207 protein-coding genes, 2 tRNA genes, 5 pseudogenes and 1 riboswitch (2 of these 215 running past the window's edge) are annotated in these 226,900 nt (G+C 72.2%); of the genes and pseudogenes, 90 read left to right on the forward strand and 124 right to left on the reverse strand.

Going from position 1 to position 226,900, the window contains the following annotated elements; all coding sequences use genetic code 11:
- Positions 1-292, forward strand: partial view of a DEAD/DEAH box helicase gene (gene sftH, locus LG395_RS04355; RefSeq protein WP_225808509.1) — the 3' portion only. Its footprint begins 2,195 nt before the window's first position; 292 of the gene's 2,487 nt are visible here — the last part of the coding sequence; its start codon lies beyond the left edge, outside the window; the stop codon is at positions 290-292.
- Here sftH and LG395_RS04360 read toward each other — a convergent pair.
- From LG395_RS04360 to ssd, 7 genes are all read right to left on the reverse strand, one after another.
- Entirely contained in the window at positions 225-782 is a 558-nt protein-coding gene (locus tag LG395_RS04360) for an Rv3654c family TadE-like protein (protein ID WP_372463205.1), read from the reverse strand. The genes sftH and LG395_RS04360 overlap by 68 nt on opposite strands.
- On the reverse strand, positions 779-1,117 hold the full coding sequence (locus tag LG395_RS04365; protein WP_225808510.1) for a TadE family type IV pilus minor pilin: 339 nt from the start codon (positions 1,115-1,117) through the stop codon (positions 779-781). Before LG395_RS04365 ends, LG395_RS04360 begins: the two co-directional genes overlap by 4 nt.
- Before the next feature lie 22 nt (positions 1,118-1,139).
- On the reverse strand, positions 1,140-1,340 hold the full coding sequence (locus LG395_RS04370; RefSeq protein WP_078611786.1) for a DUF4244 domain-containing protein: 201 nt from the start codon (positions 1,338-1,340) through the stop codon (positions 1,140-1,142).
- Positions 1,341-1,570: 230 nt separating this feature from the next.
- Positions 1,571-2,353 (reverse strand): type II secretion system F family protein, encoded by a 783-nt coding sequence (locus LG395_RS04375; protein ID WP_225808511.1) that lies wholly within the window; start codon positions 2,351-2,353, stop codon positions 1,571-1,573.
- Positions 2,354-2,455: 102 nt separating this feature from the next.
- Positions 2,456-3,316, reverse strand: coding sequence for a type II secretion system F family protein (locus LG395_RS04380; RefSeq protein WP_225808512.1), 861 nt, complete (start codon positions 3,314-3,316; stop codon positions 2,456-2,458).
- 134 nt (positions 3,317-3,450) lie between these two features.
- Complete coding sequence (locus tag LG395_RS04385; protein WP_171154144.1) at positions 3,451-4,641, reverse strand: TadA family conjugal transfer-associated ATPase; 1,191 nt, start codon at positions 4,639-4,641, stop codon at positions 3,451-3,453.
- The gene (gene ssd, locus LG395_RS04390; RefSeq protein ID WP_225808513.1) at positions 4,638-5,744 is read right to left on the reverse strand and encodes a septum site-determining protein Ssd; all 1,107 of its coding nucleotides are present in this window, start codon (positions 5,742-5,744) and stop codon (positions 4,638-4,640) included. The genes LG395_RS04385 and ssd overlap by 4 nt, the downstream gene beginning before the upstream one ends.
- A 592-nt stretch (positions 5,745-6,336) precedes the next feature.
- Here ssd and LG395_RS04395 point away from each other — a divergent pair.
- A complete protein-coding gene (locus LG395_RS04395; RefSeq protein WP_225808514.1) occupies positions 6,337-7,167 on the forward strand; it encodes an HAD family hydrolase in 831 nt (276 codons plus the stop codon).
- Positions 7,168-7,587: 420 nt separating this feature from the next.
- Here the strand turns inward: LG395_RS04395 and LG395_RS04400 are convergent, their stop codons facing one another.
- Complete coding sequence (locus tag LG395_RS04400; RefSeq protein ID WP_171154149.1) at positions 7,588-8,412, reverse strand: Fic family protein; 825 nt, start codon at positions 8,410-8,412, stop codon at positions 7,588-7,590.
- 100 nt (positions 8,413-8,512) lie between these two features.
- Here LG395_RS04400 and LG395_RS04405 point away from each other — a divergent pair, with 100 nt between their 5' ends.
- Positions 8,513-9,493, forward strand: coding sequence for an ATP-binding protein (locus LG395_RS04405; RefSeq protein WP_225808515.1), 981 nt, complete (start codon positions 8,513-8,515; stop codon positions 9,491-9,493).
- Between the two features lie 3 nt (positions 9,494-9,496).
- On the opposite strand, the gene LG395_RS04410 is transcribed toward LG395_RS04405, so the two are convergent.
- The gene (locus LG395_RS04410) at positions 9,497-10,762 is read right to left on the reverse strand and encodes a polysaccharide deacetylase family protein (protein WP_171154153.1); all 1,266 of its coding nucleotides are present in this window, start codon (positions 10,760-10,762) and stop codon (positions 9,497-9,499) included.
- A 335-nt stretch (positions 10,763-11,097) separates the two neighbouring features.
- Between LG395_RS04410 and LG395_RS04415 the strand changes: the two genes are divergently transcribed.
- From LG395_RS04415 to LG395_RS04440, 6 genes are all read left to right on the forward strand, one after another.
- Positions 11,098-13,443, forward strand: coding sequence for a SulP family inorganic anion transporter (locus LG395_RS04415; protein WP_225808516.1), 2,346 nt, complete (start codon positions 11,098-11,100; stop codon positions 13,441-13,443).
- 91 nt (positions 13,444-13,534) lie between these two features.
- Complete coding sequence (gene acs / locus LG395_RS04420) at positions 13,535-15,490, forward strand: acetate--CoA ligase (RefSeq protein WP_171154157.1); 1,956 nt, start codon at positions 13,535-13,537, stop codon at positions 15,488-15,490.
- A 231-nt stretch (positions 15,491-15,721) separates the two neighbouring features.
- Positions 15,722-17,158, forward strand: coding sequence for a Na+/H+ antiporter NhaA (nhaA, locus tag LG395_RS04425; RefSeq protein ID WP_225808517.1), 1,437 nt, complete (start codon positions 15,722-15,724; stop codon positions 17,156-17,158).
- 66 nt (positions 17,159-17,224) lie between these two features.
- Positions 17,225-17,713, forward strand: a complete 489-nt coding sequence (locus LG395_RS04430; RefSeq protein ID WP_171154160.1) for a phage holin family protein — start codon at positions 17,225-17,227, stop codon at positions 17,711-17,713.
- A complete protein-coding gene (locus LG395_RS04435; RefSeq protein ID WP_225808518.1) occupies positions 17,710-18,633 on the forward strand; it encodes an alpha/beta fold hydrolase in 924 nt (307 codons plus the stop codon). The genes LG395_RS04430 and LG395_RS04435 overlap by 4 nt, the downstream gene beginning before the upstream one ends.
- A gap of 163 nt (positions 18,634-18,796) precedes the next feature.
- Positions 18,797-18,976 carry a hypothetical protein gene (locus LG395_RS04440; RefSeq protein ID WP_078629584.1) on the forward strand — a complete coding sequence of 60 codons (180 nt, stop codon included), beginning with the start codon at positions 18,797-18,799 and terminating at the stop codon, positions 18,974-18,976.
- A gap of 15 nt (positions 18,977-18,991) precedes the next feature.
- On the opposite strand, the gene LG395_RS04445 is transcribed toward LG395_RS04440, so the two are convergent.
- The 3 genes from LG395_RS04445 to nth are packed head-to-tail and all read right to left on the reverse strand — an operon-like array spanning position 18,992 to position 21,983.
- Positions 18,992-20,191 carry a MarP family serine protease gene (locus LG395_RS04445; protein ID WP_225808519.1) on the reverse strand — a complete coding sequence of 400 codons (1,200 nt, stop codon included), beginning with the start codon at positions 20,189-20,191 and terminating at the stop codon, positions 18,992-18,994.
- Between the two features lie 13 nt (positions 20,192-20,204).
- A complete protein-coding gene (locus tag LG395_RS04450; RefSeq protein ID WP_225808520.1) occupies positions 20,205-20,900 on the reverse strand; it encodes an NUDIX hydrolase in 696 nt (231 codons plus the stop codon).
- A 54-nt stretch (positions 20,901-20,954) separates the two neighbouring features.
- Entirely contained in the window at positions 20,955-21,983 is a 1,029-nt protein-coding gene (gene nth, locus LG395_RS04455) for an endonuclease III (RefSeq protein WP_225808521.1), read from the reverse strand.
- Positions 21,984-22,324: 341 nt separating this feature from the next.
- Here nth and LG395_RS04460 point away from each other — a divergent pair, with 341 nt between their 5' ends.
- Both LG395_RS04460 and LG395_RS04465 read left to right on the forward strand, forming a co-directional pair.
- Positions 22,325-22,999 (forward strand): Crp/Fnr family transcriptional regulator, encoded by a 675-nt coding sequence (locus LG395_RS04460; protein WP_014674022.1) that lies wholly within the window; start codon positions 22,325-22,327, stop codon positions 22,997-22,999.
- 63 nt (positions 23,000-23,062) lie between these two features.
- Positions 23,063-23,884, forward strand: a complete 822-nt coding sequence (locus LG395_RS04465; RefSeq protein ID WP_225808522.1) for a nucleotidyltransferase domain-containing protein — start codon at positions 23,063-23,065, stop codon at positions 23,882-23,884.
- Between the two features lie 44 nt (positions 23,885-23,928).
- Here LG395_RS04465 and LG395_RS04470 read toward each other — a convergent pair whose 3' ends face one another.
- From LG395_RS04470 to sp36, 4 genes are all read right to left on the reverse strand, one after another.
- Entirely contained in the window at positions 23,929-24,783 is an 855-nt protein-coding gene (locus LG395_RS04470) for an MBL fold metallo-hydrolase (RefSeq protein ID WP_171154171.1), read from the reverse strand.
- Entirely contained in the window at positions 24,780-25,721 is a 942-nt protein-coding gene (locus LG395_RS04475; protein ID WP_225808523.1) for an NUDIX hydrolase, read from the reverse strand. The genes LG395_RS04470 and LG395_RS04475 overlap by 4 nt, the downstream gene beginning before the upstream one ends.
- A 68-nt stretch (positions 25,722-25,789) precedes the next feature.
- Positions 25,790-26,254 carry a RidA family protein gene (locus LG395_RS04480; RefSeq protein WP_014674018.1) on the reverse strand — a complete coding sequence of 155 codons (465 nt, stop codon included), beginning with the start codon at positions 26,252-26,254 and terminating at the stop codon, positions 25,790-25,792.
- On the reverse strand, positions 26,251-26,421 hold the full coding sequence (sp36, locus tag LG395_RS04485; protein WP_014674017.1) for a Sp36 family protein: 171 nt from the start codon (positions 26,419-26,421) through the stop codon (positions 26,251-26,253). The genes LG395_RS04480 and sp36 overlap by 4 nt, the downstream gene beginning before the upstream one ends.
- 107 nt (positions 26,422-26,528) lie before the next feature.
- Here sp36 and bagA point away from each other — a divergent pair, with 107 nt between their 5' ends.
- Together bagA and bagB are read left to right on the forward strand one after the other, a co-directional pair.
- Positions 26,529-27,506: an ATPase BagA gene (gene bagA / locus LG395_RS04490; protein ID WP_171154175.1), complete on the forward strand. Its 978-nt coding sequence runs from the start codon at positions 26,529-26,531 to the stop codon at positions 27,504-27,506.
- Entirely contained in the window at positions 27,503-28,825 is a 1,323-nt protein-coding gene (gene bagB, locus LG395_RS04495; protein WP_225808524.1) for an ATPase BagB, read from the forward strand. The genes bagA and bagB overlap by 4 nt, the downstream gene beginning before the upstream one ends.
- A gap of 247 nt (positions 28,826-29,072) precedes the next feature.
- Here bagB and wblA read toward each other — a convergent pair whose 3' ends face one another.
- Positions 29,073-29,411 (reverse strand): transcriptional regulator WblA, encoded by a 339-nt coding sequence (gene wblA / locus LG395_RS04500; protein WP_018547931.1) that lies wholly within the window; start codon positions 29,409-29,411, stop codon positions 29,073-29,075.
- A 491-nt stretch (positions 29,412-29,902) separates the two neighbouring features.
- Here wblA and LG395_RS04505 point away from each other — a divergent pair, with 491 nt between their 5' ends.
- The gene (locus LG395_RS04505; RefSeq protein ID WP_171154179.1) at positions 29,903-32,248 is read left to right on the forward strand and encodes a transglycosylase domain-containing protein; all 2,346 of its coding nucleotides are present in this window, start codon (positions 29,903-29,905) and stop codon (positions 32,246-32,248) included.
- Between the two features lie 202 nt (positions 32,249-32,450).
- Here the strand turns inward: LG395_RS04505 and LG395_RS04510 are convergent, their stop codons facing one another.
- The gene (locus LG395_RS04510; RefSeq protein ID WP_171154181.1) at positions 32,451-32,918 is read right to left on the reverse strand and encodes a GatB/YqeY domain-containing protein; all 468 of its coding nucleotides are present in this window, start codon (positions 32,916-32,918) and stop codon (positions 32,451-32,453) included.
- Between the two features lie 93 nt (positions 32,919-33,011).
- Between LG395_RS04510 and LG395_RS04515 the strand changes: the two genes are divergently transcribed.
- The 3 genes from LG395_RS04515 to LG395_RS04525 all read left to right on the forward strand — a co-directional run bounded on the left by LG395_RS04515 (position 33,012) and on the right by LG395_RS04525 (position 35,066).
- Positions 33,012-33,938, forward strand: a complete 927-nt coding sequence (locus LG395_RS04515; RefSeq protein ID WP_225808525.1) for a metallophosphoesterase — start codon at positions 33,012-33,014, stop codon at positions 33,936-33,938.
- Between the two features lie 228 nt (positions 33,939-34,166).
- Positions 34,167-34,925: a Pr6Pr family membrane protein gene (locus LG395_RS04520; protein WP_308071207.1), complete on the forward strand. Its 759-nt coding sequence runs from the start codon at positions 34,167-34,169 to the stop codon at positions 34,923-34,925.
- 67 nt (positions 34,926-34,992) lie between these two features.
- Positions 34,993-35,066, forward strand: a tRNA-Pro gene (locus LG395_RS04525).
- 95 nt (positions 35,067-35,161) lie between these two features.
- Here the strand turns inward: LG395_RS04525 and LG395_RS04530 are convergent.
- Positions 35,162-36,196, reverse strand: coding sequence for a site-specific integrase (locus LG395_RS04530; protein ID WP_225808526.1), 1,035 nt, complete (start codon positions 36,194-36,196; stop codon positions 35,162-35,164).
- 136 nt (positions 36,197-36,332) lie between these two features.
- Between LG395_RS04530 and kilB the strand changes: the two genes are divergently transcribed.
- Complete coding sequence (kilB, locus tag LG395_RS04535) at positions 36,333-36,797, forward strand: plasmid transfer protein KilB (protein ID WP_225808527.1); 465 nt, start codon at positions 36,333-36,335, stop codon at positions 36,795-36,797.
- A 328-nt stretch (positions 36,798-37,125) separates the two neighbouring features.
- On the opposite strand, the gene LG395_RS04540 is transcribed toward kilB, so the two are convergent.
- Positions 37,126-37,467 (reverse strand): hypothetical protein, encoded by a 342-nt coding sequence (locus tag LG395_RS04540; RefSeq protein ID WP_225808528.1) that lies wholly within the window; start codon positions 37,465-37,467, stop codon positions 37,126-37,128.
- Between the two features lie 698 nt (positions 37,468-38,165).
- Here LG395_RS04540 and LG395_RS04545 point away from each other — a divergent pair.
- Positions 38,166-38,588, forward strand: a complete 423-nt coding sequence (locus tag LG395_RS04545; RefSeq protein WP_225808529.1) for a hypothetical protein — start codon at positions 38,166-38,168, stop codon at positions 38,586-38,588.
- Between the two features lie 147 nt (positions 38,589-38,735).
- Here the strand turns inward: LG395_RS04545 and LG395_RS04550 are convergent, their stop codons facing one another.
- Together LG395_RS04550 and LG395_RS04555 are read right to left on the reverse strand one after the other, a co-directional pair.
- Positions 38,736-39,254, reverse strand: a complete 519-nt coding sequence (locus tag LG395_RS04550; protein ID WP_225808530.1) for a YfbM family protein — start codon at positions 39,252-39,254, stop codon at positions 38,736-38,738.
- A gap of 374 nt (positions 39,255-39,628) precedes the next feature.
- Positions 39,629-40,630 carry a DUF6236 family protein gene (locus LG395_RS04555; RefSeq protein ID WP_225808531.1) on the reverse strand — a complete coding sequence of 334 codons (1,002 nt, stop codon included), beginning with the start codon at positions 40,628-40,630 and terminating at the stop codon, positions 39,629-39,631.
- 483 nt (positions 40,631-41,113) lie between these two features.
- On the opposite strand from LG395_RS04555, the gene LG395_RS04560 reads away from it, so the two are divergent.
- Positions 41,114-41,500 (forward strand): hypothetical protein, encoded by a 387-nt coding sequence (locus LG395_RS04560; protein WP_225808532.1) that lies wholly within the window; start codon positions 41,114-41,116, stop codon positions 41,498-41,500.
- Between the two features lie 589 nt (positions 41,501-42,089).
- Here LG395_RS04560 and LG395_RS04565 read toward each other — a convergent pair.
- The 10 genes and pseudogenes from LG395_RS04565 to LG395_RS04610 all read right to left on the reverse strand — a co-directional run bounded on the left by LG395_RS04565 (position 42,090) and on the right by LG395_RS04610 (position 46,952).
- Positions 42,090-42,530, reverse strand: a complete 441-nt coding sequence (locus tag LG395_RS04565; protein WP_225808533.1) for a hypothetical protein — start codon at positions 42,528-42,530, stop codon at positions 42,090-42,092.
- Positions 42,531-42,546: 16 nt separating this feature from the next.
- A complete protein-coding gene (locus LG395_RS41890; RefSeq protein ID WP_443743007.1) occupies positions 42,547-42,858 on the reverse strand; it encodes a polymorphic toxin type 24 domain-containing protein in 312 nt (103 codons plus the stop codon).
- Positions 42,850-43,611 (reverse strand): annotated as a pseudogene (locus LG395_RS04575) (RHS repeat-associated core domain-containing protein); the annotation flags it as partial. The pseudogene LG395_RS04575 and the gene LG395_RS41890, both read right to left, overlap by 9 nt.
- Positions 43,605-43,874: pseudogene (locus LG395_RS04580) on the reverse strand (transposase); the annotation flags it as partial. The pseudogenes LG395_RS04580 and LG395_RS04575, both read right to left, overlap by 7 nt.
- A gap of 12 nt (positions 43,875-43,886) precedes the next feature.
- Positions 43,887-44,246, reverse strand: coding sequence for a hypothetical protein (locus LG395_RS04585; RefSeq protein ID WP_225808534.1), 360 nt, complete (start codon positions 44,244-44,246; stop codon positions 43,887-43,889).
- Between the two features lie 54 nt (positions 44,247-44,300).
- Positions 44,301-44,765 (reverse strand): hypothetical protein, encoded by a 465-nt coding sequence (locus LG395_RS04590; protein ID WP_225808535.1) that lies wholly within the window; start codon positions 44,763-44,765, stop codon positions 44,301-44,303.
- 253 nt (positions 44,766-45,018) lie between these two features.
- Positions 45,019-45,353 (reverse strand): annotated as a pseudogene (locus LG395_RS04595) (GNAT family N-acetyltransferase); the annotation flags it as partial.
- Positions 45,354-45,386: 33 nt separating this feature from the next.
- The gene (locus LG395_RS04600) at positions 45,387-45,803 is read right to left on the reverse strand and encodes an arsenate reductase ArsC (protein WP_171154258.1); all 417 of its coding nucleotides are present in this window, start codon (positions 45,801-45,803) and stop codon (positions 45,387-45,389) included.
- Positions 45,804-45,828: 25 nt separating this feature from the next.
- Positions 45,829-46,575 (reverse strand): aquaporin, encoded by a 747-nt coding sequence (locus tag LG395_RS04605; protein WP_225808536.1) that lies wholly within the window; start codon positions 46,573-46,575, stop codon positions 45,829-45,831.
- Positions 46,572-46,952, reverse strand: coding sequence for an ArsR/SmtB family transcription factor (locus LG395_RS04610; protein WP_225808537.1), 381 nt, complete (start codon positions 46,950-46,952; stop codon positions 46,572-46,574). The genes LG395_RS04605 and LG395_RS04610 overlap by 4 nt, the downstream gene beginning before the upstream one ends.
- Positions 46,953-47,032: 80 nt before the next feature.
- On the opposite strand from LG395_RS04610, the gene LG395_RS04615 reads away from it, so the two are divergent.
- Both LG395_RS04615 and LG395_RS04620 read left to right on the forward strand, forming a co-directional pair.
- A complete protein-coding gene (locus LG395_RS04615) occupies positions 47,033-47,506 on the forward strand; it encodes an ArsI/CadI family heavy metal resistance metalloenzyme (protein ID WP_225808538.1) in 474 nt (157 codons plus the stop codon).
- 234 nt (positions 47,507-47,740) lie between these two features.
- Entirely contained in the window at positions 47,741-50,893 is a 3,153-nt protein-coding gene (locus tag LG395_RS04620) for an ATP-binding protein (protein ID WP_225808539.1), read from the forward strand.
- Positions 50,894-50,957: 64 nt separating this feature from the next.
- Here the strand turns inward: LG395_RS04620 and LG395_RS04625 are convergent, their stop codons facing one another.
- The 3 genes from LG395_RS04625 to LG395_RS04635 all read right to left on the reverse strand — a co-directional run bounded on the left by LG395_RS04625 (position 50,958) and on the right by LG395_RS04635 (position 53,444).
- Positions 50,958-51,752 carry an ABC transporter permease gene (locus LG395_RS04625; protein ID WP_225808540.1) on the reverse strand — a complete coding sequence of 265 codons (795 nt, stop codon included), beginning with the start codon at positions 51,750-51,752 and terminating at the stop codon, positions 50,958-50,960.
- A complete protein-coding gene (locus LG395_RS04630) occupies positions 51,749-52,723 on the reverse strand; it encodes an ATP-binding cassette domain-containing protein (protein WP_225808541.1) in 975 nt (324 codons plus the stop codon). The genes LG395_RS04625 and LG395_RS04630 overlap by 4 nt, the downstream gene beginning before the upstream one ends.
- Before the next feature lie 316 nt (positions 52,724-53,039).
- On the reverse strand, positions 53,040-53,444 hold the full coding sequence (locus LG395_RS04635; RefSeq protein WP_171154271.1) for a hypothetical protein: 405 nt from the start codon (positions 53,442-53,444) through the stop codon (positions 53,040-53,042).
- Between the two features lie 146 nt (positions 53,445-53,590).
- On the opposite strand from LG395_RS04635, the gene LG395_RS04640 reads away from it, so the two are divergent.
- Positions 53,591-55,657 carry an NAD(+) synthase gene (locus LG395_RS04640; RefSeq protein WP_225808542.1) on the forward strand — a complete coding sequence of 689 codons (2,067 nt, stop codon included), beginning with the start codon at positions 53,591-53,593 and terminating at the stop codon, positions 55,655-55,657.
- Between the two features lie 38 nt (positions 55,658-55,695).
- Here LG395_RS04640 and LG395_RS04645 read toward each other — a convergent pair whose 3' ends face one another.
- Together LG395_RS04645 and LG395_RS04650 are read right to left on the reverse strand one after the other, a co-directional pair.
- The gene (locus LG395_RS04645; RefSeq protein ID WP_171154275.1) at positions 55,696-56,400 is read right to left on the reverse strand and encodes a TIGR03943 family putative permease subunit; all 705 of its coding nucleotides are present in this window, start codon (positions 56,398-56,400) and stop codon (positions 55,696-55,698) included.
- The gene (locus LG395_RS04650; RefSeq protein ID WP_225808543.1) at positions 56,397-57,407 is read right to left on the reverse strand and encodes a permease; all 1,011 of its coding nucleotides are present in this window, start codon (positions 57,405-57,407) and stop codon (positions 56,397-56,399) included. Before LG395_RS04650 ends, LG395_RS04645 begins: the two co-directional genes overlap by 4 nt.
- Before the next feature lie 159 nt (positions 57,408-57,566).
- Here LG395_RS04650 and LG395_RS04655 point away from each other — a divergent pair, with 159 nt between their 5' ends.
- Positions 57,567-59,402, forward strand: a complete 1,836-nt coding sequence (locus LG395_RS04655; RefSeq protein WP_225808787.1) for an NAD(P)-binding protein — start codon at positions 57,567-57,569, stop codon at positions 59,400-59,402.
- Positions 59,403-59,418: 16 nt separating this feature from the next.
- Here the strand turns inward: LG395_RS04655 and LG395_RS04660 are convergent, their stop codons facing one another.
- On the reverse strand, positions 59,419-61,233 hold the full coding sequence (locus LG395_RS04660; protein WP_225808788.1) for a S9 family peptidase: 1,815 nt from the start codon (positions 61,231-61,233) through the stop codon (positions 59,419-59,421).
- Positions 61,234-61,427: 194 nt separating this feature from the next.
- On the opposite strand from LG395_RS04660, the gene LG395_RS04665 reads away from it, so the two are divergent.
- Together LG395_RS04665 and LG395_RS04670 are read left to right on the forward strand one after the other, a co-directional pair.
- The gene (locus LG395_RS04665) at positions 61,428-62,207 is read left to right on the forward strand and encodes a class I SAM-dependent methyltransferase (protein WP_225808789.1); all 780 of its coding nucleotides are present in this window, start codon (positions 61,428-61,430) and stop codon (positions 62,205-62,207) included.
- A gap of 43 nt (positions 62,208-62,250) precedes the next feature.
- A complete protein-coding gene (locus LG395_RS04670; RefSeq protein ID WP_225808544.1) occupies positions 62,251-63,042 on the forward strand; it encodes an SURF1 family protein in 792 nt (263 codons plus the stop codon).
- A gap of 95 nt (positions 63,043-63,137) precedes the next feature.
- Here LG395_RS04670 and LG395_RS04675 read toward each other — a convergent pair whose 3' ends face one another.
- The 7 genes from LG395_RS04675 to LG395_RS04705 all read right to left on the reverse strand — a co-directional run bounded on the left by LG395_RS04675 (position 63,138) and on the right by LG395_RS04705 (position 69,575).
- Entirely contained in the window at positions 63,138-64,217 is a 1,080-nt protein-coding gene (locus LG395_RS04675; RefSeq protein ID WP_225808545.1) for a hypothetical protein, read from the reverse strand.
- A 143-nt stretch (positions 64,218-64,360) separates the two neighbouring features.
- A complete protein-coding gene (locus LG395_RS04680; protein ID WP_171154283.1) occupies positions 64,361-65,041 on the reverse strand; it encodes a SigE family RNA polymerase sigma factor in 681 nt (226 codons plus the stop codon).
- Positions 65,042-65,369: 328 nt separating this feature from the next.
- On the reverse strand, positions 65,370-66,431 hold the full coding sequence (locus LG395_RS04685; protein WP_171154284.1) for an aspartate-semialdehyde dehydrogenase: 1,062 nt from the start codon (positions 66,429-66,431) through the stop codon (positions 65,370-65,372).
- Positions 66,432-66,447: 16 nt separating this feature from the next.
- Positions 66,448-67,719 (reverse strand): aspartate kinase, encoded by a 1,272-nt coding sequence (locus tag LG395_RS04690; protein WP_014673991.1) that lies wholly within the window; start codon positions 67,717-67,719, stop codon positions 66,448-66,450.
- Between the two features lie 183 nt (positions 67,720-67,902).
- Complete coding sequence (locus LG395_RS04695; RefSeq protein ID WP_225808546.1) at positions 67,903-68,565, reverse strand: DUF5063 domain-containing protein; 663 nt, start codon at positions 68,563-68,565, stop codon at positions 67,903-67,905.
- Complete coding sequence (gene recR, locus LG395_RS04700; RefSeq protein WP_103814721.1) at positions 68,558-69,157, reverse strand: recombination mediator RecR; 600 nt, start codon at positions 69,155-69,157, stop codon at positions 68,558-68,560. The genes LG395_RS04695 and recR overlap by 8 nt, the downstream gene beginning before the upstream one ends.
- A 73-nt stretch (positions 69,158-69,230) precedes the next feature.
- A complete protein-coding gene (locus LG395_RS04705) occupies positions 69,231-69,575 on the reverse strand; it encodes a YbaB/EbfC family nucleoid-associated protein (RefSeq protein WP_171154288.1) in 345 nt (114 codons plus the stop codon).
- A gap of 287 nt (positions 69,576-69,862) precedes the next feature.
- Here LG395_RS04705 and LG395_RS04710 point away from each other — a divergent pair, with 287 nt between their 5' ends.
- A complete protein-coding gene (locus LG395_RS04710) occupies positions 69,863-70,612 on the forward strand; it encodes an SLATT domain-containing protein (RefSeq protein ID WP_225808547.1) in 750 nt (249 codons plus the stop codon).
- Between the two features lie 174 nt (positions 70,613-70,786).
- Here the strand turns inward: LG395_RS04710 and LG395_RS04715 are convergent, their stop codons facing one another.
- Complete coding sequence (locus tag LG395_RS04715) at positions 70,787-72,640, reverse strand: protein kinase domain-containing protein (protein ID WP_225808548.1); 1,854 nt, start codon at positions 72,638-72,640, stop codon at positions 70,787-70,789.
- A gap of 191 nt (positions 72,641-72,831) precedes the next feature.
- On the opposite strand from LG395_RS04715, the gene LG395_RS04720 reads away from it, so the two are divergent.
- From LG395_RS04720 to LG395_RS04745, 6 genes are all read left to right on the forward strand, one after another.
- Positions 72,832-74,187 (forward strand): aspartate aminotransferase family protein, encoded by a 1,356-nt coding sequence (locus LG395_RS04720; protein WP_225808549.1) that lies wholly within the window; start codon positions 72,832-72,834, stop codon positions 74,185-74,187.
- Between the two features lie 126 nt (positions 74,188-74,313).
- A complete protein-coding gene (locus LG395_RS04725) occupies positions 74,314-75,009 on the forward strand; it encodes a GntR family transcriptional regulator (RefSeq protein WP_225808550.1) in 696 nt (231 codons plus the stop codon).
- Between the two features lie 121 nt (positions 75,010-75,130).
- Positions 75,131-75,781: a putative DNA-mimic protein gene (locus tag LG395_RS04730; protein ID WP_171154297.1), complete on the forward strand. Its 651-nt coding sequence runs from the start codon at positions 75,131-75,133 to the stop codon at positions 75,779-75,781.
- Between the two features lie 120 nt (positions 75,782-75,901).
- Positions 75,902-76,243 (forward strand): WXG100 family type VII secretion target, encoded by a 342-nt coding sequence (locus LG395_RS04735; protein WP_225808551.1) that lies wholly within the window; start codon positions 75,902-75,904, stop codon positions 76,241-76,243.
- Positions 76,240-77,505, forward strand: a complete 1,266-nt coding sequence (locus LG395_RS04740) for a WXG100-like domain-containing protein (protein WP_225808552.1) — start codon at positions 76,240-76,242, stop codon at positions 77,503-77,505. The genes LG395_RS04735 and LG395_RS04740 overlap by 4 nt, the downstream gene beginning before the upstream one ends.
- On the forward strand, positions 77,505-77,738 hold the full coding sequence (locus tag LG395_RS04745; protein WP_171154301.1) for a hypothetical protein: 234 nt from the start codon (positions 77,505-77,507) through the stop codon (positions 77,736-77,738). Before LG395_RS04740 ends, LG395_RS04745 begins: the two co-directional genes overlap by 1 nt.
- Positions 77,739-77,935: 197 nt before the next feature.
- On the opposite strand, the gene LG395_RS04750 is transcribed toward LG395_RS04745, so the two are convergent.
- Together LG395_RS04750 and LG395_RS04755 are read right to left on the reverse strand one after the other, a co-directional pair.
- Positions 77,936-78,223, reverse strand: a complete 288-nt coding sequence (locus tag LG395_RS04750) for an AAA family ATPase (protein ID WP_225808553.1) — start codon at positions 78,221-78,223, stop codon at positions 77,936-77,938.
- Positions 78,224-78,351: 128 nt separating this feature from the next.
- Positions 78,352-79,635, reverse strand: a complete 1,284-nt coding sequence (locus tag LG395_RS04755) for an adenylosuccinate synthase (RefSeq protein ID WP_171154303.1) — start codon at positions 79,633-79,635, stop codon at positions 78,352-78,354.
- Between the two features lie 197 nt (positions 79,636-79,832).
- Between LG395_RS04755 and LG395_RS04760 the strand changes: the two genes are divergently transcribed.
- Complete coding sequence (locus LG395_RS04760) at positions 79,833-80,681, forward strand: diacylglycerol kinase family protein (RefSeq protein WP_225808554.1); 849 nt, start codon at positions 79,833-79,835, stop codon at positions 80,679-80,681.
- 54 nt (positions 80,682-80,735) lie between these two features.
- On the opposite strand, the gene LG395_RS04765 is transcribed toward LG395_RS04760, so the two are convergent.
- The 16 genes from LG395_RS04765 to LG395_RS04845 form a co-directional block, all read right to left on the reverse strand.
- The gene (locus LG395_RS04765) at positions 80,736-81,956 is read right to left on the reverse strand and encodes a cytochrome P450 (RefSeq protein WP_225808555.1); all 1,221 of its coding nucleotides are present in this window, start codon (positions 81,954-81,956) and stop codon (positions 80,736-80,738) included.
- A 94-nt stretch (positions 81,957-82,050) separates the two neighbouring features.
- Positions 82,051-82,716 carry a response regulator gene (locus tag LG395_RS04770; protein ID WP_225808556.1) on the reverse strand — a complete coding sequence of 222 codons (666 nt, stop codon included), beginning with the start codon at positions 82,714-82,716 and terminating at the stop codon, positions 82,051-82,053.
- Complete coding sequence (locus LG395_RS04775) at positions 82,713-84,065, reverse strand: sensor histidine kinase (RefSeq protein ID WP_225808557.1); 1,353 nt, start codon at positions 84,063-84,065, stop codon at positions 82,713-82,715. Before LG395_RS04775 ends, LG395_RS04770 begins: the two co-directional genes overlap by 4 nt.
- 124 nt (positions 84,066-84,189) lie before the next feature.
- Positions 84,190-85,071, reverse strand: coding sequence for an alpha/beta hydrolase family protein (locus LG395_RS04780; RefSeq protein WP_171154311.1), 882 nt, complete (start codon positions 85,069-85,071; stop codon positions 84,190-84,192).
- Between the two features lie 529 nt (positions 85,072-85,600).
- A complete protein-coding gene (kynU, locus tag LG395_RS04790; protein WP_171154313.1) occupies positions 85,601-86,812 on the reverse strand; it encodes a kynureninase in 1,212 nt (403 codons plus the stop codon).
- On the reverse strand, positions 86,805-87,653 hold the full coding sequence (locus LG395_RS04795) for a tryptophan 2,3-dioxygenase family protein (protein WP_171154315.1): 849 nt from the start codon (positions 87,651-87,653) through the stop codon (positions 86,805-86,807). Before LG395_RS04795 ends, kynU begins: the two co-directional genes overlap by 8 nt.
- Positions 87,654-87,768: 115 nt before the next feature.
- Positions 87,769-89,049 carry an MFS transporter gene (locus tag LG395_RS04800; RefSeq protein WP_225808558.1) on the reverse strand — a complete coding sequence of 427 codons (1,281 nt, stop codon included), beginning with the start codon at positions 89,047-89,049 and terminating at the stop codon, positions 87,769-87,771.
- Between the two features lie 7 nt (positions 89,050-89,056).
- A complete protein-coding gene (locus LG395_RS04805; protein WP_171154317.1) occupies positions 89,057-89,470 on the reverse strand; it encodes a DUF3151 domain-containing protein in 414 nt (137 codons plus the stop codon).
- 221 nt (positions 89,471-89,691) lie between these two features.
- Positions 89,692-91,146, reverse strand: coding sequence for an MFS transporter (locus LG395_RS04810; RefSeq protein WP_225808559.1), 1,455 nt, complete (start codon positions 91,144-91,146; stop codon positions 89,692-89,694).
- Between the two features lie 66 nt (positions 91,147-91,212).
- A complete protein-coding gene (gene fbaA, locus LG395_RS04815) occupies positions 91,213-92,235 on the reverse strand; it encodes a class II fructose-bisphosphate aldolase (RefSeq protein ID WP_225808560.1) in 1,023 nt (340 codons plus the stop codon).
- A gap of 144 nt (positions 92,236-92,379) precedes the next feature.
- A complete protein-coding gene (gene pyrE / locus LG395_RS04820; RefSeq protein ID WP_225808561.1) occupies positions 92,380-92,928 on the reverse strand; it encodes an orotate phosphoribosyltransferase in 549 nt (182 codons plus the stop codon).
- Positions 92,929-92,938: 10 nt separating this feature from the next.
- Positions 92,939-93,727 (reverse strand): aldose epimerase family protein, encoded by a 789-nt coding sequence (locus tag LG395_RS04825; RefSeq protein ID WP_171154325.1) that lies wholly within the window; start codon positions 93,725-93,727, stop codon positions 92,939-92,941.
- A gap of 59 nt (positions 93,728-93,786) precedes the next feature.
- Positions 93,787-94,638, reverse strand: a complete 852-nt coding sequence (locus tag LG395_RS04830) for an SRPBCC family protein (protein WP_225808562.1) — start codon at positions 94,636-94,638, stop codon at positions 93,787-93,789.
- Positions 94,639-94,690: 52 nt separating this feature from the next.
- Positions 94,691-96,325 (reverse strand): polyamine aminopropyltransferase, encoded by a 1,635-nt coding sequence (locus LG395_RS04835; RefSeq protein ID WP_225808563.1) that lies wholly within the window; start codon positions 96,323-96,325, stop codon positions 94,691-94,693.
- 79 nt (positions 96,326-96,404) lie between these two features.
- Entirely contained in the window at positions 96,405-96,941 is a 537-nt protein-coding gene (locus LG395_RS04840) for a DUF2617 family protein (RefSeq protein WP_225808564.1), read from the reverse strand.
- Positions 96,942-97,274: 333 nt separating this feature from the next.
- On the reverse strand, positions 97,275-97,649 hold the full coding sequence (locus LG395_RS04845) for a hypothetical protein (RefSeq protein ID WP_171154332.1): 375 nt from the start codon (positions 97,647-97,649) through the stop codon (positions 97,275-97,277).
- Between the two features lie 141 nt (positions 97,650-97,790).
- Between LG395_RS04845 and LG395_RS04850 the strand changes: the two genes are divergently transcribed.
- Positions 97,791-98,981 (forward strand): pyridoxal phosphate-dependent aminotransferase, encoded by a 1,191-nt coding sequence (locus LG395_RS04850; RefSeq protein WP_225808565.1) that lies wholly within the window; start codon positions 97,791-97,793, stop codon positions 98,979-98,981.
- A gap of 164 nt (positions 98,982-99,145) precedes the next feature.
- On the opposite strand, the gene LG395_RS04855 is transcribed toward LG395_RS04850, so the two are convergent.
- A complete protein-coding gene (locus LG395_RS04855) occupies positions 99,146-99,676 on the reverse strand; it encodes a type III secretion system chaperone family protein (protein ID WP_171154338.1) in 531 nt (176 codons plus the stop codon).
- A gap of 227 nt (positions 99,677-99,903) precedes the next feature.
- Positions 99,904-102,501: an ATP-dependent chaperone ClpB gene (gene clpB, locus LG395_RS04860; RefSeq protein WP_225808566.1), complete on the reverse strand. Its 2,598-nt coding sequence runs from the start codon at positions 102,499-102,501 to the stop codon at positions 99,904-99,906.
- A 117-nt stretch (positions 102,502-102,618) separates the two neighbouring features.
- Here clpB and LG395_RS04865 point away from each other — a divergent pair, with 117 nt between their 5' ends.
- Positions 102,619-103,032 (forward strand): TIGR03618 family F420-dependent PPOX class oxidoreductase, encoded by a 414-nt coding sequence (locus LG395_RS04865; RefSeq protein WP_171154341.1) that lies wholly within the window; start codon positions 102,619-102,621, stop codon positions 103,030-103,032.
- 154 nt (positions 103,033-103,186) lie between these two features.
- On the opposite strand, the gene LG395_RS04870 is transcribed toward LG395_RS04865, so the two are convergent.
- Positions 103,187-103,522, reverse strand: coding sequence for a Rieske (2Fe-2S) protein (locus tag LG395_RS04870; protein ID WP_030648261.1), 336 nt, complete (start codon positions 103,520-103,522; stop codon positions 103,187-103,189).
- 3 nt (positions 103,523-103,525) lie between these two features.
- Positions 103,526-103,729, reverse strand: coding sequence for a hypothetical protein (locus LG395_RS04875; RefSeq protein ID WP_171150008.1), 204 nt, complete (start codon positions 103,727-103,729; stop codon positions 103,526-103,528).
- A gap of 170 nt (positions 103,730-103,899) precedes the next feature.
- On the opposite strand from LG395_RS04875, the gene LG395_RS04880 reads away from it, so the two are divergent.
- Positions 103,900-104,844, forward strand: a complete 945-nt coding sequence (locus LG395_RS04880; RefSeq protein WP_225808567.1) for a helix-turn-helix domain-containing protein — start codon at positions 103,900-103,902, stop codon at positions 104,842-104,844.
- An 18-nt stretch (positions 104,845-104,862) separates the two neighbouring features.
- Here LG395_RS04880 and LG395_RS04885 read toward each other — a convergent pair whose 3' ends face one another.
- The 7 genes from LG395_RS04885 to LG395_RS04915 form a co-directional block, all read right to left on the reverse strand.
- Positions 104,863-105,906 carry a helix-turn-helix transcriptional regulator gene (locus LG395_RS04885; RefSeq protein WP_171154345.1) on the reverse strand — a complete coding sequence of 348 codons (1,044 nt, stop codon included), beginning with the start codon at positions 105,904-105,906 and terminating at the stop codon, positions 104,863-104,865.
- Positions 105,907-106,082: 176 nt separating this feature from the next.
- Positions 106,083-107,189 carry a sugar ABC transporter substrate-binding protein gene (locus tag LG395_RS04890; RefSeq protein WP_225808568.1) on the reverse strand — a complete coding sequence of 369 codons (1,107 nt, stop codon included), beginning with the start codon at positions 107,187-107,189 and terminating at the stop codon, positions 106,083-106,085.
- 307 nt (positions 107,190-107,496) lie between these two features.
- Entirely contained in the window at positions 107,497-107,961 is a 465-nt protein-coding gene (locus tag LG395_RS04895; RefSeq protein ID WP_103814833.1) for a heat shock protein transcriptional repressor HspR, read from the reverse strand.
- 5 nt (positions 107,962-107,966) lie between these two features.
- The gene (dnaJ, locus tag LG395_RS04900; RefSeq protein WP_225808569.1) at positions 107,967-109,136 is read right to left on the reverse strand and encodes a molecular chaperone DnaJ; all 1,170 of its coding nucleotides are present in this window, start codon (positions 109,134-109,136) and stop codon (positions 107,967-107,969) included.
- Positions 109,137-109,169: 33 nt separating this feature from the next.
- Entirely contained in the window at positions 109,170-109,829 is a 660-nt protein-coding gene (gene grpE / locus LG395_RS04905) for a nucleotide exchange factor GrpE (protein ID WP_171154351.1), read from the reverse strand.
- Entirely contained in the window at positions 109,829-111,673 is a 1,845-nt protein-coding gene (gene dnaK / locus LG395_RS04910; RefSeq protein ID WP_171154353.1) for a molecular chaperone DnaK, read from the reverse strand. The genes grpE and dnaK overlap by 1 nt, the downstream gene beginning before the upstream one ends.
- A 94-nt stretch (positions 111,674-111,767) precedes the next feature.
- Positions 111,768-112,787, reverse strand: coding sequence for an MraY family glycosyltransferase (locus tag LG395_RS04915; protein WP_225808570.1), 1,020 nt, complete (start codon positions 112,785-112,787; stop codon positions 111,768-111,770).
- Positions 112,788-112,987: 200 nt separating this feature from the next.
- Here LG395_RS04915 and LG395_RS04920 point away from each other — a divergent pair, with 200 nt between their 5' ends.
- Entirely contained in the window at positions 112,988-115,270 is a 2,283-nt protein-coding gene (locus LG395_RS04920; RefSeq protein ID WP_225808571.1) for a (Fe-S)-binding protein, read from the forward strand.
- 61 nt (positions 115,271-115,331) lie between these two features.
- Here the strand turns inward: LG395_RS04920 and LG395_RS04925 are convergent, their stop codons facing one another.
- Positions 115,332-115,658, reverse strand: coding sequence for an antibiotic biosynthesis monooxygenase family protein (locus tag LG395_RS04925; protein WP_171154358.1), 327 nt, complete (start codon positions 115,656-115,658; stop codon positions 115,332-115,334).
- 426 nt (positions 115,659-116,084) lie between these two features.
- On the opposite strand from LG395_RS04925, the gene LG395_RS04930 reads away from it, so the two are divergent.
- The 4 genes from LG395_RS04930 to LG395_RS04945 all read left to right on the forward strand — a co-directional run bounded on the left by LG395_RS04930 (position 116,085) and on the right by LG395_RS04945 (position 121,638).
- Entirely contained in the window at positions 116,085-117,566 is a 1,482-nt protein-coding gene (locus LG395_RS04930) for an FG-GAP and VCBS repeat-containing protein (protein ID WP_225808572.1), read from the forward strand.
- Between the two features lie 74 nt (positions 117,567-117,640).
- Complete coding sequence (locus LG395_RS04935) at positions 117,641-119,053, forward strand: FG-GAP-like repeat-containing protein (protein ID WP_225808573.1); 1,413 nt, start codon at positions 117,641-117,643, stop codon at positions 119,051-119,053.
- Positions 119,050-120,516, forward strand: coding sequence for an FG-GAP-like repeat-containing protein (locus tag LG395_RS04940; protein ID WP_225808574.1), 1,467 nt, complete (start codon positions 119,050-119,052; stop codon positions 120,514-120,516). The genes LG395_RS04935 and LG395_RS04940 overlap by 4 nt, the downstream gene beginning before the upstream one ends.
- Before the next feature lie 78 nt (positions 120,517-120,594).
- The gene (locus LG395_RS04945) at positions 120,595-121,638 is read left to right on the forward strand and encodes a YIP1 family protein (protein ID WP_171154367.1); all 1,044 of its coding nucleotides are present in this window, start codon (positions 120,595-120,597) and stop codon (positions 121,636-121,638) included.
- Between the two features lie 65 nt (positions 121,639-121,703).
- Here LG395_RS04945 and LG395_RS04950 read toward each other — a convergent pair whose 3' ends face one another.
- Both LG395_RS04950 and dcd read right to left on the reverse strand, forming a co-directional pair.
- Complete coding sequence (locus LG395_RS04950) at positions 121,704-122,207, reverse strand: phosphoribosyltransferase (RefSeq protein WP_171154369.1); 504 nt, start codon at positions 122,205-122,207, stop codon at positions 121,704-121,706.
- A 13-nt stretch (positions 122,208-122,220) separates the two neighbouring features.
- Positions 122,221-122,796, reverse strand: a complete 576-nt coding sequence (gene dcd, locus LG395_RS04955; protein WP_014673940.1) for a dCTP deaminase — start codon at positions 122,794-122,796, stop codon at positions 122,221-122,223.
- Between the two features lie 532 nt (positions 122,797-123,328).
- On the opposite strand from dcd, the gene LG395_RS04960 reads away from it, so the two are divergent.
- Positions 123,329-123,399: transfer RNA gene (locus LG395_RS04960), tRNA-Gly, on the forward strand.
- Between the two features lie 777 nt (positions 123,400-124,176).
- Here LG395_RS04960 and LG395_RS04965 read toward each other — a convergent pair.
- Together LG395_RS04965 and LG395_RS04970 are read right to left on the reverse strand one after the other, a co-directional pair.
- On the reverse strand, positions 124,177-124,587 hold the full coding sequence (locus tag LG395_RS04965; protein ID WP_225808575.1) for a PIN domain-containing protein: 411 nt from the start codon (positions 124,585-124,587) through the stop codon (positions 124,177-124,179).
- Positions 124,584-124,805 (reverse strand): type II toxin-antitoxin system VapB family antitoxin, encoded by a 222-nt coding sequence (locus tag LG395_RS04970; protein ID WP_225808576.1) that lies wholly within the window; start codon positions 124,803-124,805, stop codon positions 124,584-124,586. The genes LG395_RS04965 and LG395_RS04970 overlap by 4 nt, the downstream gene beginning before the upstream one ends.
- 1,270 nt (positions 124,806-126,075) lie before the next feature.
- Here LG395_RS04970 and LG395_RS04975 point away from each other — a divergent pair.
- A complete protein-coding gene (locus LG395_RS04975; RefSeq protein WP_028799214.1) occupies positions 126,076-126,279 on the forward strand; it encodes a cold-shock protein in 204 nt (67 codons plus the stop codon).
- Positions 126,280-126,447: 168 nt separating this feature from the next.
- Here LG395_RS04975 and LG395_RS04980 read toward each other — a convergent pair whose 3' ends face one another.
- Entirely contained in the window at positions 126,448-126,819 is a 372-nt protein-coding gene (locus LG395_RS04980) for a GvpU-like protein (protein WP_225808577.1), read from the reverse strand.
- Positions 126,820-127,306: 487 nt separating this feature from the next.
- Between LG395_RS04980 and LG395_RS04985 the strand changes: the two genes are divergently transcribed.
- The 3 genes from LG395_RS04985 to LG395_RS04995 all read left to right on the forward strand — a co-directional run bounded on the left by LG395_RS04985 (position 127,307) and on the right by LG395_RS04995 (position 129,088).
- Entirely contained in the window at positions 127,307-127,651 is a 345-nt protein-coding gene (locus tag LG395_RS04985; RefSeq protein ID WP_171154418.1) for a MerR family transcriptional regulator, read from the forward strand.
- Between the two features lie 246 nt (positions 127,652-127,897).
- On the forward strand, positions 127,898-128,296 hold the full coding sequence (locus tag LG395_RS04990) for a gas vesicle structural protein GvpA (RefSeq protein ID WP_171154420.1): 399 nt from the start codon (positions 127,898-127,900) through the stop codon (positions 128,294-128,296).
- 3 nt (positions 128,297-128,299) lie between these two features.
- A complete protein-coding gene (locus LG395_RS04995) occupies positions 128,300-129,088 on the forward strand; it encodes a GvpL/GvpF family gas vesicle protein (RefSeq protein ID WP_171154422.1) in 789 nt (262 codons plus the stop codon).
- Between the two features lie 54 nt (positions 129,089-129,142).
- Here LG395_RS04995 and LG395_RS05000 read toward each other — a convergent pair whose 3' ends face one another.
- On the reverse strand, positions 129,143-129,304 hold the full coding sequence (locus tag LG395_RS05000) for a hypothetical protein (protein ID WP_225808578.1): 162 nt from the start codon (positions 129,302-129,304) through the stop codon (positions 129,143-129,145).
- Between the two features lie 454 nt (positions 129,305-129,758).
- Here LG395_RS05000 and LG395_RS05005 point away from each other — a divergent pair, with 454 nt between their 5' ends.
- The 3 genes from LG395_RS05005 (at position 129,759) to LG395_RS05015 (ending at position 133,489) form a co-directional block, all read left to right on the forward strand.
- Positions 129,759-130,622: an SCO2400 family protein gene (locus tag LG395_RS05005; RefSeq protein ID WP_225808579.1), complete on the forward strand. Its 864-nt coding sequence runs from the start codon at positions 129,759-129,761 to the stop codon at positions 130,620-130,622.
- Positions 130,623-130,814: 192 nt separating this feature from the next.
- Positions 130,815-132,473, forward strand: coding sequence for a metallophosphoesterase family protein (locus LG395_RS05010; protein ID WP_225808580.1), 1,659 nt, complete (start codon positions 130,815-130,817; stop codon positions 132,471-132,473).
- Positions 132,470-133,489: a hypothetical protein gene (locus LG395_RS05015; protein ID WP_225808581.1), complete on the forward strand. Its 1,020-nt coding sequence runs from the start codon at positions 132,470-132,472 to the stop codon at positions 133,487-133,489. The genes LG395_RS05010 and LG395_RS05015 overlap by 4 nt, the downstream gene beginning before the upstream one ends.
- Before the next feature lie 55 nt (positions 133,490-133,544).
- On the opposite strand, the gene LG395_RS05020 is transcribed toward LG395_RS05015, so the two are convergent.
- Entirely contained in the window at positions 133,545-136,616 is a 3,072-nt protein-coding gene (locus LG395_RS05020) for an FG-GAP-like repeat-containing protein (RefSeq protein ID WP_225808582.1), read from the reverse strand.
- A gap of 443 nt (positions 136,617-137,059) precedes the next feature.
- Between LG395_RS05020 and LG395_RS05025 the strand changes: the two genes are divergently transcribed.
- Both LG395_RS05025 and LG395_RS05030 read left to right on the forward strand, forming a co-directional pair.
- Positions 137,060-137,671: an SUKH-4 family immunity protein gene (locus LG395_RS05025; protein WP_171154432.1), complete on the forward strand. Its 612-nt coding sequence runs from the start codon at positions 137,060-137,062 to the stop codon at positions 137,669-137,671.
- A gap of 116 nt (positions 137,672-137,787) precedes the next feature.
- The gene (locus LG395_RS05030) at positions 137,788-139,182 is read left to right on the forward strand and encodes a hypothetical protein (protein WP_225808583.1); all 1,395 of its coding nucleotides are present in this window, start codon (positions 137,788-137,790) and stop codon (positions 139,180-139,182) included.
- 100 nt (positions 139,183-139,282) lie between these two features.
- Here LG395_RS05030 and LG395_RS05035 read toward each other — a convergent pair whose 3' ends face one another.
- From LG395_RS05035 to LG395_RS05050, 4 genes are all read right to left on the reverse strand, one after another.
- Positions 139,283-140,518 carry a hypothetical protein gene (locus tag LG395_RS05035; RefSeq protein WP_225808584.1) on the reverse strand — a complete coding sequence of 412 codons (1,236 nt, stop codon included), beginning with the start codon at positions 140,516-140,518 and terminating at the stop codon, positions 139,283-139,285.
- A gap of 245 nt (positions 140,519-140,763) precedes the next feature.
- The gene (locus tag LG395_RS05040; RefSeq protein WP_225808585.1) at positions 140,764-142,050 is read right to left on the reverse strand and encodes a hypothetical protein; all 1,287 of its coding nucleotides are present in this window, start codon (positions 142,048-142,050) and stop codon (positions 140,764-140,766) included.
- A 65-nt stretch (positions 142,051-142,115) separates the two neighbouring features.
- Positions 142,116-142,613 (reverse strand): SigE family RNA polymerase sigma factor, encoded by a 498-nt coding sequence (locus tag LG395_RS05045; protein WP_171154440.1) that lies wholly within the window; start codon positions 142,611-142,613, stop codon positions 142,116-142,118.
- Positions 142,614-143,140: 527 nt separating this feature from the next.
- Positions 143,141-143,701: an HdeD family acid-resistance protein gene (locus LG395_RS05050; RefSeq protein ID WP_225808586.1), complete on the reverse strand. Its 561-nt coding sequence runs from the start codon at positions 143,699-143,701 to the stop codon at positions 143,141-143,143.
- A gap of 199 nt (positions 143,702-143,900) precedes the next feature.
- Here LG395_RS05050 and LG395_RS05055 point away from each other — a divergent pair.
- Both LG395_RS05055 and LG395_RS05060 read left to right on the forward strand, forming a co-directional pair.
- Positions 143,901-144,144, forward strand: a pseudogene (locus tag LG395_RS05055) (CBS domain-containing protein).
- 185 nt (positions 144,145-144,329) lie between these two features.
- On the forward strand, positions 144,330-144,500 hold the full coding sequence (locus LG395_RS05060; RefSeq protein WP_171154443.1) for a hydrophobic protein: 171 nt from the start codon (positions 144,330-144,332) through the stop codon (positions 144,498-144,500).
- A gap of 65 nt (positions 144,501-144,565) precedes the next feature.
- On the opposite strand, the gene LG395_RS05065 is transcribed toward LG395_RS05060, so the two are convergent.
- Positions 144,566-144,988, reverse strand: coding sequence for an ATP-binding protein (locus tag LG395_RS05065; protein ID WP_171154445.1), 423 nt, complete (start codon positions 144,986-144,988; stop codon positions 144,566-144,568).
- Between the two features lie 246 nt (positions 144,989-145,234).
- Here LG395_RS05065 and LG395_RS05070 point away from each other — a divergent pair, with 246 nt between their 5' ends.
- Positions 145,235-146,080, forward strand: coding sequence for an RNA polymerase sigma factor SigF (locus LG395_RS05070; RefSeq protein WP_171154447.1), 846 nt, complete (start codon positions 145,235-145,237; stop codon positions 146,078-146,080).
- A 90-nt stretch (positions 146,081-146,170) separates the two neighbouring features.
- Complete coding sequence (locus LG395_RS05075; protein WP_225808587.1) at positions 146,171-146,479, forward strand: hypothetical protein; 309 nt, start codon at positions 146,171-146,173, stop codon at positions 146,477-146,479.
- Positions 146,480-146,616: 137 nt separating this feature from the next.
- Here the strand turns inward: LG395_RS05075 and LG395_RS05080 are convergent, their stop codons facing one another.
- Positions 146,617-147,981 carry an APC family permease gene (locus LG395_RS05080; protein ID WP_225808588.1) on the reverse strand — a complete coding sequence of 455 codons (1,365 nt, stop codon included), beginning with the start codon at positions 147,979-147,981 and terminating at the stop codon, positions 146,617-146,619.
- A gap of 71 nt (positions 147,982-148,052) precedes the next feature.
- Positions 148,053-148,922, reverse strand: coding sequence for a carbon-nitrogen hydrolase family protein (locus LG395_RS05085; RefSeq protein ID WP_225808589.1), 870 nt, complete (start codon positions 148,920-148,922; stop codon positions 148,053-148,055).
- A gap of 80 nt (positions 148,923-149,002) precedes the next feature.
- Here LG395_RS05085 and LG395_RS05090 point away from each other — a divergent pair, with 80 nt between their 5' ends.
- Positions 149,003-149,830 carry a FadR/GntR family transcriptional regulator gene (locus LG395_RS05090; protein WP_225808590.1) on the forward strand — a complete coding sequence of 276 codons (828 nt, stop codon included), beginning with the start codon at positions 149,003-149,005 and terminating at the stop codon, positions 149,828-149,830.
- Position 149,831: 1 nt separating this feature from the next.
- On the opposite strand, the gene LG395_RS05095 is transcribed toward LG395_RS05090, so the two are convergent.
- The 3 genes from LG395_RS05095 to LG395_RS05105 all read right to left on the reverse strand — a co-directional run bounded on the left by LG395_RS05095 (position 149,832) and on the right by LG395_RS05105 (position 153,256).
- Positions 149,832-151,595 carry a SpoIIE family protein phosphatase gene (locus LG395_RS05095; RefSeq protein WP_225808591.1) on the reverse strand — a complete coding sequence of 588 codons (1,764 nt, stop codon included), beginning with the start codon at positions 151,593-151,595 and terminating at the stop codon, positions 149,832-149,834.
- A gap of 302 nt (positions 151,596-151,897) precedes the next feature.
- Entirely contained in the window at positions 151,898-152,668 is a 771-nt protein-coding gene (locus LG395_RS05100; RefSeq protein ID WP_225808592.1) for an SDR family NAD(P)-dependent oxidoreductase, read from the reverse strand.
- A 162-nt stretch (positions 152,669-152,830) separates the two neighbouring features.
- Complete coding sequence (locus LG395_RS05105) at positions 152,831-153,256, reverse strand: DUF2267 domain-containing protein (protein WP_225808593.1); 426 nt, start codon at positions 153,254-153,256, stop codon at positions 152,831-152,833.
- A 250-nt stretch (positions 153,257-153,506) separates the two neighbouring features.
- Between LG395_RS05105 and LG395_RS05110 the strand changes: the two genes are divergently transcribed.
- From LG395_RS05110 to LG395_RS05130, 5 genes are all read left to right on the forward strand, one after another.
- Positions 153,507-153,938 carry a CBS domain-containing protein gene (locus LG395_RS05110; protein WP_171154459.1) on the forward strand — a complete coding sequence of 144 codons (432 nt, stop codon included), beginning with the start codon at positions 153,507-153,509 and terminating at the stop codon, positions 153,936-153,938.
- 288 nt (positions 153,939-154,226) lie between these two features.
- Positions 154,227-154,565, forward strand: a complete 339-nt coding sequence (locus tag LG395_RS05115) for a helix-turn-helix domain-containing protein (RefSeq protein ID WP_225808594.1) — start codon at positions 154,227-154,229, stop codon at positions 154,563-154,565.
- Between the two features lie 227 nt (positions 154,566-154,792).
- Entirely contained in the window at positions 154,793-154,996 is a 204-nt protein-coding gene (locus tag LG395_RS05120; RefSeq protein WP_007383480.1) for a cold-shock protein, read from the forward strand.
- Positions 154,997-155,174: 178 nt separating this feature from the next.
- Positions 155,175-156,698 carry a DEAD/DEAH box helicase gene (locus LG395_RS05125; protein ID WP_225808595.1) on the forward strand — a complete coding sequence of 508 codons (1,524 nt, stop codon included), beginning with the start codon at positions 155,175-155,177 and terminating at the stop codon, positions 156,696-156,698.
- A gap of 88 nt (positions 156,699-156,786) precedes the next feature.
- Positions 156,787-157,083, forward strand: a complete 297-nt coding sequence (locus tag LG395_RS05130) for an SCO5918 family protein (RefSeq protein ID WP_225808596.1) — start codon at positions 156,787-156,789, stop codon at positions 157,081-157,083.
- Positions 157,084-157,340: 257 nt separating this feature from the next.
- On the opposite strand, the gene LG395_RS05135 is transcribed toward LG395_RS05130, so the two are convergent.
- Positions 157,341-158,534, reverse strand: coding sequence for an NAD(P)/FAD-dependent oxidoreductase (locus tag LG395_RS05135; RefSeq protein ID WP_225808597.1), 1,194 nt, complete (start codon positions 158,532-158,534; stop codon positions 157,341-157,343).
- Between the two features lie 116 nt (positions 158,535-158,650).
- The gene (gene sigJ, locus LG395_RS05140) at positions 158,651-159,595 is read right to left on the reverse strand and encodes an RNA polymerase sigma factor SigJ (RefSeq protein ID WP_225808598.1); all 945 of its coding nucleotides are present in this window, start codon (positions 159,593-159,595) and stop codon (positions 158,651-158,653) included.
- A gap of 99 nt (positions 159,596-159,694) precedes the next feature.
- Here sigJ and LG395_RS05145 point away from each other — a divergent pair, with 99 nt between their 5' ends.
- From LG395_RS05145 to LG395_RS05160, 4 genes are all read left to right on the forward strand, one after another.
- Positions 159,695-160,075, forward strand: a complete 381-nt coding sequence (locus LG395_RS05145) for a nuclear transport factor 2 family protein (RefSeq protein WP_171154470.1) — start codon at positions 159,695-159,697, stop codon at positions 160,073-160,075.
- 198 nt (positions 160,076-160,273) lie between these two features.
- Complete coding sequence (ctaD, locus tag LG395_RS05150) at positions 160,274-161,998, forward strand: aa3-type cytochrome oxidase subunit I (protein WP_225808599.1); 1,725 nt, start codon at positions 160,274-160,276, stop codon at positions 161,996-161,998.
- Positions 161,995-162,345 carry a cytochrome C oxidase subunit I gene (locus LG395_RS05155; protein WP_225808600.1) on the forward strand — a complete coding sequence of 117 codons (351 nt, stop codon included), beginning with the start codon at positions 161,995-161,997 and terminating at the stop codon, positions 162,343-162,345. The genes ctaD and LG395_RS05155 overlap by 4 nt, the downstream gene beginning before the upstream one ends.
- 198 nt (positions 162,346-162,543) lie before the next feature.
- Entirely contained in the window at positions 162,544-163,212 is a 669-nt protein-coding gene (locus tag LG395_RS05160) for a hypothetical protein (RefSeq protein WP_225808601.1), read from the forward strand.
- Between the two features lie 272 nt (positions 163,213-163,484).
- Here the strand turns inward: LG395_RS05160 and LG395_RS05165 are convergent, their stop codons facing one another.
- The 3 genes from LG395_RS05165 to LG395_RS05175 all read right to left on the reverse strand — a co-directional run bounded on the left by LG395_RS05165 (position 163,485) and on the right by LG395_RS05175 (position 165,963).
- Positions 163,485-164,432: an MIP/aquaporin family protein gene (locus LG395_RS05165; RefSeq protein WP_225808602.1), complete on the reverse strand. Its 948-nt coding sequence runs from the start codon at positions 164,430-164,432 to the stop codon at positions 163,485-163,487.
- 98 nt (positions 164,433-164,530) lie between these two features.
- Positions 164,531-165,196 (reverse strand): SDR family NAD(P)-dependent oxidoreductase, encoded by a 666-nt coding sequence (locus LG395_RS05170; RefSeq protein WP_171154481.1) that lies wholly within the window; start codon positions 165,194-165,196, stop codon positions 164,531-164,533.
- Between the two features lie 80 nt (positions 165,197-165,276).
- Positions 165,277-165,963: a DUF6445 family protein gene (locus tag LG395_RS05175; protein WP_171154483.1), complete on the reverse strand. Its 687-nt coding sequence runs from the start codon at positions 165,961-165,963 to the stop codon at positions 165,277-165,279.
- Between the two features lie 224 nt (positions 165,964-166,187).
- Between LG395_RS05175 and LG395_RS05180 the strand changes: the two genes are divergently transcribed.
- The gene (locus LG395_RS05180; RefSeq protein ID WP_225808790.1) at positions 166,188-166,955 is read left to right on the forward strand and encodes a DUF4142 domain-containing protein; all 768 of its coding nucleotides are present in this window, start codon (positions 166,188-166,190) and stop codon (positions 166,953-166,955) included.
- Here LG395_RS05180 and LG395_RS05185 read toward each other — a convergent pair.
- Together LG395_RS05185 and LG395_RS05190 are read right to left on the reverse strand one after the other, a co-directional pair.
- Positions 166,952-168,610: a glycoside hydrolase family 13 protein gene (locus tag LG395_RS05185; protein WP_225808603.1), complete on the reverse strand. Its 1,659-nt coding sequence runs from the start codon at positions 168,608-168,610 to the stop codon at positions 166,952-166,954. The two genes, LG395_RS05180 and LG395_RS05185, sit on opposite strands and share 4 nt — an antisense overlap.
- An 80-nt stretch (positions 168,611-168,690) precedes the next feature.
- Positions 168,691-169,041, reverse strand: coding sequence for an ArsR/SmtB family transcription factor (locus LG395_RS05190; protein WP_171154486.1), 351 nt, complete (start codon positions 169,039-169,041; stop codon positions 168,691-168,693).
- Between the two features lie 81 nt (positions 169,042-169,122).
- Positions 169,123-169,304, forward strand: a riboswitch (cobalamin riboswitch).
- 28 nt (positions 169,305-169,332) lie between these two features.
- On the opposite strand from LG395_RS05190, the gene nicT reads away from it, so the two are divergent.
- The gene (nicT, locus tag LG395_RS05195) at positions 169,333-170,415 is read left to right on the forward strand and encodes a Nickel transporter NicT (protein WP_225808604.1); all 1,083 of its coding nucleotides are present in this window, start codon (positions 169,333-169,335) and stop codon (positions 170,413-170,415) included.
- Between the two features lie 3 nt (positions 170,416-170,418).
- Here nicT and LG395_RS05200 read toward each other — a convergent pair whose 3' ends face one another.
- Positions 170,419-171,381 (reverse strand): nucleoside hydrolase, encoded by a 963-nt coding sequence (locus LG395_RS05200; RefSeq protein ID WP_171154491.1) that lies wholly within the window; start codon positions 171,379-171,381, stop codon positions 170,419-170,421.
- A gap of 324 nt (positions 171,382-171,705) precedes the next feature.
- Here LG395_RS05200 and LG395_RS05205 point away from each other — a divergent pair, with 324 nt between their 5' ends.
- Entirely contained in the window at positions 171,706-172,494 is a 789-nt protein-coding gene (locus LG395_RS05205; protein ID WP_225808605.1) for a hypothetical protein, read from the forward strand.
- A 4-nt stretch (positions 172,495-172,498) separates the two neighbouring features.
- On the opposite strand, the gene LG395_RS05210 is transcribed toward LG395_RS05205, so the two are convergent.
- Positions 172,499-173,842, reverse strand: coding sequence for a helix-turn-helix domain-containing protein (locus LG395_RS05210; protein ID WP_171154494.1), 1,344 nt, complete (start codon positions 173,840-173,842; stop codon positions 172,499-172,501).
- A 115-nt stretch (positions 173,843-173,957) separates the two neighbouring features.
- On the opposite strand from LG395_RS05210, the gene LG395_RS05215 reads away from it, so the two are divergent.
- Both LG395_RS05215 and LG395_RS05220 read left to right on the forward strand, forming a co-directional pair.
- The gene (locus LG395_RS05215; RefSeq protein WP_225808803.1) at positions 173,958-174,152 is read left to right on the forward strand and encodes a hypothetical protein; all 195 of its coding nucleotides are present in this window, start codon (positions 173,958-173,960) and stop codon (positions 174,150-174,152) included.
- 842 nt (positions 174,153-174,994) lie between these two features.
- The gene (locus LG395_RS05220; RefSeq protein WP_225808606.1) at positions 174,995-176,968 is read left to right on the forward strand and encodes a YncE family protein; all 1,974 of its coding nucleotides are present in this window, start codon (positions 174,995-174,997) and stop codon (positions 176,966-176,968) included.
- A gap of 3 nt (positions 176,969-176,971) precedes the next feature.
- Here LG395_RS05220 and LG395_RS05225 read toward each other — a convergent pair whose 3' ends face one another.
- Positions 176,972-178,117, reverse strand: coding sequence for a hypothetical protein (locus LG395_RS05225; RefSeq protein WP_225808607.1), 1,146 nt, complete (start codon positions 178,115-178,117; stop codon positions 176,972-176,974).
- Between the two features lie 182 nt (positions 178,118-178,299).
- Positions 178,300-179,520 carry a PP2C family protein-serine/threonine phosphatase gene (locus tag LG395_RS05230; protein ID WP_225808791.1) on the reverse strand — a complete coding sequence of 407 codons (1,221 nt, stop codon included), beginning with the start codon at positions 179,518-179,520 and terminating at the stop codon, positions 178,300-178,302.
- A 153-nt stretch (positions 179,521-179,673) separates the two neighbouring features.
- Between LG395_RS05230 and LG395_RS05235 the strand changes: the two genes are divergently transcribed.
- Both LG395_RS05235 and LG395_RS05240 read left to right on the forward strand, forming a co-directional pair.
- Positions 179,674-180,189 carry a hypothetical protein gene (locus LG395_RS05235; RefSeq protein WP_225808608.1) on the forward strand — a complete coding sequence of 172 codons (516 nt, stop codon included), beginning with the start codon at positions 179,674-179,676 and terminating at the stop codon, positions 180,187-180,189.
- Positions 180,190-180,487: 298 nt separating this feature from the next.
- A complete protein-coding gene (locus tag LG395_RS05240; protein WP_225808609.1) occupies positions 180,488-181,390 on the forward strand; it encodes a hypothetical protein in 903 nt (300 codons plus the stop codon).
- Positions 181,391-181,761: 371 nt separating this feature from the next.
- On the opposite strand, the gene LG395_RS05245 is transcribed toward LG395_RS05240, so the two are convergent.
- Entirely contained in the window at positions 181,762-183,102 is a 1,341-nt protein-coding gene (locus tag LG395_RS05245; RefSeq protein ID WP_225808610.1) for an aminotransferase-like domain-containing protein, read from the reverse strand.
- 88 nt (positions 183,103-183,190) lie between these two features.
- On the opposite strand from LG395_RS05245, the gene LG395_RS05250 reads away from it, so the two are divergent.
- The 5 genes from LG395_RS05250 (at position 183,191) to metG (ending at position 190,395) form a co-directional block, all read left to right on the forward strand.
- Entirely contained in the window at positions 183,191-183,994 is an 804-nt protein-coding gene (locus LG395_RS05250; RefSeq protein WP_225808611.1) for an alpha/beta fold hydrolase, read from the forward strand.
- A complete protein-coding gene (locus LG395_RS05255) occupies positions 183,991-184,950 on the forward strand; it encodes an endonuclease/exonuclease/phosphatase family protein (RefSeq protein ID WP_225808612.1) in 960 nt (319 codons plus the stop codon). The genes LG395_RS05250 and LG395_RS05255 overlap by 4 nt, the downstream gene beginning before the upstream one ends.
- 62 nt (positions 184,951-185,012) lie before the next feature.
- The gene (locus tag LG395_RS05260; protein ID WP_225808613.1) at positions 185,013-186,956 is read left to right on the forward strand and encodes an FUSC family protein; all 1,944 of its coding nucleotides are present in this window, start codon (positions 185,013-185,015) and stop codon (positions 186,954-186,956) included.
- Positions 186,957-187,040: 84 nt separating this feature from the next.
- Complete coding sequence (locus LG395_RS05265) at positions 187,041-188,696, forward strand: VWA domain-containing protein (protein WP_225808614.1); 1,656 nt, start codon at positions 187,041-187,043, stop codon at positions 188,694-188,696.
- A gap of 82 nt (positions 188,697-188,778) precedes the next feature.
- A complete protein-coding gene (gene metG, locus LG395_RS05270; protein WP_225808615.1) occupies positions 188,779-190,395 on the forward strand; it encodes a methionine--tRNA ligase in 1,617 nt (538 codons plus the stop codon).
- A 69-nt stretch (positions 190,396-190,464) separates the two neighbouring features.
- On the opposite strand, the gene LG395_RS05275 is transcribed toward metG, so the two are convergent.
- Both LG395_RS05275 and LG395_RS05280 read right to left on the reverse strand, forming a co-directional pair.
- Positions 190,465-190,677, reverse strand: a complete 213-nt coding sequence (locus tag LG395_RS05275; RefSeq protein ID WP_171154515.1) for a DUF397 domain-containing protein — start codon at positions 190,675-190,677, stop codon at positions 190,465-190,467.
- Positions 190,674-191,549, reverse strand: a complete 876-nt coding sequence (locus tag LG395_RS05280; RefSeq protein WP_171154517.1) for a helix-turn-helix domain-containing protein — start codon at positions 191,547-191,549, stop codon at positions 190,674-190,676. The genes LG395_RS05275 and LG395_RS05280 overlap by 4 nt, the downstream gene beginning before the upstream one ends.
- A 371-nt stretch (positions 191,550-191,920) precedes the next feature.
- Between LG395_RS05280 and LG395_RS05285 the strand changes: the two are divergent.
- Together LG395_RS05285 and LG395_RS05295 are read left to right on the forward strand one after the other, a co-directional pair.
- Positions 191,921-192,852: pseudogene (locus LG395_RS05285) on the forward strand (helix-turn-helix domain-containing protein).
- A 187-nt stretch (positions 192,853-193,039) separates the two neighbouring features.
- Entirely contained in the window at positions 193,040-193,732 is a 693-nt protein-coding gene (locus LG395_RS05295) for a nucleotidyl transferase AbiEii/AbiGii toxin family protein (RefSeq protein ID WP_171154521.1), read from the forward strand.
- Positions 193,733-193,844: 112 nt separating this feature from the next.
- Here LG395_RS05295 and aspS read toward each other — a convergent pair whose 3' ends face one another.
- Complete coding sequence (gene aspS / locus LG395_RS05300; protein ID WP_171154524.1) at positions 193,845-195,608, reverse strand: aspartate--tRNA ligase; 1,764 nt, start codon at positions 195,606-195,608, stop codon at positions 193,845-193,847.
- A gap of 163 nt (positions 195,609-195,771) precedes the next feature.
- On the opposite strand from aspS, the gene LG395_RS05305 reads away from it, so the two are divergent.
- Complete coding sequence (locus LG395_RS05305; protein WP_225808616.1) at positions 195,772-197,922, forward strand: SpoIIE family protein phosphatase; 2,151 nt, start codon at positions 195,772-195,774, stop codon at positions 197,920-197,922.
- On the opposite strand, the gene LG395_RS05310 is transcribed toward LG395_RS05305, so the two are convergent.
- The 3 genes from LG395_RS05310 to LG395_RS05320 form a co-directional block, all read right to left on the reverse strand.
- On the reverse strand, positions 197,874-198,938 hold the full coding sequence (locus LG395_RS05310; RefSeq protein WP_225808617.1) for an AI-2E family transporter: 1,065 nt from the start codon (positions 198,936-198,938) through the stop codon (positions 197,874-197,876). The two genes, LG395_RS05305 and LG395_RS05310, sit on opposite strands and share 49 nt — an antisense overlap.
- 128 nt (positions 198,939-199,066) lie before the next feature.
- On the reverse strand, positions 199,067-200,038 hold the full coding sequence (locus LG395_RS05315) for a pirin family protein (RefSeq protein ID WP_171154531.1): 972 nt from the start codon (positions 200,036-200,038) through the stop codon (positions 199,067-199,069).
- Positions 200,039-200,178: 140 nt separating this feature from the next.
- Positions 200,179-200,661, reverse strand: a complete 483-nt coding sequence (locus LG395_RS05320) for an SseB family protein (RefSeq protein WP_171154532.1) — start codon at positions 200,659-200,661, stop codon at positions 200,179-200,181.
- A 161-nt stretch (positions 200,662-200,822) separates the two neighbouring features.
- On the opposite strand from LG395_RS05320, the gene LG395_RS05325 reads away from it, so the two are divergent.
- The 3 genes from LG395_RS05325 to LG395_RS05335 all read left to right on the forward strand — a co-directional run bounded on the left by LG395_RS05325 (position 200,823) and on the right by LG395_RS05335 (position 204,414).
- The gene (locus LG395_RS05325) at positions 200,823-202,649 is read left to right on the forward strand and encodes an acyl-CoA dehydrogenase (protein WP_225808792.1); all 1,827 of its coding nucleotides are present in this window, start codon (positions 200,823-200,825) and stop codon (positions 202,647-202,649) included.
- Between the two features lie 97 nt (positions 202,650-202,746).
- On the forward strand, positions 202,747-204,096 hold the full coding sequence (locus LG395_RS05330) for a M18 family aminopeptidase (protein ID WP_212768368.1): 1,350 nt from the start codon (positions 202,747-202,749) through the stop codon (positions 204,094-204,096).
- Positions 204,097-204,162: 66 nt separating this feature from the next.
- Positions 204,163-204,414 carry a DUF6458 family protein gene (locus tag LG395_RS05335; RefSeq protein WP_014673852.1) on the forward strand — a complete coding sequence of 84 codons (252 nt, stop codon included), beginning with the start codon at positions 204,163-204,165 and terminating at the stop codon, positions 204,412-204,414.
- A 92-nt stretch (positions 204,415-204,506) separates the two neighbouring features.
- Here LG395_RS05335 and LG395_RS05340 read toward each other — a convergent pair whose 3' ends face one another.
- Positions 204,507-206,342 carry a thioredoxin-like domain-containing protein gene (locus LG395_RS05340; protein ID WP_225808618.1) on the reverse strand — a complete coding sequence of 612 codons (1,836 nt, stop codon included), beginning with the start codon at positions 206,340-206,342 and terminating at the stop codon, positions 204,507-204,509.
- Between the two features lie 91 nt (positions 206,343-206,433).
- Positions 206,434-207,291, reverse strand: coding sequence for a calcium-binding protein (locus LG395_RS05345; protein ID WP_225808619.1), 858 nt, complete (start codon positions 207,289-207,291; stop codon positions 206,434-206,436).
- A 243-nt stretch (positions 207,292-207,534) separates the two neighbouring features.
- Between LG395_RS05345 and LG395_RS05350 the strand changes: the two genes are divergently transcribed.
- On the forward strand, positions 207,535-208,029 hold the full coding sequence (locus LG395_RS05350) for an LURP-one-related/scramblase family protein (protein WP_225808620.1): 495 nt from the start codon (positions 207,535-207,537) through the stop codon (positions 208,027-208,029).
- 54 nt (positions 208,030-208,083) lie between these two features.
- Here LG395_RS05350 and LG395_RS05355 read toward each other — a convergent pair whose 3' ends face one another.
- Positions 208,084-208,884: a carbon-nitrogen family hydrolase gene (locus LG395_RS05355; RefSeq protein WP_171154540.1), complete on the reverse strand. Its 801-nt coding sequence runs from the start codon at positions 208,882-208,884 to the stop codon at positions 208,084-208,086.
- Positions 208,885-209,102: 218 nt separating this feature from the next.
- On the opposite strand from LG395_RS05355, the gene LG395_RS05360 reads away from it, so the two are divergent.
- Positions 209,103-209,927, forward strand: coding sequence for a maleylpyruvate isomerase family mycothiol-dependent enzyme (locus tag LG395_RS05360; protein ID WP_171154542.1), 825 nt, complete (start codon positions 209,103-209,105; stop codon positions 209,925-209,927).
- A 61-nt stretch (positions 209,928-209,988) separates the two neighbouring features.
- Here the strand turns inward: LG395_RS05360 and LG395_RS05365 are convergent, their stop codons facing one another.
- Positions 209,989-211,299 carry an MFS transporter gene (locus LG395_RS05365; RefSeq protein WP_225808621.1) on the reverse strand — a complete coding sequence of 437 codons (1,311 nt, stop codon included), beginning with the start codon at positions 211,297-211,299 and terminating at the stop codon, positions 209,989-209,991.
- Positions 211,296-211,970, reverse strand: coding sequence for a GntR family transcriptional regulator (locus LG395_RS05370; protein WP_225808622.1), 675 nt, complete (start codon positions 211,968-211,970; stop codon positions 211,296-211,298). The genes LG395_RS05365 and LG395_RS05370 overlap by 4 nt, the downstream gene beginning before the upstream one ends.
- A 188-nt stretch (positions 211,971-212,158) precedes the next feature.
- Between LG395_RS05370 and LG395_RS05375 the strand changes: the two genes are divergently transcribed.
- Positions 212,159-213,061, forward strand: a complete 903-nt coding sequence (locus LG395_RS05375; RefSeq protein WP_171154547.1) for a D-alanyl-D-alanine carboxypeptidase family protein — start codon at positions 212,159-212,161, stop codon at positions 213,059-213,061.
- Positions 213,062-213,134: 73 nt separating this feature from the next.
- Here LG395_RS05375 and LG395_RS05380 read toward each other — a convergent pair whose 3' ends face one another.
- The 3 genes from LG395_RS05380 to pdhA are packed head-to-tail and all read right to left on the reverse strand — an operon-like array spanning position 213,135 to position 216,733.
- Entirely contained in the window at positions 213,135-214,535 is a 1,401-nt protein-coding gene (locus tag LG395_RS05380; RefSeq protein WP_225808623.1) for a dihydrolipoamide acetyltransferase family protein, read from the reverse strand.
- A 10-nt stretch (positions 214,536-214,545) separates the two neighbouring features.
- On the reverse strand, positions 214,546-215,523 hold the full coding sequence (locus tag LG395_RS05385; RefSeq protein WP_171154551.1) for an alpha-ketoacid dehydrogenase subunit beta: 978 nt from the start codon (positions 215,521-215,523) through the stop codon (positions 214,546-214,548).
- Between the two features lies 1 nt (position 215,524).
- Positions 215,525-216,733 (reverse strand): pyruvate dehydrogenase (acetyl-transferring) E1 component subunit alpha, encoded by a 1,209-nt coding sequence (pdhA, locus tag LG395_RS05390; RefSeq protein ID WP_171154553.1) that lies wholly within the window; start codon positions 216,731-216,733, stop codon positions 215,525-215,527.
- A gap of 552 nt (positions 216,734-217,285) precedes the next feature.
- On the opposite strand from pdhA, the gene LG395_RS05395 reads away from it, so the two are divergent.
- Positions 217,286-218,302, forward strand: a complete 1,017-nt coding sequence (locus LG395_RS05395) for a phosphotransferase (protein ID WP_225808624.1) — start codon at positions 217,286-217,288, stop codon at positions 218,300-218,302.
- A 90-nt stretch (positions 218,303-218,392) separates the two neighbouring features.
- Here the strand turns inward: LG395_RS05395 and LG395_RS05400 are convergent, their stop codons facing one another.
- Positions 218,393-220,033, reverse strand: a complete 1,641-nt coding sequence (locus tag LG395_RS05400) for a protein kinase domain-containing protein (RefSeq protein ID WP_225808625.1) — start codon at positions 220,031-220,033, stop codon at positions 218,393-218,395.
- A gap of 343 nt (positions 220,034-220,376) precedes the next feature.
- On the opposite strand from LG395_RS05400, the gene LG395_RS05405 reads away from it, so the two are divergent.
- Complete coding sequence (locus tag LG395_RS05405; RefSeq protein ID WP_225808626.1) at positions 220,377-222,011, forward strand: Stk1 family PASTA domain-containing Ser/Thr kinase; 1,635 nt, start codon at positions 220,377-220,379, stop codon at positions 222,009-222,011.
- A gap of 84 nt (positions 222,012-222,095) precedes the next feature.
- On the opposite strand, the gene LG395_RS05410 is transcribed toward LG395_RS05405, so the two are convergent.
- A complete protein-coding gene (locus LG395_RS05410; protein ID WP_225808627.1) occupies positions 222,096-222,641 on the reverse strand; it encodes a bacterial proteasome activator family protein in 546 nt (181 codons plus the stop codon).
- Positions 222,642-222,815: 174 nt separating this feature from the next.
- On the opposite strand from LG395_RS05410, the gene LG395_RS05415 reads away from it, so the two are divergent.
- Positions 222,816-223,733, forward strand: a complete 918-nt coding sequence (locus LG395_RS05415; RefSeq protein ID WP_225808628.1) for a hypothetical protein — start codon at positions 222,816-222,818, stop codon at positions 223,731-223,733.
- Between the two features lie 146 nt (positions 223,734-223,879).
- Here LG395_RS05415 and LG395_RS05420 read toward each other — a convergent pair whose 3' ends face one another.
- The 3 genes in view from LG395_RS05420 to LG395_RS05430 are tightly spaced (at most 30 nt apart) and all read right to left on the reverse strand, a layout consistent with a single transcriptional unit that may run on beyond the window.
- On the reverse strand, positions 223,880-224,860 hold the full coding sequence (locus LG395_RS05420) for an NAD(P)H-quinone oxidoreductase (RefSeq protein WP_171154563.1): 981 nt from the start codon (positions 224,858-224,860) through the stop codon (positions 223,880-223,882).
- 30 nt (positions 224,861-224,890) lie between these two features.
- Positions 224,891-225,988, reverse strand: coding sequence for a potassium channel family protein (locus tag LG395_RS05425; RefSeq protein WP_171154565.1), 1,098 nt, complete (start codon positions 225,986-225,988; stop codon positions 224,891-224,893).
- Positions 225,985-226,900, reverse strand: the 3' portion of a protein-coding gene (locus LG395_RS05430) for a molybdopterin molybdotransferase MoeA (RefSeq protein WP_225808629.1). It continues 479 nt past the right edge of the window; the window shows 916 of its 1,395 coding nt (coding positions 480-1,395); the start codon falls outside the window, past its right edge; it ends in the stop codon at positions 225,985-225,987. Before LG395_RS05430 ends, LG395_RS05425 begins: the two co-directional genes overlap by 4 nt.

Raw genomic sequence — 226,900 nt, forward strand, 5'->3', positions numbered from 1 at the left:
CCTGCACCCCGACACCCTGCTCCCCACGGTCTTCGTCTACGACGGCCACCCCGGCGGCGCCGGATTCGCCGAGCGCGCCTTCCACACCGCCCGCGCCTGGCTCACCGCCACCCGCGAGGCCATCGCCTCCTGCGAGTGCGAGGCCGGCTGCCCGTCCTGCATCCAGTCCCCCAAGTGCGGCAACGGCAACGACCCGTTGCACAAGAGGGGCGCGGTACGACTGCTCACGGTGCTGCTGCGGGGGGCGCCGCAGGGGATGGATGCGGGTGCGGCCGAATCGGGGGGAGAGTAGGCGACGGGGCTGACTGGACGCCGGTAACCGCGGGCCCGTCCGGCACGCCGGACGGTACCGGGCCCGCCGGTCCCGCTCTCGCCCTGACCTCCGCCGTGAACGGCCCCCTTCCCGCGGCCGCCGTCACCTCGGACGTGTCGCCCACGATCGCGCACCGCACCAGCCGTACTCCCTGGGCCGCGGCCAGCCGCCCGGCCCGCGCGCAGGCCGTCGGTCCGCCCTCGGCCCAGTGGTCCGCCGCCGCGAGCGCGGCCAGGTCGGCGCCACCGGCCGCCCGGTGGCGTACGACGACGGCCTGCCCGAGAGCGAGCACGGCGCCGAACACCACACAGAGCACGGCGATCGCGCCCAGGCTCCAGACGGTGGCGGACCCGCGGTCGGAGTCCGGCAGGCGATCCGGTTGCGCGTGCCCACCGCACCGCGCCTTCCGTCGTCCGTCGGTGCGGTCGGTACGCACTCGTCCGCCGGTCAGCCCACGCCGGCGTCTCATGGCCCCGCCTCCCTCGGTCCCACCGTGTCCTCGGCGAGGGCCACGGCGTCCTCCCGTACCTCGAACGGCAAACCGCTCAGCACCGGTGGCTTGGCCGCCACCGTCACCCGGACCCGGTCGCCCTCCCGCGCGACGGTCACCCGCGCTCCCCTGGGCGCCGCTTCCCGGGTCACCGTCACCACCGCATCGGCCGGATCCTGCCGGGCGGCGGCCCGGGCACCCACACGGGCCGCGTCCACGCACTCGATCTGCGCCGCCACCACGAGCAGCCCCCAGACCAGCGCCATCGTGAACGCCACCAGCACGGACAGCACCACGGCCGCCTCCGCGGTCACGAACCCACGGTCCCCACCTCGCTCACATCCGCGCACTGAGGGCCTTCTTCACGATGGCCTGCAGCTCCGCCTGGACCTGGCCGCTGGTGACGACCTTGTAGAGCAACAACGCGAACCCGACGGCCGCGATGATCCCCATGGCGTACTCGGACGTCACCATGCCGCCGTCCTGCCGGCAGGCTCCGCGCACCCGGACCGCCGCTTTCCTGATCTTCTCGAACATTTCAACCCCCGTGGGATTCCTGGTCTTGCCGCTCGTTGCCGGCTGTCGTCGTTCGCTGTTTGTCGTCGTTCGTGGTTTGTCGTGCGCCGCTGTCGTCGTGCGTCGCTGTCGTCTGTCGGTGCGCGTCGTCTGTCGTCGCGCGTCGTCTGTCGTCGCGCGTCGTCTGTCGTCGCGCGTCGTCGTCCGCCGCGCTTACCCGACGTCTGCGTGCCGGTCCGCTCTCATCGCCCTCACCTCCCTCCCATGACGCCGCCCGCCAGCCCGATCACGACCGGCAGCACACCGACCGCGATGAACGCGGGCAGGAAGCAGAGGCCGACCGGGGCGGAGATCAGTACGCCCGCACGGCGTGCCCGGGCCGTCGCCGTGCGGGCCCACTCCGCACGCGCGTCCGAGGCGAGCCGTGCGACCGGGCCGGCCGCGGGCAACCCGGACTCGTCGGCCCGCTCCAGCAGCCGCGCCAGCACACCGGCACCGGGCAGCGCCGCCAAGCTCCGCCAGGCATCCGCCGGTTCACCACCGAGCCGGACCTCCGCCGCGCCCCGCGCCAGTGCCTGCCCGACGGGTCCGCCAAGGGCCTCCCCCACGGCCTGGGCGGCGATCACCGGGCCGGCACCGGCCGCGATACAGGCGGCCAGCAGATCGGCGGCGAGCGGAAGCTGGCGCGCGGCCCCGGCCGTATCGACCGCCTCTAGCCCCACCGCTGCCGTCTGACGGCCCCGCCACCGCCACAGCACCGCGCCCACGCCCAGCCCCAGCGCCGCACCGGTGACCCCGCCGACCAGCACCCACACACCGCACGCCGCACCGGCCGTCGACACCCACCGCCGCCGAACGATGTCCGAAATCGTCAACCGGCCTGTCCGCTGGGGCACGTCGAAGCCCAGCAGTTCCGCCACCCGGCGCCTCGCCCGTCGCCGCCGCCGCACCAGCTCCAGCCACCGGACACCCCAGCCGAGAACCAGCGCCACGACCACCGCCGTCCCCAGCCTGTGGATGACTTCCCCACTCACACCGCACGCCCCTTCCCCGCCATCCGGCCAATCGCCCATCACTCATTCGGTCACCCGGTCACCCGGTCGCCCGTCCGGTCCGCCGCATACGCACGGCGCACCTCACACGGCCTCCGCCCCTCGCACGATCCGCATCGCCCACCACAGCCCGGCCGTCTCGAACACCGCGCCGGCCGTCAGGCAGCCGAGGCCCGCGCCGCTGTGCAGCAGCACACGCAGCGGATCGGCGCCCATGGCCGTGCCGAGGAGCAGCCCGAGGGCGGGCAGTGCGGCGAGCAGCACCGCGGTGGCCCGGGCGCCCGCCAACTGCGCGCTCACGTCGGATCGCTGATCCCGCTCCGCGCGCAGGGCCGCGTCCAGCCGGTCCAGGCCGGTGGCGAGTCCGGCGCCCCGGTCCACGGCCACCCGCCAGCACGCGGCGAGCCCGAGCAGCCCCTCCGCCCCCGGCTGCCGAGCCGCCACGGCGAGCGCGCCGGACACATCCCCGCCGAACCGTGCCGCGGCCACCACGGCGGCCTGCGCCTCGCCGAGCCCGCCGGAGTCCCGAGCGGCCCGCAACAGCGCCTCCCCCGGCTGCCGTCCGGCCCGCACCTCCCCGGCGAGCCCACCGCACAGGTCGATCACCGCGTCGGCCCGCCGTTCCCGGGCACGCCGGGCCTGCCGGGCCTGCCTCATCCGGCGCACCACGGGGACACCGGCGGCCCCCGCGACCACCGGGATCACCGAGGCACCCAGCAGGGCGATCCCCAGACCGGCGACGAGCGCCCACCACTCGGCTCCCCATCGGCCGCTCCGCCGCCGCAGTTCCGCGCGGAACCGCTCCCAGACCGGCGGCCCCGTCGTCACCACCCCGCCGCCGGCGAGCATCAGCCGCGCCCGCCGCATCCCGTGGTGCCGTCCGCCCAACAACCACACCCACGCGCCGAGACAGACCAGAGCGGCCCCCATGGACGTCTCACCCATCACTTGCGTCACTCCTCTCCTCACCGCCGACCTCGGCCCGCCCGACGGACCTCACCGAGCCGCCGAGCCTCACCGGCCTGACCACCGCTGGACCTCCGAACGAGCCGACCTGCCGAAAGCCCCCGCTCCGCCCCTCACTCACCCCCCAGCTCCCCGGCATCCCCGACGAGTTGCCGCAACCGCTCCCACCCCCGCTCCCGCACGAACGCCCGCTCGCCCCAGCGCAGGGCCGGTACCGTCCGGACCAGCCCGGTGGTGTCCCGTTCCAGCACGTGCACCTCGGCGATCCGGCGCCGCCCGGACCTGTCCCGTACGAGGTGCACGACCACGGAGAGGGCCGCCGCCAACTGGCTGTGGAGCGCGGCCCGGTCCAGCCCGGCGGCCGTGGCCAGCGCCTCCAGCCGGGCCGGCACATCCGCCGCCGCGTTGGCGTGGACCGTGCAACACCCGCCCTCGTGGCCGGTGTTGAGGGCCGCGAGCAGATGCACGACCTCGGGGCCGCGCACCTCGCCGACGACCAGCCGGTCCGGCCGCATCCGCAGCGCCTGCCGTACCAGGTCCTCCAGGGTGACCAGGCCGGCGCCCTCCTGGTTGGCGGGCCGGGTCTCCAGCCGGACGACGTGCGGGTGGTCCGGCCTCAGCTCGGCCGAGTCCTCGGCGAGCACGATCCGCTCGCCGGGTCCGACGAGCCCGAGCAGCGCGCTGAGCAGGGTGGTCTTGCCGCATCCGGTGCCGCCGCTGACGAGGAAGGACAGCCGGGCGTCGAGCAGCGCCCTCAGGATCCGGTCACCGCCCGGCGGCACGGTGCCGGCCGCGACGAGCTCGCCGAGGGTGAAGGCCCGTGGCCGTACCACCCGCAGGGCGAGGCAGGTGCAGCCGACGGCGACCGGGGGCAGCACCGCGTGCAGCCGGGTGCCGTCGGGCAGCCGGGCGTCCGCCCAGGGCCGGGCGTCGTCCAGCCGGCGTCCGGCCACGGCGGCCAGCCGCTGAGCGAGACGTCGTACGGCCGCCGCGTCGGGGAAGGTCACCGGGGTCAGTTCCAGGCCGCCGCCGCGGTCCACCCAGACCCGGTCCGGGGCGGAGACCAGGACGTCGGTGACGTCCGGGTCGGCGAGCAGGGGTTCCAGGGGGCCGGTGCCGACGAGTTCGGACCGCAGGTGCGCGGCCGCGCCGAGGACTTCGGCGTCGCCGAGCACCCGGCCCTGTTCGCGCAGGGCCTGGGCCACACGCGCGGGCGTGGGTTCGGCGCCGCTCTCGGCGAGCCGGCGGCGGACGCCGTCGAGCAGGGCCGCGCCGTCGGCCCGGTCGAGTCCGGGCAGCGTCATCGGACACCTCCCGTCTCCACCAGCGCGCGCTCCCAGAAGTGCGCGCAGAAACGGGCGAGCGGTCCGCGCCCGGTGGCGCCCGGCGGTTTCGTGCCGCCCCGCGGGCGCTGCAACGCCGGTTCGACGGGCACCTCGCCGGCCAGCGGCAGGCCGAGCAGCCGGGCCACCTCCTGGTCGTCGAGGCCGGGCGCGTACGGCCCGCGGACCGCGACCCGCAGGTCCCGCACCACCATGCCGACGGCGGAGGCGACACGGCCGGCGGCGGCGACGGCCCGCAGCTCGGCCGGGACGACGAGCAGGGCCATGTCGAGCTGGGCGAGGGCCTCGGCAACCCCGTCGTCGAGGCGACGGGGCAGGTCGACGACGACCGTGCCGCCGCGCCGCCGGGCGGCTGCCAGTACCGCGCGGACCGCGGGGGGCGGAACGGCGACGCAGTCACCCCGGTCCCAGCTGAGTACGCGCAGGGAGTGCAGCTCGGGCAGCGACTCCTCCAGGGCGCCGCCGCCGACCCGGCCCCGGGATGCGGCGAAGGCGGGCCAGCGCAGCCCTTCGACGCTCTCGCCGCCGAGAAGTACGTCGAGTCCGCCGCCCAGCGGATCGGCGTCCACGAGGAGGGTGCGCAGTCCCTCACGCGCGGAGGTGACGGCGAGCGCGCAGGCGAGCGTGGACGCGCCGGCCCCGCCGCGACCGCCGATCACCCCGACGGTGAGGGCCGGGCGGCCGATGCCCTCGGCCACGTCGGCGATGCGGTCCACCAGCCACGGTTCACCGTCGGGGAGCATCAGGACGTGGTCGGCGCCGATCTGGACGGCTCGTTTCCACACCCCCGGGTCGTCCTGGTCGCGGCCCACCAGCACCACCCCCGGCCGGCGCGCCACGCCGCGCATCCGCTGGGCGGCGTCGTCACCGACGAGTACCAGCGGGGCGGCCGCCCAGCCGTCGCCGGATTCCGGTACGCCGTGGTGGACCTCGGGTGTGGCGCCCGCCGCCGCGCACAGGCGCAGCAGGTCGTCCAGGAGGACGGCGTCCTCGGTGACGATGAGCGGCCGTCCGGGCCGCTCCGCGGAGCCGGGCGGCGGGTCGTGGGTGACGGTTCCGGTCACGGGTGTTCCCCCTTCGCTGGACGGGCCGCGCAGCCCCTGCGGCCACGCGATTCCCAAAGATGTGAAGAACCGGCAAGCGGCCTCCATATGAACGGCCGATAGGAACCGGCCATACGCGCTCCGGCAATGGGACCCGGCCATGAACTCGCCTCGGCCGGAGTGCGCTGGAATCACGGTGCAGTGATCCGCGAAATAATGTGGATCTTGGTCGATAACTGTGGACAACCCGGGCCCTGTGAATAACTCCGTCACCCATACCGGTGACCCCCGTGCCAGCACGTGTTCGATATCCACAGCGCAGCCTGGCGATTACTTTCCGTCACCGATCACGGGCAGGCCGATGGAGCGCCCGCGACGGGTCGCTGCCGGCCGTGCGACCGCGTGAAGGGGGGAACGGAGGGAGAAAACCCATCCGGACATGCGACGACCCCCGCCGGGGGGGAGAGCGGGGGTCGTCCCCACGGCCGACTCGGGGGGGGAGGAGTCGGGCCGGGTTAGCACGGTCGCGAACGATCCGTGACTTCCATGGTGTACCCGAGAGCCCTCTCAGGCAAACCCACGCGCCCCACCTTACGCCGAATGGTGGGCGCCTATGCTCGGGAACGTGGAAAACCACCTCTCGCCCCGCGCAGCGGCCTTCTTTGACCTGGACAAGACGGTCATTGCGAAGTCCAGCACGCTCACCTTCAGCAAGTCCTTCTACCAAGGCGGGCTGATCAACCGCAGGGCCGCGCTGCGTACCGCCTATGCCCAGTTCGTCTTCCTGGCCGGCGGCCTGGACCATGACCAGATGGAGCGCATGCGCGAGTATCTCTCGGCGCTGTGCCGCGGCTGGAACGTCCAGCAGGTGCGGGAGATCGTCGCCGAGACCCTGCACGAGCTGATCGACCCGATCATCTACGACGAGGCCGCCTCCCTCATCGAGGAGCACCACGCGGCCGGCCGGGACGTGGTGATCGTGTCCACCTCGGGCGCCGAGGTGGTCGAGCCGGTCGGGGAACTGCTGGGCGCGGACCGGGTGGTGGCCACCCGCATGGTCGTCGGCGCGGACGGCTGTTTCACCGGAGAGGTGGAGTACTACGCCTACGGCCCGACGAAGGCCGAGGCCGTCAGGGAGCTGGCCGCGTCCGAGGGCTACGACCTCGACCGCTGCTACGCCTACAGCGACTCGGCGACCGACCTGCCGATGCTCCAGGCCGTCGGGCACCCGCACGCGGTGAACCCGGACCGCGCACTGCGCCGCGAGGCGGTCGCGCGCGGGTGGCCGATCCTGGAGTTCCGGCACCCGGTCCGCCTGAAGAAGCGGCTGCCCGCGTTCTCCGTACCGACCCGCCCTGCGCTGGTCGTCGCGGCGGCCATAGGCGCGGCAGCGGCGACCGCAGGTCTCGTCTGGTACACGAACCGGCGCCGCGGCACCGTCTGAACAGGCGCCTGTTTCACCCTGTTTGAACCTGAAAGTAAAGAAGTGCGGGCTGGGGTTCCGCTTCCTCCCGGCTCGCGGTACAAAGAAGCTAGGCCCGCGAGACCAAAGGACATCCGCGAGGATCCCCTACCACTACGCACTGGCCCCACGGACCCAGCATGAACACCGGGCACCCACGCGACGTCGACCCGTCGATTACGGGCCAGCCGCACCAGGTGACGGGCAAAGATCCCGACCTGATGGGCGACATATCGAGGACGCCTGGTAACCCGGTGATCATGCCAGCGGCGGTACGAGCACTCGTACCGCCGCATCCCTTTCCGGCGGCACCGCCGTCACGGGTTCCCGCCGGCCCGGCCCGTCCGGCGAGACTTCCGCCGTACGGCCTCCATCGGGCCGCGCCGGCTCGTCCGGCCTCCCTCAGGCCGCGCCGCGCTGCAGCGCCTCGCACACCGCCGTCGACTCGCGCACGCCAAGTTCCACCGCCCGGCCGCAGTGGGCGATCCAGGCCGCCATGCCCTCGGGGGTGCCGGAGACGTACCCGTCCAGAGCGGCCAGGTAGGAGGCGCGCCCGAGTTCGGCGTGGCCCACCTCGGCCGGGCAGACCGCCTTCGGGTCCAGTCCGCTGCCGATCAGCACGATCCGTTCGGCCGCGCGCGCGACCAAGCCGTTGTGGGAGGTGAAAGGGCGCAGTGCGAGCAGCTCGCCGTGCACCACGGCGGCCGTGACCAGCGCGGGTGCGGAGGTCCCGGCGATGATCAGGTCCGCCAGCCCCTCCAGCCGGCCCGAGACCTCCCCGGCGTCCGGCAGCGGCAGCTCGACCAGCGGCTCGTCCACCGGCTCGCCGGCCAGGCGCGGCCTGCCGACCCGGTCCTCACCGCTCGCCGCCGCCACCAGGTGCAGCCGGGCCAGCACCCGCAGGGGCGACTGGCGCCAGATGGACAGCAGCTGCCCCGCCTCCGCGGTGAGCCGCAGGGCCGCACCCATGACGCGGGCCTCGGCGTCGACGCCGAAGTCGGTGCGCCGGCGCACCTCCTCCAGGGCCCAGTCCGCGCCGGACAGCGCCGCCGAGCCCCGGGCACCGCGCAGGGCCGCCTCGGAGGTGATCTCGTTGCTGCGACGTCGCATGATCCGGTGGCCGTAGACCCGGTCCACGGCCTTGCGCACGGACTCAACGGACTCGGCCACACCGGGCAGCGAGCCCAGGGCCGCGAGCGGATCGGCGGTCGCGCCTGTCGTACTCATGAGTACGACACTACGCACCCCGTCGGCCCACCCCACGAAGGAGTGGTCTTCTTCACTGCACCTGACACGTACAGCTATGAGCCGACTACCGTTGGTGAACATGAAAATTGCTTTCGTCGGGAAGGGCGGCAGCGGCAAGACCACGCTCTCCTCCCTCTTCATCCGCCATCTCGTCGCCTCCGGCGCCCCGGTGGTCGCCATCGACGCGGACATCAACCAGCACCTCGGCCCCGCGCTCGGCCTCGGCGAGGAGGAGGCGGCGGCGCTGCCCGCCATGGGCGAACAGCTCACACTGATCAAGGACTACCTGCGCGGCACCAACCCGCGCATCGCGTCGGCCGCGACGATGATCAAGACCACTCCGCCGGGCGAGGGCTCGCGGCTGGTCGGGGTGCGCGAGCCCAACCCGGTCTACGACGCCTGCGCACGCCCGGTGGAACTCGACGGCGGCGCCGCCCGTTTGATGGTCACGGGCCCCTTCACGGACGCCGACCTGGGGGTCGCCTGCTACCACGCCAAGACGGGAGCGGTGGAGCTGTTCCTGAACCACCTCGTCGACGGCCCCGGCGAGTACGTCGTGGTCGACATGACGGCCGGTTCGGACTCCTTCGCCTCCGGCATGTTCACCCGCTTCGACATGACGTTCCTCGTCGCCGAGCCGACCCGGAAGGGGGTCTCCGTCTACCGCCAGTACAAGGAGTACGCCCGCGACTTCGGCGTGGCCCTCAGGGTCGTCGGCAACAAGATCCAGGACCCGGACGACCTCGACTTCCTGCGCGAAGAGGTCGGGGACGACCTGCTCGTGACGGTCGGCCGCTCGGACTGGGTGCGCGCCATGGAGAAGGGCCGCCCGCCCCGGTTCTCCCTCCTGGAGGAGGCGAACGCCCGCGCCCTGGACCTGCTCAAGGCCACCGTCGACGCCACCTACGAGCAGCGCGACTGGGAGCGCTACACCCGCCAGATGGTGCACTTCCACCTGAAGAACGCCGAGTCCTGGGGCAACGAGCGCACGGGGGCCGACCTGGCGGCGCAGGTCGACCCCCACTTCGTGCTCGGCGAGAGCATGGTGGCGCCGGCCTGAGGTCTACGGCTCCTCCGCCGGCGCCCCGGGCACGCCCTTGGGCGCGGGAGCGGGGTGGCCGGACAGGAAGGACGCCCAGCCCTGCCGGGGAGCCTCGCCCACCTTCAGGGTGCGCAGCTTCGCCAGGGTTCCCGGGTCCTGGGCGTCCAGCCAGTCGGCCAGCTGACGGAAGGAGACGCAGCGCACCTCGGGCTTGGTGCACACCGTCTTGACCACGTCCTCCACGGCGCGCATGTAGGTGCCACCGTTCCAGGACTCGAAGTGGTTGCCGATGATCAGGGGCGCGCGGTTGCCGTCGTAGGCGCGGTAGAAGCCCTGGACGAGTCCGTCACGCATCTGGGCGCCCCAGTAGTCGAACTTGTCGGGGTCGCCCTGGGTCTTGGTGCCGGACTGGTTGACCATGAAGTTGTAGTCCATGGTCAGCTGCTCGTAGCTGTGGCCGGGGAAGGGCACCAGCTGCATCGACAGGTCCCACAGACCCTCTTTCTTCTTGGGCCACACCTGGTTGTCGACTCCGCTGGAGTCGTAGCGGAAGCCCAGCTGGCGGGCGGCCTCGACGAAGTTCTTCCGGCCTTCCAGGCAGGGGGTGCGGGCGCCGATCAGCTCCTTGTCGTAGTCGAAGGGCAGCGGGGCCGTCCGCTTCATGCCGGTGTTGGTCCGCCATGACTTCACGAAGTTCTTGGCCTGGGCGATCTCGCTCTTCCACTCCTCCACCGACCAGGTTCCGACCCCTCCGTCGGGCCCGCAGAAGTGGCCGTTGAAGTGGGTGCCGATCTCGTTGCCCTCCAGCCAGGCCAGCCGTACCTGCTTGAGGGTGTCGGCGATGCCCTGCTCGTCGTTGAAGCCGATGTCGGAGCGGCCCGGCGAGTGCTGCGGGGGCTTGTACAGCTCGCGCTTCTCCTCCGGCAGGAGGTACACGCCGCTGAGGAAGTACGTCATGGTCGCGTTGTTCTCCTTGGCGACCTCGCGGAAGTGCGAGAACAGCTTCTGACTGTCCTCGCCCGCGCCGTCCCAGGAGAACACCACGAACTGCGGGGGCTTCTGACCGGGGCTCAGCCGCTCGGGCCGGGGCAGGTGCGGCTGGGATCCGGTGTAGGCGGTGGAGCCGTCGCCGATCAGCCGGAGCACGCTGCCGGGTGCCGGTGCCCCCTGCGCCGGGCCGGGCGCCCCTTCCTTGGTGCCGCTGGAGCCGGTCGCGCAACCGGCGAACGACGCAGCACAGGCCGCGGCGACCATGGCGCCGACGGCGATCCTCTGGGTGGCGGCCATGTTCCGCCCACCTTCTTCCTTCTCTCAGGCACACGCTGACGAGGGCCGTTCAGTGACGCGCCGGGTTCGCACCGGCGGCGCCGCCAAGGTCGCACGGGACCGAGAAGGAATTAGTACGACAAGCCGATCAAATGCCCACTTCACTCGGGTGGGCGATCTTCCATCCCGTTTGCCCCAGAAAGCTATGATCTGGCTTTACTTGGCATTACGATTCTTTTACCGAGCGTTGATCCATCCCGCCGCTGTACGCCGTGACCCACGGCCGCGACCGAGCCCGCCCATCGCCGCGGCTCCCACCCAGTCCGCGACCGCGCCGCCCCGGAGGAGACGGGAACATGTCCGCCTGCGCAACCCCTCACACCCAGCAGCCCCACCCCCCGCACGACCCCGCACCGACCCGCCGCCGCTTCCCCGTCGCGGGCGCCGATCTGTCCGCGGCCGTCGCGGTCTTCCTGATCGCCCTGCCGCTCTCCCTCGGCATCGCCCTGGCCACCGGAGCCCCGCTCCAGGCCGGACTCGTCGCCGCCGCGGTCGGCGGGATCGTCGTCGGGCGGCTGGGCGGCTGCCCCCTCCAGGTCAGCGGGCCCGCCGCCGGACTCACCGTGGTCACCGCGGACCTGATCCACCGTTACGGCTGGCGGGCCACCTGCGGCATCACCGTTCTCGCGGGCCTCGCCCAACTCGGCCTCGGCTGCCTGCGGGTGGCGCGCGGCGCGCTCGCGGTCAGCCCGGCCGTGGTGCACGGCATGCTGGCCGGTATCGGCATCACCATCGCCGTCGCCCAGCTGCACATCGTCCTCGGCGGCAACCCGGACAGCTCCGTCCTCGCGAACCTGCGGGCACTGCCCGCCCAGTTGGCCGGTCTGCACCCGGCCGCCGTGTCGATGAGCGCGCTGACCCTGGCCCTGCTGCTGGCGTGGCCCCGCCTGCCCGGCCGCGCCGGCCGGCTGCTGCGCAGGGTGCCGGCCCCCCTCGTCGCCGTCACCGGAGCCGCCGCGACCGCCGCCCTCACGGGACTGAGCCTCCCCCGGGTCGAACTGCCGTCCTGGCACAGCCACGCCCTGGCCGGACTGCCCGAGGGCCCCGCGCTCGGCCTGGTGGCCGCGGTGCTCACCACCACCCTGGTGTGCAGCGTGCAGTCGCTGCTCGGCGCGGTGGCCGTGGACAAGCTGGTCGCCGCCCGCACCGGGCCGCAGTCCCGCATCGGCCGCTCCGACCTGGACCGGGAGCTGCTCGGCCAGGGCGCCGCCAACATCGTCTCCGGAGCCCTCGGCGGGCTGCCGATCGCGGGCGTGGCGGTGCGCAGTACCGCGAATGTGAAATCAGGTGCCGTCAGCCGGAACTCCACGATGGTGCACGGCGTTCTCGTAGTAGTCGCCGCGTTGCTGATGGTCCCGGTCCTGGAGGGGATCCCGCTCGCCTCCCTCGCCGCCCTGGTGATGGCCGTCGGCATCCAGATGGTGTCCCTGCACCACATCCGCACGGTGACGCGCCACCGCGAAGTGCCGGTCTACGCCGCGACCACGCTCGGCGTGGTGGTCCTCGGTGTCCTCCAGGGCGTGTTCCTCGGGGTCGCCGTGGCGGTCGCCGTCGCCCTGCACCGCCTCGCCCGCACCCGCATCACCCACCACGAGAAGGAAGGAGTCCATCACGTACGCGTCCGGGGCCAGCTGACCTTCCTCGCGGTGCCCCGGCTCAGCAGAACCCTGCATCTCGTGCCCCAGGGCGCCCATGCCGTCGTGGAGTTGGACGGTTCGTTCATGGACCACGCGGCGTACGAGTCGCTGCAGGACTGGCGCAGCTCCCACACCGCGCGGGGAGGCACGGCCGAGCTGTCGGGCCGGCGCGACGGAATCCGGACCGCCGAGCAGGCCCCGGCCACCGAGTGCCGGTGCCGCCCCTGGACCCCCTGGCGCAACCACCAGGCCTGCTCCGCCGCGGCCGCCGCCCCGGCGGGCCAGGGGGCCGGCCGGGAACTGGCCCGTGGCATCAGCTCGTTCCAGCGGAACACCGCGCCGCTGGTGCGGGAGGAGCTGGCGCGGCTCGCCCGGGAGGGCCAGCAGCCCTCCCAGCTCTTTTTGACCTGCGCCGATTCCCGGCTCGTCACGTCGATGATCACCGCCAGTGGTCCCGGCGACCTGTTCGTCGTCCGCAACGTCGGCAACCTGGTGCCGCCACCGGGCGAGGAGCACGGCGACGACTCCGTGGCCGCAGCCATCGAGTACGCGGTGGACGTGCTCGGGGTGCGCTCGATCACGGTGTGCGGGCACTCCGGGTGCGGCGCGATGCAGGCGCTGCTGGCCTCGGGGGCCGGCCGGCAGGACGGCACCCCGCTCCAGCGGTGGCTCCGCCATGGGCGGCCGAGCCTGGCACGGACGGCCGGGGATCACCCCGGGCGGCCCCGGCTGGCCGGGCGGGAGCCCGCGGACGCGGTGGAGCTGCTGTGCCTGACCAACGTGATGCAGCAATTGGCGCATCTGAGGGCGCACCCGCCGGTGGCCCGGGCGCTGGCCGAGGGGGCGCTGGAGCTGCACGGCATGTATTTCCACGTGGGCGAGGCGCAGGCGTATCTGCTCGCGGGGACGGGCGAGGAAGCGGTGTTCGAGGACGTCACGGGAGGCATCGGTGGAGGTGAGGGGGCACACGAAGCGGTGCGGGTCACGAGCGGTGGACAGGTCTAAACCAATTTTCCGGTCGACCCTTGTCATCGGACCTCGGGTCTGATGAGCTGTGGCCTGGGACACAACGGACACCCTTCGAAAGGGAGATGTCGTGAGCAACGAGAGCCTGGCCAACCTGCTCAAGGAAGAACGCAGGTTCGCGCCGCCCGCCGACCTGGCAGCGCACGCCAACGTCACCGCGGAGGCGTATGAACAGGCCAAGGCTGACAGGCTCGGCTTCTGGGCCGAGCAGGCCCGCCGGCTGACCTGGGCCAAGGAACCGACCGAGACGCTGGACTGGTCGAACCCGCCGTTCGCGAAGTGGTTCAAGGACGGCGAGCTGAACGTCGCCTACAACTGTGTGGACCGGCACGTGGAGGCCGGGCACGGGGACCGCGTCGCCATCCACTTCGAGGGCGAGCCCGGCGACAGCCGGTCGATCACCTACGCGGAGCTGAAGGACGAGGTCTCCAGGGCCGCCAACGCCCTGCTGGAGCTGGGCGTGCGCAAGGGCGACCGCGTCGCCATCTACATGCCGATGATCCCGGAGACCGCGATCGCGATGCTGGCCTCGGCCCGGATCGGCGCCGCCCACTCGGTCGTCTTCGGCGGCTTCTCGGCGGACGCGCTCGCGACCCGGATCAAGGACGCGGACGCCAAGGTGGTCATCACCGCCGACGGCGGCTACCGGCGCGGCAAGCCGTCCGCGCTCAAGCCGGCCGTGGACGAGGCGATCGGCAAGGTGGACAACGTCGAACACGTCCTCGTGGTCCGCCGCACCGGCCAGGAGGTGGCCTGGACCGAGGGCCGGGACCTGTGGTGGGACGACGTCGTCGCCCGCCAGTCGGCCGAGCACACCCCGGAGGCGTTCGACGCGGAGCACCCGCTGTTCATCCTCTACACCTCCGGCACGACGGGGAAGCCGAAGGGCATCCTGCACACCTCCGGCGGCTACCTCACCCAGACGGCCTACACCCACTGGGCGGTCTTCGACCTGAAGCCGGAGACGGACGTGTACTGGTGCACGGCCGACGTCGGCTGGGTGACCGGGCACTCGTACATCGTGTACGGCCCGCTGGCCAACGGCGCGACGCAGGTGATGTACGAGGGCACGCCGGACACCCCGCACCAGGGCCGCTTCTGGGAGATCGTGCAGAAGTACAAGGTCACGATCCTGTACACGGCGCCGACCGCGATCCGGACGTTCATGAAGTGGGGCGACGACATCCCCGCCAAGTTCGACCTGTCCTCCCTGCGGATCCTCGGTTCGGTGGGCGAGCCCATCAACCCCGAGGCGTGGGTCTGGTACCGCAAGCACATCGGCGCCGACAGGACGCCGGTCGTGGACACCTGGTGGCAGACCGAGACCGGCGCCATGATGATCTCGCCGCTGCCCGGAGTCACCGAGGCCAAGCCCGGTTCGGCGCAGCGTCCGCTGCCCGGCGTCAGCGCGACCGTCGTCGACGACGAGGCGAACGAGGTGCCGGACGGCGGCGGCGGCTACCTGGTGCTGACCGAGCCGTGGCCGTCGATGCTGCGCACCATCTGGGGCGACGACCAGCGGTTCATCGACACCTACTGGTCCCGCTTCGAGGGCAGGTACTTCGCCGGTGACGGCGCGAAGAAGGACGACGACGGGGACATCTGGCTGCTGGGCCGGGTGGACGACGTGATGCTCGTGTCCGGGCACAACATCTCCACCACCGAGGTGGAGTCGGCGCTCGTCTCGCACCCGTCGGTCGCCGAGGCCGCCGTCGTGGGCGCCGCGGACGAGACCACCGGCCAGGCCATCGTCGCCTTCGTCATCCTGCGCGGCACGGCCTCGGAGAACGAGGCGCTCCTCGGGGAGCTGCGCGACCACGTCGGCGCCACGCTCGGCCCGATCGCCAAGCCCAAGCGGATCCTGCCGGTGGCGGAGCTGCCGAAGACCCGCTCCGGCAAGATCATGCGCCGCCTGCTGCGGGACGTCGCCGAGAACCGCCAGCTCGGTGACGTGACCACGCTGACGGACTCCACCGTGATGGACCTCATCCAGGCCAAGCTGCCCGCCTCGCCCAGCGAGGACTGAGCGGACCGGCAGGTCTGAGCGGTACGGGAGGACTGAGCGGCACCCCGAGGGGCACCCGGGCGGCGAACGTGCCGGGTGCCCCTCGGGCGTCCACGGTGGAGATCAGCGGACGCCGGACCCGGGCGTACGGCACCTTAGGTAAAGTAAGCAAAGTGCCGTACGGAGCGGCACGCCAGGTGCGCCGGGAAGTCTGGTCGGCATGTGAGTCCCGCCTGCCCCGGAGGTCCCGCCGTGACCGCGCCCCCCACCCGCCCCCGCACCGCCTCCCGCAAGGCCTTCGGCCGCCTGTCGCTGCCCGAGCGCTCCTTCGTCGCGGACGCGCTGCGCACCGAGACCGTCGGCGGTGTGCTGCTGCTCCTCGCCGCCGTGGCCGCGCTGGTCTGGGCGAACGTCCCCGGCATCCGCCACGGCTACGAGACCGTCGGCGGCTTCCACGCCGGCCCCGAAGCCCTCGGCCTGCACCTCTCGGTCGCCCACTGGGCCGCCGACGGGCTGCTCGCCGTGTTCTTCTTCGTCGCCGGCATCGAGCTCAAGCGCGAGCTGGTCGCCGGCGACCTGCGCGATCCCCGGGCCGCCGTGCTGCCCGTGGTGGCGGCGCTGTGCGGGATGGCCGTACCGGCACTCGTGTACACCCTCACCAACGTCGCCGGGCACGGCTCCACGCAGGGCTGGGCGGTGCCCACCGCCACCGACATCGCCTTCGCGCTCGCCGTCCTCGCCGTCATCGGCACCTCACTGCCCAGCGCCCTGCGCGCCTTCCTGCTCACCCTCGCGGTGGTCGACGACCTCTTCGCCATCCTGATCATCGCGGTCTTCTTCACCGACCGGCTGGACTTCGCCGCCCTCGGCGGGGCCGTCACCGGCCTCGCACTCTTCTGGCTGCTGCTGCGCACGGGCGTACGCGGCTGGTACGTGTACGTGCCGCTCGGGGTCGTCGTCTGGGCGCTGATGTACAACAGCGGCGTGCACGCCACGATCGCCGGTGTGGCGATGGGCCTGATGCTGCGCTGCACCACCCGCGAGGGTGAGGAGTGCTCTCCGGCCGAGCGCATCGAGCATCTGGTGCGGCCCCTGTCCGCCGGACTCGCCGTACCGCTGTTCGCGCTGTTCAGTGCCGGTGTGTCGATATCCGGCGGGGCGCTCGGGGACGTGTTCACGCGGCCCGAGACGCTCGGCGTGGTGCTCGGCCTGGTCGTGGGCAAGACGATCGGCATCTTCGGCGGCACCTGGCTGACCGTCCGCTTCACCCGCGCGCAGCTCAGCGACGACCTGGCGTGGGCCGACGTCTTCGCGGTGGCGACGCTCGCCGGGATCGGGTTCACGGTCTCGCTGCTCATCGGCGAGCTGGCCTTCGAGGGCGACGCGGTGCTGACCGACGAGGTGAAGACGGCCGTCCTCACCGGGTCGCTGATCGCGGCGTCGTGCGCGACGGTGCTGCTGAAGCTGCGCAACGCCAAGTACCGCAGGATGTGCGAGGAGGAGGAGCGCGACGAGGACCTCGACGGCATCCCCGACGTCTACGAGCAGGACGACCCGGCGTACCACCTCCGGATGGCCGAGATCCACGAGCGCAAGGCCGCCGAACACCGCCGGCTGGCCGCCGAAGCGCGCCACGGGCTTCAGGAAGTGCCGGGCGGGGCAGGCGAGGAGGACGGCCGTCCGGCATGATCTGACGAGACGGTACAAATCAAGACGGTACGCAAGACCCACGAGAGACCTCTGAGGGAGAACGCGATGAGCGCACCCGACGGCAGCCCGGTCGGCGCCGAACGCAGCATCGGCCAGCTGTTCGCCTCGGCGACGACCGAATTGTCGGCGCTGGTGCACGACGAGATCGCGCTGGCCAAGGCCCAGCTCAAGCAGGACGTGAAGCGCGGCGCGGTCAGCGGCGGCGCCTTCTCGATGGCGGGCGCGGTCCTGGTGTTCTCCCTGCCGATGCTCAACTTCGCCCTGGCCTACGGCATCCGCACCTGGAGCCACTGGAACCTGGCGATCTGCTTCGTGCTCTCCTTCGCGGCCAACGTGCTGGTCGCCGGCCTCCTCGCGCTCATCGGCACGGTGTTCGCGAAGAAGGCCAAGAAGGGCCAGGGCCCGCAGAAGGTGGCGGCCTCGATGAAGCAGTCGGCGGGCGTCCTGCAGAACGCCAAGCCGCACCCGCGTCCGGAGCTGCCCGAGGACCGGGCTCCCGCGGCCATCGAGGCTGTGGCACGCTCGTCGTCATGACGGACCCCGCCGCTCCCTCGGCCGTACGGATCGCAGGTCCCTGGAGCCACAGGGACGTCGCCGCCAACGGCGCGCGCTTCCACATCGCCGAACTCGGCGACGGCCCGCTGGTCCTGCTCCTGCACGGCTTCCCGCAGTTCTGGTGGACGTGGCGGCACCAGCTGACCGCGCTCGCGGAGGCGGGTTACCGGGCGGTGGCGATGGACCTGCGGGGCGTCGGCGGCAGCGACCGCACGCCCCGCGGTTACGACCCCGCCAACCTCGCGCTGGACGTCACGGGGGTGATCCGGTCCCTCGGCGAGCCGGACGCCGCGCTGGTCGGCCACGACCTCGGCGGTTATCTGGCGTGGACGGCGGCGGCCATGCGGCCCAAGCTCGTACGGCGCCTGGCGGTGGCGTCCATGCCGCATCCGCGGCGCTGGCGCGCGGCGATGCTGCGGGACGCCCGGCAGACGGCCGCCAACTCCTACATCTGGGGTTTCCAGCGGCCCTGGATCCCCGAGCGCCAACTGACCGCCGACGAGGGCGCGCTGGCGGGCCGGCTGATCCGGGACTGGTCCGGGCCGCGGCCGCCGGAGGACGCGGCCGTGGACACCTACCGGCGGGCCATGTGCATCCCGTCCACCGCGCACTGCGCGATCGAGCCGTACCGCTGGCTGGTGCGTTCGCTGGCCCGGCCGGACGGCGTGCAGTTCTACCGCCGGATGAAGCGGCCCGTACGGGTGCCGACGCTGCACCTGCACGGCTCGCTGGACCCGGTCACCCGCACGCGCAGCGCGGCCGGTTCGGGCGAATACGTCGAAGCGCCCTACCGCTGGCGGCTGTTCGACGGGCTCGGGCACTTCCCGCACGAGGAGGACCCGGCGGCGTTCTCCACCGAGCTGATCAACTGGCTCAAGGACCCCGAGCCCGACCGATGAGGCGTCAGACACCCGCCCCGGTGACCGAGCGGTGAAGGTTCGATGCGTGGAGTATCCGATTTCCTGAACAGTTGTCCCCCGAACGGCCACATGCCTGCCGCATAGGCCAATTGGGGGGCGCACAAGCGGTTATCGACCTTGGGGCGGGGGCACACGTCGGGGTATGGGCTGGACGCACGACTACAGTGACGCACCCCGCAACCGCCGCTCGGCCACGGGCCTGAGCACGCCTCAGCGAGGCACCCCGCAACTGGCGGAAGCGGACCTGCGGGTGGGAATCCCGCGCATCCTGCGCCGCCGGGCCCGCTGGGTCTCGGTGCGCCTGCGTCACCCGCGGGGCTGAACGCGGCGCGTCGCCCTACAGGGCGCAGCTGTCCGTACCCACCTGTTCGTTCGCCGTGCGCCCCCGCTCGATGTCGGCCTGAATCTCGTCGGCCGTCAGGGCGTAGCCGGTGTCCGCGTCGTCGAGGGACTTGGCGAACACCACGCCGTACACCTTGCCGTCCGGAGTGAGCAGGGGGCCGCCGGAGTTGCCCTGGCGGACGGTGGCGTAGAGGGAGTAGACGTCGCGGCGGACCGTGCCGCGGTGGTAGATGTCGGGGCCGTTGGCCGTGATGCGCCCGCGCACGCGCGCGGCGCGCACGTCGTACGAGCCGTTCTCCGGGAAGCCCGCGACGATCGCGCCGTCGCCCCAGGTCGCGTCCCGCGAGGTGAACCGCAGGGCGGTCGCCTTCAGGTCCGGTACGTCGAGTACGGCGATGTCGCGCTTCCAGTCGTACAGGACGACCTTCGCGTCGTACCTGCGGCCCTCCCCGCCTATCTGCACGCGCGGCGCGTCGACCCCGCCGACGACGTGCGCGTTGGTCATCACGCGGCGGTCGGCGAAGACGAACCCGCTGCCCTCCAGGACCTTGCCGCAGCTCTGGGCGGTGCCGGTGACCTTGACGATGGAGCGCTGGGCGTGGAAGGCGACCGGGCTGCTCTCCAGGGCCGGGTCGGGCGGCTGCACGTCTTTGATCGGCTCGTTGGCGAACGGGCTGAAGACCTGCGGGAAGCCGTTCTGCGCGAGCACGGAGGAGAAGTCCGCGAACCAGGTGTCGGCCTGCGCGGGCAGCGCCCGGGAGACCCCGAGGAGCACCTTGGAGCCGCGCACCTCCCTGCCGAGCGTCGGCAGCGTCGTCCCGGCCAGGGCCGAGCCGATCAGCCAGGCGACCAGGAGCATCGCGACGACGTTGACGAGGGCGCCGCCGGTGGCGTCCAGGGCGCGCGCCGGGGACCAGGTGATGTGCCGGCGCAGCTTGTTGCCCAGGTGGGTGGTCAGGGCCTGGCCCACCGAGGCGCAGACGATCACGACGACCACGGCGACGACGGCGGCGGTGGTGCCGACCTCCGCCTTGCCGGTCACGGCGTCCCAGATGACGGGCAGCGTGTACACGGCGACCAGGCCGCCGCCCAGGAACCCGATCACCGACAGGATGCCGACGACGAAGCCCTGGCGGTAGCCCACCACCGCGAACCACACGGCCGCGACCAGCAGCAGGATGTCCAGCACGTTCACGGGGATCACCCTGTCATGCGTGCCAGTCGAGCGGGACCTGCTTGTCGCGGTCCCAGGGGCGCTCCCAGCCCGCGAAGTGCAGCAGGCGGTCGATCACGCCGGCCGTGAAGCCCCACACCAGGGCCGATTCGACCAGGAATGCCGGGCCGCTGTGGCCACGGGGGTGGACGGCGGTGGCGCGGTGGGCGGGGTCCGTGAGATCCGCCACGGGGACGGTGAAGACCCGCGCGGTCTCGTTCGGGTCGACGACGCCGACCGGGCTGGGCTTGCGCCACCAGCCCAGCACGGGGGTGACGACGAAGCCGCTGACCGGGATGTACAGCCTCGGCAGCACGCCGAAGAGCTGCACGCCGGACGGATCGAGCCCGGTCTCCTCCTCGGCCTCGCGCAGCGCGGCCCGCAGGGGCCCGTCGCCTTGCGGATCGCCGTCCTCCGGATCGAGCGCGCCGCCCGGGAACGACGGCTGCCCGGCGTGGGAGCGCAGCGAGCCCGCGCGCTCCATGAGCAGCAGCTCCGGGCCGCGCTCCCCCTCGCCGAACAGGATCAGCACGGCCGACTGCCGCCCCGAGCCGTTCTCCGGCGGCAGGAAGCGGCTCAGCTGGAGCGGCTGGATCGTCTCGGCGGCGCGCACCACGGGCTCCAGCCAGTCCGGCAGCCCCTCCCTGCTGAGCGTCACCGGACCGCCCTGTGTGTCACTGGCCCTCGTCATCGCCACCCCCGTCGCTCCGTCCTCTCCAACGCCGAGGGTCCCGGGATCGTTCCGTCACGCGGCCCCCAGCGGCGGCGCCGGTCTGCCGCCCGCGTCGAGGTAGGCCTGCGGGGGCTTGAGCCGCTGCCCCGGGAAGCCGCCCTTCTCGTACTTCAGCAGCTTCTTCGCCTTCTCCGGGTCGGTCTCGCCCTCGCCGTAGGCCGGGCAGAGCGGGGCGATCGGGCAGGCGCCGCAGGCGGGCTTGCGGGCGTGGCAGATACGGCGGCCGTGCCAGATCACGTGGTGGGACAGGTCGGTCCAGTCGCTCTTCGGGAAGAGCGCGCCGACGGCGGCCTCGATCTTGTCGGGGTCGGTCTCGTCGGTCCACCGCCAGCGCCGGACCAGCCGCTGGAAGTGGGTGTCCACGGTGATCCCGGGCCGGCCGAAGGCGTTGCCGAGGACGACGAAGGCGGTCTTGCGGCCCACGCCGGGCAGGGTGACCAGCTCCTCCAGTCTGCCGGGCACCTCGCCGCCGAAGGTCTCGACGAGCGCCTTGGAGAGCCCTATGACCGACCTGGTCTTGGCGCGGAAGAAGCCGCAGGGGCGCAGGATCTCCTCGACCTCCTCCGGGTTGGCGGCGGCAAGGTCCTCGGGGGTGGGGTACCTGGCGAAGAGCGCCGGGGTGGTCTGGTTGACGCGCAGGTCGGTGGTCTGGGCCGACAGCACGGTGGCGACCAGCAGCTGGAAGGGGTTCTCGAAGTCCAGTTCCGGGTGGGCGTAGGGGTACACCTCGGCCAGCTCGCGGTTGATCCGGCGGGCGCGGCGGACCAGAGCGGTGGGGGACTCGCCGGACGGGGGCGCGACGGCGGTCTTCCTTACGGGGGCGGCCTTCCCGGCGGGCTCCGCGACGGACGCGGCCTCCTTCACGACGACGGCCTTCCTCAGGGCCGGGGTCTTCTTGCCGGCGGCGGCCTTCGTCACGGCGGCGGTCCTCTTCGCCGTAGGAGCCTTCTTCGCCGCAGTCCTCTTCGCCGCAGGGGCCTTCTCGGCAGCTGCGGTCTTCTTCGCGGTCGCGGTCTTCTTCGCGGTCGCGGTCTTCTTCACGGCAGCGGCGGCCTTTTTAGCCGATTTGCCTGTTTTATTACTTCCACCGGGATCCTGTTCGCCCACAGCGGAATCATGACGCGCAACCACCCGCCCAGCCCCCTTGCCCTGTGCTCTCACCGGCGATTTGGACACCCGGCCAGCCTAAAGCCCGGCACCGACATCCGCGCCGAAGCCCGCTGAGCGGCCCCCGATCGGACCCCTGACGCTTACCCCGGGACACCTGTGCGGCATCCTTGTGACAGATCACACTGTTCGGACCGTCCGGCAAAATGGGGAACACGGTCCCCTGACACACGGGGGAGCAAGATCCCCTGAGCAGGTCGACAAGGAGAGAACTCGTGGACGACGTTCTGCGGCGCAACCCGCTCTTCGCGGCTCTCGACGACGAGCAGGCCGCGGAGCTTCGCGCCTCCATGAGTGAGGTGACCCTCGCACGCGGCGACTCCCTGTTCCACGAGGGTGACCCGGGGGACCGGCTGTACGTCGTCACCGAGGGCAAGGTCAAGCTGCACCGGACCTCCCCCGACGGCCGCGAGAACATGCTCGCCGTCGTCGGCCCCGGCGAGCTGATCGGCGAGCTGTCGCTGTTCGACCCGGGCCCCCGCACGGCCACCGCGACCGCGCTGACCGAGGTCAAGCTGCTCGGCCTCGGCCACGGCGACCTCCAGCCCTGGCTGAACGCCCGGCCCGAGGTCGCCGGCGCCCTGCTGCGCGCCGTCGCACGCCGCCTGCGCAAGACCAACGACGCCATGTCCGACCTGGTCTTCTCGGACGTCCCCGGCCGCGTGGCGCGCGCCCTGCTGGACCTCTCCCGCCGCTTCGGCGTGCAGTCCGAGGAGGGCATCCACGTCGTCCACGACCTCACCCAGGAGGAGCTGGCCCAGCTGGTCGGCGCCTCCCGCGAGACCGTGAACAAGGCACTGGCGGACTTCGCCCAGCGCGGCTGGCTCCGCCTGGAGGCGCGGGCCGTGATCCTGCTGGACGTGGAGAGGCTGGCGAAGCGGTCGCGCTGACGCGGGGCCCGGCCGCCGGAAAACCCGGCTGCCCCGGACGCGGGCGGACGGCAGAGTAGGTCCATGACCGTGCTCCCCGCCCCCGGTGGCGTCGACGCCCAGGGCCGCTTCGTCCGCGAAGGCTCCCTAGCGCGCGTGCAGCCCGCCTTCCGCCCGGTCGTGGCCGCCGTCCGCGACCGGCTGCCGGCCGCCCTCGGCACACGCCTGCACAGCGCCTACCTGTTCGGGTCGGTCCCGCGCGGCACCGCGCGCGTGGGGCGCAGCGACCTCGACCTCCTGGTCGCGCTGCGGGCGGAGCCGACCGACGCCGACCGGGACGCCCTGCGCGTCCTCGGCGAGGCGGTCGACCGGGAGTTCCCGCAGATCGACGGCGTCGGCACGCTGCTGTACGGCCGGGAGCGGCTGCTGAGCGACCTGGAACGCCACGACATGGGGTGGTTCGTCGCCTGCCTGTGCACGCCGCTGCGCGGCGACGACCTCGCCGCGCACCTGCCCCGCTACCGCCCCGACTCCCTGCTGGCCCGCGAGACCAACGGCGACCTCGCCCGGCTCCTGCCGCGCTGGCGCGAGCGGATCGCGGGGGCGCGGGACACCGAGGAGGCCCGCCGGCCGCTCGTGCGCTTCATGTCCCGGCATCTGGTCCGCACCGCCTTCACGCTCGTCATGCCCCGCTGGCAGGGCTGGACCAGCGACCTGCGCGAGATGGCCGGCGTGTTCGGCGCCTACTACCCGGGGCGGGCCGCACAGGTGCGTAGGGCGGCCGGCCACGGCCGCGAACCGGTCGGCGACCCGGACGTCCTGCGGTCGTACGTCGACGACCTGGGCCCCTGGCTCGCGGCGGAGTACACGCGCGTGCACGGCGTGAAGGCCCCGCGGCCGGACTAGGGTCCTTAGTCCGGATCGGCCCGGCATGATCCAGGCGACAGGGCCTACTGGGGCATGTCGTTCCCGGCCTGGATCAGCCCGTGCTCGCCGAGGTAGTCCAGCTGGGCCCGGACCGACAGCTCCGCCGCCGGCCACAGCGAGCGGTCGACGTCGGCGTACACATGGGCGACGACCTGGGCCGGGGTCCGGTAGCCGTCCTCGACCGCCGTCTCCACCTGGGCGAGCCGGTGGGCGCGGTGGGCGAGGTAGAACTCGACGGCCCCCTGGGCGTCGTCGAGGACCGGCCCGTGGCCCGGCAGGACGGTGTGCACGCCGTCGTCCACGGTCAGGGACCGCAGGCGGCGCAGGGAGTCCAGATAGTCGCCGAGCCGGCCGTCGGGGTGGGCTACGACCGTCGTGCCCCGCCCGAGAACGGTGTCGCCGGTCAGCACCGCCCGGTCGGCCGGGAGGTGGAAGGACAGCGAGTCAGCGGTGTGCCCGGGGGTCGGTACGACCCGCAGCTCCAGGCCGCCGACGGTGATGACGTCTCCGGCGGCCAGACCCTCGTCGCCCAGCCGCAGGCCCGGATCGAGGGCACGCACGCGCGTGGCGGTCAGTTCGGCGAAGCGGGCGGCGCCCTCGGCGTGGTCGGGATGGCCGTGGGTGAGCAGGGTGAGGGCTATGCGCTTGCCCGCCTTCGCGGCCGTGTCCACGACGTTGCGCAGGTGGCCGTCGTCCAGCGGCCCCGGATCGATCACCACGGCCAGGTCGGAGCCGGGCTCGGCGACGATCCAGGTGTTGGTGCCGTCCAGGGTCATCGCCGAGGGGTTGGGCGCCAGCACGTTGACGGCCCGTTCGGTGGCCGGGCCCGAGAGCACTCCGCCCCGGGGCCGGCCCGGCAGGGCTGCTGCGTCGGTCATGCGGGGCCTCCACCGGTCGTGTCGGCGGCCGTCGGTACGGTCGTCTCGGCTGAGGCCGCAACGGGTGTCCCAGCGGGCGTCGGGGCGGTCGGGACGTGCTTGGTGAACTCGTCGTGTCCGGGCCAGGAGAGGACGATCTCGCCGTCCTCAAGGCGGGCCCGGGCGAGCACCGGGGTCATGTCGCGCGCGGGGGCGGCTGCCAGGGCCTCGGCGGCGGTGCGGTACGGGAGAAGCTGGCGCAGCGTGGCGACGGTGGGCGGCATCATCAGCAGCTCGCCCTTGTCGTACCCGGCGGCGGCCTCCTCGGGGCGGATCCACACCGTGCGGTCGGCCTCCGTGGAGGCGTTCCGGGTGCGCTGCCCCTCGGGGAGGGCGGCCACGAAGAACCAGGTGTCGTAGCGGCGGGCCTCGAACTCCGGGGTGATCCACCGGGTCCAGGCGCCCAGCAGGTCCGAGCGCAGCACCAGGCCGCGCCGTTCGAGGAACTCGGCGAAGGACAGCTCGCGCGCGACCAGGGCGGCGCGGTCGGCCTCCCAGTCGTCGCCGGTGGTGTCGCCGACGACCGAGTCCGGGTCGGGGCCGGCGAGCAGCACACCGGCCTCCTCGTAGGTCTCCCGTACGGCCGCGCAGACGATCGCCTGGGCGCCCGCCGGGTCGACGCCGAGCCGTTCGGCCCACCACGCGCGCGTGGGGCCCGCCCAGCGGATCTGCCGGTCGTCGTCCCGCGGGTCGACACCGCCGCCGGGATACGCGTACGCGCCTCCGGCGAAGGCCATGGAGGCGCGTCTGCGCAGCATGTGGACGACCGGCCCGTCCGGGGTGTCCTTCAGGAGCAGCACCGTGGCCGCGCGCCTCGGGGTCACCGGGGTGAGGGTGCCGTCCGCGAGCGCGCGGATGCGGTCGGGCCACTCCGGGGGGTACCACTGACCGTTCGCCATGGCCGGAGGCTATCCCGTGTAGGGCGAATGTTCGAGAGGTACCCGAGGTCAGCGGGCCTGCCGGGGGTCTACCGGTCCAGCTCGACCTGGATCTCCACCTCGACGGGCGCGTCCAGCGGCAGCACCGCGACGCCGACCGCGCTGCGGGCGTGCACGCCCTTCTCCCCGAGCACCTCACCGAGCAGTTCGCTGGCGCCGTTGACGACGCCGGGCTGACCGGTGAAGTCGGCCGCCGACGCGACGAAGCCGACGACCTTCACCACGCGCGCGATGCGGTCCAGGTCGCCGACGACGGACTTCACGGCGGCGAGCGCGTTCAGCGCGCAGGTGCGGGCCAGCTCCTTGGCCTCCTCCGCCGTGACCTCGGCGCCCACCTTGCCGGTGACCGGCAGCTTGCCCTCCACCATCGGCAGCTGGCCGGCGGTGTAGACGTACACGCCCGACCGCACGGCCGGCTGGTACGCGGCCAGCGGCGGTACGACGTCCGGCAGGGTCAGACCCAGTTCTGCCAGCTTGGCCTCGACCGCGCTCACGCGTCCGCCTCCGGCTTCTCCCGCTTCAGGTACGCCACGAGCGACTCCGGGTTGGGCCCGGGCACGACCTGGACGAGTTCGTAGCCCTGGTCGCCCCAGCTGTCCAGGATCTGCTTCGTGGCGTGGATCAGCAGCGGCACGGTCTGGTATTCCCACTTCTTGGTCATGGGGGCGACTGTAGCCGCTGTGACCGGGGGGTCCGGCGGCCCACCACGGCCCCCGTTGTCCACAGCCTGCCGCGTGAGTGTCGCCCGGACTGGTTAGTCTCGAAGATGTGAGCAGGCTCCAGGTCGTCAGCGGCAAGGGCGGGACCGGAAAGACGACGGTCGCCGCCGCACTCGCGCTGGCCCTCGCGACCGAGGGGAAGCGGACGCTTCTCGTGGAGGTCGAGGGCCGGCAGGGCATCGCGCAGCTCTTCGAGACGGAAGCGCTTCCGTACGAGGAGCGGAAGATCGCGGTCGCTCCGGGCGGCGGCGAGGTGTACGCCCTCGCCATCGATCCGGAACTGGCCCTTTTGGACTATCTCCAGATGTTCTACAAGCTCGGCGGCGCGGGCCGGGCGCTGAAGAAGCTGGGCGCGATCGATTTCGCCACCACCATCGCGCCCGGTCTCAGGGACGTCCTGCTGACCGGCAAGGCGTGCGAGGCGGTGCGCCGCAAGGACAGGTCGGGCAGGTTCGCCTACGACTACGTCGTCATGGACGCCCCGCCGACCGGCCGCATCACCCGCTTCCTGAACGTGAACGACGAGGTGGCGGGCCTCGCGAAGATCGGCCCGATACACAATCAGGCGCAGGCCGTGATGCGGGTGCTGAAGTCACCGGAGACGGCCGTGCACCTGGTGACCCTGCTGGAGGAGATGCCGGTCCAGGAGACCGCCGACGGCATCGCCGAGCTCCGCGCGGCACGGCTGCCGGTGGGCCGGGTCATCGTGAACATGGTCCGGCCGGAGGTGTTGGACGCGGCCGATCTGGAACTCGTACGGACCGTGGAGCGTTCATCGGTCGCGCAGGCGCTCTCGGCGGCCGGTCTCGGCGGGGCCCGGCGCGGCGGGAACGCCGAGAAGCTGGTGGACCCGCTGCTGGAGCAGGCCGCCGAGTACGCCGAGCGGTACGCGCTGGAGCAGGAGCAGCGCGCGGTCCTCGGCGAGCTGGGCCTGCCGCTGCACGAACTGCCGCTGCTCGCCGAGGGCATGGACCTCGCGGGCCTGTACGAACTCGCCACCGAGCTGCGGAAGCAGGGGTTGTCATGAGTGCGGACCCGGCCGAGGCACAGGACGCCGCCCCCCACCAGGACGCGGCACGCTCGCGGCTCTCCGCGCGCGTGCTGGACGTCGACCCGCTGCTCGACGACCCACGGACGCGGATCGTGGTGTGCTGCGGCGCCGGCGGGGTCGGCAAGACGACGACCGCGGCCGCCCTCGGTCTCCGCGCGGCCGAGCGGGGCCGCAAGGTGGTCGTGCTGACCATCGACCCGGCCAAGCGGCTGGCCCAGTCGATGGGCATCGACTCCCTCGACAACGTGCCGCGCAGGGTGAAGGGCACGGAGGGCGACGGCGAGCTGCACGCCATGATGCTCGACATGAAGCGCACCTTCGACGAGGTCGTGGAGGCGCACGCGGACCGGGAGCGGGCCGCCGCGATCCTGGCGAACCCCTTCTACCAGTCGCTCTCGGCGGGCTTCGCGGGCACGCAGGAGTACATGGCGATGGAGAAGCTGGGCCAGCTGCGGGCCAAGGAGGAGTGGGACCTGATCGTGGTCGACACCCCGCCCTCCCGCTCGGCGCTGGACTTCCTGGACGCGCCCAAGCGGCTCGGCTCCTTCCTCGACGGCCGGCTCATCCGGCTGCTGACCGCCCCCGCCAAGCTGGGCGGGCGCGCGGGGATGGCCTTCCTCAACGTCGGCATGTCGATGATGACCGGCACGCTGGGCAAGCTGCTGGGCGGTCAGCTGCTGAAGGACGTGCAGACGTTCGTGGCCGCGATGGACACCACCTTCGGTGGCTTCCGTACGCGCGCGGACGCCACCTACAAGCTGCTCCAGGCGCCCGGCACGGCGTTCCTGGTGGTGGCGGCGCCGGAGCGGGACGCCCTGCGCGAGGCCGCGTACTTCGTGCAGCGGCTGGCCGCGGAGGACATGCCGCTGATGGGCCTGGTGCTCAACCGGGTCCATGGCAGCGGCGCCGGCGGACTGTCGGCCGAGCGGGCCCTCGCCGCCGCGGAAAATCTTGAGGACGCCCGCATTGTCGATCAGGGGGACGGGAAAGCTGGACTTCGTAACTCTCCCGACACATACGGCAGTTCACGAACTCCCGCAGCCGCCGCTTCCGAGGAAGGCTCCCCCGCCGACACGGAGCGCTCTGTCGACCGGCTCACCGCGGGACTGCTGAGGCTGCACGCCGACCGCATGCAGCTGCTCTCGCGTGAGCAGCGCACGCGTGACCGCTTCACCGCCCGTCACCCCGAGGTGGCGGTGGCGGAGGTACCGGCGCTGCCCGGTGACGTCCACGACCTCGCGGGCCTGCGCGACATCGGTGACCGCCTGGCGGCGGGGCGGCCGGAAGACACGTAAGCCGAACGCACACGAACCAGGGGGCACGTGGCCGGACCACAGGACGCGGCAGACCAGGACGCCGCTCACCACTGGATGCCGCCCGTCACAGGCCGCGGCAGACCACAGGAACGGTGGTCACGCGCCGTCCCACGCGCCAGGCCCCGCGCACACGCGGAACACGCACGCGGAAGACGCAGGCGACGGCTGCTGCCCAGGGGGCGTGTACCCGCCGCAGGACCATGCGCCCCTCGCAGGACGGATGCCCTCAGCTCACCGCCGCGTAGTTCTCGTACACCTCGTCGTTGTCGAGGGGCACGATGCCCGCGCCCCGCTCGTACTCCGAGCGGGCGGTCTCCAGCAGTCTCCGCCAGGAGGTCACGGTGGGCCGGCGGCGCAGCAGTGCGCGGCGCTCACGCTCCGTCATGCCTCCCCACACGCCGAACTCGACGCGGTTGTCCAGCGCATCCGCCAGGCACTCCGTGCGTACCGGGCATCCGGTGCACACCGCCTTGGCCCTGTTCTGCGCTGCTCCCTGAACGAACAGTTCATCCGGATCGGTAGTGCGGCAGGCAGCCTGCGCACTCCAGTCGGTTACCCAGCCCATACCGGCGCCGTCCTCTCCCGAATCGAGGCTCCCCCACGGCGGCAGCGGCATATTCACCGCCGCCAGTTGAGGACGTTACGGAAGGTGGGGACAGCGCAACACCCCCTGCGGGCCCAATCTTGAATGGCCCGAACGGACTATGGGTAAGCGGCAGATCACCCGCGGGAGTGAGCTGGCGACATGCGCGACCATCCCGACAAAGCGGGACAGTGGTGGTGCGTCACATCGGGCGCCAGGTGACACACGAGGCGGAATCGGGCTCGCCCTTCTCAGGGAACGAGCCGTCCCTGGGAAGTCCGGGCCACGTCCGGAACGATTCGGGTTCGCCGGACGTATAGCTACGTGACCGCTCAGCTGTGACAGTTGAGAGCAGCTTAGGCCAAGGCCTGGGCGCGTGTCCGGCGAATGGGAACGCCGGCCCCCCGCGCTTTGCCGTGCCGTGATGCGGTCGCTCCTTCGGAACGCTCAACAGTACGGATTAGGCTGCCCCCATGCCAAAGAAGCGCCCGGGCGGCGGTCTGTCGCCCATGCAGCAGGCCGCCAAGTTCCTCGGTGTCAGTGTGCTCGCCGGAGCCGTGATGGCGGGCATCGCGCTGCCCGCTGCCGGCGCGCTCGGCCTCGCGGCCAAGGGCTCGGTCCAGGGCTTCGACGAGATCCCGGCCAACCTGAAGAGCCCCCAGCTGAGCCAGCGCACGACGATCCTGGACAACCAGGGCAAACAGATCGCGACCGTCTACTCCCGCGACCGTACGGTGGTCGACCTGAAGGACATCTCGCCGTACATGCAGAAGGCGATCGTCGCGATCGAGGACTCGCGCTTCTACCAGCACGGCGCCGTCGACCTCAAGGGCGTCCTGCGCGCCCTGAACAAGAACGCGCAGGAGGGCGGGGTCGCCCAGGGCGCCTCCACGCTCACCCAGCAGCTGGTGAAGAACTACTTCATCGAGGAGGCCGGCGACGACCCGACGAAGGTCGCCGAGGCCACCCAGCAGACCCTGGGCCGCAAGATCCGCGAGCTGAAGTACGCGATCCAGATCGAGGACAAGCTCGGCAAGAAGAAGATCCTCGAGAACTACCTGAACATCACCTTCTTCGGCGAGCAGGCCTACGGCGTCGAGGCCGCCTCCCAGCGCTACTTCTCCAAGCACGCCAAGGACCTCAACCTCCAGGAGTCGGCCCTGCTGGCCGGCATCGTGCAGTCCCCGAGCCGCTACGACCCGGTGAACGACGAAGCGGAGGCCACCAAGCGGCGCAACACCGTCCTGCAGCGCATGGCGGAGCTCGGCGACATCTCCCAGAAGGAGGCCGACCAGGCCAAGGAGAAGCCGCTCGGCCTGCACACCAGCCGCCCCAAGAACGGCTGCATCACCGCGGCGAAGGGCGCCGGCTTCTTCTGTGACTACGTCCGCCAGGTCGTCCTCACCGACCCGGTCTTCGGCAAGACCAAGGAGGCCCGGGCCAAGCTCTGGAACCGGGGCGGCCTGACGATCCGTACGACGCTCGACCCGCAGGCCCAGCGGTCCGCGCAGGCGTCCATCAAGGACCACGTCTACAAGAGCGACGCCGTGGCGACCGCCGCGACCATCGTCGAGCCCGGCACCGGCAAGATCCTCGCCATGGGCCAGTCCCGCCCGTACGGCGTCAACGTCAAGGACGACGAGACGACGATCAACCTGTCCGTCAACGGGGACATGGGCGGCGGCGCCGGCTACCAGCCCGGCTCCACGTTCAAGCCGATCGTCGCCGCGGCGGCCGTCGAGGGCGGCAAGCCCCCGACGCAGGAGTACTCCTCGCCGTACGAGATGACGTACCCGAGCCCGGTCTCCGCGTGCGACGGCAAGACCTGGCACGACGACCCGAACAAGCCCACCAAGCTGACCAACGAGAACGAGTCCGAGCACGGTCCGTACGCCATGAAGGAGGCGACCGCCAAGTCGGTCAACACCTACTACGTGCAGCTGATCAGCGACATCGGCATCTGCCCGGTCATCGACATGGCCAAGAAGATGGGCGTGCAGCGCGCGGACGGACGCCAGATCCAGCAGGCCCCCTCCATCGCGCTCGGCACCCAGGAGATGTCCCCGCTGACGATGGCGAACGCCTACGCCACCTTCGCGTCGCGCGGGATGTACTGCACCCCCGTCGCCATCGAGTCGGTCACCAAGAAGGTCGGCAGCGAGCGGAAGTCCCTGCCGGTGCCGAAGTCGACCTGCTCGCGGGCGATGTCGGAGCAGACCGCCGACACGGTCAGCACCCTCCTGAAGGGCGTGGTCGAGGACGGCACGGGCCAGGAGGCCGGTCTCGGCAGCCGCCCGAGCGCGGGCAAGACCGGTACGACGGACGAGCGCTTCGCGGCCTGGTTCGTCGGCTACACCCCGAACATGGCGGGCGCGGTCTGGGTCGGCGACCCCCAGCACAAGCGGAAGATGACCAACATCACCATCGGCGGCGTCCCGCACGACAAGGTCTACGGCGGTGAGGTCCCGGGCCCGATCTGGCGCGACATGATGAGCGGCGCGCTGGAGGGCAAGCCCGTCGAGGACTTCCACCTGGTCGACATCCCCGACGACACCCACGAGGGTGATGATCCGGGAAAAGGCGACGGGGGGACGGAGGACGACAACAACCGGGCCACGACGGGACGGCTGATCGGCGGACTGATCGGCGGCCCGACGGACGGGGGAGCGACGCACGGCACCACGGGTGACGCGACCGGCGGCACCCTCGGCGGCACGTTCCCGACCCCCACGATCTCCCTCCCCGGCAACTTCATCCAGGGCCAGGTGAACGGCGGGAACAACGGACACGGCCACGGAGGCGCGGGCGGACGGAGGTAGCCGCCGTCACCCCACGTCAGCGGGGCCGCACCCGTCGCCCGGGTGCGGCCCCGCTGTCGTACGCCGTACTACCTGAAGCCGGACTGCCTGAAGCCGGACTGCCTGAAGCGGTACCGCCCTGAAGCCGTACTGACCCGAGGCCGTACTGCCCCGAAGCCGTACTGCCCCGAGGCCGTACTGCCCTGACGTACGAGTCGGTCACTCAGCCCTGAAGGAGCTTCTTCACCGCGGCGGCGACCCGCCCGCCCTCGGCCTGGCCGGCCACCTTCGGGTTCACGATCTTCATGACGGCGCCCATGGCCCGCGGCCCCTCGGCACCGGCCGCCTTCGCCTCCTCCACGGCCTCGGCGACGATCGTGTTCAGCTCCTCGTCGGACAGCTGCTTGGGCAGGTACCCGGCCAGCACCTCGCCCTCCGCCTTCTCCCGCTCGGCCTGCGCCGCACGGCCGCCCTGCGCGAAGGCCTCGGCGGCCTCACGGCGCTTCTTGGCCTCACGGGTGATCACCTTCACCACCTCGTCGTCGGAGAGCTCACGCTTCTCCTTCCCCGCGACCTCCTCCTTGGTGATCGCGGCGAGCGTCAGCCGCAGGGTCGAGGAGCGGAGCTCGTCGCGCTCCTTGATCGCGGCATTGAGGTCGTCGTGCAGCTTCGACTTGAGCGTGGTGGTCATGGCCCGATTGTCGCAGGTGCACCGCCCGGCACGCCCGCCGATTTACCGGGCGGCCGGTCTCACCGTGACCAACGCGTCTGACACGATGGGCACATGCGCGCGCGATACGGAATCCCCCTGGGAATCGTGGCGGCCGGCGCCGCCGGCCTGGTCTATGCGGCGGGCTTCGAGGCCCGTTCCTTCCGCCTCCGACGGGTCACCGTCCCCGTCCTGCCCCCGGGCATGCGCCCGCTGCGCGTGCTGCAGGTCTCCGACATCCACATGGTGAGCGGGCAGCGCAAGAAGCAGCGCTGGCTGCAGTCGCTGGCCGGATTGCGCCCCGACTTCGTGATCAACACGGGCGACAACCTGTCGGACCCCGAGGGCGTCCCCGAGGTCCTGGACGCCCTGGGCCCGCTGATGGAGTTCCCGGGCGCGTACGTCTTCGGCTCCAACGACTACTACGGCCCCCGGCCCCGCAACCCCGCCCGCTACCTGCTGGAGAAGACGAGCGGCCGGCACGGCCTGAACGGCAACCCGCCGGTGGTCGGCGCGATCCACAATCCGTGGCAGGACCTGCGGGACGGCTTCGACGAGGCCGGCTGGCTGAACCTGACGAACACGCGGGGCGTCCTGAAGGTCGAGGGCGTCTCGATCGAGCTGACGGGCCTGGACGACCCGCACATCAAGCGTGACCGCTACGCCCAGGTGGCCGGCGGCCCGTCCGGCTCCTACGACTTCTCGCTCGGCGTGGTCCACGCGCCGTACCTGCGGGTCCTGGACGCGTTCACGGCGGACGCCTACCCCCTGATCCTGGCCGGCCACACCCACGGCGGCCAGCTGTGCATCCCCTTCTACGGCGCCCTGGTCACCAACTGCGACCTGGACACGGACCGCGTGAAGGGCCTCTCCACGCACACGGCGGAGGGCCACACCTCCTACCTCCACGTCTCGGCGGGCTGCGGCACCAGCCGCTACACCCCGGTCCGCTTCGCCTGCCCACCGGAGGCGACGCTGCTGACGTTGGTGGGGAGGGAGTAGGGAGCCAAGGGGTCAGGCTGCTGCGGTCAGGGGCCGAGGAGCAAGGAGTAATAGGGAGGGACAAGGCCGGGGGACCGAGCGACAGGCGCCCGGAGCGGGCCCGCGCCCACACGAACGCGCCCCTCACACGGCCCACCCCCTCACCCCCTCCCCCGCGCCTTCCCCCGCCCTCCCCCATACGGACGAGTCCGCATGGCCGCCCCCCTCCCCCGCTCCTAGCGTGAGGGCATGACCGCCCCGATACCCAGGGAGATCCCGGACCTGCCCGCGGTCCCGGCCCCGCCCCTGCTGCTGCCCGCCCCGGTCCCGGCCACGGCGGTGGTGGCCCCGGTCCGCCGCCCCCGGGCCGCGGTGTTCCGCCTGGTCACCGCCGTGGCGGCGGCCGGCGGCGTCGCGCTGGAACTGCTGCTCGGCACCCCGGCCGACATCCTGAGCTACTTCAGCGTCCAGGCCGGCATCCTGCTGACCGTGGTGATGCTCCTGTCCGCGTCGAGAGCCTGGCGGGCCCGCCGCGCGCTCCCGTCGGCCGTGACAGGCGCCACGCTCCTCTACGTCCTGACCTCGGCCCTGGTCTACCACCTGCTCCTGGCCCACACGACGCCCCCGTTCTCCATGACCGGGGCGACGTCACCCCCGGAGCGCTGGCACGCCCAGTGGGCAGCGCTCCAGGTCCTCCACCTCGTGGTCCCGGTGGCGGCCCTGCTGGACTGGCTCCTGCTGACCCCCGCGGCCCGCCTGCACCTGCGCCAGACCGCGGCCTGGCTCCTCTACCCCCTGGCCTACCTGGTCTTCTCCCTCACCAGGCCCGCGTTCCTGCCGCCGGCCGGCCCGTCCCGGTACCTCTATCCGTTCCTGGACGTCGCGACCCACGGCTACCGCGGCACCCTGGCCAACGCCCTCCTCATCGGCCTCGCGATCTACGCCCTGGCCGTCCTCCTGGTCGCCTTGGACCACGCCCGCCCCACCCCGGTCCGCCACCCCGCCTGAAACCGGATTTCGTCTACAGCCACCAGTGGGCTAAAGTAAACGTCGTCGCCGCGGGAAGCAGCGACACCGGGGTGTAGCGCAGCTTGGCAGCGCGCTTCGTTCGGGACGAAGAGGTCGTGGGTTCAAATCCCGCCACCCCGACAGCCAAGTAGCAGGTCAGAGGGCCCTTACCGTTTCGGTGAGGGCCCTCTGGCTTTGCTGCGTGTCTATCTGCGTGACTATCGATTTCCGAGTGTCTACGAGCGTCGCGGGTCGGCGCCGAAGATCCCGTCCATGACCACCGCACCGGTCTGGATCACGGGCCGGATCTGCTTCCGGTAGACCTCCTCCGTCACGGCGGTCCCGGAGTGGCCGACGAGCCGGGAGATCTCTTCCAGCGGGACTCCCCGGTCGGAGAGCAGGGATACGAAGCTGTGCCGTAGCTCCCTCGGAGTCCACTCGTCGGCGTTGATCCCGTCGATGCCCCTGAGCGCCTGGCGGAAGGCACGGCGGACATTGGCAGCGTCGAGAGGCTTGCCCACGGCCGACGAGAAGACAAGACCGTGTTCCTCCCACTTGTCCTCAGCTGCGAGCCGATCCCAGCCCTGATCTTCGAACTGCTGCCAAAGGGCCTCGACGCAGCGCGCCGGCAGAGCGAGCGTGCGCCGGGACTTCTTGGTCTTGGTGTCTCCGCTCCGCCGTACCGAGCGCCAGACGGCGATGTGCGGAGGCTGCGGCGGGTCCAGATCCCGGCGGCCCTTCAGGAAGACGTGGTCCCAGGTGAGGGCCCGCAGTTCTTCCGTGCGGGCACCGGTCAGAAGCGCGACGACGATGTACGCGTACATCGAAGTCCCTTCGGCGCCCTTGAGTACGGCCTCAGCCTGGGCGAAAGTGAGCGCCTTGGACGGGCGCCCGGCCTGCCCCTGCGGCACTGAGCACAACTCGACGACATTCCGCTTCACCTTGTCCCGCGCCATGGCCCGCTTGACCGCGCGGTTGAGGCAGGAGTGGATTCCCTGGAGCGTGCGCGTGCTGAGCGTCTTCGCTTTGGTGGCCAGCCAGCGATCTACGTCCTCCGCGCTCAGATCGCGAAGCTTTCGCGCGCCGAGCGACGGAATCACGTGCTTCTGACTCAGAAGCGTGACGGTCTCAACGGTGCGGAGGTCGAGGCCCGCCAACCCGTACTCCAGCCAGTCCGTCACGGCGTCCTTGACCGTGTAGTTGGTGGGCGCGATGGCGAGACCGTCTTCGTGGTCCCGCAGCACTTCCTTGCGCGCCAGATCGGACCACAAGTCAGGCGCACTGCACGCGCCAGACGCCGATAGTCGCAGGTAGGAGACCCAACTCCTCAGACAGTTGGAAAGCGTGTTGGCATCGGGGTTGGGCAACGCCCAACGGAGGACCCTCGATGCGTGATCAGCTTGGGTGGTGGAGACCATCATCGCCAGCGGCATAGCCGTCCTAGGGACGCTGCTTGGTTCGGGGATCACCCTGGCGTTCCAGCAGCGCACCGCCGACAGGAGCCACCAGTTCACCCGCCAAGAGAAGCTCCGGCAGGAACGACTCGATGCCTACTCCGCTTACGCCGGCGCATTGGTCAACTACCGCCGCTGCCTCGTTCACCTATGGTTTTGCGAGCACGAACAGCCACCACCGGAGGACCCCGACACGGTACGGATCCGCGCCTACGACCTGCGCTCCAACGCTCAAGAAGCACTGTTCCGGGCACAGATGCTCACCGATGACGTGACTCTGAGCCAGGCCGCGGAGGACTTGCTCGCAGACGTTACGACGCTGTCCAAGACGGACAGCAGAACAGAACTCGACGTTGCCAGGGTACGGACCCGTGACGACATCAGCCGACTGGTCAGGGCAGCCAAGCAACACCTTTAAGGCACGTGCAGACGCGCCGGTTCGTAGGTAACCGCACCACAAGTGCACCAGATCGAGCGGGGAGCAGCGGGGAATCACGGTGAAAGCAGTCGAGCCCGCAGAGGTTACGAACCTGCCGTTCAAGCAGGTCAGCGCCGACGACAGGCCCGCGATGCTCGCTGCTTCCCAAGCTGAGGGCACGCCGCGGTGGTCACGTGCCGGCCGCCGCGGCTTGCTCTGGTCGACGGCATCAGTAGTGTGGCTGAGCCCGGTGGGGGTACGGCGAGACATACGCGCGCCTGATCGTTCGACGCCCCCGCCGTCGTCGCTGACTTTCGTCGGCTGAGGTTCAGACGTGGGTCCGCCGCACGCCGGTGCACGCGATCAGCCTGCTGCCGTCTTCGGTCAGAAACAGCATGAACGTCCATGAGCCATCGGCAGCCCTGATCTCCCCCAGGCGAACCGGCTGCTGTTGCCGACCGAGCAACTCCACGGCGCGTGTCAGGTTCGTGGTCTCGATGCCCCGGCGGCGTGTGTGCCGTAGCCGACGTCCATAGATAAGGGCGAGCGGCTCAGCAGGCGTAGTCCCCTCCCAAACCACGTAGGAACCGCCGCAGCGGAGCGCAGCCAGAGCGGCCACGGACGCCTCGTCGTTGCCAACCAGTAGCCGTTCGAGTAGTTCCCGCTCCATGCCGCCACCCCCACCAGGATCCTGCTGTACAGCAGCCGGATACAGCAACCACAGCAACCGGCCCCGGCCCGTAGCGTCCCCCTGGGGCCGATGCGCGACCTGTATGACCGTCGCTGACCGATCTCTGTAGAGCTACGGATCAGAAGTTGCCCGTGCCTCAGCCCTGCCCGATGGAGCGGGGAGCCACGGGGAACACCGGGCAGTCACGGCAGCCATGCATGAGAACGGCCCCCGGCCTACTCGACAGGTCGGGGGCCGTTCCCAACGTTCTCAGCACGGAGGCGGGAGGGTGAACCCACCCTGAAGTCGCTGTCACGAGGTTTTCAAGCTCGGGGACGGCCACGCTCGGCCGGGCCCGTAGCCCGACCGTGGCCTCAATACTTGCCTCCGAGGAGCACGACGATCACCACGGCGACCGTGAGCAAGATGGCTGCTCCCAACCAGTCTTTCGGCGTCCTTCCCGGACGCTGCGGCCGCTCGGTTGCACCAACCATGAGTCCACATCGCCGGCAGAAATGAAGACCGGGCCCCCACACCTTCCACTGGGCCGCGCATCTAGCACACCGGACTAACCGACCCTGATCCGCCATCCGAACAGCCTAACGCCGCATGCCCGCTTCCCAAGCTGAGGGCTTACCGCCGGCCTTGACCTCATCGGCCCGCTTCCCTTCACCAGCTGCCGAACCGATCATGGGCTCATGGTGTCAAGCATCGTCGTTCAGTACACCGACCTCCTGAGGACCAGCGACTACGACCTGTGGAGGCGGTTGCGGGAACTCCTGACGGGCCAGGGACTCGATCCGGGCCGAACGATCGTCGTCGACCTCTTGCAGGAGGGCCCCGACCACGAGGACGGGCAAGTCATCTCCGAAGACGGCAGGGTCTACAAGTTCACCCTCTTTTACGACCAAGCAGCAGAGCACGGCGCGCGCAGCGCCTACCTCCACGGCTGGACCGACATCACCGATTCCTGGCAGAGCGGATCGCTGGCTCCCCGAACAGCAGACGCCTTCGCTTTGCTTCGGGACGAAGATGTCCGTGCCCCCTCCGTGCCCGATCGAGCGGGAAACCACGGGGAACCGCGGAGAAGAGCGGGCGCAGCTCAACTCGACGGCCCCTGACCGATCTGCCTGGTCAGGGGCCGTTTGTGCTGGCGGTGGGTGTGGGATTTGAACCCACGGTGACTCGCGCCACGACGGTTTTCAAGATCGCTCACCAACTGTTTGGCATGGCCACGTCGTCCGATGCGTCGCGACAGGCAGAGGCGATCAGTCGAGCCACACGAGCATGGCGTCATCCGCCGCCGCAGCAGCCTCGAAGAACTGCGTCAGGCCGTCGTACCAGTGACGCCCCCACTCAAGCGCACCAGGTTCATCCCATCCGAGGGGATACGCAGCAGCCAGAGGATACACATCAGCCTTGGTCAGGTCGGCCGGATTCACGCCGCTAACGAGCTGGTCATACGTGGTGGCACGCAGCGCCCGCGCTGCAAGACCCACCCGCTCCGAGCGCAGGTACCTCGGTGGTCCGTAACCCCAGTCCTCATCCTCGGCAAACGACTCCTCACCATGGATGACGTCCACCGGGAAGTCGGCACGCGTCAAGAAGAAGCCCAGCATGTCCCAGGTCTTGGACGTGCTGAAATGACGCGCTTCGGTCGGCGCAGGCTCTGACTCCTCCTCGGCGTCCTGAACCTCTTCGGCGAAATCCAGCGCCCAGTCAGGGTCCCGAATCGCCCGGTCGAGCTCAGCAGCCGTAACGCGCAGATACTCACCTATCATGCTCATGGCCGGAGACTAGACGAGACCTCTGACAGCGGTGGGCGAGCAGACCGTCTCAGTTTCCGTCTCATTCAGCCCCGTTCAGGAACGCGTTCATCTGAGCCGCGGTTCCGGTTCCAACCTGGTCGATAGGCTTCCGACATCCACTGCTGACATCAACGACGCCGGACGGGGACGTACACCAGCATCTCTGTCTGGCCCTCGCACCAGCCGTCGACAGCAGCTGGAACGGGATCGGATCGAACTCCTAAAGCGGGTGTCGCAGGTTCGAATAGTGCCAGAGGCACAGCGAGAAGGGCCACCTCAAAGAAGTTCCTCCCGAGTCAGCCTTTGCTGTTTCAGGTGCCATACCACACGTGCAACACCGACGGCAGTTATCATTACGCCAGCTCGCGATCAACCTGGTGCAGATAACTGAACGGGTGCCCATTCCTCGCGCGGAACAGCGGACGGACCTCACGGGTTGCGATATTGAACCCGATGCTGCCCGCTATGCTGGCTACCCAGGCGAGATCTGGGACAACCAACGCACCCACAGCAGCCGTAGCCACTCCGACCGTAACCGAGATGGACCTCTGCACCCAGGCCATACGGCTTGCTCGGGCAGCCGCCTGGTAGTCTTCGCGCGCCTGTTTAAGCGCCACTCGCATGCGTTCCAGCACGTCGGCCGGATGCTCCCATTCGCGGCGCAAATCGCTGAGCATGGTCTGAGTGGCACCCATCAAGCGTTCCCGCTCGTCGGCATACCTGTCACGAAAAGCCAGGATCTCTGATGTGGGGGTGCCCGGTGCTGGCATGGGCAGCAGGCGGCCAAGCTCAACTCGCCAGGCTGTTACACCGAAGCCAGGAGCCATCGGCCGAAGCGACGTCTCATGGGCGGATCGTTGATCGGTGTACGGCGTGTAGGCGCGAGTGTCAGTCGTAACAGCCACTTCCTGCGCCAGTGTGCCGAGTAATAGGAGGCGCACCTCACTAGACACGGCCAGGCTGGCGCCACGCCACCTCTCCGAGCTCTCAAGCCTTCGCCCCAGACCTAGGCGGATGATCTCTTCCTCCAGAAAGTGTCCGAGCTTCGAGCGGAAGAGAAAGGCATCCATGACAGAAACCTGAGGACTCGGCGGCCCGGCAGCAAGCTCGCATAATTCCCGGGTCAAGACTTCACGATGAAGCATGTCGTCGAGTGGCTGGCGGTATTGAGTACCGAGGACGATAGGATGGTAGAGCCCTCGTTCCCTGAGGTCCTTCAGCTCATCCGAGACTGCATCCTCGTACACCTCTGGATCCATCGGCACCACGGACGCCACGTCATCCCAGTACAACAACGCTTGGTGCAGGACCTCCTGAGGCGGTCTGACCAGAGGGTAGTAGAGCAGCGTAGGCATCGGGTTCCCCTTCCAACAGGGTGATCCACCCTAGTGGACTCTCAGTGCCGCCACTACGAGACGTGATCTGACTGCGCAATTGGCAGCCAGCAACATCCACCCGCAGTCATCTACGAGCCACGTTCGAGGCTGCCGAGTACGACCAGCTGAACAACTTATCTGAGGGCTGCAGTACAGCAGCGGAGTACAGCAACCACCTCGGCCGCAGCCGACCGCCAATTCACACAGGTGGCCTCCCGATCAGCCCACCTACCCCTTCAGCCAGAGTTCGGGATGAAGAGGTCATGCCAGAATCGTGCCAGGTCGTGCAGGGAACCACGGGGAATGGCGAGTAACAGGAAGACGGCCCACCAGGTCACTCAGCCGCTGAGCAGCAGGTCAGCCAACGACCATCCACAGGAGGCCCGAGCTTCCCAAGCTGAGATCCCACCAGCAACGAAACTGTGGCCGGTCATGCTAGCCGCCGTCATGGACGATGACCGCATGCATTACTTCAACGGGACAGGTTGGCTCGCGATCTTCACCGGCACAGAGACGATGATCGCTCGGACCATGGACGTGGACGCCTGGGACGAGGCGACAGGCGTTGCCCTCGTGGTCGACCCCAAGCACGGCACCCGCCTCCCGGTAACGGACTACTCAGACTTCTCCCACCTGGAGCGCGCCGACCAGGTAGTGGCAGCCATACCCGGAGGCGGCTGGCGCGCGTACTGGGAGGACGAGGGACCCGGTAACGGGCCGCTGACCGAGCAGGTGCTCGCATGGCTGGTCACCGCCATGGGGCGTGCCACCCCGATTACCGTCGACGCGGACGGACACGTTGACGACGCTGAGAGCGCCGATCGCCTCATCCCGCCTGGAGAGGACTGAAGCGGTCGCCACCGCGTGCGTGTCTAACTGCGTGACAACGCTGGCAGACAGCGGCGGACAAGTACGGACGCCCGCGGACCATCGCCGCAGGTGAAGGGCGCACACGCCGCAGGTCGAGCCTCCGCCCAACTTGCTTCGGGACGAAGAGGTCGTGGGTTCAAATCCCGCCACCCCGACAGCCGAAGTAGCAGATCAGGCAGTTACTGGATCCAACCTAAGAGCGTCCGCGCATTGCGCCGGCAGAGCGAGCGTGCGCCGGGATTCCCGGGTCTTGGTGCCCCCGCCCCGCCATCCGACCGCCGTTGAGGAAGACGTGGTCCCGAGCGGAATGCTCGGCTGGTGTCCTCCCACGCGGCGTGCAAATCCGCGAACCGGACGGTGAACGACGCATCCGGGGGGCGACTTCGTACACGCAGTCGCCGTCCACAGCGGGAGGGCTCCGGCGACAGAGCGCGCCCAGGACCAGCCCGCCAGTTATGTCGGCGGCGGACGGGCCCCGGCCGGCTGCGGGTTCCATGGCGAACCCCCTCGCCCAGGACAGGCGTGACGCACTTCGTTCGCAGCCTTCCGCGGCGGTGGTCCCGCTGCGTCAGCGGACCGTCGTGAAGCTGACGACCGGGCCGTCCTCCGTGCCGCTCGCGACAACCCGGAACGAGCGGTCCGGGAAGGCGTCGCGCAGACACCTGTCCCAGGAACACGCGATCTCCTCGGCCAGAACTTGGGCCGCGGCCTCGGAGTCGGGATCCTCCGCTACGTCGATGTAGAGCGCGAGAGGGAACTGATTCAGCGTGGCCTCGATCGATGTAGCGTCCCCCCGCAGCCGCTCGTGCCAGATACGGAAGTTGCCGGGCTCGTAGACGCGGTCCCACAGGACGCACCCTTCCACTTCCACGAACCGGGGCATGAACACGCGGGTGAACGCGGCCCACTCGCCCAGTCCCACCTGCTGCGACAGGTAGTCGAGGTAGTCGGCGTCGCTGCCTACCGCCTGCGTCCACTCCCGCACATCCCGAACTCGCAGCGGGTCCATCATCCGTCCTTCGCACTCACTGAGGGAGCTCGTCGGGACGAGCTGGCCTGGGCATCTTCTTCCATGTGAGGAACGTCTGTCCGGTCTTCGGGTTCACGTTCCTGGTGGTCTCCAGCACGTGGGGCACCGGGACACCACCATGCGGCTTGGAGTCCGGGTCGACGTCGACACGTTTGATGGGCAGCCCTTGATCGTCGTACACAGCGTAGGCCGTCACGCTCCCGTCTTGCTTCCGGCGCACGAGAATCTCGTTCGGTTTCGCGGAGTTAGGGAAACGGCCGCTGTGCGGAGTGGCGCTGGACAAGTCGATTCCGCACTTGGGAGCCAAGCCCCACGGGTCCGTCCAGCCCAAGGCGTTGACCACGTAGGCGTGGGGATTGCTGGAGGGCGCGAGGCCCAGCGGGTCCGGGCTGATGTACCGGGCCGTTTCCGGGTCGTAGTAACGATGGAGGTTGTAGTGCAGCCCGGTCTCGTGGTCGGCGTACTGACCCGGGAAGCGCAGCGGGCAGTCGACCGAGCCGGTGGAGGGCTCAGGGGTCCGGAAATCGGTGCCCCAGAGAGTGGTGCGGTGCTGCCAGACGAGCTCTCCTGCGTCGGAGACCAGTTCCATGGGGGTGCCGACGCCGTCCGTGACCACCGCATGCAGTTGGAGCCTGTGTCCAGGATCCGACTCATTCGCCAGTCGGGCCAGGAACGAGGTGTTGTCCGGTGCGCCTTGCGGCAGGTGATCGGTCTGGGCCACCGGGCGGTGGGTGCCCGGTGCGTAGTCCCAGGTGGTTACCCGTCCGTCCGAAAGAGTCCGCTCGGCCAGGGCCGAGTCCTCCCAGGTGAACTCCGTGCGGTCGGTATCCGTGCCGTTCTTCGACACTCGGTGCTTGGAGACGCGGCGGCCGAGCGGGTCATAGGCGTAGCGCCAGCGGTCTCCGTCCGGACCCACCACCTCCGTCAGCCGGTCCTCGGCGTTCCACTCGTAGGTCCACGTGTGGCTCTGGCCGTTCAGCAGTCTGCGGGTCCTGCGGATCAGACGACCGTGCGCGTCATGGGCGTACGAGGTGCGGCCGGCCGAGCGGACCAAGCGGCCCGCAGTTCGGACAACAGCACCTCGTGCAGGCGTTGCCAAACTCCGGCGTTGTTCCAGTCCCGCAGCCTGCGCCAGCAGGTCATGCCTGAGCCGAAGCCCAGCTCGGCTGGCAGCCACTCCCATCGGATGCCCATGTAGAGGACGAAGAGGATGCCGCATAGCACCTTGCGGTCATCCAGCGTATTCCGGCCGGGGTGCCGATGCCGACGCTGCCGGACAGGCAGCAACGGCTCGATCCGCGACCACAACTCATCATCGACCAGCCAGGGTGGGGATCACGCGTCCTCACACACAAGCAACCGAGTCACCCAGCCGGAGGACACGCTCCAACCGGATTCTGTTAGGAGCTCTAAGCCGTTCTTGCCGGCAACCGACAGGCCGTCATTGGTCCGTCGCACCACAAGGCCGAAGGATGTGTCGGCACCGGTGAAGCTCAGCATCCGGGCGTTGTCCCGGAGAAACGCACCCAGGCTGTCCTTCAACTGGACGATCGAGAGGTAGATCATCATCCCCTGATCGGGGTCATGGCCGGCCGAGTCGGCCGTGCCGAAGTCCCCGGTGACGGCCATGTCGCCCATGTCGAAACCGCCGGCGTCGCCCTGGCCGGTCCGTACGGTGAACTGCACAGTGATCATGGCTCGTCGGGTCGATGCTGAGGCCATCAACGTCACTTGACGGACGGCCACTCCTCAGCCGGCGTCCTCCCACACTGCCTGCAGATCCGCAGACCGAACGGTGATCGACGCGTCGGTGAGCGCGATCTCGTGCAGGCAACCACCGTCCTCCTCGGGAAGGATCTCGTCGAGGAGCACGGTGTCGACGCTCATCCAGTCGATGGAGTGTTCATAGTCGATGGAGAAATGCGTGACGCCCGAGTAGCTGATGCGCAGGCCGGAATCGTGCTTGAACTTGTTGGGTGCGAAGTCCAGGACCAGCCCCCCGCTCTTGTCGGTGGCCAGGTGAATCCCGGCGAGTTCCAGATCCTTCACACAGCGGATGGCGCCCGCGATGTCATAGTGCCCGGGGTCGGTCGCGAAAGATCGCGCGCCGGGAGGCAGGGCCGCGCGCAAACGCGGCAGCTCGGCCAGGTAGGCGTGCGCATCCAGACGGAATCCGTGCAGCTCGGGATCCCAGTCCGCCTTGACGAATTTCATGGACAACCTTCCTGTGAGAGGGGAGGGCGACGGCTCACCAACCGCACCTCATCGGGGACGAAGAGGCCGTGGGTTCACATCCCGCCGCCCCGACAGCCGCAACAGCAGCTGGGGCGCCTAGGAGTGCTTGCGGCCGTGGACTGGAACGGCTTCGGCGCGAGTGAGCACGGCCCCGTGGCTTCCGGCGTGTCGAGCACTGTGCGGACCTGCATATCCGGCACTGATCGGTGGCGGCCCATGACGAGGTGGAAGTCCCCGGCTGGATCGTCCGGATCCCGGCGGTCTCAGTGGGCCTGATCAGCTCTTGGAGCAGTGCGGCGCCGACGTCACGGCTGCGGGCGTCGGGGTGGACCTGGACGTATACCGACGTGTTCGACGACGCCGGCGTACGCGCACCGGTCCCAGACCGGCACTACGGCGACCCCGCCCAGGCCCCTGCCCGAGTCGTCGCGGGCGACGTATCGGTGTCGCGGGAGCCTGGCGGCGTCGGACTCTTCCCCTGTGGGGCGGTGGTCTCGAAGGTCGCGTTGCCTTCGTCGATGCCGCGTTGGCGGAGCGTCAGGCCTGGTGGGCGTGCCCGGTGCCCATCGCCGTGACGCGGTACCCGCCGAGCCTGCCCGGTCAGTTCGCCGGGGCGATCTCGTCGACCAGGCCGCGGACGCGCTTCTCGATCTCGTCGCGGATCGGGCGAACCGCTTCGACTCCCTGGCCGGCCGGGTCGGGGAGTTCCCAGTCGAGGTAGCGCTTGCCGGGGAAGACGGGGCAGGTGTCGCCGCAGCCCATCGTGATCACGACGTCGGACGCCTGGACCGCCTCCACCGTGAGCACCTTCGGCACCTCTGCCGAGATGTCGATGCCCAGCTCTGCCAGGGCCTCGACGACGGCCGGGTTCACGGTGCCGGCGGGGGCGGAACCGGCGGAGCGCACCTCGACGCGGTCGCCTGCCAGGTGGGTGAGGAAGGCGGCCGCCATCTGGGAGCGCCCGGCGTTGTGGACGCAGACGAACAGGACAGACGGTCGCTGGGAGGGAGAGGGCATGGCGGGTGTCTTTCCGGGCGGCGGGTCAGAGGCTCGAGGAGGGAGCGGCGAGTGCGGGTTCGTCCTGCGCGGGGACGGATGCGACCGGCGTCGGTACGGGCCGCGCGAACACGACGGCCACCAGGCTCAGGCCGGCCACGGCACCGGCGGCCTGGGCCGCGACGAACGGGCCGACCGAGGCGGGCGCGATCCCGGCGAAGGTGTCGGTGAAGGCGCGGCCGACGGTGACGGCGGGGTTGGCGAACGACGTGGACGACGTGAACCAGTACGCCGCGCCGATGTAGGACGCCACAGCCGCCGGAGCGAGGTGGGTGCGTCCGGTACGCCCGAGGCCGAGGACCAGCAGGACGAGACCGGCGGTGGCGACCAGCTCGCCGAGCCACAGGTGGCCGGCGGAGCGGTCGTGGCCGGACCACCGCACCAGGGGCTTGGCGAACATGGCATCCGCCAGGACGGCGCCGCCGATCGCTCCGGCCGTCTGGGCGGAGATGTACGCGGCCACGTCCTGGAGGGTCAGCCCGTCCGGGGTGCGCCGGCCGGTGAACCAGGCCACGAGCGTGACGACCGGGTTGAAGTGGGCGCCGGAGACCGGCCCGAACAGAGCGATGAGCACCCCCAGCCCGAACACTGTGGCCAGCGAGTTGGCGAGCAGCCGCACGCCCACGTCGTGGGTCAGCTCGGTGGCCTGGATACCGGAGCCGACCACCACGGTGACCAGGGCGGCCGACCCCACGGCCTCGGCGAGGGCACGGCGCCCCAGTGATCCGCTCACGCGGTCGCCTCGGCCTTCTGTGCGGTGGCGAGGAACGCGGCGAGCCGGTCCAGGGTGCCGGGCAGCGCCCAGTAGTAGACCCAGGTGCCCCGGCGCTCGCAGTCGATCAGGCCCGCCTGCCTGAGCAGCTTGAGGTGATGCGAGATCGTCGGCTGTGACAGCTCGAAGGCCGGGGTCAGGTCACATACGCAGACTTCGCCGCCGGCCCGTGAAGCGATCATCGACAGCAGGCGCAGGCGCACCGGGTCACCCAGCGCCTTGAAGATCTTCGCCAGCTCGGCCGCCTGGTCCTGGTCCAGGGGTGCGGTCACCAGCCCCGGGCAGCAGGCGGCGGACCGGTCGTCCTGACCGAGCATCACCAGTTCTTGCTTCGACATTCTTCTATGTTGACGATTCTCGATCCAGGCCGCAAGCTCTGTATCGACAGACGTCAATGCAACCAGATGGGGGCCACGCCATGTCCCGTGCTCAGCTCGCCCTGCGCGTCAGTGACCTGGAAGCGTCGATCGCCTTCTACTCGAAACTGTTCGGCACCGAACCGGCCAAGCGGCGCGAGGGCTACGCCAACTTCGCCCTCACCGAGCCGCCGCTCAAGCTCGTCCTGATCGAGGGCGAGCCCGGCGAGGAGACCCGGCTGGACCACCTCGGCGTCGAGGTGGAGTCGACCGACCAGGTCAGCGCCGCCACCACCCGGCTCAAGGACGCCGGCCTGGCCACCTTCGAGGAGAACGACACCTCTTGCTGCTACGCCCTCCAGGACAAGGTCTGGGTCCACGGCCCCGGCAAGGAGCCCTGGGAGGTCTACGTCGTGAAGGCCGACGCCGGCACCCTCGGAAAGAGCGCCGACCCCGACGCCACCGGCGCCGGATGCTGCACCGGCCCGGCCACCGTGGAGACCCCGGCGGCGGCCGGATGCGCCTGCGGCCGGTGATCCCGCGGGTGAACGCGCCGGGATGCCGGCCGACGGCGGCCAACAGGCTGGGGAAGCGTGCGTCCGCTGGGCGTGTGAGGTCCAGGTCCTGCCGTCCGCTCGTGTCGGTCGCCGGGCGGAGAGCGGCCGGTTCCAGGTCCTTGACGCACCGGTCGGCGGGAATGCCGTAGTGCCCCGGGCCGGCCAAGCTCGGTCTCTTCCTCCCCGAGAGCGGTGGGTGGCTAGTCTTCACGCGTGACCACCGAGTTGGCTCTGTTGTCCGAAGTCGCCTGTCGTGGGCGGGAGATCACCGCTCCCCGGCTGCGCGGGCTGGTGGCGTTGCTCGCCGGGGATCTGCGGGCCGGGTGCAGTACCGGGCGGCTGGTGGAGGGGCTGTGGCCGGACGGGCTGCCGGAGCGGCCCGGCAAGGCCGTGCAGGTGCTGGTGTCGCGGCTCAGGGCACAGGTGGGCGGGGAGCTGGTCGTCAGTACGCCGACGGGGTACCGGCTCGCGCTGGACGAGGCCCAGGTCGACAGTTCGGCGCTGCTGCTGCACGAGGCGGCGAGCGCCGCGCGGGCGCGGGCCGGGGATCACGCGGGTGCCCTGGCGCAGGCCGAGGCGGGCTTGGCCCTGTGGGACGGGAGCGTGGGGGCCGGGGCGGGCGAGGACCTGCACGATCCGGTGGTGGCGCTCCGTACCGACCGGCTCGGGGCGCACCGCTCGCTCGTACGCTCCCGCGCGCTCGCGCTCGCCCGGCTGGGGCGGCGGGAGGAGGCCGCGGCGCCGCTGGCCGAACTGGCCCGGGAGCTGCCGCGGGACGAGGAGGTGCTGGCGGAGCTGCTGCGCTGCGAGGCGGACACCGTGGGCCGGGCCGCCGCGCTGACCCGGTACGACGCCTACCGGCGGGGCTTGCGCGAGGAGCTGGGCACCGATCCGGGCCCCGGGCTCAGGGCCCTCTACCAGGAGTTGCTGAGCGCGGACGCGCCCCGGGTCCGGCAGGGAGTGCCGCACGAGCCGAATCCGCTGCTGGGGCGGAGCGCCGACATCTCGACCGTGGCGGAGATGCTGCGCGTGGCCCGGGTGGTCACCGTCGTGGGCCCCGGCGGGCTGGGCAAGACCCGGCTGTCCCACGCGGTGAGCCGCGCTGCCGAGCAGCCCGTGGTGCACTTCGTCCCGCTGGCCGGTGTCACCGCCGACGACGACGTGGCCGCCGAGGTGGCCGCGGCGGTGGGCGCGGGCGAGGGCCGGCAGTTCACCGGGGGCGGCGACACGGTGAGCGGCATCGTCGGCGCGCTGGGCACGGGGCCGACACTGCTGGTGCTGGACAACTGCGAGCAGGTGATCGCCGGCGTGGCCGACCTCGTCCGGGCGCTGGTGTCGCGGTCGAAGGAGCTGCGGGTCCTCGCGACCAGCCGGGCCCCGCTGGGGCTGACCTCGGAGTCCGTGTACGCCCTGCCGGAGCTGTCCCTCGCCACCTCGGTCGAGCTGTTCGAGCAGCGGGCGCGGGCGGCCCGGCCCGGCGTGGACCTGCCCGCCGACCGGGTCGCCGAGATCTGCCGCCACCTGGACGGGCTGCCGCTCGCCGTGGAACTGGCCGCGGCCCGGGTGCGGGTGCTCTCCGTGGCCGACATCGCGCGCCGTCTCCGGGACCGGTTCGCGCTGCTGCGCGGCGGCGCCCGTGACGCGCCCGAGCGGCACCGCACGCTGCACGCCGTGGTCGAGTGGAGCTGGAACCTGCTGGAGCCCGACGGCCGGGCGGCGCTGCGCGCGCTGTCGGTGTTCCCGGGCGGCTTCGCCGAGGACGCGGCGGAGTACCTGCTCGGCGGGACGGGGGACACGCTGTCCCTGCTGGAGCAGCTCGCCGGTCAGTCCCTGATCAGGGTGGACGACAGCCCGTCCGGGACGCGTTTTCGCATGCTGGAGACCCTGCGCGAGTTCGGCGCCGCCCGGCGGGCCGAGGCCGGCGAGGAGGAGGCGGTGACCGGCCGGTTCCTGCGCTGGGCCCGGGACTTCGGCCGCGAGCACCACGACGTGCTGTTCAGCAGCGACCCGGCACCCTCCTGGACCCGCATACGGGCCGAGCAGGACAACCTGGTCCTCGCGCTGCGGCACGCGCTGGCCCGCTCCGACGGGCCCACCGCCACGGCCCTCACCGCCGTACTGGCCTCCCTGTGGGCCACCGACTCCCACTTCACCCGGCTCGCCGCCCTCATCGACGACACCGGCGGGCCGCTGTCCCGCTTCCGTCCCGGCCCCGAGGACGTCGAACCGGCCCGCACCGCGGCGGCCGTGTGCACGGCCAGCCTCTTCATGGCGCACGGCCCGCGCGCGGTACGGCAGTTGGTGACGCTGCGCAGGCTGCCGCCCGCTCCGCCGGACACGCTGCTGCGGGCGCTGGCCGTCGTGCTGTGCGCCGTACCGGACATCCACCCGCCGCAGTACGCGCTGCTGCGGGAGCTGTGCGACGCGGAGGAACCCCTGCTGGCGGGTGTGGCGGCGTGCTTCGCCAGCTACGTGTGGGACGCGGCGCACGACACGGAGCGCGCGCTGGAGTACGCCCGCCGGATGCTCGACGCGCTGGGGCCGCTCGCCAACCCCACCATGCAGCTCCTCTGTCACGGACGGATCAGCGAACTGTGCCTCCAGTCCGAGCGGGGCGCGGAGGCGTACGACCATCTGCGCGCCGCGCTCGATGCGCTCGACCGGTTCGGCGACTGGTCGGACTCGGTGGGCGTGCGCTGGGGGCTGGTGCTGGCCTGTCTGCAGCGCGGGGAGGTGGACGAGGCGGAGTACTGGCTGGGGCTGGCGGCCCTGGAACAGCCGCCCGAGTCGCCGCAGATCTACACCCCCGACCTGCTGGCCCGGGCGGAGATCGCGCTGGCCCGGGGGCTGACGGAGGTCGGGCTCGGTCTGTGGCGCCGGGCGGCGGAGCGGGTGCGGGAGGACAGCGTGCTGCATGCCGGTGATCCGTTCGTGCATCCGTGGTCGCTCCAGGTGCAGTCGGTCGCGCTGGCGGCGCACGCGCAGCACGGCCGGCTGGAGCCGGTCGCCGGGCTGGCCGGACAACTGCGGGAACGGCTCGTGGGGATGCTGTCCGGTCCCTCCGCCTCCCCCGGCCCCTCCCCCTCCGCCTCCGGCTCCCCCGTCGAACTGCCGGTCTACGGCACCGTGTTGCTCGCGCTCGGGCTCGCCGGGCTGGCCGGGGGCGAGACGGCGGCCGTGCGGCTGGTGGCGCTGGCGGAGCGGATGCCGGTGGTGCGGGACTTCCCGACCCTGTCCTCGGCCCGGTCCCGGCGGGCCGCGGAGAACGCCGACAGGGCGGCGTACGCCGACGCGAGGTCGAGGTACGCCGCCCTGGGGCGGGAGGAGCTGCGGGCGGCGGCACTGCGGGAGCTGAGCGCCGGGTGAGCCGCGAGGGGCTGAGCGCCGGGTGAGCCGCGAGGGGCTGAGCGCCGGCTGAGTCCCGCCGGCGTCAACGCCGCGGCTCCCGGTTGAACCGGGCCTTGGACCACAGGTAGCCCAGCACGGTCAGCCCCACGCACCAGGCGACGGCGAGCACGGCGTTCCTCGTGCCGATCCCGCTGCCGAGCAGCAGGCCGCGCAGGGTCTCGATGACGGGCGAGAACGGCTGGTACTCGGCGAACCAGCGGAACCAGCCCGGCATGGCGTCCACCGGCACGAACGCGCTGGACAGGAACGGCAGCATCACCAGGGGGGTCCCGGTGTTGCTGGCTCCCTCGGGGTTGGGGCTCACCAGGCCGATGCCGACCGCGAGCCAGGTCAGTGCCAGGCTGACCAGCGTCATCAGCCCGGCGGCGGCGAGCCACTCCAGCGGCGTCGCGTCGGGCCTGAAGCCGATGGCCAGGCCGAGGCCCAGCACCAGCACCAGGGCCATCAGCGTCTGGATGACGCTGCCGAGCACGTGGCCGATCAGCACGGAGGCCCGGGAGATCGCCATGGTGCGGAACCGGGCCATGATGCCCTCGGTCATGTCGGTGGCCACCGACACGGCGGTGCCGAGCGAGGTCATGCTCACGGTCAGCAGCAGGATGCCGGGGACCAGGTAGGCGACGTACTCGGCGCGGTCCGCGTGTCCGCCGTTGATGCCGGCGCTCATCACGTCGCCGAAGACGTAGACGAAGAGCAGCAGCAGGATGACCGGGGTGAGCAGGAGGTTGAGGGTGAGGGAGGGGTAGCGGCGGGCGTGCAGCAGGTTGCGCCGCAGCATGGTGAGGTTGTCGCGGAAGGGCTGGCCGGCGGCGCTCATCGGGCGGTCTCCTTGTCGGCGGACTGGGCGGGCACGGGGGTAGCGGTGAGGGCGAAGAAGACGTCGTCCAGGTCCGGGGTGTGGACGGACAGTTCGTCGGCCTCGATGCCGGCGGCGTCGAGCCAGTCGAGGATGGCCCGCAGTTCGCGCTGGCTTCCGTCGCTGGGGATCTGGAGGGTGAGCGCCTCGTCGTCGCGGGTGGCCTCGCGCAGCGCGGTGGCCGCCTGCTCGTACGCCTCGGGGTCGGAGAAGCGCAGCCGCACGTGCCCGCCGGGGACGAGCCGCTTGAGCTGCTCGGCGCTGCCGTCGGCGACGATCCTTCCTCCGTCGAGCACGGCGATGCGGTCGGCCAGCTGGTCGGCCTCCTCCAGGTACTGGGTGGTGAGGAAGACGGTCGTGCCGCCGGAGACCAGTTCGCGGATGATCTGCCACATGGTGTGGCGGGAGCGCGGGTCCAGGCCGGTGGTGGGCTCGTCCAGGAAGATGATCCGCGGGCTGCCGACCAGGGTCATGGCGATGTCGAGGCGGCGCTTCATGCCGCCGGAGTAGGTGGAGGCGGGCTTCTTCGCGGCCTCGGTGAGGTCGAACCGTTCCAGCAGTGCTGCGGTGACGCGCCGTCCCTCCTGCCGGGAGAGGTGGTGCAGGTCCGCCATCAGGAGCATGTTCTCCTCGCCGGTGATCAGCCCGTCCACGGCGGAGAACTGACCGGTGACCCCGATGGCGGCCCGCACCGCCTGCGCCTCGGCGGTGACGTCGTACCCGGCGATCCGCGCCTGTCCGCCGTCGGCGGAGATCAGCGTGGACAGGATGCCGACCGCCGTGGTCTTGCCGGCACCGTTGGGCCCGAGGAGGGAGAAGACGGTGCCGGCGGGCACGTGGAGGTCGATGCCGTCGAGGACGGTCTTGTCCCCGTAGGACTTGCGCAGCCCGGTGGCTGCGATCGCGAGTGGGTCCGCGTTCGTCGTCGTCATGCCGCAGAGCGTGCGGCCCGGGCGGTTCAGCGTGGCTTCAGCGCGGTTTCAGCCGCTCGGGGGCGGGACCGGGGCGGTGAAAACCGCGGCCCCGTCCGGGGCGCGGGTCACGGTCCGGGCCCTCGGAGCCGCCGGCCCCGTCACCCCTTCGCCACCGGCTCCTCGAGCGCGGTGGTGGGTGCGCGGACGTTCACCCTGGGCTCCGCGACGAAGCCGAGGACGGTGACGGCCCTCTCACGGCCGCCCGTACGGCCTTGACGCGACCCCTACGCCTCCGGCCCGCCGGGGGGACCCCTGCCCGCGAGGTCCGCGCCGGTCAGGACGCGGCGCGGCGCGCGCCCCGACCGGTCAGGGCGATCACGGCTGAGACGGAGGCGGTCCCGGCGAGGCTGCCGATCGCGACCAGGCCCACGCCGATCACGAAGAGGCCGCCGGCGTCGTCCGACCAGTCGTACCAGGCCGCGGCCGTCAGCCCCGCCGTGGTGCCGAGGACCGCGCTCGCGGTGTGTCCCCGGGACACGGCCCGGTACACCGGCACCAGCAGTGTGAGCACGAGCCCGATCACCTGCCAGGTCTCGTACGGGCCGGTCGTCGAGCCGTCCGCGTGCACGTCCCGCCGCTGGTCCCAGCCCAGCCAGGCGGCCCACGCCGCCAGGGCGGCCAGGGCGGGCGCGAGGGCCGGAAGCATCCGGAGAACGGGCTTCAGAGGTTCTTGGCGCATGCCTCCAGCCTTCCGGTCCGCAGCCGCACCGCCCAGAGCCCGCGTACTCAGGTGCGCCCGAGTACCCCGGCGGACCGTGCCCCCGGTACCCCGGCGGACAGGTGGGCCCGAGGAGCCCGGCGCGGCCGGGATCTAGGCTTCCTGACATGAAGGAAGCCCCGTTGAACTTCTGGTCGCTCTACAGCCACGGCTTCGCGCGGGTCGCCGCGTGCACCGGCCACACCGTCATCGCCGACCCGCGGGCCAACGCCGACGCGGTCCTGCGCCTGGCGCGCCGGTGCGCGGACGAGGGCGTCGCCGTCGCCGTCTTCCCCGAGCTGGGCCTGACCGGCTACTCCATCGAGGACCTGCTCCTCCAGGACGCGCTGCTCGACCAGGTCGAGGCGGCTCTGCACACCGTCGTGGCCGGGTCGGCGGAGCTGCTGCCGGTGCTGGTCGTCGGCGCCCCGCTGCGCCACCGCCACCGGATTTACAACTGCGCGGTGATCGTGCACCGCGGCCGGATCCTCGGTGTCGTACCGAAGTCGTACCCGCCGACCTACCGCGAGTTCTACGAGCGCCGGCAGCTCGCCGACGGGCACGACGAGCGGGGCGGGACCATCCGGGTCGCGGGTGCCGAGGTGCCGTTCGGGGTGGACCTGCTGTTCGCCGCCGAGGACGTGCCCGGGCTGGTGCTGCACACCGAGATCTGCGAGGACATGTGGGTGCCGGTGCCGCCGAGCGCCGAGGCGGCCCTCGCCGGGGCGACCGTGCTGGTCAACCTCTCCGGCAGCCCGATCACGGTCGGCCGGGCCGAGGACCGCAAGCTGCTGTGCCGCTCGGCGTCCTCGCGCTGCCTCGCCGCGTACGTCTACGCGGCGGCCGGCCTCGGCGAGTCGACCACGGACCTGTCCTGGGACGGGCAGACCATGATCTACGAGAACGGGGTGCTGCTCGCCGAGACCGAGCGCTTCCCGCTCGGCGACCGGTACGCGGTCGCCGACGTGGACCTCGACCTGCTGCGGCAGGAGCGGCACCGGATGGGCACCTTCGACGACAACCGCCGGACCCACGCCGCCCGGACCGGCGACTTCCGGACCGTCTCCTTCGAGCTGGACCCGCCGCTCACCGACCTCGGGCTGCGCCGGCGCGTGGAGCGCTTCCCGTTCGTGCCCGCCGACCCCGAGCGGCTCGCCCTGGACTGCTACGAGGCCTACAACATCCAGGTCGCCGGGCTCCAGCAGCGGCTCGCGGCGATCGGCGGCCCCAAGGTCGTCATCGGCGTGTCCGGCGGTCTGGACTCCACGCACGCGCTGATCGTCGCCGCCCGGGCGATGGACCGGGCGGGCCGGCCGCGCAGCGACATCCTGGCCTTCACCCTGCCGGGCTTCGCCACCAGCGACCACACCAAGGACAACGCCCACAAGCTGATGCGGGCGCTCGGCGTCACCGCGGCCGAGCTGGACATCACGCCGACCGCGCGGCTGATGCTGAAGGAGATCGGGCACCCCTTCGCCTCCGGCGAGCCGGTGTACGACGTCACCTTCGAGAACGTGCAGGCCGGTCTGCGCACCGACTACCTGTTCCGGCTGGCCAACCAGCGCGGCGGCATCGTCCTCGGCACCGGCGACCTCTCCGAGCTGGCGCTCGGCTGGTCCACGTACGGCGTCGGCGACCAGATGAGCCACTACAACGTCAACTCCGGCGTGCCGAAGACCTTCATCCAGCACCTGATCCGCTGGGTGATCAACAGCGGCCAGTTCGACGAGGAGACCGGCAAGATCCTGGCCGCGATCCTGGACACCGAGATCAGCCCGGAGCTGGTGCCGGGCGAGGAGATGCAGTCCACCGAGTCGAAGATCGGCCCGTACGCGCTGCACGACTTCACCCTCTTCCACGTGCTGCGCTACGGCTTCCGGCCCTCGAAGATCGCCTTCCTGGCCTGGCACGCCTGGCACGACGCGAAGTCCGGCGCCTGGCCGCCGAACTTCCCGGAGACCAAGCGGGTGGCGTACGACCTGCGGGAGATCCGGCACTGGCTGGAGGTGTTCTGCCGCCGCTTCTTCGCGTTCTCGCAGTTCAAGCGCTCGGCCATGCCGAACGGCCCGAAGGTGTCGGCGGGCGGCTCCCTCTCCCCGCGCGGCGACTGGCGGGCCCCCTCGGACGGCAACGCGGAGGTGTGGCTCAGGGACCTCGCCCGCTTCGACCTCGACAGCGCGGCGGCCGACCGGTAGCCGGGGCCGGGCCGGCCGGTGCCGGTGACCGGTGCCGGTCAGGTGTTCCAGGTCTCGTCGTAGGGGTCGCGCGGGGCCTGCACCGGACGCGTCGCGGTGACCAGCAGATAGGGGATGGGGCCGTCGTTGACCGGGTCGTGGGTGAGCCCGGGGGCGTACGTGCCCGTCACCTCCAGCCAGGCGTCCGGGCGCAGGACCGGCGGCAGCGCGCCGGTCAGCGCGATCTTCACCGGCTGGGCGTCCGCGGCACAGCAGTTGAGGGCCATGCGGACCAGGTAGGGCCGGCCCGCGTGGTCCAGGGCCAGGAAGCCGGTGACCCGGACGGCACGGCCGTGCAGGGAGCGGCCGTGGCCGTAGGCCGCGCGGGAGGCGTAGTCGACGACGGACAGCGGCACCGGGTCGCCCGCCGGCAGCGGGCCGTAGCCGTACGGCTTCTGCAGGGCCGTGCCGGAGCGCAGGGCGCTGTAGGAGCCGAGGGCCGGCGGTGCGATCAGGATCAGGGCGAGGAGCGGCAGCAGGAGCAGCCAGGCGACACGCGGCTCGGGGTGCGGGTGCCGCTCCCGGTCGCGCCGGCGCTCGTACCAGGCCGTCGCCAGGGCCGCCGCGATCAGCACCGCGCCCGCGGCCAGCAGCAGCGGGCGCAGGCCCGCCTTGACGTACCGCAGGTACAGGTCGGTGGTGCCCGCGTGCAGCAGCGCGCCGCCGAGCAGGAACAGGACGGCCGCCTGGGCCTGGCGGTTCACAGCAGCACCGCCCCGGTCAGCACGGCGCCCGCGACGGCCAGCGCGAAGGTGGCGGGCGCGAACCGGAGCGCGAAGCCGCGGCCGAAGGTGCCGGCCTGCATCGCGAAGAGCTTGAGGTCGATCATGGGGCCCACCACCAGGAACACCAGCTTGGCCGTCGGGGAGAACTGGGTGAGGGAGGCGGCGACGAACGCGTCCGCCTCCGAGCAGATCGACAGCAGCACGGCGAGGGCGGCGAGGGCGAGGACCGAGACCAGCGGGGTGCCGGCGGCCGTGCGCAGCCAGTGGGCCGGGACCGCCGCCTTCAGCGTGGCCGCGGCCGTCGCGCCCAGCACCAGGAACCCGCCCGCGTGCATGACGTCGTGCCGGACCGCGCCCCAGAACGCCTCCCCCTTGGTCGCGCCCTCGTGCGCGCCGCGCGCCGGGGTGCGCAGCCAGTCCGTCCGGCCCAGCCGCTGCCACAGCCAGCCCATCGCGCAGGCCACCAGCAGGCTCGCCAGGAACCGGGCCAGGACCATCTCCGGGTGCCCGGGGAAGGCGACGGCGGTGGCGGTCAGCACCACCGGGTTGATCGCGGGCGCGGAGAGCAGGAAGGCCAGGGCGGCGGCCGGGGTCACGCCCCGGCGCACCAGGGCGCCCGCCACCGGCACCGACGCGCACTCGCAGCCCGGCAGCACCGCGCCCGCGACCCCCGCCACCGGCACGGCGAGGGCGGGCCGGCGCGGCAGGGCGCGTGCGAAGAAGGACGCCGGGACGAACACCGCGATCGCCGCCGACAGCAGCACACCCAGCACCAGGAAGGGCAGCGCCTGGACGGTCACCGCCACGAACACGGTCGTCCAGCTCTGCATCAGCGGGGTGCCGAGGGCCCCGCGGATCGGCGACTGGGCGAGCACGGCCGTCAGGAGGGTCAGGGTGAGCGCCAGCGGCGAGCTGAGCCGCCGGCTCCGCGGGGGCCCGGCACGGCTGACGTCCGTACCCAGCGGGGCGTCTTCGGTGATGGCCACGGGCTGTTCCCTCCGGCTGCTGCTCTCCCTCCCCTTCCCTACGCGGATCCCGGCGCGGGCGTTCAGAGCGCCGCTGGAACCACCCGGCTGCTTGGTGCACTCTTTTCCCTCGTGGCGAGCGTTCCGTATCAAGGGGGGCCGGGGTCCCCGCCGGCGCACATGGTGGTGTGCGGGGACGACGGCCTCGCGCACCGGCTGGCCGCCGAGTTGCGCGGGGTCTACGGCGAGCAGGTCACGCTCGTCGTGCCGCCGGACGAGCGCACCGTCCGGCCCCCGGTGGTCGGCCGTGCCCGGTCCGCGTCGGCCGCGCTGTTCGACCGCGTGGTCAGCGCCGCCGTGGGCACCGTGGGCCGCTCCGGCCCGGGCGGGCAGCCGGCCGGCGCGCCGGCCGGCGGGCACCCCGAGGGTGAGGGGGTGCTGGAGGCCGCCGAGCTGACCGAGGCGGTGCTCGCCGAGGCCGGGGTGGCACGGGCCGCCGCGCTGGCCCTGGTGTACGACGACGACGAGACCAACATCCGGGCCGCTCTGACGGCCCGTCGGCTCAATCCACGGCTGCGGCTCGTCCTGCGGCTGTACAACCGGCGGCTGGGCCAGCACATCGAGGAACTCCTCGACCAGGCCGCCGCGTTGGCCGCCGGGGACGACGGCGGCCCGGGCACCGCCACCGAGGCCTCCACCACCGTGCTGTCCGACGCCGACACCGCCGCACCCGCGCTGGCCGCCACTGCCGTCGCCGGTACGAGCAGGGTCGTCCAGACCGAGGGCCTGCTGCTGCGGGCCGTGGAACGGCCGCTGTCCGGGGACGGCCCCGGCACCGGGCTGCACACCCTCGCCCTGCTCTCGGGCGGCGACCCGGGCGGCGCCGACGGCCCGTACGGCGCCGGTGAACAGCAGCCCCGGCTGCTTCCCGACGACGAGGAGGTCCGGCAGGCCGCCGGACGGCAGGCGGTGGTGCTGGAACACGTCTTCGCCCCGGCCGGTGGCGAGTCCGCCGCACCCGCCCGTCGCGCGATGACCGGTGTGCCCCCGCTCGGCTCCCTGTTCTCACGGCGGCTGCGCTGGACCCTCGCCGTGCTCGCGGGCTGCGTGGTGGGCCTCGCCGTCGCCCTGTGGGTGGTCACCGGCATCCATCCGCTGCGCGCCTTCTACATCACCCTGCTCGACCTGTTCGCGATCGACGACCCGGCCCTCAGGCAGCCCCTGGGCCGCCAGCTCCTCCAACTCCTCTCCGCGCTCGTCGGGTTGCTGCTGCTTCCGGTGCTGCTGGCCGCCGCGCTGGAGGCGTTCGGCACCTTCCGCACCGCCTCCGCCCTGCGCAAGCCGCCGCGCGGCCTGAGCGGGCACGTCGTCCTGCTCGGGCTCGGCAAGATCGGCACCCGGGTGCTGACCCGGCTGCGGGAACTGAACATCCCCGTGGTGTGCGTCGAGTCCGACCCGGAGGCGCGGGGCCTCGCCACCGCGCGCCGGCTGCGGGTGCCGGTGGTGCTCGGGGACGTCACCCAGGAGGGCGTCCTGGAGGCCGCCCAGATCCAGCGGGCCCAGGCGCTGCTCGCGGTGACCAGCTCCGACACCACCAACCTGGAGGCCGTGCTGTACGCGCGGACCGTACGGCCCGATCTGCGGGTGGTGCTGCGGCTGTACGACGACGACTTCGCCACCGCCGTGTACCGCACCCTGCGCACCGCCTACCCGCAGGCTCTGACCCGGAGCCGGAGCGTCACCCATCTGGCCGCCCCCGCGTTCGCCGGGGCCATGCTGGGGCGGCAGGTGCTCGGGGCCGTCGCCGTGGAGCGCAGGGTGCTGCTGTTCGCCGCGGTGGACGTGGACGGGCATCCCCAGCTGGAGGGGCGCACCGTGCGGGAGGCCTTCCGGGCCGGGTCCTGGCGGGTCCTGGCGCTGCTGGGCCACGCCGACACCGCGTCCTCCCATGTGCTGGGGAAGGGCGACCGGGTGGTCGTCGCCGCCACCCGGAGAGGCCTCGCGGAGCTGCGCTGAGCCCGGGACAGCACACCTAGACCGGCAGGTGCCGTGCCGCGAACTCCAGCTCCAGTCTCACCTGCTTGATCCGCTCGTCCACGACCAGCGAGCCGTGCCCCGCGTCGTACCGGTACACCTCGTGGACCGCGCCCCGGGTCTCCAGTCTCTTGACGTAGTTGTCGATCTGGCGGATCGGGCAGCGCGGGTCGTTGACGCCCGCCGAGATGTAGACGGGGGCCTTGACCTGGTCGACGTACGTCAGCGGGGACGACGCCTCGAAGCGCTCCGGGACCTCCTGCGGGGTGCCGCCCAGCAGGGTGCGGTCCATGGCCTTCAGGGACTCCATCTCGTCGTGGTACGCGGTGACGTAGTCCGCGACGGGCACCACCGCGATGCCCAGCGCCCAGGCCTCCGGCTGGGTGCCGACGCCGAGCAGGGTCAGATAGCCGCCCCAGGAGGCGCCGGTCAGGACCAGGCGGGCGGGGTCGGCGAGACCGGAGGAGACCGCCCAGTCGCGCACCGCCGCCACGTCCTCCAGCTCGATCAGGCCGACCCGGTGCTTGAGGGCGTCCGTCCAGGCACGGCCGTAGCCGGTGGAGCCTCGGTAGTTGATGCGGACGACCGCGTAGCCGTGGTCGACCCAGGCGGCCGGGCCGGCGGCGAAGGAGTCGCTGTCGTGCCAGGTCGGCCCGCCGTGCAGGTCGAAGACGGTGGGCAGGGGGCCCGTGGCGCCCGCCGGCTTCTGGACCAGGGCGTGGATACGGCCGCCGGGGCCCTCCACCCACACGTCCTGCACCGGCACCGACGCCGGGCACGCCATCCCCGGCGGGTCCAGCACCACACCGCCGGCCGTGGAGCGGACCGCCGGGGGCTCGGCGGCCGACGACCACAGGTACTCCACGCTGCCGTCGGGGCGGGCCGTCGCCCCGGAGACCGTGCCGGGCGGGGTGGGGATGCGGGTCAGCTCGCGGGTCGCGACGTCGTACCGGAACAGCTCGCTGCGGGCCTCGAAGCCGTGGACGACGAGCAGGGCCGAGCCGTCCGGGTACCACTCGGCGCTGACGTCGCCGGGCAGGTCGAGGGCCAGGCCGGTCTCCTCGCCCGTGGCCACGTCCCACACCAGCGGCTCCCAGCGGCCCCGGCGCTGGTGGCCGATGAGCAGCCGGGTGTCGCCGTCGACCGGGGCGAAGCCCAGCACCTCGAGGCCCAGCTCCTCGGTGCCGCCCTTGGTGTCGTCCAGCTCGGCGACCGTCGTGCCGTCCGGGCGGAGCACCCGCAGGGCCGCGTGCATGGCGTCGCCGTGCTCGGTGTGCTCCACGGCGATCAGGGAGCCGTCGTGCGAGAGGTCGCCGACGCCCGCCGACTCGCGGTGGCGGTAGATCTCCACCGGGTCCGCGCCCTCGCGGGCCAGGTGGATCGTCGTGCCCTCCTCGTCCGTGGAGCGGCCGACGACCGCCGTGCGGCCGTCGCGGGACAGGGCCAGGCCGGCCGGGTACGACGGGTCGAGACCGGGTACGGCGGGCTCGTCCGGGCCGCCCGTGAACGGCTGGCGGCGCCAGATGCCGAACTCGTCGCCGTCCTTGTCGTCGAACCACCAGATCCAGGCGCCGTCCGGGGAGAGCACGCCGTCCGTCGTGCCGTTCGGCCGGGCCGTCGCCTGGCGCTGCTCGCCCGTCGCCCGGTCCCAGGCGTACAGCTCGTACGTCCCCGTCGCGTTCGACACGAACAGGGAGCGGTCCGGCGCGTCCTCCGCCCAGTCGGGCAGCGACACCCGCGGCGCCCGGAAGCGCTTCTCCCAGTCCGGCATGTCCGCTGTGTGCTGCGTGGGCGGCGTACCGCCGTCGTTCATGGCCCCAGTCATGCGCCCATAGTGCCTGGCCGCGCCGACAATTGGGTGGCGGGAGCGCACAGCCTGTGGATAACTTCCGCGGCATGAGCGTTTCCGTCACTTCTCCGTCCGCACCCGAGGGGCCGTCGTCCCCGTCGGCGCCGGAGCACCCCTCCCCGTCCGTTCCCGAGGGCTGGCGCGAGGACAACAAGGCCATGTGGGACGAGAGGGTGCCCCTCCACGTCGCCGGACCCTTCTACGACCTCGAAGGCTTCCGCACCCGCCGGGACGACCTGCGGGACTTCGAGCGGGCCGAGGTCGGGGACGTCACCGGGAAGTCGCTGCTGCACCTGCAGTGCCACATCGGCACCGACACCCTCTCCTGGCTCCACCACGGCGCCGCCCGCGTCACCGGCCTGGACTTCTCCGCACCCGCGGTGGAGGCGGCCCGCGCGCTCGCCGCCGACCTCGGGTACGGCCCCGACCGGGCCGCCTTCGTCACCAGTGACGTGTACGACGCGGCCGGGGCCGTGCCCGAGCCGTCGTACGACATCGTCTACACCGGGCTGGGCGCCCTGTGCTGGCTGCCGGACCTCGGGCGCTGGGCCCGGACGGCCGCCTCCCTCGTCGCGCCCGGCGGTTTCCTCTACCTCGCCGAGTTCCACCCGATCACCGAGACCCTGGACGACGAGACCGGCACCCGGGTCGTGCGCGACTACTTCACCCGGGACGCGCAGGTGTGGAACGAACCGGGCACCTACGCCGACCTGGACGCCGTCACCGTCCACAACCGCAGCGTGGAGTGGCAGCACCCGCTCGGGGACGTGGTCTCCGCGCTCGCCGCGGCCGGGCTGCGCATCGAGTTCCTGCACGAGCACGACGTGTCGCTCTTCCCGCGCTTCGGGAACTTCGAGGTGCGCGACGGCTACCACAGGTTCCCGGCGGGCCATCCGCGCATCCCGCTGATCTACTCCCTCAGGGCGGCCAAGGACTGACCCGAGGCCGGGGCACCGGGCCGGGCGCCGTACCGTGGAGGGCGTGTACCGGTTTCTGCTGACACCCCGCTGGTGGGGCATCAACGTCTTCGTGCTGCTCGCCATCCCGTTCTGCGTCTTCATGGGGTCGTGGCAGCTGAGCCGGTTCGAGGGGCGGGTGCAGGACCATCGCGCCGCGACCGAACAGGCCGCCTCCGACCGGGACGAGGCCGCGCGCCCGCTGGACTCGTTGCTGCCCGTCGACAAGAGCACGTCGGGACGGCGGGTCACGGCGAGCGGGCGGTACGGGGAGCAGTTGCTGGTGCCGGGACGGGAGCTGGACGGCAAGCGCGGCTTCTACGTGCTGACGCTGCTGCGTACCGGTTCCGGCAAGGCGCTGCCCGTGGTGCGGGGCTGGCTGCCGGGTACGGCGGACGCGGCGAAGGCGCCCGCGCCGCCCCGCGGCGAGGTCACCGTCACCGGTGCGCTGCAGGCGCCCGAGACGCCCGGGGACAACGGGGTCAGCGCGCAGGGCGGGCTGCCCGCCGGGCAGACCTCCGCGATCAGCCCGGCGTCGCTGGTCAACCTGGTGCCGTACCGGCTGTACGACGCCTGGGTCACCCTGGACAAGGGGGACGCCGGGATGAAGGCCGTGCCCGCGAGCGCGCCGGGCGGTACGGGGCTGGACCTCAAGGCGTTCCAGAACCTCGGTTACACCGGCGAGTGGTTCGTGTTCGCGGGCTTCGTGGTGTTCATGTGGTTCCGTCTGCTGCGACGGGAGCTGGAGTTCCAGCGGGACGCCGCGCTCGGGCTCGTGCCGGAGGAGCCGGAGCAGTCTCCGGTACCGACCGGCTGACGCGCGGGAACCGCGCGGCCGGCCACGACGGACCCGCGGCCGCGCACGCTCCCCCCGGACGGACGGCGTCGACGCACCCCGCTCCCGCCGAAGGGTCAGGCGCCCGCGAGGACCCCGGTGTAGTAGACCGTCCCCGCGCACGCGCCGGGCACCACCGCCGTCGCCGTCGGCGAACCCCCCTGTGCGGTGTGGGTCACCGTGACGCTGCCGTCGGCCGTGCCGTCCTCGGTGACGAGCTGCGGTGCCGTGCCCTCCGTGCCGGTGCTGTCGGTCGTGGTGCCGGAGGCGCTCTGGGTGGGCGACGGATCGGGCGTCGGGCCGGTGGGGCCCGGGTCGCCCGGACCGCTGTCGCCGCCGCTGGTGGGGCAGGTCTGCGAGGGGACGAAGGCGAACTTCTCCTCGTACGCCGCGCCCGGCTGGAGGACCAGCCCGGTGACCTCCTGGGACGGGTCGGGCAGGGCGGTCGCCGCGTCACCGGCGGTGTGCCGGGCGGTGAGGATCTTGGCCGGGTCGGCGGCGCCCTGGGCCGTGGGCGTGACGCTGCCGGCGCCGGCGACCGTGCAGGCGGTGCCGGAGATGTTGGTGACGCGGAAGGTGCCGTAGACGACCCCCGCGGTGTCGGGCGCGTTCGCGCTGCCGGTGGCGGAGCCCAGCTGGGTCGCCGTACAGAGCGGGACGCCCGAGGACGGCGTGGCGGAGGGGCCGACGGAGCCGGTGGAGCCGCCGCCGCCGCCGCTGCCGGGCGTCGTGCCCTTGTCGTCGGGCCGGCCGGACTCCTTGCCGGGCTTGGCCGTCGTACCCCCGGTGTCCTTCGGGTCGCTCTTGCCTGTGCCCTTGTCCTTGCCCTGCCCGGTGCCGCCCTGGGCCTGGGAGGACTGGCCGGCCATCGCGGTGTTGGGGTCGGAGCCGCCGGCCTGGGAGACGTGTACGAGGGCGGGGATCGCGGTGCCGATGAACAGGGCCGCCGCGGCCATGCCGACCACCGCCTGGCGCTTGCGCGCGCGGCGCGCGGGGACGGCCCGGCGCAGGTGGTCCAGGGTTCCGGTGCGCGGTTCGATGTCGTCGACCGCCGAGTGCAGCAGTCGGCGCAGGGCCAGTTCGTCGGAGTCGGGCCCGTCCAGGCTGTGGACTCCTTCGAGCCTCTCCGGGCCCTTGTCGTCGGGGCCGTGGTTCACAGTTCCGTTCCCAGCGTGCGATGGCGTGTGCTGTTGCCCGTCGCCCTGCGTCGGCTCGTGCCAGACGTAGGGCTCGTGGCGTTCATGGGAGTGGCGCTCATGGGAGTGACCCTCATGGCAGGCGCCCTCTTCGGCGTGGTCGCTCATGCCGGTGTCCCCATGGCGACCCGCAGTGCGGCGATGCCCCGGGAACCGTACGCCTTGACCGAGCCGAGGGATATGCCGAGCGTCTCGGCGACCTGGGCCTCGGTCATGTCCGCGAAGTAGCGCAGCACGAGGACCTCGCGCTGACGGCGCTGGAGCCCCTTCATCGCCTTGATGAGGTCGCGGCGCTCCAGCTGGTCGTAGGCGCCCTCTTCCGCGCTCGCCATGTCGGGCATCGGCTTGGAGAGCAGTTTCAGGCCGAGGATGCGCCGGCGCAGCGTGGAGCGGGAGAGGTTGACGACCGTCTGCCGCAGGTAGGCGAGGGTCTTCTCGGGGTCGCGGACGCGCTTGCGGGCCGAGTGGACGCGGATGAACGCCTCCTGGACGACGTCCTCGCAGGAGGCGGTGTCGTCGAGGAGGAGTGCGGCGAGACCGAGCAGCGAGCGGTAGTGCGCCCGGTAGGTCTCGGTGAGGTGGTCGACGGTCGTGCCGGCGGCCTCGGCCGCCACGGCACCCGCGGAGTCCTCGGCGCCGTCACGCTGACTGGGTATGCGGGCGGGCCGCGCTGCGGGCATGGGCGCGATCACCGGCATGCCGCCGGACGGGCGGGGCCGGAGCGCCGCGCGGGGCCGCAGGGCCGTACCGCCGCGGGCCACACTGAGTTCGAGTACCTCTGCCACGCCTGTTGGACACGCTGCCCCCCTCGGGGGTTGTACGTGCCGGGCGTCACATGTGCGACAACCGGCGGCGCCTCAAGTGCCGTCATGCGTCCCGCTCTTCCCTTATGTCCCATATGAACGGGCGCCCCCACGCCCCGACCACGGCGTCCCCACGCCGGGATCATCACGTCCCCAGGTCCCGCAAGGGTGACCGCAAAGACGCTCCCCGCCTCCGTACGGTTGCGGATGGCGGGGAGGGAAATCCTCTGTCGCGGGCAGGGAGTGGTTCAAGCCGTTTGGACCATGCTCCCGACCACAGTGCTTACAGAGATCCTACAAAGTTCAACGGCTATGTGGGGGCGGACAGCTCCGCCGCGACGAGTTCCGCGATCTGCGCGCAGTTCAGCGCGGCGCCCTTGCGCAGGTTGTCGCCGCAGACGAAGAGCTCCAGCGCGGTGGGGTCGTCCAGGGCCCGGCGCACCCGGCCCACCCAGGTCGGGTCGGTGCCCACCACGTCGGCGGGGGTGGGGAACTCACCGGCCGCCGGGTCGTCGCACAGCACCACGCCCGGTGCGGTCGCGAGGATCTCGCGGGCCCCGTCGACACCGACCTCCCGCTGGAAACGGGCGTGGACGGTGAGCGAGTGCGTGGTGACCACCGGCACCCGGACACAGGTCACGGCGACCGGCAGCGCCGGCAGGCCGAGGATCTTCCGGGACTCGTCGCGGACCTTCATCTCCTCCGACGACCAGCCGTCCTCGCGCAGCGAGCCGGCCCACGGCACGACGTTGAGCGCGACCGGCTCGGGGAACGGCCCGGTGTCGTCCCCGACGGCCCGCCGTACGTCCCCGGGCTTGGTGCCCAGCTCGGTGCCGGCGACCAGCGACAGCTGGGCCCGCAGCGTCTCCACGCCGGCCCGCCCGGCCCCGCTCACCGCCTGGTACGACGACACCACCAGCTCGCGCAGCCCGAACTCGGCGTGCAGCGCGCCCAGGGCGACGATCATCGTCAGGGTCGTGCAGTTGGGGTTGGCGACGATCCCGCGCGGCCGGGACCGCACGGCGTGCGGGTTGATCTCGGGCACGACGAGCGGCACGTCCGGGTCCATGCGGAAGGCGCCGGAGTTGTCGACGACGACCGCGCCGTGCGCGGCGGCGACCGGCGCCCACTCGGCGGCGACCTCGTCCGGGACGTCGAACAGCGCGATGTCGACCCCGGCGAGGGCGTCCTCCGTCAGGGCCACCACCTCGACCTCCTCGCCGCGCACGGCCAGCTTGCGGCCGGCCGAGCGCGGGGAGGCGATCAGGCGGATCTCGCCCCAGACGTCCGCGCGCTGGGACAGGATCTGGAGCATGACCGTGCCGACGGCTCCGGTCGCTCCCACGACCGCGAGCGTCGGCCTGCCGGTCATCGGACCGTGTCCCGGCTCATCGGCCGGTGCCGCCGTAGACGACGGCCTCGTCGCTGTCGGAGTCCAGACCGAAGGCGGTGTGGACGGCGCGGACGGCCTCCGGCACGTCGTCGGCCCGGGTGACCACCGAGATGCGGATCTCGGACGTCGAGATCAGCTCGATGTTCACACCGGCGTCGCTGAGCGCCTCGAAGAACCCGGCGGTGACGCCCGGGTTGGTCTTCATGCCGGCGCCGACCAGGGAGATCTTGCCGATCTGGTCGTCGTAGCGCAGCGAATCGAAGCCGATGCCGGAGCGGTTCTTCTCCAGCGCGTCGATGGCCTTGCGGCCCTCGGTCTTCGGCAGCGTGAAGGAGATGTCCGTCAGGCCCGTGGAGGCCGCGGACACGTTCTGCACGACCATGTCGATGTTGATCTCGGCATCGGCGATGGTCCGGAAGATCGCGGCGGCCTCACCCGGCTTGTCCGGCACGCCGACGACCGTGATCTTGGCCTCGGAGGTGTCGTGCGCGACACCGGAGATGATGGCCTGCTCCACCTTCTTGTCCCCAATCGGCTCACTGCTGACCCACGTGCCCTGCAGTCCGCTGAAGGACGACCGGACGTGGATCGGGATGTTGTAGCGGCGGGCGTACTCCACACAGCGGTGGAGGAGCACCTTGGAGCCGGAGGCCGCGAGCTCCAGCATGTCCTCGAAGGAGATCCAGTCGATCTTCTTCGCCTTCTTGACCACGCGCGGGTCGGCGGTGAACACGCCGTCGACGTCGGTGTAGATCTCGCAGACCTCGGCGTCGAGCGCGGCGGCGAGCGCCACGGCGGTGGTGTCGGACCCGCCGCGGCCCAGCGTGGTGATGTCCTTCTTGTCGGCGCTCACGCCCTGGAACCCGGCGACGATGGCGATGTTGCCCTCGTCGAGAGCCGTCCTGATCCGCCCCGGCGTGACGTCGATGATCCGGGCTTTGTTGTGGACCGAGTCGGTGATGACGCCTGCCTGGCTGCCGGTGAAGGACTGCGCCTCGTGGCCCAGGTTTTTGATCGCCATCGCCAGCAGGGCCATGGAGATCCGCTCTCCGGCGGTCAGCAGCATGTCGAATTCCCGCCCGGCAGGCATCGGAGAAACCTGCTCGGCGAGATCGATCAGCTCGTCCGTCGTGTCGCCCATCGCGGAAACGACGACGACAACCTGGTTGCCGTTCTTCTTCGCTTCCACGATCCGCTTGGCGACGCGCTTGATGCCCTCGGCATCGGCTACGGAGGAGCCTCCGTACTTCTGCACGACAAGGCCCACGTGCGCTCCTCGCTCGGTTCGTTTGTGTCGGCTCAGTCTATCGAGCGTCCGAAATCCACCACCCTGCTCCCGCATGGTGAGACATCCGCCCGCCCGGTCTCGACCCCTGCCCAGCGATCGGCCCACCACTCGGAAAGTGCCCTGGCTCACAAGGTGCCGGGTCCGGACCCGGCACCGGTCCGGTCACTGCCCGGGACGGATCCCCAGGGGCTCGCCGATCTCCTCGGCCATGACGCGGCCCGCCTCGAACTCCAGGATCTCGTCGCCCACGGCGGCCTGGTCGGTGTCGAGGCCGTCCAGTTCCTCCAGGGGCTGGTTGAGGCGGACGTGGATGAGGACGGACTGCAGGGCGCGCAGCACCGCGGAGGCCGTCGGGCCCCAGTTGGAGAAGTAGGAGAACTGCCACCACCACAGGGCCTCGGTGGTGCGGCCCGCGCGGTAGTGGGCCATGCCGTGGCGGAGGTCGGTGATGATGTCGGCGAGGTCGTCGGAGAGCCGGGCCGGCACCGGCGCCTTGCGCGGCTCGTACGGGTCGAAGACCTCGGAGTAGACGTCGATCGGGTCCAGGAGCCGGGCGTAGTTCTCGCGCAGCTCGTCCACGTCCGGCTCGGGCCCCGGGTCGGGCTCGTAGCGCTCCTCGGGGACGATGTCCTCGTGGGCGCCCAGCCGGCCGCCGGCCAGCAGGAGCTGGGAGACCTCAAGGAGCAGGAAGGGGACCGCCGATTCGGGCTCGTCGCCCTTCGCCACCTCCGTGACGGCCACCAGGAAGCTCTCGACCTGGTCCGCGATCTGGACCACGAAGTCGTCCGGGTTCTGCGTCGAGGCGTGCAGCGTGGCGTCAGACATCTAGGAGTCGTCTCCCCTCGAAGGCGCGGCCGAGGGTCACCTCGTCCGCGTATTCCAGGTCACCGCCCACCGGGAGGCCGCTGGCCAGGCGGGTGACCTTCAGGCCCATGGGCTTGATCATGCGGGCGAGGTACGTCGCCGTCGCCTCGCCTTCCAGATTCGGGTCCGTGGCCAGGATCAGTTCCGTGACCGTCCCGTCGGCCAACCGTGCGAGAAGTTCTCGTATACGCAGGTCGTCGGGGCCCACGCCCTCGATCGGGCTGATCGCGCCGCCGAGCACGTGGTACCGGCCCCGGAACTCGCGGGTGCGCTCGATCGCGACGACGTCCTTCGGTTCCTCCACCACACAGATGACGGAGGGGTCGCGGCGCGGGTCGCGGCAGATGCCGCACAGCTCCTCCTGCGCCACGTTCCCGCAGGTCGCGCAGAAACGCACCCTCGCCTTCACTTCCAGGAGCGCCTGCGCGAGCCGCTTCACGTCCGTCGGCTCGGCCTGCAGGATGTGGAAGGCGATCCGCTGCGCGCTCTTGGGACCGACGCCGGGCAGCCGCCCCAGCTCGTCGATGAGGTCCTGGACCACGCCTTCGTACAACGGACTGCCCTTCCTGGAGACCTTTCGGTACGTACGGTAGTTGCCTGACGCCTCCGCCCGGAAGGCGGAGGCGTCAGAACGGCAGGCCCGGGATGCCGCTGCCGCCGCCCAGCCCCTGGGCCAGCGGGCCGAGCTTCTGCTGCTGGAGCGCCTGCGCGTTCTCGTTGGCCGCCTGTACGGCCGCCACGATCAGGTCGGCGAGGGTCTCGGTGTCCTCCGGGTCCACCGCCTTCGGGTCGATCTTCAGCGCCCGCAGCTCACCGGCACCGGTGACGGTGGCCTGCACCAGGCCGCCACCCGCCTGCCCGTCGACCTCCGTGTTCGCCAGTTCCTCCTGCGCCCGCTGCAGGTCCTGCTGCATCTTCTGGGCCTGCTGGAGCAACTGCTGCATGTTGGGCTGGCCACCACCGGGGATCACGATCAGCTCCTCACCGTCTTCTCCGACGTCCGTCCGACGTTCTGTCCGACGTTCCTCGTGCGACGTTCTTCTCCGTCGTGAATGAGCCTACGTGGTCCACGCGGCCACTGCTCCGCCACTCTTTCGAGTGAGAACACGGTGAGTCCTATACCTGATCAAGGCCCTCTTACGGGCGGAAAAGTCGGGAAAGCCCCCTCTCCGCCACCCGTTGGGCGGTAGGAAGGTGGCCGCACGTCGGCAGGGAGTGTCACGCTACGTGACCGGTCGTGATCAGTAGGGAGTGCCGGGTGGGTCAGCCGGAGATGCAGCCCGAGGGTCCGCCTCAGGACGGGCGGGGCGAGGGTGCGGCCGGGCTGCGGCCGGGCGATCTGACCGGGCGGGCCTTCCCGCTCGGGGACTGGGGCGAACCCGCCGAGCGGCTGGACGAGCTGTACCGGTGGGTGGAGCGGCGGGCACTGGAGACGGCCGACTGGTACCTGCGGGACCGGGTGTGGAAGCGGCGCGGGGCACGTGTGCTGCGGGTCGGGGCGGCGGCCGGGGCCGTGGCCGGGGCGGCGCTGCCGCTGCTGGACCTCACCGGGGCGGCCGGCGGGGTGGCACCCTGGGGCTGTCTGGCGCTGCTGCTCGCGGTGTCCTGCGTCGGCATCGACCGGTTCCTCGGGGTCACGTCGGGCTGGATGAGGGACGTGGCCACGGCCCAGGCGGTGCACCGGCGGCTCCAGGCGTTGCAGTTCGACTGGGCGTCGGAGTGCGTGCGGGAGATGCTCGGGCCGGCGGAGGGCACGGCGAGCGAGGCGGCCGAGCGGTGCCTGTCGGTGCTGCGGCGGTTCTCGGAGGACGTCACGGAGCTGGTGCGCACGGAGACGACCGACTGGATGGTGGAGTTCCGCACGGGGGCGGCGCCGCTGGGCATCCAGACGGCGGTGGCGCCGGTGCCGCGCCAGGAGGCCGGGGGCCCGGGCACCCGCTTCCTCCTGCCACCGGCGAACGGCAGCCGCCCGAACATGCCGCGGCAGCGGCCGCCGGAGCCGCGGTGAGCGTTCCGACGGGGGCGCGGGGAACCACTCATGTGGGTGCCCCCGCCACTCCCCGGAGCCGGACGATGGTGGAGTCACGGTACGCGCGCGGACAGGCCCCGGCGGAGCCTGTCCACGAACGTTCGCCCGACGTTCAACCACCCCGGGGCCAGCGCGTGTTGGCGGCCGTCGCGGTCACTCCTTGCTGTAGGTGAGGCTCTCCCCGCCGCCCGCCTTCGCCCGCTTCAGCCGTCCGTCCGGCAGCAGGGTGACCTCGGTCGCCTCGCCCGGGGTGCAGGAGGAGGCGGGCTCACCGCTGGTCACGGTGGACGGGCCGATCTCCAACGGACCGCCGTCACCGGGCTGTCGGGCCAGCTCCGCCTCGAAGACGCAGTGGTACGACCCGCCGCCCGCGGTCGGCCCGTCCGCGACCAGCGTCAGCACGGTGTCGCCCACCTCGCCCTGCCGGATGGTCAGTTCACGGCTGTTCGAGCCGTCCGCGTTGTCGATGGCCGTCCGCCAGGTGCCCAGATAGGCGTCCGGCACCGCGCCGGCCGTGGAGGCGGAGGGGGACGGCTCCCGCGTCGCGGACGGGGAGGGCGTGCCGGAGTCGTCCGGTGACCCGGAGGTGGCGGTGGGCGCCGGGACGACCGTGCCGCCGCCCTTGTCGTCGGTCCCGCCGCCGTTCCTCATCAGCGCGTACACCGAACCGCCCGCGCCCAGCGCGACGACCAGCGCGATCACGACGAGCAGCGCGGTGGACCGCCCGCTGCGCCGCTCGGGGTCCACCGGGACGCCGACGGTGGACGGCCCGTACGGCGTGGTGGAGCCGGGCGGCGGATACCCGTAACCGGCGGACCGGGGATGCGGCGGGTGCGGCTGTGCGTACGGCTGCTGGGGGTACGGCTGTTGCGCGTAGGACTGCTGCGGGTAGTGCTGCTGGGCCGGGGGCACTCCGTACGCCGGTCCGAACCCGGCGGACGCGGGCGGCGCACCGGGCGGCGGCGGAGTCCCGGCGGGGACCGCGGTGGGCAGGTGGTCGGCGCTCCCCGCGTCCCCGCCGTCGGAGACGGCGGCGTGCTCGGGCCCCCGGCCCGGACCGGACCCCGGCCCCGCCCCCCGCTCCGGGTCCTCCGCGTCCAGCAACCGCACCGCGTGCCGGCCGAGCTGCGCGACCAGCGAACTCGGCAGCCAGGGGTCCCGCGACCGCCCCTCGGCGACGGTGTCCTCCACCCCCGTCCGCTCCAGGATCGCGTCCAGCGAGGGCCGGGCCCCCGGCTCCTTGCGCAGGCAGTCCCGGACGAGGTCGGCGATCCCCTCCGGCACCCCGGTGAGATCCGGCTCCTCCTGGGCGATCCGGAACATCAGCGCGTGCGCGCCGCTGTCGGCGCCGCCGAAGGGAAGGGTCCCGGTCGCCGCGTACGCCAGCACGGACCCGAGGCAGAACACGTCGCACGCCGGTGTGATCCGGTCCCCGCGGACCTGCTCGGGCGCCATGAACCCCGGCGACCCGACGAGCGCGCCGGTCCGGGTGAGGCCCTCCCCGCCGGCGGTCGCCGTCTCCCGGGCGCGGGCGATCCCGAAGTCGATCACGCGGGGCCCGTCGATGGTCACGAGCACGTTGGACGGCTTGAGGTCCCGGTGCACGATCCCGGCCGCGTGGATGTCCTTCAGCGCGTGCGCGAGCCCCGCCGCCAGGATCCGTACCGACCGCTCGGGCAGGGCCCCGTGGTCGTGTCCGACGACCTGCTGGAGGCTCGGCCCGGCCACGTACCCGGTCGCCACCCACGGCACGGCCGCCTCGGTGTCCGCGTCCAGCACGGGCGCGGTCCAGTAGCCGCCGACCCGGCGCGCGGCGTGCACCTCCTGCCGGAACCGCGCCCGGAACTCCTCCTGCGCGGCCAGGTCCTCCCGGACGAGCTTCACCGCCACGGTCCGCCCCCGGTCCGAGCGCGCCAGATACACCTGCCCCATGCCGCCCGCGCCGAGCCGCGCCAGCAGCCGATAAGCGCCGATTTCCTGCGGATCCCCCGGCCCCAGCTTCTCCATCCGCGTCCGCCTTCCCCCCATAGGTCTGCGACGACCGAGAATAGTGCGGCGGCAGGACAGGACGTCCCTCCTCCGGCGATCTCCGGCCGGTCCCGGCCGGTGCGCCGTCGACAACCTGTCGCGCTTTGCCCCCGCCCACGGAACAGGACGCCGATAGGACTTCCGCATCGCGGACATCTACGCTCGGCCGCATGACCTCTCAGCCCAGCCCCGAAGCCGGCGCCGCGGTGAAGGCCGCGGACCGCGCGCACGTCTTCCACTCCTGGTCGGCCCAGGACCTCATCGACCCGCTCGCCGTCGCCGGCGCCGAGGGGTCGTACTTCTGGGACTACGACGGCACGCGGTACCTGGACTTCACCAGCGGACTCGTCTTCACCAACATCGGCTACCAGCACCCGAAGGTCGTCGCGGCGATCCAGGAGCAGGCCGCGAAGCTGACCACCTTCGCGCCCGCGTTCGCCGTCGAGGCCCGCTCGGAGGCGGCCCGGCTGATCGCCGAGCGGACCCCCGGCGACCTCGACAAGATCTTCTTCACCAACGGCGGCGCGGACGCCGTCGAGCACGCGGTCCGCATGGCCCGGCTGCACACGGGCCGCCCGAAGGTGCTCTCGGCCTACCGCTCCTACCACGGCGGCACCCAGCAGGCCATCAACATCACCGGCGACCCGCGCCGCTGGGCCTCCGACGGCGCCGCCGCCGGTGTCGTCCACTTCTGGGCGCCGTTCCTCTACCGCTCCCGCTTCTACGCCGAGACCGAGGAGCAGGAGTGCGCCCGGGCGCTGGAGCACCTGGAGACGACGATCGCCTTCGAGGGCCCGGCGACCATCGCGGCGATCATCCTGGAGACCATCCCGGGCACCGCCGGGATCATGGTGCCGCCGCCCGGCTACCTGGCCGGGGTGCGCGAGCTGTGCGACAAGTACGGCATCGTCTTCGTCCTGGACGAGGTCATGGCCGGCTTCGGGCGGACCGGCGAGTGGTTCGCGGCCGACCTGTTCGGCGTCACCCCGGACCTGATGACCTTCGCCAAGGGCGTGAACTCCGGATACGTCCCGCTCGGCGGCGTGGCCATCTCGCGGGAGATCGCGGAGACCTTCGGCAAGCGCCCCTACCCCGGTGGCCTCACCTACTCCGGCCACCCGCTGGCCTGCGCCGCCGCCGTCGCCACGATCAACGTGATGGCGGAGGAGGGCGTCGTGGAGAACGCCAAACGGCTCGGCGAGAGTGTGGTCGGCCCGGGCCTGGCCGAGCTGGCCGCGCGGCACCCGAGCGTCGGCGAGGTGCGCGGTACCGGCATGTTCTGGGCGCTGGACCTGGTGAAGAACCGGGAGACCCGGGAGCCGCTGGTGCCCTACAACGCGGCCGGCGAGGCGGGCGCCCCGATGGCCGCGTTCACGGCCGCCGCCAAGCGGCACGGCCTGTGGCCGTTCGTGAACATGAACCGCACCCACGTCGTCCCGCCGTGCAACGCGAGCGAGGCCGAGCTGAAGGAGGGTCTGGCCGCGCTCGACGCCGCGTTGAGCGTCGCCGACGAATACACGGTGTGACCGTACGGTGCCTGCCGCACGGCGGGTCCGAACGCGTAAGGTGACGTGCTCGTACGCAACAGCGACTCGCGTAGATCGCGAGTCCGTACGAGTACGTCACCCGGACGTGTGAGGAGAGGCACGGACATGCCCGGCAACGGCACCGTGACGCGCAGCACCCTGCGCCAGCAGATCGCGGACGCGCTCCGCGACGAGGTGCTGGCCGGCCGGCTGCGCCCGGGCCGGGCGTTCACCGTGAAGGAGATAGCCGACCAGTACGGCGTCTCCGCCACCCCCGTCCGCGAGGCGCTGGTCGACCTGTCCGCGCAGGGCGTCCTGGAGGCCGACCAGCACCGCGGCTTCCGGGTGCCCGAGTACTCGGTCACCGACTACCGGAACATGATCGAGGCACGCAGCCTGGTCACCGACGGCATGTTCGAGGTCCTCGCCGCCGGCCACCCCGCCTTCCGCACGCCGCCCGATGACCCCCGCACGGCCGCCGCCCTGGCCACCGTGCGCCGCCGCGGCGAGGAGGCCCAACGGGCCGCGAACGCCGGCGACCTGTCGATCCTCATCGGCTACGACCTGCGCTTCTGGCGCGAACTGAGCGTCCTCTTCGGCAACCCCTACCTCGGTGACTTCCTGCACCGTCTGCGCGTGCAGTCCTGGGTGTGCGTGGTGCAGCACCTGCTGCGCCTGCCGGACCTGCGCGGCCGGCTCTGGGCCGGGCACACCGAGCTGGTCGACGCGCTCGCCCGGCGGGAGGCCGAGACGGCCCGCGCGATCGTCGCCGCCTCCAACGCCGACTCGCTGGCACTGCTGGAACACCTGACCAACGGGTAAGTGACCGGTACGGCCCGTCCGGTCCGTACGAGGGGAGCCGCCCAGGGGCCGTACCGACTACCCTTCCCTGACCACCTGCTGCCGTGCGTGACCGCGCGCCTGCCGATGTAGGAGCCCTCTTTTGGCCTGTGACCTGTGGCTGGTCCCGCTCGTGGACGTGTTGTGCCACACCCCGGACAACCCCTTCGCCGAGGAACTCGCGCAGTACGACAAGGCTCTCGCCGAGGCGGGTCTGCCGCCGGTGCCGGTGTACCAGTACATGCCGGGCCTGTCCGGTGACGTCGCCCCGGTCGCCGGTTTCGACTACGACGCCCTGCACTTCCTGCGCCGGGCCTACCTGCTCCAGGTCTGCGGCCTGCCGGTGACCCCGGTGGACGAACTCGGCGGCGACTACGAGCAGTTGCTGGAGATGTTCGAGTCGACCGCCCAGCAGTCCCACCTGGTCTGGCACTACGACCACGCGGGCGCGTACGTCCCCGTCGACTTCCCGCACCCGCTGTCGAACGACGAACTCCTCGCGGGCGGCGGCCCGTTGGGCTCGTCGCAGACGCTGCTGCGCGAGCTCCAGCACGTCGCCCCGACCATCGGCATCGACCCGGCGAACCCCCCGGCGCCCCCCGCCCCGCCCGCGGCCCCGACGGAGCTGGAGGAACCGGCCCCCGCCGCCCCCTACGACCCCAGCCCCTTCGCCCGCGAACGGCACGTCTGGCTCGGCCTGCACGCGGCGGCGACCCGCTCGCTGGCCCAGGGCTCGATGATCGTGTTCAGCTGACGCCGACGTGTTGCTTGGCCAGAGCATTATTCACTCTTGGGCTTTCCGGCCCGATCGGACGATCTTGATCGAAATAGGGTCTACGGATCGGCGCACCACCGGAGGGGACAGGGACGAGGTATGAGCGACGAGATACTTCACATCAAGATCGCCGATCTCAAGGCGACCGCACCGCACTTCCACGCCCACAGCTCCGACCTGGCCAAGGCGCTCGCACGACTCAAGTCCGGTCTCACGGCCGCCGGTTCTCCCTGGGGCGACGACGACCAGGGCGCCGAGTTCCACGAGCACTACGGCCCGCTGGTGACGAAGATGGAAAACGCCGCCAGCATCCTCTCCCAGGGGCTGCAGAGCATCCACGACGCCATGAGTGACATGGCCGACGGCCACATCGACAACGAGTACCTCGTGCGCTCGATGTTCTCGCGGATCACCGTCGAGGGCGGTGACTCCGCCAAGTGAGTGCCGCGGACAAGGCGAAGGAGATCGTCCAGGACGTCACCGGCATGTGGTGGCCCGCCGCCGACGAGGACGGGCTCCGGGACGCGGCCAAGGCCTGGCGGGACTTCGCCGATGACATCGAGGACGTGCTGGTCGCGGCCAACAAGTCGGCGCGCAGCATCATCGAACACAACAAGGGCGAGGCGATCAGCGCCTTCGACGACCCGTTCTGGCGGCGCTACTACCACGATGGCCGCGGCTGGCTGAAAGACCTGGCCGACAGCGCCCGAGACATGGCCAAGGCGCTCGACACATATGCCAATGCCGTCCACGCCGCCGTCAAGCGGCTGGAGCACGAGCTCGAAATCGTCGGTGCGACCATCGTCGCCGGTACCGCGCTGGCCATCTTCACCGCCGGCATCTCGGAAGCCGCCGCGGCGGCGGCCACCGCGGGAATCGTCGACCTCGCGGCCACCCTGGGTGTCACGGTGTCGACGGAGATCGCCACCATCGCGGGCACCACGCTCGCCACCGCTTCCATCGCGGGTGTCGAGTCGGTCACCGTCGACCTGGCCGTCGCACAGCCGATGAAGATCGCCGCCGGCATGCAGGGCGGATTCAGCCTGGACGAGGCGAGCGACTCAGCGCTCACCGGCATGGCGTTCGGCGGTGTCCTGGGCGCCGGGGCCGGGGGCGTCCAAGCCGCCGTCGGCGCCGGCGGAGTCCGGAACATGTTCCTGGGTGTGGGCACCGACCTGGACGGTCTGTCCGCACTGCCGGCCCCCCGCTTCAACGACGAGTGGCTCACCGGAGCCCGCCGCCGCCCGAGGGACATCCTCGACGACCCGGCCCAGACCCGCTGGGCGGAAGCCGCCTACGAGGACTTCCTGAAGAACCCGCGTGACATCCAGGCCATCAGCCGCAACACCCAAGCGGTGCCGCGCGCGAACGGTTCGACGGGGTTCTCGGAGGAGGAGATCGGCGCGATCAAGAAGCACGTCTTCGACACCGAGCACCCGATCGAGGATTACGAGACGGGCCAGGTCGTCGTCCGCAAGTTCGACGCGGACGCCGAGATCGCGGACGCCTGGATCCGCCTTCGCTCCGGCAACGCGCTGCCCGAGGACCACGTGCTGCTGGAACACGAGCTGACCGAGCTCGGTTATCTGCGCGATCACCCGGGAGCCACCTACCAGGAAGCCCATCGCGTGGCGAACGAAACCTACAATTGGCAGAGCAAGGTGCCGCTGAACAAGCGGGAAGACTTCGAAGGTGAGTGGTGATGGCGTCCCTCGTCTACTTCAAGAAGGAGTCCGAGGACGGGGCGGTCATCCGCTACTCCTTCGGTGAGGACCCCGCGACGATGACGCGGCTCCTGAGCATGAACACGTACACGCGGACGGCCCAGCCGGACGACGGCGACCTCGACTACACCTTCCTCAAGGCGTCCCGGAAGATCAACGCCGTGTACGACGAGCGGTCACAGTGGCCGGAACGAGGGATGAGCGCGAGCTGAGCCGGGACAGCGGGAAGCGCTCGGGCACGCCGTCCTCCGAGGGTCCCCACGACACGGACCGGCGAACGCCAAGGCTCCTCGAATGAGGCCGTCACCAACGACGTGAACGGCCCAGGCTCAAAGATCGCCCATCCAGACGCGCCGCCCCAGCTCGTCCAGCTCTGCCTTGACTTGTCGGCACTCGGGCAACGCCCGGCTCAGCAGCCGCCAGTAGTCGGGGCCGTGGCCGGACACTCGGCGTACGACCGCATCACGCAGCGGCGCATGTTCCGCAGCGCGGCGATCACCTTCGACTTGCCGGAGGCGTTCGGGCCGAAGACGCCGAGAACGGTATGGACCGGGAGCCGCCTGCCGTCGGAGAGTTCCGTCTCGCGCGCCGTGGCCCGCTGGTCCTCGTCGTCCTCGTCGTCCTCGGGCGCGACAAACGACAGTTCCTGTTCGTCGCGCAGGGACCGGACGTTGGCCACCCGGAATCTCAGCAGCATCCCGCTTCCTTCACGACGGACACAGTGGGCGCCCCCTGCCCGGTCCGCACTGCGGAGGGCGGGACGGCCGGGCGGGTTCTCCGCACCGGCCACCCCATCAGATTCCCCGGGCCTGGGGAAAGGGACGCTCAGAGGAACGAGTTGATCTCGATCGTCTCGTCGCGGCCCGGGCCCACGCCGATCGCGGAGATCGGCGCGCCGGACATCTCCTCCAGCGCCTTGACGTAGTTCTGGGCGTTCTTCGGCAGGTCGGAGAAGGACTTCGCCTTGCTGATGTCCTCGCTCCAGCCCGGCAGCATCTCGTAGACCGGCTTCGCGTGGTGGAAGTCGGTCTGGGAGTACGGCAGTTCCTCGACGCGCTTGCCGTCGATCTCGTAGGCCACGCAGACCGGGATCTGCTCCCAGCCGGTGAGGACGTCCAGCTTGGTGAGGAAGAAGTCGGTCAGGCCGTTGACGCGGGTGGCGTAGCGGGCGATGACCGCGTCGAACCAGCCGCAGCGGCGGTCACGGCCGGTGGTGACACCGCGCTCGCCGCCGATGCGGCGCAGGGCCTCGCCGTCCTCGTCGAACAGCTCGGTCGGGAACGGGCCCGCGCCGACGCGGGTCGTGTAGGCCTTGAGGATGCCGATGACCCGGCTGATCTTCGTGGGACCCACGCCGGCGCCGGTGCAGGCGCCGCCGGCCGTCGGGTTCGACGAGGTCACGAAGGGGTACGTGCCGTGGTCGATGTCCAGGAGCGTGCCCTGGCCGCCCTCGAAGAGCACGACCTTGTCGTCCTCCAGGGCCTGGTTGAGCACCAGGACCGTGTCGGCGACGTACGGCTTGATCTGCTCGGCGTAGCCCAGCAGCTCCTCCACCACCTGGCCGACGGCGATCGCGCGCCGGTTGTAGAGCTTGGTGAGGATCTGGTTCTTGACGTCGAGGGCCGCCTCGACCTTCTGGGTCAGGATCGACTCGTCGTAGAGGTCCTGGACCCGGATGCCCACACGGTTGATCTTGTCGGCGTAGGTCGGGCCGATGCCGCGTCCGGTCGTGCCGATCTTGCGCTTGCCGAGGAAGCGTTCCGTCACCTTGTCGACGGTCACGTTGTACGGCGTGATGATGTGCGCGTTACCGCTGATCAGGAGCTTTGACGTGTCGACGCCACGCTCGTTCAGACCGCTCAGCTCGGAGAGCAGGACCGACGGGTCGACGACGACACCGTTACCGATGACCGGCGTACAGCCGGGCGACAGGATTCCGGAAGGGAGGAGGTGGAGCGCGTACTTCTGGTCGCCCACGACGACCGTGTGGCCGGCGTTGTTGCCGCCCTGGTAACGCACCACATAGTCGACGGAGCCACCGAGCAGGTCCGTCGCCTTTCCCTTGCCTTCGTCACCCCACTGAGCACCGAGCAGCACAAGTGCGGGCACGCGCGTACACCCCTTCCGGGCGGGGCATGTCCAACGTCGGGGGCTTGGGCGTAAGGTTCACCGCCGCGTACCACTGCGACCGCCGTTGGTCGCACAACCGTCGGACCGGGTGCCCCGGAATAGACGAAGCCCCTGGCGCAATAGCGCAAGGGGCTCTTGCACAAAGATGCTACCCGAGGAAGCGAGGCAGGACCGAGGTGGCGACTTTCGCGACGTCCGATCAGCTGCTGGTGATCATCGATCCATCGGCACGGCAGGCGGACGGGGAGTCCGTACGGATCGCGAAAGACGTGCTCAGCGCGGGTGCGGCGGCGAAGGTGTGCCTGCCGGACGGGCCGGAGGAATTCGCCCGCGCGCTCGGCCGTCGGGGGTCCCGGCGGCCGGTGGTGATCGGTGACGACCGTGCGCTGGTGCGGGCCGTCACCCTGCTGCACCGGCGGCGGGAACTGGCCGGATGCGCGCTGTCCGTGGTGCCGGTGGGGGATTCGGCGCTCGCCGAGTCGCTCGGGGTCCCCGGCGGCACGGTGGCCGCGGCGCGGGCGGTCCTGGACGGCGCCGAGCGGCGGCTGGACCTGCTGGTGGACGACAGCGACGGGGTCGTGCTCGGCACGCTGGGCATTCCGCCGGCACGCCCGGTCCCCGCCGAGCCGGTCCCGCTCGGCCCGGACCGGCCCTGGTACCGCTCGCTGGCCCGCACCCTCGCCCCCCGTCCCACCCGGCTGTCCGCCGTGCCGTCCCCGCGCGTGACCCGGCTGCGGGTGGAGGTGGACGGGGAGACGGTGGTCGACCTGGACCAGCCGGTGGAGGCGGTGTCGGTGACCCCGGGCCGGACCGGGACGGCCTCGGTGGAGGTGCGGCCCCTGTCGGTGGGCGCGGAGGCGACCCCGCTGCTGGCCTCCGGGCACACGGTGACGGTCACGGGGGCGGACTTCCGCTACCGGGCGGACGCGGCGGTCTCGGGCCCGGTACGGCGCCGGACGTGGCGGGTCCTGGCGGGCGCGTGGGCGCTCACGCTGCCCCGTACTCCTCCTCCCGGTACTGCTTGAGTTCCCGCGTGCCGAGCACGGTGCCGACGGCTCGTCGATGAGCCGGACGGGTGATCAGCGCACCTCCACGCGCAGCCCCTCCAGGCCCCGGATCACGAAGTTCGGCTTCCGCTTCGGCTCCTCGGCCAGGGTCAGGGTGGGGGCCTGCCGGAGGAGGGCCGTCATGGACGCCGCCAGCTCCATGCGGGCCAGGGGGGCGCCGATGCAGTAGTGGATGCCCGCGCTGAAGGAGATGTGCGGGTTGTCCTTCCGGGCGAGGTCCAGGCGGGCGGGGTCGGTGAAGACCGCCGGGTCGTGGTTGGCGGAGCCGAAGAGCATGGCGATCTCCGAGCCCCTCGGGATCGTCGTGCCGTCGATCTCGATGTCGTCCAGGACCCAGCGTTCGAAGAGCTGGAGCGGGGTGTCGTAGCGCATCAGCTCCTCGATCGCGGCGGGGACCAGGGAGTGGTCCGCGCGGAGGGCCGCGAGCTGGTCCGGGTTGCGCAGCAGCGCCCACCAGCCGTTCACCGTGGCGTTCACGGTCGCCTCGTGGCCGGCGTTGAGGAGCAGCACCGCCGTGGAGATCATCTCCTGCTCCGTGAGGCGGTCGCCCTCGTCGTGGGCCGCGATCAGCCCCGAGATCAGGTCCTCGCCGGGCTCCTGGCGGCGGGCCGCGATCAGCTCCCGCAGACAGTCCGAGAACTCCACCGACGCCCGTACCGCCCGCGCCGCCGTCTCCTCGGACGGGTTCAGCTCGTACATGCCGCAGATGTCCGCCGACCAGGGGCGCAGCTGCCCCCGTTCCGCCTCCGGGATGCCCAGCATCTCGGCGATCACCGCCACCGGCAGCGGCTCCGCCACGTCCGTGAGCAGGTCACCGCCGCCGTTGGCGGCCAGGGCGGCCACCAGGTCGTTCGCGAGCCCCTCGACGTACGGCCGCAGCCGCTCCACCGTGCGCGGTGTGAACGCCTTCGACACCAGGCGCCGGATGCGGGTGTGGTCCGGCGGCTCCAGGTCGAGCATGCCGTGGTCGTTGAGGGTGTGGAACGGCTCGTGCTCCGGCGGGGGCGGGGTGCGGCCGAACTCCTCGTGGCTGAAGCGGTGCTGGTACGTGCGGCCCAGCCGGCGGTCGCGCAGCAGCGCCGAGACGTCCGCGTGGTGCGGGACCAGCCACTGGTCGGTCGGCTCGTACCGGATCACCCGGCCGCGAGCGCGCAGCTGCGCGTAGGCCGGGTACGGATCGGCGACGAACGCCGGGTCCCAGGGGTCGAACGCGAGGTCGGTGGGGCCTGCCATGCGGGGACGCTAGCGCGCCGGGCGTCATCTGACCAGGACGTGGTCGTGGTCCAGGGGCTCGTCCTCCTCGGCTCCTCGCACCCGGCACGGCGGGTCAGCCGGGCGTCACCAGCCGGGCCTCGTACGCGAACACCGCCGCCTGGGTGCGGTCGCGCAGGCCGAGTTTCACCAGGATCCGGCTCACATGGGTCTTGATCGTCGACTCCGCCACCACCAGGCGCCCGGCGATCTCCGCGTTCGACAGGCCCTGCGCGATCAGGACCAGCACCTCCGTCTCGCGCTCCGTCAGTTCCCCGTACGCCGCCTGGGCCGCCGGCATCAGCCGTGGGGCGTGCGCCAGGCGGGAGAACTCCGTGATCAGGCGCCTGGTGACGGAGGGGGCCAGCAGCGCCTCGCCCGCCGCGACCACCCGCACCCCGTCGGCCAGCCGGCGTGCCGAGGCGTCCTTGAGCAGGAAGCCGGAGGCCCCCGCGCGCAGCGCCTGGTACACGTACTCGTCCAGGTCGAACGTGGTCAGCACCAGCACCTTCGCCGACTCGTCGGCCGCGACGATCTCCCGGGTCGCCTCGATGCCGTTCAGCTCCGGCATGCGGATGTCCATCAGCACGACGTCCGGGGACAGTTCACGGACCCGGTTCACCGCCTCCCGGCCGTTGACCGCCTCGCCGACGACCTCGATGCCCGGCATCGCGTTCAGCAGCACCGAGAATCCCTCGCGGACCATCATCTGGTCGTCCGCGATCAGCACCCGGATCGTCATGCCCCACCCTCGATCGCGGGGGCCGCCGCCGGCACCGGCAGGAACACCGCCACCTCGTAGCCCCCCTCGTCCGTGGCTGCCGCCGTCATCTCCCCGTTCAGCATCGACACCCGCTCCCGCATGCCCGTGATGCCGTGCCCGGCCCCGGGCGAGGGCTTCACCAGGTGCGGCGCCGGTGCCGGGCCGTTGACCATCCGCAGGCCCAGACCGCCCAGGACGTAGCCGATCTCGACGCGGGCGCCCGCACCGGGCGCGTGCCGCAGGGTGTTGCTCAGCGCCTCCTGCACGATGCGGTACGCCGACAGCTCCACCCCCTGCGGCAGCTCCCGCACCGCGCCGGTCACCACCTTCTCCACCTCCAGACCGGCCTCCCGCACGTTCGCGAGGAGCCCGTCCAGGTCGGCCAGGGTGGGCTGCGGGGCGTCCGGGGCCTCGTAGTCCTCGGCACGGACCACCCCGAGGACCCGGCGCAGCTCGGTCAGCGCCGCCACCGCGTTCTCCCGGATGGTGGCGAACGCCTTCTCCAGCTCCGGCGGCGGGTTCTCCACCCGGTACGGCGCGGCCTCCGCCTGGATGGCGACCACCGACATGTGGTGGGCGACCACGTCGTGCAGCTCCCGGGCGATCGTCGTGCGCTCCTCCAGCAGGGTGCGACGCGAGCGCTCGTGCTCGGTCACCGACTGCTGCGCGGTCACCTCCTGCTCGGCCTCCCGGCGCACGTGCCGGACCGTGACGGCCAGCAGGGCCAGCGCGGCCAGCACCAGCATGGGGCCGGTGTCGCTGCCGTCGTTCCCGTAGCCGAAGACGGTCTCGGCCCAGAAGCCGTACAGCGCGGTGAGCACCCACATCCAGCCCGCCGTGCGCGGCCGGGTCCGGCCCGCCACGATCGTGAGCACCAGCAGGTGGGAGACGAAGCTGCCCGGCGGCCAGGGCCGGCCGCCCCAGTCGTCGCCGAGGACCGCGGCGACCGTCGTCGCCGCGAACGACAGCCAGAAGGCGCCGACCGGACGCACCAGGGTGAGCAGCACCGGCGCCAGCGCGAGCAGCCCGCACAGCAGGGACGGCCCGCCGACGTCGGTGTTCACCGTGCCGACGAGCAGCGCCACGAGCCCGCCGGCCACCACCGTCGCGTGCGCGGTCCAGGCCGCGCGGGCCCGCGTCCGGTCGGACAGGCGGCGCGAGAGGCGGCCGTCCACCGTCGTGCGGGGCAGCGGCCGGTAGGCGAAGGCGTCGTGGAACAGGTCCTGCCGCAGCCCGCGCAGGGCGTCCACGGCCAGCCGGAACTCGGGGCTGCGCGGCCGGCCGGCCGTGCCCGGCGGTGTCGTCTGCGTGTGCGTCGTCTCGGTCACGTGCCACACGGTAGGCGCCGGCCGGACTCCCGGTCGTCCCCTCGCAGGGGGGTCCTCGGAGGTCCGTCTCAAGTACTACGAGCTCCCGCGGTACCTGCCGCGGCGCCCCCCGGCGCCCCGGCTCTCACCAGGCGAGCTGGGCGATCTCCTCGGCCACCACCGCGCAGGCGTCCGCCGCCGGGTCGATCAGCGGGAAGTGGCCCACGTCCGCCAGCAGGGTCAGGCCCACCATCTCGCCCGCCTTCGCCGCGGCGTCCGCGTAGGACTCGGCCACCGCCTCCGGTACGACCAGGTCGGCGCGGCCCTGGACGAGGGTCGTGGCGATGCCCGTCGGCACGAGCAGCACCGGGTCGGCGTACGGACGGCGGGTGGCGAAGGTGTCGGGGCCGCCGAGGAGTTGCAGCGACGCGTGCGCGCAGACCTCCAGCTTCTCCGCCACCTGGAAGTCCGCGATGGGGGCGAGCGCGACGACGCCCCGCAGATCGGCCGGGCCGTCGGTGCGCCACGGCGCGTCCGGGGGGAGGACATGGCGGGCCGCCGCCCACAGCGCCAGGTGCCCGCCCGCCGAGTGTCCGGTCAGGACCGTGCGGCGCGGGTCCGCCTGCGGCAGCGCCTCGCCGACCAGGGCGGGCAGGGCGTCCAGGGCCGCCGCGACGTCGTCGAAGGTGTCGGGCCAGCGGCCGGCCGGGGCACCCGCCGAGCCGTCGTCGCCCCGCCGGTACTCCACGTTGGCCACCGCGAAGCCCCTGCGGGCCAGGTAGTCCGCGAAGGGGCCGAGGTGGCGGCGGTCGTAGCGGGCGCGCCAGGCGCCGCCGTGCAGGACGACGACCAGCGGGGCGAGGGCGCCGGGAGCGGTGGAGTCCGGGCCGGGGCGCGGAGCGTGGAAGTCGATCACCTGGTCGGGGTGGTCGCCGTAGGCGGCGGTGACGTCCGGGGCGACCGGGGAGTGCGAGAAGGCCGACTCCTCTTCGGCGGCGGCGCGGGCTGCGGCGGCGTCGTCCGGCATGCTCCAACCTCTCAGCGACGGTGGGGTACCTCCCAGGCTTTCGGCACTGGGGGAGGGTTCGGCGGACCAGGTGGGGAATCGGCCGTTGGCGGGGACGGTATCAGGCAGGTGACGTGCGGGGACACGGGGATGTGACGCACGGTGAGGGCGGCCGGTCTCCCCGGGCCGTCGCAGGCGCGGTGCGGGCGCCGCCGAGACCCAACGCGGCGGCGCACAAGGCCGGTTGAAGGAGCCCCCCGGCCCCGCCCGCCGGCCACGGGAGCCGTGGTGCGGGAGCCGTCGGAGGCCGGGGAGACAGGGAGCGCGGAGGCGGAGCCGCGCACCGCGCGTGGACCGGGAAGGCCCGGAGCAGGGACGCCGGGGAGACAGAGAGCGCGGAGGCGGAGCCGCGCACCGCGCGTGGACCGGGAAGGCCCGGAGCAGGGACGCCGGGAGCGTGACGCCGGGCGGGGGCCGGGGGAACCGGGGGACCGGTGCCCCGGTGTGCCGTCCCGGGCGCCCCGGCCCGTCCCGCCCCGCGTCCGCCGGCCTACGCCAGTTCCTCCCCCAGCACCCGTGCCGCCCGCTCCACGTCCCGGAAGCCCACGTACAGCGGGGTGAAGCCGAAGCGGAGGACGTCGGGGTGGCGGAAGTCGCCCACCACGCCCCGGGCGATCAGACGCTTCATCACCTCGCCCGCGTCCGGGCAGCGCAGGGCGATCTGGCTGCCGCGCTCCGCGTGCGGCCCCGGTGTCACGCACTCCACCCGGCCCGGCTCGGTGTACTCGTCCACGCACCGCAGGAAGAAGTCCGTCAGCGCCAGGGACTTGGCGCGCACGGCTTCGACGGACACCCCGTCCCAGACGTCGAGGGCGGCCTCCAGCGCCAGCAGGGAGAGGATGTCCGGGGTGCCGACCCGGCCGCGCACCGCGCCCGCCGCCGGGGTGTACGACGGGCTCATGCCGAACGGCTCGGCGTGGGAGTTCCAGCCGGGCAGCGGGGAGTCGAAGCGGTCCTGCAGTTCCCGCCGCACGTACAGGTACGCCGGTGAACCAGGGCCGCCGTTCAGGTACTTGTAGGTGCAGCCGACCGCGAGGTCCACGCCGTGCTCGTCCAGGCCCACCGGCAGCGCGCCCGCGCTGTGGCACAGGTCCCAGACCGCGACGGCTCCGCAGTCGTGGACCGCGGCGGTGAGCGCCGGGAGGTCGTGCAGCCGGCCGGTGCGGTAGTCGACGTGGTTGAGCAGCACGGCGGCCGTGCGGTCGCCCAGCGCCGCCGGCACCTCGGCCGGGCTTACCGCGCGCAGGGTGCGGCCGGTGAGCCGGGCCGCCGACTCGGCGATGTAACCGTCGGTGGGGAAGGTCGTCGCGTCCACCAGGATTTCGTCGCGGCCGTCGCCCGCCATGCGGACCGCGGCGACCAGGGCCTTGAAGACGTTGACGCTGGTCGAGTCGCCGACGACGATCTGGCCGGGTGCGGCACCGACCAGCGGGGCGATCCGGTCGCCGATCCGCTCGGGCGCCGTCCACCAGCCGCTCTCGTCCCAGGAGCGGATGCGCAGTTCGCCCCACTGGCGGCGGACGACGTCGGCGATCCGGTCGGGGACGTGCGCGGGCAGGGCACCGAGGGAGTTGCCGTCCAGGTAGACGCCCGCGGGACCGGACGCGTCACCGGAAGGGGAGTCGAGGACGAAACGGTCCCGCAGGGGCGCCAGTTCGTCGGCCTGGTCCAGTTCCTTCGCGAGCAGGGGCAGCTCAGACATGGGACCTCGCCGTCCACAGCTCGGGGAACACGTTCTTGCGCGCGCGCTTCTCCAGCCAGGCCACACCGGCGGAGCCGCCCGTGCCGGCCTTGGCGCCCATCGCGCGGCGGGTGGCGACCAGGTGGTCGTTGCGCCAGCGCCAGACCAGTTCGGCGACGTCGCTCAACGCCTCGCCAAGGCGGGCGAGTTCGGCGTTCTGGTCGCCGGAGTAGATCTCCGTCCAGGCCGCCTCGACGGCGTCGGAGGGCTCGTACCGCGCGGAGACGTCGCGGTGCAGCACGGAGCCGGGGATGGCGTGACCGCGGCGCGCGAGGAGCCGTACCACCTCGTCGTACAGGCTGGGCTCGTGCAGCGCCTTCTCCAGTTCCGCGTGGACGCGCGGGGCGCCGCGGTGCGGGACCAGCATGGACGCGGACTTCTCGCCGAGCAGGAACTCCAGGCGCCGGTACATCGCCGACTGGAAACCGGAGCCCTCGCCGAGCGCGCCGCGGTAGGAGTTGAACTGCGCCGGGGTCAGCTGCCCCAGCGGCTTCCAGGAGGCGTTCAGGGCCTCCAGCTCGCGCACGGAGCGCTTCAGCGCGGCGAGCGCGGTCGGCACGTCGTCCGCGCGCAGGGCCTGCGCGGCCGTCTCCCACTCGTGCACGATGACCGTGAACCACAGCTCCATGACCTGGGTGGTCACCAGGAAGACCATCTCTCCGGGATCGTCGGAGAGGGTGTGCTGGAGGTGGGTGAGGACGTCCGCCTTGACGTAGTCCTCGTACGGCGTCGTCCCCGCGAAATCGAGATTCGGGGTCTCGGGCTCAGCGGCCTCGTAAGGGGGGTGAGCCTGTTGGGACATCGCTGTCTCCTGTTGTGTCGCTCCGGGTAGCGGTCCGCCCCTGCCGATGCCGGCACGGGGGCCCCGGTCCCCACTACGGAATCCTCCGCAATCACTCCCGATACGGCAAGGCCGATCATGCCCGGTGCCGGGCGCCGCCGCCGAGGGGGGCGCGTGCGGTGGCGACCAGCAGGGCGGCCAGGACGAGCAGCAGGGCCGCCGCAGCGAAGGCCGCGCGCAGGCCGAGGGCGGAGGCCAGCGCGCCGCCCAGGAGCCCGCCGACCGGCATGCTGCCCCAGGCGAGCACCCGGTACGCGGCGGTCACCCGGCCGGTGAGCGCGTCCGGGATGCGGGCCTGCCGCACGGAGACCGTGACCACGTTCCACACCACCACCAGCAGCCCGTTGACGGCCAGCAGGGCCGCGCCGAGCGCGGCCGGCCGGGACACCGTCAGCAGACCGAAGACCGTCGCCGAACCGGCGGCGGACCCGGCCAGCAGCGGCCGGTGGGACAGCCGCCGGGCCAGCGGGGCGGCGACCAGGGAGCCGAGGACGCTGCCCACGGCGCTCGCCGTCAGGAGCAGCCCGTAGCCCGCGCCGCCGAGGTGCCACCGGTACCGGGCGAACAGGACCATGACACCCCAGGCGGCGGCGCTGCCCATGCCCAGCAGGACCGTCGCCAGGGCGAGCACCCGGACCACCCGGTCGTCGCGCAGCCAGCGCAGCCCCTCGGCGACGCTGTGCCGCAAGGACGCGGTCCCCTCAGGCGTGGGGGTCCGCGCCGGGCGGAAGCGGCCCCGGACGCCCGTCAGCAGGGCCACCCCCAGCAGGTAGCTGACCGCGTCGATGCCGGCCGGCAGCCAGCGCGCGACCGCGAACAGGGCGGCACCCGCGGCCGGCCCCGCGAACTGGACGAGCACGGTCGAGCTGCCCTGGAGCAGGCTGTTGGCCCGGACCAGCGAGCCGGTCCCGGCCACGGCGGGGATCACCGCCTGCACGGAGGTGTCGAAGAAGATCTGCGCCGACCCCAGGGCGAACAGCACGGCCAGCAGCAACCAGATGTTCCCCACGTCGAAGGCCACCGCCGCCGCCAGGGCCGCCACGAGCAGCGCGCGGCAGCTGTCGGCGGTCAGCAGCACCCTCCTGCGGTCCCAGCGGTCGACCAGCCCGCCCACCAGCAGCCCGAGGAACAGCCAGGGTGCCTGTGTGGCGGCGGCGGCCGCGGAGACGAGCACCGGGTCCCGGGTCCACTCCGTGGCCAGCAGGGGGAACGCGCTCAGCTCCAGCCCGTCACCGAGCCCGGAGACCGCCGCCGCGGTCCACAGCAGCCAGAAGTCCCGGGACAGCCCGAGGAGCCCCGGCCTGCGCGCCCCGGCTGAGCCGTCGCGGCGCGGGGCCAGGGCGGACTCGTCCGTCACCCGCGGATCAGCCCAGGGTCTGGGCCGCCGTGGGCGAGGAGTCCTTCAGGAACTGCGTGCAGCGCTCGTACTCCTCCTGTTCGCCGATCGCCTGCGCGGCGCGGGCGAGGGCGTGCAGGGCGCGCAGGAAGCCGCGGTTCGGCTCGTGCTCCCACGGCACCGGGCCGTGGCCCTTCCAGCCGCTGCGGCGCAGGGAGTCCAGGCCCCGGTGGTAGCCCGTACGGGCGTAGGCGTACGACTCCACGACCGAGCCCCGCTCGAACGCCTCGTCGGCCAGCTGGGCCCAGGCGAGGGAGGAGGCGGGGTACTTGGCGGCGACGTCCGCCGGCGCGGCACCGTTCGCCAGGGCCTCGCGGGGCGCCGGGTCGTCGGGGAGGTGGGTGGGGGGCGGGCCGCCGAGCAGGTTCTCGTGAATCGTCATGACTTCAGTCTGACGCACGTCCGACGAACCCCCGAGAAGGGCCACGGGAGAACGGCCCGAGCGCCCCGAAGGGGCGCGGGGAACGGCAGCGCCCCAAAGGGGCGCGGGGAACTGCGCGACCGGCCCCCACCGGACCCACAGCCGAACGACTACGGACGCCGGAAACCACGCGCCCCCACCGGACCGCAGCCGAAGAGACCCCCCGGCCCTCGCCCCCGCACTCACCCCGGCCTGTCGGCCTCCAACGGCGGAGCCGTCACGCTGCCGTGGGTCCGGCACTCCGGTCGCCGGCACCCCGGTGCCGGCCGGCGGACCAGGGCGAACGCGAGCACCGAGCCCAGCACCAGCACCCCCGCGCAGATCGGCATCGCCCGGTCGAACGCCGCGTCGAACGCCGTGGGCGACCGGTACGCCTCCGCCCCCATCCCCGCCAGCAGCGGCAGCGCCGCCACCGCCACCAGTCCCGCCGCCCGCGCCGCCGCGTTGTTGATGCCGCTGGCCAGGCCCGCCCGGGAGGCGTCGACGGAGGCGAGCACCGTGGCCGTCAGGGGCGCGACCAGGGTGACCATGCCGGCACCCATCACCAGCAGGGCCGGGAGCACGTCGGTCAGGTAGTCCGCCCCCTCCCCCACCCGCAGCATCAGCAGCAGCGCCACCGCGCACAGCAGCGGGCCCACCGTCAGCGGCAGACGCGGCCCCGTGCGGTCGGCCAGCGCGCCCGAGCGGGAGGAGAACAACAGCATCAGGGCCGTGGTGGGCAGCAGCGCCGTCCCGGCGGCGAGCGGCGAGTAGCCCGCCACGACCTGGAGCTGGAGCGCGGTGAGGAAGAAGAAGCCGCCGAAGGCCGCGTACACGCACAGGGTGACGAGGTTGACCGCCGTGAACTGGCGCGAGGCGAAGATGTCCGGCGGCAGCATCGGGTCGGGCCGGTGCCGCTCGACGTGCACGAAGGCCACCGCCGCCGCGAGGCCCGCCGCCCCGGTCAGGGCGACCGCCAGGGAGCCTCCCCGGGCCTCGATCAGCGCGTACGTCAGCAGGGCGAGGGACAGCGCCCCGAGAGCCGCGCCCAGCACGTCGAAGCGGCCGTGGGCACGCTGGTCGGCGGACTCCGGTACGTGCCGCAGCGCGATCGGCGCGCACAGCAGCGCCACGGGCACGTTGAGGAGGAACACCCAGCGCCAGCCGGGACCGGCCACCAGCCAGCCGCCGAGGAACGGGCCGACGGCGGCACCGATCCCGCCGAACCCGGACCACAGGCCGACCGCCCGGCTGCGGTCGTCGGGGTGGAAGGACGCCTGGATCAGGGCGAGCGAGCCGGGTGTGAGCAGGGCCCCGCCGATGCCCTGGAGGGCGCGGGCGGCGATGAGGATCCCGGAGGTGGGGGCCAGACCGCACAGCAGGGAGGCCGCCGCGAACCAGACGACCCCGAGGACGAAGATCTTCCGGCGGCCGTAGCGGTCGCCCAGGGAGCCGCCCAGCAGGATCAGGCCGGCCAGCGTGACCATGTACGCGTTGACCGTCCACTGCAGGGCGGCGAGGCTCGCGTCGAGGTCCCGGCCGATGCGCGGCAGGGCGACGTTGACGACGGTGGAGTCCAGCATCGCCATGCTGGAGCCCAGGACGGTGGTGAGCAGGATCCACTTGCCCTGGGGCGAGGCGAGCCGGACGTCGGGCATGCCCCCAGGTATACAGCGGGGCCCGGCGGCTTGGACAGCCGCCGGGCCCGCCGGGACGCGTACCGCCTACTTGAGCTTGTTGCCCGCCGAGCGCAGGTGCCGCGTGGCCTCGACGACGCGCGCGGCCATGCCCGCCTCGGCCAGCTTGCCCCAGGTGCGCGGGTCGTAGGCCTTCTTGTTGCCGACCTCGCCGTCGACCTTCAGGACGCCGTCGTAGTTCTGGAACATGTGGCCGGCGACCGGACGGGTGAAGGCGTACTGGGTGTCCGTGTCGATGTTCATCTTGACGACGCCGTTCTCCAGCGCGGTCTGGATCTCCTGCTCGGTGGAGCCGGAGCCGCCGTGGAAGACGAAGTCGAACGGAGCGGGCTTGCCGAACTTGGCGGCGACGCCCTCGTTCAGCTCCTTCAGCAGCTCCGGGCGCAGGACGACGTTGCCCGGCTTGTACACGCCGTGCACGTTGCCGAAGGAGGCGGCCAGCAGGTAGCGGCCCTTCTCGCCCAGTCCCAGGGCCTCGGCGGTGCGGATGGCGTCGTCGACGGTGGTGTACAGCTCGTCGTTGATCTCGTGGGAGACCCCGTCCTCCTCGCCGCCGGTCGGGGTGATCTCCACCTCCAGGATGATCTTGGCGGCGCGGGCGCGCTCCAGCAGCTCCTGGGCGATGGAGAGGTTGTCGGCGAGGGTCTCGGCGGAGCCGTCCCACATGTGCGACTGGAACAGCGGGTTGCGGCCGGCCTTGACCCGCTCCTCGGAGATCGCGATCAGCGGACGCACGTACCCGTCGAGCTTGTCCTTCGGGCAGTGGTCGGTGTGCAGGGCGATGTTGACCGGGTACTTCTCGGCGATGACGTGCGCGAACTCGGCGAGGGCGACGGCACCGGTCACCATGTCCTTGCTGTACTGCCCGCCGAGGAACTCGGCCCCGCCGGTCGAGATCTGGACGATGCCGTCGCTCTCCGCCTCCGCGAAGCCGCGCAGGGCCGCGTTCAGGGTCTGCGAGGAAGTCACGTTGATGGCCGGGTAGGCGAACTTGCCTGCCTTCGCCCGGTCGAGCATCTCGTTGTAGACCTCGGGGGTTGCGATGGGCATCCTGTCCGCTCCTTGTGTTGCGGGTTGGCGTTCTGCGTTACGGCCCTGACCTAGACCTGGGGTGCGACGTCATCGTCGGCCCCATCTTTCCAGACCTGGGGGGCTGGGTCGGCGCCCCGGTCAAGTGCAGGTCAAACTGCCCGGTCAGTCCAGACCCAGTTCATCCTTCGAGAAGGCGAACCGGTACGGAACGCCCGCTCCGGCCTCGATCTTCTCGGCGGCGCCGGTGGCCCGGTCCACGATGGTCGCGACGGCGACGACCTCGGCACCGGCCTCGCGGACGGCCTCGACGGCGGTCAGCGGGGAACCGCCGGTGGTGGAGGTGTCCTCCACCACCAGGACCCGGCGGCCCGCGATCTCCGGGCCCTCGACGCGCCGCTGGAGCCCGTGCGCCTTGGCGGCCTTGCGGACGACGAACGCGTCGAGCCTGCGCCCGCGCGCGGCGGCGGCGTGCAGCATGGCGGCGGCGACCGGGTCGGCGCCCATGGTGAGCCCGCCGACCGCGTCGAACTCGAGGTCCTCGGTCAGGTCCAGCAGCACCTGGCCGACCAGCGGCGCGGCCTGGCCGTCGAGGGTGACACGGCGCAGGTCGACGTAGTAGTCGGCCTCCAGGCCGGAGGAGAGGATCACCTTGCCGTGCACCACGGCCTTGTCCTTGATCTGCTGCAGCAGCGCGCCGCGAACGTCCGTCATGCCGACCAGCTTAGAGCCGCCGCCAGCTCCAGGTGGTCCCGGCTTCCAGCGGGTCCAGCGGGGTGACCAGGCGCGGAGCGGTGTTCAGCCCGTTGGGCGGCCCGGTCTGCGGCTCCACGCAGACGGCCTCGGCCTGCTCGTCGTAGACCACCACCCACTCCTCCCGGCTCGCCACCTTCAGCTCCAGCTGCCCGGGCCAGGTGAGGGTGACGTCGACACCGCCGGGCATGCCGAAGCAGTCGTCCCAGGGGCCCGGCCGGGGGTCGACGCGGTTACCGGTGGGCAGGTGGTCGGCGCCGCGCTCCTCCTGCCAGGCGGGCTTGAAGTCCAGCCGGACGTCCTCGCCGCCGAGGTTGCGGTGGAACCACGGGTGCCAGCCGATCTGCGCCGGGAAGGAATCGTCGTACGTCTCCACGGACATCGTCAGTGTCAGGCCGTCCTCGGCGAGCGTGACGATCTGGGTGACGCGGCCGGGGTGCGGCCAGGGGTCGGTCAGCTCGCAGGTGATCACCGCCTCGTTCTCCGAGACGCGCGCGGTGCGCCAGGCGCCGTCGCGTGCGGTGCCGTGGATGGCGTGCGGCGGGGAGTTGAGCGGCATCTGGCGGACGGTGCCGCCGTCCAGGAAACGGCCGTCCCGGATCCGGCCGCACCAGGGCACCATCGGGAAGCAGCCGTAGCGCTCCCCTTGCCGCAGCAGTTCCAGGGAGCCGATCCTGAGGCTGCCGATCCGGCCGCCGTTGGCCGGGCTGACGCGTGCTTCCGCTTCGCCTGCGGTCAGCGTGATGTCTTCGTTACTCACGGGACGACAGTACTGGGGGGAGGACGGTGCCGGCCTCGCGCCCGAGGGGAGCGTGGCGCTCAGCGGCGTCTGCGCAGCGCCTTGCTCACGACGATCGCCGACGCCACGACCAGTGCCGCCGCCGGTGCCGCCCAGCGCAGTGCCGAGACCGCCGTGACGGTCTGCGGCGCCGGGACGGGGGCGTAGCGGCCGCGCGGCGGGGCGTGGTCGACCTCCTCGGCGCTGCGGCCGATCATCGTGCGGCGGGCGTGCGCGGCCTCGGCGGGGGGCTCACCGGTGTCGGCAAAGTCGTCGGAGGGGCGGCCGGCGGAGGCGGCGACGGTCCCGGCGTCCGCGTCCGTGCCGGCGTCCGCGTCGGGATCGGTGCCGAGGCCCTCGCCCGCGTCCGGCGCCAGGGCGGACGGGGGGATCTCGGTGTCGAAGACGGAGGTGTGGGCGGCACCGGCGGGGGGCTCCGGCCCGTCGCCCGTCTCGGCACCGGTACCGGCGCCGGCGCCGGCGGCCAGCGACTGCAGGAAGCGGTCGAGCAGCCGGGTCGCCGCCGCGGCCACCGTCTCGGCCGGCAGTTCCGAGATGCGGCCGGTCGCGTCCGCCGTGCCCTCGGCCGTGACCGTGCAGCCGCCCTCGGCGTCCGCGAGGCGCAGGATCAGCGCGAGCTTGACCGCGCCGGTGCCGCGGGCCTCGGTGGCATCGCCCACGACGGCGTACGTGCCGTCCTCGCGGGCGGTCACCCGGGCCGTGCCGCGGTAGGTGACGGAGTGTCCGCCGACCCGCAGTTTCAGCCGGCCGGTGATCGGTTCGGCACCGGCGTCCTGCTGCAGGCCGGGGACGGACCGGGCCACGCGTGCCTGGTCGGCCAGTGCCGCGCCGATCCGCTCGGCGGTGGCCGGGACGAAGACCTGGTGCTCCATGTCCGGGGAGCCTACCCAGTTGCCGCCGGAACTCACCCGGCCGTGAAGCCGCTCAGTACCTCGGATGCACCAGTGTCGACACCGGCACCCCGGCCACCCGCGTCCGTTCCGCCGCCCGCGCGTCCGCCCTCAGCCGGGCCTGCGTCAAGGTCCCCGCGCGCTCGCCCGCCACGCGCAGGGCGGGCGCGGCGTCCCCGCGCGCCGCCAGCAGGAACCCCCAGTCGTGCGGGGCCCCCAGCGCCCCCGTGGAGCGGCCGGGGCCGGCCGCGAGCGGGGAGCCGTGGCCCGGCACCCGGTAGGGCGAGACGGCGAAGCCGGCAGCGCGCAGGGTGGCGGCGACGGTCCAGAAGGCGCGGGGCCGGGCGGTGACGGGCCCGGCGTGCACCACCAGGCGGCCCTCCGGGGCCAGGACGCGGCGGGCCAGACCGTAGAACTCCTCGGAGTACAGCTTGGTGGAGGCGGTGATGCCGGGATCGGGCAGGTCGCTGATGACGACGTCGTACGCCGGACCGCGCGTCCGCCGCAGCCAGGTGAGCGCGTCGGCCGTGGTCACGCGCACACGCGGGTCCGCGAGCGCGTGCCCGTTGAGGGCGGACAGGCCGGGGTCGCGGCGGGCCAGCCGTACCAGGCCGGGGTCGAGTTCGACGATGTCCACACGGCGCACCCCGGGGTGGCGCAGCACCTCCCGGGCGGCCAGCCCGTCGCCGCCGCCGAGGATCAGCACGCGCGCGTGCGGACCGGCCAGGGCGGGCCGGACCAGGGCCTCGTGGTAGAGGTGCTGGTCCCGGCCGCCGACCGGGAGGCGGCCGTCGAGGAAGAGGTCGAGGGGCTCGCCGTGGGTGCCGCCGGCGAGGACGACCTCCTGGACGCCGGTCCGCACGGCCACCCGGACGTCCGTGCCGTAGACGGCGTGCCGCGCGGCCCGCTCGAAGTCGCCGGCGAGGGCGGCGGCGGAGGCGAGGACGCCGAGGACGGTGAGCTGGGCGAGGAGCAGGGTCCAGCGGGCGCGGCGGGTGAGGTCGCGGCGGAAGAGGCCGAGGACGAGGGCGCCGCCCGCGACGACGTTGACCGTCCCCGTGAGCAGGGCGCCCGTCAACTGGCCGAGGAACGGCAGCAGCAGGAAGGGGAAGGCGAGGCCGCCGACCAGCGCGCCCACGTAGTCCGCGGCGAACAGGTCGGCCACCGCGCCGCCCGCGTCCTGGCGGCGGATGCGCTGGATCAGCTCCATCAGCAGCGGGACCTCGGCACCGATGAGCAGGCCGATGGCGAGGGAGAAGGCGACCAGGAGGCAGCGCGGACCGTCGGCCCACATCCCGCCCCAGCCGGCGGTCCAGGCGAAGACGGCGTACAGGGCCATGGCGCTGCACCCGCCGATCAGCGCGAGGGCCGACTCGACCGCGCCGAACCCGGCCGCCGCGTGGCAGCGCAGCCGCTTGGCGCCGAGCGAGCCGATGCCCATGGCGAACACCATCACGGAGAGCACCACGGAGGCCTGGGTGACCGAGTCGCCCATCAGGTACGAGGCGAAGGCGACCAGTTCGAGTTCGTATACGAGTCCGCAGGCCGCGCAGACGAAGACGCACACGAGGACCAGGAACCGCCCGGTGCCGGGCCGGACGGGCAGCCGTGCGGGGCACGTCCAGGAGGGCGGGGCGCCCGGGGGCGCGGGGGCCTGCGGTTCGATCACGCTGCGACGTTACGTCACTCGCCGGGTACGCTTCGTCACCCACACGTGTGGATCTGGGGGCGGTTGACGCGATGGGGGTTTATGTCGCCGCGGGGTGCCGGGCCGCCGTCCGCCGCCGTGCCCCGACCCGGGTCCGGGTCGCCACCAGCTGGCCGTCCTGCGGGTAGGCGTGCCAGGTGCGCCAGTGCACCTGGCCCTCCTGGTGCTGGGCCAGCATCGCGGTGAAGGCGTGCGGGCTGCCCGGGAAGACCCCGGCGAGGCCGTGCGGGTGGTCGGAGACGAGGGCCAGCAGCTCCTGGGCACGGCCCGCGAACGAGCCGGGGGTGAGCACCTCCACGCGGGCGGCGAACTCGTACTCCCAGTCGCCGACGCGCTTGGCGACGCCCAGGGGCAGCGGGGTGCTGGAGCCGGGGATGCAGGCGACCGTCTCCGAACAGCGGCCCCGCTCTTCCTCCAGGAGCACCTGATGGGACGCGCCGAGCAGCCGCAACTGCAGTTTCGCGCCGGTGAGTTCGAGGTCGAGGGTGGCCAGGGCGGGCAGCGGCTCGCGTCCCAGGGCCCAGGCGAGATCGGCAGCGCGCGTATCGGTGTAGGTGGTGTTCAGGGTCGTGAGCATGGATCGGCTCCGCTAACACGCAAGGAAGGGGAGATCGGCCATGTCAGCCCAGCCGGCCCGGCCGGGGTGGGGTGCCTGGGGGACGTCCGAGGGGCTGCGTTGGCGATGTAGAGGGAATCACGAACAATGGCGACGCCACAGCGTTTTTACCCAACTTCGGAGGGTTTCCATCCCTCAGAGGGCTCCACAGCTCAACTGTTCAACCACGGCGCGCGCCGGGCGCGGGAAACGGACGCGGCCGGGCGCCCGCCGGGGAGGTCTCCCCCGGCAGGCACCCGGCCGTGTGCGGCCCGGATGCGGATCCCCCCGTTCCGGAAGCTCGGCTGCCCCGTGTCAGCCGCCTCCGCCGCATCCGCCCCCGCCGCCGCACGACGAACCCCCGCCGCACGACGAGCCGCCACCGCAGGACGAACTCCCGCCGCAGGACGAGTGGCCGCCACAGGAGTGGCCCCCGTGGCCCCCGTGCCCCCCGTGGTGTCCCCCGTGCCCGCCCGACGAACCGGAGTCGCCGCCGCCGGCCCACCAGCTGCTGGTGCCCCCGCCGCCCGCGTAGCCCGCGGCCGACGACGACGCCGACGCGCGGTACGACCGGTTGCGGCGGCCGCCCTTGCCGAGCGGCACCGCGCCGCGCCGGTTACGGCGGTTACGGCCCGCCGCCGCCGCGATGACCAGAACCGCGGCCACCGCCAGGATGATGCCGACGATCATGGCGTCACCCTCCTTCCGTTCCCCCGAAGCGGCCCCCCGTGGGCGCCTCGCCGTTGCCGCGTCCTACCGCGGTGACCGGGGGATGCCCGGCCGCGCCAGGCCGCAAAGCGGAGTTGAGGAACTCCAGAGCTTGGGCGGAGGATGACCGGCATGACCTCCAGCGCACGCCCTCTCCTCAACCGCCGGCTCGCCGCGTTCGGGACGACGATCTTCGCCGAGATGTCGGCGCTCGCCGTGGCGACCGGGTCGATCAACCTCGGCCAGGGCTTCCCCGACACCGACGGGCCGGAGGAGATCCGGGAGGCCGCCGTACGGGCGCTGCGCGACGGCCGCGGCAACCAGTACCCGCCCGGCCCCGGCGTCCCCGAGCTGCGTACCGCGATCGCCGCGCACCAGCTGCGCCGCTACGGCCTGTCCTACGACCCCGACACCGAGGTGCTGGTCACGGCGGGCGCGACCGAGGCCATCGCCGCCGCGCTGCTGGCGCTGGTCGAGCCGGGGGACGAGGTGGTGGCGCTGGAGCCGTACTACGACTCGTACGCGGCGAGCATCGCGATGGCGGGCGGCACCCGGGTGCCGGTCACCCTGCGCCCGCAGGAGGACGGCTTCCGGCTGGACCTGGACGAGCTGCGCGCGGCGGTCACCGACCGCACCCGGCTGCTGCTGGTCAACACCCCGCACAACCCGACCGGCACCGTCCTCACGCGCGCGGAGCTGGCCGCCGTCGCCGAGCTGGCGGTGGAGCGGGATCTGCTGGTGGTGACCGACGAGGTCTACGAGCACCTGGTCTTCGACGGCGCCGAGCACCTGCCGCTGGCCGCGTTCCCGGGGATGCGCGAGCGGACGGTCGGCATCGGTTCGGCCGGCAAGACCTTCTCGTTCACCGGCTGGAAGGTCGGCTGGGTGACCGGCGCCCCCGCCCTCGTCGCCGCCGTCCGCTCGGCCAAGCAGTTCCTGACGTACGTCGCCTCAGGGCCCTTCCAGTACGCCGTGGCGGAGGCCCTGCGCCTGCCCGACTCGTACTTCGCGGACTTCCGCGCCGACATGCGGGCCAAGCGGGACCTGCTCGCGGGCGGCCTGGAGCGGGCGGGCTTCAAGGTCTTCCGCCCGGCCGGCACGTACTTCATCACCACCGACATCCGGCCCCTGGGCGAGAAGGACGGCTTCGCCTTCTGCCGCGCGCTGCCGGAGCGCTGCGGGGTGGTCGCGATCCCCAACGCGGTCTTCTACGACCACCGCGAGCAGGGCGCGCCCTTCGTGCGGTTCGCCTTCTGCAAGCGGACGGAGGTGCTGGAGGAGGCGGCCGCCCGGCTCAGGACGCTGGCCGGCTGACAGCCAGGGACAGGGAGTCCCTCGTCAGCGGGCGTCCGCTTCCGCCTCCGGACGCGGGAGCAGGATACGGCGGACAGCGCCCTGTCACCGCCCCGGCGGTACGGCCGTGAACGCACGCGGCATCCGGTCCGGGGGTGGAAGGCCCCCGGACCGGCAGGGTCCGGTTACTCCCCGTCGTCCTCGGGGTTCTCGGAGTCGTTGACCTCCTGCTCCAGGCCGAGCTGCTCGACCAGCCACTTGTCGAACTCGATCGCGGCCCGCACCCAGCTGACCGTGGAGGAGACGAAGTGGTTGATGTCGACGCCCGTGCCGATCAGCATCTGGGCCTCGCCGATCAGGCGGACGGTGCCGTCGTCGTGGGTGTGGGTGTACACCTTGGGCCACAGGGTGCGGCGGTTCCAGTCGTCGATGGACTCCAGCAGCTGCGGCTTCTCGTCGATCTTGTGGGGGCGGTCGTAGAAGGTCCGCACCGAGAAGATCGCCTGTTCGGCCTCTCCCCTGAACATGAAGTAGGTGCGGAACTGCTCCCACGGCGCGGCGAGGTCACCCTCCTCGTCGACGACGTACTTCAGCTCCATCTGGTCGAGAAGCTGCTTCACCAGGTCCTGATCCGGGAGGACGGGGCCAACCGGTCCTTGGGGCTGCGGTTCGGGCTGGCCCCCGAAGTTCGGAATCGAGGACGGGTCGATGCTCACCGTGATTTTCCCTTCATGCGGATGCCGCCATCCTCCCCCAGGAGGGGCGGGGGATGGCAACCCCGTGCCGCCTGTCAGCCCAGGGCGGAAAGAGGGCCGGCGGGGCCGTGGCGGGTGACGACGACGTATCCGGCGCCCTGAGCGGCGTCCGGGCGGCCCCGCACGGCGCAACGGCCCCTGCCCGGCCGGCGGGCCGGGCAGGGGCCGTCGTGGCGGCCGGGTGCGCCTTACAGGGTCTTCCCCGTCGCGGGGCCGACCAGCAGCCCCTCGCCGAAGCGGTCGACGCGGACGGTGTCGCCGTCCTTGACCTCGCCGGACAGGATCTCCTTGGCGAGCCGGTCGCCGATGGCGCTCTGCACCAGCCGGCGCAGCGGCCGGGCGCCGTACGCCGGGTCCAGGCCCTCCTCCGCCAGCCAGGCCAGCGCCTCGGGGGTGACGTCCAGGGTGAGCTGCCGCTCGGCCAGCCGCCGGGCCAGCCGGTCGATCTGGAGCCCTGCGATCCGCTCCAGCTCGGGCTTGGTGAGCGCCGAGAAGACCACCAGGTCGTCCAGCCGGTTGAGGAACTCCGGCTTGAAGGAGGCCCGGACGACCTCCAGCACCTGCTCCTTCTTCTGCTCCTCGGTGGTCAGCGGGTCCATCAGGAAGTGGCTGCCCAGGTTGGAGGTGAGGACCAGGATGGTGTTGCGGAAGTCGACCGTCCGGCCCTGACCGTCCGTCAGCCGGCCGTCGTCCAGCACCTGGAGCAGGATGTCGAAGACCTCCGGGTGGGCCTTCTCCACCTCGTCCAGCAGGATCACGCTGTACGGGCGCCGGCGCACTGCCTCGGTGAGCTGCCCGCCCTCCTCGTAGCCGACGTACCCGGGGGGCGCGCCGACCAGCCGGGAGACGCTGTGCTTCTCGCTGTACTCGGACATGTCGATGCGGACCATGGCCCGCTCGTCGTCGAACAGGAAGTCCGCCAGCGCCTTGGCCAGTTCGGTCTTGCCGACACCGGTCGGGCCGAGGAAGAGGAAGGAACCGGTGGGCCGGTCGGGGTCGGCGATCCCGGCCCGCGAGCGGCGCACGGCGTCCGACACGGCCCGTACGGCCTCGCTCTGGCCGATGAGCCGCTTGCCGATCTCCTCCTCCATGCGCAGCAGCTTCTGCGTCTCGCCCTCCAGCAGGCGCCCGGCGGGGATGCCGGTCCAGGCGGCGACGACGTCGGCGATGTCGTCGGAGCCGACCTCCTCCTTGACCATGGTGTCCTTGGCGACCTCCTCCTCGGCGGCGGAGGCGGCCTCCAGCTCCTTCTCCAGCTGCGGGATCTCGCCGTACAGCAGCTTGGCCGCGGTGTCGAAGTCGCCGTCGCGCTGGGCGCGCTCGGCCTGCCCGCGCAGGTCGTCGAGGCGTTCCTTGAGCTCACCGACCCGGTTGAGGGACTGCTTCTCCTTCTCCCAGCGGGCGGTCAGGCCGCGCAGCTCCTCCTCCCGGTCGGCGAGGTCGCGGCGCAGCTTCTCCAGCCGGGCGAGGGAGGCCGGGTCGGTCTCCTTGCTGAGGGCCAGTTCCTCCATCCGCAGCCGGTCGACGGAGCGCTGGAGCTCGTCGATCTCCACGGGCGAGGAGTCGATCTCCATGCGCAGCCGGGAGGCCGCCTCGTCGACGAGGTCGATGGCCTTGTCCGGCAGGAAGCGGGAGGTGATGTACCGGTCGGACAGGGCCGCGGCGGCCACCAGCGCGGAGTCGTTGATCTGCACCTTGTGGTGGGCCTCGTAGCGGCCCTTGAGCCCGCGCAGGATCGCGATGGTGTCCTCGACGCTCGGCTCGCCGACGAAGACCTGCTGGAAGCGGCGCTCCAGCGCGGGGTCCTTCTCGATGCGCTCGCGGTACTCGTCCAGCGTGGTCGCGCCGATCATGCGCAGCTCACCGCGCGCGAGCATCGGCTTCAGCATGTTGCCCGCGTCCATGGCGGAGTCGCCGCCGGCACCGGCGCCCACGACGGTGTGCAGCTCGTCGATGAAGGTGACGATCTGCCCGTCGGACTCCTTGATCTCCGACAGGACGGCCTTGAGGCGCTCCTCGAACTCGCCGCGGTACTTGGCGCCGGCCACCATCGCGCCGAGGTCGAGCGCGACCAGCCGCTTGTCCTTCAGCGACTCGGGCACGTCGCCCTTGACGATCCGCTGGGCGAGCCCCTCGACGACGGCGGTCTTGCCGACGCCCGGCTCACCGATGAGGACCGGGTTGTTCTTGGTACGGCGGCTCAGCACCTGCACGACCCGCCGGATCTCCTGGTCCCGCCCGATGACCGGGTCGAGCCGGCCCTCGCGGGCCGCGGCGGTGAAGTCGGTGCCGAACTTCTCCAGGGCCTTGTACTGGCCCTCCGGATCGGCGGTGGTCACGCGGCGTCCTCCCCTGGCCTTCTGGAAGGCCTCCTGCAGTTTCCTGGCGTCGGCACCCTGCCCCTTGAGCACGTCCCCGGCGGCACCGCCCTTCGCGGCGATGCCGATGAGCATGTGCTCCGTGGACAGGTACTCGTCGCCGAGCGCCTTGGCGCGCTCGGTGGCGTCCGCGATCACGGCCAGCATCTCGCGGTTCGGCTGCGGGGGCGCGACGGTGGACCCGGTCACGCTGGGCAGACCGGCGAGGACGCGCTCCGCGCCCGAGCGTACGGCGGCCTGGTCGGCCTCGACGGCCGCGAGCAGGTCGGTGATGTTCTCGTTGTCCTGCCCCTGGAGCAGAGCCAGCAGCAGGTGAGCGGGGGTGAGGTCCGGGTGCCCCTCGGTGAGGGCACGATTGCTGGCCGCGTTGATCGCGTCCCGGCTCCTGTTGGTCAGCTCGGCATCCACGTGTGCGTTCTCCTCCTGCCCGACGGTCCTGCCTTAGTCAACGTACACAAAGTTGAGTCTATTCCACTCAAGGCGGGCCGCGCACGGGTCCCGCCGGTGTCGGTTAGGTTGCACGGCATGGCCTCGTACTCCCAGGATCCCGCCGCCCCGGACGAGCCGTACCTCGCCTTCTGGCGCGAACGGCATCTGTGCACGCTGACGACGCTGCGCCCGGACGGCAGCCCGCACGTGGTGCCGGTGGGGGTGACCTACGACGCTCCGGCGGGGCTGGCCCGGGTGATCGCCAACAGGGCCAGCGCCAAGGTGGCCCACGTGCTCGCGGCCGGGGACGAGGGGGCCCGGGTGGCGGTGTGCCAGGTGGACGGCCGGCGCTGGGCGACGCTGGAGGGGCGGGCGCGGGTGCGCGCCGAGCGGGAGCGGGTCGCGGAGGCGGAGCGGCGGTACGCCGAGCGGTACGGGCGGACGCCCTCGCCGAACCCGTCCCGGATCGTGATCGAGATCGAGGTGGAGCGGGCGCTGGGGCGCGGCTGAGCGCGGCCGGCACCTGGCGGTTTCCGGCCACCGTGGAGTGCGCCCATACCCGGAAATGTCCCCGCAAACTGCAGCGGCGTCACCGTGTTCAGGTCACGGTGACGCCGCTGCGGGGGGAAGCACCTGAGCGATCTGTTACGACGGGGGAATCGCGTCAGGCACTGCGGGGGGTGGCCGAGATGGTTCGCACGTCGGACGGCGCCGGCTCGGACAGCCGGTGGTCCCGCTGGTCCAGGTTCACAAAGATCATTCCGTACCGGATGGCACAGCGCACCGGCTGCGGCGCGCCACGCGGCTTGCGCAGGCACCGGTAGGCCCGCACGTCCCCGTCCTCGTCCCGCGTGACGACGACCGGCTCACCGAACACGGTGACCATCAGCGAGTCACCACTGTGCGGGATGGCCGTGACCAGGTCGATGAAGTGCCATCCGGAGCGGTAGGCGGTGGCCATTTCGCGACGGAAGGACCGGTCGTCGGGTGGAGTAGTCATCAGTCAGCCCCAGGTGGTGTCGTCCACACCATCGGAATGAGCCGTTCCGGTGATGCCGTCACTCACAGCGACTGTCCGGGGAGCCACTCCCCAGGTCGTATCGCCCGCCACGTCACGCTTCGCACCGGAGAGGCCACTCAGCGCGCCAATGGCCACAACGGTGGAGAAGGCGACGGCAAGCATCGACCGAAGCAATTTGTTGCGCATATTCGGCTTCGTCCTCACTTGAAGGTCCCCTCTTCCCCCGTCGAACAAGACGATGTCTCATTTGGGCACGTCATGGCCACACGATCGGTGCATCATGTTCCTGCATGTTCAGGACCCTGGGGGGTGGAGATTTGCCATCAAATCGGACCAAAGCGTCACATCCCCATGCCATGACCGAACTCTGCGAGGAGGGTAGCGGCCTTTACGCCAAGGCACTGCGTGTGGGGCGGATAGCCCGCGCGGAGACGGAAGCCGCCCCCTGCCTCATGGAGTTCGCCCTCCTCCAGCCGGATCCGGACGACGCGAACTGGCTGCGCCCCACCCCGCCGTCCGTCGCGCTCGCCCAGCGGCTCAATCCGATCGAGCGGGAGATCTCCGAGCGCCGGCGGCTGTCCATCGAACTGACCGAGGCCTTCGAGCCGTTCATGACGCTCAGCGCCCAGGACACCACCTCCACCCACGCCATCTCGGTGCTGGAGGGCCTGGACCGCATCAACGCGGCCCTGGACGCGGCGACGGCGGAGTGCCGCTCCGAGGTGCTGACCGTGCAGCCGACCAGCCGCCGGATGGAGCACACCCTCCTGCAGGGCCTGGAACGCGACCGCCCCCTGCTCGAACGCGGCGTGCGCATCCGGACCCTGTACCAGCACACCGCCCGCTACAGCCCCGAGACCCTCGGCTACGTGGCCCAGTTCTCCGTCGGGAAGGTGGAGTACCGCACCATCGACGAACTGGTGGAGCGGCTCATCATCTGCGACGAGACGGTCGCCTTCATCCCCGTGCGCGACGACCGCCAGGTCGCCCTGGAGCTGCGCCACCCCGGCCTGGTGCGCTACCTGATCAAGGTGTTCGAGTTCATGTGGGCCCGTGCCGTGCCGATGAGCACCGGCGCCCCCTACGAGACGGCCCCGGACGGCATCACGGACATCCAGCACTCCATCGCCAAGCTCCTGGTCGAGGGCCACGTCGACGAGGCCATCGCCCGCCGTCTCGGCATGAACGTGCGCACCTGCCGGGCCCACATCGCCAAGCTGGCCCAGGCCCTCGGCAGCGGCAGCCGCGCGCAGCTCGGCTACCTCATCGCCCAGTCCGGCATCCTCGACCGGGAGCACTGAGGCGCGGCGCCACCGGGCTCAGCGCACGGCCGGGGGCTCCTGCTCCGGGCCGGCGAGGGCGGTGGTCGGCCGGGGCGGCCGGTGCCCGTCCAGGCCGACCTGGGCGATACGGACGCCGAGCTGGGTACGGCTGGCCGCGCCCAGGGTCTCCGACAGACGGGCGATATGGGCCCGGCAGGTGCGCACGCTGATGCCCAGGCGCTCGGCGATGACCGCGTCCTGGTGTCCCTCGGCGAGCAGCGCGGCGATGGACTGCTCGCGGTGCGAGATGCCCTCGATGCCGGTGTCGGGAAGCGGGGCCGTGAGCGGGATCGCCAGGCGCCAGAGCCGTTCGAAGACCGTCACCAGGTAGGCCACCAGGGCCGGGTGGCGCAGCTCCAGGGCCATCGTGCGGTCGGTGTTGGCGGGGATGAACGCCACCGTGCGGTCGAAGAGGATGAGCCGGTCGATGACCTCGTCCAGGGTGCGCGCCTCCACGGCGTCGCCCATCAGCTCCAGGTAGTTCAGCAGGCCCTGGCCGTGCCGGGCCACATGCGTGTAGAGGTCCCGCATCCGCACGCCCCGGCCGCGCAGCGCCAGCGCCCGGTGCAGGCCCTCGGAGAGCTCCGCCTCCCGCCGGATGCCGCCGGGCTGCACGGTGAGCACCTCGGTGGTGCACGCCTCGGTCGCCTCGTCCATCGCGGCCTGGATGCGGGAGAGCCCGTCCAGGACCCGGATGGCGCTGCCCTCGGCCGGCGCCGCCAGCGCGTCCAGCCGCCTCCCCAGCCCCGCGTACCACTCGAACGCGGCCACCGCCGAGCCCACCCGCCGCTGGCTCGCGCTGACCTCGTCGTAGACCCCGCGCAGCAGCCGGGTCATGACCTCCTGCGGGGAGGTCGGCACCAGCCATTCCATGTCGTCCGGGTCCGGGTGCAGCAGGGCCAGTTCCAGCAGACAGGGCACCGGTTCGGCGTCCGTGCGCGGCACCCGTCCCCGGCGCACGGCACGGGAGTACACCCGATCCCCGGCTGCACACAGCCGGTCGGCACCGTGAGGATGCTCCTCCGCCCCGCGCCCGGCCATCGCCCATTCCACCCCCGGTGTGCTGCCACTTCCGTGGCGCAACTATGCGCGGCGCCGAACCGGGTCCGCAACACGGCTCCTTCCACGGCGGCCACCGGAAGATGGCGCTGTGTCCGGGTTTCGGCACCGGTCCGCGCCGCTCACCGCGACGAGCCGGGAGGGGAAAAGCCGGCGTGCTACTTCAGGCCGATCTGCGCGCAGGCCGCCTTGTACTTGGCGGTGCAGATGTCCCCGACGGTGTAGATGCCGTCCGCGACGACCGTGTCCTTGACGGTGTGCTGGGTCAGCGCGGTCACCTGGACCAGCTTGGCCGGGATGTCCTTGGTGGTGGGGCTGTCCACCCGGTCCTGGGTGAGGGCGTCGAACTGGATGTCCTTGCCCTGGAGCTTGGTGACGGCCATCTGCGCGGCGGCCTCGGCCTCGTCCGGGTAGGACTTGTAGACGCTCATGTACTGCTCCCCCGACACCACCCGCTGCACGGCGTCCAGTTCGGCGTCCTGGCCGGTGATCGGGGGCAGCTTGGTGACGCCGGCCGCCTTCAGGGCCTTGATGATGCCGCCCGCCATGCCGTCGTTGGCGGAGTAGACGCCGGCGATGTTGTCCCTGCCGATCTTCGCGATGGCCTTGGCCATGTTGGCCTCGGCGTTCTCCGGCTTCCACTTGACGGTGTCGAAGCTGTCGGCGATGTCCACCTTGCCGTTCAGCTCGGAGAGCGCGCCCTCCTTGAACTGCTTGGCGTTCGGGTCGGTGGGCGAGCCGTTCATCATCACGATCTTGTCGGAGGTGTCGACGTCCGGCCCCAGGGCCGCCAGCAGGGTGCGGCCCTGCACCTCGCCGACGAGCTCGTTGTCGAAGGAGATGTAGGCGTCGATCGGGCCCTCGGCGAGACGGTCGTAGGCGATGACCGGGATGCCCGCGTCCTTGGCCTTCTTCACCTCGCCGGCGATGGCGTGCGCGTCGACCGCGTCGACCAGGATGACGTCGACCTTGCCGTCGATCATGTTCTGCATCTGCTCGGACTGCCGGGCGGCACTCGCGTCGGCGTTGGCGTACTCCACCTTGCCCTGCTTCTTGGTGAGTTCGGCCACCTTGTCCCTGATGATGGGGTAGTCGAACCTGTCGTAGCGGGTGTTCGCCTTCTCCGGCAGCAGCAGGCCCACCGTGATGTCGTTGCCCTTGGTCGGGCTCGCGCTCGCGCCGTCCCCCGTCACGTTCAGCACGCCACAGCCGGCGAGCGAGAGGGTCATCGTGGACGCGGCCACGGTTATGGCGATACGACGCATGCGAGGGCTCACTTCAGGTGCGTTCCGGACGTGGGCGTTGCTATACGGCCCAGGTGTCTGAAAAGACAACGCGCAGGCCACACCCGGCGTCAAGAAGAATCACTTAACGAGTGCGCAACAGCACGCTCCGCTGTACCTGTGAAGGTCACGCGAAACCCCCTTCAAGGACCCTTTACGGACCGTCCACGTCAAGGGAGTTCATGGGAACGGCAAAGATCCGGACAGCCAGGCCGGTTCCGCACGGGCGGTTACCGGACACGAAGAGGGGCCCGGAATCCGGGCCCCTCTTCGTGTGCGCCTGTGCGCGTCAGTCCTGCTGCTGCCGCTTCGGCCGCCAGACCACCAACGCGCTGGTCTGCTGCACCTCCTGGTACGGCACCAGGTCGCGCCGGTAGGAGGCGTGCACCGCGGCCTCGCGCTGCTGCATCGCCGCCGCCGCGCCGTCCAGGGCCGCCTCCAGCTCCGCGACGCGGTGCTGGAGCGCGGTGACCTGGTTCTCCAGTTCGATGATGCGCTTGATGCCCGCCAGGTTGATGCCCTCGTCCTGCGACAACTGCTGCACCTGACGGAGCAGTTCGATGTCACGGGCCGAGTAGCGGCGGCCCCGGCCGGCGGTGCGGTCGGGCGAGACCAGGCCCAGGCGGTCGTACTGGCGCAGCGTCTGCGGGTGGAGTCCGGAGAGCTGGGCCGCCACCGAGATGACGTAGACCGGGGTCTCCTCGGTCAGTTCGTACGGCCCACGAAAATTGTCACCGCGTCGACGGCCGTCCATCACTCTCAAGCTCCCTTCGCGGCCTCGAACAGCTCCGCCCGCGGGTCCTCGCCCGCGGTCGCCTCGCGATACGCCTCCAGTGCGTCACGAGCCTTCCCCGACAGGTCCGTCGGGACACGCACCTCGACGGTGACCAGGAGGTCGCCGCGGGTGCCGTCCTTGCGGACCGCGCCCTTGCCCCGAGCGCGCATGGTACGGCCGTTGGGCGTGCCGGGCGGCAGTTTCAGGGTGACGGGCGGGCCGCCGAGGGTCGGCACCCGCACCTCACCGCCGAGGGCCGCCTCGGGGTACGTCACCGGCACGGTGACGGTGAGGTTGTCGCCCTTGCGTCCGAACACCGGGTGCTCGCCGACATGGACGACCACGTACAGGTCGCCGGCCGGTCCGCCCCGCTCGCCGGGCGCGCCCTTGCCGCGCAGCCGGATCCGCTGCCCGTCGGTGACGCCCGCCGGGATGCGGACCTGCATCGTGCGGGACGACTTGGCGCGCCCGCTGCCCTTGCACTCCGTGCAGGGGTGCTCGGCGATCAGGCCGCGGCCCTTGCAGTCGGGGCAGGGGTCGGTGAGCGAGAAGCCGCCCCCGGACCCCCGGGCGACCTGGCCGGTGCCGACGCAGGTCGGGCACACGCGCGGTGTGCCGTTCTTGTCGCCGGTGCCCGAGCAGGCCTTGCAGGGCGCCTGGGAGGACATCCGCAGGGGCACCGTGGCCCCCTCGATGGCCTCCGTGAAGCTCAGCGTGACCTCGGACTCGATGTCCTGGCCGCGCCGGGGCTGGGTCCGCGTGCCCGCGGCGCCGCCGCCGCGGTTGAACAGGCCCCCGAAGACGTCACCGAGTCCGCCGCCGAAGCCTCCGCCCTGGGCGGCGCCTCCGAAGAGGTCGCCCAGGTCGAAGTTGAAGGAGCCGCCGGCCGCGCCCGGCCCCGGGCGGAAGCCGCCGTTGCCGAACAGCGCGCGCGCCTCGTCGTACTCCTTGCGCTTCTTGGGGTCGCCGAGGACGTCGTTCGCCTCGGAGATCTCCTTGAAGCGCTCCTCCGCCTTGGCGTTGCCCTTGTTGGCGTCCGGGTGGAACTCGCGGGCGAGCTTCCGGTACGCCTTCTTGATCTCGGCCTCGGTGGCGTCCTTGGGGACGCCGAGGACCTTGTAGTAGTCCTTCTCGATGAAGTCCTTGGTGCTCATCCTCGACGCCCCTCCTTCCCGTCAGTGTTCCCGTCAGCCCTCGTCCGGGCCACCGTTCTCCTTGTCGTCGGCCGCCGGCGTCTCCTCGGCGCCCTCGGCCTTGACGGTCTGCGCGCCGGGCTGCGGTTCGGCGACGGCCACCCGCGCGGGGCGGATGGTGCGCTCGCCGATGCGGTACCCGGGCTGCAGGATCGCCACGCAGGTCGTCTCGGTGACGTCCGGCGCGTAACTGTGCATCAGGGCCTCGTGGATCGTCGGGTCGAAGGGCTCGCCCTCCTTGCCGAACTGCTGGAGGCCCATCTTGGCCGCGACGGTCTCCAGCGACTCGGCCACCGACTTGAAGCCGCCGACCAGCTCGCCGTGTTCGCGCGCGCGGCCGATGTCGTCGAGCACGGGCAGGAGCTCGGTCAGGAGGTTCGCGATGGCGATCTCCTTGACCGCGATCCGGTCGCGCTCGACCCGGCGGCGGTAGTTCTGGTACTCGGCCTGGAGCCGCTGGAGGTCCGCCGTGCGCTCGTTCAGCGCCGTGCGCACCTGGTCCAGCTGGGCGACCAGACCGGCGTTGTTCTCTGCGTGTCCGTCCCCGGCCGGGGCCGCCCCCTCCTCGGGGGCGGCCTTCGGCTCGGCGTCGTCGGAGGTGGCGCCGGAGGGGACGTCGGACTTCTCCTCGAAGCCCGGGGTCTCCTCCGTCATTACGCGGCCCCGTCCTTGCGCTCGTCGTCCACGATCTCGGCGTCCACGACGTCGTCGTCGGCCTTGGCCTCACCGGCGCCGGCGGAGGCGCCGCCCGCGGCCTGCGCGCCCTGGGCGTCGGCGTACAGCGCCTGGCCCAGCTTCTGCGAGACGGCGGCGACCTTCTCGGTGGCGGTGCGGATCTCGGCGGTGTCCTCGCCCTTGAGGGCTTCCTTCAGCTCGCCGACCGCGGCCTCGACCTCGGTCTTGATCTCGCCGGGGACCTTGTCCTCGTTGTCCTTGAGGAACTTCTCGGTCTGGTAGACCAGCTGCTCGCCCTGGTTGCGGGCCTCGGCGGCCTCGCGGCGCTTGTGGTCCTCCTCCGCGTAGCGCTCGGCCTCCTCGCGCATGCGGTCGACCTCTTCCTTCGGGAGAGAGGAGCCGCCGGTGACGGTCATCTTCTGCTCCTTGCCGGTGCCGAGGTCCTTCGCCGTGACGTGCATGATGCCGTTGGCGTCGATGTCGAAGGAGACCTCGATCTGCGGGACGCCACGCGGCGCCGGCGGCAGACCGGTCAGCTCGAACATGCCGAGCTTCTTGTTGTAGGCCGCGATCTCGCGCTCGCCCTGGTAGACCTGGATCTGCACCGACGGCTGGTTGTCCTCGGCCGTGGTGAAGATCTCGGAGCGCTTGGTCGGGATCGTGGTGTTGCGCTCGATCAGCTTGGTCATGATGCCGCCCTTGGTCTCGATGCCGAGGGACAGCGGGGTGACGTCGAGCAGCAGGACGTCCTTGACCTCGCCCTTGAGGACACCGGCCTGGAGCGAGGCGCCGATGGCGACGACCTCGTCCGGGTTCACACCCTTGTTGGCCTCCTTGCCGCCGGTCAGCTCCTTGACGAGCTCGGCGACGGCGGGCATGCGGGTGGAGCCACCGACGAGCACGACGTGGTCGATGTCGTTGATGGAGATGCCGGCGTCCTTGATGACGTTGTGGAACGGCGTCTTGCAGCGCTCCAGCAGGTCGGCCGTCAGCTGCTGGAACTGGGCGCGGGTGAGCTTCTCGTCCAGGTGCAGCGGGCCCTCGGCGGACGCGGTGATGTACGGCAGGTTGATCGAGGTCTCGGTGGAGGAGGACAGCTCGATCTTGGCCTTCTCGGCGGCCTCACGCAGGCGCTGGAGGGCCATCTTGTCCTTGGACAGGTCCACGCCGTGACCGGACTGGAACTGCTTGACCAGGTAGTCGACGACGCGCTGGTCCCAGTCGTCACCACCGAGGTGGTTGTCGCCGTTGGTGGCCTTCACCTCGACGACGCCGTCGCCGATCTCCAGGAGGGACACGTCGAAGGTGCCGCCACCGAGGTCGAAGACGAGGATCGTCTGGTCGTCCTTGTCGAGGCCGTAGGCGAGCGCGGCCGCGGTGGGCTCGTTGACGATGCGCAGGACGTTCAGACCCGCGATCTCACCGGCCTCCTTGGTGGCCTGGCGCTCGGAGTCGTTGAAGTAGGCCGGGACGGTGATGACCGCGTCCGTGACCTTCTCGCCCAGGTAGGCCTCGGCGTCCCGCTTCAGCTTCTGCAGGATGAACGCGGAGATCTGCTGCGGGTTGAAGTCCTTGCCGTCGAGCTGGATCTTCCAGTCGGTGCCCATGTGGCGCTTCACCGAGCGGATGGTCCGGTCCACGTTCGTGACCGCCTGGCGCTTGGCGACCTCGCCGACGAGCACCTCGCCGTTCTTTGCGAAGGCGACGACGGACGGCGTGGTCCGGGCACCCTCGGCGTTGGTGATGACGGTGGGCTCGCCGCCCTCCAGAACGCTGACGACGGAGTTAGTCGTGCCCAGGTCGATGCCGACCGCACGTGCCATGGTTGATTCCTCCAGCTGACTTGAGTGGAACAGGCTCAAGTGTGCACGAGGAGAACCGCTGGGTCAACAGACCTGAGCCAGCAAGACTCAACTCTTATCCGTTCCTTACACGCAAGTGCCCGCTGACCTGCGTCGACGGCGGCCGACGGCCCTGCGGAGCGGGAATCAGAAGGAGGACGAGAACGGCGAAGGCGACCCCGCCGGCCACCCAGAGCACGGCCGAGTCCCCCGTCCAGCCGGTGTGCACGAGCACCCCCACGAGCACCGAGGAGAAGGCGCCGGCCCCCAGCAGCACGACCGACCCCTGCGGGGCGAGCCCGAGCCGCCGCAGCCGGTGGGCGAGGTGGTCGGGGCCGCGCCGCAGCAGCGGGCGCCGGGCCACCCCCCGGGCGAGGACCACGAGGAGGGCGTCGGCGACGGCCACGGCACCGAGGCAGAACACCACCGCCGCGCTCGGCCCGATGTCGTAGCCCGCGCGCGTGAAGACCACCGCCGACGACAGCACGAACCCGGTGAACAGCGAGCCGCAGGCGCCGAGCCCGACCCGCGCGGGATGCCAGTTGTGCATCAGGAAGCCGGTGAGCGCGGCGGCGACCACGCTCAGCAGCACGGCGAGCCCGTCCATCACCTCGGCGGCGGCACAGGCGCCGGCACCGAAGGCGGTGACCACGCCGACCGTCCCGGCCAGCCCGTCGGCGTGGTCGAGCCCCTTGAAGGCGAGGGTGGCGAGGACGATCCAGCCGATGGCCAGCAGCCCGCCCGGCACGCCCGTCTCGTCGTACGGCACCACGCAGACCGCCGCCACGGCCGTACCGGTGACGAGCACGCGCGCGCGCAGCCGCCACACGTCGGCCACCAGACCCAGCCCGGCGACGGCCGCGGCGGCCGTGAGCAGCCGTCCGACCCCCTCCCCGAGCGGGGCGACCCGGGTCCACTCACCCGTTCCGGCGACCAGGCAGGTGACGATCACGACCGCGAGACCCCCGAGGAGGGGCAGGGGCCGCTGCCGGCGCCGGTCCAGGATCCCGGCCCTGCGGGCGGGCAGCCGGAACGCCGCCGCGAGCACGGCGGTGAGGAGAAGGGCTGCGGTGGCGGCGGCGATCCCGTAGAGCACGGCTCTAAGGTAGGGGCGAAAGTATCAATTCGGTACGAATAACACGATCCGATTGACGGGCGGCGACCCAGATCACCCCGCGCTCGGCTGCATCCCGACGGAAGATGGGGGTAGTCTCAGACGGACTGCATAAGTTACCGCTTAGTAATGTCGATCAGCTCAGACAGCTCGTTCGAACCGAGGCCGCCTCAGGAGCCCCAATGCAACTCGCCGCGATCATCGTGTCGCTGGTCCTGATCGTGGTCGGCGTGGCACTGTTCGGCCGCGCCCTCCTGCAGATCTACAACTTCATGCGGCTGGGCCAGCCGGTGCCGGCCGGCACGCGGACCGACGATCCCGCACAGCGCACCCTCACCGTGGTCAAGGAGTTCCTCGGCCACACGCGGATGAACCGCTGGGGCATCGTCGGCGTGGCGCACTGGTTCGTGGCGGTGGGCTTCTTCACGCTCCTGCTGACGATCGTCAACGCGTTCGGACAGCTGTTCAAGGCGGACTGGCTGCTGCCGGTCCTCGGCGACTGGGCGCCGTACAACGTCTACGTCGAGTTCATCGGCACCATGACGGTGATCGGCATCCTCGCCCTGATCGTCATCCGCCAGCTGAGCCACCCGCGCAAGCCGGGCCGCAAGTCCCGCTTCGCCGGCTCCAACTTCGGCCAGGCGTACTTCGTCGAGGCCGTCATCCTCATCGTCGGCGTCTGCATCTTCATGCTGCACGCCCTCGAAGGCGCCCAGCACCACGTGGGCGGCTACGAGGCCTCGTTCTTCATCTCCTACCCGGTCGTCTCCTGGCTGGAGCACGCGGACGTCTCCACGCTGCAGAACCTCACCTACTTCTTCGCCGGCCTGAAGATCGCGACCTCCTTCATCTGGATGATCACGGTCGCCCTGAAGACCGACATGGGCGTGGCCTGGCACCGCTTCCTGGCGTTCCCGAACATCTGGTTCAAGCGCAACGCCACCGGCGAGACCTCGCTCGGCGCCCTGCTGCCGATGACGTCCGGCGGCAAGCCGATCAACTTCGAGGACCCCGGCGACGACGACGTCTTCGGCGTCTCCCAGGTCGAGCAGTTCTCCTGGAAGGGCCTGCTGGACTTCTCCACCTGCACCGAGTGCGGCCGCTGCCAGTCGCAGTGCCCCGCCTGGAACACCGGCAAGCCGCTCTCTCCGAAGCTGCTGATCATGTCGCTGCGGGACCACGCCCACGCCAAGGCGCCCTACCTGCTGGCCGGTGGCGGCAAGACCATGGAGGGCGAGGAGAAGGCCTCCGAGGAGCAGCTGAAGGACGTCCCCGCCGCCGCACTCGCCGAGGCCGAGCGCCCGCTGATCGGCACGGCCGAGGAGAACGGCGTCATCGACCCGGACGTGCTGTGGTCCTGCACCACCTGCGGCGCCTGCGTCGAGCAGTGCCCGGTCGACATCGAGCACGTCGACCACATCGTCGACATGCGCCGCTACCAGGTGATGATCGAGAGCGCCTTCCCGTCCGAGGCGGGCACGATGCTCAAGAACCTGGAGAAGAAGGGCAACCCCTGGGGCCTGGCCAAGAAGCAGCGCCTGGAGTGGACCAAGGAGGTCGACTTCGAGGTCCCGGTCGTCGGCAAGGACATCGAGGACCTCACCGAGGTCGAGTACCTGTACTGGGTCGGCTGCGCCGGCGCCCTGGAGGACCGCGCCAAGAAGACCACCAAGGCCTTCGCCGAGCTGCTGCACATCGCGGGCGTGAAGTTCGCGATCATGGGCGGCGACGAGAAGTGCACCGGTGACTCCGCCCGCCGCCTGGGCAACGAGCCCCTCTTCCAGGAGCTCGGCATGGAGAACGTGATGGCCCTGAACACGGCGTTCGGCGAGGAGCTGGACGACGAGGGCAAGGTCGTCCCCGAGTCCGCGAAGCCGAGGTCGGCGAAGAAGATCGTCGCCACCTGCCCGCACTGCCTGAACACGATCGGCAACGAGTACCCGCAGCTCGGCGGCGACTACGAGGTCATCCACCACACCCAGCTGCTCCAGCACCTGGTGGACGAGGGCAAGCTGGTCCCGGTCACCCCGGTCGAGGGCATCATCACGTACCACGACCCGTGCTACCTGGGCCGGCACAACAAGATCTACACGCCCCCGCGCGAGATCATCGGCAAGGTCCCCGGCCTGCGCAACGAGGAGATGCACCGGCACAAGGAGCGCGGCTTCTGCTGCGGCGCCGGCGGCGCGCGCATGTGGATGGAGGAGCGCATCGGCAAGCGCATCAACAACGAGCGCGTCGACGAGGCCCTGTCGCTGAACCCCGACATCGTCTCCACCGCCTGCCCGTTCTGCCTGGTCATGCTCACGGACTCCGTGAACGGCAAGAAGAACGACGGCAAGGCCAAGGAGTCCATCCAGGTCGTGGACGTCGCCCAGCTGCTGCTCGACTCCGTCAAGACGCCGGCCGACCCGGCGGGCGAGGCCGAGGCGCACAGCGAGCCGGAGCCGGAGCCGGTGAAGTAACGGCCCCCGGAAAGCGGCGGCGCCCCCTGACCCGCACGGTCAGGGGGCGCCGCCGTATCCGCTAGGCGTTCCCGGGCGCGGCCTGCTGCACCACCTCGAACGACCACAGGGTCGAGCCGGAGGCCGCGGGCTTCGGACGCTCGCCGCCCTCGCCGCCGCCCTGGTGCGCCGACTTCATCGGCCCCTCCATCCACGCCTGGAAGGACTCCTCGTCACGCCAGCGTGTGTAGACGAGGTACTGGTCGGTGCCCTCGACCGGCCGCAGCAGCTCGAACCACTCGAAGCCGTCGGAGTTCTCCACCGCGTGCGCCCGCGAGGCGAACCGCTTCTCCAGAACCTCCCGCTGCTCGGCCGGGACGGTCAGCACGTTGATCTTCACTACGCTCACATCGCACCTCTCCTCGAACGGGGCCCCGACTGGACCGCCTGATCCGGATCATGTGCGCGCAGTGTCCTACATCCGGCAGTCAAGGACGCGTGAGGACGACTGCGCGTCGTCCCCCGAAGCGCGGCGGACCACCAGGGGCGTAGCGGTCCTCGGCCTCATCGCGCTGTCGACCCCTTGCCGTGTACGAGGGCGGGACGGGGAAGCCGGCCGGCGCCGAACCGGCGGTGGCCTCCGGTCCCCACCGGCGGTCACAGCGGCCCGGGGAAATTCACCGAACTCATGTACAACCTTTACGCCCCGGCGCGGGTCTCTTGATCGCCGGACTCCTGTGAACCGCGGGGCAACTCGCGTCGAACACGGGGAGACCGCACCCCATCGACTGCGGATGCCCGCCAGGCATCCCCCGCATGCCGTAGGAGAAACCGCATGCACAAGCACCGCCGACTCGCCCTCGCGACGGCCACCGCGGCCGCGCTGACGGGCGGTCTGCTCACCTTCGCCGCGTCGCCCGCGACCGCCGCGGACTCCGTCAAGGTCGCGAAGGCCGACTTCAACGGCGACGGCATCGGCGACGTCGCCACCTCGGCCGCCGGCGCCTACGTCAACGGCCGCAAGGACGCCGGCCAGATCGTCGTGCTGTACGGCACCGCCACCGGCGTCCAGTCCGCCAAGCGCACCGTCATCAGCCAGGACACCACCGGCGTGGCCGGCACCGCCGAGACCGGCGACGGCTTCGGCCGGGAGACGGCCTTCGGCGACTTCAACGCCGACGGCTACGACGACCTCGCCGTCGGCTCCCCGTTCGAGAAGGTCGGCGCCGACACCAACGGCGGCGACCTCGTCATCCTGTACGGCTCCAAGTCCGGTCTGACCGGCAAGTCCGCCCACCTGGTCGACCCCGCCGCCTCCGCCCACGACTACTGGGGCAAGGACCTCGCCGCCGGCGACTTCGACGGCGACGGCAAGACCGACCTGGTCGTCGGCAGCTCCGCCGCCACGCTCTACCTCTACAAGGGCGGCATCAGCAGCTCCGGCACCGCGGGCAGCGTCACCACCGTCAAGCCGCCCATCCTGTCCGGCAGCAACGACTACCCGTTCGGCCCGATGAGCCTCACCGCCGGCGACGTCAACGGCGACGGCCGCACCGACCTGGTGGTCGACGGCTACGAGACCTCCACCCAGTACGGCTGGAACACCAACTACTGGCTGCCCGGCACCGCGAGCGGTCTGACCGGCTCCTCCGCCAAGGCCCTCAAGCCCGGCATCATCACGGCCATCGGCGACATCAACGGCGACGGCTTCGGCGACATCGTCAGCGGCGCCGGCTGGGACGCCACCACCGAGGACGGCACCCCCGTCCCGGACGCCTCCAACGGCGGCCGGGTGAACATCACCTACGGCTCCGCCTCCGGCCCGGCCGGCACCACCGGCATCAACCAGAACACCGGCAGCGTCCCCGGCACCTCCGAGAAGGGCGACTCCTTCGGCTGGGACCTCGACCTCGGCGACATCAACGGCGACGGCTACCAGGACCTCGTGGTCAGCGCCCCGCTGGAGGACATCGAGGGCGTCACCGACACCGGCGCGGTCACCGTCCTGTACGGCTCGGCGTCCGGCGTGAACACCGCCTCCGGCGCCCAGTCCTTCAACCAGAACACCACCGGTGTCCCCGGCGGCAACGAGAAGAACGACCTCTTCGGCGTCGACGTCAAGCTCGACGACGTCACCGGCGACGGCAAGGCCGACCTGGTGATCGGCGCGAACGAGGACAGCGGCGACGGTGCCCTCACCTACCTGCCGTCCAACGGCTCGAAGATCACCACCTCGGGCAGCCGCTTCATCGGCGCCGGCAGCGCCGGCGTCTCCACCTCGGGCACCCCGCAGTTCGGCTCCGTCTTCGCCGACTGACCAGCCCCGTCCCGTTCCTCCCCGGCCGGGCCCGCGCCTCGCGGGCCCGGCCTCCTCCCACCCGGAGCCCCGCCTTGCGCAAGCGCGTCCTCCTGCTGGCCGCCACCCTGACCACCGGCCTGCTCACCGCCCTGCCCGTCACCCCCGCCTCCGCCGCGCCCTCCCGTCTGGCCGGCGACTTCAACGGCGACGGCTACCTGGACATCGCCCTGAGCGCCGCCGGCCACCAGGTCGGCTCCGCGCAGCAGGCCGGTGCGGTCGTCGTGCTCTACGGCTCGTCCTCGGGCGTCTCGGCCGCCAAGCGCACCCTGATCACGCAGAACTCCACCGGTGTCCCGGGCACCGCCGAGGCAGGGGACCTCTTCGGCCAGAGCCTGGCCGCCGGCGACCTCGACGGCGACGGCTACTCCGACCTCGTCGTGGGCGCCCCGGGCGAGAGCATCGGCGACCGGGACGCCGTGGGCAGCGCCACCATCCTGTGGGGCGGCAAGTCCGGCCTGTCCGGCGGCGCCCTGGTGCCCCAGCCGTCCACCCAGGACGAGTGGAACAACTTCGCCACCGGCATCGCGGTCGCCGACTTCGACGGGGACGGGAAGAACGACGTCACCCTGACCGGGCGGACCGAGACCCGCGTCTACAAGGGCCCCTTCACCCGCACGGGCACCCCGGTGAGCAACCTCCGGGTCGGCGAACTGGGCACCACCACCGAGGTGTTCGCGGGCGACCTGAACGGCGACCGCGCCGCCGAACGCTTCTACCCGTTCCTCGTCGACGGCGACGAGGGCGGCGACATCCGGTACTTCACCTGGAACGGCTCCAAGCACGTCATGAAGGCCCTGCCGAAGGCCGACGGCCTGCCCGGCTCCATCGGCGACGTCAACGGCGACGGCTACGGCGACGTGGTCCTCGGCGACCCCACGGACCCCGGCGCGTCCAAGAAGTCCGGCCACAAGGGCGGCCAGATCTCCGTCTGGTACGGCGGCCCGAACGGCCCCGACCCCGCCCAGACCCCGACCGTCATCCACCAGGACACCGCGGGGGTGCCCGGAACCGGCGAGGCGGACGACCTGTTCGGCTCGTCGGTCGCCACCGGTGACATCAACGGCGACGGCTACGCCGACGTCGCGGTCGGCGCCCCCGGCGAGGACCTCGGCAAGTTCAACGAGGCGGGCGCGGTGACGGTCCTGTTCGGCTCCGCCTCCGGCCTGACCACCAAGGGCGCCAAGATCTGGACGCAGGACACCGAGGGCGTGCCCGGCGGCTCCGAGGCCTGGGACCAGTTCGGCCAGTCGGTGCGGCTGACCGACATCAACAAGAACGGCAAGGCCGACCTGATCGTCGGCGCGGGCGGCGAGAACGGCTACGGCGCCGTCACCGTCCTGCGCGGCACCGCCTCCGGCCTGACCACCGACTACGCCAAGTTCATCGGCGCCCGCGACGTCTCCGTCCAGGGCCTCGGGAACTTCGCCTGGGCCATCGCCCGGTGACGTCCCCCCGCCCCAGGCCCTCCCGGGGGAACCCCGTACGCACACGCGTCCTCGCCGTCGCGCTCGCCGGCGCGCTGGCCCCGCTCGCCCTGGCCGTGCCCGCCGCCCACGCGGCCCCGGCCGCCGCCCCGTACGACTTCAACGGCGACGGCCGCGCCGACCTCGCGATCGGCGCCCCCGACGCGACCGTCGGCGGCCGGTCCAAGGCCGGTGCCGTCTCGGTCGTCTACGGCAGCCCCACCGGGCTGAGGACGGCCACCCGCACCCTGATCACCCAGAACAGGGCCGGCGTGCCCGGCACCGCCGAGGCGGGCGACGCCTTCGGCAGCGCCGTCGCCTCCGCCGACCTGGACAAGGACGGCTACGCCGACCTGCTGATCGGCGCGCCCGGCGAGGACGTCGACGGCGACACCAACGGCGGCACGGTGGTCGTCGTCTGGGGCGGCCGGTCCGGTCTCTCCGGCTCCCGCACCATCGTCGACTACGGGAAGCAGGAGACGGACCGGTACGGGCAGGCCCTGGCCGTGGGCGACATCGACGGTGACGGCGACCTCGACGTCGTGGTCGGTTCCACCGGCACCGCCGCCCTGAGCTTCGTCAGCGGCCCCGTCACCCGGACCGGCTCCTTCCAGGGCGGGTCGGGCGCGGGCTTCCCCGCCCCCTACTCCCCGTCGTACGGCGTCACCTCCGTCTCCGCCGGGCAGGTCTCCCCCGCCTGGTCCACCAGCCTGGTGGTGCACGGCCGGCAGCCCCGCACCGGCGCCGCCGTCACCCACCTGGTCACCGACCCGTCCATCGGCAACTTCACCGACTGGTGGCAGGAGCTGCCCGCCGGCACCGTCTCGGCGATCGGCGACATCGACGAGGACGGGTACGCCGACATCGCCGTCGGCAACCCGGCCGAGCCCTCCGCCGACCCGGCGGGAGCCAAGGGCGGCAGGGTCACCGTCGTCTACGGCGGACCGGGCGGCGAGGACACCTCCCGCGCCCCGCTGGTCCTCACCCAGGACACGCCGGGCGTACCGGGCGCGGCCGAGACCGGCGACGCGTTCGGCGGCGGCGTCTTCCTGGGCGACGTCGACGGCGACGGGTTCCAGGACCTGGCGGTCGGTGCGCCCGGCGAGGACTCCGGCGCCGGATCGGTCACCCTCCTGCGGGGCACCGCCCACGGGCTGACGACCAAGGGCGCGGTGTCGTACACCCAGAACACCGCGGGCGTCCCCGGCGCCGCCGAGAAGGGCGACCGCTTCGGCGCCCGGGTCCTGCTCGCCGACCACTCCGGTGACCACCGTGCCGAGCTGACCGTGGCGGGCCCCGGCGAGAACGCGGCCGACGGCGCCGTCTGGTCGCTGCGCGGCGCCTCCACCGGGCCGACGACGGCCGGGGCGCTCTCCTTCGGCCCGTCGGCCACCGGGGTCTCCACGGCGGGCACCCCGCGGTTCGGCTCGGTCCTCGGCACCTGACGCCGCACGGCACCACCGAGGACACCTGGGGGGAACCCTGGTCGGACCCTGAACCGCCCCCTGACGCCCCCTTAGGGGATGTCACAGGTCGGCCGCAAAGCCGGGCCCGGACCGCCGGGCCCGGCACGCCGGACCTCAGGACCAGGTACGTTCGTTGACGTGGCTGGATTCAGGATCGGACGCGGGGGCCGGGACAACCGCACCCCCCAAGGACAGCAGGCGCCGCAGGGGCCGTCGTACGGGCACGGGCAGGGACACGGGCCCGCCAGGCCCGGGGGGCCGTCGTACGGACGGCCGGGCCCCTCCGCTCCCACGGGCCCCTCGTACGGCTACCCGCCGGCGCCGCAGCCGCCGTACCAGCGGCAGGGGCAGCCGTACGGGTACCCGGGGCCGGCCGACGACGGACCGGAGTACTTCGGCGACGGCGGCCACCACCCGGGCGCCGGCCCCGGCGCGCACGACCCCTACGCGGCCAACAACCCGGGCCACACCCAGGCCTTCTCGGTCGACGAGGCCGCCGGCTACACCCAGGGCGCGACCTACCAGGCGGGCTCCGCCACCGCGCCCGCCGCGCCGCTCGGCCCGCCCCTGCACTGGAAGGAACTGCTGAAGGGGATAGTCCTGTCCCCGAACGACACCTTCCTGCGCATGCGGGACTACACGATGTGGGCGCCCGCCCTCGTCGTGACCTTCCTCTACGGCCTGCTCGCGGTCTTCGGCTTCGACGGCGCCCGCCAGGACGCGATCAGCGCGACCCTGTCCAACGCGGTGCCGATCGTGCTGATCACGGCGGTCGTGATGGTTCTCGGCCTGTTCGTCCTGGGCGTGGTCACCCACACCATGGCCCGCCAGCTCGGCGGCGACGGCGCCTGGCAGCCCACGGTGGGCCTGTCCATGCTGATCACGGCCCTCACGGACGCGCCCCGCCTGGTCGTCGCCATGTTCTTCGGCGGCGACGCCGGCTTCGTCCAGCTCCTGGGCTGGGCCACCTGGATCGGCGCGGGCGCCCTGCTGACCCTGATGGTGTCCCGCTCCCACGACCTGCCGTGGCCGAGGGCGCTGGGCGCGTCGGCGATCCAGCTGATCGCGCTGCTGTCGATCGTGAAGCTCGGCACGTTCTGACCGCGGACGCGCGAAGGGCCCCCGGCGGGAAAGCCAGGGGCCCTTCGCGTTGCCCGTACCGGCGATCAGGCGTCCAGAACCTGCCCCGCCCGCTTCACCACGGGAGGCAAGACACTCCACGGAAAGTTGATCCAGTCGTCGGTCCGCTTCCACACGTACTCGCACTTCACGAGGGAGTGGGACTTCTCGTAGATCACGGCGGAGCGCACCTCGGCGACGGTGTCGAGGCAGAAGTCGCGGACCAGCTTCAGGGTCTTGCCGGTGTCGGCGACGTCGTCGGTGATCAGGACCTTCTTGTCGGAGAAGTCGATCACGTTGGGAACGGGCGCGAGCATGACCGGCATTTCGAGGGTCGTCCCCACCCCGGTGTAGAACTCCACGTTCACCAGGTGGATGTTCTTGCAGTCGAGGGCGTAGGCGAGGCCGCCCGCGACGAAGACACCCCCGCGCGCGATGCTGAGCACGATGTCGGGCTCGTACCCGTCGTCGGCGATGGTCTGCGCCAGCTCGCGGACGGCCGTCCCGAACCGCTCGTAGGTCAGGTTCTCCCGCACGTCTGCGCTGCTCATGCTGTCGTCGCCCTCACACCTGGGTCCGATGGAAATTGAGGTAGGACCGCGAGGCGGTCGGCCCGCGCTGTCCCTGGTACCGGGAGCCGTAGCGCTCACTGCCGTACGGCGACTCGGCTGGCGAGGTCAGCCGGAACATGCACAGCTGCCCGATTTTCATCCCCGGCCACAGCTTGATGGGGAGCGTGGCGAGGTTCGACAGCTCCAGGGTGACGTGCCCGCTGAACCCCGGGTCGATGAACCCGGCGGTCGAGTGGGTGACCAGCCCGAGCCGTCCGAGGGAGCTCTTGCCCTCCAGCCGGGAGGCGAGATCGTCGGGAAGCGTGATCACCTCGTACGTGGAGGCGAGCACGAACTCCCCGGGGTGCAGGATGAACGGCTCGTCGCCCTCCGGCTCCACCAGCCGGGTCAGGTCGGCCTGCTCGACGGAGGGGTCGATGTGGGGGTACCGGTGATTCTCGAACACCCGGAAGTACCGGTCCAGCCGGACGTCGATGCTCGACGGCTGCACCATGGTTTCGTCGTAGGGATCGATCCGTACCCGCCCGGCGTCGATCTCGGCCCGGATGTCCTTGTCTGAGAGAAGCACGTAGCGAGGATACGCAAGGCGTGCGGAGCCGTCGCAATCGCGACGTCTCCGCACGCCCGCTGTCACACGCCGACTACAGCCGGTCCTCTCCCGCCGCGCCCTTACCTCTTCTGCAGGACGACGGGGACCGCGCTGCGGAGCCGGGCACACCGCGGACACCGCACGAGCCGGCCGGGGCCGAGCCGCTCGGCCTTCTGCATCGGGAACGAAGCGGTGCTGAAGACGTGCCCGTCCGCGCATCGGACGACGGTGCGTTCCATCAAGTCCCTCAAGTCCCTTCCCCAGGAGCCTCGTCCGGCGTTGCTGCCCGGACGACAGAGGCACATTACGGGATCAAAGAGACGACTCTCCAGGCGGCACTCCGGCCCCACCGGACCCGCCCACGGTACGCCCCAACTCCAGCCGCCCGCAGCCGGTTACCCCGCCGGAGCCGACCCAACCCTCCGGACTCCGGACACCGGGGCCCGATGATGATGTAGAGTGAGCGAGCGTCCGGACACCGGACCCTCCGGGGCCGTTCCGTCCGTATTACGCGGGTGTAGTTTAATGGTAGAACATCAGCTTCCCAAGCTGAGAGCGCGAGTTCGATTCTCGTCACCCGCTCTGCGAGAAACCCCAGGTCAGTGGCCTGGGGTTTGTCTGTTGTCAAGAGCGGGCGCCGCTCTTGACCATCCATGAGCGAGACACCGGCCCAGCCCGCCATCAGCCAGAACCGGTAGGCCGGTTTGTGCCGGCTCGCTCCTCGTAGTCCCCCACCGTGAAGATGACCGCCGACACCGTTTTGATCACCGGTGTGCCTCGGGTATCGGTCTCGGACTGGCCCTGCGCCCGCACGAGGCCGTAGGCCGGCAACAAGGTGATCGTGGCCGGGCGGCGCAGGGAACTGGTGGACCGCATCACGGCCGAGCACCCGGGTATCGAGGCGATCGTTCTGGACGTCACCGACCCGGTGTCGATCACGCGGGCCGCCGAGGCGGTTCGGGCCGGCCGTCCGGAGCTGAACGTGCCGGTCGGGCATCATGCTGGCGGAGAACCTCTTCGATACGGCCCCTCTGCCGGTCGCCGAGGACCACGTCGCCGTCAACCTGCACGATCCGTATGACGTACGCCTACCTGCGCCTGGATCGAAGTGGCCCCGCCGGGCGTGCGCGCGACTCTGTTTGGCCGGCAGGACAGCGAGCAACCCGCGTTCGAAGACACAGTCGAGATAGCGAGAGTCCTTGCTCTGTGGGGCCACATCATTGGGCGACCACGAGCCGAGCTGCCTCGGCGAGGCTCTCACCGAAGACGCCGCCAGGCGCGCCGTACACGTCAAGTGACGCTTCAGGCCTCGATGGCCGACCTCGCAAGTTCCCGTCCGCAGCCTGTGGAAAAAGCACCTCAGGCGATGTCGTGGACATTGTGCTGGAGCAGATCGGTTGCGTGCCGGGCGATGGCCCGGTAGTCGGCATCGTCGTGAAGGACAGCCAGGCCGTGGTGGGCGGCGGTGGCGGCGATGACGAGGTCCACCGCCGAGGCGCTGCGATGCTCCCCGGCCTGGGCCATACGGTGTTGCACCGCGCTGACCCAACGCTCCGCGTTCTTCGGCACCGGCACGTCGGGATAGAGGTCGGCGAACATCTCCGCGATCTCGTCGTACTCACGGCCGTTCCGGGCGCTGTACAGGAACTCGGTTCGCTGCACGTAGCAGGATGCGATGGCACCGGCGTCGATCGCGTCGTACCAGGCCGACTGCAGTTTTGGTTCGCGGAGCAGCCGGACCAGGCCGGAGGTATGGAGCAAGTAGATCACCGGCTGTGCTTCTCCGCCCGGTGCAGACGCTCGGCGTCCTCGACGGCACCCCACTCACGCGCGCGCTCGAAGTGACGGCTGATGCGCGCCGCACGCTCCTGCTGTTCGGCGTAGAAGTGCAGAGCCAGGTCGACCGCCTCCTTCTTGGTCCTGACCTTGGCCAGAGCCATGGCACGCTCCAGGGCGTCATCGTCGATGTCGATCTGGGTCACAGACATACGAGCGCCTCCTACGCAATGTTGGTGATGTACATAGAGGAATATGTCACCAACATTGGCGATGCCACATCCGAACGTCGATGCGCAGTCGCGACGGAACTCCGGGTCAGCCCGGCGCGCGATGCCCGCCGGCCGGCGCGAAGCGCCACGCGGCCTACAGCTCGCCAGATGGTGGCCCCCATGCCCAGAGCGTGCCCGCAGGTACGGACAACCACGGTCAACACAGGTGCGAACAAGCCCGCACAGCGGTGCCGACATGATGAATCCGCGCAGGTCAGCAGTCATTCGCTCACCCAAGCGCCGTCGCTTCCCAAGCTGAGAGCGCGAATTCGACTCTCGTCACCCGCTCCATGATCAAGACCCAGGTCAGCGACCTGGGCCTTGTTGTTGTGCGCGGTGATCACTCGCCACGTGCCAGATTCGAGCTGGTAGATCAGCGCGGCCCTCCGCCCGCCTCCTCCGACCGCCGGTAGCGGCCTGCCCGCCCTCCGGAGGTCGCGCGGCTGACCTGAGCCTCCGGGTCGGGGCCGGCGAGGGATGGCGGCGGGACACAAGGGCCTCCTGAGAGCTGGTGCAGAGGTCGCGATCCACACCGAACCCAAAAGGCCTTCACCTGTTCAAGCACCCGGCACGCGTGTCACCGACGCCCCGGGACAGCACCGTCGCTCGTACCGGTGCCGGCCTGGAGGAACGGATCGTCCGAGGTGTCCAGGGCAAGCTGGAAGTAGCCGCCCTGCCACGGCGTGTAGTCCATGGTGAACGTGCCGTCGTCAGCGGTGTTGAAGCGGCCTTCGTGCGGCGTCGCCGGGCTTCCCGGGCGGCCTGCACCACCGCGGCGTCACTCGCCGACGAGCCATCCACCCCCACGACGACCAGGCCGCCCACTGTGCCACCAGCGCTCGCTTCGCTTCCGGTCTCGCACCAGACACTTGAGCCCCCGGCTTCACGCCGTCCACGCGCCGTCGCCAGCCGGCCGGCGACGAGGAGACGGCGGCACGCTGTGGGACGGAAGTGCGCGGCAGGAAGACCACGCCTACGGAGAGCAATATCTGGTCCCGTGAAATGAGAAATAGGCGTGGAGTACGGAAAGCATTTCTCGACCGTCCGACGGAACGGAATTATCGACCGTGCAGGGACGATCGCACCGTGCTACTGTCGTCGTCAGTTGCAGGTGTGGTTGCCAGAAGGTTTTTCCGACGGCTGCTCATCATGGCGACACGGAATGCGCACACGGCGTATTCCCGGCACCGCCTCCGAAGGAGAAAACATCATGGCTACTGGCACTGTGAAGTGGTTCAACGCGGAAAAGGGTTTCGGCTTCATCGAGCAGGACGGCGGCGGCGCCGACGTCTTCGCCCACTACTCCAACATCGCCACCCAAGGCTTCCGCGAGCTGCTGGAGGGCCAGAAGGTGTCGTTCGACATCGCGCAGGGCCAGAAGGGCCCGACGGCCGAGAACATCGTTCCCGCCTGACACACCGGCACCGCCGCACACTTCACAGCCGGGGCCCGCACCTTGGGGTGCGGGCCCCGGCTCGCGTCTTTCTCAGGGCTTTCGGCCCTGTCATATTCCGGCCCGTTCTCGCGATTCTGCGCCGCTTATCCGCTGCGCGCGCCGATCCGTCGCGGTGCGGCCGGCTTCTCACCGGTCGATGTGAATGAGATCACCTACGGTCCAGGCGCTGACGTCCTTGATCGCGACTCGGTACATGCCGCCCGTCTCCGGGATTCCGAGGCTGCCCTGCACGATCCGGGCGAGATGGAAGTGCAGATGCGTGGGCGCCTCGTCGCCGGGCCGGTTCTCCCGTGGAGCGCGGGCGAAGACGTCCGCGAACGCGCCGAGACGGTCCGAGTCCTTCAGGACCTCCGCCACCCGCTCCCTCCACACGGCCTCCGGAGCCAGCCGGCCTGTGATGACGGCACCACCGACGATCACGGTCAGCGCCATCTGATTGCTCCGCTCGGACTCCACCGCGGCGGAGATGGCGACGAGCAGCTCATCAGGGTTCGACATGACAGCACAGCTTATGCGGTCCACCCGCGCCCGCTTCTCCCTCCTCCGGAAGAGGTAATCTACTCCGGCCGGGGCAGGTTTCGCTGACGATGTGGGTACGCCTCTTCTCGTAGACGAGGTCGTACGAGACCCGCCGGAGACGAGCCGGCGGGTGGATGAACAGGAAGCAGGCACTGGGCGGCTCGCAGGTCGAGGAGCTGTCCGCAGCAGTACCGCCTCATTCAGTGGTCGGACCGAGAGGAACGGAGGAGCCGACGCCATCAGGATCGCCCGGCCCGAGGGGCACTCGGCCGGGTACCGCAAGGCCCCGGATTGGATGGTGGTCCCCGGTCACGCAGCTGCGATCCCCCGCTCCGGCCGTCCGGGCCGGGTAGCGGACACAGAAGGCCGGCACAGCAGTACAGCCGGCAGATGGTGTTCAATCCCCTTCGGGGCCCTGGTGCCGTACGGCGCCAGGGCCCCTAGACGCGTTGCACAGCGAGGTGACATGACATCGGACAACCCCCTGAATGATCGACTGGACGACGACGACTACCCCGCTTACACGATGGGCCGGGCGGCGGAGATGCTCGGCACCACCCCGGCCTTCCTCCGCGCCATCGGCGAGGCTCGTCTGATCACTCCGCTCCGCTCGGAGGGAGGACACCGCCGGTACTCCCGCTACCAACTGCGGATCGCGGCGCGCGCCCGCGAGCTCGTCGACAAGGGGACCCCGATCGAGGCCGCGTGCCGCATCGTCATCCTCGAGGACCAGCTCGAGGAGGCGCAGCGCATCAACGCCGAGTACCGTCGTGCGGCAGGCCGGTCGGCGGGCAGCTCCGGCTCCGCCTGAACACGCGGGCGCGTTCCGGGTCCGCTGCTGCCGGACGACACCGCCCCGGCCCCTTGGAGGCGCCCCCGCCGAAAGCGCCGGCACTCGCCGGGCGCTGCCCGTCCTCGTCACCCGCTCCCTGAAGAAGGCCCAGGTCACCGAACCGGGCCTGGCGCTGTCCCGGGTGATCACTCGCCGCGGCGTTTGGTCGTGAGTGTGGCGGCTACTCGCTCGGCAGCCTGCTCGGACAGCGAGGAGTTGGTCGAGATGACGATGGTGACACAGGGGGGTGGCGGAGGCGGTTCCAGCGGCCTGTACGACGTGCTGGAACTCGTCCTGGACCGCGGGCTGGTGATCGACGCGTTCGTGCGCGTCTCCCTGGTCGGTATCGAGATACTCAAGATCGACGTACGCGTCGTGGTCGCGAGCGTCGACACCTACCTCCGCTTCGCCGAGGCCTGCAACCGCCTCGACCTCGAAGCGGGACCCCGCAAGCCGGCCGGACTCACGGAACTCACCGGGAAGATGATGGAGTCCGGTGCCCGCGGCAAGACCAAGGGAGCCCTGTCCGGTGCCGCGGAGACCATTTCGGACGCTTTCAAGCAGGCACGCGAAGAGGGCCAGGAGCGCCAGGGCGAGCGGGCCGCGCGCAGGAGGGGGGAATAGCAGATGAGCACCTACGTCTACGGGATCGTCCGCGCCTCCCATCCCCCGCTCCCCCAGGACCTGGAAGGCATCGGAGCGCCCCCGCGGCCGGTACGCGTACTGCGCCAGGGCGAGCTGGCCGCGATCGTCAGCGACGCCCCCGAGGAGTTGCGCCCCAAACGCCGTGACCTGCTCGCCCACCAGCGGGTACTCGACGAGGCCGGGGCCGATGGCGTGGTGCTGCCCATGCGGTTCGGCAGCGCCTCCCCGGACGACGACACGGTGACCGCGGTGCTCGCCGAGCGCGCGGACCGGTTCCTGGAGCGGCTGCAGGCACTGGACGGCACGGCGGAGTACAACATCAAGGCCAACCACGACGAGGAGGCCGTGCTCCGCCTGATCATGGCCGACCATGACGACATCCGGTCGCTGGCACAGGCGAACCGCGAGGCCGGCGGCGGCACGCAGGAGGACAGGATGCGGCTCGGGGAGATGGTCGCCGCCGCCGTCCAGGAACGCGAGGCGACCGACGCCGAGCTGCTCCGCCAGGCGCTCGCTCCCGAGGCCGAGGACGTCAGCGCCGGCCCGCCGAGCAGTGGCTGGCTGGCCAACCTCTCCTTCTTGGTGGACCGCGCCTCGGCGGAGCGGTTCCTGACGGCGGTCGACACGTTCAGCCAGGAGCACCCCCACCTGGAGCTGCGCGTCAGCGGCCCGCTGCCGCCCTACAGTTTCGTCGAGTCCCCCTCGTCGCAGCAGGCCGGCGGCGGCGACACGGAAGCCTTCGGGAACGCCGCCGCACAGCCGGCCGGCTGAGGGACCACCGCCGGTACGGACCCGTGGGGTTCGGGTCCGTACCGGCAGCCGGGGCTACTTGGTGAAGGTGAAGTACCTCCAGGCGCCGTGCGCCGTGGAGTTGACGGTGTCGCCGGAGGAGCCGTCGACGTACGACGAGCGCATGCGGGCGCGGATGCCGGACTCGCCCGGTGCCTCCAGGCTGACGGCGGACTTGCCGCCGGTGCCCAGGACCAAGTGTTCGGAGCCCGCATCGCGCCAGGTGGTGTGTCCGTGAGGAGAAGCTGCCGTCCGCCTTCGTCCTGACGACTGCCGGCGCCCTGCCCTTCGGCGACCCGACGACCGTACGTGCCACCGTCAGGCCGGTGCCGGCGGCGAGGGGCGTACTCGAGGTCGACTTGCCGGTGGCGGTGAGCTTCTGGCCCGCTCCGACTTCGCCGGGGGGCGGCACCTTGAGGGCGGCAGTTCCCGGTGGGGCGGTCGGTCATGGCGCGCACACCCACCGTCCGCGTGAGGCGGGCGGCACACCGGCGACCGCCGCCTTGTGGAATCTGCGCAGGAGCCCCACACAGGCTGCACACAGCCTTTCGAAGGGGTCGTTACCGTTGCTGATCGCTCGACCCTCTGTACGAGCGTGACCAGGCCGTGGCCCGGGCGGGCCGACGGCGCAGTCAACCGAGGAAGACCGCAGATGGACTACTGCTCCACGTGTCGTCGGCATCTCAATGGCGCCCTGGTCTGCCCCGGGTGCGGTGCGTACGCCCCGGACATCGCGCCGCCGCTCCTCACCGACCGCGCCGGCGCCGGCCGGTCCGCCGAGTCGACGGCCGCGGAGGTGTCCGTCCCCTTCGACGGTGAGCCCGGACCGGAGCACGACACGGGGTCCGCAGCCGGTCCGTCCGTCGACGCCGCGCAGGTGTCGTCCGCGCGGCCGGGCAGGGCGGCCCGCCGTCGCCAGCTCGCCCGGCTGAAGAAGCACCAGCGGCGGGCCATGGTCGCCACCGCCTTCGCGCTCGTCGGCGGCGGTCTGTCGCTCGCCACGCTGGACCGGCACACCACCGGCCAGGCGCAGGCGGCCACCGCACCGGACGACCGGAGCATGGGCGCCGCGAGGGAGCGCGTGGAGGCGGAGCCCCCTCGGCAGGCCTCCCAGGTCCCCCGGGCCCCGCGTGCGTCACAGGCGCCGCAGGCTCCGGAGCGGCGCGCGCCCCACACCGCACCCGAGCGCCACGCGCCGATCGGCGTCACCCCTCGGCGTCAGACTCTCCCTGCCACGCCCGGCACCGCGGCGCCGGTGACCCGGGCGGACTCCGTTCCCCCTCACCACCCGACCGTCGTGCCGCCTCCGCAGCAGCAGACCAGCGGGTCCGCGTCCTCCGGCGGTACGGCGGGCACGAACGGACCGGCCCCGGGCCACGACGACACGGCGACCCCACCGGCCCCGGCCCCGGCCCCGACGACCGGCGGCACGGACACCGGCACCTCCGGGACCGCGCCCGCCCCCGCGGCGACGTCTCCCACCCAGCTCTGCCTGCTGGGTCTCTGCCTCGGTTGACGCGCCGTCAGACCTCCTGTGTGCGACGGATTCACCATGGCCGTGAAGCGGCGCGCGGCTCCGGGCGCCTAGGCCATTCGGCTCCGAGGTGGTGTAGGGAGCGGGAACATCCGGAACGCTCCGGCATGGTGGCACTCGCCGGTGATCCGCGGGCGCTCACCGTCACGGGAGCGAAGGAACCGGAGCCGGAGCATGAAACATCGCATGGTCGCGCTCGCCCTGCTGAGCGCGCTGGCCACGGCCGCCTCGGCCACGGCCCCCTCGGCCACGTCCGCATCGGCCGTCACGACCGCCTCCGTCTCGGTGGCGTCCGGCGGCCCGGCCCCCGCACAGGTCACGTCCCCCGGTACGGGCCCGCGGCCTCCCGGACCCCTGCAACCGCCGAGGCCCCCGCGTCCTCCACGGCCGACGCCTCCCACGTCTCCGCCGGGCGCGGCCGACGGTGAGGCCTGGGCGTGGACGCAGCTCACCGGCCGCGGGACCCAGATCCGTTACGTGTCCACCGACACCAGCCGGCAGTGCCCCTCGGTCCGCTACACCCTGGGGACGGCCGGGGACACGCACCAGATGCACCGGGTGAGTACCCCGATGGGGGCGCAGTTCCCCACCACCGTCTGCGAGCTGGGAGTGCCGCTCACGGCGTCCGGCGCACGGCTGGAGCAGGTGCCCGCGGCCGTGCTGCACCCCGGTGACCGCCGGCTCCCCCTGCCCGGCTGGACGTCGGTGACACGCCCCGAGAGGATCGCGGTCATCGGTGACACCGGCTGCTCGGTCCCGAAGACCGGCACGGTTCAGAACTGCGCGAACCACCAGACCGGCTGGCCGTTCCCGACGATCGCGGACAGCGCCGCCACCGTGACCCGGCCCGACCTCGTCATCCACGTCGGTGACTACCTCTACCGGGATGACCCGGACCGGGAGAACGACAAGCAGCGGAATCCGGGCTGCACGACAACCGCCGACGCGGCGAGCTGGGCCTGTGTCGTCGCCGACTTCTTCCGGCCCGCGGAGACGCTGCTGGCCGGCGCGCCGGTCGCGCTGACCCGCGGCAACCACGAGGACTGCAACGCGAGTTTCCACGGTGGCGCGGGCGGCGCGTGGTTCCGCTACCTCGCCGACGAGCTGCGCGACGACGGGTCGTGCGACCGGTTCACCGACCCCGTGGCGATCCGCGCGGGCCTGCTGAACCTCGTCTCCCTGGACTCCTCGTCCGCCGACCCCGCGGACAACGGGAGCACGGCGGACAAGGCCGTCTTCACCAGGCAGTTCGACCAGGTGAACCAGTACGCCCAGCGACGTCCCGGCGAGGACTTCTTCCTGTTCACGCACAAGCCGCTGTGGATGGTGAAGGCGGCGGGGCACACGACCGGTGACGTGACCTGGCTGACCAGGGTCCTCGGCGACGCGGTCGCCGACACGGCACTGCACCGGCTGGCGCGCAACGTACGGCTGGTGCTCTCGGGGCACGTGCACCTGTACCAGATGGTCGATTTCGACACGGTCCGCCCGCCGCAGCTGACCGTGGGCTCGTCGGGCGGACCACTGGACAACGGCCCGGACGACCTCCTGGTCCTCGGCCAGCCGGTCGGCACCCCGCCGCAGGCCGTCCACCAGTCGATCACCCAGACGGTGGGCCCCACGGGAGGCACGGGCATCGCCGGGTACGCGGACCTCGGCCACGGCTCCGCCGGCACCACGTGGGTGCTCACCTTCCGCACCACCGACGGGCGCGTGCTCGGCCCCACCTGCCGGCTCGACACCAGCGCGGCCGACAAGTCGTTCCTGTGCCCGCCGGGCACGCCGACCGGGCCGGGAGGCGACCGGCCCGGCGGATACGGGGCGGCGCGATGAGCCACCGGTCCCGGCGCGGCGGACACCGCGCGCGGCCGCTGGCCGTCCTCGCCGCCTGTCTCCTCGTCCTGGCCGGTGCCCCGGGCGCGTTCGCGCACGCCCGCGGTCACGCGACGGTCTCCGGGAGGCGCTGTATCGCCACGCCCGCCGAGTACCGGGCCGCGTGGAACGCGCGCCAGGTCCGGTGCGTGTCACCCGCCCTGTTCGCCACCACGCACACGCGCGGGGACACCTCGCTCTACCCCCGCGGCTTCTGGTACGCGTGGGCCGGGTCCGACACCAACCTCGAACGGTACCTGGAGTTGCGCAAGCGGTACGGGGGCCGGCCGCCGAAGGTGGGCATCGGGGTCCTGTCGTACGTCGGGTATCCGGGGCTGGACACCTGGTCCGTCCCGACGGACCTGGCCGTCTACACCCTCCCGCCGGGCGTCCGGGCGCTGGTGCCGAGCTTCGAGACGTGGTTCCGCGTGCTCGACGAACGGTTCGGCCACACGTCCGCGTACCCGCTCGCCGCGCAGCGGGACCTCGTCGTCGCCTATTCACGGCTCCGCGGGGACAAGGACGTCGTGGGCGCGTTCCAGCAGGTGACCGGCTGCCGCCGCACCGAGTTGCTCGCAGGCGCGGCGCCGTCGGCGGCCATCGGCTGCAACCGCTCCTTCCTCGGCGCGCTGGCGGCCGCCGGCCCGTCCCCGTACGAAGGCGGCGACTCGAAGGCGTGCTTCGCGAACTTCCAGTCGCGGTACCGGGGTTCCCGGGACGCCGCCGCGCTGAGGGGCGCGTTGTACCAGTGCCAGGACGCGGGCTTCCTCAACACGGGCGTCGGGCTCGGCTACAACACGTACGCCAACCCGTTCGTGTGCGAGCCGGCCGCCCGGCAGTCCGTACGGGAGAGGTACACCGGCAGGGAGTTCATCCTCCCGAACACACGTCTGTCGGCTCTGCCGGAGCACGTCGACATCCCGCTGGACCTCGGGACACCTTCCCGGCGCGGGTTCCTCCACGCCGGTTACTGCTGAGCGCCCCGGGCCGACCGGGCCCGCGGGCGCTCCGCCGCCGTCGTGGGCCCGGACGTCAGAACACGCCCTTGTACGCCTGCCACCCCGTGCCGATCTTCGCGCGGGGTCCGAACTTCCCCGCGCCGTTGCCGCTGTTGCGCCACAGGTTGCCGGAGGTGTCGCGGGAGACGATGTCCGCCTTGCCGTCGCCGGTGATGTCGCCGACACCCACGACGACGTTGTACGACGCGCCCCAGCCGGAGGCCACCTTCACGCGGGACTTGAAGCCGCCGGAACCGTTGCCGTCATAGCGCCAGAGCGTGTTGGAGCGGTCCTGGGCCAGGAGGTCACCGCGGCCGTCACGGTTGAAGTCCCCGACACCCACGATCTTCTTGTAGCCCGACCAGTTCGCCGCGATCCGGACCCGTGCGGACAGCTTCCCCGTGTTCGTGCCCTTGTACAGGAAGACCTCTCCCGTCGACGCCTTGCGCGCGATCAGGTCGGGGCGTCCGTCGCCCGTGATGTCCCCGGGCGAGGTCAGCACGTTGTACTGGTTCCAGCCGGTGCCCAGCGAGGTGTGCGGGGTGCTCGTGAGAAAGGCCTGCCCGCGCATGGTCCGGTACGCCCGCAGTTCACCGCTGCCGAACCGGACGAGGATGTCGTTGCGGCGGTCGCCGTTGAGGTCGCCGAACGGGACGAGCGTCACGGAGGAGGGCCAGCCCGAGGCGGGTATGCCCTTGGCGAAGGCGCCCGTGCCGTTGCCCGGCCGGTAGCTGACGACGCCGGACGAGGTGAGGGTCAGCGCGTCGCCGGTCCCGTCGGGCGCCCAGGTGCCGCCGTTGGTGAAGTCATGGCGTACGGCGGCTCCGGCGGACACCTTCACCGTCCGCGACACCGTCAGCGCCGGTCCCGAACCGTCGGCGGGTGGAGCCGTCAGGGTGAAGGTGTACGTGCCGTTGGGGACGAAGGCGCCCTTGCTGTCACGTGTGTCCCACCGTACGGCCAGGGTGCCGTCCACCTCCCCGCCGGACACCTTGCGGACCACGGCGCCGGTGGCCTTGCTGGTGAGGGTCGCCGTCCAGGAGGCGGCGGGCTTGGAGAGCAGTCCGCGCCACCGCCACCACGGGGCGCTCGCCGCGCTGCTCTCCCACGCGTTGTCGGTCACCTCGGACTCGACGACGGCGAGCCGCTGGGCGGGGACCCCGCTGGGGACGAGGTGGATGCGCTGGTCCGCGTCCACATAGGCCGCGGGGCCGCCGAACTTGTCCACGGTCCAGGTCACTCCGCGCAGGCTGGAGGTGCCCGCCGCGAGGTCGCCGATCTTTCGGGTGGTGGTGGTACCGCCGGAGAAGGCGGTGAGCAGGAGCGCCCCGGCCACGGTGTCGTGCCGGACGAGGTAGCCGTCACCGAGCAGCGCCTGGCCGGCCGGGACGGGGATGTTCCTCTTCGCCGTGCGGTCCCAGACGCCCGCCGTCGCGGTCGGGCCGCAGGACCAGTAGATCCAGCGGCCTACCGCCTGGAGCTCCTTGGGGGCGCACGGGGCGCCGGTGGCGACGGTGTCGGTGGTCTTGCCGGTCTTCAGGTCCTTCGCGGTGACGACTCCGGTGCCGGAACCCGGCGTCCACAGGCTGGTCCCCCAGACGGAGGCGGCCGTGACGGGGCGGGTGACGACGGGCTCGAGGTCGCTGTAGACGCCGAGGTCGCCGACGTACTGCTTGGCGGGGGAGGAACCGTTGACGATCGCGTAGCGGCCGGTGACGTCGAGGACGCTTCCGGAGGCGGAGGGCACGTGGAAGAAGCCCGCCTCGTCGTTCTTGTCGAGGGACTGGACGTACGAGCCGTCGGCGTCGGACTGCGCGGTGAACGTCACCGCGCGGCCGTCCCCGGTGGCGTACGGGCCCACCCCGCGAAGGTTCCAGTTCCGCCAGGTCGGCGCGCTCGGCGTCCCGTCGGCGGCGATCCGCCGGGTGTAGTAGCCGCCCATGAGGCCGCTGTCGGCCTCGTCGGTGGCCAGGGTGCCGTTCTGCAGCGACAGCCGGTCGATCTTCGCCGCCGCGGGCGGTACGGCGGTCAGCTCCGTCAGCGCCGGGGTGTCCGCCCCGGTGTCGGTGACCCTGCGCACCGCCCAGTGCCCGGCGTCGCTGCCGCCGACGGTCAGCAGGCTGCCGTCCGGAGCCGGGACGAGGGACGTGTTCGCGTGCCGGAGCAGGGTGAGCGGGGCACCGCCCGTGAGGGGGACGGCCATGAGCCGTTCGCCGGACTTGTCGGCCAGGTCCTGCAGGTTCCACGGCACGGAACGGGCCACCACCAGCCAGCGCCCGGCGATGCCCACGTACGGCTCGCCCTCCGTGCCGGGCAGCGTCAGCGTCGTCTCGGCCGCGGAGAGGTCGGCGCGCCCCAGGACGTGCGCCACCTTGAGATCGGACCACCAGACCAGCCGGTCGGCGCTCAGCGCGACGCCCGTCGGGGCGACGGAAACGGCCACATCGCCGGTGACCCTCGCGGCGGCCAGGTCCACCAGCGCCAGGTGCTGCTCGCCGCCCGCCCGCGCGTAACCGATGACGGCGGTGCCGCTGTCGCCGCCCAGGACCCTCGCGTTCGCCGTGATCCCGGCCGGCCAGCCGTCGACGGGGGTGCCCTCGGCGGGCGCGCCGCCGCCGTACAGCCACAGCACGCGGTTGCCGTCGCTGTCACGGGCCTGGGTCAGCACATGGGTGCCGAACGTCGCCATGTACGCGCCGTGGGTGAGGGTGACGTCCGTGGTGGTGCCGGCGGACGGGTCCCTGAGGACGACCTTCCCGGTGGGCGAGACGACATCCGCCACGACATCGGACGACGACCCCAGGTAGCCGGGGATTTCGAGGCGCGCCAGGCTGCCCAGCTCGGTCGTCGCGCCGGTGTCGTACGACGTCCACAGGTAGCCGGAACGCCCCTCCTGCGCGTGCAGGTAGCCATGAAGGCCGGCGCTGTAGAGCCGGTCCCTGCGCGGTGTGTAGCGGTCCGCCTGGAAGACCTTCTCCGCCGCGAGGGCGGTGCGCGCGACATCGTTGTCCGCGTCGGCCGCGTGGGCCAGCGGGCCGGGACCGGCGGTCGCGGTGAGGATCGCCAGCGCGGCGACGACGCCACGGGTGGTGGTACGACGGGCCAACGTGGCCTCCTGGGCTTCTCAGCGGAGATGTGCGGAACGGGACGGCCGGCGGCCGGTCAGGCGCGCGTCGACGGTGCTGCGGAAACACCCAGCCCCCCGACCGCTCCCCGTGCACAGCGGCACGAGAGTAGCAGCAGGTTCGGGCCCGTCCGCCGCGCCGGGGACGGAGATCGCGGAGGAGCACCGCGGTGCGCCCTCCCCGGCGGAGGTGTCGTCGAAGTACTCCCGCCGGCGGGCGAGTTGGCGTGATCGGCGACTCGGGCCGGGAAGGCCGTGCGCACTGCCCGGCGCGAGGTGCCGGCGGCGTGGTGCGGGCGGCCGGCACCCCGGTGTCGTCCCCGTCCGTGATCGCAGACCCGTTTCACCGTCAGGGTCCGGGATCCGCCAGACTGGGGCTGGAGTCCCACGTCCCCCGTGCCGCCCTCGAGTTCGGAGTACCGGCAGTGCTTTTCGACGTCACGCGCAGCGGACTCGCCGGCGTCTTCGGCGAGGACCGGCTCGCGACCCTGCCCGCCACCGCCTTCCCGCCCGCCGCCGCGGCCACCGCGGGCGCCCGTCTCCTGGGGACCGTCGGCGTCCCCACCGGGACGCTCTGGCTGCGTGTGCCCGACGAGGACACCGGCCGGCTGGCCCTCGTCCGGGACGTCGTCGACGTCGAGGGCGTCGAGGACGCCCCGAAGGACGCGGGCGGGTGGCCCGTCATCGGGTGGCTGCTCAACGCGCACCTCGCGTTCGACCCCGGTTCCGGCAGGGTGTACGCCTTCGACCCCGACGAGGAGAGCGTGCGCGCACTCCACACGGATGTCTCCTCCCTCGTCCAGGTCACCCTCCGGTTCCAGCGCCTGCTCGACGAGTTCGCCTTCGGCGACGACGACGAGGAAGCCGGCTTCGAGCGCCTGGAGCGCGAGGTGGAGCGCGTCCGCCGGGAGACCGGCGGCAGTGACCCGCTCCCCTTCCAGGACGACGAGACCGTCTGGTCGGTGATCGGCGAGGAGATCGCCGCGGGCCAGCGTTTCACGGCCGGCAGTCCGGCAGCCCGTTCGCTCCCCGGATGATCCCGGCCGGTCAAACCCCGTGCGGTGGTCCACGACACCCCAGTACGATCCCCTCGCCGCTCGTACAGCAGTGCGTATCGGCGCGCCGCGTGCGGGCACCCCTGGGGAGGGATCACTTGACCACGTCCTTCGGCGCGGGACCCCGTGCGGTCCTGGCTGCTCTGGGAACCCTGGCTCTCGCACTGGCCGCCGCCGCGTCGCCCGCCGCCGCGGCCGACGCGACGCCCACCACGCCGACTCAGTTGTTCGACGGCCACCGGCACTGCTCGACCGACGCGGACCGTCCGTCGTACCGCCAGGCGGGCGACGGCCTCGTCGTCGAGGGTGTCCCCGGGATCACCGGCACCACCGGCACCTCCCTGGTCGGCGTCCGGTACCAGGCCTGGCCGGTCACCGACCCGACGCGGATCACCACGGTCACCCGCGACCGCGTCACCCCCGGCTCCGAGGCCCCCGCCACCCTGCCCGCCGACGCGCTCGCCGACGGGCAGACGTACGCGTGGCAGGCGCAGACGGTGGCCGGGAACGCCGTCTCGGACTGGTCGGCCCCCTGCTACGTCACGATCGACGACACCTGCCCGGCGAACGCACCCACGCTCACCTCGCCGAACTACCCGCCGGACGTGTGGAACGAGGGCGGCGAACGCGTCGAGTTCACGCTCGGCGCGGGCGGTGCCGACGACGTCGAAGGGTTCGAGTTCTCCTGGCAGCAGGACCTGCCGGTCATCGGCACCGGCATCGGTGACCACGGCGTTCCGCAGCCCGTCGACCCGTACGCCGACACGCGGTACTTCAAGCGCGCCGACGCGCTCGGCGGCTCGGCCACGCTCAGCCTGGTCCCGCCGGCCGGCTCGGGCCGGATGACGCTGTGGGTGCGCAGCCTGGACCGGGCCTACAACGGGTCGGCGATCACCAGTTACAGCTTCCTGGTCAGGTCCTCCGCGCCCACCGTCACCCCGGCCGTCCCGCAGCCCGGGTTCGGTGAGCCGACCGCGTTCACGCTCCGTCCCGACCCCGGGCTCCAGGCGAAGAGCCCGGTCGTGAGCTACTCCGTGCGGACCTCGGGCGGTCAGAGCGACAGGACCGTCGAGGTCGCGGCGGGGGCGGACGGCACGGCGAGCGTGGAACTCGTGCTGGACGGCATCTACGGCGAGAACGTCCAAGTGACCAGCACCAGCGCGAACGGCTGGGTCAGCGACGCCGCGTGGTGGGGCACCACCTACGACACCACTCCCACCGTCGCCTCGGACGTCTACCCCGAGAACGGTTCGGGCGGCGGCGCCGGCGTCCCGGGCACCTTCACGTTCACGCCGAGGGTGGCGGACGTCGTGAGCTACACGTACACCTTCGGCAACGGTGACCCCGAGGTCACGGTCCCCGCGGACGCCCAGCACACCGCCAGCGTCGAGTGGACCCCGGCCGCGGACGGCTGGTACGACCTCACGGTCTACGCGACGACCCGCTCCGGCATCCAACTGGCCCCGTACGACTACACGTTCACCGTGAACTGACGCGTCCGCGACCGGTGTCCGCCGCGTCTGCCGGGCACCCGCTCACGGTCGGGCACCTCCCGGCCCGCCCGGCCGGGAGGTGCCCTCACCGTCTCCGGGGTCAGGCCCGCGTGCGGCGGCGGCGCAGGGCCACGGCACCGAGTGTCCCGGCACCGGACAGGACGAAGGCGCCGGCCGCCATCGCGATCACGGGCGTCGCGCTGCTTCCGGTCGCGGCCAGCTGGGTGGTCGCACCGGACGTGCCGGAGGCCGTGGCCGAGGTCCCGGACGGGGCCTCGGCCGAGGCGGACGACGACGCGGAGGGGGCGGGGGTCGCGGAGGGGGTCCGGGTGGCGGAGGCGGTCGGGGTCGGGCTGGGCGTGCCTCCCGTGGAGCCCGCCGCGAGCACCGTCAGGGTCGCCTCGTCCCCGCAGAAGGTGGTGCCGCGGAACGGCACCGCCCCCTGGTTGACGTACGCGCAGGACCGCACGGTGGTCTTTCCGGCGGGCGTGTCCTCGCGGTAGGTCACCCGGACCTCGGCGACCGTGCTGCTGTGCGCGGCGAGGGAGGCGTCCTTGCCGATCACGTCGAACCCGTACACGTCCGCCTCGGCGTCCGAGGTGACCGGCGCGAGGGTCTCCCAGGTCCCGTCGCGCAGCACCTGCACGGAGGCGTACCTGCTCGTGATCAGGGTGTCCGTGACGTTCTCGTACCCCGACGCGGTGGGGTTGGTCACCGTGGCCTCGAATCCGGCGGCGGGGCCGCCGGCGGTCACGGTGGCGGGGACGCCGGACAACCCGGTGCCGAGGCCGTCCACCGCGACGGTGTCGTCGTCGGTGCCGGTGGCCGCTCCGGAGGCGCCGTAGGAGACGAGCGTGGTCAGCTTCAGCCGCTGGGTGCCGCCGTTGCCGTCGCCGTTGTGCGGGGTGCCCATGGGCACCCCGATGCGCAGCTGCACGGTGCGGGACTCGCCCGCGGCGAGCGGGAAGGTCTCGGGCATCTCGCCGGAGAACGTCCCGTCGGCGTACGTCAGCGGCACCGTCTTCCACTCCGTGCCGCCCAGCCGGTACTGCAGGCCGACGGCGTTCGACGGCAGGCCGGCTCCCCCGTCGATCCGGTAGGTCAGCCGCGCCGACGAGGTGTCGGTGGTACCGGTGTTGGAGACCTTGGTGGTGAAGTCGACCGGCAGGCCGGCCAGTCCGACCTCCGCGGGTGCGGCGGTGTCGACCGCCAGCGCCGGCGGCTGCGACTCGTCCGCCGAAGCGGCCGGCGCGAGTCCGAAGCCCGCGGCGGCGAGCAGCAGGGCCGTCCCCGAAACCGCCACCGACGAACGGACCTTGTGTGCGAACGTGTTCAACGTATCCCCCCCGGGTGCGTGGGTCGCGCGGTGTCGCCGCGCCCGGTGACGGCGGGCAGTGGGCCGTCGTCACGCGCAGTTCGACCCGGCGCGGGCGCGGCCGGTTGTGCGTTGCCGTGTGACAGTTTCGTCACCGAGGGACGCGGGCGGCCTCGTGGTTCACCGGCGTCCCCGCGACGTCCGCGCCCCTTGCCACGGGGCCGCTGCAGGAGACCACCTCGACGGCGCGCCCGGGCACGAACGGCTCAGCCGGTGAAGAAGCGCTTGTCGAGGGCGATCGCCAGGAGCTCGTCCATGCCCAGGGCCGGCGTCGGGCGGGTCACCGGGGTGCTCTCGGCGTACGAGTTGACCTCCCGCACGGCCACCCGGCGGCCGTCCGGACGCAGGGTGTCGACCAGCCACACCGTGGCCGGGCCGCCCTTCTCGGAGCGCCCCCTGACCTTCTTGACCTTGGTGCCGTCGGCCAGGGTCGTGGCCTCGCACACGCCGGCCACACCGGCGCAGCCCATGTGCCGGGCCAGGAGTTCCGTCATGTCGTACTGCGCGTCGGCCTGCACCATGTTCTTCCCGCGCCCGTCGTCGTAGACGAGCTGGACCAGATCGTCGCTCGCGTTCAGGCCGGAGCTGGTCCCGCCCCGGGGCAGGTGCGATTTCAGCACCCGGGTCATCCGGGCGCCGGGCACCCGCCGCACCGCGGCGGAGGTGCCGGCGGAGGCGGCTTCCCGCGGGACCGGCAGTGCGGCGATCGCCTTGTTCCAGGCCGGGCTGCGCACGATGGAGGTCAGCTGGGCGATCGACAGCAGCGGGTCGGCCCCGTCGGCCGAGCCCTTCTCGCCGCCGCCGCCGAACTCCTGCACCGTCAGCTGCGCCCCGGCCGGGGTGGTGAGCACCACGTACCAGCGTTTCTGACCGGTGTCACTGCTGGGATAGGTGAACGACTCGGTGGTGGTGAGCAGCGCGCCGACCGGGAGCTTGCGGGTGGTGCACTTGTCGTAGGGGCGGACCTCCACCGGCAGGCAGCCGTCCCCGCTCCCCTGGTCGGCGGTGGTGCCGGGATCCAGCCGCGCGACGGAGACGTCGATGCCGGAGGAGCCGTTCGCGGTGGAGTAGGTGAGCCGGGCGGTCGGCCAGACGGCGGGGCCGCCCTCCTCGGAACCCCTGCCCGAGGCCGCGGAGACGGTGCCGCCGGGAGGCAGCAGGCTCGTCAGCGTACGGACCATCTCCGCGCCGCTGACGGAGACCGGTGCCCGGGACGGCGACCGCACGGTGGAGTGCGCGGGCCCGCCGGCCGTCGGCCGCCCGGGTGTGCCACCGCGGCCGCCGAGGGCGTCCGTGCCCAGCAGCGTGCCGCCCGCGGCGACCACCGCGAAGGCGGCCGTGGCGGCGGCGACCTGGGTGGCGCGGACCAGCCGCATCCGCCGGCCCCGGACGACGGAACGCCGCACCAGGTCGGGGGAGTGGGGCGGGAACGTCTCGGCGGCGCCGGTCATGGCGCGGGCCAGCCGTCGCTCGAGGTCCTCGTCGCGTGACATGGCGGATCTCCGTTCGTCTGGGGCGTCGCCCGGCCCGGGCGAGGAGCGCCGCCCGGCCGTGCTCGTCATGCGGTCAGGTCGGCCAGCTGGTCGCCGAGCAGGGCGCGCAGCCGCTCCAGGGCGCGCAGGCTCCGGGCCCGCACGGCCCCCGGCGACAGCTGCAGAACCTGTGCGGTCTCCTCCACCGAGCGGTCCTCCCAGTAGCGGAGCACCAGGACGGCACGGTCCTTGGCCGCCATCCGGGACAGGCCGTCCAGCAGGGTCACCCGCAGCTCGGGGTCCCGCGCCGGGGCGGCAGCGTCGGGCAGCCGGTCGCTGGGGCGCTCCGTGGAGCTTCGGCGGCGCCGCTGGGAGAGGAAGCTGCGGACGAGCACGGTGTCGGCGTAGGCCACCGGGGCCTGCGCCCGGCTGATCCGCCGCCAGGAGCGGTACATCTTGGCGAGGGTCTCCTGGACCAGGTCCTCGGCGAGGTGCCAGTCGCCCGTGAGCAGGCAGGCGGTCCTGAACAGCGGTCCGCTGCGGGCGGCTGCGAACTCCAGGTAGTCCGCGGGTGCTTCCCCCACCGTGTGTCCTTTCGTGGCCGGACGTCATCTCTTACACGCGGTGGGGGTGCTGCCGCGTTACGCCGCCGACGGCACCGTCGGCGCTCAGGCGGCGCGGGAGGCGCGCCGGCCCGTCCGGGAACCGGCGGGGGTTCGCTCCCGGCCGCCCGTTCCCGGACGGGCGGGGGCCTCCTGGCGGCCGCCGGCGATCAGACGCAGACGGCGTGACCCGGCGTGCCGGGGCGGCCCCGGTGAGCGCGTCAGCCAGTCCTCCACACGGTCCATGCCGTACAACAGCAGCCCTACGGAGGGCAGGAGAAGGCAGGCGACGACGACCACGGCGGGCTCCCTCCCGGCAGGCGACCGTGGACGGGTGCCCATCGGGCGGCCGGCCACCGGGCGGGTGCGTGAACATGCTGTGTCCGCCGTCCCGGCCGGGCGCGACGATGCCCCGGGCCGTACGGACCGGGGCATCTCCGTGTGCCGGGTGCGCCCGGCGACCGGGGCGTCGCCGCCTCGCCGTGTGCTCCGGCGCTCGGCGCTCCGGCTCAGGCGTGCCGCGCGCGGCGCACCGGCCGGCCCGCGGCGGCCGTACCGCGCAGGCGCCGGGCCCCGGCCAGCACCAGCGCGCCGCTGGCCAGGGCGTAGACACCGATGACCTGGGCGATGGCGAGCGCGCCCACGTCCGGCCGGGTCCAGAGGAGCACTCCGGCCGCCACGGACACGACGCCGGCCGCGAACAGCACCCACTCGTGGTGCAGTTCGTGCCGGAAGCGCACCGCCGCCCAGATCTCCGCGGTGCCGGTGACCACGGCCCAGGCGCCGATCAGCGCGGCCAGGGCGAAGGCGGTGACGCCGGGCCAGCCGATGCCGACCACGCCCGCGGCGGTGCCCAGGACACCTCCGGTCGCGTGCGCGGCGCGGTGGGCCGCGTCCCCTTGCCGGCGGAAGGCACTCGTCAGGAGGGCCAGGCCGTCGACGAGGGCGTACACGCCGAAGAGGAGGGCCAGCGCGAGGACGGTCACCCCCGGCCACACCAGGGCGACCACCCCGAACAGCAGGGCCGCCGTACCCCGCGCCACGAGCATCCACATCAGCTGCCGCCGCACACCATCACCCCTTCGTCCGCTGAACAGAGGTGTCCCGGGTACCCCGCGCACGGCCCGCACCGATCTCGCGCACCGATATCCCGGCGGGCCGTTTTGCCCACCGGTCACGGGTTGATCGAGATGTCCCGGACATTACGACCTTTCATGAGGACGAGTGACCACCACGGCACGGGACATCAGGACCAAGGGTGCGGAATGCATGACCGCCGACGAGACCGTTCTCGACGCCGCCCGCAAGATGGCGGAACTCGGCGTGGGCGCGCTTCCCGTCTGCGGCACCGACGACCGTCCAAAGCCTGCGCACCATGGCCTCCCACAAGGTGCGCCGGCTGCCCGTCATCGACGGCCACCGCCTCGTGGGCGTCGTCGCCCTGGCGGACGTCGCCCGGGCGCTGCCCGACCGAGCCGCCGGTGACCTCCGGGACGTCCTCTCCAGCGACTGATCCCCCTTCCCGTCCGCACGGCAGGAATCACGACGGGAATCGCACCGGGAATCACGGCAGGAACACCGGGGACACCGTATGAAAGCCCTGCCGCTGATTCCCCCGCTTTTCCTTCACAAACAAGGCGCTTTCGAGGAATGCGGTCACCGGCCCAGGGCAAACGGTGGTCCAGGAGGTAGATAACTATGGTTCCCCTGCTGCTTGTACTGCTCCTCGCACTGATTCTCTTCGGCGCCGGATTCGCCATCAAGATTCTGTGGTGGGTCGCCGTCGCCGTCCTGGTGCTCTGGCTGCTCGGCTTCGTCATGCGCTCCACCAACGCGGGCGGTGGCCGCGGACGCTGGTACCGATGGTGACCTGACGCATCACTTCCGCACGCGGGGACCGGCTGGGCTTCAGCCGGTCCCCGCGTGCGTGCGCTCTACCCGGCCGCCGAGGGCGACGGCGGCTGGAAGCACGCGGTGACGTCCTTGCCGTAGGGGCAGCGGTGGACCTCCACGGTGTCGGCCAGGGCGTCGACCAGGATCAGGCCGCGGCCACCCAGCGCCCCGGTGTCGGGGTCACGCTGCTCGGGCAGCCGCGGGGAGGCGTCGTGGACGGTCACGTGCAGACACGCCTGGTCCCAGGTGAGGATCAGCTGTGCCGAGCTGCGGGCGTGCACATGGGCGTTGGTGACCAGCTCGGACACCGTCAGCAGCACCGAGTCCACCAGGTCCGGCGCCGTCTCGGCCCACCCCAGCGCCGCCAGGTGCCCGCGCGTCCAGTCCCGGGCCGTCTTCACCCCGCTGCTGATCGGCAGTGAGCGCGCCCAGCCCACCGCCTTCACCGAGGAGTCCTCGGCCATGTTCTCCTCCTTCGTTCGTCCCGCCGGTGTCCTCCACGTCTGCCCCGGATCGGCGCGGAGGAGCACGCGCGTCCGCGCGGAGAGGCACGGACACCGGTACGCGCCGCGAGCCGCCGGCCTGCGCCGGGGAGATTCCCCGAATTCGTGCGGGACCCGGGTGTAGGTGCAGGATGAGGGGGTAGCCGCTGCCATGACGCCGGCCGGGGCCGGCGCTTGCGGACAGTTCGAACTCGGGAGGGGAACAGCATGGTGCTCACGAGCACGACGGCAGCCGACACGCGGACCACCGAACTGCCCGAAGTCGCCGACCCCTCCCAGGTGGCGCCCAAGGACGCCCGGGAGCTGTCCAAGCTGTTCTTCGAGCAGCTGGCCGTCCTGGAAGAGGGCACCCCCGAGTACAGCTACGCCCGCAACACGCTCATAGAGATGAACATGTCCCTGGTCCGCTACGCGGCCGGCCGCTTCCGCAGCCGTGGACCGGAGGAGATGGAGGACATCGTCCAGGTCGGCATGATCGGCCTGATCAAGGCGATCGACCGGTTCGAGCTGTCACGGGAGGCGGAGTTCACCTCCTTCGCCATCCCCTACATCGTCGGCGAGATCAAGCGGTTCTTCCGTGACACCACCTGGGCCGTGCACGTGCCCCGCCGCCTTCAGGAGGCCCGCGTCCAGCTCGCCCGCGCCACCGAGGAACTGCGCAGCCGGCTCGGCCGCACGCCGACCGACAAGGAACTGTCGGAGCTGATGAGCCTGTCCGAGGACGAGGTCCGCGAGGCCCGCCTGGCCGCCAACGGCTACAACTCCGCCTCCCTGGACGCCGCGATCAACGGCAGCGAGGAGGGCGAGGCGGCCCTGCAGGACTTCATCGGCACCGAGGACGCGGCCCTGGAGCTGGTGGAGGACTTCCACGCCCTGGCCCCCCTGATCGCCGGACTCGACGAGCGGGACCGGCAGATCATCCACATGCGCTTCGTGGAGGAACTCACCCAGGCCCAGATCGGCGAACGCCTCGGTGTCTCCCAGATGCACGTCTCCCGGCTGCTGTCCCGCTGCCTGACCCGGCTGCGCGAGGGGATGCTCAGCACCCGCTGAGGCCAGGAGCTACCGGCCCCGGCCCGCCCTGGCCGTCCCCCCGTAAGATCGACTTCGACCAAGTCACGTCTTACATGGGGGAATCAACTCATGACCAAGCGTCTTTCCGCCCTGGCCGTCTCCGCGGCCGTCGTCGGCGGCTTCCTCTTCGCGTCGGTGCCCGCGCACGCCGCCGCGCCGGCCGGCCCGGGGGCGGTCACCGCCAAGGCCACCGTCACGTGCAACAAGAACCAGATGCGCCAGCAGATAGCGGCGCTCAAGGACAAGGCCGCGCGGCTGAAGCAGCTCGGGGAGACCGCGGCGGCCAGGAAGGCGCTGAGCGAGGCGGCCGCCCTCCAGAAGAAGCTCGACGCGTGCATCAAGGCCGACGAGGACGCGAGCAAGCCCTTCCCCGGCTGAGTCTCCGGTTCGGCGCGTGGCGCCGCCCGGCCCGTACCACGGGCGGGCGGCGCCACGCGCCTTTTCCGGACCGGTGACACCGGCGCACCCGCCCGGCACCGTGGCGTACGAGGCGGTGTGCCGCCCGCGCCCCGGGATCACACCCGCTCGGTGACGGCCGGCGACTCCTCCTCGAAGGTCAGCTCCGGCGGGGGCGTGCGGAAGCCCCGGGTCAGGTAGGCGAGGTAGCAGATGCCGAGGGCCAGCCAGCAGACGCCGAGGACGAGGGCCTTGGTGTCGAGGTGGGTCAGGAGCCAGATGTCCACCGCGGCGCCGATCGCGGGGGCGACCACATGGCCCAGCGGACCGGGGCGGCGGCCCGCGCGCCGTTCGCGCACGTACGTGGCGATGACCGCGAAGTTGACGAAGGTGAAGGCGATGAAGGCGCCGAAGTTGATGAAGGAGGTGGAGGTCGCCACGCTCAGCCGCAGGGCGATCAGGCCGACCACGCCGGTGAGGAGGATGTTGAGGACCGGGGTGCGGTAGCGCGGGTGGATGTGCCCGAAGATCCGGCGCGGCAGGACGGAGTCGCGGCCCATGGCGTAGAGCAGCCGGGACGTGCTCGCCTGCGCGGCGATGCCGGACGCGAACTGGGCCACCACCAGGCCGGCCAGGAAGACGGAGGAGAACAGGTCGCCGCCGATGGTGCGGGCGATCTCGAAGGCGGCCGAGCTGGGGTCGTCGAAGGAGCTGCCGGGGTGGGCCAGCTGGGTGGCCCAGGCGACGGCCACGAAGATGCCGCCGCCGATCAGGGCGATCAGCAGGATGGCCCGGGGCATGGTGTGCCGCGGCTCGATGGTCTCCTCGGTGAGCGTGGTGACCGCGTCGAAGCCGAGGAAGGAGTAGGCCGCGATCGCCGCTCCGGCGGAGACGCCCGCCAGGGTGGTGGCGTGGTTGGCGAACGGGGCCGTGCCGGCCAGCGCGCCGGCGCCCCCGGCGTGCACCACGTGCCGCAGGGAGAGCGCGACGAAGATGCCGATCACCAGCACCTGGAAGGTCATGAGCAGGTCGTTGGCCCGCTCGGCGGTCTTGATGCCCCGCACGTTCAGGGCGGTGGTCAGCGCGATGAAGCCGATGATCCACACCCAGAACGGGACGCCGGGGAACTGGGCCTGGAGGTAGGCGCCGCCGATCAGCCAGATGACCATGGGCAGGAAGAAGTAGTCGAGCAGGGTGGCCCAGCCGATCAGGAAGCCCACCCGCGAGTCGATGGCCCTGCGGACGTAGGTGTACGCCGACCCGGCCACGGGGTACGCGGCGGCCATCTTCCCGTAGCTGTGCGCGGTGAACAGCATGGCGAGCAGGGCCAGCAGATAGGCGGTGGGCACGGTGCCGCCGGTGCTCTCGGCCACGACGCCGAACGTGCCGAGCACGATCAGCGGGGTCATGTAGGCGAGGCCGAACAGGACGACGGATCTGAGCGTCAGCGCACGGGTGAGGCCCTGAGCGGGGGCGTTCTCCATGAAGGGCTCCATGTCGGGCTCCGGGGGGAGCCCCGGGGGACGGGGACGGGCGGGCGGGCGGGCCGGAAGCCTCAGCCGGTGGCGGGACGCCAGCGGCCGGGGTCGATGCGGCCGCCGTACAGCGGCAGGTCGATCGGGGTGTCGGCGTCGGTGAACTGGTCCCACATGCGGTTGAGCCCCGCCGTGCCGAAGGTGCGGACGCGCGTGACGTCGTCCAGGTCGACCACGTCGGTCAGCACCGTGGGGGCCGAGTCGGGGGCCTCGGCGCGCACCCGTCCCTCGGGGTCCACCACCAGGCTACGGCCGGTGCCGAGGGGGCCGGCGGTGTTGACGCTGAGCACGAAGACCTGGTTGACGATGGCGTTGGCCCGGGCCAGCACCAATTCCTGGGCGCGGTCCGCCGTGGTGGTCATGACCGGGTTGACGATCGCCTCGGCGCCCAGCCAGGCCAGCTGGCGCGCGACCTCCGGGAACCAGGCGTCGTAACAGATGGAGATGCCGATACGGCCGACGCCGGGCAGGTCCGCCACGACGAAGCGGTCGCCGGGGTCGTACGGCTCGTGCGGCCGCCACGGGAAGATCTTGCGGTACGAGGCGACGAGGCGGCCGTCCGGGGAGTAGACCGGCGCCGTGTTGAACAGCTCGCCCCGCTCACCGCGCTCGCACACGGTGCCCGGTACGAGCCAGATGCCCAGGTCGCCGGCGAGCTCGGCGAGCTGCCGGGAGCGGGGGCCGTCCAGCGGCTCGGCGGCCTCCTGGAGCTGTTCGGTCGCCGACGGCGAACCGTCGACGCCGCACAGGTGCAGTTCCGGGTACACGGCGAGGCGGGTCTGCGGGAAGCGGTCCAGCAGCTGTCCGACGTCCTCGGCGAATCCGGACAGGGGTGCCGTCGCCGGGCGGGGAGGCACCTGGACGAGGGCGAGGGGCAGGGGACGGGACATGGCCAGGAAATTAGCTCAAGGTGAGCTGTTAATCAATAGAATCATTTTGATCCGTTTTCCGGTCTCGCTACATTGACGGCATGCCTCACCCCCAGGACGGCCCCGCCCCTGACGGCCATGACCCCGACGGCCGGGACCCGCGGCCGGCCGGCGCGGCGGCCCTGCCCTTCAACGCCCCCGCGCTCGACGGCATCCGCCGGCTCACGGCCCTGGACACCGTGCGCGCGCGCATCGGGCTCGCCGTCGACCTGGGACTGCTCGCCCCGGGCGAGAAGCTCCCTCCGACCGACCGGATAGCCGCGGCGCTCGACGTCGGGGAGATCACCGTCCGCCGCGCACTGTCCACGCTCTGCCAGGACGGCGTCCTGGAACGCCGCCGGGGCCGCAACGGGGGCACCCGGGTCGCCGAGCGGCCGGCCCGGGGCGTGGTCGGCGCGATGGACGACTACCGCGCGCGGAACAGCGAGGTCCACGCGCTCGTGGACCAGCGGCTCGTGCTGGAGTGCGGCCTCGCCCACCTGGCCGCCCGCAACGCCGGCGAAGCCGCCCTGGCGCACCTGGAGCGGCTGGCCGACGAGATGGACCAGGTGCCGACCTGGGCGGAGTTCCACGGCTGCGACGAACGGTTCCACCTCGCCGTCGCCGCCGCCACCGGCGTGCCCGCGGCGGCCGAGGCCTACCGCGGCGTGCTCCAGCAGCTGTACCGCTACTACCTGCCCTACCCGATGGACGCCCTGCGCGAGTCCAACCTCGAACACCGCGCCCTGGTCCGGGCCCTGCGCGCCGGCGACACCGCGGCGGCGGCCGACATCGCGCGCCGGCACGTGGAGGTGCTCCACCGGACCATGTTCGTGGGGCTGCTGGAGACGGCCGGGGGCCAGGGGACCGGCCCTCGCGGGACCGCCTGACTCACCGTCCGCCGGGCTCCGTCCGGCCCGCACCCGGCTGGGTCGGTGTGCGCAGGGCGAGGAGGGCCACGTCGTCGAGGCCGGGCGGGTGGACGCGGCGCAGGAGCTGGTCGGTGAGGGACGGCAGCGGGCGGTGGGCGAGGGCGGCGGCGTGCTGGCGCAGCCGGCTCAGGCCCTCGTCGAGGGTGTAACCGGGTGCCTCGATGAGGCCGTCGGTGTACAGCAGGAGGGTGCAGCCCGGCGGCAGCAGCACGCTGGCGTCGGGGCGGGGTGCGCCGACCCCCGTGCCCAGCAGGAGGCTGTGGCCTTCGGTGAGGTAGTCGGCCAGGCCGTCGCGGGTGACGAGCAGGGGCGGGGGGTGGCCGGCGTTCGTCCAGGTCAGCCGCCAGCTCGCGTCGTCCGTCCGGGTGAGCCGGGCGAGGATGAGGGTGGCCATGGTGACGTCGGTGATGGGCATGATCGCCTCATCGAGCCGCTGGACGATGCGGCTGGGCGGTTCCTGCTGGGACCAGGCGTAGGCGCGGAGCATGTTGCGCAGCTGGGCCATGCCGGCCGCGGCCTCCAGGTCGTGGCCCACGACGTCCCCGATGGCCAGGGCGGTGGCACCGTCGGACAGGGTGAAGGCGTCGTACCAGTCGCCGCCGACCTGGGAGGCGTCCGGGGCGGGCAGGTAGCGGACGGCCATCTGGAGCCCGGGGACCCGCGGCATCTGCGGGAGCAGGTGGTTCTGCATGGTCTCGGCGACCGCGCGCTGGCGCTGGTAGAGGCGGGCGTTGTCCAGCGCCACGCCGGCGCGGCGGGCGATGTCCTCCAGCAGGGGCAGGTCGGCGGTGGTGAAGTCCCCCGGCTTCCCGGCCCGGCCCAGGGTGAGGGCCCCGAGGACCTCCCGGGTGCCGCGGATGGGAGCGATGGCCGCCGAGTGGATGCCCGTGGCCTCGAACAGACGGCGCTGCTCGACGGCGATGCCGGAGTCCGGGGCACGCCGGTACGTGGCCGGCCCGGCCAGGGCGGAGGCGACACCGCGCAGCGCCCGGGACAGCGGCATCGGCGACTCCTCGGGCACCGGCGGCATCGGCCCTTCCAGCTCCTCGTAGTGGACCAGGCGGTCGCCCTCGGCGTGCACCACGGCGGTGCGCCACACCTCGTCGTGCTCGGTGATCAGGTCGATGACGGCCCAGTCCGCCAGCCGGGGCAGCACCAGGGACACCAGCCGGCGCAGTGCCTCGTCGACGTCGAGGGTGGAGGTCAGCCGGGTGGTGGTCTCGGCGAGCAGGGCGAGCCGCTCGAAGTCGGTCAGCGACTCGGTGGCCTGCTCCGGGCGCGGCTCGGCGGCGTCCGCCCGCTCGGGGGCGTGGAAGAGGACGAGCGTGCCGGTCCGCCGGTCGCCGGTGTCGCCGAGGTCGTACGGGGTGATCGTCCAGGAGACGGGCAGCAGGGAGCCGTTGCCGCGCAGGAAGTGCTCCCTGTGGCCCTGCGCCGGGCTCCCCGCGTGGAACGCCTGGCGCATGGCGCACTGTGTCGTCGGCAGCGGCTGGCCCTGCGGCCCGCGGTGCAGCAGGTCGTGGGCGTCCTGGCCGAGCAGGTCCGCGGCGGAGCGGCCCAGGAGCCGTTCGGCGAGCGCGTTCACGGCAAGGATGTGGCCCTGCTCGTCGACGACGTACGCTCCGGCGCCGATGGCCTCCACCGCGTCGGCGAGCCGGGCGCGGACGCGGGGTTCCGTCCGCTGCCGCTGCCGGTCGTTCCCGGCTCTCTCCGCCCCTGCCATGTCGTGGCCTCCTGTGCTCGTGGGGCGCCGCGCGTGTACGCCGCCCGGTGCCGTGGGCGCCTGGTCTTCCGTATGCCCCGTCACCGGCGGGAACTCTCCCGACGGCGGACGCACCGGCTCGGACAGCCGCACGCACCGGCTCCCGGGTACCCCGGTCGCCGGTCCCGGCGAGGTGAACGGCCTCACCTCCCGGCAACCCGCACCGGGCGCGCCGCCCGCACCTCCGCCACCTGCACAACCGGGACCACTGCACCACCTGCACCACCTGCACCACCGTCGCCTGATCGGGCGGCCGGCCGGCGCTACGCGGCGATGACGGCGACGCCCGTCCTGCCCCCGTCGACGTCCACCACGGTCCCGTGCACGAAGGCCGCCTCGTCGCTGGCCAGCCAGACCGCGGCGTGGGCGACGGCGTCCGGCGTGCCGACGCCGCCGGCCGGGGTGCCCTTCATCATGACCTCGCCCGGATGCGGCTCGCCGCCCTCCGGCGCCGGGGGCAGGATCACGCCCGGCGAGACGGCGTTCACCCGCACGCCCTGCGGGCCGAACTCCGCGGCCCACGCCCGCGTGAGCGTCTCCATGGCCCCCTTGGTGGAGCTGTAGAGCGCACCGAGCGGCACGCCCAGGCGCGCGATCCACGAGCCGAGGTTGACGATCACTCCGCCGCCGGCCTGCGCCATGCCCGGGGCGACGGCCGCCGTGAGGAAGAACGGCGCCTTGACGTTCACCGCGTAGACCTGGTCGAAGGTCTTCTCGTCGGTGGTGGCGGTGCCGGGGGCCGGGTAGACGCCCGCGTTGTTGACCAGGATGTCGATCCGCCCGCCCAGGGTCTGGCGGGCCCGGGCGGCGAGGTCCCGGGAGGCCTCGGCGCCGCCGTCGAGGTCCGCCGGCAGGAAGTCGGCCCGGCCGCCGGACGCGCGGATCCCCTCGACGACCTGTGTCCCCCGTTCCCGGTTCCGCCCGGACACGATGACGTGGGCTCCCTCGGCGGCGAACGCCTCCGCGATCGCCTGTCCGATGTTGCTGGTCGATCCGGTGACCAGTGCCGTCTTGTTCCGCAGCCGTCCGCTCATGGCGCGCTCTCCTCGTCTCGCGGTGTGCGGGCCACTGTGCGCCGTAAAAAATGGACTGGCAAGTCCAGTCCGTGGCGGTGCGGCCGACGGCACGGCCGGGGCGCGCGGGGCGCGCGGGGCGGGCGGACCGGGCGGACCGGGCGGTCCACCCGCCCCGGAGGGTCAGCGGTCCGGCCGTCCGGGCCCCGGGCCGGCTTCCGCGAACAGCGGCCCGAACTCCTCCGGAAGGGCGCCGCGCAGGTCGGCCTCCAGGCCGGTGTCCCCGGCCGTGATCCGGGAGACCACCGTCCGCGCCAGGAACAGCGCCTGCTCGGGGGTGGCGTCCACGGGCCGGGCGACATCGGCCAGCAACGCGTCGAGCGGATCGGCCGGCCCGGCCGGCGCCTCGCCGCCGTGCCGCCGTGCGCCGATTTCCAGGGCGCCCCGCTCATGGGGCGGCACGGCCTGCCGCAAATGCTCCCGGTGCGGTGGGTCGAGGCGGCTGCTCAGTGCCGCGAGGACGAGGTGAACGGCGGCGTCGGCGGCCTCCTCGTCGCCGAGACGGGCCCGTGCCGCCACCTCTTCCACCAGATGCCGATGGCTGATCATGCTTCCTCCCGCTGGTGCGGTCAGGGGTTGTCCTGGGGGGAGTGGCTGACGGGTGCCCACGCCGACAGACACGTACACAACTGCGTATATCGCACCGAAGCAGACATGGATCGCCGGAATCGTGGTAGTCCGGCTGACGAGGTGGTTCGGCCGGCGCGGCGCGGTAGTCACGGCCACCGCACCGGTCGCGGCCACGGCACGGCGTACACGAGAGCCGCAGACAACGCGACACGTAATCGGAGGTTCCGCCATGGCGACAGCACAGATGGTGCGGGACGTGATGACCGCCCCGCCGATCGAGGTGAGCCCGCAGACCTACGTCGCCGACGTCGCCCGCCGTATGCGGGACGAGGACATCGGCGCGGTCCTGGTGACGGAGGAAGGCCACCCGCGTGGCCTGGTGACGGACCGGGACCTCACCGTGCGGATCCTGGCGGAGGGCGGCGACGTCAGCGGTGTGCACGTCGAGGACGCGTGCAGCACCGACCTGACCACGGTCACCCCGGACGACCCCGTCGACCGCGCGGTCGGCCTCATGCGGGAGAAGGCCGTACGCCGTCTGCCGGTGGTCGACCCCGAACGGGACCGGGTGGTCGGCATCGTCTCCCTGGGCGACCTCGCCGTCGAGCGCGACACCGACTCGGCGTTGAGCGAGATCAGCGCCGCCGAACCCAACACGTAGTCCGGCCGGCATCCCCGTCCACCGGTGCGCGTGCCCCGTCCGCCGGCCGGTGGGCGGGGCACGCGCACCGCTCGCTGCGCCGCCCCTCGCGGAAGACGCGGAGTCCCTCCACGGGCGAGGGCGACGGGACTTCCGCGGTGGCCGCGGGGAGGAAGTCTGTCCCGGTGGGGACAGATCTGCTGGGCCGCCGGAGTTAGGGTTGTCGCACGACGCGGAGGGCACGAACGCCTCGGGGCACGGGCGCCGCACAGGCCCGGGCTCCTCGTCGCGTCCCGAGACGAAGGTGCCATGCCCGCCGAGAACGCCCCCGCCGCCGGCAACCTGGACGACGACGACTACCCCGCCTACACGATGGGGCGGGCCGCCGACGTCCTCGGTACCACTCCCGCCTTCCTGCGGGCCCTCGGCGAGGCCGAGCTGATCACCCCGCTGCGTTCGGAGGGCGGCCACCGCCGGTACTCGCGCCGCCAGCTGCGCGTCGCCGCCCGCGCCCGGGAGCTGGTGGACCAGGGCACTCCCATCGAGGCCGCGTGCCGCATCATCTCCCTGGAGGACCAGCTCGACGACGCCCTGCGCGCGAACCGGGACATGCGCCGCCGGCTCGGCGAACGCGGCACGGATACCTAGAGCCGCCGCTACAGAATTTCCGGCCACGACGGCGTCAGAATACCTGGACGATCGCGAAAAACATGGGGCTTCCGGCCCGCCTGTGTTAGCGTGATAGCAGTTGCAGTTTTGGTTGCCAGAGATTTTTTCTTTGCAGAGCTTTCCGGATTCTTCCGGAGGGGTGATCATCGCGGCGACTCGACTCCGTAAAGTGCGGAGTCCGGCATTGCCCCCAAGGGAGATTCAATATGGCATCTGGCACCGTGAAGTGGTTCAACGCGGAAAAGGGCTTCGGCTTCATCGAGCAGGACGGCGGCGGCGCCGACGTGTTCGCCCACTACTCGAACATCGCCACCTCCGGCTTCCGCGAGCTTCAGGAAGGCCAGAAGGTTACCTTCGACGTCACGCAGGGCCAGAAGGGCCCGCAGGCCGAGAACATCGTTCCCGCCTGACGCTGACGCGCTGCATGGTGCTGGGGCCCGCGCTCTCGAGGTGCGGGCCCCAGCCCGTTGTTTTCCCGGCCCAGGCCGGATTTTCGCATTTCCGTCGGCTCATTCTTGTGAATCCACGCGCGGCTCGTTCACCGCTGGGCGGAATTCCTCGATACGCCGCATCGAGGAAGGTTCCCTCATGAACCGCACCCGTCGCACCGGCGGCGACCCAGGCCGCTTCCGCGCGGACCGAACGTCCACCCGGACGGCCGGCGGCACGCGCGGCGGCCGTTCCCGTGCGCAGGAGCAGGGCCGGCAGGGCGCCCGTCCGGGCACCGGACGCAGGAGCGGCGCGGGCGCGCGCTCCGGCACCCGCCGGCAGGAGTTCGCCCTGCCGGTCACCCTCACCGAACCGCTGCCCGCGGTCGAGACGTTCGCCGAACTGGACATGCCGGCACGCCTGCTGGCCGCGCTCGGCGCCGAAGGCGTCACCGCGCCCTTCCCGATCCAGGCGGCCACGCTGCCGAACGCGCTGGCCGGCCGGGACGTCCTGGGCCGCGGGCGCACGGGCTCGGGCAAGACGCTCGCCTTCGGCCTGCCGCTGCTGGCCCGTCTGGACGGGCAGCGGGCCCAGCCCCGGCAGCCGCTCGCGCTCGTCCTCGTGCCCACCCGGGAACTGGCCCAGCAGGTCACCGACGCCCTCACCCCCTACGCCCGCGCCCTGCGGCTGCGGCTCGCCACGGTGGTGGGCGGCATGTCGATCGGCCGGCAGGCGAGCGCGCTGCGCGGCGGCGCCGAGGTCGTCGTCGCCACGCCCGGCCGTCTGAAGGACCTCATCGAGCGGGGCGACTGCCGGCTGGACCAGGTCGGCGTCACCGTGCTGGACGAGGCGGACCAGATGGCCGACATGGGCTTCATGCCCCAGGTGACGGCCCTGCTCGACCAGGTCGCCGACGGCGGCCAGCGGCTGCTGTTCTCGGCCACCCTGGACCGCAACATCGACCTGCTGGTACGGCGCTACCTCCACGACCCCGTCGTGCACTCGGTCGACCCGTCCGCGGGAGCCGTCAGCACCATGGAGCACCATCTGCTGCACGTGCACGACGACGACAAGCACACCGCCGCGACCGAGATCGCCGCCCGGGACGGGCGGGTGATCATGTTCCTGGACACCAAGCACGCGGTCGACCGGATGGCTAGGCACCTGCTGTCCGTCGGGGTGCGCGCCTCGGCCCTGCACGGCGGCAAGTCGCAGCCGCAGCGCAACCGCACGCTCGCCCAGTTCAAGGACGGCCACGTCACGGTCCTGGTGGCGACCAACGTCGCCGCCCGCGGCATCCACGTCGACGGCCTCGACCTCGTCGTCAACGTCGACCCGCCCGGCGACCACAAGGACTACCTGCACCGGGGCGGCCGTACCGCCCGGGCCGGCGAGTCCGGCACGGTCGTCACCCTCGTCCTGCCGCACCAGCGGCGTGCGATGGACCGCCTGATGGCCGACGCCGGCATCACCGCGCGTACCGTCCGGGTCCGCCCCGGCGAGGCCGAACTGCACCGCATCACCGGCGCCCGCACCCCCTCCGGTGTGCCCGTCACGGTCACCGTGCCGGCCGCCGAACGGAGCGAGCGCGCCGCGTCCGCCCCGCGCGGCCGCCGGGGACGCGGGGCCGGCCGGGGAGCGGCCACCCGCACCCGTCGCTCCGCCCCGAGGAACAACTCCTAGTCCAGGTACCGGGATTCGCCCTCCGCGTCCGGGGCGAGCCTACGGTCGATCCCTCCGCTGTCCCTCCCCCGATCCTGTGGAGTCCGCCATGCGCTGTGTCATCGCCCGTTTCCCCTTCGACCTGACCAAGAGCGAGGTCGAGCAGTCGATGAACGGGGTCTCGCCCGAACCGGTCACCGGTGTCTCGGTGAGCATCGGCCGCCGCGTCTACCCCGTCATGCAGGTCGGCGAGGTGATCACCAAGCAGGACCGCCGCGACTTCACGTCGGGCGAGATGCGCCGGGCCCTGACCCGGCTCGGGTTCACCTGCCACGACGCGCCCCCGGCCGCGCCGGCCGCGCCCGCCCCGGCCCCACGCGCCGACGAGGACGCCTGGCGCTGGTGAGCTCCCGGTGACCACGCGTCCCGGTTCACGGGTGTGAGCGGCGTGGGACGTGGCACCCGGAGACGGAGCGGGCCGGACCTGCGCACCGCGTCCCGTGCGGCCCACGGTTCGGCCACGAGCCGGGCGCCGTGCCGGGACGCCACGGCCCGCGCCGCCCGGTTGTCGCCGCGAACCGCCGACGACAACCGGTGTGGCCCGCGCGGCGGACGCCGGACACCGCGCGCCCGGGAAGGGGCGTCGCGGACCGAACGCCGGTCTCAGGCCGGTGCGTTGGCCGGTGACACCGCGTCCGCCCGCTCCCGCACGACGCGCCGTCGCGGGGCCGGGACGAGCAGCGGGTTGGCGACGCCCCAGGCCGCGCCCCTGCAGACCAGTTCCTTGTAGACGGCGGCGATCCGGCCGGTCAGGGCCGCCCGCACCGCGCGGTCGTCGGCGGTGACGTACTGGATCAGGCCTTCCTTGCGGCCCAGCGAGACGCACTGGTTGAAGTAACGCAGCGGCACCTTGGGGAGCTTGCCGCCGGTCAGGCGCGCCGCGATGGCGTCGGCGGCCTGCCAGGCGGTGGGGACGCCCGAGGCGCACGACATCCGCAGCGGCTTGTCGCCGGCGCCCGTCGCCAGGGCCGCGTCGCCGACGGCGTACACGTCCGGGTGCGAGACCGAGCGCATGGACCGGTCGACGACGATCCGGCCGGCGCCGGTGACCTCGAGGCCGGTGGCCCGCGCGACCGGGTGGACGGCGAAGCCGGTGGTCCACACGGTGACCGCGGCCGGGACCGTGGCGCCGTCGGCGGTGGTGACGTGGCCGGCCGCCACGGCGGTGACGTCGGTGTGCTCGTGCACCGTGACGCCGAGCCCGGCGAGGACCCCGCGCACGTGGTCGCGGCCCTTCGCGGAGAGCCAGTCGCCGAGGCCGCCGCGGGTGACGAGGGTGACGTCGAGGTCCGGGCGGGCCTCGGCGATCTCGGCCGCAGCCTCCAGACCGGTGAGGCCGCCGCCGACCACGGCCACCGGCTGTCCGGCCGTCAGCCCGGCCAGCCGCTCGCGCAGCCGCAGCGCTCCGGCACGGCTCGTGATCTCGTGGGCGTGCTCCGCCACGCCGGGGACGCCCTGGTCGCTCCAGCCGCTGCCCAGGGCGTACACGAGGGTGTCGTACTCCAGTTCCCCGGTGCCGTCCGCGCCGGTGACGGCGACCGTCCTGCGGTCGACGTCGACGCCGGTGACCCGCGCGAGCCTCAGCCGCACACCGGTGCCCGCGAACATCTCGCCGAGCGGCCGGGACTTGAGGTCCTGGCCGGTGGCGAGCTGGTGCAGGCGGACGCGCTCCACGAAGTCGGGTTCGGCGTTGACGAGGGTGATGGAGACGTCTTCGGGGCGCAGCCGCCTGGCGAGGCGGCCGGCGGCGATGGCTCCGGTGTATCCGGCTCCGAGGACGACGATGCGGTGCTGCATTTCCTGGCTCCTGTCTTGAGCGGATTCGCCCCTTGAACCGGGCGCCCCGCCGTTTCCTGACAGGAACCGGATGTGAAGCACGTCACATGGTGGTCGGTGGGCTGGAGCCCGGAATCTCAGAAGGGCCGGAGCAGGGGTTCGCCGTGGTCGGTGGCCGCCCAGTGCCGGGTCGCGCGTTCGAGCTTGTCGGGGTTGGCCTGGCCGCGGAACGCGCGGATGCCGTCGGCGGTGACCTCCAGGCAGATGACGCCGATGACCCGCCCGTCGAGGACCGCCACGACGGCCGGCTCGCCGTTGGCGGTGGTGGCGTAGATCCCGGGCGAGCCGCCTACCAGGTTGCGCTTGGCCGTGCCGGGCTTGAACAGGCCCCGCATGAACGTGGCGACCGCGAGCGCGCCCTCGAACGCCTTCGTGCGGGCCGGGACCTTGCCGCCGCCGTCGCCGATCGAGACGGCGTCCTGGGTGAGCAGCCGTACCAGCGGCTCGGTCCGGCCGCTGGTGGCGGCGGCCAGGAACTCCTCGACGATCCGCCGGGCGGCGGCCTCGTCGATCTCGATGCGGGCCTTGCCGTCCGCGACGTGCTTCTTGGCCCGGTGGAGGATCTGCTGGCTGGCGGCCTCGCTGATGTCGAGGATCCCGGCGATCTCCCGGTGCGGGTAGTCGAAGGCCTCCCGCAGCACGTACACCGCCCGCTCGCCCGGGGTCAGGCGCTCCAGCAGGGTGAGGACGGCGTACGACACCGACTCGCGCTGTTCCGCGGTGTCGGCCGGGCCCAGCATCGGGTCGCCGGCGAGCAGCGGCTCGGGCAGCCACTGGCCCACGTAGGTCTCGCGGCGCGCGCGGGCCGAGGTGAGCTGGTTGAGGCAGAGGTTGGTGAGCACCTTCGTCAGCCAGGCCTCGGGGACCTCGACGTGGCCGGCGCCGGCGGCCTGCCAGCGCAGGAACGTCTCCTGCACGGCGTCCTCGGCCTCGCTCGCCGAGCCGAGCAGGCGGTAGGCGATGGCCTCCAGCCGGGGCCGGGCCGCCTCGAACCGCTCCACGTCGCTCACTGTCAGGGCCATGCCCGGGATCCTAGCCGCCCCGGCCCCCGCCGGGCGGGGGCCGCGGGTTCTCCCCGGGAGTCCGCCGGCGCGCCCCGGCGCGGCTGGTATGACTGCTGCATGCTGGAAGAAGCCGCTCAGTCAGCGATCGACATGTTCCTCTCCGCGTTCAACGCGCGCGAGGACGGCCAGGTGATCTCCCTGCTGTCCCAGGCCCTCACCCCCGACGTGGTGTTCTGGGGCCCGCTGGGACGCAGCGAGGGAGTGGAGGCGGTCGAACGGTTCGTGCTGGACATCCGTCGCCACCCCGCCGGCGCCGGCACGATGGTCCGCTGTTCGGCGGTGGACATGCCGGGTGAATGGGCCCGCTACCAGTGGGCCTTCACCACACCGGACGGCGGGCCCCGGCTGGCCGGGACGGACGTGGTGCACCTGCGGCCCCGTACGCACCTCATCGACCAGGTGATCGTCTTCGCGGGGGACCTCCGGCCCGCCCCCTGACCCCCCTCCCGGCAGCGCCGGGACGGTGCCGGGGAGGGGGGTCGGGCCGTGGCTCGTTGGGCCGGTCGGGTGTATCCGTCATCCGAATGGCCGCACGTCGCACGCTCAGGGCCCCGAGCGCGGCCTCGCGTGGCGAGGATGGCGGGTGACCGACGTCCTGTCGTGGGCGGACGGCGAGCATCGGGAGACGGACGACTGGTGAGCATCCTCAACGAACCCCAGGGCGGTGGCGCCCCAGCCGAGGACTCGTACGAGAACGAGTTGCCGGTCCGGCGCAAGCAGCCCGGCAACGTCGTGGTGAAGTGGCTGACGACCACCGACCACAAGACGATCGGCACCCTCTATCTGTCGACGTCCTTCGGGTTCTTCCTGGCCGGCGGGGTGATGGCGCTGATCATCCGCGCCGAACTGGCCCGTCCCGGACTCCAGGTCGTCTCGAAGGAGCAGTACAACCAGCTGTTCACGATGCACGGCACCGTGATGCTGCTGATGTTCGCCACCCCGTTGTTCGCCGGCTTCACCAACTGGATCATGCCGCTCCAGATCGGCGCGCCCGACGTGGCCTTTCCCCGGCTGAACATGTTCGCCTACTGGCTGTACCTGTTCGGCTCGCTCATCGCGGTGGCCGGCTTCCTCACCCCGAACGGAGCGGCCGACTTCGGCTGGTTCGCCTACACGCCCCTGTCCGACGCGATCCGCACCCCCGGGGTCGGCGCGAACATGTGGATCCTGGGTCTGGCGTTCTCCGGCTTCGGCACCATCCTCGGTGCCGTCAACTTCATCACCACGATCACCGCGATGCGCGCGCCCGGCATGACCATGTTCCGCATGCCGATCTTCACCTGGAACGTGCTGCTGACCAGTGTCCTGGTCCTGTTCGCCTTCCCGGTGCTGGCCGCCGCCCTGTTCGCGCTGGCGGCCGACCGCATCTTCGGCGCCCATGTGTACGACGCGGCCAACGGCGGCCCGATCCTGTGGCAGCACCTCTTCTGGTTCTTCGGCCATCCGGAGGTGTACATCATCGCGCTGCCGTTCTTCGGCATCGTCACCGAGGTCATCCCGGTGTTCTCCCGCAAGCCGATCTTCGGCTACATGGGCCTCGTCGCCGCGACCATCGCCATCGCCGGCCTGTCGGTCACGGTGTGGGCCCACCACATGTTCCCCACCGGCGCGGTGCTGCTGCCGTTCTTCTCCTTCATGACCTTCCTGATCGCCGTACCGACCGGGGTGAAGTTCTTCAACTGGATCGGCACGATGTGGAAGGGCTCGTTGTCCTTCGAGACACCCATGCTCTGGGTGACCGGCTTCCTCGTGACGTTCCTCTTCGGCGGCCTGACCGGTGTCATCCTGGCCTCCCCGCCCATGGACTTCCACGTGACGGACAGCTACTTCGTGGTGGCCCACTTCCACTACGTCGTCTTCGGCACGGTGGTCTTCGCGATGTTCGCCGGCTTCCACTTCTGGTGGCCCAAGTTCACCGGCAAGATGCTCGACGAGCGCCTGGGCAAGATCTGCTTCTGGACCCTGTTCACCGGCTTCCACGGCACCTTCCTGGTCCAGCACTGGCTGGGCGCCGAGGGCATGCCGCGCCGCTACGCCGACTACCTGGCCGCCGACGGCTTCACCGCGCTGAACACGGTGTCCTCCATCAGCTCCTTCCTGCTCGGCCTGTCGATCCTGCCGTTCCTCTACAACGTCTGGAAGACGGCCAAGTACGGCAAGCCGGTCGGCGTGGACGACCCGTGGGGCTACGGCCGTTCGCTGGAGTGGGCGACCTCCTGCCCGCCGCCCCGGCACAACTTCCTCACCCTGCCCCGGATCCGCAGCGAGTCCCCGGCGTTCGACCTGCACCACCCGGACATCGCGATGCGGGAGCAGGAGGGCCACACCACCGCGATCACGAGCGACCGGGGCCGGGCGTGAGCGGTCTGCCCCAGCAGGGGACCGGAGTCGGCGGCGACCTCGGCAACGAGGTCGAGGGCTACCTGCTGTGGCAGGCCAGGGTCGCGGAGGCGGAGCAGCGCGCCCGCGAGTTCGCCGGCTCCCTGGACTGGCTGACGACGGCGCAGCGCGAGGAGGTCGAACGGCGCTACGCCGCCGACAGCCTGCTGCGGGCCCGGGCCGACCTCGAACGCGTCGCGGCCCGGTGCGTGTCGCTGCGGGCCGAGTACGAGCAGCGGTACGCCGAACTGCGGCGGCGCTGCGTGGGCGTGGCGCTCGCGGTGTGCGCCTGTTTCACCACCCTGGCCGCCCTGCTGCTGGCCCTGTGACCGACGCCGGCCGGTTTGCCGGGGCATCCGCGGGCCACTCGGGACCGGTGGTGTCCAGGGGGGACGTGAGGCAGACCGGGAGGCGGCCGATGAGCGCGGTGAACCCTGGCCCGGGCCCAGTGCCTGTTCGGTCCCGTCGGCGGCGGGTGGCCCCTGCCGCACCTGCGCGGATTCGAGTGGGTCTCCACCGGGTCCGCCGTGACGGGTGACGCGAGGCCCGGCCGCCGGACGCGGACGCGTTTCGAGGGGTGGATCGTCGGGACCGGGACGGCGTCCGGCACCCGGGTGGTGCTGGGCCACTGGGGCGGGTCGCCGTTCGGGCGGTTCAGCGACGTCATGGTCGAGCGGGCGGACGGGCACCGGCTGCTGCTGGCGCCCTCCCGGCGGACCGCCGACTTCATCGCCGCGACCTACTCCTTCGACGACGTGGAGATCACGCCCGTCACCGTACGGGTCGCGGGCCGGCACTGGCAGATCACGGCCGGCCCGCTGGACCTGCGCCTCACCACCGGCCCGCGGGGCCCCATGGGCCGGCTGCTGCGCGCCGTACCCGCGCCGCTCGCCGCCCGGCCGGCCTGGACGGTGCTGACGTACCCGCCCGCGCGGCTGCTGCTCGGCGTGCGCACGCGGGGCAGCGCGGGCGGCGGGCGGCGCGAGTGGTACGGCGCCCTGGACCTGCTCCCGGTCGTGTCGGCCACCACGGTGTACGACGGCCGGGACCAGGGTCCGCTCGCGCCGGTCGCGCCGCCCGTGCGGTTCGGGTTCGGTTCCACGCCCCGCGCGCCCAGCGCCGTACGGGTGGTCACGACCGTGGAGCTCCCCCGCTCTCCCGGGCCGCGCCGTGGGCCGGCCACCCGGACCAGCTGAGGTTCCGGTCGCCGTAGCCGTTGCCGGCCTCGACGGTGTCCTTGGAGCCGGTGACGCGGATGACGTCGCCGGGGATGACCCGCCGGTAGAAGCGTTCGGCGGTGCCGTCGGTGGCGAGGCCGACGCAGCGCCGACGGTGAGCCAGTGCTCGACGGCCGCCCGCCGGTCCCGCGGGGCCGGCTCCGCTCCGCCGACGCCCGCCGGCTGTACGAGCACACGGCCGTCGGCACCAAGGTCACGATCACGGGCAGCGGGACGTGACGCCGCCCCGGCTACTCCTCGTCGCTGGTCTTCACGGGCGACGCCCTGCCCGGCTCCGGCAGCTGGGCCAGCTCGGAGCGCACGAGCAGTACGTCACCGACGAACAGGTCGTAGACCACGATCCCGATCACGGCGCCGACCAGCGGACCGACGATCGGGATCCACCAGTACGCGCTGAACGAGCCGGACACGCTCCCCGGGAACGCCAGGCTGCCCCAGCCCGCCGCGTAGGTGAGCAGGCGTGGCCCGAAGTCACGGGCCGGGTTGATGGCGTAGCCGGCGTTCGCGCCGTAGGACATGCCGATCGCGGCGACGACGAAACCCACGACCAGCGGGGCGAGGTTGGCCTTCACGGCCTGGTTGCGCAGGTCGAGCACGGCCGCGATCAGCATGAGCAGGAAGGCCGTGCCGACGATCTGGTCGATGAGCGGCCCCCAGATGCCGCCGTGGAAGTACGGGGCCGGGAACGTCGCGAAGATCGAGAACGTGGCATTGGTGTGCCCGTTCACCTTCGGTCCCGTCACCGTGCTGTCGTAGGCGTCGATCGCGTTGTGGTAGACGAGGTAGACCAGCGCGGCGCCGGTGAGGGCGCCGACGACCTGCGCGAACCAGTACGGCAGCACCTTGGCCCAGGGGAAGCCGCGGCGCACGGCCATGGCCAGGGTCACCGCCGGGTTGATGTGGGCGCCGCTGACGCCGCCGGCCACGTAGACGCCGAAGACGACGGCCAGCGCCCAGCCCCAGGTGATCAGCAGCCAGTCACCGGCCGCGAGGAAGATCGTGGTGGGGGTGGCGGCCCGGCCCGAACCGGGCAGCGCCGCGACCGCCATCGCGCCCACACCGCAGCCGAAGGCGATGAGGACGAGGGTTCCGAGGAACTCCGCCAGGCACTCGCCGAGCAGTCCGCCCCGGCTTCTGAGCCGTGACGTCTTGACGAGCGGAGGGATGTCGACAGCCATGGAGGCCCCCTTGAAGAGAGCGAAGCGGCCAATAGCCCCATATTGGCCCACAACGTCACTCCCCGCAGGGTGACCGCTTCCGGTCGGTCAACGGCCGCTCAGCCGTCGAGGTCGTCGGCGTAGTGCCGGAACCCGTGCCGCTCCCGGTGCAGGCTCCACAGCCTCTCCGCGAGGACACTCGGGTCCTTGCGCTCGTGACCTGCCGTGATGGCCCCGGGGATGACCAGCTGGGCGACGTGGATGCCCTCACCCGCCAGCCGGTCGTGCAGCAGGTGCCCGTACGCGCTCTCCGCCGCGAAGGCGATCGAGGTGCCGGCCCGCTCGGGATGCGGTACGGCGGCGCTCCCGCCGTTGACGAACAGGATCGTCCCGCGCCCCAGCCGTCGCATGCCCGGCAGCACCTGCTGCACGGCGGCCACCGGCCCGTACACGGAGAACTCGATCGGGCCCACCAGGTCCCGGTGCCGGGTCTCCAGCACGGGCCGCATGAAGTCGCGGTGCGGCACCGGGCTGTATTGGAGCACCTCGACGGTCCCGAGTGCGTCGGCCAGCTCGCCCAGCGCCGCGGCCAGCTCCTCCGGCCGGCGCACGTCGGCGGCGAACCCGCGGGCGGTGACGCCCTCGGCCGCCAGTGCGCCGGCGATCGCGTCCAGCCGCCCCCGGTCCCGCGCGACGAGCCCGACGGCGAACCCCTCGCGCCCGAACCGCCGCGCGACGGCGGTCCCGAGTCCCGGCCCGGCTCCCACGATGGCGACACTGCTCATACCCGTCATCCGTACCGCGCGCCCGGCCTCCTCACACCGCCCGCCGCCTCACCAGGGGGCGGGCGGCGCCGGCCGTCCGGTCAGGCCATCCAGAAGAACACCGCCGTCATCCGCTTCTCCTCCAGCGTCCGGCCGGAGTAACCGGTCGCGCTGTGCACCAGGTTGGCGTGGTAGAGCAGCAGGCGGTTGTACCGGTGCGGGACGCGGACGTCCTCCTCGAAGTGGTCCGCCGGGACGAACCGCGTCCCCAGCGCCTCGACCAGGTTGGTGTGCGGGGCCTGCACGATGTTGCCGCCGAGCCGGCCGCCCGGCAGCGACTGGCGGTAGAAGGCGGTCCCGCAGTCCCCCGGCAGCCCGGGGTTGAGGTAGAGCACGGCCGCGTACCGGCACAGCGCGCGGGAGTCGGTGTGCGGGCGGGGTTCGCTCTCGCCCTCGCCGACCACCTGCACGCAGTTGTGGTTGAGGGTGCCGCCGCCCGGCGCCCGCTGCACCCACAGCTCCCGCGCCCCGGTCGCCTTCCGCACCAGCCTCTCGACCCGGGCGAGTTCCCCCGGCTCCAGGGCGGGCATGGCGCGCAGGCCGGGCCAGGTCTCGGAGGTGTACGGGTACCCCTCGGCCCAGTCGTCCTTGGCCAGGCACCGCTCCCGTACGGCGTCGGCGTCCGGCAGGACGTCGTCCAGCACCCAGTAGTCGCGGCCCCGGGTGGGCTTGCGGTAGGGCAGGACGGGCAGCGCGGCCGGGGGCCGGGGCGGTGACGGTGGGGGCATGCGGCGAATCTAGGGGCGGTCCCGCTCTGCCTTCACCCGGGAAGTGGTCAACCTTGCGCCGCGCAGCGGTCAACCTTCCGCCAACCGCCCCGGGAGATTCTTTACCCGCGCGCACTGAGACGAACGGCGCGGGCGTCCGTACTGCTGTGCGTCCGAACGACGGGCGGGACCCGCAGGCAGGAGGAACGGTGCGCTTTTCGCGGAACGCGACGGGAACTCTCTTCGTGGGCGGTGCGATGGCCCTGACCCTCGCGGCCCTCGCCTACCCGGGCATGCTCGGGCTGAGCACCGTCTCCAGCTCACAGACGCGGATCATCGCGCAGACACAGTGGGGACCGCTCACCGAGGCGGACCGGGACTTCGTGGTCAAGGTGCGGGCGGCCGGCCTGTGGGAGTACCCGCTCGGCCAGATCGGGCTCCAGAAGGGCTCCAGCAAGGGGGTCAGGACCGCCAGCGAGCACCTGATCGACGGGCACGCCGCGCTGGACGCCTCCTGCCGCAAGATCGGCCCCATGCTGAACATCACGCTGCCCAACGTGGCGAGTCCGCAACAGGTCGGCTTCGTCAACCAGTTGAAGGGCGAGAGCGGCAAGCAGTTCGACACCGACTTCGCCAACATCCTGCGGATGACGCACGGCTCGATCTTCAACACGATCGCGAAGATCCGCTCCACCACCAAGAACTCGCTGGTGCGGGCCCTCGCCGACCAGGCCAACGACACCGTCCTGGACCACATCACGGTGATGGAGAAGACCGGTCTGGTCGACTTCGACCAGACCATCTTCAACCAGACCACCCCGCCGAAGCTGCCGTCGTCCGACCTGACGCCGCCGGCCCCGCCGGCGGGCCAGCCGGAGGTGGTGCTCACCCCGCCGCCGACCGCCACGTCCACCCCGCTGGACCTCGGCGCCCTCGGCGGCGGCACGAGCGGCGGCGGCACGGGCGGCGGCACCGGCGGCGGCCTCACCCCCAGCCCGGTTCCGTCGCCCTAGGCCAGCCAGACCGTGGTGTCCGGCGGCAGGACCCTGCCGTCCGGCAGCGGGGCGCTGCTCAGCAGGACCTCGCCCGGTGGCAGCGCTACCGGGCCGGTGCCGAGGTTCGTGACGTTCCGCCAGGTCTCGGTGCGGCCGAAGTCCAGGACGTCCGCGGGCGCGTCCGGCGTCCAGGTCAGAGTCTCGCCCTGGAGGAGCTTGCGGCGCAGTCGCAGGGCCGAGCGGTACAGCTCCAGCGTGGAGCCCTCGGTGCCGGCCTGCGCCTCCACGGCGTACGCGGCGAAGGCCGCCGGCTGCGGCAGCCAGCCGGGCCCGGGGCCGAAGCCGTACGACGGTCCGGTCGTCGTCCACGGCAGCGGCACCCGGCAGCCGTCGCGGCCCTTGCGGACGTGGCCGGTCTGTTCCCAGATCGGGTCCTGGAGCACCTCGGTGGGCAGGTCGGCGACCTCGGGCAGGCCCAGTTCCTCCCCCTGGTACAGGTACGCCGAGCCGGGCAGCGCCAGCATCAGCAGGGTCGCCGCCCGGGCCCGGCGCAGTCCGGCCGCCGGGTCGATCGCGGGTGCGGTGCCGCCGGACAGCAGCCAGGCGGCCGGGTCGGTGCCGGCCGGCAGCACGAGCCGGGAGGCGTGCCGTACGACGTCGTGGTTGGACAGCACCCAGGTCGCGGAGGCGCCGGCGGCCCGGGCCGTGACCAGCGAGGCGGTGATGACGTCCCGCAGCTCCTCCGCGTCCCAGCGTGCCTCCAGGTACTCGAAGTTGAAGGCCTGGCCGAGTTCGTCCGGGCGGGCGTACAGGGCGCGGCGGGCCCCGGGGACCCAGGCCTCGGCGACGGCGGTGCGCGGCGGGCTGTAGGCGTCGAAGATCTTGCGCCAGTCGCGGTAGATCTCGTGGACCTCGTCCCGGTCCCAGTACGGGTGGCTGCCCGGCGGCACCAGCGGCAGGGCCTGCTCGCCGGTCGCGCCGATGCCGCCGATGTCCCGCAGCGGCTCGGTGAGGTCCTTGGCCAGGCCGTGGGCGACGTCCACGCGGAAGCCGTCCACGCCCCGGTCCGACCAGAACCGCAGGGTGGCGCGGAAGTCGGCGCGGACCTCCTCGTCGTCCCAGTTGAGGTCGGGCTGTTCGGGCGCGAACAGGTGCAGGTACCACTCCCCGTCGGGCACCCGCCGCCAGGCGCTGCCGCCGAACACCGACTGCCAGTCGCTGGGCGGCAGTTCACCGCGCGCGCCGCGCCCCGGCCGGAAGACGTACCGTTCCCGGGCGGCGGACCCCGGCCCGGCACGCAGCGCCTCCTGGAACCAGCGGTGCAGATGGGAGGTGTGATTGGGGACGATGTCCACGACGACCTTGAGTCCGAGCCGGTGCGCCTCGCCCACCAGGGCGTCGAAGTCGTCCAGGGTGCCGAGGCGCTCGTCGACCCCGCGCGGGTCGATGACGTCGTAGCCGCCGTCGGCGAGTTCGGAGGGGTAGAAGGGGCTCAGCCACAGGGCGTCCACGCCGAGGGAGGAGAGGTGGCCCAGCCGTTCGGTGATGCCCCGCAGGTCGCCGAGGCCGTCACCGTCGGCGTCGGCGAAGCTGCGCGGATAGACCTGGTAGACGACGGCCTGCCGCCACCAGTCGGGGTTCCTGGACGAGAGGTCCGGCGAGAGGTCTGCCATACGGGCTCCCAGGGGGACGGACGACGGTACGGAATCTGTATCTGTCCACATTGCCCGGAAAGGGAACCGTGCGCGGCCGTTCAGCCCACGCAGTGCTCCAACAGCCCCCGGACGTCCGCGTCCACCACCCTGTACCGCACCACGCGCCCCTCCTTCTCCCCCGCCACGACCCCGGCCGCCCGCAGCAGCCGCAGGGCCTGGGAGACGGCGGGGTCGTTCATCCCCGTGGCGGTGGCGAGGTCCGACACGGCGAGCGGCCCGGTGCGGTGCAGCGCGACCAGCAGCGCCAGCCGGTTGGCGTCGGCGAGCAGGGAGAAACGGTCGGCCCAGGTGCGCAGACGCCCCGCCTCACCGATGGCGGCGATCGCCTCGCAGACCCGGTGCCCGTCGATGGAACGACGGTCGGCTCGGTCGGCAGGCACGAGATGCATGGGGCCAGTCTGGCAGGCCCCCTCTTTGTGATCTTCGATACCTGCGCAGGTGCGCAGCTATGCAGGAAACCGCGTGCCCCTCTACGGTGGGCGGGCCGTGGTGTTCGGGAAGTCGATGGAAGGTCGACGCGGCCCTCGCCACTGTGATCGGGGAGTTCCCGTTCCGTCCGGCACCGCCGGGCCACTGGTCGCAGACCGGGAAGGCAGGAACGGCGGACGTACGACCCGTAAGCCAGGAGACCGGCCACGGCAGCTCACGAAGTGATCCACGAGGTGCTGGAGCGTGAACCCATGGCCGATGCCACGTCTTTCCGCTGGCGACGCGAGGACACCGTCAAGACGGTGGGACTGCTGGCGGTGATCGTCGCCCTCCACGTCGTCGCGTTCGGGATCCTCTACGTCCTCGTCGCACCCGAGCACTACAAGGTCGGCACCGATGTCTTCGGGGTCGGGCTGGGCGTCACCGCCTACACCCTCGGCATGCGGCACGCCTTCGACGCCGACCACATCGCGGCGATCGACAACACCACCCGCAAGCTGATGGCCGACGGCAAGCGGCCGGTGTCGGTGGGGTTCTGGTTCGCGCTGGGCCACTCCAGCGTGGTGGTGCTGCTGGCCCTGCTGATCGCGGGCGGGACCTCGCTGGCCGGGAAGGTCATGAACGAGGGCTCCACCACCCACCGGGTGCTCGGCTTCCTCGGTACGACGGTCTCCGGTACGTTCCTCTACCTCATCGCCGCCCTGAACCTGGTCGCCCTGGTGGGCATCCTGAAGGTCTTCCGGGCGATGCGCGCGGGCGCGTACGACGAGAAGGAACTGGAACAGCACCTGGACTCGCGGGGGTTCATGAACCGCGTCCTCGGGCGGCTGACGAAGTCCGTCTCGCGGCCGGGGCAGATGTACCCGCTCGGCTTCCTCTTCGGCCTCGGCTTCGACACGGCCACCGAGGTGACGCTGATGGTGATGGCGGGCTCGGGCGCGGCGGCGGGACTGCCCTGGTACGCGATCCTCTGCCTGCCCCTCCTCTTCGCCGCCGGGATGAGCCTGTTCGACACCCTCGACGGCACGTTCATGAACTTCGCCTACCAGTGGGCGTTCTCCAACCCGGTCCGCAAGGTCTTCTACAACCTCGCCATCACCGGTCTGTCCATCGCGGTCGCCTTCTTCATCGGCACCATCGAGCTGGTCGGCGTCCTGCACGAGAAGTTCGGCCTGCACGACGACGTCACCGGCTGGATCGCCGGCCTGGACCTGGACAACGTCGGCTACCTCATCGTCGGCCTGTTCGTCCTGGTGTGGGCGGCGGCGCTGGCGTACTGGAAGGTCGCCCGGGTGGAGGAGCGCTGGGCGGTCTCGCCGTCCGCCGCCGAGTAGCGCCTACCGCGCGACCGTCTCCAGGTACAGCTTCACGTAGCGGTCGGCGTTCACCTCCAGCGCCACGTCCACCAGGGCGCGTTCGCGTCCGCCCTCGTGGATCTCGGACTCGCCGGGGCGCAGGCGGCGGTCGACGATCGTCTGGCCCCGGGTGGGGCCCGGGGCGAGGGAGACCTCGACCGGGAGCCGGCGGGTGGTGATGCCCTGCGGGTCGGCGACCGCGCACACCGCGCCCGCGTCGCCGAGGCCGCCCGCCTCCTCGGCCTGGGGCGGCTCGCCCTGGTGGGCCGGCCGGTGGGCGAGCAGCTCACCGGCCAGCCGGGTGCCGGGCTCGGCGCTCGCGCGCAGCCGGTGGACCTCCGCGCCGTCCACCACGACCTGCTGGAAGACGTCCAGGCCGTACATCGTGATCGGCACCCCGGCGGTCAGCAGGATCGCCGCCGCCTCCGGGTCGTGCCAGACGTTGAACTCCGCGACCGGCGTGGCGTTCCCGGTCGCCACCGCCCCGCCCATGAACACGATCCGCTCGATGTTCCCGGTCACCTCGGGGTGTGTGCGCAGCAGCAGGGCGATGTTGGTGAGCGGCGCGGTCGGGATCAGCGTCACCGGGCGCGGGCTGGCCAGGATCTCCCGGCGCAGCAGGCTGACGGCGTCGATGTCCACCGCGGTCCGGGTGGGCGCGGGCAGGCCCAGGTCGCCCATGCCGTCGGCGCCGTGCACCGGGGCCGGGCGGGCCGGCTCGAGCAGCGGGCGCTCGGCACCCCGGGCCACCGGGACGGCGGGGGCGCCCGCCTGTTCCAGCACGGTGAGGGTGTTGCGGACCACCCCGTCCACGTCGGTGTTCCCGGCCACGCAGGTCACCGCCCGCAGGTCGAGTCCGGGGTGGCGCACGGCGAACAGCAGGGCCAGGGCGTCGTCGACGCCGGTGTCGCAGTCGATGATCACGGGAATGGGCTGACCGTCCACGGCGGACTCCTTCCGTCGTGCCGACCTTAGATCAGTGCCGCCCCGGGACCGCTCCCACCGCCCGGCGCCCGCCCCGTCACCCGTCCGGCGGCGCGCCGCGGGAGTCCGGCGGTGGGCGGGGGCCGGGGCGGTCTCCGGCGTCGTCGAGGTCGGCGTGCCCAGGCGGGCGATCGCGCGGACGGCACCGTTCCGGCCCCGCCGGAGCCCCGCCGCGGATTTCCCTGCGCCCCCTCACCCGTACGGCCCGGAGCGTTGGTGCGCAGGTCAGGGCGGTGGTGCCGTGAGAACCAGGCACCCCGGCCGCCCGCAGCCCAGGAGGCACCGATGTCCCCCGAGATACCCCACCTCCCCCGTGCCGTGTCCCTCTCCCTGACCGGCGCCGGCCTGCTGATCGCGGGCGCCTGCGCGGCCCTCGGCCTCAACCACCCGGCGAGCGCGCCGTACCCCCTGCCCACGCTCGACCGGCCGGCCCCGACGCCCCGGTCGTCCGCGCCGACCGGCGGCTCCTCGCTCAGCGACGAGCAGGCGCAGGCCGCGCTGATCGGCCCGAGCGATCTCGGCGGTTCCTGGATCGCCACGCGCGGCGCGGCCACCTGGCACGACGGGATCCTGAAGGCGCAGACCTCGGCCGGGGAGTGCCAGCGGCTGCTGGACGCCCTCTACGGCGACGAACTGCTCGGCGGACCGGCCCGCGTCACCGTCGGCCTGGACGACGCCGACACCGACGCCCAGCTCCGCTACCAGATCGGCGCCCGCCGCCCGTCCGACGTCGACGCCGTGCTGGCGTGGCTGCGGACGCTTCCGGCGCGGTGCGCGCGGTTCACGGCCACCACCGAGACGGGGCTGGTGGAGGACGTGCAGGTCGTGGACGCCCCGCTGCCCGAGGTGGGCGACGCCCGCCAGGGGCTGCGCGTCACCGTCGCCGGTACGACAGCCGACGCGCAGGATTTCCTGCTGACCCTGGACGTCGCCGCCGTCCGCCTCGGCGAGGACGCGTTCGCGCTGACCAACGGCGGCCTGGGTGACGTACCGAACGATGCCACCCAGGCGGCCGTGCAGGTCGGCGCCCTGCGCCTGGCCGACATCCGCAAGCAGGGCCGGGCGCAGGTGTGAGGGCTCAGAGCGGCGGCTGGGCGGGGGCCGGGCCGAGGGTGGTGGTGCCGGGGGCGGTGCGGTGGCCGAGGCCGGTGCGGTAGGCGTCCAGGGCGGCCTCCACGCGGCCCGTGCGGCGGAAGAGGTCGCCGAGCAGGCGGCACAGGTCGGCGAGGTCGCCGGCGGCGCCCGCGCGTTCCAGGAGGCTGAGGGCGCGGACGTAGTGCTCCTCGGCCGCCTCGGTGTCCCGGGCGTCCTCGGCGATGATGCCGAGGAGGCGGTGCGCGCCGGCGGCGTGGACGGCACCGCGCTCGGAGGAGAAGTCCCCGAGGACCTCCTCCAGCAGTTCGGCTGCCTCCCCCGATTTGCCCCGGCGGTGCAGGACGTCGGCGAGCTCCACGGCGGCCTGGCTGCGGTACAGGGCGGCGCGGGTCTCCGACAGCATGGTGTGCGCCTGGCGCAACTCTTCCTCGGCGCGGTCCAGTTCGCCGTTCTGCGCGCAGACGTAGCCGCGCATCCAGTGGCAGTTGGCCAGTTCGGTGCGCAGGCTCAGCCGGCGGTACAGCTCGGCCGCCTTGGCCAGGGAGGCGTCGGCCTCGTCGGCGCGGCCCTCGGCGAGCAGGGTGCGGGCCACCGAGCGGTGCATCCGGGCGATCAGCGCGGGGTCGCCGGCCTGCGGGGCGAGCGCCAGGGCGAACTCGGCGGCCTGGGCGGCGCGGGCGTGGGCGCCCATGTCCATGTACGGGCCGATGATGCTGGCGTAGAGCAGCAGGAGGGCGTCGGGGTCGTGCAGTCCGCCCCGGTTCAGCTCGTCTAGCGCGGTTTCCAGGAGGTAGACGGCGTACCGGAGTTCGCCGGCCAGGTAGTGGGCGACGGCCCGGCCGCGCAGGGCGGGCACCCGCACCGGCAGGGTCTCGCCGGCGAGCCGTTCCTCGGCCTGTTCGAAGAACTCGCGCGCCGTGGTCAGCCGACCCGTCTCCAGCGCGCACTCCCCGAGCCCGAGCAGGGCGGCGGCGTGCTCGTGCTCCAGTGCGTGGGCCTCGGCCTCCGCACGCAGCACGGCGTACTGGGCGGCCGCCTCCTCGGCCCGTCCGTCGGCGAGGGCCCGCTGGGCCTCGGTGAGCCGCAGCCGGAGGTCGGTGGCGAGGTGGGCGGGCCGGCCGACGGCCAGTTCCTCGAAGGCGACGCCGAGCCGGTCGGCGATGTGCCGCAACGCCTCGTCGGACGCGCGCACCCGGCCGGCCTCCAGGGTGGAGATGTAGGCGGGTGTGTACGCGGGCTCAGCCAACTGTCTCTGGGTGAGCCCCCGTTGATTGCGCAGCCGTTGTACCCGCCGCCCGATGACCTCCGGGTCGTCCCGCTCCCGCATGCCGCCTGCTCCCCCCAACTGGCCTGACACCCCTTGCCGTTGCGTTCCGGCAGCCCCTAGGTTAAACGGCGAATTAAACATGCTTAACACGCCGCTGTTGTGTTGTGAGGTCGCCGTGCCCGGACGTACATCCGCACCCTACGCACCGCCCCACTCCCGCATCCGCCCGATCGGCCGAACCTCCACCGCACGGGGGATCATCGCGGCCGTCATCGCCGCCGCGGCCCTCCTCCTCGCGGCGAACGCGGGCCCGGCCCGCGCGGCCGACACACCCCCGGCACCGACGACGGCCGAGCAGGCCAACCCCTGACGGCCGCGGCAGTCCGGAGCGGCACGCCAGGGCATCCGCCGCCACGGGAACGCCGCCTCGAAGGAGCGGCCACCCGGACCGCCCGGGCGCCCGGACCGCCGAGGCCCACGGACCCTGACGGCCATCGGCAGCCGGGACAGCACGCCGGGACACTCAGGCGCACCGAAGCACCGGCCCGAAGGACGGACCGCCGGGCTCCCGAGCCGCCGCCACCCGGTCGACGGCGCCCGCGGACCGCCGACAGCCACGGCCGGCCGGGGCGGCGCGCCGGGACACCCGGGCACCCCGGAAACACCGTCCCGGGAGTCGACCACCCCCAGCGCCCGGCCGCCGCCACCCGGTCGACGGCGCCCGCGGACCGCCGACAGCCACGGCCGGCCGGGGCGGTGCGCCGGGACACCCGGCTGCCGCGGGAACGCCGGCCTGGAGGGCGGACCGCCCCGGGCTCACGGACCGCCGGCGCCCGCGGACCCCTGACAGCCACGGCCGCCCGGAACGGCACGTCGGTGCGCCGCGGTGCCGTGCGTGTCGGGCGTGCCCGTACGGGCCGCCGCGTGTCGTGGCCGGCTCAGCGGGCGCAAGCGCGCGGCCCCGGCCGGCCCGTACCCTCGCATCACCGCGCCGCGGCCGGCCCGCCGCGCCCGCCCGGGTCGTCCCCGGGCGCCCCAGATGTCCGCGCACCCGCCTCAAAAGCCCGCGCGCTTTTGTCGGTGGCATGACCTAGTCTTTCCACACTCGCCGCACCAGGCACACACGGCACATGCACAGGGGGCGGACGCATCGCCCTGCCCACGCGGCGCCCAATTCTTTTTTCTCATTCGTTCCGGGGGGTTCGAATCAGCGTGCGCAAGCGCTCTCTCACAGCCGCCACCACCCTGGCGGTCTTCTTCAGCTCCGCGGCTCTCGCCGTCACCCCGGCCTTCGCCGACTCCACCCAGGCCCTGCCCGTCAGGACGACCGGTGACATCGTCGTCGACGCCGTCCACCAGCAGGTCTTCATCAGCGACCCGCTGAACGGCAAGATCGTCGTCACCGACTACGCCGGCAAGGTCGTCAAGCAGCTCACCACCAACCTGTCCGGCGTCGCGGGCCTGGAGCTGTCCGCCGACTCCGGCACGCTCTACGCGGCCGTGCAGGACCTCGACTCCATCGCCGTCTACGACACCGCCACCGACACCGAGACCGCCCGGTACTCGGTCGGCGACAAGCCGCTCAGCGTCGCCCTCGCGGGCGGCAAGCTGTGGTTCGGCTACGGCGGCGACACCGCGGGCAACATCGGCTCCGTCGACCTGGCCGCCGAGGACCACACGGTCACGCTCGGCCAGGACAGCGGCTGGTACTCGGCCCCACTGCTGGACGCCGCGCCCGGCTCCAGCACCCTCGTCGCCGGCGCGGTCGGGCAGAGCCCGGTCGAACTGGCCTCGTACGACGTCGCGTCGGGCACCGCCACCAAGCTGGCGAGCACCCGCGAGGCGGGCAGCAACCTCGGCGACCTCCAGGTCACCCCCGACGGCAAGGACGTCGTGGTGGCCAGCGGCGCGCCGTACTACCAGCAGGTGTTCCGGACCTCCGACCTCAACGAGGACGGCAAGTACGTCACGGACGCGTACCCCAACTCCGTCGCCATCGCGCCGAACGGCACGGTCGCGGCCGGCATCTCCGGCTCCTACGAGCCGGACGTCTACATCTTCAAGCCCGGCACCAGCGAGGCGGTCCGCACCTACGACTTCCCCAACACCGGCAACACCAGCGGTTCCGACCTGCTGGCCCGGGGCGGCCTGGCCTGGACCCCGGACGGCTCCCGGCTGTTCGCGGTCACCAGCAACAGCGAGGGCGTGTTCTCCCTGCGCGTCCTGAACGCGCCCACCAAGGCGGTCTCCACCGTCACCGTGGACGCGCCGGCCACCGCGACCCGCGCCAAGAAGCTCACGGTCAAGGGCAAGGTCGGCTCCAAGGTGGCCGTCCCGGCCGGCACCAAGCTGACCGTGACCCGCACCGACCTGGAGTCGCCGAAGGGCAAGGCGCTCGCGGCGGCGGTCACCAAGGCCGACGGCACCTTCTCCTTCACCGACACCCCGCCGGCCGGCGGCAAGGTGAAGTACACGGTGGCCTACGCCGGCGACGCCGTCCACACGGCGGCCTCCGGCTCGGACTCCGTCGACGTCTCCCGCGCCAAGCCGACGCTGACCGTCAACAACAACGGCAAGGTGTACTCGTACGGCAAGGACGTCAAGTTCACCGCCCACCTGGGCAAGACGTACAAGAACCGCACGGTGGAGATCTGGGCCGATCCGTTCGGCGGCGACAAGCCGAACAAGCTCGTGAAGTCCGGCAAGGTCAACTCCGACGGCAACCTGTCGGTCACGCTGGACCTCAAGCGGGACACGAAGGTCACCGCGAAGTTCGCGGGCGACTCCCGCTACAAGCCGGCGTCCGCCGCCAGCACCGTCGGCGCCAAGGTCAGCGTCTCCACCTCGGTCAGCAGCCACTACAAGGCGAAGTCGGCGTGGGGCCACACGTACTACTTCTTCCACAAGACCAAGGACCCGCTGATCACGACGAAGATGTCGTACTACCCGGGCCGCGCGCAGAAGTTCGAGTTCGAGGTGTACTACCAGGGCCGCTGGTACCCGGGCGACCCCGCCTACTTCAAGCTGGGCTCCGACGGCGTCTCCAAGGTCCGCATCACCGGCAACCACGCCGAGGACGTCGGCTGGCGGTTCCGGGTGCGCTCGTCGTACATCAACAGCTCGTCCGGTGACATCGTGAACTCCACGACGCACGGCGCCTGGAAGTACTTCACGTTCACCAAGTAAGGCTCACCTGGCGGCCTGGAGCCGGCCGAGCTCCCGCTGGACGCTCTCCAGCGCGCCGCGCCGGCGTCCCGGCACCCTGAGCCGCAACTGCGCGAGCGCGGGCCCGAGTTCACGGGCCCGCGCCGTGTCCTTGATCCGGGTCCACTGGTGGTGGGCACGGTCCACGGCTCCCTCCACGGCGGGCGCGTCCACCGCCTGCCCGGCGGCCAGCCGCGTCTCGGCCACCGTCAGCCAGGCCCGGCAACTGCGCACCGGGTCCCCCGCGAACATCGCCAGATCGGCCCGCACCTCGCTCCAGTGCAGCGCCTGCTCCGAAGCGGCGCCGTACCCTCGCACGGCCTCCGCCTCGTACCGGGCGGCCATCCCGTCCGCCTCGGCATGCCGGCCGGCGCGCACGGCGGCGCTGATGGCGGCGTGCGGGTCCTCGGAGCGGGGGGAGGGGAACGCGGCGGTGACCGTGGTGAACGCGGTCGGGGAGGCCGGTGCGGCGGGCGGGACCCGCGGGACGGGTACGGCGTGGCCCCCCGCGTCGGCCAGCAGCAGGTTGCCCGTCGTCTCCCGCGCGATCCGGCCCACCGCCTGCTGGTGCAACTCCTCCAGCGGGGGCCGGTGGCCGCTGCGCAGCAGCGTGGCCACCGTCTTCATGTACGCCGGCTCCGCCAGCCCCCGCCGGCCCGCCGCCGGGGCGACACGGCCGTACACGGCGGTGTTCCGGCCGGAGTCGAGGCCGCGTTCGGTGACGTGCCGCCAGGCCTCGGTGTCCGCGTGCAGGTCCACCACGAGCGCGGTGTCGGCGGCGGAACGCAGGCGCAGTTCCTCGCGGATCCAGTGCCAGGGCAGCGCGGTGTAGCGGACCGTGGCCGGTGTGGTGCGGGCCAGCGCGAGGTGCGGCTGGTGCTGCCGGCGGTCGAGCTGCAACTGGCCGGTGACGTACACGGTGAGCGGGCCGGGGGAGGCCGCGGCGGCCCGCAGCCGGGTGAGGACGGCCTGCGGCTCCAGCGGATCGGCGAGTTCGACGACGTTCGCGGTGTCCGTGCCGGACAGGACGGCGGGGGCGACCGCGGCCAGCACCGGCAGGACACCGGCCGCGTCCACCAGGCGCCCCCGCCCCAGCGGCGCGGCCGCGAGCAGCAGCACGGTTCCGGGCATCGTGCCTCCCCCAAGTCACCCTGTGGATCCCGCGACCCGCGCGTACCCGGGGCCCCGTGGATCCGTTCTCCAGCCAGCACCGTAACCGCTGCGCCTGCAAACCGAGGCGTCCCCCCGGCAAACACCCTCCTTCGCGCGCGGCCCGGCCCCCGTCCGGGACTCCCCCTCACCGGCGTGCGCCGTCACGCGCCCCGCGCCCGCCCGGTGCCCGGGTCGCCGCCCGCCGGGGCTTGTGGACCCGCCACGCCGCCCGCGCGAGCCGCGCCCGCCACGCCGGGCCGCCCGCCGTCGTCCGGCAGCCGCCGGACCGCGAAGACCGTCGTGTCGTCCTCCAGGCAGCCGCCGCTGTGGCGCAGTACGCCGTCGCGGACCCGCCGGACCAGCCGGCGGGGTTCGGAGCGGCGGGGGTCGGCGCGGACCGCGCGGGACACCTCGCGGGCCAGGTCGTAGAACTCGCCGGACTCGTCGCGGGCCTCGGTCACCCCGTCGGTGACCAGCAGCAGCGTCTCGTCGGCGGCGAGCGGTACCCGGTGCACGGGCGGCGGGTCGCCCGCGAGGTCGCCGAGGCCGAGCGGCAGCCCGTCGCCGGCGGGCAGCTCGCGGACTCCGCGCGGGCCGACGGCGAGCGGGGGCTCGTGGCCGAAGTTCGTGACGTCGATCGTGTCCGTGGTGCCGTGGGGGAAGTCGATGAGGACGGCGGTGGCGAAGCGGTCGCCGTCGTCCCGGCCGAGCGCGGCGGTGTGGGCACGGTGGCGCCGCATCCGGGTCTCCAGGCGGTCGGCGACGGTCCCGAGATCCCCCTCGTGGTACCCGGCCTCACGGAAGGTGCCGAGCAGCGCGGCCGCGGCCTCCACCGCGCCCAGTCCCTTGCCCTGCACGTCACCGACGAGCACCCGGGTGCCGTGCGGGCTGGGCTGGATGTCGTAGAAGTCGCCGCCCACCCGGGCGTCGACGTCGGCGGCCAGGTACACGCCCGCGTGCTCCAGCCCGGCCCAGCACGGTGGCAGCGGGCGCAGCACGGTGCGCCGGGTGGTCTCGGCGATGTCCCGCATGTGCCCGACGTGCCGGTCCTCACGCACGCGCACGACCGCGGCCAGGGTGGCGAGGGCGCCGCCGAGGGCGACGAGGAGGAAGTCGCCGAACCCGGCCTTGTACTGGTCGGGCCAGGCGTTGTCCACGAGGACGTACGTCACCACGGCCAGGACGCCGTAGGCGGCCGTCGTCCAGACCCCGCAGATCGCGGCGGCGATGCCCGGGACCAGCACGATCCAGGTGATGATCCGGAACTTCTCACTGGTGGCGAAGTCCAGCACGATGACGCCGACGAGCAGCAGCAGGGGCGGCAGCCACGCGACGCCCGCCCCGCGGATCCGCAGCGGCGGGCGCCGCCGCCCGAACTCCATCTCCGTCACGGCACCCGGCCCTCCATGCCCCTCAGCGAACCACGGGGACCAACGGCACGCATCCGGGCACCCCTCACCCTCCTGGCCGACTTGCCAGGCCGTGCGCCCCGGTGTGCCCTGGACACGGGGGCGAGGAGAGGAAGGAGTGCTCTCATGGCTCAAGCGGCACCCGCGCCCGGCGAGATGTCCCGGCCCGGCCGCACGCCCGCGGCGGAACGGCGGTCGTCCGACGTGGTCCGGCGCCCGCCCGACGTCTTCGACGCGCGCACCCACGCGATCGGCCGGGTGGCCGTCCCGGTCGCGCTGGGGCTGGTCTACGGCTACTGGGTGGCGGCCAACGCCCGCGTCGGCGGCCCGATCACCGGCGGCAACCTGCTGCTCGGCTTCCTCAGCGGGCTGGTGTTCGCGGTGCTGTGCGCGACCCTGCTGGTACTGGGGCCCCGGATGCGGCGGGAGGTGCACGCGCTGCTGTGGACGGCGTTCGTCGGCTGCGCGTTCGGCTTCCTCTACAACCAGCGCGGCAGCTGGATCCCCACCCAGAGCGCCAGCCAGAGCGGTGACGTGCCACGGGCGGTGCTGATCTCGCTGCTGGTGTCGGCGGCCACCTTCGCCGCGTTCTTCTACCGCTACTACACCCGGGAGGACGCCTTCGGCCGCCGGGTCCGCTGAGTCCGGCGGGGTCCGCCGGAGCGCCGGGACTTCCGGGGGAGGCCCGGGACGGCTGCCGGTCGCGTCGGCCGGGGGCCGGACGCGGGTGCCGGTCCGCCGGACCGGCCGGCCGAGCGGCGCGTGGACCCCGGCCGGGCGGCCGGAGGCCACGCGCTCCCCTGTGCCCCCAGTGGCCCACTCCGCCACTTCGGCCCCCACAGCACCAGGAAACACCCGTTCGGGGGAACCCTCCACCGGAGGACACCCGAACGCAGTCCCTCCGCTCGCGCTCCGGCCGGAGCGGCCCTTGCCTGGAACCGTGCCCTCACGTCTCAGGAGCGCCCTGTCGGCCGTTTTGATCGCCCTCTCCTGCCTCCTCGTGCCGTTCGGCGCGCTGGCGGCCTGGGCGGCGTACGGGCTGGCCGACACGGGCCGGTACGTCACCACGATGGCACCGCTCGCCGCCGACCCGGCCGTGCGGGAGGCCGTCGTGGACACGGTCGGCGACGGCGTCCTGCGCGCGGTGGACGAGCACCTGGACGTGCACCCGGTACGCGGCTCGGTCCGGCCGTTCGTGCACGACGCGGTGCGCTCCTTCACCCAGACCCAAGCCTTCCGGCTGGCCTGGGACACCGGTAACCGGATCACCCACGACGCCGTGCTGCGCGCCCTGCGCGGGTCGGACGAGCGCGCCGTCACCGTCGACCTGGCCCCGGTCACCGCCCAGGTCAAGCGCCAGCTCATCCATGATCACGTGACGCTCGCGGTGCACATCCCGGTGGAGCACACCGAGGTCCCCGTGCTCCCGGCCGACCGGCTGACCAAGCTCCGGAAGGGCTACCACGTGCTCGAAGTGGCCGGCTTCTGGCTGCCGGTGGCGGCCGTGGTCTTCGCCGCCGGCGGGATCGCGCTCGCCGTCCACCGGCGCCGGGCCATCGTCGCGACGGGCCTGGGCACGGCCCTGGGCGGCGCCCTGCTCGCCGCCGCCGTGGCCGTCGGCCGCGGCCTGACCCTGGCCGACCTGCCCGCCGATGTGCCCCACCCGGCGGCGGGTGCCGTCTACGACGCCCTGACCGGGACCCTGCGCACGACCGCCTGGCTGCTGCTGGGCCTCGGCCTGGCGGTCGCCCTCACCGCCTGGCTCATCCGCCGCCTCCGGCCGCCCCGCCCCCCGCGGACGTCCCCGACCACCCCCACGTCACCGACCCGAGCCGAGGTCTGACCCCACCCGGTCCCCGCCGCACCGCCCACCCCGCACCACACCGGCTCCCGCCCCGGCCCACACCCGAGCGGCACCCGGCGCAGAACCCGGAACCGCTGCCGGCTCCGGGCCCACCCTCGCCCTCCCGCCGCCCCGCCGGCGCCCGCCCCGGGCGAACCCCCATCCGACCGGCACCCCGCACCCAACCCCCGCACCACCCCAGCCCGGCCCCCGGCTACCCCGCCACACGCGCCATCGGCGGGCGCCCCCCTCCGAAACCACCCCCAGCCCGAACCCGACCGCCCCGGCGCCCACCCCGCGCCCCCATCCGACCGGCACCCCGCACCCAACCCCCGCACCACCCCCACCCCCAGACCGGCCCCGGCCCGCCCTCAGCCCCCGGCCACCTCACCCCGCGCAATCCCGGCCAGCGTCTCCAGCGCCCGTGCCAGGCACGCCTCCGGCACCGACCCCAGGCCGAGTCTGACCGCGTCCGGTGTGCGGCTCGGGTCGACGCAGAAGGCCGTACCCGGGGTGACGGCGATGCCGTGTGCCCGTGCCGCGGCCGTGAAGGTGTCCGCCCGCCAGGGCGCGGGCAGCTCCCACCAGGCGAAGTAGGCGGCCGGGTCGGACCGCACGGTGAACCCGGCCAGTCTCTCGGCGGCCAGCCGCTGCCGGCGCCGCGCGTCCTGCCGTTTGGCGGCCACCAGCCGGTCCACGGTGCCGTCGCCGAGCCAGCGCACGGCCGCCTCCAGCGCGAAGGAGCCCGCGTTCCACCCGCCGGAGCGGACGGCCCGCGCCACCGCCTCCACCCGGTCCTCCGGCACGACGGCGAAGCCGACGGTGAGTCCGGGGGCCACCCGCTTGGACAGGCTGTCGACGAGGTGCACCAGGCCGGGAGCGAGCGCGGCCAGCGCAGGCGTGCCGCCGGGGTCCAGGAAGGCCCAGATCCGGTCCTCCACCACCGGCGCCCCCAGCCTGTGGACACAGTCGGCCAGCTCCCGCAGCCGTCCGGCGCCGATCGTGCGGGAGGTCGGGTTGTGCAGGGCCGGCTGGAGGTAGAGCGCGGACAGCGGCGCAGCGCGGTGGGCGGCGGCCACCGCCTCCGGCAGCGGCCCCTCCGCGTCCGCGGCGAGCGGGACCAGCACCAGCCCGAGGCGCGCCGCGATCTCCTTGACCAGCGGATACGTCAGCGGCTCCACCCCGACGCGGCCACCGGGACGGACCAGCGCGGCGAGGGTGGCGGCGATGGCCTGGCGGGCGTTGCCGGTGAACAGGATCCGCTCCGGCCCGGCCCGCAGCCCGCTCCGGGCGAGCAGGGCGGCGACCGCCTCCCGGGCCGCCGGGGTGCCCGCCGCCGGGGCCGGCCGCAGCGCCTGGCCGAGCGCGTCCGGCCGCAGCAGCGGCGTCAGGGCCGGGGCCAGCAGTTCGGCCTGGCCGGGCACGGAGGGGTAGTTCAGCTCGAGGTTGACCAGGGGGGTGCCGGCCGCCTCGGTCAGGGCGATCCCCGGCTGCGCGTCCGGCGCGGTCGCCCGCACGAACGTGCCGCGTCCGACCTCGCCCACCACCAGCCCCCGGCGCACCAGTTCGGCGTAGACCCGGCCGGCCGTCGACGGCGCGATGCCGCGCCGGCGCGCGAACACCCGCTGGGGCGGCAGCCGTTGGCCGGGCCGTAGCCGCCCGCCGGTGATGTCGGCGGCGATCCTGTCGGCGATGCGCCGGTAGTCGTCCACAACTCCCCCTGTTCCCGGACCTGTTGGATTGCACCGAGAGCAAAGATTTTATTGCACCGAGCAGCGGCCGCCTCCTAGGGTCGTTGCCATGCCCCCCTTCCTCGCATTCGAGGACAAAGACCCCGCAATCCCCTCCCGGGTCCCCCTCGTCCTCGTCCACGGCCACCCCTTCGACCGCACGATGTGGCAGCCGCAGCTCACCGAGTTCGCCGCGACCCGCCGGGTGATCGCCCCCGACCTGCGCGGCTACGGCGCCTCCCCCGTGACCCCCGGCAAGGTCCCGCTCGCCCGCCACGCCCAGGACATCACGGACCTCCTGGACCACCTGGGCGTGGAGACCTTCGTCCTCGCCGGCCTGTCCATGGGCGGCCAGATCGCCATGGAGTGCGCCGCCCGCTGCGGCGACCGGATCCGGGGCCTCGTCCTCGCCGACACCTTCCCCGAGGCCGAGACCCCCGAGGGCCGGCGGGGCCGCGAGGCCATGGCCGCGAGGCTGCTCGCCGAGGGCATGCGCGGCTACGCCGACGAGGTGCTGGAGAAGATGGTGGCCCCCTACGCCGACCCCGAGGTCAAGGCGCACGTGCACCGCATGATGACGGCCACCTCCCCGCAGGGCGCCGCAGCCGCGCTGCGCGGCCGGGCCGACCGCCCCGACTACCGCGCCCTGCTGGCGGCGCTGCCGGTGCCCGCCCTGGTCCTGGTCGGCGCCGACGACACCTACACCCCGGTCGCCCGCGCCGAGGCGATGCACGCCTTGCTCCCGGACTCCGTCCTGCACGTCGTCGAGGGCGCCGCCCACCTGCCCAACCTGGAGCGTCCCGAGGAGTTCAACCGCGCGCTGACGCGATTCCTGGCGCGGCTGGACGGCGCGAACGTAGGCTCGCCCGTGTGACCCAGCGCTCCGGACGCGGGCCCGGCGCCTGGTGGGCCGGGCTGCCGCTCGCCGGGGTGAGCGTGGTCGTCGGCTGCCGGGCCGCCGGCACCGACGGCATCACCCCCGTGCCCCAGCTGCTCGCCTTCCTGCCCTGGCTGCTCGTACCGGCCGGCTTCGCGCTGCTGTGCGCGCTGCTCGCCCGCTGGTGGCCGGGCCTGGTCTGGAGCGTCGCCGTCCTCGGCCTGCTCGCCTGGTACGTGGAGCCGTACGGCAAGACCGCCGAGCCCGACGGGCCGCCGCTCGCCCGGCTCCGTGTGCTCACCGCGAACGCCGGGTCCGGCCGCGGCACCCCCGCCCTGGTCCCGGTCCTGCGCGGCCGACGGCCGGACGTGGTCTTCGTCCAGGAGTGCGCCTCCGGCTGCCGGGCCGCCCTGGAACGCGACTTCGCGGGCGTCTACCCGCACCGCCGGGCCGTCGAGGAGGACGGCTCCAAGGGCTCCCTCGTCCTGAGCCGCTTCCCGCTCCGGCCCGCCGCGGGCGTCCCCGGCATGCCCGGCGCCGTGGCCGACGTGCGCGGTCACGCCGTACGTCTCCAGCTCGTCCACACCGTGCCCCCGCTGCCGGGCCGGGTGGGCCGGTGGCGCCGCGACCTCGCCGGGCTCCGCGCCTTCGCCGCCGCCCACGACGACGGCCCCGTGATCCTCGCCGGCGACTTCAACGCCTCCCAGGACCACGCGGCCTTCCGGCGGGTCCTCGACACCGGCCTCACCGACGCGGCCCGCCTCGCCGGCCACGACCGCACCCCCAGCTGGCCGTCCCGCACCGCCTCCGTCTTCGGCGCCCAGCTCGACCACGTGCTGGTGTCACGGGACTTCACCGCGACCGGCGCCCGCTTCCCGCGCGTGTCCGGCACCGGCCACCGCGCCCTCGTCGTGGACCTCACCCTGCACCGGCGGGACCGCACAGTGCGCTGACAGGACCGGACCGTGCACGCAGGGGGCCCGACCCGGATGGATCAACCGGTGATAATGGGCGCATGTCCCGAGAGTTCCCCATCAGCCTCACCCCTCCCGACTGGCTGGTGCGGAACCTCATACCCCAGCAGGCCCCGGTCAACGGGGCGGCCGTGGCCCGCGCCGCCCTCGCCATGGCCCTGCCGCTGGCGCTCGGTCTCGCCGCCGGCCGCCCGGCCTACGGCGCCCTCGCCTCCATGGGCGCCCTGTCCGGCGTCATCGGCGACACCGCCGACGCCTACCGCATGCGCATCCTGAACATCGCCGTACCGCAGCTCCTCGGCGCGGTCGGCGTGGCCCTGGGCACCCTGGTGTACGGGCACGGCTGGTACGCGGTGGCCGTGGTCACCGGTGTCGCCCTGGTCTCCGGCATGATCTCCACGATCGGCGCGGTCGCCTCGGTCTCCGGCCTGCTCCTGCTGCTCAACTGCGTGGTGGGCGCGGGACTCCCGCTGCCCTCCCCCTGGTGGCTCGCCCCGGCCCTGCTGACCGGCGGCGGCCTCCTCGTCCTCCTCCTCGGGCTGCTGGCCTGGCCGCTGCGCGCGGGCGTGCCCGAACGGGCCGCGGTCGCCGCCACCTACCGCACGGTCGCCACCCTCCTCGCCACCGCCGGCACCGACCGCACCGAGGAGTACGAGGAGGCCCGCCGCACCGTCACCCACTCGCTGAACCAGTCGTACGACCTGATCCTGGCCCGGCGCGCCCGCCACCACGGCCGCAGCCCGGACCTGACCCGGCTCCTCGCCCAGCTGAACGCGATCACCCCGGTGATAGAGGCGGCCCCCGCGGCCCACCTGGCGGCCCGCCCGCTCCCCCCGCAGGTCCCGGAGGCCTTCCACCACCTGGCCGACGCCGTCGCCACCGGATCGAACACCCTCCCGTCCCTGCACCTGCCCGTCCCCACCACGGAGACGGCCCGGGCGGTGGACCACGCCCTGCGCCACACCGCCGAGGTCGTCACCGCCCCCGACGTCGACCCCCGGGGCATCGACGACCGCCTGGGCCGGCCCGCCGCCCTCGGCATCCGCACCGCCCGCGCGGCCCGCAACGTCGTCCTGTCCGCCAACTCCTGGCGCTACGGCGTACGCCTCGCCGTCTGCATCGGCATCGCGCAGGCCCTGGTCTCCCTGATCCCCGTCCCGCGCTCCTACTGGGTCGCCCTGACCATCACCTTCGTCCTCAAGCCCGACTTCGGCTCGGTCTTCTCCCGCGCGCTGCTGCGCGCGCTCGGCACGGTGGCCGGTCTGCTGATCGCGGCGGTGGTGCTGGCCGAGGTCCCGCTCGGCTGGTGGGACGTCCCCGTCCTCTTCCTCCTCGCCCCCCTCGTCCCGGCCCTCACCCCCCGGGGCTACGGCTACCAGACGGCCGCCATCACCCCGGTGATCCTCATCCTGTCCGACGTCCTCAACCACCAGGGCACGGCTCTCCTGCTGCCCCGGCTGGCCGACTCACTCCTGGGCTGCGCCGTCGCCCTGACCGCCGGTTACCTCCTGTGGCCCGAGAGCTGGCACACCCGGGTCGGCGACCGCCTAGCCGACGCGGTGGCCGACACGGCGGCGTACGTCGAGGCCGCCTTCGGTCCGCACGCCGATCCGTCCGCCCGGGCCCGCATGCGCCGCCGCCTCTACCGCGACCTGTCCGTCATCCGCACCGAGTTCCAGCGGGCCCTGACCGAACCGCCGCCCACCGGCAGGCGCGCCGCCGCGTGGTGGCCGCTGGTCGTCGCCGTGGAACGGATCGTGGACGCCACGACGGCCGCCCGCGTCCGCGTCCGCCACGGGGCGGCGGCGCCCTCCACCGCGGAGATCGCCCAGGTCACCCTGCAACTGCGGGAACTGTCGGAGGGCGTACGGAACGCGGAGATCCTCGTCGCCGTCCGCACCGACCTGACCGGGCCGGCGGGCAGCGTCCTGGAACCGCTGCGCCAGGAGGTCGCCACGGCCCGTTCGATCGCCTCCCCGCGCTGACCGCTCCCGCAATCCAGGGCCGCTAACCTTACGTGTCCGTCCTGGCCAGGGATTGACGGCTCCACCTCACGAAGGGTTGCGCACATGGGCATTCTCACTCTCCTGCGGAACGCGTTCGGCCGCTCACGCAAAGCACGAGCCACCGAGCCGGAGGGTGCGCCCGAGACCCCCGCGCTCTCCCCCTCGGTCCCGGAACCCCGCCACACCCCCACCGAGGAACAGGACCTGAAGGCAGCGGCCGAAGAACACGACCTGGTGGCAGCGGCGTTCGACAAGGTGAAGACCACCCCGTCCCAGCCGACGCCGACGCCCTCCAGGACCGAGGAGCCGGCCCCGCCGAAGGCCGAAGCGCCCCTCACCGCGCCCGAGAAGAAGCCCGAGGAGGAGCCCCCGTCCGAGACCACCCCCGAGGCCCAGGGCAAGGCCGAGAAGAAGCCCGAGGAAGAGCCGCCGACGACGGCCACCGCCGAAGTCCAGGACGAGACCGAGGCCAGGCCCGAACAGGAGCCCCCGGCCGAGACCGTCCCCGAGGCCCAGGGCAAGGCCGAGAAGAAGGCCGAGGAAGAGCCGCCGACGACGGCCACCGCCGAAGTCCAGGACGAGGCGGAGGAGACGCCCGCGCCGACGGCTGTGACGGAGACCGCGCCGAAGGCCGAGGAGACGCCCGAGGAAGTCGGGTCCGGATCGGCGGCCGACGCGGAGGCAACCGAGCCGGAGGCGGAAGCGGAGGTTGCGGCTCAGGCAGAGGCGGACGTGGAAGCGGATGCCGGCGAAGCCGAGGCAACCGCCGAGGCGACCACCGCCCCGCAGGCCGCCGACGGCGAGGACGCCCCACAGGGGCCACCCGCGGCCGACGACGAAAGCCGCACGGGTGGTGCGGGTGGGAACACGGACGCCGAAGGCGAAGCCGAGGCGGTCACGGACCCGGCGCCGCAGGCAACCGGCGAAGCCGAGGCGGTCACGGACCCGGCACCGCGGGCAACCGGCGAAGCCGAGGCGGACACGGACCCGGCGCCGGCACCGGCACCGGCACCGCAGGCAACCCCCGAAGACGAGGCGGCTGACCGGGCCAAGCCCGCCAACACCCTCGCCAAGATCAGGTCCCGCACCCCCTCCCTCACCGCCGCCTACAAGGCCGCCACGACCACCCTCAAGAAGACCGACCTCACCGGCACCCGCGCCAAGGTCTACCTCGTCCTCGACCGCTCCGCGAGCATGCGGCCGTACTACAAGGACGGCTCCGCCCAGGCCCTCGCCGACCAGACCCTCGCCCTCGCCGCCCACCTCGACCCCGAGGCCACGGTCCACGTCGTCTTCTTCTCCACGGAGGTCGACGGCACCACCGACCTCACCCTCGCCCCGGACCACGAGACGAAGATCGACGACGTGCACGCGGGCCTCGGCCGCATGGGCCGCACCAGCTACCACGCGGCCGTGGAGGCGGTCGTGGCGCACTACGAGGAGAACGCCTCCCCCGGCACCCCCGCCCTGGTCGTGTTCCAGACCGACGGCGCCCCGGACGCCAAGACCCCCGCCACCCAGTCCCTCACCGAGACCGCCACCCGGCACCCCGCCCTCTTCTTCTCCTTCGTCGCCTTCGGTGACCACGACAACAAGGCCTTCGACTACCTCCGCAAGCTGAAGACCGGCAACACGTCCTTCTTCCACGCGGGCCCGACCCCGCGCGAGCTCACCGACACGGAGCTCTACGAAGGCGTACTGGCCACCTGGCGCCCGTGAGCCCCACCCGGGGGGTGGACACCCGTCCACCCCCCGAAACGCATGTGAGTCGATCTTCGGCGGGCCAGTAGGATTTCGACTTATGGCGGCCACTGGATCCGAGAAGCAGGGTGGCAAGGCGTACTACGTCTCCACCCCCATCTACTACGTCAACGACGCTCCTCACCTGGGCCACGCCTACACGACCGTCGCAGGCGACGTGCTCACCCGCTGGCACCGTCAGCGCGGCGAGAAGGTGTGGTACCTCACCGGCACGGACGAGCACGGTCAGAAGATCATGCGCACGGCCGAGGCGAACGGCGTCACGCCCCAGCAGTGGGCGGACAAGCTCGTCACCGAGGCCTGGAAGCCTCTCTGGGAGCACCTGGAGATCGCGAACGACGACTTCATCCGCACCACGCAGAAGCGGCACACCGACCGCGTCCAGGAGTTCGTGCAGGACCTGTACGACAAGGGCGAGATCTACAAGGGCGGCTACGAGGGCCCTTACTGCGTCGGCTGCGAGGAGTACAAGCTCCCCGGCGAACTGCTCGACGGTGAGGGTGAGTACGCGGGCCAGAAGCTGTGCCCGATCCACAAGAAGCCGGTGGAGATCCTCAGCGAGGAGAACTACTTCTTCAAGCTGAGCGAGTACACCGACAAGCTCCTCGCCCACTACGAGGCCAACCCGGACTTCATCCAGCCCGAGTCCGCGCGCAACGAGGTCGTGAACTTCGTCCGCCAGGGCCTGCAGGACCTCTCCATCTCCCGCTCGACCTTCGACTGGGGCATCCCGATCCCCTGGGACGACAAGCACGTGATCTACGTGTGGGTCGACGCGCTGCTGAACTACGCCACGGCGGTCGGCTACAACGAGAACCAGGAGAAGTTCGAGGCCACGTTCCCCGCCGACGTCCACCTCGTCGGCAAGGACATCCTCCGCTTCCACGCGGTGATCTGGCCCGCCATGCTGATGGCCCAGGGACTCCCGCTCCCCGGCAAGATCGCGGCCAACGGCTGGCTGATGGTCGGCGGCGAGAAGATGTCGAAGTCCAACCTGACCGGCATCAAGCCGCAGGACCTCACCTCGCACTTCGGTGTGGACGCCTACCGCTGGTACTTCCTGCGGGCCATCGCCTTCGGCCAGGACGGCTCCTTCTCCTGGGAGGACTTCTCCGCCCGGTACACCTCGGAGCTGGCCAACGACTTCGGCAACCTCGCCTCCCGCGTGGCCGCCATGGTCGGCAAGTACTTCGGCGGCACGCTGCCGGAGCCGGCCGCCGACGGCGAGGCGGAGAAGGCGATCCACGACGGCCTGGCCAAGGCCGTGTCCGAGGCGGACCGCCGCATCGGCGAGGAGCTGGACTTCCAGGGCGGGATCCTGGCCGTCTTCGACTTCGTCAAGCAGGTCAACGGCTACATCACGGAGCAGGAGCCGTGGAAGGTGGCCAAGGACGAGTCCGAGGAGGGCCGGGCCCGCCTGGCGACGATCCTCTACACGGCCGCGGAAGCGCTCCGCGCGGTGGCCGTGCTGCTGAACCCGGTGATGCCGAAGACCTCCCAGAAGCTCTGGGACTCCCTGGGCGCGGAGGCCGGCCTCGGCGCCCTGGCCGGGCAGCGGATCCAGGACGCGGGTCAGTGGGGCAGGCTGCCGGCGGGTTCCACGATCACCAAGGGCGCGGTCCTCTTCCCGCGTCTGGAGGAGAAGCCGGCCGTCTGAGCCGTGACGTGAGCGGCAAGGGCCCGGGGAGCGCGCGCTCCCCGGGCCCTTCCGTCGTGAACCGAGAGGTCAGTTCCCGGACGCGTACGTCACGAAGTCCCCCCACGCCTCAGGCGTGAGGGCGAGGCGGGGACCGGCGTCCCGGTACTTGGAGTCGCGCACGTGGATGGTGCCGGGGGTGGTGGCGACCTCGACGCAGTCGTTGCCGTCGCCGCTGCTGCTGTAACTGCTCTTGAACCACGCCAGCGTGGAGCCGTCCCTGGTGGTGGGGTTGCCGCTCATGATTCTCCAAGCATCTGCTCGATGAAGGCCCGGGACTCTCGGGGCGTGAGCGCCTGGGCCCGGATCATGCTATAGCGCAGGTCGAGGATGCGGATCTGCTTCGGATCGGTCACCGGACGCCCGCTGAACGCGCCCTCGGAGCGACCAACCGCAGTGCCGTCCGCGAACTTCAGGACCTCGATCAGCCCGCCCGTGCCGAAGTGGTCCTCCGTATCCGTCGGCATCACTTGAATCGCCACGTTCCGCAACTCCCCCAGCTCCAACAAGCGTTCGAGCTGCCTACGCCACACCATTCTGCCCCCAACCGGACGGCGAAGCGTCACCTCTTCCTGGACGAAACTGAGTGTCGGCGCGGGTGAGCGCTCGAAGATCGAGCGACGGGCCAGGCGCGCGGCCACCATGCGCTCCGTCTCCTCGTCCGAATGTGCGGGGAGCCACGCACCGAAGAGCGCGCGCATGTGCTCCTCGGTCTGCAACAGGCCGTGGATGTTGTGGTTGCTGTACAAACCCACCTCGACCGCCTGCGACTCCAACTTGGCGATCTCCCGAACCCTCTTCGGATACCGGACCTTGGCCACGTCCTCCTTCATCGCCGCGAGCAGCCCACCCGCCCCCAACACCTCGTCCGCCCTGTCCAGGTACTCCGGCCGGGGAATCCGTTTCCCGGCCTCGATCTTGTAGACGAGGTCCTCGCCGTATCCCACGGCCTTCCCGAAGTCGCCGGCCCGCATCCCCACCGCCTCGCGCCGCAGCTTCAGCTGCCGCCCCACGGTGGTGACCACCGCCACGCCCCACTCGTCGTCCGGGTCCACCTCCCACCCCGGCTCGTCAGCCTCGGTCCTCAGCTGCCGGACCTCGCCGTCCACCGCCATGCGCGCGCCCCTCCGTCGTGCCGCCTCGTACCAGCCACGCCCTACCCGTACGCGACGCTGGAACAAGCCCGGACACCACCGGACAACGACAGGACGGTCACCGGGACCTGACCGCCCGCGCCCCGGTCCGACCTGCGCTCCCTATGCACTACCCACTGGGGAGAAAGGACCCCGCCAAGCCCCACCCCTCCCTCCCGCCGGGCAAACTCACTCCCGCGAGTGAATATGCCAAGTGGGCTGGATTCGCGGCCGGTTGGCTGCCCTAGGCTCAGCACCAGCAGCACACAGGCATCCCCAGACATGGGACGGCCCTCGCCGGGACTGGCATCCCATGCGAGGGCCTGACCACCGAGGAAGAAAGCCGCTTCCCGATGGACACCGAAAACCCTAGCGCGACCTCGTCCGCCCCGTCCCGTATCCGGGGCAAGAACCACCCTGAAGGGCACCGGCCCGCCGGCGTCACGCACGACCACGTCCGCCACACCGAGAACTTCACGGTGATCGGCAACGACCTGGCCCAGCACCCGGAACTGTCCCTGCTCGCCATCGGACTGGCCTGCTACATCCAGTCGGTCCGGCCGGGCACCGCCGTGGACATCAAGACCCTCGCGGCCCGCTTCCCCGAGGGCCCGACCCGTATCGCCGCCGCTCTGCGGGAGCTGGAAGCGCACGGCTACCTGCGCCCACCCGCGAGCGCACGCCCACCGGCCGGATCGTGACCCGCACGGTCTCCTGCAACCGGCCCGGCCACCACGCCGCCCGGGAGACGACCGCCCGCAGGTCGGCCACCCCGCGCACGTCCCCCGACGAGCCCGCGCCACGCAAGCGCCGCCTGCCCGCGGTGCCCCAGCCGTCGTTCCCCGCCGCCGTCCTGCTCCGGACAGCCCTCGACGTCCTCGCCGGCCTGCGCCGCCACGACCCCCGCCTGCTGCTGTCCGTCACCGACGCCGAGCACCTCGCCCCCGGCGTGGCGGCCTGGCTGGAACGCGACCTCACCCCCGCCGCCGTACGGCACGCCCTGACCGCGAACCTGCCGGACGAGCCCCTGATCCGCCCGGCCGCCTTCCTGGCCCACCGCCTGGCCGCCCAGCTGCCGCCCCTGCCGCCGCTCCGGCCACCGGCCGCACCGGCACCGGCGCCCCGGCATCCTCTCCAGACCTGCGACGGCTGTGACCGCGCCTTCCGGGCGCCTGAACCGGGCCGGTGCCGCGACTGCCGGTCCGATCCGCTTCCCGGAGGCCGCCTAGCATGGGAGCGACGATCCTTGCCCCTGGGCACAGACGACGAGGAGCGAGCGCCATGACCATCGCCCCGGACAACGCGCGGCAGGGCGCCTCCCACGTGTACCGGGCCATGCGCGACTTCGTGGAGTCCACCGACGGCACCCTCCCCGGCAAGTCCGACTCGGAGACGGCCCGCCGTCCCGTCCTGTCCGGGAAACAGTTGCCACTCGTCGCGCATGAGCGGCCGGAAGCCGGAAAGATCTTCGTGTGGACATCCCCGAACCCCATCACCGGCTTCTCGCGGACGTCGTCGCCGTGGGCGGCCCGTACGGCCTGGTCCTGGCCGGCGGCTACGCCCTCCAGGCGCACGGACTGCTCCGCCGCCCGCACGCCGACCTGGACTTCGCCACCGAGAGCGCCGAGGCGATGGAGCACATCGCCGGTGCCGTCGGCGCGGCCCTGGAGGCGCGGGGGCGGCGGGTGCGGGCCGGCGCGGTCACCGCGCGCACCGCGCAGCTGACGGTCACGGACCCGCCGACCGGCGAGCCGTGCGCGCTCGCGCTGCACAAGGAGGCGTTCTGGCAGCCGCCGGAACTGACCGCGTACGGTCCGGCGCTCTCCCTGGCGGACGCCGTGGGCACGAAGATCCGCGCCCTGTACGACCGGGGCGCCGCCGTGGACCTCATCGACGCGCAGGCCGCGGCGGCCCGGTTCTCCCTGCCCGCCCTGGAGGAACTGGGCCGCCGGCACGCCCATGACCCGTTCGACCTGACGACCCTGCAGTCCCGGCTGACGGGCACGGACTTCTACTCCGACCGGGACTTCCTCCGCCACGGGCTGGACGAGCCCGCCGTCGCCGCCCTGCGGGCCTGGGCCCAGTACTGGTCCGACGACATCGCGGAGCGGCTGCTGGAGGAGGGCGCCTCCCCGGACACCGAAACGGACGGGCAGGGGGAATGAGCCCGATCAGCTGACGCAAGCCGTCACCGGGCCCGGAAACGGCTGTGCGCGCCGACCGTCCGGAGCGAGTCGGGACGGATCGGCGCGCACGGCCGGGCGCTTGCCCGGTTGCCTACTTGGGCTGCGGCTTCCGGATGGTCAGGTGCAGCTCGCGCAGGCGGGACTCGTCCAGCTCGGTCGGGGCACCCATCATCAGGTCCTGGGCGTTGCCGTTCAGCGGGAAGGCGATCGTCTCGCGGATGTTGGGCTCGTCCGCGAGGAGCATGACGATCCGGTCCACGCCCGGGGCGATGCCACCGTGCGGCGGGGCGCCGAAGCGGAACGCGCGCAGCATGCCCGCGAACTTCTCCTCGACGGTCTCCCGGTCGTAGCCCGCGATCTCGAAGGCCTTGAGCATGATCTCCGGGTCGTGGTTCCGGATCGCGCCGGAGGACAGCTCGACGCCGTTGCAGACGATGTCGTACTGCCAGCCCAGGACGTCCAGCGGGTCCTGGGTCTGGAGGGCCTCCAGGCCGCCCTGCGGCATCGAGAAGGGGTTGTGGGAGAAGTCGATCCCGCCGGTCTCCTCGTCCTTCTCGTACATCGGGAAGTCGACGATCCAGCAGAAGCGGAACACGCCCTCCTCGAAGTGGCCCGCGCGCTTGGCCGCCTCCACGCGGACCGCGCCCATGATCTTCGAGACCTCGTCGTACTCACCGGCGCCGAAGAAGACGGCGTGGCCGGGAGCGAGGGAGAGGCGCTTGGTCAGCTCGGCGACGTTCGCCTCGGTGAGGAACTTCGCGATCGGGCCGGAGAGCGAGCCGTCCTCGGCCACGCGCACCCAGGCCAGGCCCTTGGCGCCCTGCTCGACGGCGTACTCACCGAGCTGGTCGAAGAACTTGCGGGGCTGCGCGGAGACGTCCGGAACCGGCAGCGCGCGCACGTGCTTGCCGGCGAAGGCCTTGAACTCCGAGCCCTCGAAGACGTCGGTGATGTCGACCAGCTCCAGCTTGGCGCGCAGGTCCGGCTTGTCCGAGCCGTACTTCAGCATCGCCTCACGGAACGGGATGCGCGGGAACGGGGAGGTGACGTGGCGGCCGCCGCCGAACTCCTCGAACAGCTCCGTCATGAGCTTCTCGATCGGCTGGAAGACGTCCTCCTGCTCGACGAAGCTCATCTCGACGTCGAGCTGGTAGAACTCGCCGGGCGAGCGGTCGGCGCGGGCGTCCTCGTCACGGAAGCAGGGCGCGATCTGGAAGTAGCGGTCGAAGCCCGAGATCATCAGCAGCTGCTTGAACTGCTGCGGAGCCTGGGGCAGCGCGTAGAACTTGCCCGGGTGCACCCGGGAGGGGACCACGTAGTCGCGGGCGCCCTCGGGGGAGGTGGCGGACAGGATCGGCGTCGCCATCTCGTTGAAGCCCATCGCCGACATCTTCTGGCGGATCGCGGAGATCACGGCCGTGCGCAGCATGATGTTGCGGTGCATGCGCTCGCGGCGCAGGTCCAGGAAGCGGTACTCCAGGCGCCGCTCCTCGTTGACCCCGTCCTCGGTGTTGATGGTGAAGGGCAGGGGCTGCGCCGCACCGAGCAGCTCGACCTCGGCGACCTCCACCTCGATCTCGCCGGTGGGCAGGTCGGGGTTCACGTTCTCGGTTCCACGTGAAACAACGCGGCCGTCGACACGAACCGAGGACTCCTTGGAGATCTTGTCCAGGGCCTCGTACGCCGGGGTGCCCGGGCGCGCGACCAGCTGCGTGATGCCGTAGTGGTCACGGAGATCGATGAAGAGGATGCCGCCCAGGTCGCGCCGATTGTGCAGCCAGCCACTCAGCCGGACGTCGGTGCCGACGTCAGAGGCGCGGAGCTGGCCGCAGGTGTGGGACCTGTACCGATGCATCGTCGTTCATCCAGTCTTTGCGGATCGGGTGTCGCCAGGCGGGTACGGCCTAGGCCATCCCAAGGGTACCGGGCACCCCAAGATCGGCTCCCCACCATTACCGTCCGCACCGCTCGCGCGTCTACGGTGGCAGGCTCCGCACACCTCTCCCTAAAGTGGGGCAATGCGTACAGGTGAGCCGCTGCCGTCCGTGGAGGAGGTCCTCGCCTCCCTCGCGACCGGTCTCTGGCACTGGGACACCGACACCGGGCTGGTCACCGTGGACGCCGAGGCGGCGCGGCTGCTCGGCCTGCCGGCGGAGCCCGCCACCCTGACGGAGGCGCAGACCCGGGCCCGTTTCCATCCGGTCGACTGGAACGAGATCACCGGCGTGGTGCGGCTGGCCGTCGCCGAGGGCACCCTCGCCGAGGTGCGCATCCGGATCATGGACGGGGACGGCAACATCGTGCGGATCGTCCGCAGCCGGTCGAAGCCGTCCTTCGACCCCGAGCGGCACGCGTACGAGCTGATCGGCACCCTCCAAGAGGTGACCGACCCGGCCCCGGGCACGGCGGCCGGCCGTAGCGCGGTCACCGGGGACTGGCGGCGCTCCCGGGAGGCGTTCCTGCTGGACGCGGGCCGGGCGCTGGCGGAGGCCCGGTCCACGGCGGAGGTGCTGCGGGTCGCGGGCGCCCTGTCGATGCCGGGGTTCTCGCCTGACGGGCTCGTGGTGTTCGGCGTCGAGGGCGACCGGCTGACGGTCACCGGCCAGCACGGGCACACCCCCGCCGACATGGGCCCCTTCTCGAACATGCCGCTGGCCACCGACTACCCGGCGGCCGAGGTCGTCCGCACGGGCCGCGCGGTCTACCTGTCCTCGCCCGAGGCGTACCGGGACCGCTACCCGGCGACCTGGCCGCTCGCCCGGCACTTCGGGCGCCGCTCCTGGGCATTCCTGCCGCTCACGGCCGGCGGGCGCACGATGGGCGCCTGGATGGCCGCCTTCACCTATCCCGTGGCGTTCACCCCGGACGAGCGCGCGGTCCTGACGACGGTCGCCCGGATGCTCGCCCAGGCGCTGTCCCGGGCCGGCGCCGCCGAGTCCGCGCGCGAGCTGACGGAGGGTCTCCAGCGCTCCATGCTGCCCTCGCTCGGCCCCGAGATCCCGGGGATGCGGGTGGCCGCCCGCTACATCCCGACCGGCGGCGGACTCCAGGTCGGCGGCGACTGGTACGACATGATCCCGTTGCCCTCCGGCCGCTTCGCCCTGGTCATAGGGGACGTCCAGGGCCATGACGTGCGCGCGGCCGGCCTGATGGGACAGCTGCGGATCGCGCTGCGCGCCTACGCCTCCGAGGGGCACCGCCCGGACGCCGTCCTCTCCCGCGCCTCCCGCTTCCTGCACGGTCTCACCGACGGCCCCGGGGAGGACGGGCTGGCCGACCTCCGCTTCGCGACCTGCCTGTACGTGGAGGCCGACCCGCCGACCGGCCGGCTGGAGATGGCCCGCGCCGGGCACCCGGACCCGGTGATCCGGATGACGGACGGCACGGTGATGACCCGGCCGACGGCGGGCGGGCTGCCGCTGGGTCTCGATCCGGACGCCGACTACCCGAGGACCCGGTTCACGCTGGAACCCGGCGAGACGCTGATGCTGTGCACCGACGGCCTGATCGAGACCGGCGGGCACGACATGGAGAGCGGCTGGCGCCGGCTGCGCGCGATCCTGGAGGACCACGAGGGCGACCTGGAGTCCCTCGCCGACGCGCTGGTGCAGGGCGTGCACGGGCCGTCCTCGCACCACACCACCGGCCCGCTGGCCGACCGCCGCGAGGACGACATCGCGCTGCTGCTGCTGGGCCGGCCGGGAGAGGGCCGCGGGCGCGGCGGCACCGTCGCCGTGCGGCCGGTGGTGCGGCGCACGCTGCTGTCGGTGGCGCAGGACGAGCCGGAGCGGATCGCCGAGGCCCGCCAGCACCTGCGCGGACTGCTGCACGACTGGACGTCGGCCGAGCAGGTGGACTCGGCGGTGCTGCTGGTCTCGGAGATGGTCACCAACGTGCTGGTGCACACCGACGCCGACGCGGTGCTGCTCGCGGAGGTCATGGGCGAGGGTCCCGGGCGGCGGCTGCGGGTGGAGGTCTTCGACACCGGCGACGACCTCCCGCACAAGCGCCGCCCCGGTGAACTGGCCTCCTCCGGGCGGGGCCTGATGCTGATCGAACTCCTCGCGGACGGCTGGGGGGTGGACCCTCGGGGCGAGGGCAAGAGCATCTGGTTCGAGCTCTACGAACCGGGTGGCTCGGGGGCCGGCGCGTCGCGGGACGTGGCCTGACGTCCGCGCAGTTCCCGGACGGCGCCGAAGGCCGCCGCGGTCAGCGGGACCGCGAGGAGCATGCCGAGGATGCCCGCGACCGAGGCGCCCGCGGTGATGGTGAGCAGCACGGCGGCCGGGTGCATCTGCACGGTCCGGCTCTGGATCACCGGTTGCAGCACGTGCCCTTCCAGCACCTGCACCGCGAGCACCACCCCGAGCGCCCACAGCGCGATGACGAAGCCCCGGTCGGCCAGGGTGACCAGCACGGCCACCGCGCCGGAGAGGAAGGCGCCGAGGTAGGGGATGTACGCGCCGACGAAGACGAGCGCGCCGAGCCCGATCGCACCCGGTACCCGGAGGATCAGCAGGCCGACGGTGATGCACAGGGCGTCGATGAGCGCGATGAAGGTCGTGCCGCGCATGAAGCCCTCGACCGCGGCGAAGGACCGCCGGGCGATGGCCTCCAGGAGATCGGCGCTGTCGCCGGGCGCCAGCGAGCGCAGGCCGGCCAGGGCGCGGTCGGAGTCGCGCAGGAAGAAGAAGACGAGCAGCAGGGCGAGCACGGCCATGGCGATGGACTCGGCGACGACGCTGACGCCGCTGATGACGTTGGACGCGGCGGTGCCGCCGAACCTGCCCAGCAGTTGCCGGGCGTTGGCGGCGAGGTCGTCCAGGCTGGTCCCGGCGGCGCCGAAGTGCCGTGCGACCCCCTTGGCCGCGTTCCGCAGCGAGGCGAGGATCTCCGCGCCGGTGTCGACGAGCGCGGCGACGACGATGTACACGGCTCCGCCGACGACGGCCACGACGGCGACACAGGTGAGCCCGGCCGCCGGCGACGCCCCCACCCCGGCCCGCACCAGCCACCGGTACAACGGCCCGAGCAGCGCGGTCCCGAGCAGGGCGAGCAGCACCGGCGTGACGGCCGTACGGAACTCCGCGCACAACCGCACCCCGACCCACCCGACCCCGGCGGCGAGCAGCAGCACGGCACACCAGGCGGCGAACCGGCGTGCGGCGACAGGGAGGTACTGCACGCGTCCAGCGGATCACGCGACGCGTCGGCTGTCCTGCGACGCGGGTCCGGGCGGGTGAGGACACGCCGACCCCGGCCGACGTACGGCCGGGGTCGTGAGGGGGAGCCGGCGGGCCCGCCGGTGAGCGGTCAGATGCCGCCCTCGGTCATCCCGTGGACCGCCGGGATGCTGCCGAGCCGGCCCTTCTGGAAGTCCTCGAAGGCCTGCATGAGTTCTTCCTTGGTGTTCATGACGAACGGGCCGTAGTGGGCCATCGGCTCCCGGATGGGCTGTCCGCCGAGGAGGACGACCTCCAGGTCCGGGGTGTGCGAGTCCTGCTTCTCGTCCGCGCGGACGGTGAGCGAGGAGCCGGCGCCGAAGACGGCCGTCTGGCCCAGGTGGATCGGGCGGCGCTCGGCACCGACGCTGCCGCGGCCCGCGAGGACGTACGCCAGACCGTTGAAGTCCTCACGCCACGGCAGGGTGAGCTCCGCCCCCGGCGCGAGGGTCGCGTGGATCATCGTGATCGGGGTGTGGGTGATGCCGGGGCCCTGGTGGCCGTCCAGCTCGCCGGCGATGACCCGCAGCAGCGCGCCGCCGTCGGGGGTGGTCAGGAGCTGGACGTTGCCGCCTCGGATGTCCTGGTAGCGCGGGGCCATCATCTTGTCCTTGGCGGGGAGGTTCACCCACAGCTGGAGCCCGTGGAAGAGGCCGCCGGACACGACGAGGGACTCCGGCGGGGCCTCGATGTGCAGCAGGCCCGAGCCCGCGGTCATCCACTGGGTGTCGCCGTTGGTGATGGTGCCGCCGCCGCCGTTGCTGTCCTGGTGGTCGAAGACACCGTCGATGATGTACGTGACGGTCTCGAAGCCACGGTGGGGGTGCCAGGGGGTGCCCTTGGGCTCGCCCGGCGCGTACTCTACCTCGCCCATCTGGTCCATCATGATGAACGGGTCGAGGTGGCGGTAGTTGATCCCCGCGAACGCCCGGCGCACCGGGAAGCCCTCGCCCTCGTAACCGCTCGGCGCGGTCGTGACGGTGAGCACGCGGCGGGCCACGGCGTCGGCGGGAGCGGTCACACGGGGCAGCGTCAACGGGTTCTCGACGGTCACTGCAGGCATGGTGGGTACCTCCTTGGTACGCCCACTTTAGTTGAGCGTTGAACTTCTTGCCACCCAGAACAGAGAAAGCCCGGAGGGCATTCCCTCCGGGCTCCCCGCGCGCGGGCGCGGAGCGATGCCCGTCCGCGCGGCGATGGCGTCTAGCCGTACATGCGGCGCATCGCGAAGTCGACCATCTGCTCGACCGCCTTCGCGTCGAAGACCATCCGGTGCTCGCCCTCCATGTCCAGGACGAAGCCGTAGCCGGTCGGCAGCAGGTCGATCACCTCGGCGCCGGTGATGACGAAGTACTTGGACTCCTTGCCGGCGTACCGGCGCAGCTCCTTCAGCGAGGTGAACATCGGGATCACCGGCTGCTGGGTGTTGTGCAGCGCCAGGAAGCCGGGAGTGTCACCGCGCGGGCAGTACACCTTCGACGTGGCGAAGACCTGCTGGAAGTCCTCGGCGGACATCTGCCCGGTCGTGAAGGCGCGCACCGCGTCCGCCAGCGAGGGCGGCGACGGCTCGGGGTACAGCGGCGGCTGCTGCCCGTATCCGCCGACACCACCCGGCATCTGCTGCTGCGACGAGGCGTACTGCTGCTGGGCAGCACCCCCGTCCATGGGCTGGCCGTATCCGTACATGCGCGTAAGGGTACTGAGAACCGGGCGAGGGGTGGGTCACAGATCCGGGGATCGGGGTTGCTTCTTATTACCGACGGGTAGCATCATCGTAGCTACTTGTTGGTACGTGAACTAGGTGCGAGGAGCAGGTGCCTCGCCGATCCCTCTACGGAGCCGTCGCCATGGGGCACTACAAGTCGAATCTCCGCGACATCGAGTTCAACCTCTTCGAAGTACTGGGGCGCGACAAGGTGTACGGCACCGGCCCGTTCGAGGAGATGGACGTCGAGACCGCCAAGAGCGTCCTGGAGGAGCTGACCCGCCTCTCCGAGAACGAGCTGGCCGAGTCCTTCGCCGACGCCGACCGCAACCCGCCGGTCTTCGACCCGGAGACCAACACCGCGCCCGTCCCGGCGTCCTTCAAGAAGAGCTACCAGGCCTTCATGGACTCCGAGTACTGGCGGCTCGGCCTGCCCGAGGAGATCGGCGGCACCACCTCTCCGCGCTCCCTGATCTGGGCCTACGCCGAGCTGATCCTGGGCGCCAACCCGGCCGTGTGGATGTACTCCTCCGGCCCCGCGTTCGCCGGCATCCTCTTCGAGGAGGGCAACGAGGTCCAGAAGCACATCGCCAGGATCGCAGTCGAGAAGCAGTGGGGCTCCACCATGGTCCTCACCGAGCCCGACGCGGGCTCGGACGTCGGCGCCGGCCGCACCAAGGCCGTGCAGCAGGAGGACGGCTCCTGGCACATCGAGGGCGTGAAGCGCTTCATCACCTCCGGTGAGCACGACATGTCGGAGAACATCCTCCACTACGTGCTCGCCCGTCCCGAGGGCGCCGGTCCCGGCACCAAGGGCCTGTCCCTCTTCCTCGTCCCGAAGTACCTCTTCGACTTCGAGACCGGCGAGCTGGGCGAGCGCAACGGCGTCTACGCCACCAACGTCGAGCACAAGATGGGCCTGAAGGCCTCCAACACGTGCGAGATGACCTTCGGCGACAAGCACCCCGCCAAGGGCTGGCTGATCGGCGACAAGCACGACGGCATCCGCCAGATGTTCCGCATCATCGAGTTCGCCCGCATGATGGTCGGCACGAAGGCGATCTCCACGCTCTCCACCGGCTACCTCAACGCGCTGGAGTACGCCAAGGAGCGCGTCCAGGGCCCGGACCTGGCCAACTTCATGGACAAGACCGCGCCCAAGGTCACCATCACCCACCACCCCGACGTGCGCCGCTCGCTGATCACGCAGAAGGCGTACGCGGAGGGCATGCGCGCCCTCGTCCTCTACACCGCCTCGATCCAGGACGCCATCCAGATCAAGGAGGCGAACGGCGAGGACTCCTCCGCCGAGCACGCGCTGAACGACCTGCTGCTGCCCATCGTCAAGGGCTACGGCTCCGAGAAGGGCTACGAGCAGCTCGCCCAGTCGCTGCAGACCTTCGGCGGCTCCGGCTTCCTCCAGGAGTACCCGATCGAGCAGTACATCCGGGACTCCAAGATCGACACCCTCTACGAGGGCACCACGGCCATCCAGGGCCAGGACTTCTTCTTCCGGAAGATCGTCCGCAACCAGGGCGCCGCGCTGAACTCCCTCGCCGAGGACATCAAGAAGTTCCTGGCGCTCGGCACCGGCGGCGAGGAGCTGTCCGCCGCCCGCGAGCACCTGGCCAAGGCGGCCGTGGAGCTGGAGGCGATCGTCGGCCTGATGCTGACCGACCTCGCCGCCACCGAGCAGGACACCAAGAACATCTACAAGGTCGGCCTGAACACCACCCGCCTGCTCATGGCCTCCGGTGACGTCGTCGTCGGCTACCTGCTCCTGAAGGGCGCCGCGATCGCCGCCGAGAAGCTGGCCACGGCCTCGGCGAAGGACAAGGCGTTCTACACGGGCAAGATCGCCGCGGCGAAGTTCTTCGCGGCGAACGTCCTGCCGGGCGTCACCCTCGCCCGCAAGGTCGCCGCGGGCGTCGAGCTGGACCTGATGGAGCTGGACGAAGCGGCGTTCTGACCGGTCCGCCCGGACCTTCCGGACGACCCCGTCGATTCCGCGCACGGGCCCGCTCCTTACCGGGAGCGGGCCCGTGCACGTCGTTAAGGTGAATCCCATGAGCGCACCATCCCGCCCGTCACCCGCCGCCGCCCCTCCAGGGAGCGCCTCGCGCGCTCCCCTCCCCTTCGACCGCGGCCACACCGACGACCTGATGTCCTTCCTGGCCGCGAGCCCGACGCCGTACCACGCCGTGGCGAACACCGCCGAGCGGCTGGAGAAGGCCGGCTTCCGGCAGGTGGCGGAGACGGACGCCTGGGACGGGACGCACGGCGGCAAGTACGTGCTGCGCGGCGGCGCGATCGTGGCCTGGTACGTGCCCGAGGGCGCCGAGCCGCACACCCCCTTCCACATCATCGGCGCGCACACCGACTCCCCCAACCTCCGGGTCAAGCCGCGCCCGGACAGCGGGGCGCACGGCTGGCGCCAGGTCGCCGTCGAGATCTACGGCGGCCCGCTGCTGAACTCCTGGCTGGACCGGGACCTCGGCCTGGCCGGCCGGCTGAGCCTGCGCGACGGCTCCTCCGTCCTGGTCGACGTGGACCGGCCGCTGCTGCGGGTGCCGCAGCTAGCCATCCACCTGGACCGTTCGGTCGGCTCCGAGGGGCTCAAGCTCGACAAGCAGCGGCACCTCCAGCCGGTGTGGGGCCTCGGCAACGACGTGCTCGACGGCGAACTCATCGCCTTCCTGGAGCAGGAGGCCGGCCTGGCGGCGGGCTCGGTGACCGGCTGGGACCTGATGACCTACCCGGTGGAGCCGCCCGCCTACCTCGGCCGGGACCGCGAGCTGGTCGCCGGTCCCCGGATGGACAACCTGCTGTCCGTGCACGCCGGTGCCGCCGCCCTCGCCGCCGCGGCGGCCTCCGGCGGGGCGCTCACCCGCATCCCGGTGCTGGCCGCCTTCGACCACGAGGAGAACGGCTCGCAGTCGGACACCGGCGCGGACGGCCCGCTGCTCGGCACCGTCCTGGAGCGCTCGGTCCTCGCGCGCGGCGGGTCGTTCGAGGACCGGGCCCGCGCCTTCGCCGGGACGGTGTGCCTGTCCTCCGACACGGGCCACGCCGTGCACCCCAACTACGCCGAACGGCACGACCCGACGCACCACCCGCGCGTCAACGGCGGACCGATCCTCAAGGTCAACGTCAACAACCGCTACGCCACGGACGGTTCGGGCCGCGCGGTGTTCGCCGCGGCCTGCGAGAAGGCGAACGTCCCCTTCCAGACCTTCGTCTCCAACAACTCCATGCCGTGCGGCACCACGATCGGCCCGATCACCGCGGCCCGGCACGGCATCCGCACGGTCGACATCGGCGTGGCGATCCTCTCCATGCACAGCGTCCGTGAACTCTGCGGCGCCGACGACCCCTTCCTGCTGGCGAACGCTCTGACCGCCTTCCTGGAGGGCTAGTCGGGCCCTGGCCGGGTACCCGGACGGCACCGGAGATTCCGGAACCGGAAGGGGAGGCGAGGTCTCATGGGTCTCGGCGGATGCATCATCCTCATCGCCGTGGGGGCCATTCTGACGTTCGCGACCGACTGGCACATGCAAGGCGTCAACCTGACCGTCGTCGGCCTGATCCTGATGGCCGTGGGCCTGATCGGCGTCGCGACGTTCAGCGGCATAGCCCGCCGCCGTCGCGTGGTGGTCCCGCCGACGACCCCGGTGGTGGAGGAGGAACCCCGCCACCACCGCGTCGACGGCTACTCCGACGGCTACGGCGTCTGACGGCTGAACCCACCTGCGTTCGACGGTGGGTTCAGCCGCTTTCCGGCGCCTTGCCGGCGTCTTGCCGACGACGTGCCCGCCGACCGCGCCGCTCAGCCCTGTGCGGGGGCGGTCTCGTCCATCCCCGCCAGCACCAGCGGCAGCCGGTCCGCGCCGCCCTCGGTGAGGCGGACCGGGACGCCCCAGTCCTGCTGGTGCACGTGGCAGGCCGGGTAGGCGTTGGCGGGATCGTCGTCGCAGGAGGCCGCCATCGCGGAGACGTGCAGCACGCCCTCCGTGACGGCCGGGTTCAGTTCCAGGTCGCGGGAGAGGTCGGTGTCCGCCCCCTCGCCCTTGAGCAGCAGCTCGGGCGGGGTCGCGGAGACCAGCAGCCGGGTCGAGGGGCCGTATCTGGTGTCGAGCTTCTGGCCGGCCGGGGCCTGGAAGATCACGTCCAGGCGCAGCGCGCCGGGTGCGACCTCGGTCGCGGCGCGCCGGGTGCGGTGGGCGACCGACTCCACGCGCACCGCCTCCTCGGGCAGCCGCAGCCGGGTCAGCCGGTGCCGGGCCGACTCCACGACCACGATGTCCCCGCCGGCCAGGACCGCGTCGCTGGGCTCGCGCAGGTCGGTGGCGAGCGTCGTGACCTCGCCGGTCGCCGGGTCGTACCGGCGCAGGGCGTGGTTGTAGGTGTCGGCGACGGCGACCGAGCCGTCCGGCAGGGCGGTGACGCCCAGCGGATGCTGGAGCAGGGCCTGGCCGGCGGCGCCGTCCCGGTGGCCGAAGTCGAACAGGCCGGTGCCGACGGCGGTGTGCACCTGCCCGTCGGGGTCGACCCAGCGCAGGGCGCTCGTCTCGGAGTCGGCGAGCCACAGCCGGTCGGCGGTGGCCGCGAGGCCGGAGGGCTGGGCGAACCACGCCTCGGCCGCGGGCCCGTCCACCAGGCCCTCGTTGGTGGTACCGGCCGCCACGGCGACCGTCCGGCCGGCCGGGTCGTACGTCCACAGCTGGTGGACGCCGGCCATCGCGATCCACACCTTGCCGCCGAAGACCGCCACGTCCCACGGCGAGGAGAGGTCCACCTCGCGGGCCGGGCCGGAGGTCGCCGAGCCCTGCCACCACTGCTTCCCGGTGCCCGCCAGGGTGGTCACCTCGCCCGTGGCCGGGTCCAGGCGGCGCAGGGCGTGGTTGACGGTGTCGGCGACGACCACCGAGCCGTCGTCGAGCAGGGCGAGGCCCTGCGGCTCGTTGAAGGTCGCCTCCCCGGGGCCTCCGTCGGTGAATCCGCGCGTGCCGGCGCCGATGCGCCGTATGACGGTCTCGGCGTCCCCGGCCAGCTCCACCAGCTGGTGCCGGGTGGTGTCGCTGACCAGGAAGGTGCCGGACGGCAGCAGCAGGGCCTTGCCCGGGAAGCGCAGCGTCGTCGGCTCGGGCTCCGGCGGCACGTAGGGGCCGTCGCCACGGCGCAGGGTTCCCTTGGCCTCGTGCTCGGCCTCCAGCTCGGTCACCAGCCGCTCGATGGCGTGGACATGACCCTCGCCCGCGTGCTGCGCGACGACGTACCCCTCGGGGTCGATCACCACGAGCGTCGGCCAGGCGCGCACCGCGTACTGCTTCCAGGTGGCCAGCTCGGGGTCGTCCAGGACCGGGTGCGCCACCCCGTAGCGCTCCACGGCGTCCGCCACCGCCTGGTGCTCGGCCTCGTGCACGAACTTCGGCGAGTGCACCCCGATCACCACGAGCGTGTCCCGGTGCTTCTCCTCCAGCTCGCGCAGCTCGTCCAGGACGTGCAGGCAGTTGACGCAGCAGAAGGTCCAGAAGTCCAGGACGACTATGCGTCCACGCAGGTCGGCGAGGGTGTACTGGGTCTCTCCCGTGTTCAGCCAGCCGCCCTTGCCGATCAGCTCGGGGGCGCGGACTCGGGCGCGTCGGGGTGCGGAGTCGGTCATGACCCCAAGGGTGCCACCCGACGCCGACAGCCGTTCCGGACCCTGTGGACAACCCGGGCACGGTACGGCTCGCCCGCGACCGGTGCGGCGGTCAGTCCTGGTGGACCACGTTCCGGCCGGGGCCACCGGAGAGCGTGTCCCGGCCCGGACCGCCGTAGAGCCTGTCGTTGCCGCTGTTGCCGTACAGCTTGTCGTTGCCGCTGTTGCCGTACAGGACGTCGTCGCCCTTGCCGCCGTACAGGGTGTCGTCGCCGGTGCCGCCGGTGATCGTGTCCTTGCCGTCGTCACCGGCCAGGTACTGCGCCCCGCTGCCGCCGTGCAGCGCGTCGTCGCCCTTGCCGCCCTGCACGATGTTGTCGCCGCCGCTCGCGTCCACCGTGTCGTTGCCGTCGCCGCCCCAGGCCAGGCCCTCCTTGCCGACCGTGAGCCTGTCGTCGCCCGCGTCGCCCGAGACGTAGGCGCCGTCGAGGCGGCCGGAGTCGGTCGCCTTGTCGTTGCCGGGGCCCAGGGAGATCTGGGCGTAGTAGTAGATCTGGTCGGTGGCGTTCTTGTACGCGAGGGTGTCGTCGCGGTCACCGAGGTTCACGACGAGGGCGGCGTACGGGTCCTGGCTGTCGAGGCTGGTGACCGTGCAGGAGACCTTCGTCGGGTCCGCGCCGTCCGGGTGGGCGCAGCCGTGGCCCGCCTTGATCGTGACGGTGTCGTCGATCACGTAGGTGATGCCCGAGCGGTCGGCGGTCAGGGACGCGGTGACGGTGGCCTTGTTGGTCTGGCCGGGGGCGGCCTGGTAGGTGAGCTGCCAGTCGTACGGGTTGACCGTGGCGGTGGCGGGCGAGGTGGCCGCCACCGCGGTGCCGGACAGGGCGGACGGCACGGCCAGCGCGGCGGCCGTGCCGACGGCCAGGGCGAGCGCGCGGGCGGGACGGCGGCGGTGGGTGCGAGCGGACACGGTGACCTCCGGGGAACGGGCGGACTGTTCGGCCGGCCGGCGCCGGCTTCCGCACCGTTCGACTCGGGGAGGGTGCCGTTGGTTGGCCAACGTGCCCGCACGACCGGGAAGTTCATCCCCACGACACCTGGTGTCCCGCTGGATTGCGACGTCCCGTCAGATGAGCGCGCGCGGCCCTCCGGGCCGGCCCGGCGAACCGGCACAACCTGTGACGATCGGCTCGCGCCGGGGAAGCATGACCGTATGAGATTCCTCGTGCGCGACCGGATCCTCGGCATCGGTGACGACTGGTGGATCGAGGACGAACACGGCCGGAAGGTGTTCCTCGTCGACGGCAAGGCGATGCGCCTGCGGGACACCTTCGAGCTGAAGGACACCGAGGGACGGGTCCTGATCGACATCCACCAGAAGATGTTCGCCCTGCGCGACACGATGCTGATCGAACGCGACGGCGAGCCTCTCGCCAGGATCCGGCGCAAGCGGCTGTCCCTGCTGCGCAACCACTACCGGGTCTCCCTGGTGGACGGCACCGAACTCGACGTCAGCGGAAAGATCCTGGACCGCGAGGTGGCCGTCGAGTACGACGGCGAACTCCTCGCGGTGATCTCCCGCCGCTGGCTGAGCGTCCGCGACACGTACGGCGTGGACGTCGTACGGGAGGACGCCGACCCGGCACTGCTGATCGCGGTGGCGGTGTGCGTGATCCACCTCGCCGAGAAGGAGGGGGAGGAGGACTGACGCTTACCAGGGTCTTGCGTCCGGATCAGGCCGGCATGATCCGGACGAGAGGCCCTAGGTCAGGCGCCGGGGCGGTTCGAGACCCAGTACGCGGTCCTTGAGCGCCGGGAACTGTTCGCGGGTCGCGCCGACCCTCGCCGGGTCCAGGTCGACCGTGAGGACCTCTTCCCCGGGGCCCGCCTCGGCGAGCACCTCGCCCCACGGATCCACCACGATCGAGTGACCCGCCTGCGGAACTCCGGCATGGGTCCCGGCCGTTCCACAGGCGAGCACGAACGCCTGGTTCTCCACCGCCCGCGCCCGGGCCAGCAGCGTCCAGTGCGCCCGTCGCCGCTCGGGCCAGCCCGCCGGGATCACCAGCGTCTCGGCGCCGGCGTCGACCAGACCGCGGAAGAGTTCGGGGAAACGGAGGTCGTAGCAGGTGGCCAGGCCGAGCGTGGTCTCCGGCAGCCGGACCGTCACCAGATCTTGGCCCGCGCCCATCAGCACCGCCTCGCCCTTGTCGAAGCCGAAGCGGTGGATCTTGCGGTAGGCCGCGGCCCGGTCCCCGGAGGGGGAGAAGAGGAGGGACGTGTTGTAGAGGGTGCCGTCAGGGTCCCTCTCGGGAAGGGAGCCCGCGTGCAGCCACACGCCCGCGTCGCTCGCCGCCTTGGCCATCGCCTCGTACGTCGGCCCTTCGAGCGGCTCGGCCGCGCGGCCGAACTCCTCGAAGGCGAAGGCGCCGGTGGTCCACAGTTCGGGCAGTACGACGAGGTCGGCCCCGCTCTGCTCCCGCACCAGCGCGGCCACGCGCAGGCGCCGGGAGTCGACCGTTTCGTCCTCGTCCACAGCGATCTGGATCAGCGAGGCGCGCACACTACCACCGTCCTGGCATTCGAGTCGTCCACACGGGCCTACGATCGTCACACGAAAGCACTGCCGGGGTGCCTTTCAGCAGCGTAACTTGGGGGTGCCCCCAGTTCGAGCGAAGCCGAGAACCTGGGGGACTCTGAAGACACCCGCCGAAGTGCAGCCGCCCACTGGCCATGCCGCCACAACCTGCCCGTGTACCGACCGCCGAGGGGTCCCGTTCCGTGAGTCTGCATCCCACCCTCCAGCCCTACGCCGACGCCTGGACCCACTCCGTCGAAGCGATATCCGAGATGGTGCAGCCGCTCGTCGAGGGTGAGTGGAACCGGCGGACACCCTGCCCCGGCTGGTCGGTGCGGGACATCGTGTCGCATGTCATCGGCCTGGACTGCGAGATGCTCGGCGACCCGCGCCCCATCCACTCCCTGCCGCGCGACCTCTTCCACGTCACCACCGAGCACCAGCGCTACATGGAGATGCAGGTCGACGTCCGCCGTCACCACACGGCGCCGGAGATGACGGCCGAGCTGGAGTACACGGTCATCCGCCGCAACCGCCAGCTGCGCAACGAGGCCCGGGACCCCGGCACGAAGGTGCGCGGCCCGCTGGGCAAGGAGATCACCCTGGAACAGGCCTACCGTGCCCGGGCGTTCGACGTGTGGGTGCACGAGCAGGACCTTCGCGCGGCCCTCGGCCTCCCCGGCAACCTGGACTCGCCGGGCGCCTACGTCACCCGGGACGTCCTGCTGGAGGCGCTGCCCAAGGTCGTGGCGCACGACGCGGACGCGCCGCGCAGCTCGGCGATCGTGTTCGACGTGCACGGCCCGGTCGAGTTCCTGCGCACGGTCCGCGTCGACATCCAGGGCCGCGGCACGGTGGAGACCGCCCCCGCCCTCGGCCCGGCGGCCACCCTCAGCCTCGACTGGGAGACCTACGTCCGTCTGGCCTGCGGCCGGGTGAGCCCCGAGGCGGTGGCGGACCGGGTGAAGACGGAGGGCGACCAGGACCTGGCGGCGGCCATCCTGCGGCACTTCGCGGTGACGCCGTGACGGCGCCCGGCCGCCCCCTCGGCCGGCCGGGGACGGGCGGGCGCGCGGGAGAACCCGTGGCTCACGCCGCCGGCACGTGCACCGTCTCCACGCGGCTGGCGACCAGCCGCTCCCGCTCGCGCCGCGCCGCCCGCCCCCGCAGCCGCAGGATCTGGCCGACGCCGAGCGCCTGGAGCACGAACACGGCGCTGAACGCCACGGTGTAGTCGTTCCCCGTCGCGTCCAGCAGCACGCCGACCGCGAAGAGCGTCGTCATGGAGGCGATGAAGCCACCCATGTTGGTGATGCCGGACGCGGTGCCCTGTCGCTCGGGCGGGTTGGCCGGACGGGCGAAGTCGAAGCCGAGCATCGAGGCCGGTCCGCACGCGCCGAGCACCGTGCACAGCACCAGCAGCAGCCACATCGGGGCGTGCTCGCCGGGGTAGGCCAGGGTCGCCGCCCACAGCAGCGCGGTGGCGGCCACCGTGCCCAGTGCCAGCGGCAGCCGCGCCGCGTGGTGCCGGGCGACGATCTGGCCGTAGACCAGGCCGATCACCATGTTGGACAGCACTACGAGGGTGAGCAGTTCGCCGGCCGTGGCGCGGCTGAGGCCCTGCGCCTCGACCAGGAACGGCAGGCCCCACAGCAGCAGGAACACCATCGCCGGGAACTGGGTGGTGAAGTGCACCCACAGGCCCAGGCGGGTGCCCGGCTCCCGCCAGGACGCGGCGATCTGCCGGCGCACGTAGGCGGCGCCCCGGTGCGGGGACGGCTCCGGCTCCTGCCCCTCCGGGTGGTCCTTCAGGAACAGCAGGGTGAGCACGAGGACGACCGCGCCCGCCAGCGCGCTGCCCGCGAACGCCGGGGTCCAGCCGATGCCGTGCAGCAGCCGGGACAGGACCAGCGTGGAGACCAGGTTGCCCGCCATGCCGACCAGACCCGCGAGCTGCGCGACCAGCGGGCCGCGCCGGACCGGGAACCAGCGGGTGCCGAGCCGCAGCACGCTGATGAAGGTCATCGCGTCACCGCAGCCCAGCAGCGCCCGCGAGGCGAGCGCGGTGCCGTACGAGGGGGAGAAGGCGAAGCCCAGCTGCCCGGCGGTGAAGAGCACCGCGCCGATGCTCAGCACCTTCTTGGTGCCCAGGTGGTCCACGAGCAGGCCGACGGGTATCTGCATGCCCGCGTAGACCAGCAGCTGGAGGATGGAGAACGTGGACAGGGCGGAGGCGCCCACGTGGAAGCGGTCGGCCGCGTCGAGGCCGGCCACCCCCAGCGACGTACGGAAGATGACGGCGACGAAGTAGACGGCCACGCCTATGGACCACACGGCGACGGCCCGGCGCCCGCCCGGCGGATCGCCCGGAAGGGTGGCACCGCGCCCCGGCAGGCTCATCGGACCTCACCCCGGGCCAGGTGCGAGAACCAGCCCACGTGCCGGTGCACGATCCCGACGGCCGCCTCCGCGTCGCCGGCGCGCAGCGCGTCCAGGATCTCCTCGTGCTCGGCGAGCGTCTTGGCGATCCGGTCGGGGTGGGAGTGCATGACGGCGACGCCCATCCGCAGCTGCCGGTCGCGCAGCTGGTCGTAGAGCCGGGAGAGGATCTCGTTGCCCCCGCTGCGCACGATCTCGGCGTGGAAGCAGCGGTCGGTGACCGCGGCGGCGGCCAGGTCGCCGGCCGCGGCCTGCGCCTTCTGCTGCTCCAGCAGCTCCGCCAGCCGCTCCAGCAGGCCCGGCGGCGCGGGTACGGCCTTGCGGGCCGCGTGCTCCTCGACCAGCAGCCGGGTCTCCACCACGTCGGCGATCTCCTGCGCGGAGACCGGCAGGACCAGGGCCCCCTTCTTCGGGTAGAGCCGGATGAGGCCCTCGACCTCCAGCCGCAGCAGGGCCTCCCGGACGGGTGTGCGGGAGACACCGACGGCCTCGGCCAGCTCACCCTCGGTGAGCAGGGTGCCACCCTCGTAGCGACGGTCGAGCACACCCTGCTTGACGTGGGTGTACACGCGGTCGGCGGCGGGTGGCGGCTTGAGGGACTGCGGGGCGGACTGCTGGACGGCCGTGTTCATGCCCACAGCATAGATACAACACGTACACAAGGGCAGGACCGTCCATCATGCGGACGTGACGCACGCCTCTCCCAGCGACCGCACAACCTTCTGTGCTACTTACGTGTCACACCTATGCGGCCCGCTTACGCTTGCCATCTCAACTCGGCCGCATTCCAGGGGCATTCAAGACATTCGAGGTCATCACTTTGAATACCGGCATCAAGGGCATCCGCCTCCGCAGAGCATCCGCCGTCGCCATCACGTCCGGCGCGCTGCTCGCGACCGGTGCCCTCACCGCTGCGCCCGCGCAGGCCGTCACCGCGCCGTCGATCGTGGCCAAGGGCGGGTTCGTGATGAACAACGCCAACGCCGCGACGCTGTACGGGAAGGCGGCGGACACCAAGCGCTCCACCGGCTCCACCACCAAGATCATGACCGCCAAGGTCGTGCTCGCCCAGGCGAACCTGAACCTCGACGCCAAGGTCACGATCCAGAAGGCGTACAGCGACTACGTCGTCAAGAACAACGCCTCCCAGGCCCACCTGATCGTCGGCGACAAGGTGACCGTGCGTCAGCTGCTGTACGGCCTGATGCTGCCGTCCGGCTGCGACGCCGCCTACGCGCTCGCCGACAAGTTCGGCTCCGGCTCCACGCGGGCCGCGCGGGTGAAGTCCTTCATCGGCAAGATGAACACCGCCGCCAAGAACCTGGGCCTGAAGAACACCCACTTCGACTCGTTCGACGGCATCGGCAACGGCTCCAACTACTCGACGCCGCGCGACCTGACGAAGATCGCCAGCAGCGCGATGAAGAGCTCCACGTTCCGCACGATCGTCAAGACCAAGTCGTACACCGCGAAGACGATCACCAAGACGGGCAGCACCCGCACGATGAACCCGTGGAAGAACACCAACGGGCTCCTCAGCAGCTACAGCGGCACCATCGGCGTGAAGACCGGTTCCGGCCCTGAGGCCAAGTACTGCCTGGTCTTCGCCGCGACCCGGAACGGCAAAACCGTCATCGGCACCGTCCTCGCCTCCTCCTCCATCGCCCAGCGCGAGGCGGACGCGAAGAAGCTGCTCAACTACGGCTTCGCCAAGCTCGGCTGACGCACCGACGACAAGGGCCCGCCGCACCCCGTGCGGCGGGCCCTTCGCCGTGTACCGGCGAGTCGCCGGGCCCTCAGGCCCAGGTGATCAGCCGCTTCGGCTGCTCCAGGATCGCCGCGACGTCCGCGAGCACCTTGGATCCCAGCTCACCGTCCACCAGACGGTGGTCGAAGCTCAGGGCCAGGGTGGTGACCTGGCGCGGCTTCACCTTGCCCTTGTGGACCCACGGCTGGAGCTTGATCGCACCGACCGCGAGGATCGCGGACTCGCCCGGGTTGAGGATCGGGGTGCCCGTGTCGACGCCGAAGACGCCGACGTTGGTGATGGTCACCGTGCCGCCCTGCATCGCCGCGGGGAAGGTCTTGCCCTCGCGGGCCGTGGAGACCAGTTCGCCCAGCGCCTGCGCCAGCTGCGGGAGCGTCTTGTCCTGCGCGTCCTTGATGTTCGGGACGATCAGCCCGCGCGGGGTGGCCGCCGCGATGCCCAGGTTGACGTAGTGCTTGCGCACGATCTCCTGGTTCGCCTCGTCCCAGGACGCGTTGATGTCCGGGTTGCGCTTGATGGCGACCAGCAGGGCCTTGGCGATCAGCAGGAGCGGGTTGACCCGCAGGCCCTGCATCTCCTTGTCCTGCTTCAGCTCCTCGACCAGCTTCATCGTGCGGGTCACGTCCACCGTCACGAACTCGGTGACGTGCGGCGCGGTGAACGCCGAGCCGACCATCGCCTGCGCGGTGGCCTTGCGGACGCCCTTGACCGGGATGCGGGTCTCCCGCGCGGTGTCGTACGACGCCACGGGCGCCGGGGCCGCGGGAGCGGCGGGCGCCGCCGTGACCGGGGCGGCCGGCTCGGCCGTCCGGGGCGTGGCCGCCGCGTGGACGTCCTCGCGGGTGATGACGCCGTCCGGGCCGGAGGGGGTGATCGCGGCCAGGTCGACGCCCAGGTCCTTGGCCAGCTTGCGCACCGGGGGCTTGGCCAGCGGGCGGGACTTCCCGGCGACCGCGCCGCCGTGGCCGTTCAGCTCCGCCTGGACCGCCTGGGCCGGCGCCGGAACGGTGACCTCGGGGCCCTTGCGCGGGCGGCGCCTGGTGGAGGAGGTCGCCACGCCGTACCCGACGAGGACCGGCTGGCGGCCCTCCGGCTTCGGCTCGTCCTTCGCCGCAGCGGGTGCCGCCGCGGGCTGCTCGGCGGGCGCCTGCGGCGCGGCACCGCCGGCCCCGGCCACCGCCACCGCGATGATGGGCGTGCCCACGTCCACCGTGGTGCCCTCGGGGAATCGCAGTTCGCGCACCACGCCGTCGTACGGGATGGGCAGTTCGACGGCCGCCTTCGCCGTCTCCACCTCGCAGACCACCTGGCCGTCCGTCACCGTGTCGCCCGGCTGGACGTACCACTTGAGGATCTCGGCCTCGGTGAGTCCCTCGCCCACGTCGGGCATCTTGAACTCGCGTACGGACGCTTCCGTCATCGTCGTCACGACCCTCTCCTCAGTACGCCAGCGAGCGGTCGACGGCGTCGAGCACACGGTCCAGGTCCGGCAGGTACTCCTCTTCCAGGCGCGCCGGCGGGTACGGGGCGTGGTAGCCGCCGACCCTGAGGACCGGTGCCTCCAGGTGGTAGAAGCAGCGCTCGGTGATCCGGGCGGCGATCTCCGCGCCGGAACCGAGGAACACCGGTGCCTCGTGCACCACGACCAGGCGGCGGGTCTTCTCCACCGAGGCCTGGACGGAGTCGAAGTCGAGGGGGCTGACCGAGCGCAGGTCCAGGACCTCCAGGGACTTGCCCTCCTCGGCCGCCGCGGCCGCAGCCTCCTGGCACAGCTTCACCATGGGGCCGTAGGCCGCCAGGGTCAGGTCGGTGCCCTCGCGGACCACGGCCGCCTTGTGCAGCGGGGCGGGGATCGCCTCGGGGTCGACCTCGGCCTTGTCCCAGTAGCGCCGCTTGGGCTCGAAGTAGATCACCGGGTCGTCGCTCTGGATGGCCTGCTGCATCATCCAGTACGCGTCCGACGCGTTGGACGGGGAGACGACCTTCAGGCCCGCCACGTGCGCGAAGAGCGCCTCGGGGGACTCCGAGTGGTGCTCGACCGCGCCGATGCCGCCGCCGTAGGGGATGCGGACGACGACCGGCAGCTTGACCTTGCCCAGCGAGCGGGCGTGCATCTTGGCTAGCTGGGTCACGATCTGGTCGTAGGCCGGGAAGACGAAGCCGTCGAACTGGATCTCCACCACCGGGCGGTAGCCGCGCAGGGCCAGGCCGATCGCGGTGCCGACGATGCCGGACTCGGCGAGCGGGGTGTCGATGACCCGGCTCTCGCCGAAGTCCTTCTGCAGTCCGTCCGTCACCCGGAAGACGCCGCCGAGCTTGCCGACGTCCTCGCCCATGATCAGTACCTTGGGGTCGGTCTCCAGGGCACGGCGCAGCGACTCGTTGATGGCCTTGGCCATCGCCATCTTCTCGGCCATCTCAGTGACCCCCTTCATCGGCGAACGACGCCTGGTAGGCGGCGAACTGGGCGCGCTCCTCGTCGACGAGCGCGTGCCCGTCCGCGTACACGTTCTCGAAGATGGCGAAGTGGTCCGGGTCGGGCATGGCGCGGACCGCTTCGCGCACTCGTTTGCCCAACGCCTCGGACTCGCTCTCCAGTTCCGCGAAGAATCCCTCGTCCGCGTGGTTTGAGGTCTCCAGGTACCGGCGCAGGCGCAGGATCGGGTCCTTCGCCTCCCAGGCCAGCCGCTCCTCGTCGCCCCGGTAGCGGGTGGGGTCGTCGGAGGTGGTGTGGGCCCCCATGCGGTAGGTGAACGCCTCCACCAGGGTGGGGCCCTCGCCGTTGCGGGCGCGCTCCAGCGCCCACTTGGTGACCGCGAGACAGGCCAGCACGTCGTTGCCGTCGACCCGGACGCCCGGGAAGCCGTAGCCCTGGGCGCGCTGGTAGAGCGGGACGCGGGTCTGCTTCTCGGTGGGTTCGGAGATCGCCCACTGGTTGTTCTGGCAGAAGAACACCACGGGGGCGTTGTAGACGGCGGAGAAGGTGAACGATTCGGCGACGTCGCCCTGGCTGGAGGCGCCGTCGCCGAAGTAGGCGATGACCGCCGAGTCCGCGCCGTCCTTGGCGATGCCCATCGCGTAGCCGGTGGCGTGCAGCGTCTGCGAGCCGATGACGATCGTGTACAGGTGGAAGTTGTTGCTGTTCGGGTCCCAGCCGCCGTTGTTCACGCCGCGGAACATGCCGAGCAGGTTGGTCGGGTCGACGCCGCGGCACCAGGCGACGCCGTGCTCCCGGTAGGTCGGGAAGACGTAGTCGTCCTCGCGGGTGGCCCGGCCGGAGCCGATCTGGGCGGCCTCCTGGCCCAGCAGGGAGGCCCACAGGCCCAGTTCGCCCTGGCGCTGCAGGGCGGTGGCCTCGGCGTCGAAGCGGCGGGTGAGCACCATGTCGCGGTACAGGCCGCGCAGCTCTTCGGGGGTGATGCCGGCGACGTAGGCGTCGTACTCGGCGTTCTTGACCCGCTTGCCCTCCGGCGTCAGCAGCTGAACGAGCTCCGGATCGGTGCTCTTCCCGGCGGTGCTGCGGGTGGTGCGCTTGGCGCCGGTGGTGCCGGTCTTGCCGCCGGCGGTGCCGGCCTTGCCTGCGGCGGTGCGTCGCGGCTTGCGCGCGGCACTGCTCTCCACGGTCACGTGTGCTCCTCCGTCGTTCCGGCCCCCGGGGTTGCCGGTAGGCCAGTGCGGCTCACCTGTTTCGACCACCGGGGCACGGGGTGGGTGCCACTCGGCCGGGAACAGGCGTGACAGGTGCCCCGGCGAGCGCCCTGCAACCATCACGTTACCCAGTGCCCCACATTTCTGTGAAACCCCGTTTGACCTGCGATTTTGCTTGGATTTCCAAGTAAATCGAGGTGGTGCGGAAGCGCGCTGGTCACAGCCTTGCGGCAGTCCGGAGCATCCGCACGTTATCCCGCGCACCCAGGTCACGGGAAGAGTTTCATGTGAGACCGGCCTCGCACACGAAGACGGAAAAGTCGCGCTTTATCTACTGCATACGGATGACGTCGGGGGCTGCGGACGGGTGAGGCGCGGGTGAGGGCCTCGCCGCGGCCCCGCGCGGAAGCGGAAAAGCACACGTCGTGACCGAAAGCGACCGTCGACGACTGCCTGTGACAAGCCCCAGCTCACAGCGGCTGTGCGTGCCCTAGCATCTGGCGCGTGCCGCGCTCATGTGTACCACCCCCCGTGCCCCACGCACTCCCCCTGGGCTCCTTGCTCCGCCTGTACGCCGCGGGTACCGCCCTCGCCTGTGAGCCGGTCGACCAGGGCCTGCTCAACCGCGGCTACCGGCTGTGCACCACGAGCGGCCGTTACTTCCTCAAGCACCACTTCGACCCGGACACCGCCGACCCGGCCGCCATCGAACGCCGGCACCGGGCCACCCAGCGCCTCGCCGACCTCGGCGTCCCGGTCGCCGTGCCGCTCGCGCACCGCGAGGGCCGCACGGTCGCCGTCGTCGGCGGCAACGCCTACGCCCTGCACCCCTGGATCGACGGCAGGCACCGGCACGGCGGTCAGCTCACCCGCGGGGAGAGCGCGCGCCTGGGGGCGCTCCTGGGCGCCGTGCACGCCTGTCTGGAGCGCGTGATGCCTCCCAAGGGGCGCACGCGCCCGGCGACGAGCCCGCACCCGGTGGAGAGCGCGGACCCGGCCGACACCTTCGCCCTCATCGACGACCTGCTCGCCCATGTCCGCCGGCACCGCCCCGCCGACGCCTTCGACGAACTCGCCCGGCACCGGCTGCTGGAACGCCGCGCGCTGCTGGAGCAGCACGCGGACCGGCGCCCCCCGCGCGGCGGTTCGGTCGGCTGGGTGCACGGCGACTTCCACCCGTTCAACCTGCTGTACAAGGACGACACCCCGGCCGCCATCGTGGACTGGGACCGGCTCGGTGTGCAGCCGCGCGCGGAGGAGGCCGTACGCGCCGCCGTGATCTTCTTCGTGGCGCCCGGCGGGACCCTGGACCTGCCGAAGGTGCGGGGCTACGCGCGCGCGTACCGGCGCGCGGCCGGCGCCACGCCCTCGGAGCTGGCCGCGGCCGTGCACCGGGTGTGGTGGGAGCGGCTGAACGACTTCTGGATGCTGCGCTGGCACTACGAGCGCGGCGACACGCGCGCGGACACCCAGTTCCCGGCCGCGTCCGCCCTCGCGGTGTGGTGGACCCGCGAGTACGACGCGGTGTGCGACGCGTTCGTGCAATAGCGGCCGGGCCCGAAGCCCTGGACGGACGAGAGGCCCTGTGCGGGCGGCGTCACCTCAAGGGGACGCCGTCCCGGTCTCCGTGGGCGCGCTTCAACCGGTGGTGGCGCCGGTGCTGCCGTCCGTCGTGGTGCCGGCGTCCGTACCACCCGCGTCACCGGTACCCGCGTCCGTACCACCCACGTCACCGGTACCCGCGTCCGTGCCGCCGGCGTCGGCGGTGCCCGCGTCCGTGCCGCCGTCCGTCGGGTTCGTGGGCTGCGACGGCGAGGTCTGCGGCTGCGACGGCTCGGTGCTCGGGGTGGAACTGGCCGTCCTCGACGGGGTGTACGACGGCGTGGTCGCCGGCGGCCAGCCGGAGCCGGTGCCCGTGCCGGAGCCGTTGTTCGTCTCGGGGTCCGAGGGCCGGTCGGTCTTGTCGTCGGACGGGGTCGGGGTGGGCGATTCGTGCTTCGTGCTCTTGGAGTGCGTCTTGGTCGGCTGGACGTCGGTGTCGTTGCCGCCGCTGCCGCCGCCCGCGCCGTTCACCGCCAGCGCCACGCCCGCCGCGATCGCGATGACCGCGAACACGGCGAGGAGCCACAGCTTGCCGCGTCCGCCGCCCTTGTTGCCGTGCCCCTCGAAGCCGCCGTCGTCGCCGCTGCCGTAGCCCGCGGGCAGGATCGGCTGCGGGATCTGCGTGGTGCCCGAGGCGTCCGCCGGGTGCGGCATGACGGTGGTCCCGGCGAAGCCGCCCGCCGGGGTCTGCCGGCCGTCGTGCGCCTCCACCGGGCCGGTGTTCCAGGTGCCGGTGTGCCCGCCCTGGTCGTAGAGCATCTGCAGGCCGTACTGGACGAGGCCGCGCATCTCCTCGGCCGTCTGGAACCGGTCGTCGGGCTCCTTGGCGAGCGAGCGCATGACCAGGCCGTCCAGCTCCGGCGGGCAGGTCCCCTCGGAGACCTGCGACGGCGGCACCGGCATGTCCTGGACGTGCTGGTAGACCACCGACAGCGGGGTCTCGCCGGTGAACGGGGGCCGCAGCGCGAGGAGTTCGTACAGCAGGCAGCCGGTGGCGTACAGGTCGGAGCGGTGGTCGACGGCCTTGCCGAGCGCCTGCTCCGGGGACAGGTACTGCGGGGTGCCCATGACCATGCCGGTCTGCGTCATCGTCGTCGACGCCCCGTGCAGCGCGCGGGCGATGCCGAAGTCCATCACCTTGACGGCACCGCTGTGGGTGATGATGACGTTCGCCGGCTTGATGTCACGGTGGACGATGCCGTGCTGGTGCGAGTAGGCGAGCGCCTCCAGCACCCCGGAGACGATGATCAGCGCCTGCTCGGGGCCCGGCGCCTCCGCGTTCATCAGCAGGTCGCGGATGGTGCGGCCCTCGACCAGCTCCATGACGATGTACGGCACGGACTGGCCGCCCACCATGTCCTCGCCGGAGTCGTACACGGCGACGATCGCATGGTGGTTGAGGCCGGCGACGGACTGTGCCTCGCGGGTGAAACGGGCCTTGGAGACCGGGTCCTCGGCCAGGTCCGCGCGGAGCAGCTTGACCGCGACCGTCCGGCCCAGGCGGACGTCCTCGGCCGCGAACACCTCGGCCATGCCGCCCCGGCCCAGCCGGTGCGTGAGCCGGTAGCGGCCGTCGCCGACGAGCCCGCCGTTGCCCCACATCTCCGGCGCGTCTGACATGCCGCCGCCAGTCGCCTCGGGGTCGGACGGGCCCTGAGAGCGCTGCGTCTGTGCCATCAGTCCTCGCCGTCGTTTCTGCCCGCGGTGCGCGCGGTGTTGTTACGGTCTCCGTCCGCCACGCTACAGCCTCCGCGGGGGCCACCGGTCCGGAACGGCAACCGGGGCCGACCCGAGACGGACCGGTCATGAAACCTCTAGCACGCGCTGTCGTGCAAATTCCGTGAGCCGGTCGTACACCGGCTGTAACGCTTGCGCGACGCTTCTTGCGCGTACGGTCACGGAACGGGCACCGAGCTTGACGTGTCCGGGCCCTCGGGCAGACTTGGCCGGGAATGACACATTCGATCAAGGCCTGTCCGCCGGCTGACGGCGCCGCACGGCCGGTGGGGGACGCGGAGAGATGAGCCAGGACGGCGCACACGGCCGGTACGCGGGGCAGGCGCTGGCCGGGGGCCGCTACCAGCTGCGCGACGTGCTGGGCGAGGGCGGCATGGCCTCCGTGCACCTCGCGTACGACGCCGTGCTGGACCGCCAGGTCGCCATCAAGACGCTGCACACCGAACTCGGCCGGGAACAGGCCTTCCGCGAGCGCTTCCGCCGCGAGGCCCAGGCAGTGGCCAAGCTCACGCACACCAACATCGTCTCCGTCTTCGACACGGGCGAGGACGAGTTGAACGGCATGGCGACGCCGTACATCGTCATGGAGTACGTCGAGGGCCGGCCGCTGGGCTCCGTGCTGGAGGAGGACATCCGGCACTACGGCGCGATGCCCGCGGACAAGGCCCTGAAGATCACCGCCGATGTGCTCGCGGCCCTGGAGATCAGCCACGAGAAGGGGCTGGTCCACCGCGACATCAAGCCCGGCAACGTGATGGTGACCCGGCGGGGCGTGGTCAAGGTCATGGACTTCGGCATCGCCCGCGCCATGCAGTCCGGTGTCACCTCGATGACCCAGACCGGCATGGTCGTCGGCACCCCGCAGTACCTCTCGCCCGAGCAGGCCCTCGGCCGTGGCGTGGACGCCCGCTCTGACCTGTACTCGGTCGGCATCATGCTGTTCCAGCTGGTCACCGGGCGGCTGCCGTTCGACGCGGACTCGCCGCTGGCCATCGCCTACGCGCATGTGCAGGAGGAGCCGGTGGCGCCCTCCTCGGTCAACCGCGCGCTGCCGCCCGCCGTGGACGCGCTGGTCGCCCGCGCGCTGAGGAAGAACCCGAACGAGCGCTTCCCCACCGCCGAGTCCATGCGCGACGAGTGCCTGCGGATCGCGGCCTCCTTCCAGGCGGCCCCGCCGAGCATCGTGCCGGGCGCCGGTCCGGCGCAGAGCGGCTCGGGCGTCGCCTCCGCGGTGTTCCCGCCGGTCGACCGGACGACCCCGGCACCGCACGGGCAGGTACAGACGCCGTACCAGCCGGCTCCGGCACCGAACCCGTACGGCCACCCGGCGCCCACCCCGGGCTACGGCTACCCGCAGCAGGGCGGCTACCCGGCGTCCCCCGTGGGCTACGGCCCGCAGGGCGCCGCCCCGACCCCGCCGCCGTACACGGTGGCGCCGCACCAGAACGGCCGGCCCGGCGGCGGCCGGAACCGGCGGCCGGTGGTCACCGCTTCGGTCGCGGTGGCGGCCGTGGTGGCCGTCGGGCTGGCCGTCGCGCTCACGCTGAAGCACACCGGCGACGACACCGGGGCCGGCGGCGGCGGCGGATCGAGCGCCTCCGCGTCCGCGTCCCACCGGTCGGGCTACCGCGGCCCGGACACCACCCGGCGGATCGACACGTCCAAGTGCAGCGATCCGCAGGAGTCCTACAGCGACCCGGACAAGATCCAGCTGCCCGACTTCCGGTACAAGGACATCGGCTCCGTGAAGAAGTGCCTCCAGGCCGCGGGCTGGAAGTGGGACATCAAGCACGAGGACGACAACACCTGGGGTGAGGGGACCGTCCTCAACCAGTTCCCCGAACAGGGCACCGACGTCGACCAGAACGACGTGGGCACCATCGAGCTGAGGGTGTCGACGGGCAATCCGCCGCAGTGAGCCGGCCCCGGCGGGTGCCGGGGAACGGGCCGGGCCCGGCGGTCGTCCGCCGGGCCCCTGGTGTGTCCGGGCGAGCCGGGGGGTTTACAGGTACGGACCGCCCGAGCGGCCGCCGGTCTGCTGGTCGTCGCCGCCCTCGTGGCCGGCCATGCCCGGCGGGAGCGCGCGGCGCATCTGCTCCAACTGGGCGCGGGCGGCCATCTGCTGGGCGAACAGCGTCGTCTGGATCCCGTGGAAGAGACCCTCCAGCCAGCCCACCAACTGTGCCTGCGCGATCCGCAGTTCCGCGTCGCTCGGGGTCACCTCGTCGGTGAACGGCAGCGAGAGCCGTTCCAGTTCCTCGACCAGCTCGGGGGCCAGCCCGTCCTCCAGCTCCTTCACCGAGCTGGCGTGGATCTCCTTGAGCCGCACCCGGCTGGCCTCGTCGAGGGGAGCCGCCCGCACCTCCTCCAGGAGCTGCTTGATCATGCTGCCGATCCGCATGACCTTGGCCGGCTGTTCCACCTGCTCCGTCACCGGGGTCTCACGCGAGTCCTCGTGCCCGTCGCCCCCGCCGAGCGCCATCCCGTCCTGACCCACGACAAGGATCTGGGGGTTTCCCGGCGACCGTTCGTTCCTCGGCATCTCCATGCCGCCATTCTCTCGCACGCCACCACCTCATCACCGTGGTGCCCCCCTGTGGGGCTGATCCACCGTTTAGACCCGACGGACCAATCCGGAATGCCTTTTTCACCGTGGAATGTGAGGCTTGTTCCCGTCGGTTTTCCATCGGTCACGGCACCTGGGCCCCGGGAGGTCACCGACGTGACTGCACGCCCACGACTCACGCTGCGCTGTCTGCGGCTGCTGGTCGTCCTCACGGCGACGGCGCTGCCGGCGCACGGCACCGCCGTCGCCCACGGCGGTGCGCCCGCCCTCGCCGCGAAGCCGGACACCGCCCGCCCGCCCGCCACCGGACACCGGGAGCAGGCCGGCACACGGCGGGGGACCGGCAAGGGCGGGGCCCCGGAGCACGCGCGCCCCCTGACGGCCGTCCCTGAGCACGCGCACCCCCTGACGGCCGTCCCTGAGCACGCGCGTCCCTTGCCGGCCGTCCCTGAGCACGTCAGCGCCGGGCACACGGCTCCGGGGCGCGCCGCACGGGGCCGCGGGCGCCCGGACCAGGGCCCCCCGCCGCAGGCGGCCCCGAAGGAGACGTCCTCGGGGGACTCGGAGGAGTCGGAGGAGTCGGGAGAGTCCTCCGAGGAGACGTCCGAGGAGTCGTCCGACGAGGCGTCCCCGGACGAGACGTCGACGGGGAAGGCGTCCACCGCCGTGCCGGCGCCGTCCGGCTCCGCCTCGGCGTCGGTCCACCCCTATCGCCCCCTCGCCTCCGTGGAGCCGTCCCGGGCGGGCAGCCGGGCCGGTGAGGGGCGGATGCGGCCGGGGCGGCCGGACGGGCCCGAGGTCGAGGACGAGGACGACGACCCCCCTCCCGCGACCCCTGCCGCCCAGCCGCAGGAGCCGGAGACCGCGGAGGTGCCGAGCGGGCCCCCGTCGCCCCTGGAGACCGGCCCGGACCCCACCGCTTCCCCGCAGGGTCCCGCCGCCCAGCAGGCGGCCCCACCGGGCGAGGCCCCGACGGATCCGGTCACACGCATCCTCCCGCTGGGCAGCGGCCTGGTCCTCATCGGCCTGGGCCTGGGGCTGGCGCTCCTCGGCCTGAGACTCCGCAAGAGCTGACGGCCGCGGATGGCCCCCCGGGGTCCCGGGGCGGTCCGGGATCTCCAGGACGGCCCGGGGCCCGGAACGGCCCGTCCGGGACGGCCCGGGGAGCCCGGGGCCCGGAACGGCCCGGGCCTGTCGGCACCGCCCCGCACCGCCTTCCGCTACGACGTGATCAGCAGCACCTTGCCGATGTGGCCGCTCGACTCCACCAGCCGGTGCGCCTCGGCCGCCTCCGCCATCGGCAGCTCACGGTCCACGACCGGGCGGACGTGCCCGCCGGCGAGCAACGGCCACACGTGCTCGCGTACGGCCGCGACGATGGCGGCCTTCTCCTCCAGCGGGCGGGCGCGCAGCGAGGTCGCGCTGATCGCGGCCCGCTTGCCGAGCAGCGTGCCGATGTTCAGTTCGCCCTTCGCACCGCCCTGCATGCCGATGATCGCGAGGCGTCCGTTGACGGCGAGCGCCTGGACGTTGCGGTCCAGGTACTTGGCACCCATGTTGTCGAGGATGACGTCGGCGCCCGCGCCCTCGGTGGCCTGCTGGATCTCGGCGACGAAGTCCTGCTCGCGGTAGTTGATCAGTACGTCCGCGCCGAGTTCGGCGCACCGGTCGAGCTTCTCCTTCGTCCCGGCGGTCACCGCGACCTTGGCACCGACGGCCTTGGCGAGCTGGATCGCCATGGTGCCGATGCCGCTGGAGCCGCCGTGCACCAGCAGCGTCTCGCCCGGACGCAGATGGGCGACCATGAACACGTTGGACCAGACCGTGCAGACGACCTCGGGCAGCGCGGCGGCGTGCTTGAGGTCCACGCCCTCGGGCGCGGGCAGCAGCTGCCCGGCCGGTACGGCGACCTTCTCGGCGTAGCCGCCGCCCGCGAGCAGCGCGCACACCTGGTCGCCGACGGCCCAGCCGGAGACGCCGGGGCCGAGCGCGGCGATCGTGCCGGAGCACTCCAGGCCGGGGTAGGGGGAGGCGCCGGGCGGCGGGTTGTAGAAACCCTGGCGCTGCAGGATGTCGGCGCGGTTGACGGCGCTGGCCACCACCTCGACCAGCACCTCGCCCTCGCCGGGCACCGGATCGGGGACCTCGTCCCACACCAGCGCCTCGGGACCACCAGGTTCGGGAATCGTGATCGCATGCATGCCGGTGACGCTACTCCCACCGGCGCCCGGTCATCCGGGTGGCAGGGGGCGGACGCCCGGGGTGACCCGGGTTTCCGGCGTGGCGCGGACGATGGTGATGAGCCGGTCCGTCAGCTGGAGCGTGCCGACGGACGGGTCGTCGTAGCCGAGCACCCGGTGTCCGCGGAGGACGCTCACCACCAGGTCGTCCGTCTCGCGCGGTGTCTTGCCGACCTCGCCGCGGACCACCGGCCGTTCGACGAGGTCCAGCCCGCTGCCCTGCTGGATCAGATCCTCCATCACCATGCCGGCCGCGGGGCTGAGCACGGACAGGCCGAGCAGACGGCCGGCCGCGCCGGAGCTGGTGATGACGGCGTCGGCGCCGGACTGCTTGAGCAGTGGGGCGTTCTCCTCCTCGCGCACCGCGGCCACGATCTTCGCGGTGCGGTTGAGCTGGCGGGCGGTCAGCGTGACGAGGACGGAGGTGTCGTCGCGCTGCGGGGCGACGATGATCTGCCGGGCCTTGTGCACCTCGGCCCGTCGGAGCACGTCACTGCGGGTGGCGTCGCCTATGACGCCCGCGTAGCCCTCGGCGGTGGCCGCGTCGATCGCCTTGGAGCTGGGGTCGACCACGACCACCTGCTCCTTCTTCAGCCCGGTCACGCAGACGGTCTGGATGGCCGACCGTCCCTTCGTGCCGAAACCGACGACGACGGTGTGGTCACGCAAGGTGGACCTCCAGCGGTTCAGGCGCCATTCCTCACGGGTGCGTTCGGTGAGGACCTCCAGCGTGGTGCCGACCAGGATGATCAGGAACAGCACGCGCAGGGGCGTGATGACGAGGATGTTGGTGAGCCGGGCGCTGTCGCTGACGGGGGTGATGTCGCCGTAGCCGGTGGTGGAGAGGGTGACGGTCGCGTAGTAGAACGCGTCGAGCAGATCGACGGGACCGTCGGAGCTGTCGCGGTAGCCCTCGCGGTCGGCGTAGACGACCAGTGCGGTGGCGACCAGCACCACCAGGGCCATGACGAGCCGCTTGACGACCTGGCGGATCGGACGCTCCACCACTTTGCGCGGGAGTTTCACCCGATGGGTCACCAGGTGTTCGCCCGCTTGGCGGGCGATGGCGTCATGGCCCGGAAGTTTCACGTGAAACACACCCCGATTCCGGCGGTCGCCCATGGCAGGTCCAGCAGCTCGGCCTCCTCGCCCTGGAGGGCCCCGCCCGGCGGTACGACGGCCAGCGCGTCGGCGGCGGCGATGCCCCGGAGCATGGCCGGACCGTTGTAGTGCAACGGCATGGCGTGGTCACCGCGCAGCACCACGGGGATGAGCCGGGTGTCGTGCGGGTGCCCGTGCACCGCCTCCCTCAGCGGCAGCGTGTACGGCTCGGGTGCGGGGTGGGCGGCGAGGGTCCGCAGCAGCGGTTCGGCGAGGGTGAGCAGGCCGGAGACGGCCGCGAGGGGATTGCCGGGCAGGCCGACGAGGTGCTGGTGGTCCTTGGTGCGGGCCAGCAGCATGGGGTGGCCGGGGCGCACCTTGACGCCGTCGACGAGGAGTTCGGCGCCGACGCGTTCCAGGACCGGGTGGACGTGGTCCACGGGTCCGGCCGCCGTGCCGCCCGTGGTGACGATCAGGTCGGCGGCGGAACGGGTGACCGCCTTCTGCAGGGCCTTGGCGTCGTCGCCGATCCGGCGTACGGAGATGACATCGGCACCGAGCGCGCGCAGCCAGGACGGCAGCATGGGGCCGAGGGCGTCCCGGATCAGCCCGTCGTGCGGCAGACCCTCGGTGAGCAACTCGTCTCCCAGGACGAGGACTTCGACGCGGGGGCGGGGAACGACGGCGACCGTGTCGTAGCCGGCGGCCGCGGCGAGACCCAGGACGGCGGGGGTGACCAGGGTGCCGACGGGCAGCAACTGGTCGCCGCTGCGGCACTCCTGGCCGCGCGGGCGGATGTCCTGGCCGTGGAGCATCTCGCGAGTGGTGTGCAGGCGGCCCTGGGCGTCGATCCGGCCGTGCTCGGAGCGCAGGACGGCGGTGGTGTCGGCGGGGACACGG

The organism is Streptomyces spinosus, assembly GCF_020400655.1.
Classification (GTDB): Bacteria; Actinomycetota; Actinomycetes; order Streptomycetales; family Streptomycetaceae; genus Streptomyces; species Streptomyces argyrophylli.

Excerpts from the sequence above, each read along its gene's own strand:
- LG395_RS05085 (WP_225808589.1), bottom strand. The coding sequence starts at position 148,922 with ATGTCCCGTCCCCTGCCCCTCGCCCTCGTCCAGGTGCCTCCCCGCCCG.
- LG395_RS04610 (WP_225808537.1), bottom strand. The coding sequence starts at position 46,952 with ATGTCGAAGCAAGAACTGGTGATGCTCGGTCAGGACGACCGGTCCGCC.
- LG395_RS04450 (WP_225808520.1), bottom strand. The coding sequence starts at position 20,900 with ATGACGAGGGCCAGTGACACACAGGGCGGTCCGGTGACGCTCAGCAGG.
- LG395_RS05315 (WP_171154531.1), bottom strand. The coding sequence starts at position 200,038 with ATGCCTGCAGTGACCGTCGAGAACCCGTTGACGCTGCCCCGTGTGACC.
- pyrE (WP_225808561.1), bottom strand. The coding sequence starts at position 92,928 with ATGACGGACGTTCGCGGCGCGCTGCTGCAGCAGATCAAGGACAAGGCC.
- LG395_RS04895 (WP_103814833.1), bottom strand. The coding sequence starts at position 107,961 with ATGGACGGCCGTCGACGCGGTGACAATTTTCGTGGGCCGTACGAACTG.
- LG395_RS05205 (WP_225808605.1), top strand. The coding sequence starts at position 171,706 with ATGTCCCCCGAGATACCCCACCTCCCCCGTGCCGTGTCCCTCTCCCTG.
- LG395_RS04435 (WP_225808518.1), top strand. The coding sequence starts at position 17,710 with ATGACGGACCCCGCCGCTCCCTCGGCCGTACGGATCGCAGGTCCCTGG.
- LG395_RS04745 (WP_171154301.1), top strand. The coding sequence starts at position 77,505 with ATGGCGTCCCTCGTCTACTTCAAGAAGGAGTCCGAGGACGGGGCGGTC.
- LG395_RS05135 (WP_225808597.1), bottom strand. The coding sequence starts at position 158,534 with ATGCAGCACCGCATCGTCGTCCTCGGAGCCGGATACACCGGAGCCATC.
- LG395_RS04470 (WP_171154171.1), bottom strand. The coding sequence starts at position 24,783 with ATGACCGACGCAGCAGCCCTGCCGGGCCGGCCCCGGGGCGGAGTGCTC.
- bagB (WP_225808524.1), top strand. The coding sequence starts at position 27,503 with ATGAGTGCGGACCCGGCCGAGGCACAGGACGCCGCCCCCCACCAGGAC.
- LG395_RS05330 (WP_212768368.1), top strand. The coding sequence starts at position 202,747 with ATGAGCGCACCATCCCGCCCGTCACCCGCCGCCGCCCCTCCAGGGAGC.
- LG395_RS05040 (WP_225808585.1), bottom strand. The coding sequence starts at position 142,050 with ATGTCACGCGACGAGGACCTCGAGCGACGGCTGGCCCGCGCCATGACC.
- LG395_RS05005 (WP_225808579.1), top strand. The coding sequence starts at position 129,759 with ATGGACTACTGCTCCACGTGTCGTCGGCATCTCAATGGCGCCCTGGTC.
- LG395_RS05405 (WP_225808626.1), top strand. The coding sequence starts at position 220,377 with ATGAGCCAGGACGGCGCACACGGCCGGTACGCGGGGCAGGCGCTGGCC.
- wblA (WP_018547931.1), bottom strand. The coding sequence starts at position 29,411 with ATGGGCTGGGTAACCGACTGGAGTGCGCAGGCTGCCTGCCGCACTACC.
- LG395_RS04830 (WP_225808562.1), bottom strand. The coding sequence starts at position 94,638 with ATGGAGCACCAGGTCTTCGTCCCGGCCACCGCCGAGCGGATCGGCGCG.
- grpE (WP_171154351.1), bottom strand. The coding sequence starts at position 109,829 with ATGACGGAGGAGACCCCGGGCTTCGAGGAGAAGTCCGACGTCCCCTCC.
- LG395_RS05250 (WP_225808611.1), top strand. The coding sequence starts at position 183,191 with ATGCCCCCCTTCCTCGCATTCGAGGACAAAGACCCCGCAATCCCCTCC.
- LG395_RS05015 (WP_225808581.1), top strand. The coding sequence starts at position 132,470 with ATGAGCCACCGGTCCCGGCGCGGCGGACACCGCGCGCGGCCGCTGGCC.
- LG395_RS04520 (WP_308071207.1), top strand. The coding sequence starts at position 34,167 with ATGACCGCCCCGATACCCAGGGAGATCCCGGACCTGCCCGCGGTCCCG.
- LG395_RS05385 (WP_171154551.1), bottom strand. The coding sequence starts at position 215,523 with ATGGCCGAGAAGATGGCGATGGCCAAGGCCATCAACGAGTCGCTGCGC.
- LG395_RS05340 (WP_225808618.1), bottom strand. The coding sequence starts at position 206,342 with ATGACCGACTCCGCACCCCGACGCGCCCGAGTCCGCGCCCCCGAGCTG.
- LG395_RS04720 (WP_225808549.1), top strand. The coding sequence starts at position 72,832 with ATGACCTCTCAGCCCAGCCCCGAAGCCGGCGCCGCGGTGAAGGCCGCG.
- LG395_RS05335 (WP_014673852.1), top strand. The coding sequence starts at position 204,163 with ATGGGTCTCGGCGGATGCATCATCCTCATCGCCGTGGGGGCCATTCTG.
- LG395_RS04890 (WP_225808568.1), bottom strand. The coding sequence starts at position 107,189 with ATGCGTCGTATCGCCATAACCGTGGCCGCGTCCACGATGACCCTCTCG.
- LG395_RS04805 (WP_171154317.1), bottom strand. The coding sequence starts at position 89,470 with ATGACGATTCACGAGAACCTGCTCGGCGGCCCGCCCCCCACCCACCTC.
- LG395_RS04840 (WP_225808564.1), bottom strand. The coding sequence starts at position 96,941 with ATGCTCACGACCCTGAACACCACCTACACCGATACGCGCGCTGCCGAT.
- LG395_RS04395 (WP_225808514.1), top strand. The coding sequence starts at position 6,337 with ATGCTCGGGAACGTGGAAAACCACCTCTCGCCCCGCGCAGCGGCCTTC.
- LG395_RS05280 (WP_171154517.1), bottom strand. The coding sequence starts at position 191,549 with ATGGCGGTGGACGGCGAGGTCCGGCAGCTGAGGACCGAGGCTGACGAG.
- LG395_RS04410 (WP_171154153.1), bottom strand. The coding sequence starts at position 10,762 with ATGGCCGCCACCCAGAGGATCGCCGTCGGCGCCATGGTCGCCGCGGCC.
- LG395_RS04655 (WP_225808787.1), top strand. The coding sequence starts at position 57,567 with ATGGTGGTGTGCGGGGACGACGGCCTCGCGCACCGGCTGGCCGCCGAG.
- LG395_RS04465 (WP_225808522.1), top strand. The coding sequence starts at position 23,063 with ATGACCGTGCTCCCCGCCCCCGGTGGCGTCGACGCCCAGGGCCGCTTC.
- LG395_RS04750 (WP_225808553.1), bottom strand. The coding sequence starts at position 78,223 with ATGCTGCTGAGATTCCGGGTGGCCAACGTCCGGTCCCTGCGCGACGAA.
- LG395_RS05165 (WP_225808602.1), bottom strand. The coding sequence starts at position 164,432 with ATGGCTGTCGACATCCCTCCGCTCGTCAAGACGTCACGGCTCAGAAGC.
- LG395_RS05120 (WP_007383480.1), top strand. The coding sequence starts at position 154,793 with ATGGCATCTGGCACCGTGAAGTGGTTCAACGCGGAAAAGGGCTTCGGC.
- LG395_RS04400 (WP_171154149.1), bottom strand. The coding sequence starts at position 8,412 with ATGAGTACGACAGGCGCGACCGCCGATCCGCTCGCGGCCCTGGGCTCG.
- LG395_RS05010 (WP_225808580.1), top strand. The coding sequence starts at position 130,815 with ATGAAACATCGCATGGTCGCGCTCGCCCTGCTGAGCGCGCTGGCCACG.
- LG395_RS05275 (WP_171154515.1), bottom strand. The coding sequence starts at position 190,677 with ATGAGCGGCAACCCCACCACCAGGGACGGCTCCACGCTGGCGTGGTTC.
- kynU (WP_171154313.1), bottom strand. The coding sequence starts at position 86,812 with ATGTCTGAGCTGCCCCTGCTCGCGAAGGAACTGGACCAGGCCGACGAA.
- LG395_RS04560 (WP_225808532.1), top strand. The coding sequence starts at position 41,114 with ATGCATTACTTCAACGGGACAGGTTGGCTCGCGATCTTCACCGGCACA.
- LG395_RS04545 (WP_225808529.1), top strand. The coding sequence starts at position 38,166 with ATGGTGTCAAGCATCGTCGTTCAGTACACCGACCTCCTGAGGACCAGC.
- LG395_RS04780 (WP_171154311.1), bottom strand. The coding sequence starts at position 85,071 with ATGCCGGACGACGCCGCCGCAGCCCGCGCCGCCGCCGAAGAGGAGTCG.
- sigJ (WP_225808598.1), bottom strand. The coding sequence starts at position 159,595 with ATGGCCCTGACAGTGAGCGACGTGGAGCGGTTCGAGGCGGCCCGGCCC.
- LG395_RS04615 (WP_225808538.1), top strand. The coding sequence starts at position 47,033 with ATGTCCCGTGCTCAGCTCGCCCTGCGCGTCAGTGACCTGGAAGCGTCG.
- LG395_RS05230 (WP_225808791.1), bottom strand. The coding sequence starts at position 179,520 with ATGGAGTTCGGGCGGCGGCGCCCGCCGCTGCGGATCCGCGGGGCGGGC.
- LG395_RS05350 (WP_225808620.1), top strand. The coding sequence starts at position 207,535 with ATGAGATTCCTCGTGCGCGACCGGATCCTCGGCATCGGTGACGACTGG.
- LG395_RS04550 (WP_225808530.1), bottom strand. The coding sequence starts at position 39,254 with ATGAGCATGATAGGTGAGTATCTGCGCGTTACGGCTGCTGAGCTCGAC.
- LG395_RS04795 (WP_171154315.1), bottom strand. The coding sequence starts at position 87,653 with ATGTCCCAACAGGCTCACCCCCCTTACGAGGCCGCTGAGCCCGAGACC.
- metG (WP_225808615.1), top strand. The coding sequence starts at position 188,779 with ATGGCGGCCACTGGATCCGAGAAGCAGGGTGGCAAGGCGTACTACGTC.
- LG395_RS04990 (WP_171154420.1), top strand. The coding sequence starts at position 127,898 with ATGACGATGGTGACACAGGGGGGTGGCGGAGGCGGTTCCAGCGGCCTG.
- LG395_RS05075 (WP_225808587.1), top strand. The coding sequence starts at position 146,171 with ATGACCAAGCGTCTTTCCGCCCTGGCCGTCTCCGCGGCCGTCGTCGGC.
- LG395_RS04845 (WP_171154332.1), bottom strand. The coding sequence starts at position 97,649 with ATGATCGTCGGCATCATCCTGGCGGTGGCCGCGGTTCTGGTCATCGCG.
- dnaJ (WP_225808569.1), bottom strand. The coding sequence starts at position 109,136 with ATGAGCACCAAGGACTTCATCGAGAAGGACTACTACAAGGTCCTCGGC.
- LG395_RS05305 (WP_225808616.1), top strand. The coding sequence starts at position 195,772 with ATGCGTACAGGTGAGCCGCTGCCGTCCGTGGAGGAGGTCCTCGCCTCC.
- LG395_RS04405 (WP_225808515.1), top strand. The coding sequence starts at position 8,513 with ATGAAAATTGCTTTCGTCGGGAAGGGCGGCAGCGGCAAGACCACGCTC.
- LG395_RS04640 (WP_225808542.1), top strand. The coding sequence starts at position 53,591 with ATGAAGGAAGCCCCGTTGAACTTCTGGTCGCTCTACAGCCACGGCTTC.
- LG395_RS04685 (WP_171154284.1), bottom strand. The coding sequence starts at position 66,431 with ATGACCGGCAGGCCGACGCTCGCGGTCGTGGGAGCGACCGGAGCCGTC.
- LG395_RS05170 (WP_171154481.1), bottom strand. The coding sequence starts at position 165,196 with ATGAGCAGTGTCGCCATCGTGGGAGCCGGGCCGGGACTCGGGACCGCC.
- LG395_RS05115 (WP_225808594.1), top strand. The coding sequence starts at position 154,227 with ATGCCCGCCGAGAACGCCCCCGCCGCCGGCAACCTGGACGACGACGAC.
- LG395_RS04765 (WP_225808555.1), bottom strand. The coding sequence starts at position 81,956 with ATGGCAGGCCCCACCGACCTCGCGTTCGACCCCTGGGACCCGGCGTTC.
- LG395_RS05125 (WP_225808595.1), top strand. The coding sequence starts at position 155,175 with ATGAACCGCACCCGTCGCACCGGCGGCGACCCAGGCCGCTTCCGCGCG.
- LG395_RS05095 (WP_225808591.1), bottom strand. The coding sequence starts at position 151,595 with ATGGCAGGGGCGGAGAGAGCCGGGAACGACCGGCAGCGGCAGCGGACG.
- LG395_RS04630 (WP_225808541.1), bottom strand. The coding sequence starts at position 52,723 with ATGACGACGACGAACGCGGACCCACTCGCGATCGCAGCCACCGGGCTG.
- LG395_RS05420 (WP_171154563.1), bottom strand. The coding sequence starts at position 224,860 with ATGCATGCGATCACGATTCCCGAACCTGGTGGTCCCGAGGCGCTGGTG.
- LG395_RS04625 (WP_225808540.1), bottom strand. The coding sequence starts at position 51,752 with ATGAGCGCCGCCGGCCAGCCCTTCCGCGACAACCTCACCATGCTGCGG.
- LG395_RS04635 (WP_171154271.1), bottom strand. The coding sequence starts at position 53,444 with ATGCGCCAAGAACCTCTGAAGCCCGTTCTCCGGATGCTTCCGGCCCTC.
- LG395_RS04725 (WP_225808550.1), top strand. The coding sequence starts at position 74,314 with ATGCCCGGCAACGGCACCGTGACGCGCAGCACCCTGCGCCAGCAGATC.
- LG395_RS05225 (WP_225808607.1), bottom strand. The coding sequence starts at position 178,117 with ATGCCCGGAACCGTGCTGCTGCTCGCGGCCGCGCCGCTGGGGCGGGGG.
- LG395_RS05175 (WP_171154483.1), bottom strand. The coding sequence starts at position 165,963 with ATGCCCCCACCGTCACCGCCCCGGCCCCCGGCCGCGCTGCCCGTCCTG.
- LG395_RS04660 (WP_225808788.1), bottom strand. The coding sequence starts at position 61,233 with ATGAACGACGGCGGTACGCCGCCCACGCAGCACACAGCGGACATGCCG.
- LG395_RS05190 (WP_171154486.1), bottom strand. The coding sequence starts at position 169,041 with ATGCATCTCGTGCCTGCCGACCGAGCCGACCGTCGTTCCATCGACGGG.
- LG395_RS05260 (WP_225808613.1), top strand. The coding sequence starts at position 185,013 with ATGTCCCGAGAGTTCCCCATCAGCCTCACCCCTCCCGACTGGCTGGTG.
- LG395_RS04585 (WP_225808534.1), bottom strand. The coding sequence starts at position 44,246 with ATGATCACTGTGCAGTTCACCGTACGGACCGGCCAGGGCGACGCCGGC.
- LG395_RS04475 (WP_225808523.1), bottom strand. The coding sequence starts at position 25,721 with ATGGCGAACGGTCAGTGGTACCCCCCGGAGTGGCCCGACCGCATCCGC.
- LG395_RS04540 (WP_225808528.1), bottom strand. The coding sequence starts at position 37,467 with ATGGAGCGGGAACTACTCGAACGGCTACTGGTTGGCAACGACGAGGCG.
- LG395_RS04370 (WP_078611786.1), bottom strand. The coding sequence starts at position 1,340 with ATGTTCGAGAAGATCAGGAAAGCGGCGGTCCGGGTGCGCGGAGCCTGC.
- LG395_RS05235 (WP_225808608.1), top strand. The coding sequence starts at position 179,674 with ATGGCTCAAGCGGCACCCGCGCCCGGCGAGATGTCCCGGCCCGGCCGC.
- LG395_RS04360 (WP_372463205.1), bottom strand. The coding sequence starts at position 782 with ATGAGACGCCGGCGTGGGCTGACCGGCGGACGAGTGCGTACCGACCGC.
- LG395_RS05185 (WP_225808603.1), bottom strand. The coding sequence starts at position 168,610 with ATGGCAGACCTCTCGCCGGACCTCTCGTCCAGGAACCCCGACTGGTGG.
- LG395_RS05070 (WP_171154447.1), top strand. The coding sequence starts at position 145,235 with ATGGTGCTCACGAGCACGACGGCAGCCGACACGCGGACCACCGAACTG.
- LG395_RS05100 (WP_225808592.1), bottom strand. The coding sequence starts at position 152,668 with ATGAGCGGACGGCTGCGGAACAAGACGGCACTGGTCACCGGATCGACC.
- dnaK (WP_171154353.1), bottom strand. The coding sequence starts at position 111,673 with ATGGCACGTGCGGTCGGCATCGACCTGGGCACGACTAACTCCGTCGTC.
- LG395_RS05325 (WP_225808792.1), top strand. The coding sequence starts at position 200,823 with ATGGGGCACTACAAGTCGAATCTCCGCGACATCGAGTTCAACCTCTTC.
- LG395_RS05065 (WP_171154445.1), bottom strand. The coding sequence starts at position 144,988 with ATGGCCGAGGACTCCTCGGTGAAGGCGGTGGGCTGGGCGCGCTCACTG.
- LG395_RS04415 (WP_225808516.1), top strand. The coding sequence starts at position 11,098 with ATGTCCGCCTGCGCAACCCCTCACACCCAGCAGCCCCACCCCCCGCAC.
- LG395_RS04590 (WP_225808535.1), bottom strand. The coding sequence starts at position 44,765 with ATGAAATTCGTCAAGGCGGACTGGGATCCCGAGCTGCACGGATTCCGT.
- LG395_RS04505 (WP_171154179.1), top strand. The coding sequence starts at position 29,903 with ATGCCAAAGAAGCGCCCGGGCGGCGGTCTGTCGCCCATGCAGCAGGCC.
- LG395_RS04995 (WP_171154422.1), top strand. The coding sequence starts at position 128,300 with ATGAGCACCTACGTCTACGGGATCGTCCGCGCCTCCCATCCCCCGCTC.
- LG395_RS04850 (WP_225808565.1), top strand. The coding sequence starts at position 97,791 with ATGACCGGCATGACCTCCAGCGCACGCCCTCTCCTCAACCGCCGGCTC.
- LG395_RS04695 (WP_225808546.1), bottom strand. The coding sequence starts at position 68,565 with ATGTCTGACGCCACGCTGCACGCCTCGACGCAGAACCCGGACGACTTC.
- LG395_RS05060 (WP_171154443.1), top strand. The coding sequence starts at position 144,330 with ATGGTTCCCCTGCTGCTTGTACTGCTCCTCGCACTGATTCTCTTCGGC.
- fbaA (WP_225808560.1), bottom strand. The coding sequence starts at position 92,235 with ATGCCCATCGCAACCCCCGAGGTCTACAACGAGATGCTCGACCGGGCG.
- LG395_RS04975 (WP_028799214.1), top strand. The coding sequence starts at position 126,076 with ATGGCTACTGGCACTGTGAAGTGGTTCAACGCGGAAAAGGGTTTCGGC.
- LG395_RS04880 (WP_225808567.1), top strand. The coding sequence starts at position 103,900 with ATGACCGAACTCTGCGAGGAGGGTAGCGGCCTTTACGCCAAGGCACTG.
- LG395_RS04665 (WP_225808789.1), top strand. The coding sequence starts at position 61,428 with ATGTGGGACGAGAGGGTGCCCCTCCACGTCGCCGGACCCTTCTACGAC.
- LG395_RS05410 (WP_225808627.1), bottom strand. The coding sequence starts at position 222,641 with ATGGAGATGCCGAGGAACGAACGGTCGCCGGGAAACCCCCAGATCCTT.
- LG395_RS04980 (WP_225808577.1), bottom strand. The coding sequence starts at position 126,819 with ATGTCGAACCCTGATGAGCTGCTCGTCGCCATCTCCGCCGCGGTGGAG.
- LG395_RS04930 (WP_225808572.1), top strand. The coding sequence starts at position 116,085 with ATGCACAAGCACCGCCGACTCGCCCTCGCGACGGCCACCGCGGCCGCG.
- LG395_RS05265 (WP_225808614.1), top strand. The coding sequence starts at position 187,041 with ATGGGCATTCTCACTCTCCTGCGGAACGCGTTCGGCCGCTCACGCAAA.
- LG395_RS05370 (WP_225808622.1), bottom strand. The coding sequence starts at position 211,970 with ATGAACACGGCCGTCCAGCAGTCCGCCCCGCAGTCCCTCAAGCCGCCA.
- LG395_RS04510 (WP_171154181.1), bottom strand. The coding sequence starts at position 32,918 with ATGACCACCACGCTCAAGTCGAAGCTGCACGACGACCTCAATGCCGCG.
- LG395_RS04950 (WP_171154369.1), bottom strand. The coding sequence starts at position 122,207 with ATGAGCAGCGCAGACGTGCGGGAGAACCTGACCTACGAGCGGTTCGGG.
- LG395_RS04735 (WP_225808551.1), top strand. The coding sequence starts at position 75,902 with ATGAGCGACGAGATACTTCACATCAAGATCGCCGATCTCAAGGCGACC.
- LG395_RS04715 (WP_225808548.1), bottom strand. The coding sequence starts at position 72,640 with ATGGAGAAGCTGGGGCCGGGGGATCCGCAGGAAATCGGCGCTTATCGG.
- LG395_RS05110 (WP_171154459.1), top strand. The coding sequence starts at position 153,507 with ATGGCGACAGCACAGATGGTGCGGGACGTGATGACCGCCCCGCCGATC.
- LG395_RS05105 (WP_225808593.1), bottom strand. The coding sequence starts at position 153,256 with ATGATCAGCCATCGGCATCTGGTGGAAGAGGTGGCGGCACGGGCCCGT.
- LG395_RS04985 (WP_171154418.1), top strand. The coding sequence starts at position 127,307 with ATGACATCGGACAACCCCCTGAATGATCGACTGGACGACGACGACTAC.
- nicT (WP_225808604.1), top strand. The coding sequence starts at position 169,333 with ATGGCCGATGCCACGTCTTTCCGCTGGCGACGCGAGGACACCGTCAAG.
- LG395_RS04380 (WP_225808512.1), bottom strand. The coding sequence starts at position 3,316 with ATGGGTGAGACGTCCATGGGGGCCGCTCTGGTCTGTCTCGGCGCGTGG.
- LG395_RS05210 (WP_171154494.1), bottom strand. The coding sequence starts at position 173,842 with ATGCGGGAGCGGGACGACCCGGAGGTCATCGGGCGGCGGGTACAACGG.
- LG395_RS05365 (WP_225808621.1), bottom strand. The coding sequence starts at position 211,299 with ATGAGCCTGCCGGGGCGCGGTGCCACCCTTCCGGGCGATCCGCCGGGC.
- LG395_RS05130 (WP_225808596.1), top strand. The coding sequence starts at position 156,787 with ATGCGCTGTGTCATCGCCCGTTTCCCCTTCGACCTGACCAAGAGCGAG.
- LG395_RS04440 (WP_078629584.1), top strand. The coding sequence starts at position 18,797 with ATGGGCTGGACGCACGACTACAGTGACGCACCCCGCAACCGCCGCTCG.
- LG395_RS04875 (WP_171150008.1), bottom strand. The coding sequence starts at position 103,729 with ATGCGCAACAAATTGCTTCGGTCGATGCTTGCCGTCGCCTTCTCCACC.
- LG395_RS04770 (WP_225808556.1), bottom strand. The coding sequence starts at position 82,716 with ATGACGATCCGGGTGCTGATCGCGGACGACCAGATGATGGTCCGCGAG.
- LG395_RS05400 (WP_225808625.1), bottom strand. The coding sequence starts at position 220,033 with ATGGCACAGACGCAGCGCTCTCAGGGCCCGTCCGACCCCGAGGCGACT.
- LG395_RS04885 (WP_171154345.1), bottom strand. The coding sequence starts at position 105,906 with ATGGCCGGGCGCGGGGCGGAGGAGCATCCTCACGGTGCCGACCGGCTG.
- aspS (WP_171154524.1), bottom strand. The coding sequence starts at position 195,608 with ATGCATCGGTACAGGTCCCACACCTGCGGCCAGCTCCGCGCCTCTGAC.
- LG395_RS04515 (WP_225808525.1), top strand. The coding sequence starts at position 33,012 with ATGCGCGCGCGATACGGAATCCCCCTGGGAATCGTGGCGGCCGGCGCC.
- LG395_RS04810 (WP_225808559.1), bottom strand. The coding sequence starts at position 91,146 with ATGCCCGACGTCCGGCTCGCCTCGCCCCAGGGCAAGTGGATCCTGCTC.
- LG395_RS04945 (WP_171154367.1), top strand. The coding sequence starts at position 120,595 with ATGTCACAGGTCGGCCGCAAAGCCGGGCCCGGACCGCCGGGCCCGGCA.
- LG395_RS05320 (WP_171154532.1), bottom strand. The coding sequence starts at position 200,661 with ATGTACGGATACGGCCAGCCCATGGACGGGGGTGCTGCCCAGCAGCAG.
- LG395_RS05145 (WP_171154470.1), top strand. The coding sequence starts at position 159,695 with ATGCTGGAAGAAGCCGCTCAGTCAGCGATCGACATGTTCCTCTCCGCG.
- LG395_RS04430 (WP_171154160.1), top strand. The coding sequence starts at position 17,225 with ATGAGCGCACCCGACGGCAGCCCGGTCGGCGCCGAACGCAGCATCGGC.
- LG395_RS04600 (WP_171154258.1), bottom strand. The coding sequence starts at position 45,803 with ATGCCCTCTCCCTCCCAGCGACCGTCTGTCCTGTTCGTCTGCGTCCAC.
- LG395_RS04385 (WP_171154144.1), bottom strand. The coding sequence starts at position 4,641 with ATGACGCTGCCCGGACTCGACCGGGCCGACGGCGCGGCCCTGCTCGAC.
- LG395_RS04920 (WP_225808571.1), top strand. The coding sequence starts at position 112,988 with ATGCAACTCGCCGCGATCATCGTGTCGCTGGTCCTGATCGTGGTCGGC.
- LG395_RS04970 (WP_225808576.1), bottom strand. The coding sequence starts at position 124,805 with ATGTCTGTGACCCAGATCGACATCGACGATGACGCCCTGGAGCGTGCC.
- LG395_RS04555 (WP_225808531.1), bottom strand. The coding sequence starts at position 40,630 with ATGCCTACGCTGCTCTACTACCCTCTGGTCAGACCGCCTCAGGAGGTC.
- LG395_RS04865 (WP_171154341.1), top strand. The coding sequence starts at position 102,619 with ATGGCCTCGTACTCCCAGGATCCCGCCGCCCCGGACGAGCCGTACCTC.
- LG395_RS04565 (WP_225808533.1), bottom strand. The coding sequence starts at position 42,530 with ATGGACCCGCTGCGAGTTCGGGATGTGCGGGAGTGGACGCAGGCGGTA.
- LG395_RS04870 (WP_030648261.1), bottom strand. The coding sequence starts at position 103,522 with ATGACTACTCCACCCGACGACCGGTCCTTCCGTCGCGAAATGGCCACC.
- LG395_RS05080 (WP_225808588.1), bottom strand. The coding sequence starts at position 147,981 with ATGGAGAACGCCCCCGCTCAGGGCCTCACCCGTGCGCTGACGCTCAGA.
- LG395_RS05090 (WP_225808590.1), top strand. The coding sequence starts at position 149,003 with ATGCCTCACCCCCAGGACGGCCCCGCCCCTGACGGCCATGACCCCGAC.
- sp36 (WP_014674017.1), bottom strand. The coding sequence starts at position 26,421 with ATGACCAAGAAGTGGGAATACCAGACCGTGCCGCTGCTGATCCACGCC.